This window comes from Polaromonas potterensis, assembly GCF_033446725.1.
Lineage (GTDB): Bacteria > Pseudomonadota > Gammaproteobacteria > Burkholderiales > Burkholderiaceae_C > Polaromonas.
The window spans coordinates 283,109-512,845 of sequence record NZ_JAWQLX010000002.1; the positions used below are offsets into that span (position 1 = coordinate 283,109).

Consider the following 229,737-nt stretch of genomic DNA (forward strand, 5'->3'; position numbering starts at 1 on the left):
ACACCGCTACCGGCCGTGGAGTTGGAGGTTCCGAAGTCAATGCCGCAGGCGTCTGGAAGTACTCGCATGGATCAGGCCGGCTTTTGAAAGTTGTTGTCGGCCCAGGCCGTGGCGCTGGTCCGGCTCAGCTTGAAGGCCGGCGACACACGCCACTGCGCCAGTTGTTCTCCGGCCTCGTCCTGCGCGCTCAGCGTCGCATAAGGGTTGTCTTCATCCGGCACGATGTCCAGGCAGACGGTGACGCGGGCGCCGCGCGAGCTCACCTCCACGCTTTGGTGCAAGGTCGCATGTAATTGCTGCTCGTGGCGGCGCACAAACTCCGACGCGGTCTTGACCAGCGTGCTGAAAGCCGTGTTATCCAGCGGTTTGGGATTTTTCTTGTCGCGCCCCATGGTCCAGGGTCCGATCAGCGCAGGCTCGGGTTCGCCGTCCTTGATCATGGCCACGGCCCAGCCGTCGTCGTCTTCGTTCTTGAGGACTTTGGCCGTCCAGCCATCGCCGCACCACAGGCGGGACTGCTGGATGGGGGCGTCCGAGTCGGGGAGGAAGTCGGGGGAGGAAGAGGCAATATCGGTCACGAAGGCGTCACTTGGGTCAAGGGGAAATCGGGAGAAGGCAGGCGGGCTGTTATAGCCGCCCAGAAGACAAAGGCCGGCCAGGGCGCCGCCCTGTCCGGGGTCGCTGATTCTAACGGCGCCACGCCCCCTCACGTAAACGTGAATGACGCCGGAGCAGCACACCTATAGGCTGGGGCCTCACATTCGAGCCCGTCCACCCTCACGGAGACATTGCCATGACCCAGCGCCGCGATTTTATTGTCCGCACCACCGCAGCAGTCGCCAGCCTGGCGCTGCCGGCCTGGGTCGGCGCCCAGAGTTTTCCTTCGCGCCCAATCAAATACATCTGTCCCTGGCCGGCTGGCGGCTCCACCGACGCGGTCATACGCTCCCTGGCCGACAGCGCTGGCAAAACCCTGGGCCAGACCATCATTGTCGAAAACAAACCCGGCGCGGGTGGCATGCTGGGCGCCATCGACATGCTGGGCGCCAAACCCGACGGCTACACCCTGACGCAGCTGCCACACGGCGTGTTTCGCATCCCGCACATGCAGAAAGTCGCCTACGACCCCTTGAAAGATTTCACCTGGATCGCCTGCCTGACCGGCTACACCTTTGGCTTGGTGGTCCCAGCCGACTCGCCCATCAAAAATATCCAGGACCTGGTGGCCTACGCCAAGGCCAACCCCGAAAAATTCACCTATGGCTCCACCGGCACCGGCACCAGCCCGCACCTCGCGGTGGAAGAGTTTGCCCAACGCGCCGGCATCAAGTTCACGCATGTGCCTTTCAAGGGCAATGCGGACAACATGCAGGCCGTGCTGGGCGGCCACGTGATGGGCGCCAGCGACGCCACCGGTTGGGCCCCGCATGTGGACAGCGGCAAGCTGCGCCTGCTGGCCACCTATGGCAGCAAACGCACCAAACGCTGGGCCGCGGTGCCCACGCTCAATGAGCTGGGTTACCAGACCGTGTCGGACTCGCCTTTTGGTGTCTGTGGCCCCAAAGGCATGGACCCGGCCGTTGTGCGTGTGTTGCACGATGCCTTCAAGAAGACACTGGACGATCCAGCCGTGCTGGCCACCTTCGACAAGTACGACCAGTCGGTGATTTACATGAACACCGAGCAGTACACCAAGTTTGCGCGTGACAGCTTTGCCTCTGAAAAAGCCACGATAGAGCGCCTGGGCATGGCCAGCAAAGGCTGATTTCGGCCGCCAAGCGGTGGCCGCTTAATTCGCAGGCAATCTGGTGCAAGCCACGGCTGGCAAGGCTTTGCGAACTTTCCCCTGCGCTTATCCACAGACTGACACACAAGATGCGTGGGTAACCTTAGAGCCTGTTTGCGATCTGGATGGGGCCGCGCAGGTGACTTTTTGGGATGGGCTGCAAGGCGCGGTGCGCCGCCAATAGCTGGCTATTGGCAAGCACCGCAACGCCGCAGAGCGCCCGAAAAGGCACCTGCCCTTCGGGTTGGGGCGAAATCGGGCGATTTGCCCACCAAATCCCTTGCATGGGCATCAGCCCATGCTGCGTGATCTTGGCGACCAACTCATCCCGATTGCGACCCAACGCGACCCCATCCAGATCGCAAACAGGCTCTAAGCAGCCCATGCGTGATGGCGCTGCAAGCTGCGCCTGAACTGGTGATTAAGGACCAGAAGGGAAGTGCGATTTAGCATCTACACTTCTTGACTTAATGTTTCATATTGTTGCAAAACTTGCAAAAAATATGGAACTTTTTTTAACTCACCGACCTGGTACTCGCCCATGAACAAATTGTTCGCATCCCTTCTTGCTTCGGCATTGATGGCTTTCGCCGCCACCTCGGCCATCGCCGCTGACGATTACAACAAACCACCTGCTGGCGACAAACAATACGCCCAGTGCGTGGTGACCTCCAACAAGAAGTGGGAAGGCGGCAACGAGAAGAGCAATGTCAAAGGCCAAACCAACGCCCAGGCCTTTTGCACCTGCCTGTGGAACGAAACACCGGATGACTTCAAGGGCGGACTGGCCACCTTCTCGGACACCCCCAAAGGCAAGACCATCAGCAAGATCTGCGAAAAGCACTCCGGCTGGGGTGAGTAAGACTTAGGGCGCGCTACAGCGCCTTTAGCGGGCCAGCCACGGCGATTTGCGCCAACAGGTTTTCCTGTTGGCGCTTTTTTTGCCCCTGCTGCCGGCGGCAATATGGTGGCCCGGCCTGCAGATGCAAGCAATCCTTGACCACCATCCCGGTAGACGCTGACCACCGAATGTCAGCTTTGGAGAAAAGCGAACTTCCTCTCAGGCTCCGAAGCGGCCTTCTGATCCAAATCGACTAATTACTACTCTCAGCGGAAGCCGTCGGTCCCGTTCGCTCATTGGAATGACGCTAACGACCATCCGCTGTCGCTCACCAATGACTGCTTCCTGGAAATCCAAAATGTGGATAGGCAGATTGACCATTGCAGTCATTCACAGCTAGCCCTGCCCTGCTGCAGCACTGTCTGCGGCGTCGCGCCTTGTTCTCGCTTCTAGTGCAAATGGGAATCAGGTGGCGAGCAAACCCTCGCTGGTGGCCCGATGGACGGCCTGCGCGCGGGTCGTGCAACTCAACGCTTTCATGGCGCCCGCGACATGCATCTCGACGGTGCGCGGACTCAAACCGAGTTCGCGTGCAATCTGTTTGTCGGTTTGCCCGTGCGCCACACAGGCCAGGATTTCTGATTGACGCGGGCTCAACTTGGCCGTGCTGGCACCAGCCTTCACAGTCACTCCGAGGAAGGCCCGCATCTCGGCAAAAAAGCTCAGGGCCGCAGGCGCGCCGCCCAACAAAACATGGCTATCGCTTTCCAGCGGTACAAAGCGGGCACCGGCAATCCAGCCCGCCAGTTTGCGGCCTTGCTCAAACCCCACCATCTGGTCTCCGCGAGCGTGCAGAACCAGTACCGGGCACTTCAGCCTTGCACATTCAGCCTTCACGTCCATCTCGTAGTTCCTGCGCAGATACTGCTCAGCCATTTCCGGCGTCATGGACAGCCGCATGCGTTCGTCGATTCCGCGACGCATCTCCGACGTTGCATTGCCCAATAACTGAGACACAAACACTTGGCGAAAAACCGATTTTTCGTTGTTCCAGCCGACCCGCGCACTGCTGAGCAGCAGGTTGGCTTCTTCCAGCAGCGCCGGCTCGGGATGCTTGGCGCTGAAATAGGCTCGCCCAAATCCATTGAGCAAAATAAGACGGCTCACACGTTCAGGGTGCCGCGCTGCATAGGCGATGGCAACAGGTGCACCGCAGGACAATCCATACAAAGGCAGCGGGGCCTGAGAGTGTGCGTCAACCACGGCCGCCAGATCGACGACCAAGTCCTCAAACTGTAGCGGTGGAATGCGCCGGTCTGACAACCCGCAGCCGCGAGAGTCGTAGCGCACATAGGTGTGGTCGCGGCTGAACTCTTCGATGGCAGCCCAGGAATCAGGTTCGCGAGCGTCGCATTCCAGATGAGTCAGCCAAGTCCCAACGCGAATCAGGGGAGGCCCTTCGCCTGTGGTGGCCGTCGCGAGCCGCACGCCGTCAGACGTCGTACAAAAACGGATATCCTGTTTGGGTGCCATGGTGTCGGCCTCCAGAGGGTGACGGCCCCATTGTAGGGACGCGCCCTGTGCCCGACAAGCATCAGTCATCCCATCGTCTTGACACGCACCGTTACGACCTCGGCGCTTGCGCACTCGACACCTTCCTGGAAAACCTGGCACGCGACGACCGTTTTGCGCTCACCCTTGTCCGTGACACGGGCGCGCAGTTCCATCTCACCGTCAATGGCCACAGGCTTGAGGTAGCTGATCGACAGTTTGCCGGTGACGAAGGCGAACGGTGGCGGCCCTTTTTCGATGTCATGGCCGACGTCCCGGCAGTATTCAGCCATCGCCGTCCAGATGGCATGGCAGTCAACGATGGAAGCGATGGTGCCGCCGTAGACGTAGCCGGGGTGGCCAATGTGAAAGGGTTCTGGTCGCCATCGGCAGACCATATCCCCGCCTATCCGGTAGCTCTTGATTTGAAGGCCGTGCTCATTGAGCGCACCGCACCCGAAGCAGTGGACCTTCAGCACATCCTGCAGCGCTCTGTCCATCATGAACCCTTCGAACATGCGGGTGCAGCCTGGGCCACCCGTACCCGCGAGGCCTCAAACGCATGGATCAGTGCCCGGCTGTTGCGGTCAGCGCAAAAATGCTCGCCGGCTTCGAGGACCGTGTCTCGAATGTCTTTATCGAACGTGATCCAGACACAGCCCTCCAGGCATTCCATGACCGTGCCTTGCGGCTGCAAGACGGTGACGGTGCTGCCCTTGACCAGTTCATGGACATCGCGGCTTGCACCTGAGACGACCATGGGGCGGTGAACCGCCACGAGACGCGCAGCACGCAACCATGCGGCGAAAGGGTTGGCAGGAAGGGCATGCAGGGGGTTGAGGGCGGGGTTCATGACTTTCTCCGGTGGGATGGTCGATGGAGAAAGTATGGTTTTTTTGGGTCCCAAGCGCCAGTGTGCGCATTACGGTGTTCAGCAGGCGCGACTACGGTAGCGGCTACCGTAGTACCCGCAAATTGGCCCCCGTTTCCCGGACACACGCATTGACCCCTATAGGAAAAATGATGGAACAGCTGCACCTGGTCGGCTGCGGGTGTAGCCATTGCAAATCAACAAGCTCCGGTCCTGACATTCAAGGTTGAAATGTGATGTGAACCCAATGACTGCTTTGGTGATATTCAATTTGAGAAACTACCAACTTGAATGGATTGACTACGATCAGCGCGCCCGTTTTCCCCTATGACTCCTGACAGTCTCTTGCGCTCCTTGCGAGCGTAGGCGCGAAGCTCCGCTATTGCCCGTCGTCTGTCTCTGCAACGGGCACGCCGCAGTAACCAGCCAACAGCGACAGGCGGGCATTTGTGACGGAGAAGTAAATGTTCGGGTAGACCTGGTCCATGAACACCAGCAGCCTGCTCAGCCATGGCCGGCAAAATGGCCAAAGGCAGCGCAATACCACCCTGCCCTGTGTGGGCCGCATGGGTGCGTTATCCTGTGCCCTGTTTTTTACGAGGCTAACCATGTTTTCCAAATCACGCTTGTTCCCCTTTTTCTTCGCCGGCCTCCTGGCCAGCAGCTTGTTGATCGCCGGCTGCAAGGACGGATCGGATGCCGGCAATGCGGCCAAAGGCAGCACGCCGGTGTCCCTCGCCGCCATCAATGCCGAAGCCACGGGCTTTGCCGTGGGCGCGCCCATGAGCGCACGCACGGTGTATGTGTTTTTTGATGCCCAGTGCCCGCATTGCACGGTGTTGTGGGACGCGGCGAAACCGCTGAAAACCCAGGCGAAATTTGTCTGGATTCCGGTCGGCATCCTCGGCGCCTCCAGCACCGCCCAGGGCGCCACCTTGCTGGCCGCCAAAGACCCGGTCGCCGCGATGGATGAACACGAAGCCTCGATGAAAGCCAAACGCGGCGGCATCAGCGCCGGCAGCGACATCGATGCGCAAAAAACCGCTGTGGCGAAAAACACCGCGCTGCTGACACGTTTTGGCTTTGCGTCGATTCCGACCATTGTCGGCACCCACGCCCAGACCGGCGCGCTGGTCACACAGGAAGGCTCCATGCCCACGGCCGCGCTGGCGGGCCTGCTCGGCCTGCAAGTGCCGGCGCCCTGAATACCAACGCCGGCTCACAGGGCCGGCGCTTGACATTTATAAGGAAAAATGACCTGTAGCCCAATCAGCATGGACGCAGGAAGCTCCTGTTTTGATAGCGAATAGCCGCTGCCCAAGGACTCAGAACAGAACCCGGCTGCGAATGGTGCCGCGCACCTCGGCCAGTTTGGCCAGCGCCATGTCGGAGTGCGCCGCGTCGATATCTATCACCACATACCCAATGGCTTCGTTGGTTTGCAAAAACTGCGACGCGATGTTGATGTTGTTGTCGGAAAACACCTTGTTGATCTCCGACAACACACCCGGCACGTTGCGGTGAATATGCAGCAGCCGGTGTTTGCCAGGGTGGGCTGGCAGCGCCACTTCGGGGAAATTGACGGACGAGGTCGAGGTGCCGTTGTCGCTGTACTTGACCAGTTTTTCCGCCACCTCGATGCCGATGTTTTCCTGCGCTTCCATGGTCGAGCCGCCCACATGCGGCGTCAGGATCACGTTGTCCAGGCCACGCAGCGGCGACTCGAACACATCCTTGTTGCTGCGCGGCTCCACCGGGAACACATCGATCGCTGCACCCAATAATTTTTTGGCGCGCAAGGCCTCGGCCAGCGGCTCGATCTCGACCACGGTGCCGCGCGAGGCATTGATCAACACGCTGCCCGGCTTCATCGCGGCCATCTCGGCCTGGCCAATCATCCATTGGGTGGCCTGGGTTTCCGGCACATGCAGGCTGACCACGTCGCACTGCCCGAGCAAATCGTGCAGCTTGGCCACCTGCCGCGCATTGCCCAGCGGCAGCTTGGTGACCACATCAAAAAACACCACTTTCATGCCCAGCGCTTCGGCCAGCACCGACAGCTGTGTGCCTATGGAGCCGTAACCGACGATGCCCAAAGTCTTGCCGCGAATCTCGAAAGCGTTGTCGGCCGACTTGAGCCAGCCGCCGCGGTGCGCGACCGCACTTTTCTCGGGCACGCCGCGCAGCAGCAAAATTGCCTCGGCCAGCACCAGCTCGGCCACCGAGCGGGTGTTGGAAAACGGCGCGTTGAAGACCGCGATGCCGCGCTCACGCGCCGCGTTCAGGTCCACCTGGTTGGTGCCTATGCAAAAACAGCCGACCGCCGCCAGCTTGGACGCGTGGGCAAACACCTCGGCGCTGAGCTGGGTGCGTGAGCGGATGCCGACAAAATGGGCGTCGGCGATTTTGAGCTTGAGCTCCTCGTCGGACAGAGCGCCGCTCAGGCTTTCAATCTGCGTGTAACCCGCCGCCCTAAGCACCTCCACGGCAGAAGGATGAATGCCCTCCAGCAGGAGGAACTTGATTTTTTTCTTGTCGATCGAGGTTTTGCTCATGGGTCTGGGGCCGGGCTGAAGGTGGTCGGGCATCAAGTATGAAGGAAAGCGCTGCGGGCAGCAGCGCCCACCGCCTTTGTCCGCCATGCAGAAGGGTTGAGGCCGCGCTGGGCTTCAATCGACCGGCGCGGGAGCAACCCGTGCGCCCCGGCTGGTGAACTGCGCCAGCGCCACACCGAGCAAGGTCAGCCCGGCGCCGGCCAGCTTGATGCCGGTGTAGTGTTCACCCGCAAACAGCCAGGCCACCAGGCCAGCGACCGGCGGCATCAAATACATCAGCGGCGCCGTGCGGGCCACGCCGCGCACTGCGTTGATCCAGCCCCAGACCAGCCAGCCCAGAAAAGCCGACACCGTCACCGACCAAATCAGGCCGGCCCAGACCAGCCATGAAATCTCGCCCCAGGGCGCGGACAGCCCGGCCGGCAAGGCGAACAACAACACTGGCACGCTGCCGAACAAGGTGGCGTAAGTCATGGTCACGATGCCGCCATGGCGCTCGATCAGCGGTTTGGCCGCCACCGTGTAATAGGAGAAAAAGCTGGCCGCGACCAGCAAAAACAAGTCTCCCCCGGTGGCCAGCCAGTGGCCGCCCAGCAGTTTGTCGGACAGGAAAATCAGCACACCGGCAAAGGCCACGGTCACGCCGGCGATTTGCGCCCGGTGCAAGGGCTCCAGGCCCATGAGGCGCAGGATCAGCAAGGTGAAGATGGGACCGCAGGCCAAAATCAGCGAGCTGGAAAACGCGGTCGACCAGTGGATGCCGTAACTCACCATGCCCACATGCAAAAAGTGACCCGCCACGCCCAGCCGTGCCAGTTCCCAGAAGTCCCGGCGCGAGATCCTGGGAAAATGCCGGCCGTAACGCCAGACCAGCAGCGCCAGCGCACACAACGGCATGATCAGGTAACGGGCGAACAAAAAACCGCCGGGGCCGACCGCGTTAAAAACAAACTTCTGCAAAGAGAAATTAATGCCCCAGATCACCACCAGCACCAGGGCGGCGGCTAAAGCGAGGGAGGCGTGGCGGCTGGGGGAGGGAGGCGTTGACGCAAGGCTCATGCAGCTGGATTTTTTGAAAGTTGACAGTAAAAACTGTCCGTAGACCCTGTTTGCGATCTAAAGGGGGCGCGTTGCGACGCAATCGGGATGAGTTGCTCGCCAACATCTCGCCGCATGGGCTGATGCCCATGCAAGGGATTTGGTGGGCAAATCACCCGATTTCGTCCCAACCCATGGGGCAAGTGGATTCTCGGGCGGTCTGCGGCGTTACAAAATCAGCCAAGGCTCCAGCCTTGGCTTGGATTTTGCGCCTTGCAGCCCATCCCGATAATCCACTTGCGCGCCCCCCTTTAGATCGCAAACAGGCTCTTCGCCCAATCAGATCGGGCGCAGCCAGCTATCATTTTCGAAGCATACCAGCTTCACACCAAGTCTGCAGGCCGCCACTGCTCACCCAGCCCCCGGCCAGCCCACCTTCGCCGGCGTGATACAAACAGCGCCTGCCTTGAAAGGAACATCTTGAAATTCAAAATGGCTGAAAAGTCACTCTTTGCCATCTTGCTGCGCTCGCCGTGGTGGATCAGTCTGGTTATAGGTCTGGGCATTGGCTTGGCCGCCGCGGCCTTGCTGCCGCCCAAGTATTTTTTCTTCGGCGCCATGGGCGGCCTGCCCTTTCTGGTGATCACCGTGATTGCGGGCTACCGGCAGTTCAAGGCGCCCAGCACCGCGCATGTAGCCGGCACGCTGGCGCAGTTGAACGCCATGTCCTGGCGCGATTTTTCCAGTGCCATGGAGCAGGCTTATGTGCGCCAGGGTTACGAGGTGGCACGTCTGGACAGCCCCGCGGCTGACTTTGTGCTGAGCAAGTCGGGCGGCACCACCCTGCTCAGTTGCAAACGCTGGAAGGCGGCACGCCTGGGCGTGGAGGTCTTGGAAAGCCTGGAAACCGCCCGCGCCGCGCGTGATGCGGATGGTTGCCTGTTTGTGACCCTGGGCGAAGTTTCGGACAAGGCGCGCGAGTTTGCCGTCGACCATCGCATAGGCGTGATGCAAGGCACGGATCTGGCGCAGTTTCTTAGGCCCGTGCTGGCCGCGAAATAAGCCGCGCGGCTCAGACGCTCTGCTTTTGATAGCTGCTTGCACCCGTTCTTCAAGGGCTAGAGGCCAATTTGGCCACAAGAACTAGGGTGACGCCTTACCGGCCACGGGATAAGCACTCACCATCCACAGAAACACCAGCGCACCGGCCAGCAAGCTGGCGGCGGCAATCTCCAGCGACAGCGTGAAACCTTCGCCCAGGCTGCGGCTGTGTTTGAGCAGCAGCGCCACCAACGGCGGGCCGGCAATTTGCCCGATGCCATAAGCCGCCGTCAGCAAACCCATGGCGCTGGCCGCGGCCTGCGGTCGCAAACGCCGCACTTCCTGCATGGCAAAAAAGGTGATCGCCGTGAAAGGCATGCCTAGCAGCAAACTGCCAATCGCAAAGCCGGCCAGGGTGGGACTGAACACACTGGCGGCGATGCCTAACGCCTGCACCAGGTAACAAACCGCCAGCAGATACCTGAAGTCATGCCGGGCCGGCACACGGGTGGCCAACAGCGCCCCGCTGAACACCCCCAGGCCGAAGATGGGCCAGAAAAAATCTATCCAGACCGACCCCGGCATGGCTTCACGTGCAATCACCGGCAAAAAGGTGGCGGTGATGATGTAGCCAAAACCCGCGAGTCCGTAGGTCAGGGTCAGGAACAACATCTGCCGGGGACCGGCCGGCGCGCTTGGGCTTGTTGCCGCAGGGGCCGTGGCAGCGCCAGCCCCGCTGGCCTGCAGCGGGCGCTCATTAAACGTACGCCAGACCATGGCCGTCATCACGGCCGCGAGCCCGCCAAAAATCAGCCAGCCCGCGGCCGCCGTCCAGTGCAAGGCCACCATGCCGCTGGCAAACAGGCCGCTCAAGGCGATGCCGGCGCCGGGCCCGGCGTAAATCACACCGCCCAGCGTGGGCGCGCCCAGCCTGGCGAGTTGCGACAGACACCAGCCCGAGGTGTAGACAAACACCACGGCGCTGGCCACACCGGCCGCAAAACGCAAGAGCGGCCAGGCCAGGGGCAGATACACGGCCATGCCCAGGGTCAACACCGTGGTGGCGATCAGGCCGGCGCGCACCCAGGTCGAACTGGCGACCTCCGGCAAAAAGCTGAAACGTTTCCAGATCCAGGGCTGAAAGGTGCACAACAAGGCGCCGACCATGTAGCCCAAATAATTGGCACTGGCCAGCCAGCTGGCTGCGGGTAAATCAATCACGCCGTCGCTGAGCATCATGGGCAGCAGCGGCGTGAAGGCAAAGCGGCCTATGCCCATGGCGATCGCCAGCGACAACATGCCGGCAATGGCTACCGTCCAGCGGCTGAGGTCCGTGCTGGCCCGGCTCAAGGCGTGGACCCCGTCGCGCCCGCTGCGGGTGTCTGGACCAGCGCGATACGGCGGCGCAGACGCGCGGCTTCTTCGGCATCACCGCCCTTGTCGGCCAGCTGCGCCTGCACGCCCAGCCAGGCCAGCAAGGGCCGGCGCCAGCCCTGGGCCGAGGCCGTGTCCACCGCTGCTTGCAACAGCGCCGGACTGGCGCGGCCGGACTGAAACAAGACGGCGGCGGCCACCAGTTGAGACAGCGGATCGCTGATGCTTTTCACACCCGCCACATCACCAGCCGCAGCCGCGCGTTGCGGCGCGGGCAACAAGGCAATGTCTTGCGGTGGCAAACGGCCGGCCAGGTAATCGGCGTACGCACGTTCGGCGGCTGGCGCGTCTTGCCGCAGGCGCTCAAAACCGGCGCAGGGCTCGAACACCAGGCTGGCGACCCGGCTGGCGCAACGCAGCAGTTCCACCCTCGCCGTCAGGTCAATACGGCCGGTGCTGGACACCTCGCTGAGCGCGCGCCCGGCCTCCAGGGCCTCGACCCGCGTGTTGCCTTCCATGTAGGCGGCAACGGCCCGCTCCATGGATGATTTGGTCTCCATCTGCCAGTCGGCCGGTTTGGGGCCACTGCTGCAAGCCAGCAGTGACAAAAGTGCAGCCGCGCCGACCACGGCGCTTGAAAAAGAACTCATGGCAGCTTGATCTCCGTGTCGCGTGCAAACGGCCACTTGCGGTTGATTTCATTGACCAGGCCATCAACCTTGCGCAGGCTGGACTCAACCTCGGCGCGCAGTGCGCCCAGGTCGTCGGTGGCGGCGCGGGCATTGGCGCCCACGGCCTGGGCTTCAACCAGCACGGCATCGACTTTTTTCAGACTGACCCTGGCCTCAGCCAGCAAGCCATTGAGCTGCACCACGGTGGCCCGGGTTTCCGGCATCACACCCTTGGCGCCAAACACCTGGGTGTCGGTTTTGGCGGCCAGACCGTCGAGTTTGGCCAGCAAGGCATTGCTGCGGTCCAGCGTGAGCATCAGTTTTTTGGCTTCGGCGTCGTTGCCCAGCATCACGCTCAAGGCGCCGCCCGGGCCGTTGAGCCGCTCGGTCAGCTTCTGCACATTGCCCAGGCTGGCGCCCAGCGCACCTTCGCTGCTGGTCAGGGTATTCAGGTTTTCCAGCAGATCTTTGGCCGCGGCCATCAGCTTGGGCACCTCGGCGCCGGTGTCGCCGCGCAAAACCTCGCGCACCGCGTCGTTGGGCAGCGGCGGATCGGTCAGGATGCCGCTGTAGGCGCGGATATTGGTGCTGCCCACCAGGCCGCGCACCAGGGTGAACACGCTGGAGGTACGCAGCCAATGGGCGTCTTTGGTCGGCACGTCCACCACGATGCGGGCCTTGCCATCGGGGGCCAGCTCGATGCGGCGCACACGGCCAATCGGGAAGCCCGAAAAGGTCAGGTCCATGCCAACCACCACGCCTTCCGAATCATCGGACACCAGCACCAGGGTCTGGGTTCTTTCAAACGCGCCGCGGGCGTACATCACATACAGGGCCGAACCCACCACCAGCGCGACCATGAAGATCAGCAGCAAGACAGCCTTGAACTCCAGGTTGGCCACGGGCGGCATGGCCAGCGAGGTGTCGGGCGTCAGCGGGGACGATGGTTTTGCGGCTTCGCTCATGGGGTGACAGGACACATGTTGGGGTGCTTCTTGGTTTTAATAATAGTTGCCCACCAGGGACACCACTTCGATCAGCAGGATCACGGCAAACATACGCACCAGCATGCGCAACTCGGCACTGGTGCGCACACTGGACTCATGCGGGTCATACAGTGCGGAGGCCATGGGAATCAACGACACCGCCAGGCTGAAAAACAGGGTTTTCATCACAAAAATCAGCGACACCTCGGGGCTGAACACCTGGCCGAACAGCCGCGTATAAATGGGCAGGCCGGACAGCTCGAAACCATACACCGCCAGGTAAGCCATCACCAGCGCCACCACGCAACTCAGCGCGGCCAGGGTCACGGTGGAACAAACACCTGCCGTCACACGCGGCAGCACTTCGCGCCGCACCGGGTCCAGGCCGCGTTGCTGCAGCGCTTCCAGTTCCCCGCTTCTGCGCATCAACGATAACTCCACGCCGCTGGCAATGGCACAGCGCAGCGCCACAAACAGCGCGGCGGTCAGCGGGATCAATTCGAGCACCAACACACGTATCACCACCTGCAAGGCGTAGTGGGACAAGCCGTAACTCAGCGCGGTGGCAATCACGATACGTGTGATGACCAGGGTGATCAGCGCACACATCAGCGTGAAACCCATCAGGTTGGGCGCGGTGTTGTGGTAAATGTGCCTGGCCATCACCCGCCGGCTTTGGCGGCTATAACTGGAAGGCGACAAGATCAGCACCAGGATCTGCGCGCCCAGGTAAACCAGGCGCCACCAGCCCAGCAGCCAGCTTTGTGCCTGGCGGTTCAGTTCCGTGAGAAGGTTCAGCCGGCGATCCAGAAGCGTCATGAGGCCATGATAGCCGTGTGCCTGCGCGGGCTCAGCCCAGCGGGCCGTCTTCCAGCGGCGGCGAGCCGTTCGGGATGCCGCCAGTCAGCCTGAGTTTGGCGGCGCAGCGGCTGATGTCTTCGCGCTCGCCCTGCCACAAGGCACAGACATATGCACGGTAATCCGGGTGCCAGCCCTCGGCGGCGTCGAGAGCCGTGATGGCGCCATCCACGTCGCTCAAGCCCTGCACATGCGCCGCGACTTCGATGGCCAGGGTGCAGGTGGTGTTGATCACCTTGTCGAAATCATCGTCATTGGGCTGCAGGGCCGTGACGCCAAACAGCGCAAACACCTGGGCCAAAGCCGCTTCGGACTCGGCGTCCAGCGTCTCCAGCCCGGTCTGCGGGTCCAGCGTTTTTTCGGCGGGGAAAGCGGCCTGTTCGGCGGCCGCCAGCAACTGTTCGCGAAATAAGGCACTCATGCGGAATCTCCAAAATGGCGGGCGGAGCAAAAAAGGAAAGGCCGTTCTCAGCGTTTAGGGACAGGGTTTGACCTCGATGTACAGGTCTTCCAGCGCGCCGGTGTAACCCTCAAAAGCCAGCAGCCGGGCCGCGACTTCGGCATGCTCCCAATGCTGGATGGCTTTTTTTTCACCCAGGCTGATGTCTGCGCCCGGTGTCTCATCCTGGCGGGTTTTGGCATTGACCCAGGCCCGATGTGCAGGCAGCACCTGCTCGGGTCCGCCCAGGTGTTGGGCCAACGCATGGCTGTAACGCTGCTCGATGGCGCAGCGCTGCTCTTCGGGAAACTTCTTTTTGTCCATCAATTGGACGCTGTAATTCATGGTTGCCCTCGCTTCCAGGCCCGCCAGTTTACAAGGTGGCCTGTTGATTTGAAGTGGAAAAGATGACCCGGATGTTAATCCATCATCGGCCTGCGCCGGGCGAAAGACTCAAGCCTTGACGGCCACCAGCCCGACCGCGGCGATCCGGTCGGCCCGGCGGTAGACCGGGCGCGCCAATTCTTCCCCAAACACGTCGGGGTCGATTTCGGCATAGGTGTAGGTGCAGCCGGCCTGGCCCAGAAAGGGCTCCATGGCCTGGATGAACGGATCGGCGCCGTCGACCATGGCCACACCGGTGTACAAAATCAGCCGGCCGCCGGGCAACAGGCGCTGCAGCGCCTGCGCGCCTATACGCAGGCTGAGCGCCAGCCCCAGGTCGCCGCCGCCATGGCGGTAGGCACGCGCCGCGTCGTCCACCAGGTAAGGCGGGTTGGACAAAACCACGTCAAAGTCACCGGCGGTGGCCGACAGCGCATCACCCAGGGCCAGTTCGACCTCCAGACCGGCAAAGGCGGCGTTGATGCCGGCATAACGCAGGGCCAGCGGGTTGATGTCGTTCAGGGTGACATGGGCGCCCACGCGCAGCCGCGCCGCCATGATGCCGCCGGCGCCGCTGCCGCAACCCACGTCGGCCACCCGCAACGGGGTGTCCGGGCGATTTGCCGGCAGGTTGTCGCGCACCAGGTTGAAAAAGCGGTAGGTGTCGGGGCCGAAAAAAACCGCGTCAGGCGCCAGCGTCGGAAACGCCGAATGGATGAACAACTCCCCGTCCACACTCGCCACCCGGACCCGGCTGCGGTACCAGCGCTCGCCTTCGCGCTGCAACACACCGCTTTGTAGCAAGGGCTCCAGCAAGGCCGACGGCAAACTCTGCGCGGCAAAAGCCAGGGACCAGCCAAAAATGTCACGCAGGGAGGCCCCGGTTTGATCGTGCCGGTTCGCCAGCACCCGGGCATGGGTCAGCGGCGTGACCGTGCTGAATTCGTAAGCCCGGCCGCGCAGGTAATGCAGCAAGGCCGCCAGGGCTTGGTCTGTGGCCTCGGTGTGCGCAGGCATAAACGTCAATGGGAAAACATGCGTTGTTCGGCATAACAGTCGAAACAGCGCAGACCACACAGCAGCCGCATCAAGGCGCCCTCGGCGATAAACCGTGCGCAGCTGGGGTCGGCCGCCACCAGCGGTGCGATCACCTCCCGATTCCAGGCCTGGGCGTGGTGCACGTCCAGCACGGCGTGCAGGTCGAAATAGGCACGCAGCCGGCCATCCAGCCCCAAGCGGCGCATGCCGTCGGACACCCGCTTGACACGTGAGGGCGCTGTCAGCTCGATCACCCCCAGTGCGCCTATCGACTGATAGGTGTAACGACGCGAAGTCGCCAGGCCCAGCATGGTGTTGGCCAGCGCCAGCGCTGGCCATTCGGTGTTGTCAATCGTGGGCTGCAAGTCCAGCGCGGCCACCACGTGGGCCAGCAAGGCGCCGTGCATGGCGCCGGCTTTGCCATGGCCCATTTCATCCCAATAATTTCGGGCCAGCTCCAGCTTGACGCGGGTCGGCAGCTTGACTTGGGTGTAAGCCAGCAGGTCGTCAAACCCGGCCTCGCCGGCGGCCTCCTGGCGCAAAAACCAGCACATGTCGTCCAGGGTGGCGATGTCAGCGAGCCAGTCGAACAAGGGGTGCTGCTGGCCCGGACCGTTTATCGCCAGGCCTTCGAACCAGGCGACAAAAGCATCGCTGGCCAGCTCCGCCAGCGGCAACAGCGGTGCAACTTCGGCGCGCAAGGCCTCCAGGAACTCGCCTTCGCGCTGGCGCCACCCCAGTTCATCGTCGATCTGCCGGCGCCAGTCGGCCGACGGCGTGGCGGGGGTCACCCGCCTGGCGTTGAAATGCGCCAATCCGCGGTGTAAGGCCAGCGGGTTGTCGGGCACCAGGAAAGGTGCGAGGCCGTCCAGAACATCTTTGGCAGGGTTTTTCACCGCAACACCTCCGCTTGGCCGTTCGCCGCCCTCTTACAAGCACAGGCGGCTTAAAAAACCAAGACTAAGGTGTTACCGTGATGCCGTCTGTAGGACAGGGATGATGAAAATCGGTTCGGCGCTGGGAAAAGCCGGTTTTCGCGTTTTCTTAAGAAAAACAGGCCTCTATCCCATGCAGGACGGATGCAGCCAGCTATCCAATTGATAGCAACTCAGACGGCAGCGCTGCAGTCCGCCATTTCCTGGCCCAGCCGGACCGCGGCGCCGGGCGCCCAGGCCGGGTTGAAACGGCATGGGCCTTGGGGGAACAACATGACCACGGTGGAGCCGAGCAAAAAGCGCCCCATTTCGTCGCCCTGCTGGAGTTCGATGGGCTGCTTGTCGTAAAACCATTCCCGCACCTGCTTGGTCCGCGGCGGGTTGACGACGCCATGCCAGACGGTGGCCATGCTGCCGACAATGGTGGCGCCCACCAGTACCAGCACAAAAGGGCCACGCGCCGATTCAAACACGCAGACCACCCGCTCGTTGCGCGCAAACAGCCCGGGCACACCGCGCGCCGTGGCCGGGTTGACCGAAAACAGCTCGCCCGGCACATAAATCATGCGCACCAGGCGCCCGTCCGCCGGCATGTGGATGCGGTGGTAGTCCTTGGGGCTGAGGTAAATCGTGGCAAAGCTGCCACCCTCAAAACGTGCGGCCAGTTCACGGTCGCCACCGACCAGGGCGGTGGTCGAATAATGGTGGCCCTTGGCCTGGAAAATCTGGTCACCTTCGATCGCGCCGAACTGGCTGATCGCGCCATCGACCGGGCAAATCAGGTCGGCGGCGGCCAGCGGCCGAGCGCCGGGTTTCAGCGCGCGTGTGAAAAATTCGTTGAAGCTGGGGTAAGTCGTGATGTCGGGGTTGGCGGCTTCGGCCATGTTCACGCCGTATTTGCCGACAAACCAGCGGATGATGCGCGTGGTGATGGCGCCGCCCCGCATGGACGCGATGTGGCTGCCAAATTCTGTCAGCGCCTGCTTGGGCAGGAGGTATTGCAAAAGGACATCAAATCGTTCGGACACGCGGGCTCACTCTGGTCAGGAAAAGCGCTCATTCTATCGAGGCAGGCCAGGCCTTCGAGGCAAACTAAAACCGCAGGTGACACAAGGACGTTCAGGCCCTTACTTCGGCAGCAGGCGCAACAAGCGCCCACGCGGGCTGTCGGTCAACACATACAGCAGGCCGTCCGGGCCTTGCCGCACGTCGCGGATACGTTCGCCACCGCCTTCCAGCAGCCTGTGTTCGCGCACGACCTTGCCCTTGAAAGGCTGTTCCAGCTCCAGCCGGTCCAGGTAGGCAAACTTCAACGAGCCGATGAACAGATTGCCCTGCCAGGCCTTGCCGTATTTGTCGCTGGTCAAAAATGCCATGCCTGAAGGCGCGATCGACGGCACCCAATAATGCAGCGGCTGCTCCAGGCCGGGCTGAGCCGTCAGGCCGTCGCCGATCTTGCCACCGCCATAGTTTTCGCCATAAGTGATCACCGGCCAGCCATAGTTGCGGCCTGGCTGCGGCACATTGATTTCATCGCCGCCCTGCGGCCCGTGTTCATGGGTCCAGTAAGTGCCGTCGGGCGTCAAGGTGGCACCTTGCATATTGCGGTGACCGTAACTCCAGATTTCAGGCAAGGCACCGGCGCGGCCGACAAAGGGGTTGTCCCTGGGTACGCTGCCATCCTTGTGGATACGCACCACCTTGCCCAGGTGGTTGTCGAGCTTTTGCGCGTCCGACATGCGCGAAAAACGGTCGCCCAGGGTCAAAAACAAGCTGCCGTCGGGTTTTCCGTCTTTCAGCGCTTCAACAATACGGCAGCCAAAATGGGCGCTGCTGACGACCTTGGGCTTTTGGCTGAAGATCACCTGCACGGCCTCCAGCCGGCTGTTGTCCGTCGACAGCGTGGCGCGGGCCAAGGCCGTGCTGTTGCCAGGGCCCGACGCGGCAGGTTCTGAAAAGCAGAAGTAAATCCGGCGGTTGCCGGCAAAACCGGCATCCGTGATCACATCCAGCAAGCCGCCCTGCCCGCCTGCGGCGATGGTCGGCAAGCCGGGCAGCGCCGGACCCAGCCGGCCGTCAGCCTCCACCACACGCATGCGGCCCGGGCGCTCGGTCACCAGAAAACGCCCTTCCGGCAAAAACGCCAGCGCCCAGGGGTGTTGCAAATCGCTGGCGACCAGTTCCGGCCGCACCGTCTGGGCCTGCGTGGGCAAGCTCGCAAACGCTATTAAAACAATAGCTACCTGCGCCCGGAAAATAAGGGCTAGAGGCATATTTCACTCCTAAAAAGTACAAAAATCGGCCGGCCCGGTCCAACCCCAACAGGGATCGCCCAGTGTCCGCCAAAGCGGCCTGGCTCAAGTCCCATTTTGACGTGCCATGTATAAAATCGTTACAAATCAATGACTTGAAACCAGTATCTAGAAAAAACTTCAGCTTGACGTAGGACAGCACCTTCAAGTACCCTAGCGGCCATGCGTTTAACCCTGCTCGTCACATGCCTTCTGCTTGCCCTCACCGCGCACGCAAGCCCGGATCAACCGGCGGGCGACATGGACAAATTCCTGGCCGACAAAGGCCTGCTCAACAAGATAGACCAAGTGCGTCAGTCGGTCGGTAACAAAACCTCCGAGCTGGTCGTCAATGCCATGGGTTTCCTGGGCGTGCCCTACAAACGCGGCGGCAACACCGCCGAAACCGGTTTTGACTGCAGCGGTTTTGTACGCGCCATTTACGAACAAAGCGTCGGCCTGATGCTGCCGCGCCGTGCCGAGCAGCAAGCCGCAGCCACCCAGAACATCGACAAAAACGACTTGCAACCCGGCGATCTGGTGTTTTTCAACACCTTGAAACGCGCTTTCAGCCATGTGGGCATTTACGTGGGGGACGGCAAGTTCATCCACTCCCCCAAACCGGGTGCCGAAGTGCGGGTCGAAAGCCTGGGTGTGGCCTACTGGGCACGCCGCTTTGACGGCGCCCGCCGCGTGCCGGGCACCTCGACCGCCGACAACAACGGCGAATAAGCCAGTTGCCGCGCCGGCTTAATCGGCCGTGACGCCGGCGTCCTTGATCACTTTGGCCCATTTGGCGGTTTCCGCCGCAATAAACGCATCAAACTCTTCCGGCGTGCCACCAACGCCGAAGGTGCCCATCGCCTCGAGCCGGGCCCGGGTTTCATCGCTGCGGATGATGCGCCCGACTTCTTCCGACATGCGTTTGACAATGTTTTTAGGCGTCGCGCTTGGCGCCAGCATGCCGGCCCAGGTGCTGCCCGTAAAACCAGCAAAACCCTGCTCGATGAACGTGGGAACTTCGGGCGCTGCGGGTAACCGGCGGTCGCTCGCCACACCAATCAGTCGCACCTTGCCTTGCCTGCCCTGCTGGATCAAGCCCTGGGGGGCGTCGAAGAAAAGCTGGATTTGCCCGCCTATCAGGTCCGACAGCGCAGGCGCAGCCCCGCGGTAGGGAATGTGGAGCATGAAGGTCTTCGTCAGCGACTTCCACAACTCGCTGGTCAGGTGCGCGGCCGAGCCGTTGCCCGAAGAGCCGAAACTGAGCTTGCCCGGGTTGGCACGCGCGTAGGCGATCAGCTCGTTCGCAGTCTTGAAAGGTGCATGGTTGCTGACGGCCGCGAGCAACGGTGTCACGCCCATCAGCGAAACGCCGGTCAAATCCTTGCGCGGGTCATAAGGCAGCTTGGGGTACAACGTGGTGTTGGCCGCATAGGCGGCGATGACCACCGCAAAGGTGCTGCCGTCGGCCGGCGCCTTGGCCAGCATGTCCACACCAATCAGGCTGTTGGCGCCGGGTTTGTTGTCGATGATGACAGGCTGCTGCAGCCGGTTTTGCAAACCCACCTGCACCAGACGCGCCATCTGGTCGGTAAAGCCGCCCGGCGTGTAAGGCACGATGATGCGAATCGGCTTGTTCGGCCAGGCCGACTGCGCCAGCAGGGGCGCGCACACCGCACTGGCGCCAGCCGCAACGGCCAGGTTAAAACGGCGGCGTGACAAGGAAGAGAGGGACTTGGCATCAGACATGGCTTCTCCAGACAGGGAAGTTCATTCTGGGCCCGACCCGCGTCCGCAGGCCCCCGGGTTTGCACCGTAGCCGACGGTCTTGTGCGCCCCGCTATGACGGTGCAAGCCACGCAGGCGCCTTATGGCCAGATTGCGTATTTGCCAGGCCCGGTGATGGCCAGCAGCAACAGCCCGCCCATGATGCTGAGGTTTTTAAGAAAGTTGATCTTGTTCCCCTCACGCTCCGCGCCCGACTGCGTCCAGAAGTGATGGCCCATCAGCGCCGTTGCGAAAGTGAAGAGTACATACAACAAGGCCAACGGACGGGTGTACACGCCCAGGATCAGAGCGATAGCACCAAAAAATTCCACGGCAATCGCCACCACCGTCGATAGCTGAGGCAACGGCGCACCGGTGGACGCCATGTACCCCACGGTGGCGGAGAAGTTTGTCAGCTTCTTCCAGCCAGTCACCAGGAAAAGCGCCATCAACAGCAGGCGTGCCAACAGGATCAAGACGTCGCTTTGCTGGCGTAGCAGGTCGTTCAACATGTCGCGTCCCCTGGGTTGGTCGTCCTTGCGGACAAAAGCACGAACTGAGACTTCAATGCCGTGGGGTGCTTTAAAACGGCACGCCTTCAAGCCGCCCCATCGCGCCGCTGGCAAAGTCCCGCTTGGCTTGTGCGAGACGCTCCGGCGTATCCATGACGAAGGGGCCAGCAAACAAAATCGCGCCGTCCACTAGCGCGCCGCCCAGCAAAGCCACGTCAGCGCCCTGGTCCGGCGTAGCCGTCAGGGTGAGCGACGAACCGGAGGACAACAGCGCCAGCACACCCGGGCCCAGTGGCGCACCGCCAACTTTGCCTTCCAGGCGACCGTCCAACACGTACAGGCCGAGTTCAAACGCCGCATCCACCGGCAAGCTGACGCTGGCGCCAGGGTCCAGGCGGATGTGGGCAAAGACGGTGGGACTGGCGGTTTGCATCGGGCCCGTGACATTGCCCAGGCTGTCCGCGATGACCCGAACCCGCACGCCGGCAGACCGGATCTCGGGAATATCTGCGGCGCGAAACGAGGCGTAGGCCGGGTCGGCCAGCTTTTGTGCCGGCGGCAGGCTGGTCCAGAGTTGCACGCCGTGACGCCCGCCGCTGGGTTGTTCTGCATGCAACATGCCGCGCCCGGCGCGTATCCATTGCGCATCGCCTGGCCCCAGTATGTCCTTGAAACCCAGGCTGTCGCGGTGCGCCACCCCGCCCTCCAGCAGGTAGCTGATGACTTCGATGCCGGCATGGGGATGCGGCGAGTCGCCTATGCCGCGCCGGCTCTGATGCCGGTAGTGGTCAATGAAGACAAAAGGTCCGAGCGAGGTGCGTCCGTCCAGGGGCAAGGCGCGCCACAACAACATGTCACCGTCATCGATGATCCGCTCCGCGGGAAAAATGCGTTCAATGATGCGTTGCATGGTGGGCACCCTCGGTTCGTGACAGGACATTCAACGGAACCGCTCCCAGTATCTGCCTGATGGGCAGGATATTCAACTCGACAGCCACAGTGCTGGTGGCGACCCAGACATAACCGCCCGACTACTTGCGCACCGGTGGCAAATCGGTGCAGTTGCCCTCAAGGACATCGTGGACTTGCCGCCAGTTGACCACAATGAACCCATGAAGCTCCTGGCGTGCATTACTGTGGATTTGCGGTACTAGAAAAAGACTGCATAAATTGTGGGCTGGGAGCTGCTCAATTCTGGGACATGGTCATCTTCTGCGTCATAGTATTCACAATACATGACAAGAAAAACCGAGCTGTAGACTAGTGTGATGAAACTAGATCCGGTATCTTTGAAGCTTTTCATAGCAGTCGTCGAGGAGCAAGGGATCGGCAAGGCAGCCGAACGCGAGCACATCGCAGCCGCAGCCATCAGCAAGCGCATCAGCGAACTCGAAATCACGCTTGGCACGCCGCTCCTTACGCGCAGCCACAAGGGCGTGGAGCCGACCGCGGCGGGGATCGCCTTGTTGCGATTGGCGCGTCAGGCGTTGCACGCGCTCGACGAGGTCCACACCCAGATGCTCGACTACGCGAGCGGCACGCGCGGCCAGGTTCGGCTGTTTGCCAACATCTCTGCCATCACCCAGTTCCTGCCTGGAGATCTTGCGAGGTTCGCCGAGGAGTATCCCGAGATCCAGCTTCACCTCGAGGAGCGAAATAGTGCAGTCACGATCAAGGCAGTGGCGGAAAATGCGGCCGATGTCGGCATATACACACGCCAGCCTCACGGAGATGACATCGAAACGCTGCCCTATGAGGAGGATGAGCTGGCCGTCGTGCTCCGGCGTGACCATCCACTCGCTGTGCACAAAAGCCTCCAGCTGGCGGACCTGCTCGATTGGGATTTTGTCGGACTTCGCACCGGCAGCGCCATTAATAGCCAGCTCACGGAGGCAGCCGTTCGAACCGGCCGGACGATCCGTTTGCGCGTGCAGGTCACGGGCTACGACGCCCTGTGCCTGATGGTGTCTGCCGGCCTCGGCATCGCCATTGCGCCGCGCCATCTCGTGCGGCTTTTCGTCAAGCGCCTGAATATCTGCGAAGTGAAACTAGCGGAGCCATGGGCCCGTCGCGAACTGGGCATCTGCGTGCGCGCCCACGCAGAGCTTCCCACCGCGTCCAGCCTGTTGGTGAAGCATCTGCAGCAGTGCGCGAAAAAGCGTAAACCCTAGTCTTCGCGCTACGCGATGACCCCTTGGCGATATATTGCTTTTCCGGGGAATACCGCCTGCTCATCATTCGGTTCATTGGTTCCACGTAGCGAGCCAACTCCAGGAGAATTTGATGAGCAAGAAGATTTACAACGTGGTATTGCTTCCCGGCGATGGTATCGGCCCGGAAGTCACCAATGCGGCCGTTTCTGTTCTGAACGCCGTCTCGGAAACATATGGCATAGCGCTTGACTACAAGACCTACGAAGCGGGCGCAGAGCTGTACCGGAAGACCGGCATTTCGATGGTGGATGCCGACATGGAAGCGCTGGCCGAGGCTGACGCCATCCTCCTGGGCGCAATGGGCCTTCCCTCGGTGCGAAAACCTGACGGAACCGAAATCGCACCGCAAATCGACATCCGGGAACGCTTCGGGCTTTTTGCCAGCCTGCGTCCCTGCAAGCTTTTTCCCGGGGTGCCGACACGGGTCAAGGCCGAAAAGGTTGACATGCTGGTCATTCGCGAGATCACCGAGGGCCTTTTCGCCGGCCGTCACGACGTCCTGGAGCCTAGCGATGAGGCTGTGGGCGATCGGCTGTTGATCACCCGCGCCACCAGCGAAAAGCTGTTCAAGGTTGCCTTCGAACAAGCGCGGGCCCGCCGCCGCAAGCATGGCACGCCCGGCCATGTGACGCTGCTGGACAAATCGAACGTCCTGCGCAGCAACGCCTTCATGCGCAAGGTCTTCGACGAGGTGGCAGCACGCTACCCCGACATAGGAAGCGACCGCCTGTACATCGATGCCGGTTCGATGATGTTCGTGACCAACCCGGAGCGATACGACGTCGTGGTGACAGAGAACGTCTTCGGCGACATCGTCTCCGAGATCGCGGCAGGCGTCGTGGGTGGACTGGGCGTGGCGCCCTCCGGCGACATCAACGAGAACATGGGCGTGTTCCAGCCCAGCCATGGCACGGCACCGGACATCGCAGGCAAGGGCATTGCCAACCCGGTTGCGACCATCCTGTCGGCCGCCATGCTCCTGGACTGGCTTGCCGAGCGTAACGACGACGATCGCTGCGCAAAGGCCGCCGCATCGGTGCGCGAGGCTACGGCCAGCGTGCTGGCGAGCGGGCCCCGGACCGCCGACCTAGGCGGCAACGCCCGCACCGATGCCGTCACGGGCGCCATCATTGCAGCCCTGCCGGCGAAGAACTAGGAGCAGACCATGGCAAAAATAGCAATTGTGGGTTGTGGCGCCATGGGCTCGGTGTACGCCGGCCTCATGGCAAGTGCAGGACACGAGGTTCACGCGGTCACGTTGTGGGCCGATCACGCAGAGGCCATACAAAAACATGGCCTACGCGTAGAGGGCGCCAGCGGCGACCGTACGGTACAGGTTCACGCGAGCACGACCACCGACGGGATCGGCCCCTGCGACCTGGTGATCATTGCAACCAAGGCGTTCGACGTGGAAACAGCCGCGAAGGACTCAATCCCCTTACTCGGCCTGACAACGCCAGTCCAGACGATCCAGAATGGACTCGGCTCACCCGAGAAAGCAGCTGCAGTGCTTGGAGCGGACCGGATTGCCATCGGTGTCGTTGGCGGGTTCGGGGCGTCGATCCGGGCGCCTGGCCATGCACACCACAACGGCATGGAAATGATTCGCTTCGGCGCGCTGGCAGGATTGTCCCGCGAGGCGCTGGAAACGGCGGCGGAAATCTGGCGGTCGTCGGGCTTCAAGGTGGCGCTCTTCGACGATGTGCGCCAGATGGTCTGGGAAAAACTGATCATGAACGTTGCGTTCTCCGGCACAACCTGTGCGACGGGAATGACGATCGGCGAGGTCATGGCCAATCCCGATGCTTGGAAAGTCGCTCAAGGCTGCTCACTCGAGGCAATCGCAGTCGCCAAAGCTGCGGGAATCAAGCTGGATGTCGGTGATCCGATCGAGCACGTACGCAAGCTCGGCAGCAAGATTCCCAATGCCAAGCCTTCCATGCTGCTTGATCACCTGGCTCATCGCAGGTCTGAGGTGGATGCCATCAACGGCTCCGTTCCAGTAGAAGCCGCGAAGTACAGTATCCCGACGCCCATGAACGACGCCCTCGTCGCGATCATCCGCGCACGCGAAGCAGCGTTCACCAGATAGCTGACACGACGAGTTTTTTGGTCGGACGTGTGGCTGCACGCCGGCCTTGTCCAACAAATCAATCCAAGGAGACATCAACATGTTCAAGCTTCATCGCCTGGTCGCCAGCACCATCGCCTGCGTCCTTCCTTTCTGCGCTTTGGCGCAGGACTATCCGACCAAGCCAATCAAGCTCATCGTCGGCTTTGCGCCAGGAGGATTCACGGACGTTGCAGCGCGAATGATCGCGACCGATTTGCAGAAGCGAATTGGCCAGCCGGTCATCGTGGACAACAAAGCCGGTGCGACCGGGACCATTGGCGCGGATGCCGTGGCCAAGGCGGCCCCGGACGGGTACACGCTGTTGCTGGCGCACCAGAATTCAAACGCAGTGGCGCCCGCACTCTTCCCGAAACTTCCGTACGACGTGGTCAAGGACTTCACGCCGATCACCTTGGTGGCAAATACGCCGCTGTTGATGATCGTGAACCCGGCGGTGCTGGCCAAGGATGTCGCCAGCTTTATTGCGCTGGCCAAGAAGGACAAGGGTGCGCTCCGATTCGCCTCGTCAGGCAGTGGCAGTTCCCAGCACCTCGGCGCCGCGCAATTCATGATGGCGACCCAGACGGAGATGACTCACATTCCGTACAAGGGCAGCGCGCAGGCGCTGAACGATCTGCTGTCTGGCCAGGTTGAACTCAATTTCGACTCGCCTCCGCCAACCCTTCAGTTCATCAAGGCTGGCAAGCTGCGCGCACTTGGGATCACCAGCGCAAAGCGCTCCCCGTTGCTCCCCGAAGTGCCTACGATGGCCGAAGCGGGCTTACCTGGCTTTGAATTCACGCAGTGGTTTGGCGTGGTAGGCCCGGCCGGATTGCCCGGTCCCATCGTGAAGAAGTTGAATGAGGCCATCAACGCTGGGCTAGCTTCGCCGGAGATGAGGGAGAAGCTCTCCGCGCTTGGCGCCACGCCCTTGGGGGGAACGCCGGAAGAATTCGGTAGAACCATCAGAACAGATACCCAGCGGTTCGCCAAAGTCGTGAGCGACGCAAAGATCAAGCTGGATTGAATCTGTCTGTCCGCGCCGCCCGAAAACTGAGCTACATTGGTAGGTAGCGTTGCAGTAAAAACTGAGCCAGATGTTCGACCTACCCTGCTGTTGTTTAAGCAGCGGGGTTCAAACATTGATCACCATGGAGATGATTTGCTGGATCCGGCGAGTGCTTAACCGGGACACAATGTCGGAGCTCATGACGGGGGCACGAGAGCGCACTCGTCGATGTACTGGCGCTCAACTTTCTTCTCAAGCCCAAACCTTCGACGTGCTTGTTACCGAGAACATGCTAGGCGACATCATCTCCGATTTCATCGCTGCCCAGGCGATGACAGTTCAATGGCAGCGCGAGAAGTCCGGCAAGCATCGCCTTATCGACGGCAGTCGCGCCATCGAGGGGACGGTAGAAAAGGTTTCTGCCAGTGGCTCCCGAGTCTTTAGCTAATGCCTCCCTTCAGACTTTTTTGAATAGAGATCATCCATGCACGTTGTAACCGTTGTCTTTCAGGTGAGATCAGCTCATCTCCAAGACTTCCTCCGCGAGATCAACCAGAACGCGAAGAGCTCGCTTGAGTTGGAATCGGGATGCCAGTACTTCGACGTCTGCATTTCGCCAAAAGATGCTGGCAAAGTGTTCTTGTACGAGCTTTACGATGATCGTCAAGCATTCGATCGTCACTTGGAAAGCGAACACTTCCAAGCCTTCAACCGCCTTACTGCAGATTGGATCGAAACTAAAGAGGTGCAGGAATTTATTCGAAAGTGAAATCTAGCAAATTTTCCTGAATTTCGCTCAGGATCTTGCCATTGTGAAGTTGATGTAACGGACGTTGCCAGCCGCCGCCGCTGCGATTTCGCGTTTGCTCGAAGTCGCTGGCATTGCCCCGTTCGTCACCCATGGCATCCCCCTGCAGGTAATCGTCGATACCGCAGGAGGTGCACTAAGAGTCTACGAGCCGTGCAACTATTTCTTGGCCACACGAAGTTGGAAAGCACAATGCGCTACCTGGGCATCGAGGTTGACGATGCTTTGGAAATGGCCGAGCAAACGGAAATTTGATCGGCGTTAGTTGCTTGGAAAAACACACTTGTTTGTTGAATATCCAGGAAGCGGACACTGGCCAATATCGGCTTCCGCTGCGTAACAGACGGTCTGGGGGAACAGCTCAAACGGCAGCAACGGGCCCAAAGCAGCCGACTGCGATCCGTCTGCTTTCACAAGCCGGGTGCAGCGTAAACCAGCACCTTCAGCGCCCTCTCCTCCGCCACATCCGCAAACACCGCCGGATTCGCCACGCGTTCCACAAATGTCAGCTCAGGCGCCAGCTCCCGCATCTGGTCCTGCAGAAAGTCCATCCCCAATTCGAGCGCATTCAGGCACAGCAGCGCATGGCTACCCGGCATCAACAAATCGGGCGAACCAGTCGTCGGAGGCTTCGGCCTGCCCGGCGGCAACTAGCACTACTCCGAAGAAGAATTCGTGCTGATCGACCGCATCCCGAGGCGCTTGCGACTGGCCGCAGAGATGATTCAGGCACTCTCGTAGCCTTAGACAATCGCTATCAATTAAGTAGCTGCTTGTGCTTTCGCATATTGGGCCAGAGGCCAATTTCATCCTTCAAGCGGGCGATTTCCGCACTGGCAGAAAATCGGCAATAACCAAGAGACTGTTGGCTGGCGGATAGACGCTGAGTTAACTTTTAAAAGACGGCTTCCGGCCACAAGCAGCCGGTTGTGGCAGGTCTGTGACTGGCGGCATCAGACGGGCAGCGGCTGTAGCGTGAATGAAAGTGCCTGCCCGATACCGGCCACTCAGCCTGCAGGCTGTCGGTCGGCAATTCGGCGGTTATTTCAATAATCTCAGCACCCGCCACCGACCACAACCGGTCACTCGCACTTCAAGCCAAAATGCTGTATGTCGCCGTCAGCCCGAGTTTGACCAGACTGGCTAATCTTGAGTGAACCAGCCATAAAACTTTTAAGTATTGGGTTCAGATACCTTTTTACGATGCTGGAGGCGGTCAGTGATTTCTGGCGCATGTGGTCAATTCAGCGTTGGCGGTGAAAAATCTGGCGTTGGCTGAAACAAATGCCTCACTATTTCATGGATATGGTCTCGATTTCGGGTGGCTGCCAGCCACCACCAAGCGCCTTGAAAGCAGCCACCGCCGCACGCGCGGATTCGGTTTGCGCCTGCGCTTGCCCATCGGCGGCGCTCAGCAGGTTGTCGTCGGCTTGCAGTACCTCGATCAGGCTGACAACACCTTTCTGGTAGGCCGCAAACGATGCGCCTCTAGCCCGGCCGAGTGAGTCCACGCCCTGGGTCAGTAGGCTGGCCTGTTCCTCGCGTTTCACCAGGGCCGAAAACGCATTTTCTACGTCTTCCGTCGCGTGCAGCACAGCCAACCGGTAAGCAGCCAGCGCTTCGGCTTCCTGGCCCTTGGCCAGGTCGATCTGGGCGTTGATGCGGCCGAAGTCAAACAGGCGCCAGCGCAGGCCCAGCACGCCAGCAGCCTGGCTTGCGCCGCTGGTGAACAGCTTGCCGCTGGACACCGATGTCGCGCTGCCGATCAGCCCACTAAAGGACAGCTTGGGGTAATACTCGGCGATCGCTACGCCGATACGCGCGTTGGACGCAGCCAGCCGGCGTTCGGCCACGATCAGATCGGGCCTGCGCCGCAGCAGATCGCCCGGCGAGCCGGTGGACGCAATCTGCGGGGTGGCCGGAATAGCGCCCGCATGGGCCAGCTCCACCCGATACGTACCGGGCGGCTTACCCAGCATCACATCCAACGCGTTCATGGCTGTATCCAAGCCCGCTTCCAGCACCGGCACTGCCGCCCGTACCTGCGCCAACGCGCCCTCGACCTGGCGCACTTGCAACTCGGCGACCAGCCCTTTGCTGTAAAGCAACTGGATGGTGGACCGCAAGTCCTGCTGCGTCTGTACCTGCTTGTGGGCCACATCGAGGCGGGTTTGCAGTCCGCGGATGTTGATGTAAACATCAGCCGTCTGCGCCGCCACCGCCAGGCGTGTCGCCGCCGCGCCGGCCTCCGATGCCTGGTACTCGGCCACTGCCGCCTCCCGTTCGCGGCGCAGGCCACCGAATACGTCCAGCTCCCAAGCGACGCCGAGATTGGCTTCATAGGCGTTGCCGTAACGGTCAAACCCGGGTCTTGAATTCAAGACCTGCCCCAGCGGTGTTTCAACCGACTGGTAAGCCCGGGCACCCTGGGCACTGATGTTGCCGGAAGGCAGTAGCGCGGCATTTGCGGCCCCGAGGCCCGCACGCACCTGGGCGACACGGGCGGACGCCTGCGCGAGGTCCAGGTTCTGCTCCAGCGCCAACGTGACGAAGCGGGTCAGCTGCGCGTCGCCAAAGCCATCCCACCACACAAGAAGGTCTGCTGCTGTACTGGCATGCCGCTGCGCCACCGCCGTTTCACCCAGATAGCGATTTGGCATGGACGTGTCGGGGCGAACATAGTCCGGCCCGACGGCGCAACCGGCTGAAAGACTGGCGATAGCCAGCATGAGGAGAGTGCGCTTTAACATGGGCATGTTCCGCTAAGTGAATGGATGTATTGTGACTATATTACAATATAGTCACTGGTTGTGAAAATTTACGACAAAGGTTAAGCTGTTGGATATGAAGAAAGCAACTACTTCGGCAAGCACGGGGCGCGGCCCGGCCGATCACGAGGTGCGGGACCAGATCGTCACCGCCGCCACCGACCACTTCCGCCTGTATGGCTACGAAAAGACGACGGTCTCCGATCTCGCCAAGGCCATTGGGTTTTCCAAGGCCTACATCTACAAGTTCTTCGAATCCAAGCAGGCCATTGGCGAACTGATTTGTGCCAACTGCCTGCAGCAGATCGAAGCCGATGTCCAGGCCGCCGTCGATGGAACTGACCGCGCGCCCGAGAAGCTGCGGCGCATGTTCAAGGCGGCGGTCGAGTCCAGCCTTTGCCTGTTCTTTGAAAATCGCAAGCTCTACGACATTGCCGCCTCGGCTGCCAGTGAAAACTGGGAGGCGGTGCGCGCGTTTGAGGAGCGCATCCAGGCCATGCTGCAAGACATCCTGCGCCAAGGGCGCGAGAGCGAAGAATTCGAGCGAAAAACGCCGCTGGATGAGACCGCAATGGCCATCCAATTGGTCCTGCGCCCCTATTTGAATCCGCTGCTGTTGCAGTACAGCTTTGACTACGCCAAAGACGCGCCAGCCCAACTCTCCAGCCTGGTGCTGCGCAGTCTGTCGCCATAAGTGGGCTAAATTGATTGTGACTATTGACATAAATAGTCACAAGACACAAAATGAAATCCTGTTTGGTTTTTTTCGGGATTTCTATGCTCCGCCGCCTTGTCTTCACCGCTCTCGTCTCTGCGTTGCCGTTTGCATTGATCGCATGCAACGAGAAGACGCCACCTGACCCGCGCACCGCCATCCCGCTGGTACGCATGGCGACCGTGCAGGGCGCGGTCTCCACGTCACGCACCTTCACCGGAACCGTTGCCGCCCGGGTGCAAAGCGATATGGGCTTTCGGGTCTCCGGCAAAGTGTTGGAACGGCTGGTAGATGCGGGGCAAACCGTGAAGCGCGGGCAGCCGCTGATGCGCATCGACCCGGTCGATCTGAAGCTCGCAGCCCATGCGCAGCAGGAAGCGGTCGCAGCCGCCCGAGCGCGGGCGCAGCAAACAGCGGAAGATGAAGCCCGCTACCGCGACCTGCGCGGCACGGGTGCGATATCGGCTTCGGCTTACGACCAGATCAAGGCCGCGGCAGATACCGCCAAAGCCCAACTGAATGCGGCCGAAGCCCAGGCCGAAGTTGCGCGCAACGCCAGCCGCTACACCGAGCTGGTGGCAGATGCCGATGGCGTCGTCATGGAAACACTGGTCGAACCCGGCCAGGTCGTCAACGCTGGACAAGTAACAGTGCGCCTGGCGCATGCCGGACGCCGCGAAGCCATCGTTCAGCTGCCAGAAACCTTGCGTCCTGCGGCGGGCTCCATGGGGCAGGCCACGCTCTTTGGCAAAGAAGGCGTGACCGTTCAGACCAAACTCCGGCAGCTGTCGGATACCGCAGACCGGCAGACCCGCACCTTTGAAGCCAGGTATGTGCTGGACGGAGAGCTGTCCAACGCCCCCTTGGGCAGCACGGTCACCATCCAGATTCCCGAGGCACAGTCTGCCGCGCAAGACGGCTTGCGGGTACCGATGGGTGCGCTGTTCGATGCAGGCAAAGGGCCAGGGGTTTGGGTCATCCAAGGCGAACCGGCAAAGGTGTCCTGGCGGCCGGTCAAGGTCCAGCGCCTGGACGACGACAGTGCGCGCGTTGCCGGTGCACTCAAGCAGGGCGACCGTATCGTCGCACTCGGCACCCACCTCTTGCGCGAAGGTGAACAGGTGCGAGTCGCAGGCCAAGCCACCGTTACCCCAGGAGCGCAGCCATGAGTGAAGGCCGTTTCAACCTGTCGGCGCTCGCCGTGCGCGAGCGCTCCATCACCCTGTTCCTGATCTTCCTGATCTCGCTGGCAGGGCTTATTGCCTTCTTCCAGTTGGGCCGGGCGGAAGACCCGGCCTTCACGGTCAAGGTGATGAATATCATCACCGTCTGGCCCGGGGCCACCGCGCAGGAAATGCAGGACCAAGTCGCCGAGAAACTCGAAAAACGGCTGCAGGAACTGCGCTGGTATGACCGCAGCGAGACCTACACAAGACCTGGCTTGGCTTTCACCACCTTGACCTTGCGTGACAGTACCCCCCCTTCGGAAGTGCAGGAGCAGTTCTACCAGGCCCGCAAAAAAGTCGGCGACGAGGCGGGCACCCTGCCCAACGGCGTGATCGGACCGATGGTCAACGATGAATACTCGGATACCACCTTTGCGCTGTACGCCCTCAAGGCCAAGGCCAAGGGCGAGCCGCAGCGCGTGCTGGTGCGCGACGCTGAGACGATGCGCCAGCGGCTGCTGCACGTGCCGGGTGTCAAGAAGGTCAACATCGTTGGTGAGCAGTCCGAGCGCATTTACATTGAGTTCTCGCATGATCGCCTGGCAACGCTGGGGGTCAGCCCACAGGAAGTCTTCGCCGCGCTGCATAGCCAGAACGCGCTGACGCCGGCGGGCTCCGTGGAGACCAAAGGGCCACAGGTGTTCATTCGCCTCGATGGTGCCTTCGATGAATTGCAGAAGATGCGCGATACGCCAGTGGTGGCACAGGGTCGCACACTGAAGCTGTCGGACATTGCGACGGTCAAGCGCGGTTATGAAGACCCCGCTACTTTCATGATCCGCAACGGCGGCGAGCCCGCGCTGCTACTGGGCGTGGTCATGCGCGACGGCTGGAACGGGCTCGATCTGGGTAAAGCGCTGGACAGCGAAGTCGGTGCGATCAACGCCGCGCAGCCGCTGGGTATGCGCCTCACCAAAGTCACCGACCAGGCTGTCAACATCAGCTCTGCGGTTGATGAGTTCATGATCAAGTTTTTCGTCGCGCTGTTGGTGGTCATGCTGGTGTGTTTCGTGAGCATGGGCTGGCGCGTGGGCTTGGTGGTTGCCGCCGCCGTGCCGCTGACACTGGCCGTGGTTTTCGTGGTGATGCTCGCAAGCGGCAAGAACTTCGACCGCATCACCCTGGGGTCCCTGATCCTGGCGCTGGGCTTGCTGGTGGATGATGCCATCATCGCCATCGAAATGATGGTGGTGAAGATGGAAGAAGGCTACAGCCGCGTTGCCGCGTCCGCCTATGCCTGGAGCCATACTGCTGCGCCCATGCTGTCGGGTACGCTGGTCACGGCCGTCGGCTTTATGCCTAATGGTTTTGCACGCTCCACCGCAGGCGAATACACCAGCAATATGTTCTGGATCGTCGGCATTGCGTTGATCGCGTCCTGGGTGGTCGCCGTGGTGTTTACCCCCTACCTGGGCGTCAAGCTGCTGCCGGATCTCAAAAAGATCGAAGGCGGCCACGACGCGATTTACAACACGCCGCGCTACAACCGCTTCCGTCAACTGCTGGCGCGCATCATCACGCGCAAGTGGCTGGTCGCCGGTTCAGTGGTCGGCCTCTTCGTCTTGGCCGTACTCGGTATGGCGGTGGTCAAAAAGCAATTCTTCCCGATATCCGACCGCCCTGAGGTGCTGGTTGAGGTGCAGATGCCCTATGGCACGTCGATTGCGCAGACCAGCGCCGCCACGGCGAAGGTGGAAGCCTGGCTGGCCAAACAAGAGGAAGCCAAGATCGTTACCGCCTACATTGGCCAAGGTGCGCCACGCTTCTATTTCTCAATGGGGCCGGAAATGCCCGACCCGTCGTTTGCCAAGATTGTGGTGCGCACCGACAACCAGGAAGCACGCGAGGCGTTGAAATTCCGGCTGCGCCAGGCGATTGCCGATGGCGTTGCCTCGGAGGCGCGCGTGCGTGTGACCCAACTCGTATTCGGCCCGTATTCGCCTTACCCGGTGGCTTACCGTGTCACCGGCCCGGACCCGGACCAGTTGCGCACCATCGCGGCAGACGTGCAGCAGGTCTTGGATACCAGCCCGATGATGCGCTCGGTCAACTCGGACTGGGGTACGCGCGTACCCACGCTGCACTTCACCTTGCAGCAGGACAGACTACAAGCTGTGGGGCTAACGTCGAGCGCCGTGGCACAACAATTGCAGTTCCTGCTCAGCGGCGTGCCTGTCACCACTGTGCGTGAGGACATTCGCACAGTGCAGGTCGTCGCCCGTACAGCGGGTGAGACCCGGTTAGACCCCGCCAAGATAGGCGACTTCACGCTGGCGGGTGTTAACGGGCAGCGCATCCCGCTGTCACAGGTGGGCAAGGTCGATGTGCGCACAGAAGATCCGATCATGCGCCGCCGCGACCGAACACCGACCATCACCGTGCGGGGCGACATTGCCGAAGGCTTGCAGCCGCCGGACGTGTCAACAGCCATCACCGCACAACTGAAGCCCATCATGGAAAAACTGCCGAGCGGCTACCGCATCGAGGAGGCTGGGTCCATCGAAGAATCAGGCAAGGCAATGGCGGCCATGTTGCCCCTGTTCCCCATCATGCTGGCCGCCACCCTGCTCATCATCATCTTGCAGGTGCGCTCGATTTCCGCGATGGTCATGGTGTTCCTGACCAGCCCTCTGGGGTTGATCGGTGTGGTGCCCACGCTTATTTTGTTCCAGCAGCCATTCGGCATCAATGCGCTGGTCGGCTTGATTGCCCTGTCGGGCATTGTGATGCGCAACACGCTGATTTTGATCGGGCAGATACACCACAACAAACAGGAGGGACTGGAGCCGTTCCAGGCGGTTGTCGAAGCCACTGTGCAACGCGCCAGACCCGTCATCTTGACTGCCTTGGCAGCGATCTTCGCCTTCATCCCGCTAACCCATTCGGTGTTCTGGGGGACGCTCGCTTACACACTGATTGGTGGCACCTTCGCGGGGACGATTTTGACCCTGGTATTTTTGCCCGCCATGTATGCCATCTGGTTCAAGATCAGGCCCGGCAACGGCAGCCCATCTGTGAACGCGAAGCCTGCATAAATAGACGCAGAAAAACCATCACTCACGCAAAAGGAAATGAAATGTCGGATTCAAAAGTTGTCGTCGTAACCGGTGTGTCATCGGGCATCGGACGTGCCACCGCAGAGAAGTTTGCCAAGCAGGGTTGCCGGGTATTCGGCACCGTACGTAATACTGCAAAAGCCCAGTCCATACCTGGCGTTGTGCTGGTCGAGATGGATGTCCGCGACGATGCTTCCGTTCAGCGTGCCATCCAGACCCTCATCGGTCAGGCCAAGCGCATCGATGTGCTTGTCAACAGTGCGGGCGGAACCTTGGTCGGCTCGGTGGAAGAAACCTCGATTGCCGAAGCGCAGTCGCTGTTCGATACCAACGTGTTTGGCACCTTGCGCACCACGCAAGCGGTACTGCCGCACATGCGTGCACAGCGGTCAGGACGCATTGTCAACATCAGCTCGGTGCTGGGCTTTCTTCCAGCACCGTACATGGGGCTTTATTCCGCATCCAAGCATGCGATTGAGGGGATGTCCGAGACTTTGGACCATGAGGTGCGCAATTTTGGCATCCGCGTAGTGCTGGTCGAGCCTTCTTACACCAAGACCAGTCTGGATATCAATTCACCACAAGCGGCCTCCAAAATTCCAGCCTATGACGCTGAGCGCGACATCGTATCCCGCGCGATCGTAAAAAATGTCAATGACGCGCCAGCACCCGATGGCGTTGCAAACACGATTGTCGATGCCGCTTTGGGTCCATGGAAAATGCGTCACACCCCCAAAGGCCAGGCCTCTCTTCTGAGAAAATTGCGCCGCTTCATGCCTGCTGGACCGGTGGATGCGGGCGTCAGGAAGGGGTTGAACATGGGCTAAATATTTTAGTTGCGTCCGGTTGTAATTGCTTTAGGGAAATCTGTACTTCCGCTTTGGGGGTTGCCGACCGCCACTAACGGCTTCTGACCGGCCGTGAATTGGGCAACCAGAAAGCTGTCATTGGCGAATACCCGCAAACGCTGCACCGCAGCCAGTCACAGTGGGGTCGCTCAAAGTCGGCAAAGGGCCGAGGCTGTGTGGAAACACCCAAGAGGCGCAAGAATTCAGACTCATGCGGTTAGTGCGTACCTTGGCAGAGAATCTTTCGCCAACCTCCCAGTGAGGGTCCAGCCGCTGCTGAACACGCTCCAACACATCCTCATGTTGCCAGCGCCGAATGCGGCGGTACTGGCTGGTCGTGCACTGCTGCTTCATAGGGCAGTTCGGGCAGGCGCTCGGCCAGTAGAGGTTTACGTTCTGTTCCTTCTCGAGCGTTGTGAAGCGGTAGATTGCGCGCTCGCCGGCCGGGCACTGGTAGGCGTTGTCTGAGGCGATGTAGATGAAGTCCGACTTGTCAAAGCGCCCTTCGGCTTTCGCGTTGGATGTCATGGGCTTGGGCACGAAGGTCGTGATGCCGGCATCCTCGCAGGCCTTGAGTTGCGGGCCACTGAAGTAGCCGCGATCGGCAAAGGTCTGGAGGTTTGGCTGTCCCATCTCCTGAACTGCCAGGCCGGCCATCTTGCTCAGCTGCGCCCGATCGTTGCCGATATTGGTCACTTCGTGCGCGACGATCAGGTGGTGCTGTGCATCGACGACCGTCTGGACGTTGTAGCCCACCAGGCCTGAACCCTTGGCCTGGGTCGTCATCGAGCGTGCGTCGGGATCGGTGAGCGAGAGCTGCCCGTCGGGCAGCTCTTTGAGTTGCTCCCTCATGCTGTCAAGCCGTCGCATCTGTTCGCGCAGCTTGGCGATCTTTTGTTGTAGCCGCTCTGTCTTGGCCTCGACCTCCGCAGGCTGCGTCCGGTCAGCCGTCTCCAGGGCGTCGAGATAGCGCTGGATGCTTTGCTCGACCTGCTCCTGGCGTCTGTCAACCTTGCCCAGGGTGAAGTTGCGGTCGCGGCTGTTGACCGCCTTGAACTTGCTGCCGTCGATGGCGATGATGGCCTGCGAGAAGAGCTTCAATTGCCGGCACAGGGCGATGAAGCGCTTGCAGACGTTGCGGATGCCGGTGCCATTGTGGCGGCGGAAGTCGGCGATGGTTTTGAAGTCGGGGGCCAGGCGCCCGGTCAGCCACATCAGTTCGACATTGCGCTGCGCTTCACGCTCCAGCCGGCGGCTGGACTGGATGCGATTGAGGTAGCCATAGATATAGAGCTTGAGCAGGACGCCGGGGTGATATGCAGGCCTTCCGGTGAGCTCCGGCGCTGTCCGTTTGAACCCCAGCGCATGCAGGTCCAACTCTTCGACGAACACATCGACGACCCTGACCGGGTTGTCTTCGTCGATGTAGTCATCAAGGCACTCGGGCAGCAAAGTGACCTGGTGACAGTCCTCGCCTTCAATGAATCGCTTCATGGGCCACCTCGCTCGAAAAAGGTGGCTCGATTTTATTGGCAGTGGAGCGAATGGTGAAGTGTTTTCACACAGCCTCGGCCCAAAGCAGCCGACTGCGGTCCGTCTGGTTTCACAAGCCGGGTGCAGCGTAAACCAGCACCTTCAGCGCCCTCTCCTCCGCCACATCCGCAAACACCGCCGGATTCGCCACCCGTTCCACAAACGCCAACTCAGGCGCCAGCTCCCGCATCTGGTCCTGCAGAAAGTCCATCCCCAATTCGAGCGCATTCAGGCACAGCAGCGCATGGCTACCCGGCATCAACAAATCGGGCGAACCAGTCGTCGGAGGCTTCGGCCTGCCCGGCGGCAATTAGCACTCCTCCGAAGAAGAATTCGTGCTGATCGACCGTATCCCGAGGCGCTTGCGACTGGCCGCAGAGATGATTCAGGCACTCTCGTAGCCTTAGACAATCGCTATCAATTAAGTAGCTGCTTGTGCTTGCGCATATTGGACCAGAGGCCAATTTCATCCTTCAAGCGGGCGATTTCCGCACTGGCAGAAAATCGGCAATAACCAAGAGACTGTTGGCTGGCGGATAGATGCTGAGTTAACTTTTAAAAGACGGCTTTCGGCCAAATCCGGCCGGTCGATGTGCCTGCCTGATAGCGGCCGCTCGGCGCCACCCAAAGCAGACGTTGCCCTGCACGGCTCACGTAGCTTTCTTCCAGTCTGTCCACTTTCGCGCGTGATCTCGCGATACATAAACACTGAGGCAGCAAACCCATGTGCGACCACATTGAGAGAACTCCTGAATGATGCACCGTGTTTCCTGGACAGCTAAACCACAGCAGCGCTGAACGACTCGGGCCGCCGCGCAAGCAGATGAGACAGCCGTTGAAGACCCGCCTGTAAGCGTCCACGGTCCTTGATGCTGCCCAAAGAGATCCGAATGGCATTCACGGATCCGCTGCCAGTGGCGAATGCCTCCGCCGGCGTGACTGCTATGCCCTCGCTATCGGCTGCACGCGCAAGCTGTGAGGAGCTCCAATACCCCGGCAACTCAAGCCATACATGCAGGCCGTCTCCAGCGCCGCTGTACCGCCCCGCCAGAATATCCCTAGCCATCCGGTGGCGCAGACGCGCCTCCTTGCGTACGCCTTGCATCAATCCGTCAGCCGAACCGTCGAGGATCCACTGCGTGGCCAGTGCGGCCGTCAGAGGCGCGACCATCAGCGCAAATGATCTTAGCGCGACCAGGAAACGTTCGCGTTCCTGCGGGTCAGGTATGAGCACGAAGGCGACACGCAAGCCGGGCGTCAGGCATTTGGACAGGGTTGAGATGTAGTAGACCTGCTCCGGGGCAAACGTGGCAATAGGTGGTGGCGGGGCATCGGCAAGAAGCCAGTAGGGATCGTCCTCGACGATGCGTACATTGCAGCGCTTGGCGACGCTGGCGAGCTCCTTGCGCCGGCGCTCCGGAATGGTGATGGCGGTCGGGTTCTGTAATGTTGGATTGAGGTAGACCAGCCCAGGCTTGTGCTGGTGGCAGGCTTGCTCAAGCATCTCGGGCAGCATCCCGTGCTTGTCCGCTTCCACCGCGATGATGCGCCGGCCCAATTGGGTCGCTGCCGCGCGCAAGCCGGGATAACTTGTTGGCTCTGCCAGGATGACATCGCCAGGCTCCGTGAGCGCCAGGATGAATGCGGCGATCGCCGCTTGCGCCCCCGGACAGACAACCACCTCCCCTGAATCCAGCTGTCCAAACATCGGTGCTAGCCATTTGACTCCAGCCTGACGGTCAGAGTCGCTTCCCCCGCCCAGGTGGTAAGTCATCAGCAATTGCGCATCCGCCCGCATCAATACCTGAGACAAACCTTGTTTCAACATGTCGTCGAAGTCCACGCCATCGGGCGGTGGTGGGGTGTTCATGCTCAGGTCGAGGATCGAGGTCAATTCGACTTTCGACGCCGCGACATAAGTGCCTCGAGCGCCGCGTCCCTCCAACAAGTGGCGGCGTCTGGCTTCATCGTATGCGCGCGTGACCGTCGTCAGGTCGACGTCCAGCTGCGCTGCCAACCGGCGCTGCGGAGGCAGACGGTCCCCCGGTTTCAGCGATCCGTCTGCCAGCGCCGCCTGTAACGCATCCGCAATCTGCAAAAAACGTGGCCCACCGTGCACAGCCAATTGCGGCAGCCAGATGGGTAAATTGTCATCTTGCATGGTTTTAGACTGGGACATTTTGTCTCAATGTATGGAAATTGCTTTTGAGTAATATGCCTCAGAACGTGCAGCACCAACATCCTTGTATGGCAGTCGCTGACGTTTTCGCCTCCCGCATCTGGGAGGTAGTGCTCCTCACGATAGACAGCGTCAAGTCATTGGCCGGAAATTTTCAAAATGATCGATTGGATCCCTGTAGTCTTCGTTACGTTCAAGGTTCTCGCGTTCGGCACGTGCATGTTCTTAGCCATCAAGTGGCATTACGACCAAGGGAAGAAGGGAACGGACAAGCGCGCGTTGCTACGCGCGGGCGGCAAGTGGGCTGCCGTCTTCATGCTATTACTCCTGGGCCTGGGGCTCTTCACCTTCGCCCTTGCCAGGATGCTCGGTTTGGACTTGAGCCTCCCATGATGGCAAAGACGGGTCGGCCGATATCCTGTCATGCGACGAACCTTGCATTCGTCGGATGACCATAACTGGCAACTTTATCGAAGATGGCAATCTGCCTCGCGTCGCTGTTGCAGGCTACCTTTGGCTCCAGGCATTCGGGAAACCACTTGCTTCAGATGACGAGGTTGAAGCCATGGATCTCGAACAGAAACCTTGACGTGGGTAGATGTCCGCTTTTGGCCGACTGCCGAATTTCGTGGCTGACCGCTTCGCCAGCGGCTGACCGGCGGCAATGGGCCCAAAGCAGCCGACTGCGGTCCGTCTGATTTATAAGCCGGGGGCGGCGTAAACCAGCACCTTCAACGCTCTCTCCTCCGCCACATCCGCAAACACCGCCGGATTCGCCACGCGTTCCACAAACGTCAGCTCGGGCGCCAATTCCCGCATCTGGTCCTGCAGAAACGCCACGCCCAGTTCGGGCGCATTCAGGCACAGCAGCACATGGCCACCCGGCATCAGCAAATCGTGCAATCGGTGCATCAGGCGGGCGTAATCCTTGGTGGCCACAAAACTGCCTCTCTGAAAGCTAGGCGGATCAACGATCACCAGCTCATACGGGCCGCTGCGCTTGATCTTGCCCCAGGTGCTGAAGATGTCATGCGCCAGAAAACTGGCGCCACTCGACAGGCCATTGAGCTGGTGATTTTGCTGACCGATGGCGATGGCGCCCCGGCTCATGTCCACATTGACCACCTGTTTGGCTCCGGCCCGCAGCGCCACCACCGAGAAGGCACAGGTGTAGGCAAAGAGATTTAGAATCGTCGCCCCGCGGCCGCCCACCGGATGCGCCGTCACATAGTCACGCACCCAGCGCCGGCCCTCGGCCATGTCGAGGAACAGGCCGTGGTTCTGCCCCTTGAGTACGTGTACGCGAAACTTCGCGCCCTGCTCCGTCACCACATGCGGCTCGGGCACGTTGCCATCCATCAGGCGCGTCTCGGTGCGGCCTTCGTGCCGGCACTGAAACACCCAATTGAGCGGCTCGCCGGGCGCCAGCTGCTGCCAGCGCGCGGCCAATGCCGTGCCCACGGCGGCCAGCTCGTCGTCGCTGGCGGGCTGAAAGCTCGTCAGCACAAAGACGGGCGGGAAAGCGTCCAGCGCCCACTGCTCGCAGCCCGGGTACAGGCCGCCCCGGCCATGGAAGATACGTTGGGCGTCGGTAGGCAGGTCCATCGTGGCGATGGCGTTCATCAAGGCTTGCATGGGGTGCGGAATCCGGTGTACGGAAAAAATATCAAAGAAAAAGCCGCGCAGCCCTTTCGGAATCTGCGCGACCAGCTACTGATTCAGTAGCAATTGTGCGTCAAACCAGCATCACTTCCTGGTTGACGGCAAATCGGTACAGTTGCCGTGCGCCACTTCCGCCGCCATGCAAATGCTTTCGCCCAGGGTCGGGTGCGGGTGAATGGTTTTGCCGATATCCACCGCATCGGCGCCCACGTCGATGGTCAGCGCGATCTCGCCAATCATGTCGCCGGCATTCAAGGGCAGCACCCGATCACCAAGAACACCGTTGCCTACAGGTAAGGGCTCAGTGCAGCGCCCGCACCGCCCAGCGCAACTTGGCGGACGACGAACGCGGGTTGCTGCGTTGTTCGTCGTACGAAGCGCGAATGGGGTCGGCGGCCACGCTGCTGAAGGTGCCGTTGCGCTCGCCGGTTTGAAAGCACTTTTTCACGCGCCGGTCTTCCCCGGAGTGAAAGCTCAGAATAGCGACTCGCCCGCCGGGCTTGAGGCAGGCAGGCAGGTTCAGCAACATCGTGTCCAGCACGCCAAACTCGTCATTCACCTCAATGCGCAGCGCCTGAAAAGTACGCTGCAGCACTTTTTTGGTTTCGGCCAAGCGCTCTTCCTCAGGCATGCTGCGCTTGAACGCCAGCGCCATGGTGGCCCGCACCAGGTCGGCGAGCTGCACGGTGGTTTCCAAATACTGGCCTTGCAGGGCTGCTGCCAATGGCAGGGCAAAGGGCTCATCGGAGTTGTCGGTCAGCAGGTCGCGCAGCCGGTGGCGGGTCACGCACAGCAGCAGCTCGCTGGCAGACTGGCCGCTGGTGGGGTCCAGGCGCAAATCCAGCGGACCATCGGCCCTGAAACTAAAGCCGCGTGCCGGGTTGTCAATTTGCATGGACGACACGCCCAGGTCTGCCAGCACAAAGTCGAAGCCGCCGCCCGCTTGTGGCAGCAAAGTCGCCAGTTCGCTGAAGTTGGCGCGGTGGACGCTGAGCGCTTCGTCGCCAAAACCCAAGGCACGCAGCCGTGCAACGGTGCGGGGCAGCTCAATGGGATCGACATCCATGCCAAACATGCGCCCGCCGGGCTGCACCAGCGGCAGCATGGCCAACGTGTGGCCACCAAAGCCCAGGGTGAGATCCAGGCCGGTTTCGCCGGGCAAGGGCTTCAAGATGGCCAGGATTTCGTCAACACAAATGGAGCGGTGCATGCCCGCAGGCGTTTGCCCGCGCTGCATGACCTTGTCGACCTCGGCCGCGTGGCGCGTGGGGTCCAGCTCTTTGTACTTTTCTTCAAACTGGCGGGGATGGGTGCCAGCGTAACGCACGCGGCGCTTGTGGGGAGGGGAGGCGTCGGTCATCGGCCATTATGCGGCCGCGCGCTTGCACCCGTAGCCGAAGGCGATCAAGGCATTCTGCAAGCGCGGTCAAACCGCAAGGTATTCAGTCCCAACAAAAAAACCGCGCAGCCCTTGCGGAATCTGCGCGGCCAGCTACTGAATCAGTAGCGATTCGTCCTTACTTGCGTGTCGGCGGCAAATCCGTGCAGCTGCCATGCGCCACTTCCGCCGCCATGCCAATGGATTCTCCAAGGGTTGGGTGCGGGTGGATGGTTTTACCGATGTCGACAGCGTCGGCACCCATTTCAATCGCCAGCGCAATCTCGCCAATCATGTCACCGGCATGGGTGCCGACAATGCCGCCGCCCAAAATCTTGCCGTGGCCGTGCGCCTCGGGGGAATCGTCAAACAACAGCTTGGTGAAGCCTTCGTCGCGGCCGTTGGCGATGGCACGGCCCGAAGCCGTCCAGGGGAACAAGCCCTTCTTGACCTTGATGCCTTGCGCCTTGGCCTGGTCTTCCGTCAGGCCGACCCATGCCACTTCGGGGTCGGTGTAGGCGACGCTGGGGATCACGCGGGCGTTGAACGCCGCGCTGGCCAGTTCCTTGTTGCCCTGCAGTTCACCGGCGATGACTTCGGCTGCCACATGCGCCTCGTGCACCGCTTTGTGCGCCAGCATGGGCTGGCCGACGATGTCGCCGATGGCGAAGATGTGCGGCACGTTGGTGCGCATCTGGATGTCCACCGGGATGAAGCCGCGGTCGGTCACGGCGACGCCGGCTTTTTCCGCTGCAAGTTTCTTGCCGTTGGGCGTGCGGCCCACGGCCTGCAACACCAGGTCGTAGACCTGCGGCGCGGGGGCAGTGCCGCCCTCTTCTGCCGAGGCAAACGTCACCTCTATGCCTTCAGGTGTGGCGCGGGCGCCCACCGTCTTGGTCTTGAGCATGATGTTGTCAAAACGCGGCGCGTTCATCTTCTGCCAGACCTTGACCAGGTCGCGGTCGGCGCCCTGCATCAGGCCGTCGAGCATTTCCACCACATCCAGGCGTGCGCCCAGGGTGCTGTAGACCGTGCCCATCTCCAGGCCGATGATGCCGCCGCCCAGGATCAGCATGCGTTTGGGCACTTCCTTGAGCTCCAGCGCGCCGGTGCTGTCCACCACGCGCGGATCGTTGGGCATGAAGGGCAGGCGCACGGCCTGGCTGCCTGCGGCAATGATGCAGTTCTTGAAAGCGATGGTTTGTGTCTTGCCGGTTTTTTCCTGGCCTTCGGCGCCAGCAGTTTCTTCCACTTGCAGGTGGTTGGCGCCGACAAAACTGCCGACACCACGCACGGTGGTGACCTTGCGCATCTTGGCCATGGCGGCCAGGCCGCCGGTGAGTTTGCCGACGACTTTTTCCTTGTGTGTGCGCAGCTTGTTGATGTCGACGGTGGGGTCGGCAAAACTAACGCCCAGCGCTTCAAAATGTTTGACCTCGTCCATCACCGCCGCCACATGCAGCAAGGCCTTGGATGGGATGCAACCCACGTTCAGGCAAACCCCGCCCAGGGTGGCGTAACGCTCGACCAGCACGACTTTGAGGCCCAGGTCGGCGGCGCGGAAGGCGGCGGAATATCCACCAGGGCCGGCGCCCAGCACCAGCAGGTCGCAGTCCAAATCGGCCGTGCCGGTGAAGCTGGCGGCGGCTGGCGCCGCTACGGAATTGATAGCTGCTAGCGCAGGTGCAACGGGGTCTATCGCCTGTTTTGACTCTGAAACTGGCGCTGCAGCCGGCGCAACCGCACCAGCGGCATCCAGTACCAGCACCACCGAGCCCTGCTTGACCTTGTCGCCGAGCTTGACCTTGAGCTCTTTCACGACGCCGGCGTGGCTGGATGGAATTTCCATCGAGGCCTTGTCGCTCTCCACCGTCATCAGGCTCTGGTCAACCTGGATGTTGTCGCCGGCCTTGACCAGCAACTCGATCACGGTCACTTCGTCGAAATCGCCAATGTCGGGAATTTGAATGTCTATCGATGCCATGTTTTAGGTCTCCGCTTACTTTTTCAGCTTGATCGTGAACAGCTCCACCGGTCCGGCGGAGTTTTTGTCGAATTCGCAGCCCGCGTTCACCCCGGCCAGGGCCACTTCGCGTGCTGTTTTGGCTTTGCCCCAACTGGCGTGCATCGCACCCAGCGCAAAACTGCGGCCCGAACCTATGCCCCAGAATTCCTTGAACTCAAAGATTTCGCGGTAGCTGTAGAGGCCATAGATGCCGCTGGCGTTGGCAATTAACACGCTGAACTGGCTGGACTCATAGGGGTCGTTGTCGTCTTCCTTGGTCTGCAGGAAAAACGCGTCCTTGAGCACCGGGTGCAGCTTGTGGAAGGTGTCAAACACCTCGTCCTTGCTGCCGAACTTGAGCTGGGCTTTGGGCAAGGTCTCCATGGCTTTGCGCAGCACCGGAAAATGCGCCACGGTCCCGGCCATGCCGATGTAGCTGCTGCCCGTCGGCGTGTTGACCTTGAAGATTTTGCTGTTGACCTCGTAACGGCTGCTCAGGCGTGTGTCGCCGAAAGTGATGAGCGCGTCCGTGGCAATCACGGCCTGCCCGGCTTTCTTGACAACAACCAGGGTGGTCACAAGGACCTCCGATTGGCCGCCCCGGGGAGGCAAGCCCCCTCAGGCAGGGCCACCGAAGGTGAACCTTGGTTCATAACAACACGCGGCGGAAGTCACCCAGGATCTGGCCCAGGTAGGCGTTGAAACGCGCAGCCGAGGCGCCGTCGATGACGCGGTGGTCATAAGACAGCGACAGCGGCAAGCTCAGGCGCGGCACAAACTTTTCCTTGTCCGCGCTCCACACCGGTCTCATCGCGCTCTTGGACAGGCCCAGGATGGCCACTTCGGGCGCGTTGATGATGGGGGTGAAATGGGTGCCACCTATGCCGCCCAGCGAAGAGATCGAGAAGCAGCCGCCCGTCATTTCGGCTGGCGACAGCTTGCCATCACGCGCCTTCTTGGCCAGCTCACCCATCTCCAGGCTGATCTGCAAAATGCCTTTTTTGTCCGCATCACGCAGCACCGGCACCATAAGCCCATTGGGCGTGTCGGCCGCAAAACCGATGTGGAAATACTGCTTATAGACCAGCGCATCGCCGTCCAGGCTGGCGTTGAACTCGGGGAATTTTTTCAGTGCCGCCACCACGGCCTTGATCACAAAAGCCAGCATGGTGACCTTGACACCCGACTTCTCGTTTTCCTTGTTGGTCGACACGCGGAAGGCTTCGAGATCGGTGATATCCACCTCGTCGTTATTGGTGACGTGCGGAATCATCACCCAGTTGCGGTGCAGGTTGGCGCCGCTGATCTTCTTGATACGCGACAAGTCCTTGCGTTCGATCGCGCCGAACTTGGCGAAGTCGACCTTGGGCCAGGGCAACAAGTCCAGACCGACACCGGAGCCGGCTGCAGCGGCAGGCGCCTTGGCGGCTTGTGCCTGGGTGCGCACAGCGCCGGCCATGACGGACTTGGTGAAACCCTGCACGTCGTCCTGCGTGATACGGCCTTTCGGGCCGCTGCCTTTGACTTCGGCCAGTGGCACACCCAGCTCGCGCGCAAACTTGCGCACCGAGGGCGAGGCATGTGGCAACTGGCCGGTGGGCGTTGCGGGTTCGTGCGCAGGCAAGGCGGCGGCCGGTGCCGCACTCGCCACCGGGGCGCTGGCCACGCTGGCAGCGGGTGCGACGCTGGCGGCAAGCGCCGGCGCAGCAACGGCCACAGCGGCGGGTGCCGCCGAGCTTTCCAGCACCACCAGCAGATCGCCGATATTGAGCTTGTCGTCGAGCTTGACCTTGATCTCCTTGACCACGCCGGCGTGGCTGGACGGAATTTCCATCGAGGCCTTGTCCGACTCGACCGTGACCAGTGACTGCTCGGCGCGTATGGTGTCGCCCACCTTGACCAGCACTTCGATAACCACGACGTCCTTGAAGTCGCCAATGTCGGGAACATGGACGTCCACGCGTCCGGCCGCAACGGCGACTGGCGCCGCTACTGATTTGCTAGCTGCTGGCGCAGTTACAGCGGGGGCTACAGCCTGTTTTTCTTCAGAAGCGGGGGCAGGAGCCGTTGCGGCGGCGTCAGCCTCCAGCACCAGCACCACCGAGCCCTGCTTGACCTTGTCGCCCAGCTTGACCTTGAACTCTTTCACAACGCCGGCCTGGCTGGAGGGAATTTCCATCGAGGCCTTGTCGCTTTCCACCGTCATCAGGCTCTGGTCGGCCTGGATGTGGTCGCCGGGTTTGACCAGCAGCTCGATGACCGTCACTTCGTCGAAGTCGCCGATGTCGGGAATGGTGATGTCTACCAATGCCATGTGTATGTCTCCGTTCTTTCTACGCGTCGTGTTCAGGCGTAGAGCGGGTTGATCTTGTCGGCCTGGATGCCGTATTTGCTGATCGCTTCGGCCACCTTGGCGACCGGCACGCTGCCTTCTTCGCTCAGCGCTTTCAGCGCCGCCACCACGATGTAGTGACGGTTGATCTCAAAGTGCTCGCGCAGCTTGCTGCGGAAGTCGCTGCGGCCAAAACCGTCGGTGCCCAGGACCTTGTAGGTACGGCCTTTGGGCACAAAGGGACGGATCTGCTCGGCGTAGGCTTTCATGTAGTCGGTCGAGGCAACCACCGGGCCGGTGTGTTTTTCGAGCTGCTGGCTCACGAAAGACACACGTGGTGCTTCCAGCGGATGCAACAGGTTCCAGCGTTCGCAGTCCTGACCTTCGCGGGTCAGCTCGTTAAAGCTTGGGCAGCTCCAGACGTTGGCAGCCACGCCCCACTCTTTTTCCAGCAACTCTTGCGCAGCGATGGACTCGCGCAGGATGGTGCCGGAACCCAGCAGTTGCACCGTCGGCGCCGTCGCGGCCAGGGCCGGCGCTTGTTTGCACAAGTACATGCCCTTGATGATCTGCTCTTCGGTGCCGGGCGTGAGGCCTGGCATCGCATAGTTTTCATTCAGCAGCGTGATGTAGAAATACACGTTGTCCTGTTTTTCCACCATGCGTTTGAGGCCGTGGTGCAGGATCACGCCGACTTCGTGTGCAAAGGTCGGGTCGTAGGAAATGCAGTTCGGGATTGTGCCGGCCAGGATGTGGCTGTGGCCGTCTTCGTGCTGCAGGCCTTCGCCGTTCAGCGTGGTGCGGCCCGAGGTGCCGCCCAGGAGGAAGCCACGTGCCTGCATGTCGCCGGCCGCCCAGGCCAGGTCACCGATACGCTGGAAACCGAACATCGAGTAATACACGTAGAAGGGCACCATGATGCGGTTGCTGGTGCTGTAGCTGGTGGCCGCGGCGATCCAGCTGCTCATGCCGCCGGCTTCGTTGATGCCTTCCTGCAGGATCTGGCCGGCCTTGTCTTCCTTGTAATACATGACCTGGTCCTTGTCGACCGGGGTGTATTGCTGACCTGCGGGGTTGTAAATGCCGATCTGGCGGAACAGGCCTTCCATGCCGAAGGTGCGGGCTTCATCCACCAGGATGGGCACCACACGCGGGCCCAGGGCCTGGTCGCGCAGCAGTTGCGTCAGGAAACGCACATAAGCTTGCGTGGTCGAGATTTCGCGGCCTTCGGCCGTGGGTTCCATGACCGACTTGAAGGTGTCCAGCGAGGGCACGGTGAACTGCTCGTCGGCCTTGACGCGGCGGTGCGGCAGGTAACCACCCAGGGCCTTGCGGCGCTCGTGCAGGTACTTCATCTCCGGTGTGTCGTCGGCCGGTTTGTAGAAAGGGATGTCCGCGATCTGGCTGTCGGGAATCGGGATGTTGAAGCGGTCGCGGAAGGCCTTGATGTCTTCGTCGCTGAGCTTTTTGGTCTGATGGACGTTGTTCTTGCCTTCGCCGATCTTGCCCATGCCAAAACCCTTGACGGTCTTGATCAGCAGCACGGTGGGCTGGTCTTTGTGCTCGTTGGCCGCATGGAAGGCCGCGTAGACCTTCTGCGAATCGTGGCCGCCGCGACGCAGGTCCCAGACTTCGTCGTCAGTCATGTGCGCGACCATCTCCAGCGTGCGCGGATCGCGGCCGAAGAAATGTTTGCGCACGTAAGCACCGTCGTTGGCCTTGAAAGACTGGTAGTCGCCGTCGTTGCACTCCATCATGATCTTGCGCAAGGCGCCGTCCTTGTCGCGCTCCAGCAGGTCATCCCAGCCTTTGCCCCAGATCAGCTTGATGACGTTCCAGCCCGAACCGCGGAATTCGCCTTCGAGTTCCTGGATGATCTTGCCGTTGCCGCGCACCGGGCCATCGAGGCGCTGCAGGTTGCAGTTCACCACGAAGATCAGGTTGTCGAGCTTTTCGCGCGCCGCCAGGCTGATCGCGCCCAGCGATTCGACCTCGTCCATCTCGCCGTCGCCGCAGAAGACCCAGACCTTGCGGTTTTCGGTGTTGGCAATGCCGCGTGCGTGCAGGTACTTGAGGAAACGCGCCTGGTAAATCGCCATCAGCGGGCCCAGGCCCATGGACACCGTGGGGAACTGCCAGAAATTGGGCATCAGCTTGGGATGCGGGTAGCTGGACAGACCCTTGCCATCGACTTCCTGGCGGAAGTTGAGCAGTTGCTCTTCGCTCAAGCGGCCTTCGAGATAAGCACGGGCATACACGCCGGGCGACACGTGGCCCTGGATGTAGAGGCAGTCGCCGCCGTGCTCTTTGCCCGGCTCAGCACTTTCAGCGTGCCAGAAATGGTTGAAGCCGGCACCAAACATGGAAGCCAGCGAGGCAAAGGAGCCGATGTGACCGCCCAGGTCGCCACCGTCGGCCGGGTGCAGGCGATTGGCCTTGACCACCATGGCCATGGCGTTCCAGCGCATGTAGGCGCGCAAACGCCGTTCGATATCCAGGTTGCCGGGCGAACGTTTTTCCTGCGAGGACTCGATGGTGTTCACGTAGCCGGTGTTGGCGGAGAACGGCATGTCGATGCTGCTCTGGCGCGCATGCTCAAGCAATTGCTCCAGCAAGTCATGGGCACGCGCCGGGCCCTCACTTTCAATGACGGCGGTCAGGGCATCCAGCCACTCGCGCGTTTCCTGTAGGTCCTGATTCTGGGCGTCGTTGGCAGCACTGCCCAAAGTATCGACACGTGCCTGTTCCGGATTTGCAGCCATGGTTTGTCTCCTGCTGGTAGCTAGGGTCACTAGCCTGTGTTGAGTGGCTTCTTCATCACGTTGTAACGCAATTTAGATTCAAGTCTCTAGTTTCTCATAATTTTTCTGAAATTTCAAATAGCGCATATTGATTTCACATTAAGAAATTTCAAAAACATACCCAAATTTCGTAGCTGCGGCAAAACCGTCTTGGCCAGAAAAAAGAGTGACGCATCACACGCCTCGTCGGGGCTATCGCAAGTCCCTTAAACTTGAGCACCCACCATGACCCCAACCCCGCCCCCCACTTCCGCCAGCCCATCCGCCACCGCACCGCTGGCCCGCTGGCGCCACTGGTGGCGCAAACAATCGCCGACACGCCAGGACCGCTTCGTCACCCTCGGGCCTTTGCTGGCCGTGATGCTGTTTCTGGCGGCCGTGATTGCAGCCTTTGCTTACCTGCGGATTGAAGAAATCGACCGCGAGCAACAAGCGGTCAAGCGGGATGTGGAATACGCCCAGCAAAGGCTGCGCCTGCGCCTGCTGGAACGCCAGGAGCAGTTGATGCGCCTGGGCCGCGATGTGTCGAACCGCGACGTGGACACCGAAGAATTTATTGCGCAAGCCGAATCGCTGGTCAACCAGTACCCCGAACTGCTGGCCGTGACCTGGGTCGATGCGCGCCGCAAGGTCAAGGCGGCTTATGTATCCCCCAGCGCCAACGTCACGCAGGTACGGGCCTCGGGCGAGCAGTTGAAATACGGCGAGACCGAAGGCACGTTCGGTCTGGCGCGCGATTTGCGCCAGCCGGTCTATTCACGCCCCCTGACGCCCAAGGAAGACGCCAGCTACAACGGCCCCAGCTTGCAACTGCAGGTGCCGCTGGACGACCAGGGCAAGTTCGGCGGCGTCATCATGGGTGAATACGCGATCGACGGCCTGCTGCGTTTTGGTGTGCCGACCGAAGTCACCGCCAAATACGCAGTCGCGCTGCTGGACGACAAGGGCAAGCTGCTGGCCGGCAGCCTGCCGCCGCCGCGCAACAAGGCAGCCAAACTGCTGCCCTGGTCCGACGAAGCGCCGGAGTATGAAATCCCGGTCTCCCCGGTCGGCAACGGCTTGCTGCTCAAGGCCCAGGGTTACCGGGCCTCGCTGGGGGTGGTTGGCAGCGGGTTTTTCTGGCTGGTCAGCGCACTCAGCGCCCTCACGGTCTGGATGCTGCTGGGCACCTGGCGCCACACGCGGCGCCGCGTGCAGGCGCAACAAGCCCTGATCTCGGAAACCAACTTCCGCCGGGCCATGGAAAACTCCATGTTGACCGGCATGCGCGCGCTGGACCTGCAGGGCCGCATCACCTATGTGAACCCGGCTTTTTGCCAAATGACGGGCTGGACCGAAGGCGAGCTGGTCGGCCGCACGCCGCCCTTCCCTTATTGGCCAGATCAGGACCGCGAAGCGCTGGCGGCGCGGCTGGACGATGAGTTGCAGGGCCGGTCGCCGCCGGGCGGGCTGGAAGTGCGGGTCAAGCGCAAAAACGGCAGTATTTTTGACGCCCGCATGTATGTCTCGCCGCTGATCGATCCGCGTGGCCAGCAAACCGGCTGGATGACCTCGGTGACCGACATCACCGAGCCCAAACGGATTCGCGAAGAACTCTCCAACTCCTACGAACGTTTCACCACCGTGCTGGAAGGGCTGGATGCCGCCGTCTCGGTCGCGCCACTGGGCAGCGAAGAGTTGCTGTTTGCCAACCGCCTCTACCGCTCCTGGTTCGGTGGCGAAGTTTCCGGCCACATGAACCTGATCGCCCAGGCCGGTATGCCGCCTGTCGCCAGCACCGACGACACGATGGATGCGGTCGATGCCCTGGCCGGGTTCCCGACCGACACCTTGACCGCGGCGCAAACCGCGAATGCCGAGATTTTTGTGACCGACCTGTCCAAGTGGCTGGAAGTGCGCTCGCGTTACCTGACCTGGGTTGACGGGCGTCTGGCGCAAATGGTGATTGCCACCGACATCACGCCGCGCCGCCACGCCGAAGAACAAGCCGCTCTGCAGGCCGAGCGCGCCCAGTCGGCCAGCCGCCTGATCACCATGGGCGAGATGGCATCCAGCGTGGCGCATGAGCTGAACCAGCCGCTGACGGCCATCAACAACTATTGCAACGGCATGGTCTCGCGTATCAAGGGCCAGCAGATCAGCAACGAAGACCTGCTGATCGCCCTCGAAAAAACCGCCAAGCAGGCGCACCGCGCCGGGCAGATCATCCAGCGCATACGCTCCTTCGTCAAACGCAGCGAACCGAACCGCACGTCGGCCGACGTGGCGACCCTGGTCAGCAACGCGATGGAGCTGGCCGACATCGAATTACGTCGCCACAACGTGCGGCTCAGCCACTACATTGCTGCGCGCTTGCCGCAGGTGATGGTCGACCCCATCCTGATCGAGCAGGTGTTGATCAACCTGATGAAGAACGGGGCCGAGTCGATTGCCCAGGCACGCCGGCCCACCGCCCGGCGCCGGGTGGAACTGCGTGTGGTGCCGAAGCAGATTGAAGCGCAAAGCGTGGTTGAGTTCTCGGTGATGGACTCGGGCCAAGGCCTGTCGCCCGAAGTGATGAGCCGGCTCTACGAAGCTTTCTATTCCACCAAGGCCGAAGGCATGGGCATAGGCCTGAAACTGTGCCGCAGTATTGTCGAGTCGCACCAGGGCCGGATGCAGGCCGAGAACCTCTACAATGGCGACGAAGTGGTGGGTTGCCGGTTTACTTTCTGGATCCCGGTGACCCCCCTGCTTTCTCCAGCCCCGGCTACGGCAGAGACGCCGTCACCACCGGCCGGCGTTCACTGACAAGGTCCTTGTATCGTCTACTCAAAAGGTTTGGCATGAGCTTGATTCCCAAAAAAGGTACCGTGTATGTCGTCGATGATGACGAAGGCGTGCGTGACTCGCTTCAGTGGTTACTCGAGGGCAAGGACTACCGGGTGCGTTGTTACGACTCCGCCGAAACCTTTCTGAGCCGCTACGATGCCCGCGAAGTCGCCTGCCTGATTGTTGACATCCGCATGGGCGGCATGACCGGCCTGGAGTTGCAGGATCGCTTGATCGAACGCAAATCGCCCTTGCCCATCGTGTTTATCACCGGCCACGGCGACGTGCCCATGGCTGTGAACACCATGAAAAAAGGCGCGATGGACTTTATCCAGAAACCTTTCCAGGAAGAAGCCCTGGTCAGCCTCGTCGAACGCATGCTGGACCAGGCCAAGGAAGCCTTCAGCGAACACCAGCAATCAGCCAGCCGCGACGCGCTGCTGGCCAAGCTGACCTCGCGCGAAGCCCAGGTGCTGGAACGCATCGTGGCCGGCCGTCTGAACAAACAAATCGCCGACGACCTGGGCATCAGCATCAAGACGGTGGAGGCGCACCGCGCCAACATCATGGAAAAGCTCAACGCCAATACCGTGGCCGACCTGCTGAAAATTGCCCTGGGCTCGAACGCACCCAAGACCTGAGCCTCACTCTCAGTCGCTATCTTTTCGATAGCTGCTTGCGCCCGTGGTTCCTGGACCAGCGGGCGTTTTTATTTAAAGGAAATAAACCATGACTGCACAACTGATTGACGGCAACGCCCTGTCGAAACAATTACGCGCCGACGTCGCGAAACGCGCGGTCGCCCTGCATGAGCGCGGCATTGTTCCCGGCCTGGCCGTGGTGCTGGTCGGCGACAACCCGGCCAGCCAGGTGTATGTCCGCAACAAGGTCAAGGCCTGCCTGGACAGCGGCCTGCATTCGGTGCTGGAGCAATACCCGGCCACGCTCAGCGAAGCCGAGCTGCTGGCCCGCGTGGATGCGTTGAACCACGACCCGGCCATCCACGGCATCCTCGTGCAACTCCCCCTGCCGGCCCACATTGACGCGCAAAAAGTCATCGAAGCCATTTCACCCGAAAAAGACGTGGACGGTTTTCACGTGGCCAGCGCCGGCGCCCTGATGGTCGGCCAGCCGGGTTTCTGGCCTTGCACGCCTTACGGCTGCATGAAGATGCTGGAAAGTATTGGCTACGAACTCAAAGGCAAACACGCCGTGGTGATTGGCCGCAGCAACATCGTCGGCAAACCGATGGCCTTGATGCTGCTGCAGAAAAACGCCACGGTCACGATCTGCCACAGCGGCACCAAAGACCTCAAGGCCATGACCCTGCAGGCCGATGTGATTGTGGCCGCCGTGGGCAAACGCAATGTGGTAACCGCCGACATGGTGAAACCCGGCGCGGTGGTGATCGACGTCGGCATGAACCGCAACGACGAGCACAAACTCTGCGGCGATGTGGATTTTGCGGGTGTCAAGGAAGTGGCCGGCTACATCACACCCGTGCCCGGCGGCGTAGGCCCCATGACCATCACCATGTTGCTGGTGAACACCATGGAAGCCGCGGAGCGCAGCAAATAGAAAGAAATAGCCGGCGTCCGCCGGCTTAACCTCAGGCGGCCTTGTCGCCTGAGGTGCTAGCGCTCAAGCGCCACAAGGTCCAGCCTGCGGCCAGCCACTGGCCCAGGTACATGACACTGCCCAGGCCGTGCCAGAGCTGAAGGTTACCGCCGTCAGCGCGCGCACTGACGATACGCGGCGCCACACCAAACTCCACCAGCACCGCCAGCAGCAAGCCGGCCACTATATATTTCATAGCGGCTTGCGCTGATGGGATAAGGGCTGGGGCCTTGTTTTTATTAAAAACCAGGAGCAGCAAGAAGGTACAGCCTATGCTGAGCCAGGTTTGCGCCGTGAAAAGTTTGGCGGCCATGGCGCCGGCCTCGGCCGGGCTGCCCAAAAACTTGAACAGCATGGGCACGACCACAAAACCCAAACCCGTCAAACTGCCCCACCAGAGGGCGGCCAGCAGGATGCACAGGCGTTGCTTGGTGGGCATGATCAGACCCGCGCAGCGAAGGGCCGCCCCGAGCAAGCGACGGCCCCCTCGGGGGGCAGGAAGCTACACGCAGTGAGCGACCGTGGGGGCATCAGATATACATCACCGCGATGATTTCGTAACGCCGGATGCCACCTGGCGCCAGCACTTCGGCGGTGTCGCCTTCGTCCTTGCCGATCAGGGCGCGCGCAATCGGAGAACCGATGTTGACCCGACCGAATTTGATGTCGGCCTCGTCTTCGCCGACGATCTGGTAAGTCACCTTGTCGCCGGTGTCTTCGTCTTCCAGCTCGATGGTGGAGCCGAACACGACCTTGCCGCCGGCATCAAGCTCGGACGGGTCGATGATCTGCGCGGCCGAGAGCTTGCCTTCAATTTCCTGGATACGGCCTTCGATAAAACCCTGACGGTCCTTGGCGGCATCGTACTCGGCGTTTTCGCTCAGGTCGCCCTGGGCGCGCGCTTCGGAAATCGAGTTGATGACCCAGGGGCGGTCCACGGTTTTGAGCTGGTGCAGTTCAGCCTTGAGCTTTTCTGCGCCTTTTTTTGTAATGGGAATGGTTGCCATGGTTTGAGTCCTCCAAAAAGCGAAACCGCCACCAGTCACCTGGCGGCGGCGTCATTGTCCTGCTTTTAGTTTAATGCAAATACGCCCGCCTGGGCTCGGTAATTGCCCCGAGCTCAGGCCAGTTGGGCGTGTAATTCCTGAATCGAATACACGGTCAGGTTGTCCAGGTATTTCATGCCTTCAACCGCGGCTTCCGCGCCCGCGATCGTGGTGAAGGTCGTGACCCGGGCCAGCAGCGCCGAGGTGCGGATTTGCCGCGAATCGGCAATCGCATTGCGGCGCTCTTCCACGGTGTTGATGACCAGCACAATCTCGTTGTTCTTGATCATGTCCACCACGTGGGGCCGGCCTTCGGTGACCTTGTTGACCACGCCGCAAGGAATGCCGGCCGCCGTGATGGCCGCCGCCGTGCCTTTGGTTGCGACCAGGTCGAACTTCAGCGCCGCTAACGCACGCGCCACTTCCACCGCGCGTGGCTTGTCGTTGTTTTTCACCGTCAGGAAAACCCGGCCGGCGGTCGGCAACTTGGTACCAGCACCGAGTTGCGACTTCACAAAGGCCTCGCCAAAGGTCTTGCCCACACCCATCACCTCACCGGTGGATTTCATCTCGGGGCCGAGAATGGTGTCCACGCCGGGGAACTTGACGAAGGGGAAAACCGCTTCTTTCACGCTGAAATAAGGTGGCGTGACTTCTTTGGTGATGCCTTGCGAGGCCAGCGACTGGCCAGCCATACAGCGCGCCGCCACCTTGGCCAGCTGGATGCCGGTGGCCTTGCTGACAAACGGCACGGTGCGCGAGGCACGCGGGTTCACTTCCAGCACATAGATCACGTCCTTGCCATCCACATGCTGGATGGCGAACTGCACATTCATCAAACCCACCACGTTCAGGGCCTGGGCCATGGCAGCGGTCTGGCGCTTGATCTCGAGCACGGTTTCTGCGCTCAGCGAATACGGCGGCAAGGAACAGGCCGAGTCGCCGCTATGCACGCCGGCCTGCTCGATATGTTCCATCACACCGCCAATGAAGGTGGCGCCCACGCCGTCACGGATGCAATCGACGTCACATTCAATCGCGTCGTTGAGGAAACGGTCCAGCAACACCGGCGAGTCATGACTGACCTTGACGGCTTCGCGCATGTAACGCTCGAGATCGCGCTGCTCGTGCACGATTTCCATGGCGCGACCACCCAGCACATAGCTGGGGCGCACAACCAGGGGGTAACCCAGGGCCGCGGCCTTTTCCAGCGCTTCCGGCTCGGTACGGGCCGTGGCATTGGGCGGCTGGCGCAGCTTGAGTTCGTGCAGCAGCTTCTGGAAACGCTCACGGTCTTCGGCGGCGTCGATCATGTCGGGCGAGGTGCCAATGATGGGCACGCCGTTGGCTTCCAGATCCAGCGCCAGCTTCAAAGGAGTCTGGCCGCCGTACTGGACGATCACGCCGAACGGCTTTTCCTTGTCGACGATTTCCAGCACGTCTTCCAGCGTCAGCGGCTCGAAGTACAGGCGGTCGCTGGTGTCGTAGTCGGTGGACACGGTTTCGGGGTTGCAGTTAACCATGATGGTCTCGTAGCCGTCTTCGCGCATGGCGAGTGCGGCATGGACGCAGCAGTAGTCAAACTCGATACCCTGCCCGATGCGGTTGGGACCGCCGCCCAGCACCATGATTTTTTTCTTGTCCGTGGGTGCGGCTTCACACTCGCTGCCTTCGGCCTCGTAGGTCGAATACATATAGGCGGTGTTGGTCGCAAACTCGGCGGCGCAGGTGTCCACACGTTTGTAAATCGGACGCACACCGAGTGCGATGCGCTTGTCGCGAATTGCGGTATCTGTGGTTTTCAGCTGCTTGGCCAGGCGGCGATCCGAGAAACCTTTTTGCTTCAGCGCACGCAGCGTCACGGCGTCGATCTTGTCGAGGGACGTGGTTTCCAGTTCCAGCTCAATCTTGACGATCTGCTCGATCTGCACCAGGAACCAGGGGTCTATCTTGGTCAGCGCAAACACTTCGTCCACGCTCATGCCCATGGCAAAGGCGTCACCCACGTACCAGATGCGGTCCGGACCGGGCGCGCCCAGTTCTTTCTCAAGCACTTCGCGGTCTTGCGTCTTCTCGTTCATGCCGTCGACGCCGACTTCCAGGCCGCGCAGGGCTTTCTGGAAAGACTCCTGGAAGGTGCGGCCCATGGCCATGACTTCACCGACGGACTTCATCTGTGTGGTCAGGCGCGAATCGGCGGCCGGGAATTTTTCAAAGGCAAAACGCGGAATTTTGGTGACCACGTAGTCGATGCTGGGCTCGAAACTAGCGGGGGTGGCACCGCCCGTGATTTCATTGCGCAACTCATCCAGTGTGTAACCGACAGCCAGCTTGGCCGCGACCTTGGCAATCGGAAAACCCGTGGCTTTGGAAGCCAGTGCCGAGGAACGCGAGACACGCGGGTTCATCTCGATCACCACCATGCGGCCATCAACCGGGTTGATGGAGAACTGCACGTTGGAGCCGCCGGTGTCCACACCGATTTCGCGCAACACAGCCAGACTTGCATTACGCAGAATCTGGTATTCCTTGTCGGTCAAGGTCTGGGCCGGTGCCACGGTGATGGAGTCGCCGGTGTGTACACCCATGGGGTCCAGGTTTTCAATCGAACAAACGATGATGCAGTTGTCGGCCTTGTCGCGGACCACTTCCATCTCGTACTCTTTCCAGCCAAGCAGCGACTCTTCGATCAGCAGCTCGTTGGTGGGCGAGGCTTCCAGGCCGCGCTTGCAGATGGTTTCAAACTCTTCCGGGTTGTAGGCAATACCGCCGCCGGTGCCGCCCAGCGTGAAGCTGGGGCGGATCACCGTGGGGAAACCCATGAGCTTTTGCACCACCCAGGCTTCTTCCATGCTGTGGGCAATGCCGGAGCGGGCCGAACCCAGACCAATCTTGGTCATCGCGTCCTTGAACTTCAGACGGTCTTCGGCCTTGTCGATGGCTTCGGGTGTGGCACCGATCAGCTCGACCTTGTATTTGTCGAGCACGCCGTTGTGCCAGAGGTCCAGCGCGCAATTGAGCGCGGTCTGGCCACCCATGGTTGGCAGGATGGCGTCGGGCCGTTCCTTGGCGATGATCTTCTCGACCGTCTGCCAGGTGATGGGCTCGATGTAGGTGACGTCGGCCGTGGCCGGGTCGGTCATGATGGTCGCCGGATTGCTGTTGATCAGGATGACCTTGTAGCCCTCTTCGCGCAAGGCCTTGCAGGCCTGCACGCCGGAGTAGTCAAACTCACAGGCCTGGCCAATGATGATGGGGCCGGCGCCAATGATGAGGACCGATTTGATGTCTGTACGTTTTGGCATTATTTTTCCCCTCCATGCTGTTCCATGAGGGCCGTGAAACGGTCAAACAAATACGAAATATCGTGCGGGCCGGGTGAAGCTTCCGGGTGACCCTGAAAACAAAACGCCGGCTTGTCGGTACGGGCCAGGCCCTGCAAGGTGCCGTCAAACAAGCTGACATGCGTGGCACGCAGGTTGGCCGGCAGGTTTTTGTCATCCACTGCAAAACCGTGGTTCTGGCTGGTGATGCTGACGCGACCGGTGTCCAGGTCTTTCACCGGGTGGTTGGCACCGTGGTGGCTGGACTGCATCTTGAAGGTGGTCGCACCGCTGGCCAGGGCCATGATCTGGTGGCCCAGGCAAATACCGAAAACCGGGATGCCGGTTTCAATCAGCTCGCGCGTGGCGGTTATGGCGTAGTCGCAAGGCTCAGGATCACCGGGGCCGTTGGACAGGAAGATGCCATCGGGTTTGAGCTTGAGCACATCGGCCGCAGGCGTTTGCGCCGGCACCACCGTGATGCGTGCACCGCGCTCGGCCAACATGCGCAAGATGTTTTTCTTGACGCCGAAGTCATACGCAACCACATGGAATTTCGGCGTGATCTGCACACCGTAACCTGAGCCGAGCTTCCACTCGGTCTGGGTCCACTCGTAGGTCTGCTTGACCGACACGACTTTGGCCAGGTCCAGCCCGGCCATATTGGGCGCGCCCTTGGCCGCAGCGATGGCCTTGTCAATCGCGGCCTGGCTGACGGCCTCGCCCTGGGCCAGTGCCAGGATGCAGCCGTTTTGTGCACCTTTGGTACGCAGAAGACGGGTCAGTTGGCGGGTATCGATACCGGCGATGGCGACCGTGTTTTCCTTGACCAGGTACTCCGTCAAGGTCATGGACATGCGGAAGTTGGACGCCAGCAAAGGCAAGTCCTTGATGATCAGGCCGGCCGCATGGACTTTTTCGGCTTCGACGTCTTCGGCATTGACGCCGTAGTTGCCGATGTGGGGGTAAGTGAGGGTGACGATCTGCTGGCAGTAACTGGGGTCAGTCAGAATTTCCTGGTAGCCGGTCATCGCGGTGTTAAACACCACTTCACCGACGGTGGAGCCTGCTGCTCCAATGGAATTGCCAATAAAGACCGTGCCGTCTGCGAGCGCCAAAATGGCGTGAGGGGTATTACCCTGTAGAGACAAAAGCACTGGGTTCTCCGGGATGGTTACGGGTACGCCCAAGCGTGCTCAAGAGGTGACTCTTGGTTGCTGCTTTTATTAGGGAGTTGGCTTGAATGCGCTAGGCGTACTGGGGGTTTGCGGGAAAGCCCTTGATTATAACTGAGCGGCGGCCTGCTTGCCCTCGTACTGGCGGCTTTACCTGCTGCACAGCCCCGCAGAATGGGGGCATTGCCCTTTAAATGCGGCTCAAGGAACTGGCGTAGAGACAAATCGCAGCCGCAGCCGCCACGTTCAATGACTCCTCGCCGCCAGGCTGGTCTATGCGCACTTTCAGGCTGGCCCTGGCCATCAAATCGTCGCCCACGCCCTGCCCCTCGTGGCCCATGGCCCAGGCACAAGGCATGGGCAGGGTTTGCTGGTGCAAGAAACTACCCATGTGGGAACTCGTCACGATGATGGGCACCGTCAAGGCTTGCAGCGCCTCGGGACTCAAGCCTTCCAGCAGCTTCAAACCAAAATGCGCACCCATGCCGGCGCGCAAGACCTTGGGTGACCAGAGCGCGGCCGTGCCTTTGAGCGCAATCACCTGACTGAACCCAAAGGCGGCGGCGCTGCGCAACATGGAACCAACATTGCCGGCATCCTGGACCCGATCCAGAATCAGGCTTGCCGCGCCTGGCAGCAGTTGGCCGGACGCTGGCAGGTCCATCACAAAACCCATGGGCGCCGGGGACTCCAGCCCGCTGATCTCGGGCAGCAGTACATCGGCAATCACTATGTTTTTAATAGCTGCTTGCGCCCATTCAGCGGGGGCCAGAGGCCAAAATGACTCGGAAAATACGGCGATCTGGGGTTTCAGGCCGCGGGCCAGCGCGGCGCGGCACAAATGGTCGCCCTCCAACCAGACCCGCCCCTGCTTGCGGTAAGCCGTGCTGTCTTGCGACAACCTGCGCAAATCCTTGACCAGGGCGTTGTCGCGCGAACTCACAAAAACCGGTGCGCCCGGAGCCGCGCTCAACGCAACACCTCGGCCACCGGGCTGAAAGACTTGCGGTGCTGTGGACAGGCACCGTGTTCACGCAGCGCTGACAGGTGTTCGGCCGTGCCATACCCCTTGTGGCCGGCAAAACCGTATTGCGGGTATTCCAGGTGGTATTTCTGACACCAGTTATCGCGGTAGACCTTGGCGAGGATGGAAGCGGCTGAAATCGCCGGCACCAGGGCATCCCCTTTGACAATGGCTTCGGCCAGCATGCTCAGTGTCGGCAGGCGGTTGCCGTCGACCAGCACCTTGTTGGGCTTGAGGCGCAAACCCTCCACCGCACGTTTCATGGCCAGCATCGTGGCTTGCAAAATATTCAATTGATCAATCTCTTCCACGCTGGCTTGTGCGATGGAGAAACACAAGGCTTTGGCACGAATTTCGTGGTACAACTTTTCGCGCCGCAAGGGTGTGAGTTTTTTGGAGTCGGCCAGCCCAAGAATCGGTTTCAAATCGTCCAGGATGACGGCAGCCGCCACCACCGGCCCGGCCAGCGGCCCACGCCCGGCCTCGTCCACACCGGCCATCAGGCCGGGCGTATCCCAGGACAAGGTGACCTGTTCAGCCTTCAAGAATGTTCTGGATCGCATCGGTGGCTATTTTGGCGGTATCGCGCTGCAGTTCTTCATGCAGCTTTGTAAATCGTTGTTCAACAGCCCGTATTTTTTCAGGTGCCGAGATTTTCGCATCCATCCACTGCAACACGCCCTCAGCCAGCGCTTGCGGTGTGGCGGTTTCCTGCAGCAACTCCGGCACCACGAAGTCCTGGCACAGGATGTTGGGCAGGCCGACCCAGGGCTGCAATTGTTTGCGCCGCATGATTTGCCAGGACAACCAGTTCATGTTGTAGGCGATCACCATGGGGCGCTTGAACAGCGCCGCCTCCAGCGTGGCGGTGCCGCTGGCGATCAAGGTGACATCACAGGCCGCCAGCACCGTGTGGGATTGCCCGGACACGATCTGAACATCGGACAGCACGCCAGCCGCACGCGCCGCCTGCTCGATCCGGGCACGTAAGGCGGGCACGGCAGGCACGACGATTTTGATAGCTACTTGCGCCCGCTTAATCAGGGCTGCAGCCTGAAAAAACCTGTCAGCCAGATACTGGATTTCAGAAGCACGGCTGCCCGGCAAAATCGCCAGCACTTGGTCTTCCGGCTGCAAACCCAGTTGTTGCCGGGCGGCGGCCTGATCGGGCAGCATCGGGATGACGCTGGCCAGCGGGTGACCGACATAAGTCGCGGCAATGCCGTGCTCTGCCAGCAAGGCCGGCTCGAACGGGAAAATGCACAAAACGTGATCACAGCTGCGCCGGATTTTCTCCAACCGGTCCGCGCGCCAGGCCCAGACCGAGGGGCAGACAAAATGTACCGTCTTGATACCCGCGGCCTTGAGCGCGGCTTCCAAGTCGAGGTTGAAATCGGGCGCATCCACGCCGATGAAAACATCCGGCCGTTGCTGCAGCAGTTTTTGCTTGAGTTTCTCGCGGATGCCAACAATTTCTCGGTAGTGCCGCAACACTTCCACATAACCGCGCACCGCCAGCTTGTCGCTGGGCCACCAGTTCTCGAAGCCGCGCTGCGCCATCTGTGATCCGCCAATGCCGCGGGCCCGCAGGCCAGGCCAGCGTTCGCGAAAACCGTCGAGCAACAAGCCCGCGAGCAAATCACCGGAGGTTTCGCCGGCCACCATGGCCAAGGCGGGAGAGGTTGAGCCGCCAGCCACTCTACGGACCGGCAGAGAGCTGGGTGCGCTGGGCATAAAAGCCTAACGCACGATGCCGCGTTGCGGCGAGGTGTCGGCGAGAAAAGACAACATCATCTGCACATCCGGTGCAGCGTCGGGATGTTTTTCCGTCAACTCTGCAATACGCACTTTCGACTGCTCCAGGGTCAGATCTTCGCGGTACAGGGCTTTGTGCATGCCCTTGACGGCCGCGATGCGGTCTGCGGAGAAACCGCGGCGGCGCAGCCCTTCAAAGTTCATGGAACGCGCTTCGGCCGGTTGGCCCTGGCACATCACAAACGGTGGCAAGTCGGCAAACAACAAGGCGCACATCGAGGTCATGCTGTGCGCGCCCAGGCGGACAAACTGATGCACCACGGTAAAGCCGCCCAGGATCACCCAGTCGCCGACCTGCACATGGCCGGCCAGCTGCGAGTTGTTCGCAAAAATGACGTGGTTGCCGACATCACAGTCATGCGCCAGGTGCACATAAGCCATGATCCAGTTGTCGTTGCCAACCCGCGTCACACCGGTGTCGCCGGGCGAACCGATGTTGAAGGTGCAGAATTCACGGACGGTGTTGCGGTCACCAATGATCAGCTCGCAGGGCTCACCCGCGTACTTCTTGTCCTGGGGAATCGCGCCCAGCGAGTTGAACTGGAAAATCCGGTTGTCGCGGCCTATCGTGCTGTGCCCTTCGATCACGCAATGCGCACCTATCGTGGTGCCCGCACCTACTTTGACGTGCGGGCCGATCACCGTGTAAGGCCCGACACTGACGCTGCTATCGAGTTGGGCCTTGGGATCAACCAGGGCTGTGGAATGGATACCGCTCACGGGAATATCTTTGCTTGCGGGCACAGATCAGGCAATAGTGCGCATGGTGCACATCAACTCGGCCTCGCAGGCGAGCTTGCCGTCCACATGGGCCGTGCCCTTGAACTTGAAGACGCCGGCTTTCAGTCGGTCCAGTGTCACTTCCATGATCAACTGGTCGCCCGGCTCCACCGGCCGCTTGAAGCGTGCGCCGTCGATGCCGGCAAAGTAATACACGGTCTTGTCGTCAGGTGTCACACCTTGCATGTCGAAAGCCAACAAGGCCGCAGCCTGTGCCATGGCTTCCAGCATCAACACACCCGGCATCACCGGACGGTGCGGAAAATGACCGGTGAAAAAAGGCTCGTTGATCGTGACGTTTTTCAGCGCCTTGATACGTTTGCCCTTGTCCAGTTCCAGCACGCGGTCCACCAGCAAAAAGGGGTAGCGGTGCGGCAGCTGTTTGAGAATTTGGTGAATATCCATCATGATTTTTCTTGGGTCTTTCCAGAGGCTTTGACAGTCGTGTGCTCCAGCGCCTTGAGGCGTTCACGTAAACTGTGAAGCTGCTTGAGCGTGGCTGCATTTTTTTCCCACTGCGCATTGTCGTCGATGGGAAACAGCCCTGTGTATTGCCCAGGCTTGTGGATGGAACGCATCACCACCGACGCCGCCGAAATATGCACATGGTCGGCCAAGCTCAAATGCCCCAGCACCACCGCGCCACCGCCCACCGTGCAGTGCGCGCCAATGCTGGCACTGCCCGCCACGCCCACACAACCGGCCAGTGCCGTGTGTTTGCCAATCCGCACGTTGTGGCCAATCTGGATCAGGTTGTCCAGCTTGACGCCGTCTTCGATGACCGTGTCTTGTAAGGCGCCCCGGTCGATACAGGTGTTGGCGCCTATCTCCACGTCGTTGCCGATGTGCACGCCACCCAGTTGTTCTATTTTTTCCCAGCGACCGGCATGCTGGGCGAAACCAAAACCGTCGGCACCTATCACGGCGCCGGGATGCACAATGCAGCGCTCGCCGATCACGCAACCTTCGGCTACGGTCACGCGGGCAGCCAGGCGCGTTTCAGCACCAATATGGACACCAGCACCAAGAACAGCATGCTCACCGACACGGACACCCGGGCCCAACACCGCATGGGCACCTATGCAGGCAAACGCGCCAACCGCCACATCAGGCGCCAGCCGGGCCAGAGGGTCGATAACAGCGCTGGGATGGATGCCGCTCTGACCGGGCGGTGAATGGTGTTTTTTCCACAGCTGCGTGAGCCGGGCAAAATAGAAATATGGGTCGTCGACAATGATGCAGGCGCCGCGCTGCAGGGCGACTTCAGCCGCTGCGGGCGCTACCACCACGCAAGCAGCAGCCGACTGGCTGAGTTTGCCCTGGTACTTCAGGTGGCTCAGGAAGGACAGATCGGCAGCGCCTGCGGACTCGATGGGGGCTAGCCGCTCGATCAGAAGCTCAGGGTCACCCACCAGCCTGGCGTCAAACTCGCCCGCCAGCGATGCAACCATGTCCCCGAGTCTGAGTGTCACACCGGACCTGTCCTGTGCCGCTTATTTGCTCGCGTTGAGCGCTTTGATGACCTTGTCGGTGATGTCGTGCTTGGGATTGGCGTAAACCGCTTCCTGCAACACCAGGTCGTATTTTTCAGCCTCGGCGACCGTCTTGACAACCTTGTTCGCACGCTCGATCACCTGCTGCAACTCTTCATTTTTGCGCGCATTCAGGTCTTCCTGGAATTCACGGCGCTTGCGCTGGAAATCCCTGTCCTGCTCGACCAGTTGTTTCTGGCGCGTGGCGCGCTGGCTTTCCGACAAGGTGGGCGCTTCGCGCTCAAACCTGTCCGCCTGTGTCTTCAACGTTGCTCCCAGGTCGCCAAGCTCTTTTTCGCGCTTGCCGAATTCCTGCTCCAGCTTGGCCTGCGCCGCCTTGGCGCTGCTGGCTTCGCGGAAGATGCGGTCAATGTTGACGATGCCGATCTTGAACTCCTGCGCACTCGCAGCACAAGCAGCCAAGGCCATCGCGGCAGCCAAAAATAACTTGTATGAAATAGGTTTCATTAGAACGATGTACCAATTTGGAATTGCAATCTCTGGATTCTATCGTCTGCCTTCCGGCCCAGCGGATTGGCAATCGCAAAACGCAGAGGGCCAAGCGGCGAAATCCAGCTGATGCCGATACCGACCGATTTGCGCAGTTCGCCCAGGCTGTATTTCTGATCTTCCCCAAACACATTACCGGCATCGACAAAACCAAAAAGTCGCAAGGTTCTGTCATTCCCAGCACCCGGGAACGGCGCCAAAATTTCGGCATTCAAGGTGATTTTTTTCGGTCCACCAAGGGCATTGCCCTGGGCATCACGAGGGCCCAGCGTACCGGGCTCAAAACCGCGCACTGAACCCAGACCGCCGGAATAGGAGTTTTTAAACACCGGGAAAGGCTGGCCATTCAGGCCCTTGCCCCAGCCTAATTCGCCATTCAAGGCGATGGTGAACTGCTTGTTCAGCGGAATGTATTGCTGAACCTGGTAGTTGCTACGCAGGAAACGGGCATCCCCGGCAATACCCCAATCGCCGTAAACGCGCTGGTAGCGGCCCTTGCTCGGAACCAAGGCGCTGTCGCGCTCGTCACGCGACCAGCCTACCGTCAGCGGGACGGAAGTACTTTTGGCACCGAACTTGCTGATGTAATTCTGGTAGACCGTTGGCAGCACGGCGCCGGAAATATCAATTTGCTCCACGCCGGCACCGAAATAAACCCGGTCAACCTCGCTGAAGGGTACGCCAAAACGTACGCTGCCGCCTGTTGTCTTGAGGGCATAGTCACCGCCCTGGCTGGAGTAAGGACGCGCCGTGCGCGAATAAATATCGAAGGTCCGCGAGATGCCGTCGGCTGTGAAATAGGGGTCCACGGTGCTGAGCACGAACTGTCGGTTGTATTTACCGGTGTTGACTTCCAGGCCCAGGTAGTTGCCGGTGCCAAATGCATTTTCTTGCTTGAAACCAAAGATGAAAGACAACTTTTCAGCGCTGGAGAAACCGGCACCGAGCTGCAGGTTGCCAGTGGGTTTTTCAACCACCGTCAGGTTCAGATCCACCTGGTCCGGCGTTCCTGGCACTTCCTGCGTGTCAATATTGACTTCTGTGAAATAACCCAGGCGGTCAACGCGGTCGCGCGACAGGCGGATCTTGTCGCCGTCATACCAGGACGCCTCAAACTGCCGGAACTCGCGGCGCACCACTTCGTCACGCGTGCGGTTGTTGCCATTGACGTTGATGCGTCGGACGTAGGCGCGGCGCGAAGGATCACCCTGCAGCACAAAAGCCACGCGGTTGTTGGCCCGGTCAATCTCTGGCCTGGCTTCGACCTTGGCAAACGCAAAACCGAAGCTGCCGTAGTAGTCGGTAAAGGCCTTGACGGTTTGCGCCACCTGGTCGGCGTTGTAGGGGTCGCCCGGCTTGATGGTGATCAGCGATTTGAACTCGTTCTCACGATCCAGGAAATTGCCTTCCAGCTTGATGCCGGACACGGTGAACCGTTCACCTTCGGTGATGTTGATGGTGACCGAAATATCCTGCTTGTTCGGAGATATGGCGACCTGGGTGGAGTCGACCTTGAATTCGAGGTAACCCCGGGTCAGGTAATAAGACCTTAGGGTTTCGATATCGGCATTGAGCTTGGCCCGTGAATAACGGTCCGACTTGGTGTACCAGCTCAACCAGCCGCCGGTGTTCAGGTCGAACAGATTACGCAGCGTGGACTCGCTGAACGCCTTGTTGCCCACAACATTGATTTCCTTGATTTTGGCGACATCGCCTTCAACCATGCTGAAGGTCACATTGACCCGGTTGCGCTCGATCGGGGTCACGGTGGTCACCACCTCGGCGCCATACAGGCTGCGGTTGATGTACTGTCGTTTGAGCTCCTGCTCGGCCCGGTCCGCCAGCGCTTTGTCAAAAGGCCGGCCATCGGCGAGCCCGATATCACGCAAGGCCTTCTTCAGCACATCCTTGTCAAACTCCTTGGCACCGACAAAGTCCACGTCGGCCACCGTGGGCCGCTCTTCGACAATCACCACAAGCACGTCGCCATTGACCTCCAGCCGCACGTCCTTGAACAGGCCCAGCCCGAACAAGGCCCGGATGGCGCTGGCGCCTTTGTCATCGGTATAGGTTTCACCTGTGCGAAAGGGCAAGGAAGCAAAAATGGTTCCCGGTTCGACACGTTGCAGGCCTTCGACGCGAATGTCGCGCACGGTGAACGGATCCACGGCCCAGGCAGCATGCGCGATTAGAAAACTTGCCACAATCGCGGATACGCTGCGGACCTTGAATCGGTTGATTTTTTGTTGCATGAATAAGTGTGGAATTAACCCAAAAGCCGGGAGACATCGTTAAACAGGGCAACAGACATCATGCCCAGCAGAATTGCAACGCCTCCGCGCTGCAACCGGTCCATCCAAGCGTCAGACACGCTTTTGCCGGTTATCGCCTCCCAAAGATAATACATCAGGTGCCCACCATCCAAAACCGGCAGCGGCAGTAAATTCAGCACACCCAGACTCACGCTGATCAATGCCAGAAACAGCAGATAGGCGCTCCAGCCCAGGCTGGCCGATTTGCCGGCATAGTCGGCAATGGTCAAAGGGCCGCTGAGGTTTTTCAGCGAGGCTTCGCCGATGAGCATTTTCCCCATCATCTTCAGCGTCAGCACGGACACATCCCAGGTGCGGACCACGCCGTTCCACAAACCGTCCAGCAGTCCGTAACGCACCGTGAGCATCGCAGGTGGCGCACCCACATACGCACCGATCCGGCCCACCGACTGGCCACCATCCTGCTTGATCTCGGGCGTGACTGGCAACTGCTGGGCCTGCCCTCCACGCAGAATTTGCCATATCTGAACACCGACCGACGCGCGTATGGTTTCACGCAATTGTTGGCCATCCACGATGGACTGGCTGCCAATCCGAACCACCACGTCACCGTTGCGCAAGCCGGCTTTTTCCGCCGCTCCGCCGGGCATCACCTCGCCAATCACCGCTTGCGTCCACGGACCCAGAATACCGATTTTGCGAAACAGCTGCGCATCGGCGTCAGCTGCAGGAAGCTGGCTCAGCGGCAGCAACACGCTGCGCTCAGGCGCGGAATCCGCAGCGCTGTCCTTGACCTGCAGACGCACATCGCGGCCACTCAAGGCAGCCTGGGTCAGGCGCCAGCGCAAGTCTTCGAAAGAGCGCACGTCCTGCATGGTTTCATCGTCAAACGCGGCTTGTTGTACCCGCTCTCCGCCGCGCAGGCCGGCGCGTTCTGCGATGGAACCCACCACCGGGCTGGCCAGCACCGCCTGGGGTTCCTGCAGGCCGCTCCAGTTGACGATGGCATACAAGACGATGGCCAGCAGCAGGTTGGCGGCCGGGCCGGCGGCCACGATGGCCGCACGCGCGCGCAAAGGCCGGTTGTTAAAGGCCAGATGGCGTTCGGCCGGGTCCACCGGCCCTTCCCGCTCATCCAGCATCTTGACGTAACCACCCAACGGCAGCAGGCCGATGGAAAATTCGGTCGGGCTGTTTTTCAAACGCCAGGTGTAGATGGGCTTGCCAAAACCCACCGAGAACTTCAACACCTTGACACCGCAGGCCACGGCCACGCGGTAGTGGCCGTATTCGTGGACGGCAATCAAAAAGCCAAGCGCAACGACAAAGGCGAGCAAGGTCAGCATGGCAAGACTCCTGTCAAGTTTTCAGGTTCCCGGCAATGTGTATGGCCGCGGCGCGCGCTTGCGCATCCAGTGCCAGCAAGTCCCCGATACCGTGAATGGCAGGGACAGCCACAACATCCAGCGTGGCGCGGTTGACCTGGTGAATCTGGTCAAACCGTATCCGTTTTTCAAGGAAGGCGGCCACCGCCACCTCGTTGGCTGCATTCAGCACCGCAGGGGTGCCGGCCGGGGCATTCAGCACTTCCCAGGCCAGTGGCAGACCGGGGAAACGTTCATTATCTGGCACGGCAAAAGTCATGGTGGCCAGCGCTTTGAAGTCAAGCGCCTGGGCACCTGAGCTGATGCGGCCAGGCCAGGCCAGGCCATAAGCGATGGGCACACGCATGTCGGGCGTGCCGAGCTGGGCCACCACCGAGGTATCGCGGTACTGCACCATGGAATGGATGATGCTTTGTGGGTGGATCACCACCTCGATTTGCGCCGGGCTCAAGCCAAACAGGTAACGCGCCTCGATCACTTCCAGCGCCTTGTTCATCATGGTCGCGGAATCCACCGAAATCTTCCGCCCCATCACCCAATTGGGATGGGCGCAGGCTTCGTCGGGCGTGACATCACGCAGGCTTGCCGGTGCGCGGGTGCGAAACGGCCCGCCCGAGGCGGTCAGGATGATTTTGTCGATACGTTCGGCCCAGGCCGCCGGGTCTTCCGGCAAGGACTGGAAAATGGCGGAGTGTTCGCTGTCAATGGGCAGCAGTTGGGCACCGCCTTCACGCACGGCCTGCATGAAGACTTCGCCGCCCACCACCAAGGCTTCCTTGTTGGCCAGCAGCAAACGTTTGCCGGCCCGGGCCGCCGCCATACAGGGCCCCAGCCCGGCAGCACCCACAATGGCGGCCATCACGGTGTCCACCCGCTCGTCAGACGCTATCATTTCAAGAGCGTCTTGCGCAATCAACACCTGGGTTTTAAGCCCATTACCCTTAAGGCTTTGGGCCAAGACGTGCGCATGCGGCGTACTCGCCATGACGGCGTAATGCGGCTTGAAGCGCAGGCATTGCGCCAGCATCAGGTCGGTACGCGTCGCTGCGCTGAGCGCAAAAACTTCAAAGCGATCCGGATGAGCGCCGATCACATCCAGGGTATTGACGCCGACCGATCCGGTCGAACCGAGCACCGTGATACGTTGTTTTTTCATAAAAGATTGAGCGGCGCCGGGCCGCCCCAAGGCGCGAAGGCCCCCTCGGGGGGCAGCGTAGTACGAGAAGCGACAAGCGTGGGGGCCATATCAGACGGTCAGCAGCATCATGGCCAGCGGCAGGACGGGCACCAGGGCATCGACCCGGTCCAGCACACCACCGTGGCCCGGCAACAAGCCGCTGGAATCCTTGGCGCCAGCGCTGCGTTTGACCAGAGATTCGACCAGATCGCCCACCACACTCAAGGCGGCCAGGAACACCACGGCCAGCAAAGTCACGACCAGGCCATGCTGCGCGGCCAACCGTGCATACAGGCTTTGCCCGGACGCATCCAGCGCGAGCCAGGCGAGACACAACACCAGCACGCCCACCATGCCACCCCAGACACCTTCCCAGCTTTTACCCGGGCTGATCGCCGGCGCCAGCTTGCCTTTGCTGAAACGCCCGCCAAATGCCTTGCCGGCAAAATAGGCGGCAATGTCGGCGACCCACACCAGCAGCAGCACCGACAGCAAGAAATTGATACCCATGACACGTGCTTGCGCCACAGCCAGCCAGGCCAGCCAGAGCGCCAGAACCCCAACCACCAGGCGAACGGTTCGCGGAATACGTGGCCAGCCTGTCACACCGCCGCGCAACAACCAGGCGCCCGCCAGCACCCAGGCCGCACCGGCCAAGCGCCAGAGTAAAGGCAGCGGTTGCTCCAACAATCCCAAATCCCAGGCCATCACGCACAGCAACACGCAGGCAAAACCGGCCCCCAGTGAAGCCATGGGGCCATACCCGTTCAGGCGCGCCCACTCCCAGGCCCCTGCGGCAATCAGCACCAAAGCGACCGCACAAAACGGCACGGCCGTGGGATAAAAAAGTGCCGGCAGCAAGATGGCCAGCAGCACGATGGCGGTGATCACGCGTTGCTTGAGCATCAGGCAGCTTTCTTGGAGGGTTTTTTGCGGTCCGGGCCGATTTGGGCTGAGGTTTGGCCGAAGCGCCGTTCACGGCTGCGGTAGACGGCAATCGCCTCATCCAGCGCAGCGTCGTCAAAATCGGGCCAGAGCTTGTCGGAGAAATGCAGTTCGGAGTAAGCCGCCTGCCAGAGCAAAAAGTTGCTGATGCGCAGCTCGCCCCCGGTGCGGATCAACAGGTCCGGGTCTGGCACATGAGCCAGCGCCAGCGCGCGATCCAGCGCCATTTCCGTGATTTCTTCGCCGCGTTCGGAGAGCTTGCGGGCCGCCTGGGCAATATCCCAGCGTCCGCCGTAGTTGAAACAGACGTTGAAGACCAGGCGCTGGTTGTCTTCGGTGGCGCGTTCGGCTTGCGCCAATCCGGCTTTGACCTTCTCCGACAGGCGCTGCCGGTCACCGACAAAATGCAGCTGCACACCGTTGGCCTTGAGCGAAGGCACTTCGCGGCCCAAGGACAGCGCCAGCAACTCCATCAGACCGGAAACTTCGTCGGCGGGCCGGTTCCAGTTTTCGGATGAAAAGGCAAACACCGTGAGCACACCGATGCCGCGAGCCAGACAAGCTTGCACACAACGGCTCAGCGCGCCTACACCCTGCTGATGGCCAGCGACACGCGGCAGAAAACGCCGCGTGGCCCAACGGCCATTGCCATCCATCACGATGGCGACATGGTGCGGAACCTGGCTCATGGCTTCACTCACGAAGATGACCTCAGGGGCCAAGAGGCCACGAGCGTTGAGCGCGCATGGGGGGAAACTTTTCCGCCGGGCCACCCCAATGAAAAAATGGTCCCCTCGGGGGGCAGGGAGCTACACGCAGTGAGCGACCGTGGGGGCAAAAGTGCGCCGCGCCGGGCCGCCCCAAGCAAGCGCACGCCCCTCGGGGGGCAGCGTAATACGCGAAGCGACAAGCGTGGGGGCAAGCTAAACCGCCATGATGTCTGCTTCTTTGCCCGTGACCAGTTTGTCAACATCGGCAATGAAACGGTCGGTGAACTTCTGGACTTCGTCATGGGCACGGCGCTCGTCGTCTTCCGACGCCAGCTTGTCCTTGACCAGTTTTTTCACGCCTTCGTTGGCGTCGCGACGCAGATTGCGAATCGACACCTTGGCGTGTTCACCTTCGCTGCGGACCACTTTGGTCAACTCTTTGCGGCGCTCTTCGGTCATGGCCGGCATGGGCACACGAATCAGGTCGCCCTGCGAGGCCGGGTTGAGTCCGAGATCGGAGTCACGAATGGCTTTTTCGATCTTGGCGCCCATGCCTTTTTCCCAGGGTGCCACACTGATGGTGCGCGCGTCCAGCAGCGACACATTGGCCACCTGGCTGATAGGCACCATTGAGCCGTAATAGTCCACATGTACCGTGTCCAGCAAGCCGGGGTTGGCGCGCCCGGTGCGAATTTTGGTCAGTGCATGCTTGAAGGACTCCACCGATTGCTGCATCTTCTGCTCGGCGTTGTTCTTGATGTCAATAATGCTCATGATTCAATCTCCGGATGGATTTTTATTCTTGCAAAAAGTCGGGGAAAACCTGGTCGGGTCCGAATCAGCTTCAGACGTGGACCAGTGTTCCTTCGTTTTCGCCCTGCACCACGCGCTTGAGCGCGCCGTGCTTGAAAATGCTGAAAATCTTGATTGGCAGCTTCTGGTCGCGGCACAGCGCAAAGGCCGTGGCGTCCATCACTTCAAGATTTTTGCCCATGGCCTCGTCAAAGGTGATGTTGGTGTAGCGAGTGGCCAAAGGATCTTTCTTTGGGTCCGCGCTGTACACACCATCCACCTTGGTGGCCTTGAGCACAATTTCTGCACCGATTTCAGCGCCGCGCAAGGCGGCCGCGGTATCGGTCGTGAAAAAGGGATTGCCGGTACCGGCTGCAAAAATGACAACCTTGCCCTCTTCGAGGTATTGCAAGGCCTTGGGCCGCACATAAGGTTCGACAATCCGCTCGATGCCGATGGCCGACATGACTCGCGGCGTGAGGCCGGCCTTGTCCATGGTGTCGCCCAACGCCAGGGCATTCATCACCGTGGCCAGCATACCCATGTAATCGGCCGTCGCCCGGTCCATGCCAACAGAACCGCCCGCCACGCCGCGGAAAATATTGCCACCGCCGATCACGACGGCCACTTCCACGCCCATGCGTGTGATTTCGGCAATTTCTTCCACCATGCGAACAATGGTCGCGCGGTTGATGCCAAAGGCATCGTCCCCCATCAAGGCTTCACCTGAAAGTTTCAACAAGATTCGCTTGTAGGCTGGCATGAGGGGAGTTCCTGTCGTTTTTATGGGCGTAAGTTTAGCGGCCTTCCGGTTTGGCGGGGGCAATCAGGCGGCTTTGGCAGCAGCCACCTGGGCAGCAACTTCAGCGGCGAAATCGTCGACCTTTTTCTCGATGCCTTCACCGACGACGTACAACGTGAAAGCTTTCACGGTCGTGCCTTTTTCCTTGAGCATCTGCTCAACGGTCTGCTTGTCGTTTTTGACGAAAGGCTGGTTGAACAAAGACACCTCTTTGAGGTATTTCTGCACGCCGCCTTCGATACGTTTTGCAACAATTTCAGCCGATTGCACGGGCTTGCCGGCGGCGGTCGCGACAGCCGCGTCTTCGGCGGCCTTGGCGGCTGCGACCGAGCGCTCTTTGGCGACCAGTTCGGCAGGCACCTGGTCGCTGGACAGCGACACTGGCTTCATGGCGGCCACATGCATGGCGACGTCTTTGGCGGGCGTTTCTTCACCTTCGAACTCGACCACCACGCCGATACGCGTGCCGTGCAGGTAAGAGGCCAGCTTGCTGCCTTCAAAACGCTTGAAGCGGCGCACGCTCATGTTTTCGCCGATCTTGCCGATCAGGCCTTTGCGCACGTCTTCGATCGTCGGGCCAAAGCCGTCGAGGGAAAAAGGCATGGCGCCGACGGCTTCCACATCGGCCGGGTTGTTCTTGACGATGCCTTCAGCAACAGCCTGGGTGAACGCCAGAAAGCTGTCGTTTTTGGTCACAAAGTCGGTTTCGCAATTGATTTCGACCAGCGCACCCACAGCGCCTTCGCTGTGATAGGCGATCACGCCTTCGGCAGTGATACGGGAAGCGGCCTTGCCGGCCTTGTTACCGAGTTTGACGCGCAGGATTTCTTCGGCTTTTTCAAAATTGCCTTCGGCTTCCGTCAAGGCTTTTTTGCATTCCATCATCGGGGCGTCGGTTTTTGCGCGCAACTCTGCGACCATGCTTGCTGTGATTGCCATCTTCAGTTCTCCGTGTGTCGTGTTGACTTCAATTAAATACGTTTCGCCTTGGGTAAGGCTGTGAAAAAGGGGCTACGCGAGCCCCTTTTTCGCGTCAGGCGCAGGGCCGGAACAATCAGGCAGCTGCGTTGTCCACTTCGACGAATTCGTCAGAGCTCTCGGCCGAAACCATCTTGACAACTTCGTTACCCGCGCTGGCGCGGCCTTCGATGATCGCGTCGGCGATACCGCGGGCGTACAGCGCCACAGCCTTGGACGAGTCATCGTTACCGGGGATGACGTAGTCAATGCCGATAGGGGAATGGTTGGAGTCAACCACACCGATCAGTGGAATGCCCAGCTTCTTGGCTTCCAGCACGGCGATCTTGTGGAAACCCACGTCGATCACGAAAATCGCATCCGGCAAAGCGTTCATGTCCTGAATGCCGCCGATGTCTTTTTCCAGCTTTTCCATTTCACGCTTGAACGTGAGTTGCTCTTTCTTGCTCAGGGTGTCGAGGCCGACTTCCTGCTGGGCCTTCATTTCCTTGAGGCGCTTGATCGAGGTCTTGACCGTCTTGAAGTTGGTCAACATGCCACCCAACCAACGCTGGTCGACAAAAGGCACGCCAGCGCGCTTGGCTTCAGCGGAAACCAGCTCACGGGCCTGGCGCTTGGTGCCCACCATCAGGATGGTGCCGCGGTTGGCGGACAGCTGCTTGGCGAATTTCATCGCTTCCTCGAACATCGGCAGCGATTTTTCGAGGTTGATGATGTGAATACGGTTGCGGTGGCCGAAGATGTACGGGGCCATCTTGGGGTTCCAGAAGCGGGTTTGATGACCGAAATGGACGCCGGCTTCCAGCATTTCACGCATGCTTGTTGACATAGATTTACTCCAAAGGTTGTGTCTAAAATCAGCGCTTATCGCCGGGAACACCCCGGGCAACACCTTGAATGGCTGATTTGCGATTTATTGCACGAAGGCCGAACTGCCTCTCGCACAACCCGCTGAGTATAACATCCCCGCCACGGCTGCTGCCGCCACCGGAGCACTATTTAGCTACAGCCGGTGACAGCCACCCGTCCAGACCGCTTCGCCAAGCCCTTAAAAATGATAGCTGTCCGCGCCCATTCGGCGAGGGCCAGCGACCGATTTGACTAAAAACCCCATGAATCCCCCACCCACCAGCCCTCCGAACCCCTTGCTCCAGGACACCGCCACATGAGGGTCGCCGTCATAGGCGCCGGCATCATCGGCATCACCACCGCCTGGGAACTCGCCCTGGACGGCCACGACGTCACCGTGTTCGAGCGCCGCAGCGCGGCAGCGGAAGAAAGCAGCTTCGCCAATGCCGGCGTGGTGGCCCCGGGTTACGTCACCCCCTGGGCGGCGCCCGGCATGCCGGGCAAGGTGTTGGGCCACCTGTTCAGCCGCCATGCCCCGGTCAAACTCGGCCTGCCCCTGTCCATCCGCGAACTGAGCTGGATCTGGAAATGGTGGCGCGCCTGCAAGCTGGAAACCTACCTGGCCAACCGCGCCCGCCTGCAGCGCCTGGCTTTTTACAGCCGCGAACGCCTGCACGCCTTGACCGCCGAGCGGCAACTGGTTTACGACGGCAGTCCCGGCTACATGGTGCTGCTGCGCGCCGAGGCCGACGCCAAGATGGTCGAGCCCGGCCTGCAGGTCTTGCGCGAGGCCGGTGTGGGTTTCCGCCAGATCGGCTCCGACGAGGCGCGCAAGATCGAGCCCGCCCTGAACCCCGACACGCCGTTGCTGGGGGCGATTCACCTGCCCGACGACGAAGTGGCCAATTGCCGTCAGTTCGCCCTGCTGCTCAAGGCAGAGGCCCAGCGTCTGGGCGTGAAATTTGAGTTCAATACGACCGTAGCCCATATAGAACGGTCGCAAGCAGCTAGCCTTTTAATAGCGGGTGAAACAGCGCCGCGACGTTTCGATGCCCTGGTCCTGTGCGCCGGCCTGGCCTCGGCGCCCTTGCTCAGGCCGCTGGACCTGAAAATCCCGCTGGCTGCCGTCTACGGCTACTCCATCAGCGCCCCCCTCCGCGAACCGCTGAACGCGCCGCGCAGCGCGTTGATGGACGAACGTTACAAGGTCGCCATCTCGCGCCTGGGCAACCGGGTGCGGGTGGCGGGCAGCGCCGAAATCGGCGGTGCGCCGGACAAAAAACGCGCCGCATCCATCCAGACCCTGTACAAGGTGCTGCAGGACTGGTTCCCTGGCGCAGCCCACACGGCCCATAGCGGCGCCAGCGTGCAGGAGTGGAAAGGCGCCCGCCCCATGTTGCCGGACGGCCCGCCCATCATCGGCGCCAGTGGCATTCCTGGCCTGTGGCTCAACCTCGGCCATGGCTCCAGCGGCTGGGCGCTGAGCTGCGGCAGCGCGCGCGCCGTGGCCGACCTGGTCGCGGGCAAAACCCCGGACATCGACATGGACGGCCTGGGCGTGGCCCGACTCCTGGGCTGAGGCCGCACAATCGGCCCATGCAGAAAGTCTCCAGCGCCCTCACCTTGCCGCTGTACGGCGTGGCGGCGACGCGCCGGCTGGAACAAGACGGCGCAGCGTCCCTGGCGCCGCACACCCTGATGCAGCGTGCCGGCCTGGCGGCCGCGCGCCTGAGCCTGGCGCTGGCGCCACATGCGCAGCATTTCTGGGTCGCCTGCGGCCCCGGCAACAACGGCGGCGATGGCCTGGAAGCGGCCATCCACCTGCACCAGTGGGGCAAAACCGTGGTTGTGACCTGGCTGGGCGCCAGAAACGGGCGCCAGGTGCCGGCCGATGCGCTGGCCGCGCTGGTTCGGGCACGCACCGCGGGTGTGCCCTTCGCAACGACGGAACCGCAAGACTACGACTTCGCGATCGACGCCCTGCTCGGCCAGGGCGCCGCGCCGCGCCCTACCGCCAGCCCAGCCAGGACCGATCAACTCGGCCAGTGGCTGGCTTTGCTGCAGGCCAGCCAACAGCCCGTGCTGGCGCTGGATATCCCGAGCGGACTGGACGCCGACACCGGCGCCTCCTTCGCTCCTGAATCCATAGCTGATTGCGCCCGCCCCATTAGGGCTGGAGCCCGATTTACCTTAAGCTTTTTGACCTTGAAACCGGGTTTGTTCACGGCCGCCGGCCGGGACCGGGCCGGCCAGGTCTGGTGGGATGACCTGGATGTGGCTGCACCAGCAGACCTGGCGCCCGACGCCTGGCTGCTAGGCCAGGACCGCGCCAGCCCCTCCGGCCGCGCAGAAGCCGCCCACGCCAGCCACAAAGGCAGCTTTGGCGATGTCGCCATCCTGGGCGGTGAATCAAGCGCCGGCACCCACATGGTCGGCGCCGCCTTGCTGGCCGGTCGTGCCGCCCTGCACGCCGGTGCGGGCCGGGTGTTTGTCGCCCTGCTCGGCACGCCCGGCATGACGGTGGACCCCGAGCAGCCGGAATTGATGTTTCGCAGCCCGACCGAGCTGGACCTCCAAACCCAGGTCCTCGTTTGCGGCTGCGGCGGCGGCGAAGCCATCAGCGGCGCCCTGCCCCAGGTCCTGTCCAGCGCTCAGGCGCTGGTGCTGGATGCCGACGCGCTCAATACCATCGCCCGCGACACGCAGTTGCAAACCCAGCTGCTGGCCCGCCATGGCCGTGGTTATCGCACCGTCTTGACCCCGCACCCATTGGAGGCCGCGCGCCTGCTGGGCAGCAGCACGGCCGCGGTACAGGCCAAGCGCCTGCAAGCCGCCCAGCAACTGGCAGCGCAATTTCAGTGTGTGGTGGTGCTCAAGGGGTCGGGGACGGTGATCGCCGCGCCCGGCAATATCCCCTGCATCAACCCGACCGGCAATGCCCGCCTGGCCACGGCCGGCACCGGCGACGTGTTGGCCGGCATGCTGGGCGCTGCGTTGGCCGGCGGCGCATCCGCGCTTGATGCAGCCTGCAGCGCCGTGTTCAAACACGGCCAGTTGGCGGATCACTGGACGGCCCGGCATGCCGGGCAACCGCTGACCGCTTCCGGCCTAGCCCAGAACCATCAGGCCGATCTGCAATAAAAGCAGCAAGGCCAGCGCCGACAAATCGACCCCGCCTATGGCCGGAAGAATGCGGCGCAGCGGTGTCAACATCGGTTCGGCCAGCCGGCCCAGCAAGCCATACAGTGGCGAGCCGGGTTGCACCCAGGACACAATCGCGTAGGCCAGCACCACGACAAACGCCGCCTGCAAGGCCACACGCACCAGCATCTTGAGGGCAAACAGCAGCACAGCGGGCAACAAGGCCGGCCCGAAGCCGGACATCGCCGCCAACCCGCCAGTCAGCGCCCCGAACAAGACCACCCAGAGCAGACCGTACACCAGCGCCAGCAGCAAGGCTGCCAGCACACTGGCCCAGTCCACGCGCGACTGCGCCAGAGACTTGGGCAATACGCGCCGCAGCGGCTTGACCAGCCAGTCGGTCACGGCCATCACAAAGTAGCCCGGCTGGGCACGCATGTTGACACGCAGGTAGTTCATCCAGGCCCGCAACAGCGCAGCCGCGATCAACACAAAGAACAGGGTTTCAAGAAGAAAAGACAGGATTTGGATCAGCATCGGTTTTCAATCTGCACGGGAACGGGTCTGACCATCTCATCCACGCCTGGGTTTTTTACTCGGCTTGCGCCCCGCGCTGGCTGCTGATTTTTTAACCGCGGCCTTCAACGCCTGAATCGGCGACTTGGGCGCCCGGCTGTCCGACGAGCTGCTGCCACGCGACTCGCTCCGTTTGCCGGCACGCTTGTCGCTGCGTTTGTCACCTGTCGTACGCGGTAAAGCCCGCTCCTGCTCCGGCAGTTCGGCTGCGCGCCCGCCGGTTTTGTCTTTCATGGCCCGGCTGACCAGCTCTTCGCCCTCGCGCACCAGACGAAAGTCAATTTTCCGGCCGTCCAGATCAACCCGACTGACCTGCACACGCACCCGGGTGCCGATCGCATAACGGGTGCCGGTGCGCTCGCCGCGCAACTCCTGGCGCGCCTCGTCAAAGCGGAAATATTCGCCGCCCAGCTCGGTGATATGCACCAAGCCTTCGACATACATGGCATCCAGCGTGACAAAAATACCAAAGCCGGCCGCCGACGTGACCACGCCGCCGAACTCTTCGCCCAGATGCTCGCGCATGTATTTGCATTTGAGCCAGGCTTCGACATCACGGCTGGCTTCGTCGGCGCGGCGTTCGTTGGCGCTGCAATGCAGGCCGGCCGCCAACCAGGCGAGTTGGTCCACGCTGGTTTTCTTCGGTTTTTCCTCCGGGTCTTTCACACGTGACGCCAGCCGCTTGGACAGCTTGGCCACGGCTTCGCCGGGTGTGGGCAAGGTCGGCAACACGTACTTGGTCTTGTTCAGGATGGCCTTGATGACGCGGTGCACCAGCAAATCCGGGTAACGCCGGATCGGGCTGGTGAAGTGCGTGTAGGCCTCGTAGGCCAGACCGAAGTGGCCGTTGTTCATCGGCGTGTAAATCGCCTGTTGCATGGAGCGCAGCAACATGGAGTGGATTTGCTGCGCATCCGGCCGATCTTTGGTGGCCACGGCAATCTGCTGGAACTCGCCCGGCGTCGGGTCGTCAGAGATGGTCATGCCCAGGCCCATCGCCTTCAGGTAGTTGCGCAACATGTCTTTTTTCTCGGCGGTCGGGCCTTCGTGCACCCGGAACAAACCGACATGTTTGCTCTGCGCGATATAGTCCGCCGAACAGACGTTGGCCGCCAGCATGGCTTCCTCGATCAGGCGGTGCGCCACGTTGCGGGTACGTGGCACGATTTTTTCGATGCGGCCCGCATCGTCGCAGACGATTTGGGTTTCGGTGGTTTCAAAGTCCACCGCGCCGCGCACGCTGCGCTCCTTGAGCAAGGCCTGATAGACATCGTGCAGGTCGAGCAGATGCGGCACCAGCGCCTTGCGCTGGGCGGCTTCCGGCCCACGCGTGTTGGCCAGGATGGCGGCCACTTCGGTGTAGGTGAAACGCGCGTGACTGAACATCACGGCCGGGTAAAACTGGTAGGCGTGGACTTCGCCCTTGGCGTTGACAAGCATGTCGCAGACCATGCACAGGCGCTCCACACTGGGGTTCAGCGAACACAGGCCGTTGGAGAGTTTTTCGGGCAGCATGGGGATCACGCGGCGTGGAAAATAAACGCTGGTGGCGCGGTCGTAAGCATCGACGTCAATCGCGCTGCCGGTTTCCACGTAGTGGCTCACGTCGGCAATCGCCACCAGCAGCCGCCAGCCCTTGCCGCGGCCGACCTTGGCCGGCTCGCAATACACGGCATCGTCAAAGTCCCGGGCATCCTCACCGTCGATGGTGACCAGCGGAATGTCGCTCAGGTCCACGCGGTTCTTTTTGTCGGCGGGACGGACCGTGTCTGGCAAGGTCCGGGCCAGCGCCAGCGCGGCCTCGCTGAACTCATGCGGCACGCCGTATTTGCGCACCGCGATTTCAATCTCCATGCCCGGATCGTCGATCTCGCCCAGCACTTCCTTGACCCGTCCGACCGGCTGGCCAAACAGTGCCGGCGGCTCGGTCAGCTCGACCACCACAATTTGCCCGACTTTGGCTGTGCCGGTCGCGCCCTTGGGAATCAACACATCCTGGCCGTAACGCTTGTCTTCCGGCGCGACCAGCCAGACACCGCTTTCCTGCAGCAGGCGACCGATGATGGGGTTGGGCGAACGTTCGATGATCTCCGTGACCCGGCCTTCGGGGCGATTTTTGCGGTCATGCCGCACGATGCGCGCCTTGACGCGATCCTTGTGCAACACGGCGCGCATTTCATTCGGCGGCAGGTAGATGTCGGCTTCGCCGTCATCACGCAGAACAAACCCGTGACCATCGCGGTGGCCTGACACGGTGCCTTCAAATTCGGCCAGTAGCCCGGCGCCCTGGCCGGTGGTTTGTGTAGTTGTTTTGATAAGTAATCTCTTTTCTTCTTGAGATGGTTATATTGTAAAAATCGCGGCGCCGCTTTGAAAGCGGCCCGTGATGCGTCATGTTTGTTATGTTTCAGGCGTCAAAATAAATCGGCGCAGCATCGGATCACAGTAAACCCGATCTTCGCGCAATCTTGTGACGAGTGATCACGCAGAAAGATCGAAATTTTTTAAGGTCCGGTCCAGAAAAGCGATTTGGTGATGGTACACTTTGCTGCATGTGCCCGGGTGGCGGAATTGGTAGACGCGCACGGTTCAGGTCCGTGTATCGCAAGATGTGGAGATTCGAGTTCTCTCCCGGGCACCAGATACACCAAGTCAGCGAAAGCTGGCAAACACACAAAAAGGCCACTGCCAAAACAGTGGCCTTTTTTGTTTCTCTCTCAGGTTTTTTCAGGCGCTTGCCAGGCGCCTTTCCAAACAGTGTCTTCAGACCGGCACAGCCACCAGATCATGGCCTTGTGTTCCGACAACACGGGCCTTGGTGAATTCACCCACCTTTAATGTTTTGCTGATTTTTTCAGGCGGCAACAATTTCACGATGCCGTCAATCTCTGGCGCATCGGCATAGCTGCGGCCTATGCCGCCTTTTTTACCCATGCCAGGCGCCGAATCCACCAGCACCTGCATAGTCGCACCCACACGCTCCTGCAGCTTGCTGCTGGACACCGCTTCGGCCACCGCCATAAAACGCGCCCTGCGCTCTTCACGCAGCGCCAGCGGCAACATGCCGGGGATGTCGTTGGCCTTGGCACCATCGACCGGGCTGTAGGCAAAACAACCCGCACGATCTATCTTTGCCTCGCGCATGAAATCGAGCAGATGCGCAAACTCTTCTTCGGTCTCGCCAGGGAAACCCGCGATAAACGTACTGCGAATCACAATCTCCGGACACATCTCGCGCCAGCGCGCAATACGCTCAAGATTTTTCTCCCCGCTGGCCGGACGTTTCATACGTTTGAGCACATCGGGGTGGCTGTGCTGCAGCGGCACGTCCAGGTAAGGCAATACCTTGCCGCTGGCCATCAGCGGAATCACCTCATCCACACTGGGGTAGGGATAAACGTAATGCAGGCGCACCCAAGCACCATAAGGCTCGGCAATTTCACCCAGCGTTTGCACCAATTCCAGCATCCGCGTCTTGACCGGCTTGCCGTCCCAGAAACCAGTGCGGTATTTGACATCCACGCCATAAGCCGAGGTGTCCTGACTGATCACCAACAGCTCTTTGACGCCACCCTCAAACAAGGCGCGCGCCTCGCTGAGCACATCACCAATCGGGCGCGACACCAGATCACCCCGCATCGACGGGATGATGCAGAAGGTGCAGCGGTGGTTACAGCCTTCGCTGATTTTCAGATAGGCATAGTGCCGGGGCGTGAGCTTGATGCCGGCAATGCCAAAAGAATTTGGGACCAGGTCTACAAACGGATCATGCGGCTTGGGCAGGTTCAGGTGCACCGCATCCATGACTTCTTGTGTGGCGTGCGGGCCGGTTACGGCCAGCACACTGGGGTGCATTTGCCGCACCAGGTTGCCGCCGCCCTCGCCGGCTTTGGCGCCCAGGCAACCGGTCACGATGACCCGGCCGTTTTCGGCCAGCGCTTCGCCTATGGTGTCCAGGCTTTCCTTGACGGCATCGTCAATAAAGCCGCAGGTGTTGACGATCACCAGATCGGCACCTTCAAAGGTTTTTGAGGTCTGGTAACCCTCGGCATTCAATTGCGTGAGGATCAGCTCCGAATCGGTCAGCGCTTTGGGGCAACCCAGGCTGACAAAACCGACGCGCGGAACCTTGTTCGGAGTGGAAGAAGGGATGGAGGAAGGGGCTTGGCTCATGCCCTCTATTGTCTCAGAGCCGGCCGCTTATGCGCAGACGGCGCTCGAAAGCACTTTGTTACGCTGTCAGCGCTTCAAACCCAGGGCCGCCAGCATCTGCTCGCTTTGTTTTTGCATTTGCTCCTGCATTTGCGTGAACACGGTTTTCGACTGCTCCACATAAGTGCCCATCATGCCCTGCATCATCGGTGACTGGGCATTGATGAACTGGGCCCACATCTCCGGCGTCAACCCCTGGGATTGCTCGGCCATCTTGACCTGCAGATCCGTGAAGGACTGGACGTTTTTCTCCAGGTAGGCCCCCATAAAACCCTGCATGGCGTGGCCGTAGAAACGAATGATGTTGCCCAGCACCGCCTCAGTGAACATGGGCGCACCACCGGTTTCCTCTTCCAGAATGATTTGCAGCAGAATGCTGCGTGTCAGGTCTTCATTGGTTTTGGCATCACGCACGACAAAGTCGGCCGTGTCCATCACCAGTTGCTTGACGTCAGCCAGGGTGATGTAGGTCGAGGTATCGGTGTCGTAGAGACGGCGATTCGGGTATTTTTTGATGATGCGCGTCTTGACGGCTTTGCCGCTCCGACTGCCTGCAGTGGCATTGCCCGAAGGATGCGTCGAGTCAGAAGACTGACTAGCTGACGAACTGGTGGGCTTGCTTTTTGGCACTGCACGAACTCCTCTGATTTCTGCCTGTGCTGGTTGCACAGGTCTGGTATGCATTCTAGGAAGTATGCATACCTACAATCACCTTGGTTTACCCTGTGTCACCTGTATACACAACAGAATGACAGAGGAAAACTTCAGGAAATTGGTAGGCGCGATTGGACTCGAACCAACGACCCCCACCATGTCAAGGTGGTGCTCTAACCAGCTGAGCTACGCGCCTAAGGACTGTTCGATCTAGCAATTGTAGCAGGGCAAAACGCCTTCTTTGACTCCGGGCGAATATTTTTAAAAAGACTTCAACGTCTTCGCGCTGAACGCACGCCAGTCACCTCGGCCACGACGGACAAAACCTGGTTGAGTCGGCCCGAATCCGCAACCTCCACCGTGAAGGTCATCCACGCCGTGCCGCCGCGATTGTCCTTCACCGATTGGGTTTGCACACCAATTACATTCATTTTTTCCTTGGCAAACACCTCGGAAATATCGCGCAGCAAACCCTGCCGATCGGCAGCTTCAACAGCCACATCCACGGGGTAGACCGAACCATCACCACTCTTGGGCTGGCTCCACTGCACCTCAATCACACGGTCCGGGCTGCCGCTCGCCATATTCCTGAAGTTGCTGCAGTCACCGCGGTGAATACTCACGCCTTTGCCCTTGGTCACAAAACCAACAATGACATCGGGCGGCGCCGGTTTGCAGCACTTGGCCATTTGCGTCAGCAGCGAGGCAATGCCCACCACCAGCACGCCACCTTTGCGTTTGCGCTCGCCGGCCTTGTCCTGCTGCCTGGCTTTTTTGGCAAGCACGTAATCGTCTTGTGTAGGCGCCGGTTCGGGCGGCTTGAGCATGTTTTCAATGGTGCGCAAAGACAACTCGTCCTTGCCTACAACCTCAAACAAATCTTCCGCGCTTTTGAAACCGAGCAGTGACGCCAGGTCTTCCAGCTTCATTGCGGTTTTGCCCTCGCGCTGCAGCAACTTTTCCACCGCTTCACGGCCACGCGCCACGGTTTGCGCCATGGCTTGTGCATTGAACCAGGCACGCACTTTCGACTTCGCACGATGGCTGGCCAGGTAGCCCAACTCCGGATTGAGCCAGTCGCGCGACGGGCCGCCCTCCTTCGTCGTGACCACCTCCACGGTCTGGCCGTTTTGCAGCGGCGTGTTCAGCGGCACCATGGCGCCGTCAATGCGTGCGCCGCGGCAACGATGGCCCAGGCTGGTATGAACGCTATAGGCAAAGTCCAGCGCCGTCGCGCCCTGCGGCAACTCCACAATGGCGGCATCCGGCGTCAACACATAAATACGGTCCTCAAACAAGCCCTGGTTCGCGTCACGCGCCTTGGCCGCCAAGGGCCCCGACAGATCCCGCTCCCAGGCCAGCAGTTGCCGCAGCACGGCGATTTTTGCGTCGTACTCGCCACTGGCCGAGACACCGCTGTAACCCTTGGCGCCGGCCTCCTTGTAGGCCCAGTGGGCGGCCACGCCGTGTTCGGCATGATCGTGCATGGCCTGGGTCCGGATCTGGATTTCCACCGCGCGCTGCTGCGCATCACGCACCACGGTGTGCAGGGACTGGTAACCATTGGATTTGGGCTTGGCAATGTAGTCGTCAAACTCCCCCTCCACCGGCGTGAAATGTGAATGCACAAAGCCAAGCGCGGCATAACAGCCCTTCACATCGGCGGCGATCACACGCATGGCGCGGATGTCGAATACCTGCTCAAAGTCGAGCGACTTGCCGCGCATTTTTTTGACAATGCTGTAGATATGTTTGGGCCGACCTTGCACCAACGCAGCAATGCCGTTGCTGTTCAAGTCGCGTTCCAGCTGCGCGCGCAAGGCTTCCATGAAGCCTTCGCGTTCGGCGCGTTTTTCATCGAGCAGGCGGGCAATGTGTTTGTAGGTGTCGGGCTCCAGGAAGCGAAAAGCCAGGTCTTCCATTTCCCATTTAATTTGCCAGATGCCCAGGCGGTTGGCCAGCGGCGCAAACACATGCAGCGACTCGCGCGCCACCGCCAACGGTGCCGGTTGCCGGATGGCGGCAAAGTGGCGCAAAGTCTGTAGCCGAGAAGCCAGCCGCAACATGACCACCCGCAAATCGCGCGAGAAGGCCAGCAGCATCTTGCGCACGTTTTCGGTTTGTGCTGCCGGGTCTTCCGTCAGTTGCGCCTTGGCATTGGCGGCTCTGGCCTGCTTTTGCACATTGACCAGCTTGGTGGTTTCAATCGCTAGCGCTGCAAAGTTGGCGCCAAACGCCTTGGCGATCACCTCTTGCGGCTTGTTCAGGTGCGCGCAGGCATGCACCAGATAAGTGGCGGCCTGCATGGCTTCGGAGCCACCAATGGTCTTGAGGATGGCCGCGACGGCGTCTGCATGGGCCAGGATGTTTTCGCCGGTGTCCAGTACTTCACTGGCGATCAGCGGCTCGGAAAAAGCCCGGGCGCGCGCCAGCGCATGCGGCTGGTCCGGCAGGCTGTCCGCAGTGGCCGTGACGATGGATGCATTGACAGTGGGCGCTGTGGACGGTGTACCCAGTCCGGCCCCGGTATTTTTCATGGCAACTCAGTCAGATTTCAAAAAACAATTCAGACAAACAGAAAGTCACTCACCGTGCTGACCTGATCCATCGCCACCAGCGTGGGCGCATGCCCTACCCCATCGAACTCCACCAGCCTGGCCCTGGGCCCGCGCTGCGCCATGACCAGCGCCGTCTCGCGGCTGAGCAGGTCCGACTGCGCGCCGCGCATGATCAGCGTGGACGCCTTGATGTTGTCATACAGCTGCCACAACATGGCTTCGCCCTGCTGGGCTGCTGCTTCGGTCGTGGCGCGCACGGGTACCGCAATCGCCGGGTCGTAGTGCAGCCGCAGCGGCCCATCCGAGCCGTCAGCCTCCGACACCGGTGTGACCATGTGGCGCGACAGCTCCAGCCATTGCTCGGGCGTGTGAGGGCCAAAGCTGGTCGATACCGCCCACATCGCGTCGGCGGCCTGCTGCAAGGAGCTGAAGTGCCCGGCCTTGCCAAGGTAAGCCGCGATACGTTCAATCGCCTGCCAAGCAATGGCTGGTCCGACGTCGTTGAGCACCAGTTTGTGGATTGGCGCCGGCAAGATCGCGCGCGCGCCCGTCGCGGCATCGGAGACGTTCAAACCCGGCTGGCCGGCGATCACCATGCCTATCAGCCCACCCATGCTGGTGCCAACCCAGTCCAGGGTGCTGATGGGCGACTGCCGGTGCAACTGTGCCAACAACACCAGCATGTCGGCCGCATACAGCGGCACCTGGTAAGCCATGGAGTCCTTGAGCCAGTCGCTTTGGCCGCGGCCCACCACGTCGGGGCAGATCACCCGCGCATCATCCTGCAGGTAACGCGCCAGCGTGTCGAAATCGCGGCCCTGGCGCGACAGGCCATGTACACACATCACCACGCGCGGGTTGGCTGGATCGCCCCACTGCCAATAAGCCATGCGATGGCCACCCGAGGCGTCGGGACAAGGTACGTAGTTCAGCGTAGGTTCGTTCATTGCAGGTGAATCCGGGTTCAAGGCTTGATAATTGCCAAAGCCGCTTTTCAGCGTTTCTTTTGCATCGTAAATCATCCGGAGAAAACTTCATGCTCAAAGGTAAAACTGCTCTTGTGACCGGCTCCACCAGCGGGATCGGCCTGGGGATCGCCAAGTCGCTGGCGGCACAAGGCGCCAACATCGTGCTCAATGGTTTTGGCGACGCCGAAGGCCCCAAAGCCGAAATCGCCGCACTCGGTGTGAAGGTGGCCTACCACGGCGCGGACATGAGCAAACCCGCCGAGATCGAAGACATGATGAAGTTTGCCGCGAGCCAGTTCGGGCGCGTGGATATTCTTGTCAACAACGCCGGCATCCAGCATGTGGCCAGAATAGAAAACTTCCCGGTTGATCGCTGGGATGCCATCATCGCCATCAACCTGAGCAGCGCCTTTCACGCCACACGCCTGGCCCTGCCGGCCATGCAAGCGGCCGATGGCGGAAAGGGCTGGGGCCGCATCATCAACATCGCCTCGGTCCACGGCCTGATCGGGTCGGCGGAAAAAGCCGCTTATGTCGCGGCCAAACACGGCATTGTCGGCCTGACCAAAGTTACGGCGCTTGAAAATGCCACCTCTGGTGTGACCTGCAATGCCATCTGCCCGGGCTGGGTGCTGACACCGCTGGTGCAAAAACAGGTTGATGCCAAAGCCGCAGCCGGTGGCCTCTCCGACGAACAAGCCACGCAGCAATTGCTGGGCGAAAAAGAACCGTCTATGCAGTTCACCACACCGGAAGAACTGGGCGCACTGGCTGTATTTTTCTGCTCGCCCGCCGGCAACAACGTCCGTGGCGTGGCCTGGAACATGGATGGCGGCTGGGCAGCGCAATAAATCCGGACGGGCCGCGTCAACAAGCGCGGCCTTTCCAAAACTTTAATGAAATTGGCCTCTAGCCCTTATACAGTGGGCTCAAGAAGCTATTCATTTCATAGCGAATGCAGCCCTACCGCAATGCAAGCAGCGTTAGTTGCCATGCCCCCAGCCGCTGGAAAATACTGTTTGAATGTTGTTCAGCCAAAGAAAAAGCCCCAAGTCGTCAAGACTTGAGGCTTTGATTCTGGTGGGCGGTGCAAGTTTCGAACTTGCGACCCCTGCAGTGTGAATGCAGTGCTCTACCCCTGAGCTAACCGCCCTATTTGTTCAGCCTCAAATTATAAGCTGTTTTTGAGGGCTTAGGCCGCTGCGCGCCAGACAGTTTTTCCTTTGCTGGCTTTATCGATGTCGGTCAGCAGGTTTTCGTGGGCGGCAACTTCCTGCTCATTGGCCAGCAGCAAGGGCAAATCGAAGCCACGGAGGTCCATCGCCACGACCTCGCCGCCGCCGGGCGTGCTGCTGTCCATGTCCATCACCAGCGAGTTTTGCCCACGCGTCAGGTTGATGTACACATCGGCCAGCAGCTCGGCATCCAGCAAGGCGCCGTGCAGGGTTCGGCCCGAGTTATCGACCTCCAGACGGTCGCACAAGGCATCCAGCGAATTGCGTTTACCGGGGAACAATTCCTTGGCCATCATCAAGCTGTCGGTGACCTTGGCCACGCAGTGCTTGATAGGCGGTCGGCCTATCAGCTCCAACTCCTTGTTCAGGAAGCTGATGTCAAACGGCGCGTTGTGGATGATGACTTCGGCGTCCTGCAAATAGGCCAGCAACTCGTCGGCAATGGCGCCGAATTTGGGCTTGTCCTGCAGAAACTCATTGCTGATGCCGTGCACCTTGAGCGCGTCCTCATGGCTCTCGCGCTCGGGGTTCAGGTAGAAATGTTTGTTGTTGCCGGTGAGCTTGCGGCCCAGCAACTCGACGCAGCCGATTTCAATGATGCGGTCGCCGTTGGCGGCGGAAAGACCGGTGGTTTCGGTGTCTAGAACAATTTGGCGCATGGGAAGGATTGTAGGGATCGCCGGGTGACAGTCATCCCGGACCGATTGATCCGCAATGGCAAATCTTCAGTGATTCTCTTTGGCGTGGTTGATCGAGTATTTGGGAATCTCGACCGTGACATCGGTCTGCGCCAGGAAGGCCTGGCAACTCAGACGAGAGTTGGGCTCCAGGCCCCAGGCGCGGTCCAGCAGGTCTTCTTCGGTTTCATCCAGCTCATTGAGCGACTGCATGCCTTGGCGCACGATGACGTGGCAGGTGGTGCAGGCACAACTCATGTCGCACGCGTGTTCGATGTTGATGTTGTTGTCCAGCAGTGCCTCGCAGATCGAGGTGCCGGCTGGCGCCGAGACCTCGGCGCCATTCGGACAATATTCGGGGTGAGGCAATATTTTGATGATGGGCATGGGGTGCTTCCGTGCGGTCTCAGACCGTCGCGATGTTTTTGCCGGCCAGGGCTTGGCGGATGCCGCGGTTCATGCGCTGGGCGGCAAAGTTTTCGGTGCCGTTGGCCAGGGCTTTGATGGCCGCCTCGATCTGCGCGGCATCGCCGTTTTGGCGGGTGCTGGCCAGCTCGGCCATCAAGCGGTCGATCTCGGATTTTTCTTCGGGTGTCAGCAAATCCGCATCGGCGGCCAGCGCGCTGCGCGTGGCCAGAATCATGCGGTCGGCATCGACCTGCGCCTCGGCCAGCGCACGCGCCTGCATGTCTTGCTGAGCGGTGGAGAAGCTGTCTTGCAACATGCGGGCGATGTCTTCGTCGGACAAGCCGTAAGACGGTTTCACATCTATGCTGGCTTCCACACCACTGCCCTGCTCTTTCGCGCTGACGCTGAGCAGGCCGTCGGCATCGACGGTGAAGGTGACACGGATACGCGCCGCGCCGGCTGCCATGGGCGGAATGCCGCGCAGCTCAAAACGCGCCAGGCTGCGGCAATCGGCCACCAGGTCGCGTTCACCCTGCACCACATGCAGCGCCAGCGCGGTCTGGCCGTCCTGGTAGGTGGTGAAGTCCTGCGCCATCGCGGTCGGAATGGTCTGGTTGCGCGGCACGATGCGCTCAACCAGGCCACCCATGGTTTCAATACCCAGCGACAGCGGAATCACGTCGAGCAAGAGCAAATCGGTGCCACTGTGGTTGCCGGCCAGCTGGTTGGCCGAAATGGCCGCGCCCAGTGCGACCACTTCGTCCGGGTTCAGGTTGGTCAGGGGTTCGCGGCCGAACAGGCCGGCCACGGCGCGGCGCACCTGCGGCATGCGGGTCGAGCCGCCCACCAGCACAACACCCTTGACGTCATCCTTGGTGAATTCGGCGTCGCGCAAAGCCTTGCGCACAACGGCCAGGGTGCGTTGCGTCAAGCCGGCGGCGGCTGTTTCGAAGTCTTCGGATTTCAATTCAAAATTGATCGCAGCCCTTGTCAGACGGGCGGAGAATGCTACGGAATTGGAAGCAGACAGCGCTTCCTTGCTGGCCCGCGCGGTTTGCAGCAAGATGGCCTTGTCGGACGCGGTCAAGGTGTCGGCCGCCAGGCCGGCCTTGGCCAGTACCCAGTCGACTAGCGCGCGGTCATAGTCATCACCACCAAGTGCCGAGTCGCCGCCAGTCGCCACGACCTCAAACACACCTTGCGTCAGGCGCAGGATGGAAATGTCAAACGTGCCGCCACCCAGGTCGTAAATCGCGTAAACCCCTTCGCTGGCATTGTCCAGGCCGTAGGCAATGGCCGCTGCCGTGGGTTCGTTGATCAGGCGCAGCACCTTGAGGCCGGCCAGTTGCGCCGCATCCTTGGTCGCCTGGCGTTGCGCGTCGTCAAAGTACGCCGGCACGGTGATCACCGCGCCGTAAATATCGTCGTTGAAGGTGTCTTCAGCGCGGTAACGCAGCGTGGCCAAAATTTCGGCGCTGATCTCAACCGGACTTTTTTCACCGGCCACGGTTTGCAAGGTCACCATGCCGGGCTGGTCGACCAGTTGGTAAGGCAACTGCGCCCGGCTGCCAATGTCATCGATCCCGCGCCCCATCAGGCGCTTGACCGACGCAATGGTGTTTTGCGGATCCAACACCTGCGCGGCCAGCGCCTCAAAGCCAATCTGGCGGCTGGTGGCGCCGCTGGCATCCAGCAGGTAACGCACCACGCTGGGCAGCAACACACGGCCCTCTGCATCGGGCAGGCATTCGGCCACGCCGTTGCGCACACTGGCCACCAGAGAATGGGTGGTCCCCAGGTCAATGCCAACGGCAATACGTCGCTGATGCGGATCGGGCGTCTGGCCGGGTTCGGATATTTGCAGTAATGCCATGAATACTCTGGGAGCGAAAGATGGGGAAAAAGCCTAGAGGGCTGTAAAAGTCTATTGTCCTAGCGAGTCGATGCGCGCATCGACTTCACTGCCAAAGCGCTCAATAAACATAAGGCTTCTGACCTGCTGGGCCGCTGCGGTAAAGTCCTTCTGTTGGTCCAGGATCCGCTCTATTTTTGATAGCTGCTCACGCTTTCTGGATGAGGCCTGGGAGGCTATTTCTTCCAAATTTTCTAGCCCCTCGGCATCTTCCAGCGCTTCGCGCCATTGCATTTGCTGGACCAGGAAATCAGGCGGCATGGCGGTGTTGGTCTCGGCCCGAATCGGTGCCCCATGCAACTCGCACAGGTACATCGCTCGCTTCAAGGGATTCTTCAAGCGCTGGTAAGCCTCGTTGATACGCACCGACCACTGCATGGCCAGGCGCTGGGCCGCCGCGCCCTGGGCCGCAAACTTGTCGGGATGGGCTTCACGCTGCAGCTCTTTCCAGCGCGCATCGAGGGCGGCCGGGTCCTGTGCAAATTGCACAGGCACGTCAAAGAGTTCGAAATCGTTGGATTGAAGGTTCATGTCAAGAAAATGCCGCCAGCACCGGGGGTGAAGGCGGCATAGGCCGATGAGGGTCCGGCGCCGTCAAACCCGAAAGCTTTCTCCACAACCGCAACGATCACGCTCGTTGGGGTTGATGAACTTGAAACCTTCGTTGAGGCCCTCGCGCACGAAGTCGAGCTGGGTGCCATCGATGTAGGCCATGCTTTTCGGATCGACCAGCACCTTCACGCCGTTGTCTTCAAAAACAACGTCTTCAGGCGCGATTTCGTCGGCATATTCCAGCTTGTAGGCCAGGCCGGAGCAACCGGTGGTTCGCACGCCCAAACGCACACCCACGCCTTTGCCGCGCTTGCTCATGTAGCGGGTGACGTGTCGTGCTGCGGCGTCAGTGAGGGTAACGGACATGGAAGGCTTGCCGGTCAATAAAAATTAATGGGTGTGCTTTTGCTTGTAATCGTTCACGGCCGCCTTGATGGCGTCTTCGGCCAGGATGGAGCAGTGAATTTTCACGGGCGGCAGGGCCAGTTCTTCGGCAATCGCGCTGTTCTTGATGCTCGCCGCTTCGTCCAGGGTTTTGCCCTTGACCCACTCGGTCACCAGCGAGCTGGACGCAATCGCCGAGCCGCAGCCATAGGTCTTGAAACGTGCATCTTCAATCACGCCGGTCAAAGGATTGACCTTGATCTGCAGCTTCATCACGTCGCCGCAGGCCGGTGCACCGACCATGCCGGTGCCTACCGTGTCGTCGCCTTTTTCAAACGAGCCGACATTGCGGGGGTTTTCATAGTGGTCCACCACTTTTTCGCTATATGCCATTTTGTTTACCTCTTTAAGCTATCTTGCGTTGCTGGCCTGCCTTAATGGGCGGCCCACTGGATGCTGGAAATATCCACACCATCCTTGAACATTTCCCAAAGCGGCGACAGTTCACGCAGCTTGGCCACGTTTTCCTTGATCGTCGCCACGGCGTAGTCGATTTCTTCTTCGGTACTCCAGCGGCCAATCGTCATACGCAGGCTGCTATGGGCCAACTCGTCGCTGCGACCCAGGGCGCGCAGCACATAGCTGGGCTCCAGGCTGGCCGAGGTACAAGCCGATCCGCTGGAAACGGCCAGGCCCTTGATCCCCATGATCAGGGACTCGCCCTCGACATAGTTGAAGCTCATGTTGAGGTTGTGCGGCACGCGTTTATCGGCATGGCCATTGAGGAAAACCTCTTCCACGTCCTTCAATCCGGCCAGCATGCGATCGTGCAGGGCTTGAATACGCTTGTTTTCCTCGTGCATTTCAGCCTTGGCGATGCGGTAAGCCTCGCCCATGCCCACGATCTGATGTGTCGGCAAGGTGCCCGAACGCATGCCACGCTCGTGGCCGCCGCCGTGCATCTGCGCTTCCAGGCGCACGCGGGGTTTGCGCCGCACGTACAAGGCACCGATGCCTTTGGGGCCATAAGTCTTGTGCGAGGTCAGGCTCATCAGGTCGACCGGCAAGGTCGCCAGATCAACATCCACACGCCCGGTGGCTTGCGCCGCATCGACGTGGAAAATGATGCCCTTCTCGCGGCACAAGGCGCCAATCGCCGGGATATCCTGGACCACGCCGATTTCGTTGTTGACGTACATGACGCTGACCAGAATCGTGTCGGGGCGGATGGCCGCTTTCAACACCTCGAGGTCGAGCAGGCCGTCGGCCTGCACGTCCAGATAAGTCACCTCAAAACCCTGGCGCTCGAGTTCACGGCAGGTATCGAGCACGGCTTTGTGCTCGGTCTTGACCGTGATCAGGTGTTTGCCCTTGGACTTGTAGAAATGCGCCGCGCCTTTGATCGCCAGGTTGTTGGACTCGGTCGCACCGCTGGTCCAGACGATTTCGCGGGGGTCGGCGCCTATCAGCGCCGCCACTTGCTCGCGGGCTTTTTCGACCGCGGCTTCGGCTTCCCAGCCCCAGGCATGGCTGCGCGAAGCGGGGTTGCCGAAATGCTCGCGCAACCAGGGAATCATGGCGTCCACCACCCGTGGGTCACACGGGTTCGTGGCACTGTAGTCCATATAAATAGGGAAGTGTGGGGTTTCCATTTGGCTAGCTTTTCAGTTCACAGCGCTGGCTTGCAGCATAAAAACGAGCCGGCAAGGATGCCGGCAACATCCGATCAGGATTTCGAGAATGCATTGCCCAGGGCAAACACCGAGTTAGGCGCATTGATACGGATGGGTTTGGCCACCGGCGCGGTAAAGATGGCTTTCTTCACCATCGGTGTGTTTTCCACCACGACGCCCTTGGCCAGCTGATCGTCCACCAGTTTTTGCAGGGTCACAGAATCCAGAAACTCGACCATGCGGCTGTTCAGCGAGGCCCACAACTCGTGTGTCATGCAACGGCCGGCGTCGCCGAGACAGTTTTCCTTGCCACCACACTGGGTGGAGTCAATTGGCTCGTCCACCGAGACAATGATATCGGCCACGGTGATGTCAGCGGCTTTGCGGCCCAGCGTATAACCGCCGCCAGGGCCACGGGTCGACTCGACCAGCTCATGGCGACGCAGTTTGCCGAACAACTGTTCCAGATAGGACAGGGAAATTTGCTGGCGCTGGCTGATAGCCGCCAGAGTGACGGGACCATTGTTCTGACGCAAAGCCAGGTCGATCATTGCTGTGACCGCAAAGCGGCCTTTGGTAGTGAGGCGCATTTTCAAGCTCCTTATGAAGTTGGCTTGACTATCGTTTGGCTCACCCTGTAGAGCTTATGGCTTACAAGGAACTTTTTCTCCACCCACCCCGGCCAATCGGCCTACTCGGCGACGGGGTCTTTTTTGTCACACGGTTGTTCTTGACTGTTTTCGTCAAGTATAACACAGGTGACTCTCCGAGTCGGTCGGCGCCCTGGCCTGAGACACATGGCCTCAGGCCAGCCTTGGCTCCCAGCTGGCTCCCGAAGCCGGGTTCGACCCGTTTCGCGGCGATCCGTTCCCCGACCCGCCCGCTCAGGGGCCTTAAAGCGGCACATTGTCTATGCCCGGGGCACCAAAAGCCTGGGCTTTGAGCACATGCAACTGGTCGCGGACTTTGGCAGCTTTTTCAAATTCCAGGTTTTTCGCGTGTTCGATCATCAGTTTTTCCAGGCGTTTGATCTCTTTGGCGATGTCTTTTTCGCTCATGTCCTCGACCAGGGCTTTCTGGATTTCGAGTTTTTCGGCCTCTTTGCCTGATTTTTCGCTGTAAACGCCGTCGATCAGGTCTTTGATGCGTTTGACGATGCTGCGCGGTGTGATGCCGTGTTCGAGGTTGAAGGCGATCTGCTTGTTGCGGCGGCGTTCGGTTTCGTCCATCGCCTTTTTCATCGAGTCGGTGATGCGGTCAGCGTACAAAATCGCCCGGCCATTAAGATTTCGGGCCGACCGGCCTATGGTCTGGATCAGGCTGCGCTCGGAGCGCAAAAAGCCCTCCTTGTCGGCATCCAGAATCGCAACCAGGCTGACCTCGGGAATGTCCAGGCCTTCACGCAGCAAGTTGATGCCAACCAGCACGTCAAACGTACCCAGCCGCAGATCGCGCAGGATTTCCACCCGCTCCACCGTGTCCACGTCGCTATGTAAATAACGCACCTTGACCCCGTTGTCCGTCAGGTAGTCGGTCAGTTGCTCGGCCATACGTTTGGTCAGGGTGGTGATCAACACACGTTCGTTTTTGTCGACGCGGATGCGGATTTCCTGCAACACATCGTCCACCTGGTGCGTCGCCGGCCGGACTTCGACTTCCGGATCGACCAGGCCGGTGGGGCGTACCACCTGCTCGACCACCTTGCCGGCATGTTCTTTCTCGTAGGCGGCCGGCGTGGCCGACACAAACACCGCCTGGCGCATCTTGGTTTCAAACTCCTCGAACTTCAACGGCCGGTTGTCCAGCGCGCTGGGCAGGCGAAAGCCGTATTCAACCAGGGTGGTCTTGCGCGCGCGGTCACCGTTGTACATGGCGTTGAGCTGGCCAATCATGACGTGGCTTTCGTCCAGGAACATCAGCGCGTCCTTGGGCAGGTAGTCACACAAGGTCGAGGGTGCCGAGCCGGGCGGCGCGCCGCTGAGGTGGCGCGTGTAGTTCTCGATGCCTTTGCAATGGCCGATTTCGCTGAGCATTTCCAGGTCAAACCGGGTGCGCTGCTCAATCCGCTGGGCTTCGACCAGCTTGCCTTCGCTGATGAACTGCTTGACACGTTCGGACAACTCGATCTTGATGGTTTCCACGGCGGCCATGACCTTGTCGCGCGGCGTGACGTAGTGGCTTTTCGGGTAAACCACAAAACGCGGCACTTTCTGGCGTATCCGGCCGGTCAGCGGGTCAAACAGTTGTAAGGACTCGATTTCATCGTCAAACAACTCGATGCGGATCGCCAGTTCCGAGTGTTCGGCCGGAAACACGTCGATCACGTCGCCGCGCACACGAAAGGTGCCGCGCGAAAAATCCTGGTCGTTGCGCGCGTATTGCATACGGATCAGGCGCGAGATCACGTCGCGCTGGTTCATCTTGTCGCCGGAACGCGCGATAAATCGCATCTGCGTGTAATCTTCCGGCGCCCCTATGCCGTAAATCGCGCTAACGGTAGCGACGATGATGGTGTCGCGCCGCTCCAGCACACTTTTGGTGGCCGACAAACGCATTTGTTCGATGTGTTCGTTGATCGCCGAGTCTTTTTCAATGAACAGGTCGCGCTGCGGCACATAGGCCTCGGGCTGGTAATAGTCGTAATAACTGACGAAATATTCCACCGCGTTTTTCGGGAAAAACTCGCGAAACTCGCTGTACAACTGTGCGGCCAGGGTTTTGTTGGGCGCAAAAACAATCGCCGGCCGGCCCATGCGGGCAATCACATTGGCCATGGTGAAGGTTTTGCCCGAGCCGGTCACACCCAGCAGGGTCTGAAAGACCTCACCGTCGTTGATGCCGTCCACCAGTTGTTCAATCGCCACCGGCTGGTCGCCCGCCGGCGGGTAAGGCATGAATAGCTCGAAGGGCGAGTCGGGAAAGGTGGCAAACGTGCCCACAGGGGGGGAATTGGGTGAATCAAACGTATCAGTAATGACGTCCACAGCTTCTGGCATAAAAACCTCTGTCCAGCCCCGCTAAAATTACGGGCAACCGAGCAGCATACGACTTTTTTACTTTTTAAGGATCTCCATGTCTTTGTTCACTGCAGTCGAAATGGCCCCCCGCGACCCTATCCTGGGCCTGAACGAACAATTCAATGCCGACACCAACCCGGCCAAGGTCAATCTGGGCGTGGGCGTCTATTACGACGACAAGGGCAAACTGCCCCTGCTGAAATGTGTGCAGACCGCCGAAAAAGCCATGATGGAAAGCCCCAAACCGCGCGGCTACCTGCCCATGGACGGCGTGGCCGCTTATGACTCGGCCGTCAAGGCCCTGGTGTTTGGCGCCGACAGCGAGCCGGTCAAAAGCGGACGTATCGCCACCGCCCAGGGCATAGGCGGCACCGGCGGCCTGAAAATTGGCGCCGACTTCCTGAAAAAGCTCAGCCCCAACGCCAAAGTCCTGATCAGCGACCCCAGCTGGGAAAACCACCGCGCCCTGTTCGCCCAGGCCGGCTTTTTGGTGGAAAGTTACCCCTATTACGACGCGGCCAAACGCGGCATCAATTTCGAGGGCATGCTGGCCGCCCTGAATGCCGCCGCCGAAGGAACCATCGTGGTGTTGCACGCCTGCTGCCACAACCCGACCGGCTACGACATCACCAGCGCCCAATGGGAGCAGGTGATCGCCGCCGTCAAGGCCCGCAAACTCACGGCTTTCCTCGACATGGCCTACCAGGGTTTTGGCCACGGCATCCAGGAAGACGGCGCCGTGATCGGCAAGTTTGTGGCCGCTGGCCTGAACTTTTTTGTCTCGACCTCGTTTTCCAAAAGCTTCAGCCTCTATGGCGAACGTGTCGGTGCCTTGTCGGTCCTGTGCGAAAGCAAGGACGAAGCGGACCGCGTCTTGTCGCAAATGAAGGTGGTGATTCGCACCAACTACAGCAACCCGCAGATCCACGGTGCCACCGTGGTTGCCAACGTGCTGAACGACCCGGCCCTGCGCGCCCAGTGGGAAGAAGAACTGGCCGAAATGCGTGTGCGTATCAAGGCCATGCGCCAGAAGCTGGTCGACGGCCTGAAAGCCGCCGGCGTGAAGGAAGACATGAGCTTCATCACCACCCAGATCGGCATGTTCAGCTACTCCGGCCTGACCAAAGACCAGATGGTGCGCCTGCGCAATGAATTCGGCGTCTACGGCACCGACACCGGCCGCATGTGTGTGGCCGCGCTGAACAGCCAGAACATAGACCACGTCTGCGCGTCTATCGCCAAGGTGCTGTAAAGCCCTTATGGACGTATTGCAGCAGCGTTTTGTGCAGGACGCCCTGCATAACGACTGCAACCGCGTCCTGCTGGAGCGCCTGGCCGAGCTGGATCTGCCGAACGCCTGGCTGGTCGGCGGCTGCCTGTTCCAGACCGTATGGAACCGGCTGTCCGGCCGGCCGCCGCAAGCGGGCATCCGCGACTACGACATCTTCTATTTTGACCCGGACGATTTGTCCGAAGCTGGCGAGCTGGCCATCAACCAGCGCGCGTTGACCTGTTTTGCCGGCCTGGGCGCGCAGCTGGAGCTCAAAAACCAGGCGCGGGTGCACACCTGGTACCCGACTTATTTCGGCCGGCCCTGCCCGCCGCTGCAAAGCGCCTGCGAAGGCATAGACCGCTTTCTGGTTGGCAGCACCAGCGTGGGTATGCGCCAGCAAGGCGGCCAAGCCACCGTGTACGCCCCTTATGGCCTGGACGACCTGTACCAGGGCATTCTGCGTGCCAACCCCGCCGTCGATCACGGCCCTTTGTACGAGAAGAAAGTGCGGGACTACCAGGCGCGCTGGAACTGGCTACGCATGCCGGATCTGGCCAATACCGCGCCTTCAGCCTCCGATTTTGCATGAAAAGTGCCTATAGCCCTTATAGGTCGGGCGCAAGCAGCTACTGAATCTATAGCGAAAGCTAGTCCGCCAGCGCGGCAACAGGGTCGTAGAAAAAGCGTTCTTCCACGATTTTTTCGCCCTGCCAGCGCTGATGCGCCAGTTCATCGATACGCATGGTTTTGCCGGAGAGCCGCGTGAATTCGAAGACCCAGTGGATCACCACCAGGTCGCCATCAACCAGACAGGACTCGACCGGCAAGGTGCGCATGGCGCTGCAGGCAGCCATCACGGCGCGTTCGTAGGCCAGCAGCGTTTCCCGGCCGCGGCGCGGCGGCTGGCTGTTTTCCTGCATGCTGGCGTCAGGCGCGTAAAACTGCTCGATGGCTTCAAGATAGTGGCCCTGCTCCACCAGCGCGATGAAGTCCTGAACAGTTTGACGGCTTGGCATGTGCTTGTCTCCTGGGGTGCGCGACGCGTGAGGATCAGGTTCAGCCCCAGACCACGGATCGCATGGAAATCGAGCCGCCCTGGAAATTGGTGTTGAAAAAACGCGGTGGCTCTTTCGCATCCACCGCACCCGCCGCATACAGCAGCGGCAGGAAATGTTCGTGGGTCGGGTGCGCCATTTTGGCCAGCGACCCCAGTTTCTGGAAGTTTTGCAGGCTGTCCAGGTTGCCCTGCTGCAGATAGCCGCCCATGGTCTGGTCAAACTCCAGCGCCCAGTCGTAAGCCTGGTTGCCGGTGGCGCCGCGCTGCATCTGGCGCAGGTTGTGCACGATGTTGCCGCTGCCCAGAATCAACACGCCGCGCTCGCGCAAGGCCTTGAGCTGTTTGGCCAGGGCGTAGTGTTCGTCAGGCGCGCGGCCGTAGTCCATGCTGAGCTGGATCACCGGGATGTCCGCGCCGGAAAACATGGGCTTGAGCACCGACCAGGTGCCGTGGTCCAGCCCCCACTCGCCCACATCCAGACCCAAAGGCGCGGAAGCACGCTGGCGCACCAGGTGGCCGATGGCCCGTGCGGCCACGGGATGACCCGGCGCCGGGTACTGCTGGTCAAATAACTCCTGCGGGAAGCCGCCAAAGTCATGGATGGTTTTGGGCTTGTCCATGGCGGTCAACCACCAGCCCTCGGTCAGCCAATGCGCGGAAATACACAAAATCAGCTGCGGCACCGGGTATTTGTTGCCGAACTCGGCGCCCAGCGCCTGCCAGCTGCGCCGGTATTCGTTGTCGCCAATCGCATTCATGGGGCTGCCGTGGCCCACAAACATCACCGGCATGCGCTCGGTCTTTTTCAGGGAAGTCAGCAGGTCTTGCGCGGATGCGCCGGCGATCTCGGTCATAAACAGTCCATTCGGTACAAGCAGGCTGCCGACGGCAGCTTTTGTGAAATATCGGCGTTGCATGGTAAGTCTTTATCAGTATTTTCTCAAAAAGCAACAAAAAGAGGGGGCGCCGTGCCAGCCGGTGAAATCGTGACAAACCGCACGGATGGCCAGGACTGCGCCGTATTGGTGTTTGCCCTCCAAAAAACAATAAGCACACCTGCTATTATTTGTTGCACCGCAACATATCCCGTTGCATAAAAGGTTTTTGCCATGCTTTACCAAGTCTATGAAACCCAGCGTTCGCTGATGGAGCCGTTTGTCGACTTTGCCCAGGCCGCGGCAAAAATCTACAGCAGCCCGTCCTCGCCTTTTGGTCAGAACCCATTCGCCCAGCGCATGGCGGCTGGTTATAACCTGATTTACCGCCTCGGCAAAGACTACGAAAAACCCGCTTTTGGCATCACCACGATAGAAGCGGACGGCGCCAACATCGCCATCCACGAACGGGTGGAACTCGACAAACCTTTTTGCGAGCTGCGCCGCTTCAAGCGTTTCACCGATGACCCGGCCACCTTGACCCAACTCAAGGGCCAGCCCGCCGTGCTGATTGTCGCGCCCTTGTCCGGCCACTACGCCACCTTGCTGCGCGACACGGTGAAAACCATGCTGAAAGACCACAAGGTCTACATCACCGACTGGAAAAACGCCCGCACCGTGCCGCTGTCCGAAGGTGCGTTCCACCTCGACGACTACGTCAACTACGTGCAGGAGTTTATTGCCCACCTGCAGGGTATTTACGGCAACTGTCACGTCATCAGTGTCTGCCAGCCCACCGTGCCGGTGCTGGCGGCCATCTCGCTGATGGCCAGCCGCGGCGAAACCACGCCGCTGTCCATGACCATGATGGGCGGGCCGATTGACGCGCGCAAGTCGCCCACGGCCGTCAACAACCTGGCGACCAACAAAAGCTTCGAATGGTTTGAGAACAACGTGATTTACCGCGTGCCGGGCAACTTCCCCGGCGCCGGGCGCCGCGTTTACCCCGGCTTTTTGCAACACACCGGTTTTGTCGCGATGAACCCGGACCGCCACGCCACCAGCCACTTCGACTACTTCGAGAACCTGCTCAAAGGCGACGACGCCAGCACCGAAGCCCATGTCAAGTTTTACGACGAATACAACGCCGTGCTGGACATGGACGCGGACTACTACCTGGACACCATCAAAACCGTGTTCCAGGAGTTCAAGCTGGTGCACGGCACCTGGGATGTGCGCTCTGTCGACGGCCAGCTGGAACGCGTGCGCCCGGAAGACATCACGACCACGGCCCATTTCACGGTCGAAGGTGAACTCGACGACATCTCCGGCTCCGGCCAGACCGAAGCCGCTCACGACCTTTGCTACAACATCCCCAAGGCCAAACAAAAACACCTGGAAGTCCCGGGTGCAGGCCACTACGGCATCTTCAGCGGCCGCCGCTGGCGCGACGTGGTGTACCCGCAGGTCAAGGCCTTTATTCTTGAGAATAACCAGGCTGCAGCCCCTGCCAGCCGTGCGCAGACAGCTCCCAAAAAGAGAGCATCCAAAGCGGCCGACAAAACCTGATGCTGCGCCCTGCTTATATGATGGCCCCGTGAACCTGCTCGCCGAAAGAATCAACGCCGTCCTGCCGCAAACCCAGTGCACCCGCTGCGGCTACCCAGACTGCGCGGCCTATGCCGAGGCAATTGCCGCCGGTCAGGCCGAGATCAACCAGTGCCCACCCGGTGGCGCTGAAGGCATCACCCGTCTGGCGGCTATCACCGGTCGACCGGTCACCGCCCTGAATTCCGAAAACGGCATCGAAGGCCCACGCCAGCTCGCCGTCATCGACGAAGCCTGGTGTATAGGCTGCACCTTGTGCCTGGACGCCTGCCCGACCGACGCGATTGTCGGCAGCAACAAACTCATGCACACCGTGATCGAGCCCTATTGCACCGGCTGTGAACTCTGCATTCCAGTCTGCCCGGTCGATTGCATCAGCCTGGAAAATGTCACCGGCGAGCACACCGGCTGGGCCGCCTGGTCAGAGCCTGATGCCGCGCTGGCCCGCAAACGCTACGAAATTCATAGCTTACGACGCTCGACCAGCAAGGACGAGAACGCTAAAAGGCTTGAAGACAAGGCGCAAGCCAAACTCGCCGACCTGCCGGCCCACACCCAGCACATCGATCCAGTCGTGATCGACAAAAAGCGCGCCGTGATCGAAGCCGCCCTGGCCCGCGCGCGCGCCAAGCGCGATCCCGGTACAAGCGGCGGTTAGACGGCTAAGCAGCCAGCCTGCGCTCAACCCAGCGCATCGTTGAGCGAATCCCGAAATTCGGCCAGGCTGGCGGCGCTGTCGATCTCGCGCGGCAAGGCATCACGGATAGAAAACACCCCCAGGATCTGACCGGCCGAAGAAACAATCGGCAAATGCCGGAAGCCACGCTCCAGCAGGATCAGGACGGCGTCAGACACCGTCATCTCGGGCGGGACACATTGCGGGTGATGCGTCATCACCTCGGACACCGGCGTCTTCGCGGCATCCAGAGCCTTGGCCAGCACGCGGGTCATCAGGTCGCGCTCCGTGAGGATGCCCTGCATGACGCCTGCCGTATCGATGATCAGCACGCTGCCGCAGTTGGCCCGGGTCATGACACAGGCCGCCTCCCAAACGTTGGCCTGCGGCGGCAGGCTGACGACATGCCGATGCGGGATGGATTGAAACACGGTACGTTCGGCCATGGTTGGTTGCCCTCCTGTCGAGAGAAAACTCAGCGCAGGGACTGGTTGACCTTGTCCAGGGCCTGCGCACCCGGGCACAGCGAGGCGGCGTCCAACCTGTTCAGCGGCGTCTCGCTGGTGTTCAGCGCCACATGCAGATCGGTCGCCAGCGGGTCCAGGTAGAGCAGCCCGGTGACCACCTCGCCGCGAGCCTGGTGCGCATTCATGTAGCTCAGGGCCGCATAACGGTCGGTCGGATCGTAGTCCTCCCGCAGCTTGCGAAACCGCAGGCTGGAGCCGTCGTGCTGCACCACCTCGACCACCTCGCCCGGTGCGTAGCTGGCGGTGATCTCGTCACGCGCGCTGATGAAATCGATGCGGCTGACCGCCTCGTTGTGTTCGCGTACATAGTCGTAGCTCTTGGTGCTGCCGGCATGGTTGTTGAAGGCCACACAAGGGCTGACGACATCAATAAATGCCGCACCACCGTGCGCGATGGCCCCCTTGATCAAGGGCACCAGTTGCGCCTTGTCGCCGGAAAAGCCGCGCGCCACATAGCTGGCGCCCAGTTGCAGCGCCAGCGCCACCAGGTCCAGCGGGTTATCGCTGTTGACCACCCCTTTCTTGCTTTTTGAACCCTGGTCCGCCGTGGCCGAGAACTGCCCCTTGGTCAGACCGTAGACGCCGTTGTTTTCGACGATGTACACCATGTTGACGCCGCGCCGCATCGCATGGGCAAACTGGCCCAGGCCAATCGACGCCGAATCACCATCCCCCGACACGCCGAGGTACAACAGCTCGCGGTTGGCCAGGTTAGCGCCGGTCAGCACCGAAGGCATGCGGCCGTGCACGGTGTTGAAGCCATGGGATGCGCCTAGAAAATAATCCGGCGTCTTGGAGCTGCAGCCTATGCCCGAAAGTTTGGCGACACGGTGCGGCTCGATATCCAGCTCCCAGCAGGCCTGAATGATGGCGGCCGAGATCGAGTCGTGGCCGCAGCCCGCGCACAGCGTGGAGATTTTCCCTTCGTAGTCGCGCCGGGTGTAGCCGACCTTGTTGGCGGTCAGCGAGGGGTGATGCAGCCGCGGTTTCGCCAGGTAAGTCATGATGCGCTCGCTTTCGACATTTTCTGCGGGCTCACCCCATCGGGTTGCAGATGTTGTGAGATAGCCCGGGTGATAAAACGCGCGGTGATGGGCGTACCGTCGTAATGCAGTACCCGTACCAGCCGCGCCGGATCAACATCCAGCTCGTTGACCAACAGGCAGTGCATTTGTGCATCGCGGTTTTGCTCGACCACAAACACTTCATCGTGTTCGGCCAGAAACTGCACAACGCTGGCCGGAAACGGAAAGGCCCGCAACCGCATGGCGTCCAGGTGGATGCCGGCTTCGGTCAGCACCTCCAGCGCCTCATGCATGGCCGGGCTGGTGGAGCCGAAATAAATAACGCCCAGCCGGGTCTTGCGCGCGGCGGGGCGCAGCACCGGCTGCGGCACCAAGGTGGCAGCGGTCTCGAATTTTTTCAGCAGCCGCTGCACGTTGTAGATGTAGTCCGGACCGCGTTCGGAATACTGCGCATAAGCATTACGCGTGGTGCCGCGCGTGAAATAACTGCCCTTGGTCGGATGTGTGCCGGGCAAGGTGCGCCAGGGAATGCCGTCACCATCGACGTCCTTGTAACGGCCGAAGTCCTTGCCGGCTTCCAGCTCCTCGGCCGTCATGACCTTGCCGCGGTCATAGCTGCGGCTGTCGTCCCAGTTGAAGGGCTCACACAGGCGCTGGTTCATGCCGATGTCAAGATCGCTCATCACAAACACAGGGGTTTGCAGCCGGTCCGCCAGATCCAGCGCGGCGGCCGCATGTTCAAAACATTCGTGTGGGTCTTCGGGCAGCAGCAACACGTGTTTGGTATCGCCATGCGAGGCATACGCGCAGGAGATCAGGTCGGCTTGCTGGGTACGCGTCGGCATCCCGGTGGAAGGCCCGCCGCGCTGCACATTGATGATGGTGACCGGTATCTCGGCAAAATAGGCCAGTCCCAAGAACTCCGTCATCAGCGACACACCGGGGCCCGAGGTGGTGGTGAAGGCGCGCGCGCCATTCCAGCCAGCGCCGACCACCATGCCTATGGAGGCGATTTCGTCTTCGGCCTGCACGATGGCGTAGTTGTGCTGGCCGGTCGCGGGATCGACCCGGTATTTGGCGCAATAGGACTGAAAGGCTTCCGCCACCGACGAGGACGGTGTGATCGGGTACCAGGCCGCCACGGTGGCGCCGCCATACACACAGCCCAGCGCCGCCGCGCTGTTGCCATCGACAAAAATCTTGTGGCCGACCTTGTCGCTACGCTGCACACGAATGCCCAGCGGCGCCTGCAGGTGTTCGCTGGCGAAGTCGCGCCCCAGGTGCAAGGCCTGCACGTTGGAAGCCAGCAACTTCTCTTTGCCCTTGTACTGCTCGGCAAACAGCTTTTCCAGCACCTCGGCCTCGATCTGAAGCAGCACCGACAGCGCACCCACGTAAATGATGTTTTTGAACAGCTGGCGCTGGCGCGGGTCTGAATACACCGCATTGGAAATCTCCGTCAGCGGCATGCCGATGACATGAATGTCCTTGCGAAACTTCTCTGGCGGCAAGGGCCGCGTACTGTCGTAAAACAGGTAACCACCGGGCTCCAGTTCGGCCAGGTCGGCATCCCAGGTTTGCGGGTTCATGGCCACCATCATGTCGATGCCGCCGCGCCGCCCCTGGTAACCCTTGTCGCAAACACGCGCCTCGTACCAGGTCGGCAGGCCCTGGATGTTGCTGGGAAAAATATTGCGCGGGCTGACCGGCACCCCCATGCGCAAAATAGCCTTGGCAAACAACTCATTGGCCGAGGCCGAGCCCGAGCCATTGACGTTGGCAAACTTGATGACAAAGTCGTTGACGGCTTCTATGCGTTTCATGCGGTAAACCCTCCTGCGCGAGCTACCGGCTTGCTCGCATCCCGGCAAGCCGGCCCGGCCTGCGTGGTCAGCAGCAAAAACTTCTGCATGTCCCAGGCGCCGGTCGGGCAGCGCTCGGCGCACAGACCGCAATGCAGGCAAACATCTTCGTCCTTGACCATGACACGCCCGGTCTTGAGTTCGCCCGACACATACAGGTCTTGCGCCAGGTTCAGCGCCGGTGCCTTCAGGTGGGTGCGCAAGTCGGCCTCGTCGCCGTTGTCGGTAAAACTGATGCAGTCCATCGGGCAGATGTCGACGCAGGCGTCGCACTCGATACAGGCTGGCGCGGTGAACACCGTCTGCACATCACAGTTCAGGCAGCGCCCGGCTTCCTTGAAGGCCGTGGCGGCGTCAAAACCCAGTTCCACCTCCACACGGATATTCGCCAGCGCCACCTCGGCCTTGGCCCAGGGCACCTTGAAACGCGCGTCGTTCGAGGTGTCGTTGTCATAACTCCACTCATGGATGCCCATCTTGGTGGACATCAAGTTGGTCATGGGGTCTGGCCGCTGGCGGATGTCTTCGCCATTCAGGAAACGGTCTATCGACACCGCCGCCTCATGCCCGTGTGCCACCGCCGTGATGATATTTTTTGGCCCCAGCGCTGCGTCCCCGCCGAAAAACACCTTGTTCACTGTGGACTGGAAGGTCTCTTTGCCCAGCACCGGTAAGCCGTGTTGATCGAAGCTGATGCCGCTATCACGCTCTATCCAGGGAAAGGCATTTTCCTGGCCCACGGCAATCAGCACGGCATCGCACTCGACCAGCACATCCGGCTCGCCGGTAGAAACCAAGCTGCGTTTGCCTTCTGCGTCATAAACCGCCTTGACCACTTCGAAGCTCATGCCGGTCAGTTGACCGTTGCTGTGCTCAAACGATTTGGGCACATGGAAGTTGATGATGGGAATACCCTCGTGCTGGGCGTCTTCCTTTTCCCAGGGCGAGGCCTTCATTTCGTCGAAGCCACTGCGCACGATCACTTTCACATCGCTACCGCCCAGGCGCCGGGCCGAGCGGCAGCAGTCCATCGCGGTATTGCCGCCACCGAGCACAATCACCCGTTTGCCGATGCTCGTGATGTGGCCAAAGGACACGGAGGCCAGCCAGTCGATGCCGATGTGGATGTTGTAAGTGATGTCCCGGCGGCCGGGCAGCACCAGGTCACGCCCGCGTGGTGCGCCGCAACCTACAAACACCGCGTCGTATCCCCCATCGGTTTGGTCTTCCAGCAGACCCTTCATCGATTCGATGCGCTGGCCGCTTTTAAAAGTCACGCCCAGGTCCAGGATGTAACCGGTTTCTTCGTCAATCACCGATTCCGGCAGGCGAAAGCGCGGGATTTGTGTGCGGATAAAACCGCCGGCCTTGGCCTCGCCATCAAACACCGTGACCTCGTAACCCAGGGGCGCCAGGTCACGCGCCACCGTCAACGAGGCCGGTCCGGCGCCTATACAGGCAATGCGTTTTCCATTCATGGGCGACAGCTTGGGCATGCGTTTGCTGACGTCGTCCTTCATGTCGGCGGCCACACGTTTGAGCCGGCAAATCGCCACCGGCTCGGGCTGTTCATCACTGCCCTCCTCGACCCGACTGCGCCGGCACGCTGGCTCGCACGGCCGGTCGCAGGTGCGGCCCAGAATGCCGGGGAAAACATTGGAGACCCAGTTGACCATGTAGGCATCGCTGTAGCGACCCTGACCAATCAGCCGTATGTATTCGGGAACCGGCGTGTGGGCCGGACAGGCCCACTGGCAATCGACGACCTTGTGGAAATACGAGAGCTTGGCTACGTTGGTTGGCTGCAAGTGCGTCTCCTTGCCTCCTGCGGCGACACAACAAGGGCCAGGAGGCCTGACCAGTTTACGCCTCGCCGGCCGAAAACCGCTCTCGGGTGAATCCCTCAGTTCTTGGCCCAGACGAGGCCGCGTGCCACACCGCCAGCAGGAATACCCAACCGGCGCTGGGACGTCCAAACGCCCACCGCCTACCTCCAAAATGGCCCTGCTGCAATGTGTATGCTACCGATGGAAACCCACGCGCGATTTGATAAGCTTGCTTAGTAATTCAACCCCCTTGATCCCACCATGCATGCTTCCCAGGAACCTGCCACCGCCACCGGGCCGGTGCGCCGCTTTATCACCCCCGGCCATGTGCCACAAGCCCAGAGTCTGGGCGAGTTGCGCGAAAAAATAGACAGCCTCGATGAACAAATCGTGGCGCTGCTGGCCCAGCGCGCGCTGTGCGTGCGTGACGCCACACGTTTCAAACTGGACGCGTTCCAGGTTTCCGCGCCCGAACGCCAGGCCGCCGTGTTTGCACGGGTGCGGGCACTGGCCGCGCCGCACGAGTCCGGCTTTCCGGGACTGCCCGACATCGTCGAATCCGCCTATCGCACCCTCGTCGCCGGTTTTATTGCCGGCGAAGGACGTTTCTTTCACGACACCGAATTGATCCAGCCATGATGAACTTCAAAAAACACCCCGCCTTTTCCCTGCTCAAAGGCTGCGCCGCGCTGGCGCTGGCCTGTGCAAGCGCGACTGTCCTGGCCCAGTCGGCCGGCTGGCCGAACAAAACCATCAAGCTCATCGTGCCTTACGGCGCCGGCTCGTCCCCCGACGTCATTGCACGCATCGTGAGCGAAAAGCTCGGCCCCCGCCTGGGCCAGCCCGTGATCATTGAAAACCGCGCCGGTGGCGGCGGCAACAACGGCACCGGTGTGGTGGCCAAGTCAGCCGGTGACGGATACACCTTTCTGATCAGCACCAACGGCCCGCTGGTCTACAACACCGTGCTCTACAGCAAGCTGTCCTACGACCCATTCACCGAGCTGCGGCCGGTGGTGCTGGCCGGCGGCCAGGCGAATGTCTGCGCCGTGCGCGCCGACTCGGGCATCCACACTTTGCAGGACCTGGTCGCGGCGATGAAAAAAAATCCCGGCAAGTTCAACTTCTCCTCCACCGGCGTCGGTAGCCTGTCGCAACTGGGCGTCGAGTTGCTCAAGGTCAAGACCGACACCTACGCCGTGCATATTCCCTACGCTTCGTCGCCGCTGGCCATTCTGGCCATTTTGCAGGGTGACGTGCAGTTCGCCTGCGTGCCGGCCGTGGCCGTGATCCCGCAGGTCAAGGCCGGCAAGCTGCGCACCCTGGCCGTCTCCACCGCCAAACGCAGCCAGCTCACGCCCGACATCCCGACCATGAAGGAAGCCGGTCTGCCCGAGATCGAAAACCTGGCCTGGATGGCCGTGATGGCGCCGGCCACCACGCCAACCGAGATCGTGCAGCGCATGAACCAGGAAATCAACGCCGTACTGGCCATGCCCGAGGTGCGCGAAAAATTACATGCCCAGTACATGGAGCCGATTGGTGGCACGGTGGAGTCGCTGCAAAAATTCATGCAGCAGGAATTACGCGTGATGACCCCCATCATCAAACGCACTGGCGTCACCATCGACTGATGCTCAGCCTGCAAACCAGCCGGCGCCCCGCCACCCAGGGCGAGGCCGAACAGGCGCTGGCGCAACTCGACAAACAGGCGGGCGCCTATTTCGGCTGTGACGCCGGTATCGCCGGTCTGCACCCGCTGCAAGCCACGCTGCTGGACCGGCCCGCGTTGTCCCTGCGTTTGTATGGTGACGGCTTGGCCATCCAGGCGCACTCGGCGCTGGGACAAACGCTGCTGGACCGTCCCGAACTGTCTGACTGGGCCAAGACCGCCAGCCGCGGCCAGGGCCAGCACCCGATACACAGCCTGCGCGCCTTCATGGCCGCTTTTGCGCCGGCACCCGAGGTCATCCTGCTGGGCGCCCTGCCTTTTAACGCCCACCGCCTGGCCGCGGCTGAGCCGCAGTCAGATGATGAATCCCTGGGCCTGCTGTTTTTTGCAGAGGCTTATTGGCAACGTGACGCGGACGGCAGCTGGCAACGTATTGAGCTGACGTTGCCGAATCTTGCTGCCGCAACTCCGCCGGTCGTGACGCCGGCGCTCCGCCCCATCAGCAAAACCGAGCCACAAGACGATTACCCGCCCGGCGCTTATGCCGACATGGTGGCCCGCGCGCTGGTGCACCTGCGGGAGCAGCCGCTGGTGTCGCTGACCCTGAGCCAAAGTTACCGGCGCCGCGTGTCCCCCAGCCTGTCACCGGCGCAGGCTTTTGCCCGGCTGCGCCAGGCCAATCCGGCGCCGGCCGCATTTTTCCTCAATGACGGCGACGGTCAATGCCTGTTCGGCGCATCCCCCGACCTGCAACTGGTGCTGCGCCAGCGTGTTGTCGAGGCCTTGCCAGTCTGCGGCACCGTGGCACGCGGTCCAGGCCCTGTGGGCGAGGCCGAATCGTTTCGTGAACTGGTCAACGAAGACGTGGATGCGGCCTCGCTGGCGGTGTGTACTGACGCGCTGCGCAACGACCTGGCACCGCTGTGCGAGCCCGGCTCACTGCGCCTGCTGGACCGGCGCCGGCCCATGTCGCTGTCTACCGTGGTGCATACGGTGGACCGTTTCAGTGGCCGTCTGCGTGAAGGCGCGGACGCCTGGGATGCGATTGTGGCGACCGCCGCACCGGTGATGGTCACGGGCACGCCGCGCCGCCATGCGCTGGCCGCGATTGCGCAACTGGAAGCGAGTCCGCGCGGCTGGTATGGCGGACTCATGGTGCGTGTGAGCGCCGATGGCGACGCGCTGGCCGGCACCATCCTGCGCGCGGCCGCCATCCGTGACGGCCTGGCCGAAGTCCGTACCGGCGGCGACCTGATGGCCGACTCCACACCGGCGCGCGAAGAACAGGAATCGCGGCTCAAAGCCATCTCCTTGTGGCGCGCCCTGGGCATAGAGGCGGCAGCGCAGGCTGCATCCAGCGCAGTCGCCGCCCTCAAGCTGCCGGCCCGCGTCGCCCTGCACGATGCGGGCGATCCCTTTCCCGCCGCGGTGCGGGAAACCCTTCAAGGCCTGGGCCTGGTGATTGATGCGGCGGCGGAGGTCGACGTGCTCATGGGCGCGGATGCTGCGGCATGCCGGCGTTTGCTGACGGCCAAGCCGCGGCGACCCTTGCTGGCCATCGGTGATGCCGCCCTGCGTGTACTGGAACAAGCCGGCTTCGCCGTGACGGCCATCGCGCCAGAACATGGCCGCATCATGCGTGCCACGATGACATCCGAGGCGCTGGCGTCTGGCGAACACAGTTTCATCACGGCGCGTTATGCCAGCCTGGCGCTGGCGGATCACGCGGCCTTGTTGCCGGGCTGGAGCGTGTGGGCCCATGATGAACAACAACGGCCCGTGCTGCTGGCGCATACACAAGACCGTGTGGTCTGCCTGTTGTTCAGACCGGACTCACTGATGTCTAGTGCGGCAGCGCTGCAAAGCTTGCGTGCTGCCCTGGCCTGGGCGGCCAACGGCATCTGATACGGACTCGCAATCAAAGCGATAACCGCGTTGCTTCGCCTTGCCGTGCCAAAGCACTGTCTGCGGCTTCGCGCCTTGTTCTCCCTTTGATTGCAAATCCGTATGAGGCCGCCGCCCGGCCCGAGGGGGCCATGGCTCAGTGCGGCGCGCCCTGCAGGCGGTCAAAAGCAGCCACCACCTCGGCGGGCGCTTGCACCAGTTCGATCAGCACCCCTTCCCCGGCGATGGGAAATTCCTCATTCGCCTTGGGGTGCAAAAAGCAGATATCGAAACCTGCAGCGCCTTGGCGTATGCCGCCTGGGGCAAAACGCACGCCCTGAGCCGTCAGCCATTCCACCGCTTTGGGCAAATCGTCGATCCACAAACCGACGTGGTTCAGCGGTGTGGTGTGCACCGCCGGCTTCTTGTCCGGGTCCAGCGGCTGCATCAGGTCAACTTCAACCTTGAACGGACCACTGCCGATGGCGCAGATGTCTTCGTCGACGTTCTCGCGCTCACTGCGGAAGGTACCTGTCACTTCCAGGCCCAGCATCCCGACCCAGAGTTTTTGCAGACGTTTTTTATCCGCGCCGCCTATGGCGATTTGCTGGATACCCAGCACTTTGAATGGCCGATTTTTATTCACAAGGGATCGCTTTCTTTGCATAAACAACGACCCCTATTGTGCTTTTTTTCTTGCGACCAAAGGGCGGCGCAGCCCGCAGATTTTTCAATTTTTGCGCCGCGTCGATCTACCCGCCCTGCTTCGCGTTGCAGCGCTTCAGGTCTTGAGAAACGAGGCAACACCGGCCTTGAAGGCGGCGCTGCCGTACACCGCATCAATCAAGTCCTGGTCGGCCAGGTCCTGATCCACCACGATGCGCCGCATGCTCTCCTTCACGGCGTGCTGCGTAACCCGGGACAAACCCGCCAACTTCAATGCCAAGCCGTGGGCCGAGGCCTCCAGCTCTTCCGGTGCGCAGGCGCTGTAGACAAAGCCGCAGGCCGTTGCCTCCTGTACGTCCAGGTATTCGGCCAGCATCAACATACGCTTGACCCGGGGCGCGCCGAAGGCCGCCATCAACCGGGCAATGTTTCGGGACGACAGCGTGTTCGACAGGGTCTTGGCAATCGGGGCCCCAAAACGGGCACCGTGGCTGCACACCCTGAAGTCACACGCGGTGGCAATCGCCAGGCCACCGCCCACGGCCCAGCCGTCGATCGCGGCAATGGTGGGCACACGCATCCGCTCGATCGCATCAATCACCGTCTCCACAAAGGCTTCGTACTGCACACCTTCGCGGCCCTGACTGAACTGTGCGAAATGCTGGATGTCTGTGCCCGAGATGAACGAGCGCCCGCCCGCGCCCCGGAAAACCACGGCCTGGACCTCGGCATTGGCATTGCATTCGTCCAGCAACTGCAGCAGCCGTTCATACATCGCCTGTGTCATGGCGTTGTGACGCTCGGGCCGCTGGATCAGGATCTGGGCAACACCTTCGGTGACCGACAGGCGGACGAGTTCGCTCATACCTTCAGCGCCTCCAGCTCGGCCAGGATTTCGGCGTTGTGTTCACCCAGCAATGGCGGGTGACGCCGCACCTGCTGGGGTGTGCCCAACATCTTGACCGGGAAGCCGATGTTTTTCACCTTGCCTTCGATCGGGTGGTCAATCTCCATGCACATGCGTCGGTGCGTGCCATGTTCGCCTTCGAAAGCTTCGGGGTAGGTCAGGATGGGGCCCGCGGGAATGCCGGCTGCCAGCATGGTGTCCACCCAGTCGCTGCTGTCCCTTTTTGCAAACTCCAGCTCGATCTCCTCGATCAGTGCTTCGCGGTTTTTCAGGCGCAGCGACACCGTTTCGTAGCTGGGGTGTTTGAGCAGGTCTGGCCGTTCCAGCAGGGTACACAGCTTGGCCCAGAGCTTCTGGTTGGTCGCACCCATGACAAAATAGCCGTCGCGCGCCTTCACGGCCTGGTAAGGCGCGCTCATCTTGTTGCTGGTACCCAGCGGTGCGGGCGGCACGCCCGTGCCCCAGTACTCGGACATGTCCCACACGGAAAACGCCATGGCCGAGTCAAACAGGGAAGCGTCAATGTGCTGGCCCTGGCCGGTTTTCTGCGCGCCGATGTAGGCCGCCAGCAAACCATAAGTGGCGAACAACGCGCAGCCAATATCAGCCACCGGCACGCCGGCCTTGACGGGTTTTTCACCCTTGTAACCGGTCACGCTCATCACGCCGGACATGGCCTGCGCCATCAGGTCAAAGCCGGGGCGGCTGGCCCAGGGGCCGCTTTGCCCAAAGCCCGAGATGCTGGCATAGACGATTTTGGGGTTGATCTTCTTGATGGTTTCGTAGTCGATGGCCAGACGCTGAACCACGCCGGGGCGGTAGTTCTCGACAATCACATCCGCGGTCTTGGCCAGCTCGTAAAAAACCTGCTTGCCTTCTTCCGTCTTCAGGTCCAAGGTCAGCGACCGCTTGTTGCGGTTCATGTTCAGAAAGCCCATGCTGTCCGGGCCCTTCATCTTGAAACCCATGGCGCCGCGCGTCTGGTCCCCTTCCGGCGGCTCCACCTTGATCACGTCGGCCCCCAGATCGGCCAGCAACATGCAGGCAAAAGGCCCGGCCATCACCTGGCTGACGTCCAGCACACGGATTCCTTGCAGCGGCAAGGGCATAGCTGTGGCGCCCATATCAGCTCTCCTCGGTGATCTTGGCGGCACGCACCACTTCACCCCATTTTTTGTATTCCGCCGCCATGAAGGCCGCAAACTTGTTGACCGAGCCGCCGCCGTCTTCCACGCCGTAGCCGTCAAAACGCGCGACCACGTCGGGCATGACTAACACCTTGTTGATGTCGGCATTGATCTGGCGCGCCACGTCCTTGGACATGTCCTTGGGGCCTACCACGCCATACCAGCTGGAGGCATCAAAGCCCTTGAAGCCTTGCTCGTCCATGGTCGGCATGTCCGGAAAACCCTTGGCCCGCTTGACGCGGGTTTGCACAATACCCGTCATCTTCTTGGCCTTGACCATCGCGGTCGCGGCCGTCATGGTGTCGAAGCTGAAATCGATCTGCCCGCCTATCAGGTCGGTCTGCATGGGGCCCGATCCTTTGTAAGGGACATGGATGGTTTGCACCCCGGCGGCCATGTTGAACATCTCGGCCGCCAAATGTTGTACCGAACCGGTGCCCGACGAGCCGAAGCTGATTTTCCCCGGATTCTTTTTGCACAACTCCACCACCTCTTTGATGGAGGCGTATTGGTTCTTGGCGCTGGTCACCAGGATATGCGGCGTCGCACCAATCAGGGCAATCGGCGAAAAATCCTTGAGCGGATCGTAGGAAATGCTTTTGAAAATATGCGGCGCAATGCCATGGGTGTTCACATGGGCCATCAGCAAGGTGATGCCGTCGGTGAACTTGGTCTTTGCAAAATAGTCCGCCGCCAGCACGCCGGTGGCGCCAGGCTTGTTCTCGACGATGACGGGGCGGCCCCACACTTCGGAGAGTTTCTGGCCCACGATGCGCGCAAACACATCGGTTCCGCCGCCGGGAGCCCAGCCGACCAAAATCTTGACAGGCCCTTTAGGCAGATCAGCGCCCACGGCCCAGGGTGCGGCCATCACAGCGGCACTGCCAGCAATAAAGTCACGACGTTTCATTGTTTTCCTGCGAGAGAGTTGTGCCACGACTGTCGCGCACGGTCCGAGCAGGCGCAAGCATGTGAAACACATGCCTGGTTTCTTAATTCGCGAAACCTGGTCGTTCAGACGGGGGCGTTTGTGCCCAGCAGTTGGGCCACCACATTGCGCAGGGTTTGCTCCTGCGCCTGGCCTTCGACAAAGGACAACACATACGAACGCTGGTGCCAGTCCCCCTCGATGTCGGCCCAGCCCAGCGCCGCTTCGGGGTGAAAACCGCGCAGGATCTCAAGGGGCATCAGGCCTATGCCCAGGCCATTCCGCACCAGGGCCAGCATGGTGTCGAAGCCACTGACGGTGAAGTTGTTGCGAAACACCCGGCCACGGCTTTTGTGTGCCCTTTGCACCGCCGACAAAATGGCAGACCCTTTGCCCAAACTCACAATCGGGGTGTTCAGGATTTCGTCGATGCCCACGGGCTCGGTCGGGAACTGAAAATGGTGGCGGCTGTAAACCAGCACCAGGCTATCGTGCTGGTAGTCAAATTTCTCCAGATCCAGAAAACCGCTGGTTTTTTCGTAAATGCCCACATCAATCACTTTGTCGCGCAGCAATTGCTGGATGACCTGGCTGTTTTCTTCCAGGATTTTCAAAGTGATCTGGGGATATTTTTCCTGAATGCGGGAGATGTCCTTGGCCAGCGACTGGATGATCACCGACTTGGGCGCACCAATGATGATGCGCCCGTCACGGCCATGGCTCAGGGCTTGGGCATCGCCTTCCAGTCGGCCGATGAGGTTGTCGATCTGCTTGATATGCGCCAGCAGCTTGTCGCCGGATTCCGTGACCTTGACGCCGTGAGGCTGACGCTTGAACAGCTTCGTGCCCAGCTGTTGCTCCAGATCCGTCACCCGTTTGGAGGCCGCCGCAACAGCCAGGTTGAGCTTGTCGGCGGCCCGGGAAATACTGCCCTCTTCCGCAATGGCCAGCACCAGCTGGACCGTGGTTGTATCAATTTTCATGCTCACTCACAACGCGCACCCAGGCACAGCCCAGGTAAAAAAGCCCGCCTGCGGCTTGCGCAGGCGGGCTGGTTAGGCATGTGCGCCTATCAAGCGCAAATGACCATTCGGGCCGTTCGGGCCATCACACAAACTCCACAATCGGCTGGTCCACGCTGAGCGACTCGCCCTTGGCCGCCAGCACCTTGCCCACCACACCATCGGCCACGGCAAACAACACGTTCTCCATCTTCATGGCTTCAATCACCGCCACACGTTCACCGGCCTGCACTTTCTGGCCTACCTGTACGGCAACATCCACCAGCAGGCCGGGCATGGGTGACAACACATAACGGCTCATGTCGGGCGGTGCCTTGAAAGGCATCAAGCGGTGCAACTCGGCCGCACGTGGCGACAACACCATGGCGTCGAGCCGCGTGCCGTTGTGGGCAATACGGATGGCCAGCGGGTTGCGGCCCACGCCGCGTTCCACCTGCGCGGCAAACGGGTTGCCATTCACGGTGCCGCGAATGCGGGCGCCGCCCAGGTGCCAGTTGCTACATATTTCATAGCTGCTCACGCCCATGTCTATCCGGCTGGAGCCCGATTCGGCTTGATAATCCCGCACCAGCACCGCTTGCGGCGTGTTTTGCCCATCCGCCCCCAGGCCGATGACCACAAACTCTTCACCCACCGTCACGCCGTGGCCGGGCAACTGGCCGCTGATGCCGGCCGCACGGCCCAACATGCGGCGGTTGACATAAGCCACCAGCGCCACCAGGAAAGCCGGATCGGCATGCGGCACGTCTTCGGCATGAAAGCCTTTACCGTAGTTCTCGGCAATAAAGCCGGTGTTGAAGTCGCCCGCAACAAACTTCGGGTGCGCCAGCAAAGCGGCCTGGAAGGGGATGTTGCTGCTGATGCCGCGAATCACAAAAGCGTTCAGCGCCTCGCGCATCTTGGCAATCGCGTCCAACCTGTCCTTGCCATGCACGATGAGTTTGGCAATCATCGAGTCGTAATACATCGGGATCTCGCCGCCGTCCTGCACGCCGGTGTCCACCCGCACACCCATCAATTGCGCCGTGTCCGCCGCAAACATGGTTTGTTTGGGCGGCTGAAAACGCACGAGCCGGCCGGTGGATGGTAAAAAATTGCGGAACGGGTCTTCGGCATTGATGCGGCACTCGATGGCCCAGCCATTGCGCTGCACATCTTTTTGCGCCAGCGGCAGCTTTTCACCGGCCGCCACACGAATCATCAGCTCCACCAGGTCCAGGCCGGTGATGCATTCCGTCACCGGGTGTTCGACCTGCAGGCGGGTGTTCATCTCCAGGAAATAAAAACTCTGGTCCTTGCCGACCACAAACTCCACCGTGCCGGCGCTCTGGTACTTCACGGCCTTTGCCAGCGCCACGGCCTGCTCGCCCATGGCCTGGCGCGTGGCGTCGCTGATAAAAGGTGACGGCGCCTCTTCAATCACCTTCTGGTGGCGGCGCTGGATGGAACATTCGCGTTCGTTCAGGTAAATCACATTGCCGTGGCTGTCGCCCAGGAGCTGGATTTCGATGTGGCGCGGCTCCTCGACAAACTTCTCGATAAAGACCCGGTCGTCGCCAAAGCTGTTGCGCGCCTCGTTGCGGCAACTGGTGAAGCCTTCAAGCGCTTCCTTGTCGTTAAAGGCGACACGCAGGCCCTTGCCGCCGCCACCGGCGCTGGCCTTGATCATCACCGGGTAGCCGATGCTCTGCGCAATTTCAACGGCGCGTTCAGCCGTTTCAATCGCGTCGTTGACGCCGGGGATGCAGTTGACACCCGCCGCCCCGGCCAGCTTCTTCGATTCAATCTTGTCGCCCATGGCGGCAATCGAATAATGCTTGGGGCCGATGAAGATGATGCCCTCTTCTTCGACCCGTTTGGCAAAGCCGGCGTTCTCGCTCAGGAAGCCATAACCGGGGTGCACCGCCTGCGCGCCGGTCTGTTTGCAAGCGGCAATGATTTTGTCGGCCTGCAGATAACTGTCACGGCTGGGTGCCGGGCCGATGTTGATGGCCTCATCGGCGAGTTCGACATGGCGCGCGTCCTTGTCCGCGTCGGAATAAACCGCAACCGTCTTGATGCCCATCTTGCGGGCGGTGAGGATGACACGGCAAGCGATTTCGCCGCGGTTGGCGATGAGGATTTTGGTAAACATGATCAATTCCAGGTTAGAAGAGCGTCGTCGCGATTCAGGTGCTAAAGAGCCCCATTTGTGCTGTTGACGCTTTTTGCTATCAGGTTGGCTTGACTTGCCAAAGCAAGCAATTCAGTCGAACTGCCAGGCACGACAGTAAACAAACAGTCATCTCCACCGGTTTGAAATACGAGCAGGAAAAACCCCCGCTCACCAAGCCAGTCGCCGATAGCCATAAGCACGTCATCCGTTGAATCTCCATCAAAAAGTGAAGAACCTTTCTCCCATGGCAAGCCAATACGAGGCGCAAGTTCCGCTATTTGCCAAGCTATTTCGTCCGATGCTTTCCAATCAATGAAGCAGAACACACGTTCCACAATTGGGCTGTCCCGGTGGAGCGCGTCCATCAGAGCGCTGATTTCATCCGAATCTTCACCATTGCCAAATTGATTAATGACCAAATCGACCAATTGCTGATGTTTAATTTCGGGGATATTGACAGCTTTCAACAGCGCAACTGTTAACGCCTCAAGTCGGCGCCGGCGGTCCAGGATCTGCTCTCGCTCCTGCTCCGACATCTCTTCAATCTCATCCGTCTCACCTTTCGAAATCGATTCAATATCTGCCGGATCAGGCAGCATCTTGTCGTAGTCTTTTCCGAACATGTTGTGATACGCAGAAGGCGAGACTTCCGGCTTCTTTTTTTTCTTTTGAACCAAGACCACATACAGCGCCTAGAGAGGAATATTCCCGTGCTTGCGCCACGGATTCTCGATCTTCTTGTCTCGCAGCATCACCAGCGAGCGGCAAATGCGCTTGCGTGTTTCATGCGGCAGGATCACGTCGTCGATAAAACCACGGGCGCCGGCCACAAAGGGGTTGGCAAAGCGGGCCTTGTACTCGGCCTCTTTCGCGGCCAGTTTGGCCGGGTCGCCCTTGTCTTCGCGGAAGATGATTTCCACCGCGCCCTTGGCACCCATGACTGCAATTTCGGCATTCGGCCAGGCAAAGTTGACGTCGCCGCGCAGGTGCTTGGAGCTCATCACGTCATACGCGCCGCCATAGGCCTTGCGCGTGATCACCGTGATCTTGGGCACGGTGCACTCGGCGTAAGCGTAGAGCAGCTTGGCACCGTGCTTGATGATGCCGCCGTATTCCTGCGAGGTGCCGGGCATGAAACCGGGCACGTCCACGAAGGTGATCACCGGAATGTTGAAGGCATCGCAAAAGCGCACAAAACGCGCCGCCTTGATGCTGCTTTTGATATCCAGGCAACCGGCCAGCACCAGCGGCTGGTTGGCGACGATGCCGACGCTCTGGCCTTCCATGCGGGCAAAACCGATGATGATGTTTTTCGCGTACTCGGGCTGGATCTCGAAAAAGTCGCCGTCATCCACCGTTTTGACGATCAGCTCTTTCATGTCGTAAGGCTTGTTCGGGTTCTCGGGCACCAGCGTGTCCAGGCTCAAGTCCATACGTGTCGCCGGGTCGGCGCTGGGGCGCACCGGGGCCTTTTCGCGGTTGTTCAGCGGCAGGTAGTTGTAGAGCCGGCGCAGCATCAGCAGCGCTTCGACGTCGTTTTCAAACGCCAGGTCGGCCACGCCGCTCTTGGTCGTGTGGGTGGTGGCGCCGCCCAGTTCTTCGGCGCTCACCTCTTCGTGCGTGACGGTCTTGACCACTTCGGGGCCGGTCACAAACATGTAGGAGCTGTCCTTGACCATGAAAATGAAGTCGGTCATGGCCGGCGAATACACCGCACCGCCGGCGCTCGGGCCCATGATCATGCTGATCTGCGGAATCACGCCGCTGGCCATCACATTGCGCTGGAACACGTCGGCATAGCCGCCCAAAGACGCAACACCTTCCTGGATACGCGCGCCACCCGAGTCATTCAAACCAATCACAGGTGCGCCTACCTTCATGGCCTGGTCCATCACCTTGCAGATTTTTTCGGCATGGGCTTCCGACAGCGCGCCGCCAAACACGGTGAAATCCTGGCTGAAGACAAACACCAGCCGGCCGTTGATCATGCCGTAGCCGGTGACCACGCCGTCGCCGGGGATCTTGTTGTCCTGCATGCCGAAGTCGGTGCAGCGGTGCTCGACAAACATGTCCCATTCCTCGAACGTGCCTTCGTCGAGCAGCAGTTCCAGCCGCTCGCGCGCCGTCAGCTTGCCCTTGCCATGTTGGGCGTCAATACGTTTTTGGCCACCGCCCAGGCGTGCTGCTGCGCGCTTTTTTTCGAGTTGTTCGAGGATGTCTTGCATGGTTTACCTTCTGTGTACTTTGGAGATGCTACTTATTTAATAGCTGCTTGCGCCCGTCCTGATTGGGCTGAGAGCAGATTTCGAGCTGCAGTGGAGGCAGGGAGTTGGCCACTTTCCACCTGCGCCATCAGGGCCGGCAACAGGGCACTCACCGCCGGGTCGTGCCGGAAGGCCTGTTTCAGCCCCGCATCTATACGTTCCCACATCCAGGACAGCGACTGGTGCCGGCGGCGCGCATCCAGCTGGCCGTTGCTGGTTTGAATAGTTTTGAACTGCGTCACCGCCGCCCAGAAAACATCCACCCCTTTGTTGTGCAAGGCGCTGAGCTGCACCACCCGCGGATGCCAGAGTTTGTCGTAATGGGCCGCCTGCTCGCTGCCCATGGCATTGTTCGCCAGGCCAAACAAACGCATGGCCGAGGTGATCTGTGCCTCGGCGCGCATGGCGGCATCGGCATCAATGTCGGCCTTGTTGATGATCACCAGATCGGCCAGTTCCATCACGCCCTTTTTAATCGCTTGCAAATCGTCACCGGCATTGGGCAGCTGCATCAGCACAAACATGTCGGTCATGTTGGCCACGGCGGTCTCGGACTGGCCCACACCCACGGTTTCGACAATCACGATGTCGTAACCGGCCGCTTCGCAAACCAGCATGGCCTCGCGGGTTTTTTCGGCGACGCCGCCCAGAGTGCCCGACGAGGGGCTGGGTCGGATGTAGGCACGTTCGTGCACCGACAAATGTTCCATGCGGGTTTTATCGCCAAGGATGGAACCGCCGGAGACGGTGGAAGACGGGTCAATCGTCAGAACCGCCACACGGTGGCCTTGTGCTATCAGATACAAGCCCAACACTTCAATAAAGGTGGACTTGCCGACACCGGGCACACCGCTGATGCCCAGGCGAAAGGCTTTGCCGGTATGCGGCAGCAAGGCCGTCAGCAGTTCGTCGCCCTGCGCGCGGTGGTCCGCGCGGGTGGATTCGAGCAAGGTGATGGCTTTGGCGATGGCGCGGCGTTGCGCGGCGGCATCACCGCGCAACAAGGCATTCATCCTGGCGTCTGGGCTCACTTCAACGCAGCCCTGATCTGCTCCAGCACATCCTTGGCACTGGCTGGAATCGGCGTGCCCGGGCCGTAAATGCCTTTGACGCCAGCGTCGTACAACATCTCGTAATCTTGCCGGGGAATCACGCCGCCCACAAACACAATGATGTCGTCGGCGCCCTGCTTTTTCAACTCGGCGATGATGGCGGGCACCAGCGTCTTGTGGCCGGCCGCCAGCGTGGAAACGCCCACCGCATGCACGTCGTTTTCAATCGCCTGACGCGCGCATTCTTCGGGTGTCTGAAACAGCGGCCCCATGTCCACGTCAAAGCCGAGGTCGGCAAACGCGGTGGCAACCACCTTGGCGCCGCGGTCGTGGCCATCCTGGCCCAGCTTGGAGATCATCACGCGCGGACGCCGGCCTTCAGCTTCCGCAAAGGCGTTGATCTCGGTCTTGAGGTTTTCCCAGCCTTCGGCCGAGTCATAAGCGGCTGCATACACACCGGTCACCTTTTGTGTATCGGCGCGGTGGCGCCCGTAAACTTTCTCTAAGGCATCGCTGACCTCACCCACCGTGGCCCGCAGACGCACGGCCTTGATGCAGAGGTCCAGCAAGTTTCCATTGCCATTCTCGGCTGCGGCGGTCAAGGCGTCCAGTGCGGCCAGCACGGCTGCGTTGTCGCGTTTGGCCTTGATGGCGTTAAGGCGGGTGATCTGCCCGTCACGCACGGCCACGTTGTCGATGTCGCGGGTTTCAATCGCGTCTTCGGTCTTGAGTTTGTATTTGTTGACGCCGACGATCACGTCTTTGCCACTGTCGATACGCGCCTGTTTTTCGGCCGCGGCCGCTTCAATCTTGAGCTTGGCCCAGCCGCTGTCCACGGCTTTCGTCATGCCGCCCATGGCATCGACCTCTGCGATGATGGCCCAGGCCGCGTCGGCCATGTCCTGCGTGAGTTTTTCCATCATGTAGCTGCCGGCCCAGGGGTCGATTACATGCGGGATATGGGTTTCTTCCTGGATGATGAGCTGGGTGTTGCGGGCAATCCGCGACGAAAACTCGGTTGGCAAGGCAATCGCCTCGTCAAAGCTGTTGGTATGCAGGCTTTGTGTGCCGCCAAACACCGCGGCCATGGCCTCGATGGTGGTGCGTACCACGTTGTTGTAAGGGTCCTGCTCGGTCAGGCTCCAGCCCGAAGTCTGGCAGTGCGTGCGCAGCATCAGGCTCTTGGGGCTTTTGGCGTTGAACTCCTTCATGATGCGGCACCAGAGCAGGCGTGCGGCGCGCATCTTGGCCACTTCCAGGTAGAAGTTCATGCCAATCGCCCAGAAGAAACTCAGGCGGCCGGCAAAGCCGTCGACGTCCAGGCCCTTGGCAATGGCGGTCTTCACATATTCCTTGCCATCGGCCAGGGTGAAGGCCAACTCCAGCGCCTGGTTGGCGCCGGCTTCCTGCATGTGGTAACCCGAAATGCTGATCGAGTTGAACTTGGGCATGTGCTGCGCCGTGTACTCGATGATGTCGCCAATGATGCGAATGCTGGGTTCAGGCGGGTAGATATAGGTGTTGCGCACCATGAACTCTTTGAGGATGTCGTTCTGGATGGTGCCGCTCAACTTGTCCTGGCTCACGCCCTGCTCTTCCGCGGCCACCACATAACCGGCCAAGACTGGCAACACCGCGCCATTCATGGTCATGGAGACCGACACCTTGTCCAGCGGGATCTGGTCAAACAGGATTTTCATGTCCTCAACCGAATCAATCGCCACGCCGGCCTTGCCGACGTCGCCGGTCACACGCGGGTGGTCGCTGTCGTAGCCACGGTGTGTGGCCAGATCAAACGCCACCGACACACCCTGACCGCCGGCCGCCAGGGCCTTGCGGTAAAACGCGTTGGACTCTTCGGCCGTCGAAAAGCCAGCGTACTGGCGAATCGTCCAAGGGCGCACCGCATACATGGTGGCTTGCGGGCCGCGTATGAAAGGTTCAAAACCCGGCAACGTGTTGGTATAAGGCAGGTCTTTGACGTCTTCCGCGGTGTACAGCGGCTTGACCGTGATGCCGTCGGGCGTTTGCCAGTTCAGGGCATGGACGTCTCCGCCAGGCGCCGATTTGGCGGCGGACTTGGCCCAGGCATCCAGGCTGGCGGGGGTGAATTCAGGAGCGGGAGGATTTTTGGAGGTACTCATGCGGGTGCATTCAAGGAGTTGGGCGGGCTGTTTTGCGATCGCCGCCAGTTTACATCATTCATAATTATTGATGCAAAATTCAATTTCAGCTAAGATGGCATCCTACAGCCCCAGGGCTGCAAGCCGTTCTCCCCCTCCTTCTCCTTTTAAGCCCGAAAGACCATGGCCGCTGTTTCACTGACGCCCCGAGCTCTCTATGAAGAGGTCGCCGAGCTCTTGCGCCAGCGCATCTTCAGCCGCGAACTGGCGCCCGGCAGCTGGATTGACGAACTCAAGCTGGCCGAGGAATACGGCATCAGCCGTACGCCCTTGCGTGAAGCGCTCAAGGTACTGGCCACCGAAGGGCTGGTGACCATGAAAGTACGGCGCGGCGCCTATGTCACCGAGGTTTCCGAGCGCGACCTGACCGATGTGTACCACCTGCTGGCCCTGCTGGAAAGTGATGCGGCCGGCGTGGTGGCGGCTCATGCGAGCGACGAACAATTGCAGGAGTTGCAGGACCTGCATGCCCAACTGGAAGCGGCCACTGGCGACCGCGAGCAGTTTTTCGCCATCAATGAACGTTTTCACATGCGCCTGCTGGAAATCGCCAACAACCGCTGGCGCGACCAGATGGTGGCCGACCTGCGCAAGGTCATGAAGCTCAACCGGCACAACTCGCTGCTCAAAAGCGGCCGCATTGAAGAGTCACTGGCCGAACACCGCGCCATCATGCAGGCGCTGAGCGCTCGCGATGCTGAGGCCACGGTGCAGCGTATGCGCGAGCATTTCAGCCATGGGCTGGAAGCTGCTGCCTAGTTGCTCGGTACTGGAGCCTGCCGCAAGGTGGGTCAAAAACGCCTCACGGCTCAACCACGTTGAACAAGGCTAAAACCCCACTTTCCGGGGGCAAGGTCACCGGTCGCCTGGCCGCAGCTGCCGTACCGGGTGTGACGCCATGTCGAGGGCCAGATCAAACGCACAGACCGTGCGCAGTTCAGCGTGGTGTGCAACGACATGAGCCCCCTGCGGCAACTGGCGCTAACAGCCCAAGGCGTGAGCCTCGCGCCCGATTCGGTCGGTTTGAGCCACGGCGCCGAGTCCCGGGTGCGGCTGCCGGTCAAAAAACCCAACGCCCTGCGGACCCACGACAGCATCGTCACGCTGACCCGGCGTACCTTGTCACCGGCAGCACGGGCATGTTCCGCGCTGGTCCACGACATGATGGCGTCCGGCCGCGTGGTCTGACAAATTCGCTACGCTTTTAATAGCAACTTGCGCCCGTCCCTTCTTGGCTGTAGCTCGTTTTTTCTTAAGAAACGGGCTTGATTCCATTTTGACGACCTACGCGGCCACGCGATCGCAAGGAGATACAACGCGCCCTATGATCTAGGGTTTGCCCTGCCCCTTCAACACGCCATCCCCGATGGCAGCTAGCAGCACAGGACATCCCGTGCCGCCGCGACCCTTTCTGAACGGTTGAATTCATGACTCCCGCTATCGCCACCATCAACGACGTGCAGACGCTGCCCCAACTGCTGGCTTTTCGCGCCAGGCTCAGCCCGCAGGGTGAGGCTTACCGCAGCTTCGACAACAGCAGCGGGCAATGGCTCAGCCTGAACTGGGCCGACACCCTGGCGCGTGTCACCCGCTGGAGCCGCGCCCTCGCCGCCAGCGGCCTGCCGAACGCCGCACGTGTGGCCATCCTGCTGCCCAACGGGCTGGAGGCCATGAGCATGGACCAGGCGGCGCTGGCCACCGGTTGTGTGCCCGTGCCTTTACACGCCATCGATAACCCCGGCAGCATTGCCTACATCGTGGCCGACTGCGAAGCTTCGTTGCTGATCCTGGATCACGCCGCGCTGTGGGAAAAGATTTGCGCCGTGGGCCAACCCTTTCCGGACCTGAAAACCGTCGTTGTGGTGAATGGCGACCTTTCCCCACCGGCTACCGATACCGGTGATGCGGTCACCGTGCTGAGTCTGGCCGACTGGCTGGCGCTGGGCCGTGACAACACCCCGCTGCCGGCGCCACCTGAACCGCACGACCTGGCCGCCATCGTCTACACCTCGGGCACCACCGGCAAACCCAAAGGGGTGATGCTGACCCACCGCAACGTGGTCGCCAATGTGCAAGCGGTGATGGCGCGCGTGCTGCCCACCACGGAAGACGTCTTCCTGTCCTTTTTGCCGCTGTCGCACACTTTTGAACGCACGGCCGGTTATTACCTGGCCATCGCCGCCGGCAGTTGTGTGGCGTATGCGCGCTCGGTCGCCCAGCTCGGTGAAGACCTGAAAAGTGTGCGACCCACGGTGCTGATCTCGGTGCCGCGTATTTACGAACGGGTGTACGCCAAGTTGCAGGAAAAGCTCTCGCCTTCGCCCCTGAAGATGCGGCTATTCGCGGCAGCGCAAACCGTCGGCTGGCGGCGCTTTTGCGCGGCGCAAGGCCTGCCGATGCCCGACAGGGCAACGGAAAGCGCGGCCGCGCCCTGGACCGTTCTGCCCTGGGCGCTGCTGGAATACCTGGTGGCGAAACCGCTGCTGGCGCAATTGGGCGGCCGGGTGCGTGTGGCGGTCAGTGGCGGCGCGCCACTGTCACCGGCCATTGCCCAGTGTTTTCTCGGCCTGGGCCTGCCGCTGCTGCAGGGTTATGGCTTGACCGAAACCTCGCCGGTGGTGGCCGCCAACGGCCTGGACGACAACGATCCCGCCACTGTGGGCCGGGCCTTGTCCGGCATCGAGGTGCGCATAGGCGACAAGCGGGAATTGCAGGTGCGCGGCCCGTCCGTCATGAAAGGCTACTGGAAGCGGCCGGAAGACAGCGCACGTATTCTCTCGGCCGACGGCTGGCTGGCCACCGGCGACCAAGCCGAGATCACCCACGGGCGCCTACGCATCCTGGGGCGTATCAAGGAAATCATCGTCACCTCCACCGGTGAAAAAGTGCCGCCCGGCGACCTGGAGCTGGCGATCACCGCCGACCCGTTGTTCGAGCAGGCTTTCGTGGTTGGTGAAAACCGTCCCTTTATAGCCTGTGTGGCGGTGTTGCAGCGTGATGAATGGAAGCGGCTGGCGCAGGCACTAACACTGGACCCGCAGGACCCGGCCAGCCTGCACCAGCCGGCGGCCGAAAGGGCCGCGCTGGCGCGTATCGAGAAGCAAATGGGAAGCTTCGCGCGTTATGCGGTGCCACGCGCCGTTTGCCTGACCTTGACACCCTGGACCCTAGAAAACAGCTTCATGACACCCACGCTCAAGCTCAAACGCAACAACCTCATGGCGCATTTCGAGCCACAGATTGATGCGATGTACCAGAAACCATCCTCTCGTTGAGCCGCTGAGCCAAGCCTGACGCCTCAGAGGTGCGGCGGCTCCGCCTCCCAGTGCCTGAGTATTTTTCCGTGTTTGTCCACACTCTCGAGCTGGACACGGAATCCCCACAGGCGCGCCACATGTTTCATGACTTCCTGCACGTCATCGGTGAGCGGCCTGTCGTTGTGGCGGGTATGGCGCAAGGTCAGAGAACGGTCACCGCGCACATCCACATTCCAGACCTGGATGTTGGGCTCGCGGTAACTCAGGTCAAACTGCCGCGACAAGGCCTCGCGCACATGGCGGTAACCCGCTTCATCGTGGATGGCAGCCACTTCGAGTTCCAGCTCGGTCGCATCGTCCAGCACCGAGAAAAGGCGAAACTCGCGCATCAGGTGGGGTGAGAGGTATTGCCCGATAAAACTCTCGTCCCGGTAGTCGCGCATGACAGCATGCAGGGTCTTGAGCCACTCCGAGCCGGCGATGTCGGGAAACCATAACCGGTCTTCTTCGGTAGGTGTCATGCAGATACGCTTGAGGTCGCTGAACATGGCGAAACCCAGGGCGTAGGGATTGATGCCGCTGTAGGCCGGGTGTGTGACCGGCGGCTGATAAATGACGTTGGTGTGGGAGCGCAGACATTCGATCATGAAGCCGTCGGTCAACAAACCCTCGTCGTACAGGGTGTTGAGCAAGGTGTAATGCCAGAAGGTGGCCCAGCCCTCGTTCATGACCTGGGTCTGCCGCTGCGGATAAAAATACTGCGCGACCTTGCGCACAATACGCACCACTTCGCGCTGCCAGGGCTCCAGCAGGGGCGCATTTTTTTCGATGAAGTACAGAATATTTTCCTGCGGTTCAGGCGGAAAGCGGCGGCCGACTTTTTCAGCCTCTTTTTCGGCGGACTTGGGCACGGTGCGCCACAGGTCGTTGAGTTGCTGTTGCAGATAGGCTTCACGGTCCTTGCGGCGCGCTTCCTCCTCGGCCAGCGACAGTTTTTGCGAGCGCCGGTAACGGTCCACGCCATGGTTCATCAAGGCGTGGCAGGAGTCCAGCAATTGCTCGACTGCATCCCAGCCGTGGTGCTCCTCGCACTCCGCGATATAGGCTCGCGCATACACCAGGTAATCGATGATGGAGCTGGCATCGGTCCACATGCGGAACAGGTAATTGCCCTTGAAAAAGGAGTTGTGGCCGTAACAGGCATGCGCCATCACCAGCGCCTGCATGGGCATGGTGTTTTCTTCCATCAGGTAGGCAATGCAAGGATCGGAGTTGATCACGATTTCGTAAGCCAGACCCATCTGCCCGCGCCTGTAACTTTTTTCGGTGGCGATGAATTGTTTGCCGAAAGACCAGTGCCGGTAGTTCACCGGCATGCCTACCGCCGCATAAGCGTCAATCATCTGCTCGGCCGTGATGACTTCCAGTTGGACCGGGTAGGTGTCCAGGCCAAAAGCCCGGGCCGTGCGCGCGATTTCAGCATGGTAGGTTTCAATCAGCTCGAAGGACCAGTCCGACGGGCTGGGCAGGCGCGCGCGCCTGCCGGCCACACCGGGCAAGCCGGGTGCAGGGACAGGCGCGTGCTTGCGGGATTCCCGGGTCATGTTGTGCTGGTGCCTTTCTTGAACAAGTCTCGAAACACCGGGTAAATCTCCGAGGCTTCGCTGATTTTGCGCATGGCAAAGTTGCTATTGGTGGCCAGGACCTCGGTGTACTCCTGCCAGAGGTTCTGGTCTTCATCCCCCACCTGCACATAAGCGAAGTAGCGGGAAAGCGGCAGCAGCTTGCCCGTCAGCAATTCCCGGCACTTGGACGAGTCCTGGTGCCAGTTGTCGCCGTCGGAGGCCTGGGCACCGTAAATATTCCACTCGCCCGGCGGGTAACGCGCCTGGATGATCTGGTGCATCAGCGTCAAGGCGCTGGACACCACGGTGCCACCGGTCTCGGCCGAGTGGAAAAATTCATCTTCGGAGACTTCGGCCGCCTGCGTATGGTGGCGGATAAAAATCACGTCGGTCCGTTCGTAATGCCGCTGCAAAAACAAATACAGCAGGATAAAAAAGCGCTTGGCGATGTCCTTGCGCGCCTCGTCCATGGAACCCGACACATCCATCAGGCAAAACATCGCCGCCTTGGCGGTCGGTAAAGGCACCCGAACCCGGTTGCGGTAGCGCAGGTCGAAGGGATCAAAAAACGGAATCCGCCTGAGCCGGCGACGCAGGGCGTCGATCTGCTCTTGCAGCGCCGCCACTTCACCGGACAGGCCGGGGCCGAAACGCAAAATCACGGCCAGTTGCGCCTCCAGTTCGCGTAGCTTGCGTCTGGCTTCTCCACTCAGGGCAATACGCCGGCTCAGCGCCACCCGCATGGAGCGCACCACATGCAGGTTGGTCGGTGTGCCATCCGTGACAAAACCGGCACGCCGGGAGGTCCATTCGGGCGCATTCGGCAAGAGCTGGGTACGCACCAGGTGCGGCAAGGCCAGATCGTCAAAAAAATATTGCATGAACTCTTCGCGCGTGATGCGAAACACAAAATCATCTTCGCCGGTCCCGTCCTGACTCGCACCCTGACCCGCCCCGCCCGCGCCACCGCCTTGCGGGCGGGTTATGCGATCGCCGCGTATGTATTCCTGGTTACCGGGATGGACGGTTTCGCGGGTGCCGCCGTCGCCGTGGCCAAACACCGGCTCGGACACATCGCGCCGCGGCAAGGTGATGTCCTCGCCCTGCTCGATGTCATGGATGCTGCGGCCGGCCACGGCGCGGCGAACGGCCTCCCGGATCTGCCCGCGGAAGCGGCGCAAAAAACGCTCCCGGTTGCCGATGGACTTGTTCTTGCCCGAGAGACGCCGATCAATGACTTGCTGCAGCATGGTGATCCCCGGTCGGCTACAAATGACACGTTGGCGCTACATGCCTTGAAGTTCAGGAACTCTTGCGAACCCGCAAGTACCAGTCGCACAACAAGCGCACCTGCCGCGTGGTGTAACCCTTGGAGACCATGCGGTTGACGAAGTCCTCGTGTTTCTGCTGCTCGTCCGCGCTGGCCTTGGCATTGAAGGAGATCACCGGCAGCAGGTCTTCGGTGTTGGAGAACATCTTCTTCTCGATCACGGTGCGCAGTTTTTCGTAACTGGTCCAGGTCGGATTTTTACCCGCGTTGTTGGCCCGCGCACGCAACACGAAGTTGACGATCTCGTTGCGGAAGTCTTTCGGGTTGCTGATGCCGGCAGGTTTTTCAATTTTCTCCAGTTCGGCATTCAGAGACGAACGGTCGAAAATTTCGCCAGTATCGGTGTCCCGGTATTCCTGGTCCTGAATCCAGAAGTCGGCATAAGTGACATAACGGTCGAAAATATTCTGGCCATATTCCGAATACGACTCCAGATAGGCGGTCTGGATTTCCTTGCCGATGAACTCGGCATAACGCGCGGCCAGTGTTTCCTTGATAAAGGCCAGGTATTTCTGCTCGGTTTCCGGCGGGAACTGCTCGCGTTCAATCTGTTTTTCCAGAACATACATCAGGTGCACCGGGTTGGCGGCGATTTCGGTCGAATCGAAATTGAACACCTTGGACAAAATCTTGAAGGCAAACCGTGTCGAGATGCCACTCATGCCTTCGTCCACGCCCGCGTAGTCACGGTACTCCTGGTAACTCTTGGCTTTCGGATCGGTGTCCTTGAGGTTCTCGCCGTCGTACACCTGCAGCTTGCTGAACATGCTGGAGTTCTCCGGCTCTTTCAGCCGCGTGAGTACCGCAAACTGCGCCATCATCTTCAGGGTGCCGGGCGCACAGACCGCGTTCAGCAGCGAGGAGTTGCGAACCAGCTTTTCATAAATCTTGACCTCTTCCGACACCCGCAGGCAATACGGCACCTTGACGATGTAAATACGGTCCAGGAAAGCTTCGTTGTTGCGGTTGTTTTTGAAAGCTTTCCACTCGCTTTCGTTGGAGTGCGCCATCACGATGCCATCGAAAGGAATCGCACCAAAACCTTCGGTGCCCTTGTAGTTGCCTTCCTGCGTGGCAGTCAGCAGCGGATGCAAGACCTTGATGGGCGCCTTGAACATCTCGACAAACTCCAGCAAACCCTGGTTCGCCAGGCACAAGCCGCCGGAGTAGCTGTAGGCATCCGGATCATCCTGGGCGTAAGTCTCCAGCTTGCGGATATCGATCTTGCCCACCAGCGAAGAAATGTCCTGGTTGTTTTCGTCGCCGGGTTCGGTTTTGGAGATGGCGCATTGCTTCAGGATAGAAGGGAAACGCTTGATCACGCGGAACTGGCGCACGTCACCGCCGTATTCGTCCAACCGCTTGACCGCCCACGGTGACATGACCCGCTGCAGGTAACGCGGCGCAATCCCGTACTGGGATTCGAGCACGGGTACGTCTTCGGCATTGTTAAACAGGCTGAGCGGCGACTCGTTGACGGGTGATCCCTTGAGCGCGTAAAAAGGCACTTTTTCCATCAGCTGTTTGAGCCGCTCAGCGATGGAGGACTTGCCGCCGCCCACAGGCCCGAGCAGGTAGAGGATTTGTTTTTTCTCTTCCAGGCCTTGCGCCGCATGGCGGAAGTAGGACACCACCTGCTCAATCGGATCTTCGAGTCCGTAAAAATCACGGAAGGCCGGGTAAATCTTGATAATCTTGTTGCCAAAGAGCCGCGACAGTCGTTGATCATGCCGGGTGTCGACCATTTCAGGCTCACCCACGGCCGCGAGGATTCGCTCGGCCGCCGTCGCGTAGACAAGGCGATCTTTTTTGCAGGCTTCGAGGTACTCCTCGATGGACAGCTCTTCTTCCCGCGTTTGTTCATAACGCGCCAGAAAATTGCGAACGACATTCATAGGGCCTCCTATGTACGCTGCAACTGAAGCATCACCGACCCATGGACCAAACCTGCTTCAGCTTACCGCGCGACGACTCGACTGTTAGCTCTGATTGTTGTGCCTGATAGATAGCAGGGTCAGGGGAAAAGTTCCAGCATCTCAGACTACAGCGTACAACGTTATGACTTGCTCTGCTGTGAAAAAAATCCGGTTCACACTTTTTTATAGCGCCAAAAACAACAAGGCGTATGGCCACTTGAAACCTGCAAGCGCCAAGCCCGAAGTGGCATAAAAAGCACGCCCTCCAGGAAACACCTGCGCACGCCGAAATCGTGATACGCTCCACTTTTCATAGCTACTTACGCCCGTCCTATTTGGGCTGGCGGCCTTTTTTCCATAAATTTTTGCGCAAAAGCGAATCCCACCGCTTGCACCGGCAATCACATCACCAGCCGGTGTGCCTCGTGCCCCCACACGCCATCCTACGACTGCCGCTGACAAATATGCGGAGGTCTGGCAACTCGGACTTGAAGCGACACACCAGTTCATAAAGTCATAACGCCGCGGCGGCTGTTCGCGACGACCTTCAGATACAAACTTTTGAGCCAGGTTTTACGGGCGTGCATGCGGAAACCCTTGCACCCGTGCGACACACCGGAACGAGGAATTGAAAGAGCCACCCCAACTTGTCCATAAAATGGAACGTTGATTTATGAAACCCCGACCCCAACCCCGGCCATTCACCGAGTAATGCATGACAGACAACACCCAGACCCAGCCCAAAGATGAAGTCAGCGCCCTGGCCCGGGGCCTTGCTGTCTTGCGCGTGGTCTCGCAGGCTGACAGGCCTTTGAGCAACCGCGAGTTAGCCGAAGCCACAGGCATCCCGAAAGCCACGATCTCGCGGCTGGCGGCCACGCTGGTCGGCGCAGGTTTTTTGCGGCAGCTGGCCGACAGCGAACGCTTCAGCCTGAGCGCCGCGCTGCTGGAACTCAGCAATGCCTACCTGCGCAACTTCGACCTGCGCAGCCACGCGCGGCAACATCTGACAGAGCTGGCCGAGCAGGCCGGCGCCGCGGTGCACCTGGGTGTACGCGACGGCCTGGACATCGTGCTGATTGACCACATCCGCCCGCGTTCCGCCGTCATCCTGTCCAACCTGGACGTGGGCTCGCGCATGGCGATTGCCACCTCGGCCTCGGGCCGGGCCTACCTGGCCTCGGTCGATGAACCGGAACGGCAGGCTTTGCTGGAAGGCATACGCGCGGCCAGCGGCAGCAACTGGCGTACCGTGAAGACGCGTTTGGACGCAGCACTGCTGGAGCACGCGCGGCTGGGTTACTGCACGTCTTTTGGTGAGTGGCACAACGACATCAACGCGCTGGGCCTGGCGCTGCGCGGCCCGCGCGGCGAGTTGTATGCCGTGAGTTGTGGCGGCCCCGCTTACCTGCTACCCAAGAAACTGCTGCTTGAAAAGATCGCGCCCAAACTACTGAAGACGGCCAAACTGATTTCCGAAGAAGCCGGCACCAGCCACTGAGCCAGTCAAACCGCCAGCCGCCGCTCAGGTGGCGGGCACCAACACACGCCGCACCACCACCTGGCCCAGCAGCACAAAACCGGCGCTCAGCAGCAGCAAGGCCCCGGTCAGCCCCAGGCTGTGCATCAGGGCGCCGAAAAACAGCGGCCCGATGCCCTGCCCCGCAAACAAGCCGCAGGCAAACAGCGCCACCGCCGATCCCCGTGCGGAAGGTGCCAGTTCGGTCACCTGAGTCTGCAGCGAGTTGTGGATCATGTAAAAACTGAAGCCCGCAACCAGCATGGTCAGCGCATCCACCCACCAGAAGGAGGACAGCGTGAGCCCGGCGTAACAAGCAGCCGCCACCACCGAACCGATCAAACACATGCGGCTCACACCCAGCCACCCAATCAAGCGGCGGACCAGGATGGCATACAGCAGGCCCCCGATACCGAAAGCGCCCAGGATGAGCCCCGCCCGACCCGATACCGAGGCGGTAGCCACCGTCGTGTGATCCAGCAGCAAAGCGCCGACGTAAGGGAAAAAGCTGAAAAACAGCGTTCCTTCGGCCAGAGCACAGGCGTACAGCCAGATCGCCCGCGGGTTCTGGAACACCCGGCCATACAGTGCGCCAAAGGACAAGGCGGCGCCCTTCGGGTCGGCCGCCAAACTGGCCTCGGGCTTGGCCTGCCACAAAAAAACGGCCCCCACTGCGCCCAACACCGCCGCAATAACCAGCGCACTGTGCCAGCCAAAGGCCTCGTTGGCCAGGCCGGAAACCACAGAACCCAGCATCTGGCCCGCGATGATCGCAAACAACATGCGGCCTATCATCACCTGGCGCTCCGCCATGCCGTATTTTTCAGCCAGCGAGGCAAGCACCAGCGGGATCAGACCGCCGGCAAAAATGCCCGCCACGATACGTGTGGCCACCAGCCAGGCGAAGGACGGCGCCAGCAGGCCCAGCACCAGCGCCAGCGTCAGCCCCGTGCAGCAGACTTGCATGCAGCGCAGTTTGCTGAAGCGGTCGCCCAGCGGCCCTAGGAACAACTGGGCGACGGCGTAAGGCAAGGCGTACGCCGTGTTCAGCATCGCGGCCATCTCGGGCGGCACCGCATAGTGGGCAGCCAGGGGCAACACAATGGGATCTATCACCCGCAGCGCAAAACCACTGGCGAAAACACAGACAGAAAAAACCAGGAACAGCGGCATGATCAACCAACAATCCGGCCACCCGCGGGGTGACACGTGAACGCCGGCCGAGAGGCATAACAACCTTCGACGCGGCAGGAAAAAAGAACGAGCCGCACCAGCGGCTCCAGCGTCAAGGCAGGTCCGGCTCAATCCATGCGGATGCCAAGCCGGCGGATCACGGCGCCCCACTTTTCCGAATCCTCGCGCATCATGCGGGCATGCTCAGCCGGGGTACTGGCCACCAAGGTAGAGCCACCACGGAGCAGCAACTCCGTCACCTCCGGTGAACGCACGGCTTTCATGAGTTCAACGTTGAGCGCATCCGCAATCTTCTTCGGTGTTCCGGCGGGTGCGAAAAACTGCTCCAGACCAGGCAGATCCAGGCCAGGCACGCCGGCTTCGGTGATGGTGGGTACATCCGGAATCGACGGCAGGCGCTCCTTGTCAGGCACACCCAGGATTTTCACCAACCCGGCCTTGGCATTGGTGATGGCCGTGGCCGGCCCGTCGAACACCAGCTGGATCTGGCCGCCCAGCAGGTCGCGCACGGCCTCGGTGCTGCCTTTGTAGGGCACATGGACAATGTCGATGCCCGCATTCGCTTTGAGCAGTTCACCGTTGATGTGGCCCGACGAGCCTATGCCGTAAGAGCCGTAATTCACCTTGCCGGGGTTGGCCTTGGCATAGGCCACCATCTCCTTCAGGGTGTTATAGGGTGCATTGGCCGTCGCGACCAGAATGGTGCGTGTGCGCGATGCGACGCCCAAAGGTGTCATGTCCTTGAAAACGTCGAAAGGCGGCTTGGCATACAGGTGCGGCAACTGACTGGTGGTCACCGTGATCGTGTACAGCAGTGTGTAGCCATCGGGCGGCGAACGCATCAGTTCCCGCACGGCAATCGCCGTCGAGGCGCCCGGTTTGTTTTCGACAATCACCGGCACACCCATCTGCTGGGACAGGCGGTTGGCAATGGCCCTGGCCTGGATGTCCGACGAGCCACCGGGCGACAGCGGCGTGATGATGCGAATCACCTTGCCTTTTTGCGGAAAACTGGCGTCCGGCGCCGCCAGCGCGGGCGAGAGCAAAATCGGCACGGCGCACAGAGCGCTCAACAACCGGCTGATGACCTTCATGGTGTGTCTCCTTTGACTTGTATCGGTATACCCAGGGGATTGGGCACCGCCGCTGCGGCGCCCCGGATCAAATGCCAGGGACTGGGCAAGGCCCCGGTCCTCGCTTCGATAAGTGCCGGCCGGCGTGCCGCGAGCGCGCTGGCCAGTGCGCCGGACAACTCGGCGGGATTGGACACGCGCGCGCCATCGACGCCAAAGGCTTTCGCGAGTTGCATGAAATCCGGGTTGGTCAACTCCGTGGCATAACTGCGCCCGAACTGGCGCTCCTGCAACAGACGGACATTGCCAAAAGCCTCATTGTTAAAGACCACCAGCACCACCGGCAACTGGTAGCGGCGCGCGGTCGCCAACTCCTGCAAGGTCCAGCCAAAACCGCCGTCGCCCGCAATCGCCACCACGGCGCGATCGGGATGCGCCGCGGCGACACCCAGCGCCGTGGCGTAGGCATAACCCAGGGTACCCTGGTAACCCGCGCTGATGAAGGTGCCCGGCTCGTACACCGGATAAGCCAGGTGGGCCGGGTAACCGACCTGTGTGAGGTCGCTGACCAGAAAGCCGTTGTCCGGGATGGTCTTGCGCAAGGCGCGCAGCCATTCACATTGCGGCGCAATGTCGGCCAGCTGTGTGGCGGTCCAGTCCCGCAGGGTCTGCACGTCCTGCGATTGATCGGTCGCCGGGCGGTGGCCCTCAAGCGCGGCAACCAGCGCCTCCAGCGCCGTGCGTGCGTCCGCGTGGATCGCCACGGTGGGCTCGCGTGGTGCGCCCAGGTCCTGCGCTTCGGCGTTCACCAGGATCAGGCGCGCATCGGCACGCAGGCGCAGCGGCATACCCTGCGGATCAATGAAGCGACTGCCCACCGCCAGCACCACGTCGGCATGCGGCAGTAAGGCACGCGAGGACAACCAGTTCAGCGCCAGCGGATGACGCGATGACAAGGCCCCGGTGCCGTTTTCCGTGACCAGCACCGGCGCCTGCAGACGCTCGGCCAAGCGGGCCAGCGCGGCCGATGCGCCGGCCGCAACAATGCCGCCACCGGCCACGATGACCGGCCTGCGTGCGCCGCGCAGCAAGGCCACGGCGCGTTCGATCAAGGCTTCGTCGCAGGTCCATGGCTCCGGTGCCTGGGTGGTATCGGCCAGCGCCACGGTTTCGGCACGCTGTAACACGTCTTGCGGGATTTCGATACCGACCGGCCGCGGCCGACCGCTGTAAAGCTGCTGCACGGCTTTGCGCACCACACCCGGCACCGCCGCCGGTGTTTGCGCCAGACCATGCCACTTCACCAGGCTTTTGAGAATGCCTGTCTGGTCCGGCAACTCGTGCAGCATGCCCAGACCACGTCCTATCTTGTCGGATGGAATCTGCGCGGTGAGAAACAACATCCGCGAGCTGCAGGCATAACCGGTCGCGAGACCCGACAACGCATTAAGCATGCCGGGGCCGGGCACCACCATGCTCACACCCACACGCCCGCTGGAGCGCGCATAACCATCCGCCATGTAGGAGGTGGCCTGCTCGTGCCGCGGCACGATGAAACGCAATTCCTTTTGCATGCCGGCCAGCGCGTCCACGGCCCAGTCAAGCTGCACACCCGGCACGCCGAAAATGTCGCGCACGCCTTCGCGGACCAGTTGCTGGGCCAGGGCCTCGCCACCGGTCATCTGTGATGACGGGTTGGTTGGCGTGGTGGGTTCTGTCATGGTGTGTTCTCTTCCAGCAATGCGGCGCCTATCGCCTGATGAATGAGGGTCGCATCGTCCACCTGTTTCATCAGCAGCAGGGTCAGGCGCGCCAGCACGGAAGGTGTCTGCGCCTCACCCGCGTCGGTCAGTGCGTAACACAGCCGGGTGTAGACATCGTCGAATTCCTGATCAGACATGGCAGACCTCCTCTTGCAGGCTGAGGGCCTGCTCAATGGCAGAAACAAGGGCCTGGGGGTCGGCGTCCAGCCAGCGAGCCATCACGTGGCCATCCGGACGCACCAGGTAGAGACTGCCCACCTGCGCGCCATACATGGACAACAATTGACCTTGCGCGTCCAGCGCGCCGCCGTTCGGTGGGGTTCCGCGCCGGGCGATCACCCGCACCTGGAAGGGCACGCGCGTCGCCAGATCACCACACGCCGCCGCCAGCGCGGCGGACAACTCCCCCGCTTCGCTGAAATACAACGCGCTGAAATGCGGCCCCAGCAAATCACTCAGGAAACCGGGCTGGCCGTTTATCTCCAGCGGGCACTCGCGCAAAATGTCGCCCGGCACCGGCCCGGCGCGGAAAGCCGCCGAGTCTTGTGGGCTGGCGTTCAGTGATGAGTCGAGCAGTGGAATCGCCGCATGCTGGCGCGGGTTCATCAGGCTGGTGATCCAGGGATGGCGCTCCGACAGCGACAACACGGCATCCCGCATGAGGCGGAACGGGGCCGACGGCGGCGCCATGAATTCCGCGCCTTTGGAGGCGAAACGATGGTTTTCCCGGGCCGCGTGCACACGCTCGCTGCTGTAACTTTCCAGCAAGCGGGGCGAGGCCAGGCCCTTGGCCACAAAGGCCAGCTTCCAGGCCAGGTTGTGGGCGTCGTCGATGGCGGAATTCATGCCGCGCACGCCAAAAATAGGCACCAGGTGCGCCGCATCGCCGGCAAACAGCACACGCTCATGCAGGTAGCTGTCCAACGTCAATGCGCTGGCGCGGTACAAACTCATCCAGACCGGCGCCCATTTGCGGTCAATGCCCATCATCTTGAGGTGCTGGTCCACCTGCGCAAACACCCGCTCGGGCTTCATCTCCTCGACCTCATCGTCGTCGTCATTGAGTTGGTAATCAAAACGCAGCATGTTGCCCGGCTTCTTGTACATCAGCAGCGTGCCGCCCGGCTTGGACGGCGGGTCGAACCAGCAGCGCCGACCGACCGGCAGGCCTTCGGTGTCGATGCGGATGTCGATGATCACGTAACGCCCCTCATGGCGCTTGCCCTGCATGCGCAGGCCCAGCAGGTCGCGCACGGTGCTGCGCCCGCCGTCGCAGGCCACCACCCAGTCGGCCTCCAGCGCGTAGCTGCCATCGGGCGTTTCCACCTCGAGGCGAGCGCCCTCGGCGTCTTGCTGCAAGGCTTTCAGTTGCGTTTTCCAGCGGATGTCGATCAGGCCGCCGAGTTGCTGCGCCCGGCCCACCATGCAATGTTCAATGTAATTTTGCAGGTGGCTGATCGCAGGCGGGTATTTCTGGTTCGCGTCATGCGGCATGTTGAACTGGAACACCTCCTTGTCGCGGTAATAGGTCCAGCCCGTGGTCCAGCCGTGGCCGGTGCGCATGACCTCGTCGATGACACCGAGCTGCTCCAGGATTTCCAGCGTGCGGCGTGTGAAGGCGCCGGCGCGGCTGCCGCTGCACACCGTGTCGTCGGCCTCCAGCACCACCACCGGAATGTTGTAGTTGGCCAGCCCGAGCGCCAGCGCCAGGCCGGTGGGTCCGCCGCCCGCAATCACCACACGATGCCGGACCGGATCGCAGCCCTGCCGCAGCGGCGACGGGATGCGCGCTTCGTGATGCTGATATTTGAAATATTCGTCGAAAGTAATTTCCATAAGTCCTCTGCGCCACCGGCCTTTGTGGCCGGTGACAGGCAGATATTATTTTGGAACATCATTTCATTTTATTCATACAAACCCTAATAGACCCCAGCTTTCCAAAAAATTACGCTCAGCAGCGCGAATGATTTTTTGTGTTTTTGAACGATTGGGATGTGCCTATGCCTTACTTCATGCAAGTCGGCGAGATACCGCGCAAGCGCTTCTCGCAATTCCGCCGGCCTGACGGCAAACTCTACGCAGCCGAGGTCATGGGCGAGGAGGGATTTTCGTCAAACATGTCCCTGCTTTACCACCGCTCGCCGCCCTCGGCGGTGCGCAAAGTCGCGGCTCTGCCGCACCCCGCGTCCGACCTGGTGGACAACCATCCCCTGTTGCCGCGCCTGCTGGCCACCAGCGGCCTGCAAGACACCGGCGACATGATCGGCAACCGGCATTTGCTGTGTGGCAACAGCGACGTGCTGGTGTCGTTCGCGGTGTCCCACCAGCCCTCACCGCTGTACCGCAATGCAGGCGGTGATGAGTTGCTGTATATCCACGACGGCGCCGCGCGGCTGGAGACGGTGTTCGGCGTGCTGGATGTGCGGCAAGGCGACTACGTGGTGATCCCCAAGGGTGTCACCCACCGCTGGCTGCCGCAAGGCGATACCGCACTGCGCGCGCTGGTGTTCGAGACCGCGGGCCATGTCCGCCCCCCCAGGCGTTACCTCACGGCCAACGGCCAGTACAACCAGGAATCGCCCTACTCCGAGCTGGACCTGCGCCGTCCCGAAGGCCCTTTACTGGCCGAAGGCGACGACGTGGACGTGATCGTGAAAAACCGCAACGGCCTGACCTGCTACACCTACCAGACCCATCCTTTTGATGTCGTGGGCTGGTTCGGCTGCAACTATCCCTACGCGCTGAACATCTCGGACTTTTCTCCCATCACCGGCAGCTTTCATCGCCCACCGCCGGTGCACCAGGTGTTCGAAGCGCCCAACTGCGTGTTCTGCAATTTTGTGCCGCGCATGCTCGACTACGACCCGCGCGCCATGCCGATTCCCTCCTTCCACGCCAACGTCGATTCGGACGAGTTGATCTTTTATGCGGAAGGCAATTTTTTCAGCCGCAAGGGCAGTGGCATCGAGCGCGGCGCCCTGTCCTTACACCCTGCCGGCCACATCCACGGCCCGCAACCGGCCGCCTACGAATCCGGCCCTTCGCGCGTGGGACAACACACCGAGGAATGCGCCGTGATGCTGGACACCTTCAAGCCGCTGCTGTTAGGCCGTGCCGCATTGGCCGCGGAAAAAGCCGATTATTACCAGTCATGGAATGCACGTTGAATCATGGATAAAACGCAAATCAATCGCCGGGAACTGCTGGCCGTCCCCATGCAAAGCGCCGGGGCCATGGATGTCCAGTCCGGCGTGGCGCGCCGCGCCGGGGTCTTGTGGTGCACGCGGCACCGGGCGGCGGGTGTCGGTGGGCCACGCGCAAGCACCGCCGTGGTGGTGATCCACCCCTCGTCCAACTTCATGGGCCATTACGCGCTGGAGACGCTGGCCGAATGCGGCGTGGATGCCATCGGCATGACCACGCGTTACATCGGCAACGAAGCCATGCTGCTGCTGGAGCACTGCGTGGTCGACATCGGCTCGGTGGTTCGCCACCTGCGCAACAAGGGTTACCAACGCGTGGTGCTGGTTGGCAACTCGGGCGGTGGCGGCCTGGTGGCGCTTTACCAGAACCAGGCCGAACACCCGACCATCCAAGCCGCGCCCGCAGGCGGCCCGCCGGACCTGACCCGCGCCGACCTGCCGCCCGCCGACGGGCTGATCATGCTGATGGCACACCCCGGGCGCAACATCGTGCTCACCGAAAAACTCGATCCAGCCATCCTCGACGAGAACGATCCGTTTCAGCGCGACCCGGCGCTGGACATGTTCAACCCGGACAACGGGCCGCCCTACGCGCCCGACTTCCTGGCGCGTTACCGCGCGGCCCAGGTGGCGCGCAACGAACGCATCACGCAATGGGCACTCGCGCAACTGGCCGCGCTGAAAGAGCGCACCGACGGCCGCGTCGACGACCTGCCCTTTGTCGTGCACGGCACCATGGCCGACCCGCGCAACCTGGACCTGTCGCTGGACCCCTCGGACCGCGCGGCCACCACACAATGGGGCGACCCCTATGTAGCTAACCTGGTGCCGGCCTCCATCGGTCACTACACCAGCTTGCGTTCCTGGCTGTCGCAGTGGAGCACCTCTTTGTCCAACGGCAACGGCCCCGAACGGCTGCAAACCGTGAAGGCGCCGGTACACGTGATCTACGGCACAGCCGACCCTGGCTGTTACCCGGGGCACGCCAGGATGTTGTACGAGGCCGTGCCGCACGACAACAAACTGCTGACCCCGATACACGGCGCCAAACACTATTTGTTCGACCAGCCCGAACACAAACGCACATGTTGCCGCCTCATCGCCGACTGGTCGTTATCCCTCGTCTGAGGCCCGAGCGAGCTGCCGACACATTTCAAAAAATCCAGAAAGAACAGTCATGTACGCCAACGTTCAGCTTTTTATCAACGGCGCCTGGTGCGACGGTGCCAGCGGCAAGAGTGAAGCCATCCTCGATCCCGCCACCGGCCAGACGCTGGCCCGGCTGGCCCATGCCGACCGCAGCGACCTGGACCGTGCACTGGCCGCCGCCGATGCGGGTTTTCGCACCTGGCGCCAGGTCTCGGCTTTTGACCGCTACAAAATACTGCGCAAGGCCGCCGATCTGATGCGCAGCCGGGCCGACGACATCGGCCACCTCATGACCCTCGAACAAGGCAAACCGCTGGTCGAGGCCAAGGCCGAAGCCGCGTCGGCCGGCGACCTGATCGACTGGTTTGCCGAAGAAGGCCGGCGCACCTACGGCCGCCTTATTCCGGCACGTGCCGAAGGCGTTAGTCAGATGGTGGTGAAAGAACCGGTTGGCCCCGTGGCCGCTTTCACGCCCTGGAACTTTCCCATCAACCAGGCGGTGCGCAAGGTGTCCGCGGCCCTGGCCGCGGGCTGTTCGGTCATTCTCAAGGGCCCGGAAGAAACACCGGCCAGTTGCGCCGCGCTGGTCCAGGCTTATGTGGATGCCGGCGTGCCCGCCGGCGTGATCAACCTGGTGTTCGGCGTGCCCGCCGATATTTCCAGCTACCTGATTGCGCACCCGGTGATCCGCAAAGTCACCTTCACCGGCTCCACCCCCGTGGGCAAACAGCTCGCAGCATTGGCCGGCCAGCACATGAAACGTGCCACCATGGAGCTGGGCGGCCACGCCCCGGCCATCGTGTTCGAAGACGCCGATGTGGACGCGGCCATTGCCTTGCTGAGCGGCGCCAAATTCCGCAACGCAGGCCAGATCTGCGCCTCCCCGACCCGCTTCCTGGTTCACGCGTCGCTATACGAGCGTTTCGTTGAAGGTTTTGTGCGCGCGGCCCAAGGTGTCAAGGTCGGCAGCGGCCTGGACCCGGCGACCCGCATGGGCCCGCTGGCCAATGCCAGGCGTGTACAGGCCATGGAGCGCCTGGTAGATGATGCTGTGTCCAAGGGCGCGCGCCTGCTCACCGGTGGCAAACGCATAGGCAACGAGGGCAACTTCTTCGAGCCGACGGTGCTCACCCACGTCAGCGTGGAGGCCCAAATCATGAATGAAGAGCCATTTGGCCCGATCGCGCCCATCCTGCCCTTCACACATTTCGACGAAGTCATCCAGGAGGCCAACCGACTGCCTTATGGCCTCGCGGCTTATGCCTACACCCGCTCACTCAAGACCGCCAGCGCCGTCAGCGCCGCGCTTGAAAGCGGCATGGTGACAATTAACCACCATGGTTTTGCCCTGCCCGAAGTGCCGTTCGGCGGTGTGAAGGATTCAGGTTATGGCTCGGAAGGCGGCTCGGAAGCCATCGAGGCCTACCTCAACACCAAGTTCGTGACCCAGGTCGGTATCGGCCCCTGAGCGCGGCGATGTCCGCCCCAGCTTGAGCTTGCGAAAGAGGGCTGCATCCTTCATGCGTGCGACGGCCCGGGGACCCTCTTCATGCAGCCGCAGAAGTGGGCCACCCGGCACGCGCCGCTCTGCGCAGGCCGGACTGAACCACCCGGCGATGGAAGGGGGCGATAAGCAGGATGTAAATCCGCCCCAAACGATTGTGGCAACGCACCACGGTGGACACAATCAGATATGGGGCGCTTTCGGCCGCGACTGTCTGTGTCTGGCGCAACACCGACAGCCGGAAGTCGAGGTGTTTGTCGTCCTCACCCAAAACAATCTCGTGGAGGCTGGTCTCATAAATCTTGAAGATGTAAATGCGCTTGTCGCCAGCGGACCCATCCGATGTCTGCAACTGCGCGGAGGTCTTCAGGCCAAATCTGGCAACCAGCACGTCACGCAACCGCATCAGTCTAGCCACCCACGGCGCTTGCTGGGAGAAGAGGAAGCGCGCCAGCAACTCCGGGTCGCTGCTGGCGTCCTTAGGCAAGCGAATGGCATAAGCATCCGCCAGATCCATTGTGGGGTACACACGCGAGATGCGCGACGCCAGAGGCAAGGCCACGGGCTTGACGGACCAATTGTTGTCATGCATGGCAGGTGGGGCCCAGGTAAAGCTCAATTATTTGGCGAAGTCGCTACATTTTTAATAGCTTCTCACGCAATACCGATGCGGCCTACAGCCCTATTTTTCATAAAAATCAGGGCGGAGCGCTTTTACGCCGCCTCTTGCACCGTTTCATGCGCCAAGGCCATCACATCGCGCGGGTGCAGGCTTTTGAGTTTGTGGTCGCTCCAGACCTGGCGCCAGCGGCGGCTGCCCGGCAGCCCATGGCGCAGACCCAGCATGTGGCGGGCAATGGAACTCCAGGGTGTGCCATGGGCCGCGGCTTCACGCGCCATGTAGTCCACCATGGCTTCCTCGACAGATTCGCGGCTCAGCTCCGAGGGCTGGGCGCCAAAAAATTCCGCGTCCCACGAAGCCAGCCACCAGGGGTTGTGATAGGCCTCGCGGCCCACCATCACGCCGTCCAGTTGCTGCCACTGTGTACGCACCAGTTCACCGGTATTGAGGCCGCCGTTGATGGCGATGTGCAGGTCCGGAAACTCGGCCTTGAGGCGATGCACCAGCTCATAACGCAGCGGCGGAAGCTCGCGGTTTTCTTTCGGACTCAGGCCTTTGAGCCACGCGTTGCGGGCATGCACGATGAAACCCCGGCAACCGGCTTCGCTCACCGTGCCGACAAAGTCGCGCACAAACTCATAACTCTCGGTTTTGTCGATGCCGATGCGGTGTTTGACCGTCACCGGCACATCGACCACATCGAGCATGGCCTTGACGCCGTCGGCCACCAGTTGCGGCTCGGCCATCAGGCAGGCACCAAACGCGCCGCGTTGCACACGTTCGCTGGGGCAGCCGCAATTGAGGTTGATCTCGTCGTAACCCCACTCTTCGCCGAGTTTGGCGCAGTGGGCCAGGTCGGCCGGCTCGCTGCCGCCCAGTTGCAGCGCGACTGGGTGTTCTTCGGCATTAAAACGCAGGTGGCGCGCCACATCACCATGGATCAGCGCGCCCGTGGTCACCATCTCGGTGTACAACAAGGCGTGGCGCGACAAAAGGCGGTGGAAATAACGGCAATGCCGGTCGGTCCAGTCCATCATCGGGGCGACAGACAGGATTTTCCCGGTGTCTTTCAAAAATTCAGCGTTCTCACTCATGGACCCCTAGTTTCTCATATGGCCAGCGCGGAGAAGCGCCAGCACAAAATGCCCCCAAGGGTAGCCACCGAAGCGGCCCGGCAGCAGGCCGGATAATATGCCCACAGGCCTCTAAGAGCCTGTTTACCTCTAACCTCAGACCAGCCCATGCGGATGACAAACCCCACCAGCGCCCCCTTCGCCACCCCAGACTCGTCACACCCGGGCTGGCGGCCTGACCGACTGCGTGTGGGCCTGGTCCTGCCCTGGCTCCTGATCCTGGCGGCCTGTACTTCGGTGCCGCTGCCGCCCTGGCCGGGGTCCTCCGGCGCCGCCAAAGCGCCGCCAGCCGCGACAGCCCCGGTGGTGCAAGCCGAGCCCGCCAGACCGGCGGTGGTGGTTGGCGCCGGAACCGCGCCCGCCGCCGCGCCGGAGCCGCCTTACAGTGCCGCTGTCGCCGCCCGTTTCCCCGCGCCCACCGTGGTCTACAACACCCCCGGCCTGCAAGCCGGGCGCAACAGCTTCACCTCGAATGCGGAAGTCGAGAGCTGGCTGCGCGACCTGGTGGCCTCGGCCGCACCTTCGTCCAAACTGAAAGCCGCCGTGCTGCCGCTGGGCCAGTCACAAGGCGGCGAAACACTGGAAGCCCTGGTGCTGACCCATGGCACCGACACCAGCGCCGCCGCCCTGGTCGCCTCGGGGCGCCCCACCGTCTTGCTGATCGGCCAACAACATGGCGACGAACCGGCCGGCAGCGAAGCGCTGCTGGTGGTCGCCCGCGAACTGGCGCAAGGCCTGTTGCAGCCGCTGCTCGAGCGTGTCAACGTCATCATCGTGCCGCGCGCCAACCCGGACGGCTCGGCCGAGCACAAACGCGTGACCAGCGGCGGACTGGACATGAACCGCGACCACCTGTTGCTGAATACGCCTGAAGCCCGCGCGCTGGCCAAACTCACCCGCGACTACCACCCGACCGTGGTGGTGGATGCCCACGAATACACCGTGGTCGGCCGCTTTCTGCAAAAGTTCGGCGGCGTGCAAAAGTACGACGCGTTGCTGCAATACGCCACCACCGCCAACCTGCCGGAATTCCTGACGAAAGCCGCCGAGGAATGGTACCGCCGCCCCTTGCTGACGGCACTTAAAACCCAGGGCCTGAGCACCGAGTGGTACTACACCACATCCACCGACCTGGCGGACAAAAAAGTTTCCATGGGTGGCACCCAGCCCGACACCGGCCGCAACGTCAACGGCTTGAAAAATGCGGTCAGCCTGTTGATCGAAACGCGGGGCGTGGGCATAGGCCGGCTGCACATCCAGCGCCGCGTGCACACCCACGTGACCGCCATCAGCAGCGTGCTGGCCAGTACCGCCCAGCGCGCCAGTGAGCTGGGGCAACTGCAACCTTATATCGAGAAAGAACTCAGCGCGTCGGCCTGCAAGGACGAAGCGATTGTGGAAGCCGGCCCGACCACCATTCCCTATGAGTTGCTGATGCTGGACCCGCTCACCGGTGCCGACAAGGTGCAACGTGTGGAATGGAACTCGGCGCTGACCTTGCGCAAGATCAAGGCGCGTGTGCGTCCCTGCGGCTACTGGCTCTCGGCTGCGTCGAAAACCGCCGTGGAGCGCTTGCGCCTGCATGGCGTCCAGGTCTTGCGTGTGCTGGAGCCCAGCGCCATGCTGGGCGAGATGTACCGCGAAACTGCGCGTTCAGCGGGTGTGCGCCAGGACGTGCGCGGCACCATCGCCGATGCCGGGCAAATTATCAAAACCGAGGTCGCCCTGATGCGCGGCGTGATTGACGCCCCGGCCGGCAGTTATTACGTGCCCTTGAACCAGCCGCTGGCCAACCTGGTCATCGCAGCCCTGGAGCCAGACACCCAAAGCAGCTTTTTTGCCAACCAGTTGCTTGATAGCCTGCCGAGCACCGCCCGCATCCTCACGGAGCCCGCCCTCAAGGCCGAAGAACTGCCCTGAGGCACTCCGCGGCCAGGGCGGGTTCACAGCCCTCCTGCCGTCCTACACCAAGCGGCCATGGCCGCCGACAGGCCTGTCCCGGCCGCAGGGTCCCAATGAGCCATTGGCACACAGCTTGTCAGGAGGACGGCATGAAGATCTTTGAACTATCCCGCAAGATGTTGACCCTGACCGGCGTGTTTTATCCCACCGGTTATGCCTTCATCCTGTTTCCGCAACTGGACCACGCCGAAGAGGCCGTCCGCGAACTGGAGGCCGCCGGTTTCGATGAGCAAAAAATCATGCTGCTGACGCCGGACATTATTTTGCGAGAACTCGGCAAGGTGGTGGGCAGCTCAGACCTCAAACTGCCCCCGGTTGGCACTGAAAGCGCCACCGTCCACAAATATGTCGATCTGGCCCAGGAAGGCCATCACGCCGTGATGGTCCACGCCCCCTCGGACAAAGACACCGAACGCGTGAGCTCGGCGATCCGGCATCTGCCTTTTTCCTATGGTCAGAAATACCATCTGTTGGCCATGGAAGACCTGGAGCATGGCGCTGCGCCTCTGGCCGGGTAAGGAGACGCTGCGGCGTCTGACGCTTTAGCTATCAAATAAATAGCTACTCACGCATATCCAGAAAGGGCTAGAGCCCTATTTTTCTTTAATAATCGCCGCCGCCGCCACCGTACCCTTGCGCCAGACTTTCAAACTTGGTGATGCGGTTCTGGAACGCCAGCTTGACGGTGCCGGTCGGCCCGTTACGCTGCTTGCTGATGATGACCTCGGCCACGCCGGGCTCCTTGCAGGCGTCCTTGGTGTAGTACTCGTCGCGGTAGATGAACATGATGATGTCGGCATCCTGCTCGATCGCGCCGGACTCGCGCAAGTCACTCATCATGGGGCGTTTGTCGGTCCGGGCCTCGACGCCGCGGCTGAGCTGCGACAGTGCGATGACGGGGCACTGCAACTCCTTGGCCAGCATCTTCAAGCCGCGTGAGATTTCGCCGACGGCGGTGGCGCGGTTTTCTTCGGCCATACCGCTGGACACACTCATCAGCTGCAAATAATCGACCACGATCAGGCCTAACTTGCCGCACTGGCGCGCCAGCCGCCTGGCGTTGGCGCGCAGCTCGCTGACGGTCAGGCCGGCGGTTTCATCGATGTGCAGCGAGATGGTGCGCAGCTTTTCGATGGCTTCCGTCAGACGTGGCCACTCGTCGTCGGAAAGTTTGCCGGTACGCAGGCTAGACTGATCGATGCGGCCTATGGAGCCGACGATACGCACGGCCAGCTGGGAGGCGCCCATCTCCATGGAAAACACAGCGACGGGCAGGCCTTCGTTGAGCGCCACATGTTCGGCGATGTTGATGGCCAGCGCGGTTTTACCCATGGATGGGCGGGCCGCCAGAATCACCAGGTCACCCGCCTGCAGGCCGGAGGTCATTTTGTCCAGGTCGTAAAAACCGGTGGGCACGCCGGTGACGTCGTTCGGGTTTTCCGACATCTCGGTGACGCGGTCCAGCAGATCCACCACCAGGGTGTCCATGCTCTGGAAACCCTGCTTCATGCGCGAGCCCTGCTCGCCGATCTTGAAAATCTTCTGCTCGGCCTCGTCCAGGATAGACGCCACATCCCTGCCCTGCGGGTTGAAGGCGTTGGTGGCAATTTCGTCGCTGGCGGCCACCAGCTTGCGCAGGATGGAGCGCTCGCGCACGATCTCGGCGTAACGCCGGATGTTGCTGGCGCTGGGCACGTATTGGGCCAGCGAATTCAGGTAGCTCAGGCCGCCGGCGTCGTCGGCCTTGCCCAGGTTTTGCAGGTGTTCGTACACCGTGATCACGTCGGCCGGTTTGGTGGCATTGATCAGCGCACCCACAGCCGCGTAGATCAGCTTGTGTTCGAAACGGTAAAAGTCCTCGTCCACCAACAGGTCACCCACCCGGTCCCAGGCACCGTTGTCCAGCAACAAGCCACCCAACACACTGGACTCGCTCTCGATCGAATGCGGCGGAATCCGCAGCTGCTCGATTTGTTTGTCCGAGGTGTAACGGGGGGAGGAAGAGGTGGAGAGTACGGCGGACATGGGTTTCCTTGACAGCTCTACATACTAGCGCCGGGACGGGCCGGCGTCACTGCGTAACGCTGTGGATAAGTCGTTGATAACAAGGGGACAACCCTGTACAAGATGTGTATGAACACACCATTGGAAAAGCCGCTCTGGGAGCGGCTTTTTCTGGAAGCGGAAAACGCGGATTAAGCGGTTTCGCCGTACACGGTCACCGTGATGTCCACAGTCACGTCGGTGTGCAATGCCACGCTGACAGCGTGGTCACCAACGGTCTTCAGAGGACCGTTAGGCAGGCGGATCTGAGCCTTGGACACAGGGAAGCCCTGTTTGGTCAGCTCAGCCGAGATGTCATGGTTGGTGACGGATCCGAACAAACGGCCATCCACACCGGCTTTTTGCGTCAACTTGACGGTGGTACCGCCGAGTTTTTCGCCTTGGGCTTGCATTTCGGCCAGCTTGGCGGCAGCAGCTTTTTCCAGTTCGACGCGCTTGGCTTCGAATTCGGCCTTGTTCGCTGCCGTGGCGCGACGAGCGCGGCCGGAGGGGATCAGGAAGTTGCGTGCGTAACCGTCTTTAACTTTGACGACTTCACCCAGATTGCCCAGGTTGACGACTTTGTCGAGCAGAATGATTTGCATGGTCGTGTTCCTTACAGGCTACGGTGCTGGTCGCTGTAAGGCAGCATCGCGAGGAAGCGAGCGCGCTTGACGGCGGTGTTAACTTGGCGCTGGAAAATCGCGCGGGTGCCGGTCAGGCGTGCGGGGATGATTTTTCCGTTTTCGGCTACGAAATCACGCAGGGTGTCGATGTCTTTGTAGTCGATTTCTTCAACGCCAGCGGCTGTGAAACGGCAAAAACGCTTGCGTTTGAACAGCAGGGATTGGGTATTGCGCTTGGGGCGCTTGTCTTTATTGAAACGTTTTGGTCCGGGCATGATGGACTCCTTAAATGGGGTTCAGTACTTGATCGAAAGCTTGGATATGAAAAACAACGCTTTTGCTGGCGCGCGCATTGACCAGAAAACCGGTGAACCTGAAGGGTTTGCCCAGAGAAAGTCGGCTTGATTGTTCAGCCAACACTCCAAAAGCAACCGCCTTGACCGTCAATTTGACCTGGCGCTTGGTACCTGCCTCCACCATTTCCGACTCGTGTTCGAGGACAAAATTGGCGACGGGGATGCCAGCGGGCGTGTAACGAAGAGGACTTAGCTCTGCGATACCGGCGGTCAATTCAACGTGGTTCACTGCAGGATCAATCACGCAGCAGCGAGTCGTTCAACAGCATGGTGACGTCTTACGACGCCGCATACTCCTGCTGCTGGGCCTTGCGGGCTTCTTCACGCTCGACATTGCGCATCATCAAGGATGGGCCGGTTTCGGCTTTCTTCTTGAGAACGGTCAGGTGGCGCAACACGGCGTCATTGAACTTGAATGCATGTTCAATTTCGTCCATCACGGCCTGGCTGGCTTCGATGTTGATGCACAGGTAGTGTGCTTTGGCGAGTTTCTGGATCAGGTACACCAACTGGCGACGGCCCCAATCTTCAACACGATGCACTTTTCCACCGCCGGCGGTAATCATGCCCTTGTAACGCTCCAGCATGGCTGGCACTTGCTCGCTTTGATCCGGGTGGATCAGCAAGACGATCTCGTAATGACGCATAAACTCTCCTTGTGGTTAGATAAAAGCTGCCCCAGCGTCGTTAAGGGTGCAGCAAGGCGAAGCCCATGATTATATACCGCTGGAGAATTGCTCCCCACGTTCGTTCGCTTCGCGTAGCTCTCTGCCCCCCGAGGGGGCTGCTGCGCCTGCGGCCCGGCAAAGCCGGTTCCGCGGCCCTTGCTGGGTTGAAAAGTCCCCCGTGGGGTTCTCCTTCTATCGTGTTTTCAGGTCGGGATAACGGACCCTGTCCACCAGTTCTCTGGCCTTCTGGCTGGGCGGCCGGGTCACCAGGCTGACCAGCACAATGACCACAAAACCGACCGGCACGCCGAACAGGCCGGCGGAAATCGGGTCTATGCCCCACCAGAGCTGGATCGGTGACTGGATGTTGAAGATGGCGCGCAGCCAGGGCTGATTGGCCACCACGTAATAAGAAGTCACGCCCAACCCCGCGATCATGCCCAGCGAAGCAGCCACGCCGGTGGCGCGTTTCCAGAAAATGCCCAGGCTGAGCGCCGGAAAGAAGGAAGCCGCCGCAAAAGAAAAAGCCGCCGACACCAGAAACAGGATGTCTGCGGGTTTCTGCGCGGCCACGTACGCGGCGAACAGGGCCACGATCAGCAGCAGGATTTTGGACACCGTCACCCGGCTCACGGTCGAGGCGTTAGGATCTATCATTTTGTAATACAGGTCATGGCCCAGCGCATTGGAAATGGTCAGCAGCAAGCCATCCGCCGTCGACAGCGCTGCGGCCAGACCGCCCGCCGCGACCAGCGCTGAAATGACATAAGGCAGGCCCGCCAGTTCCGGGCTGAGCAGCACAATGATGTCGCCGCCTATGGTCATTTCATTGAGCTGCAGGATGTTGTCCTTGTTGATATCTACCACCGACAGCAACGCCTTATCTACCTTGCTCCAGGCGTTGACCCAGGCGGGCAACTGGTCAAACGGGGTGCCGACCAGTACTGTGAAGATTTCATACTTCACCAGCACGGCCAGCGCCGGCGCGGTGAAATACAACAAGAGGATAAAAAACAGCGACCAGGTCACCGACTGCCGCGCCTCCCGCACGCTGGGCACGGTGTAATAACGCATCAGGATATGGGGCAAGGCCGCGGTGCCCACCATGAGGCAAAAAATCAGCGCCAGAAAATTGCGACGCGAGGTGTCGTACTGCTCTTTTTCCTTCGGCGTCCCATCCGGGTTGCCGGAAAACTGGGCCGCGTGGGCCGGCATGCCATTGAGCGGCAAGGTTTTGACATCTGCCGCGGCCTTGGCGGTCGTCCAGGCCTGCACTGCTGCGGCTTCGGTTCGGGGCAAAGCCGCCAATGACTTGGCCGCAGAGGAAATTTCCGCAACGGAAGCATCCGCACTTTTGAGCTGCTCCATCTTTTTGCCGGCGGCGGCCCGGTCAGCGGCCAGCGCCGTCGCCGGATGCGCCAGCTTGTCGGCCAGGGCATTGGACTGCTGCTTGAACAAGGCCCGCACCGCCAACTCCCCAGGATCGCTCAGCAGTTCTTTTTCCTTGGCGCTGACTTTTTCCAACTGAAAACCGTAGACCAGTTGCGGCACGGGCACGCCGGTCTGTTTGACCGACAGCCAGACCACCGGAATCATGTAAGCCACGACCAGAATGATGTATTGCGCCACCTGGGTCCAGGTCACGGCCCGCATGCCGCCCAAAAAGGAGCACACCAAAATGCCGCCCAGGCCCAGGAAAATCCCCAACTCAAACGCAATCCCCGTGAGGTAGGCCGTGATCAGCCCGACCCCATAAATCTGCGCGACCAGATAGGTGAAAGAACACAGGATGGCGGCCGACAGCCCGATAAAACGGGGCAAATGACCGCCATAACGCTCGCCCAGAAAGTCCGGAATGGTGAACTGGCCGAACTTGCGCAGGTAAGGCGCCAGCACCAGGGCGACCAGGCAATACCCCCCGGTCCAGCCCATGACAAAAGCCAGGCCGCTGTAGCCGGTGAGGTACAAAGTGCCGGCCATGCCGATGAAGGAGGCGGCGGACATCCAGTCTGCGCCTGTGGCCATGCCGTTGTAGACCGCCGGCACACGGCGACCGGCCACGTAATACTCGGAGGCCTCGGTGGTCCGGCTCATCACACCAATACCGGCATAGAGGCCGATGGTGGCCAGCAAGAAGGCCGTGCCTATCCACAGCCGCGGCAAACCCATGCGCTCCAGCACCGCCAGAACCAGCACAAACAGCACCAGGCCAAGGGTGTACCAGCGGTAGACCCGGTCCAATTGGGCCTTGAACTGTTGACGGGAAAGAACCGCGCCCTCGCGCGAGCCGAAAAAGCCTGCCATCTCAGTCCTCTTCGTCCGAGACGCCGTAAGCGATGTCCAGGCGGTTCATGTACCAGGCGTAAAAACCGATGATCAGGCCGTACACCAGCAAAGCGCCCTGCGCCCCCATCCAGAAGCTGAAGGGCCAGCCAAAAAAAGTAAAACTCAGCGCACGCGCGAAATAACTCACGCCAAAAGTCACGCCAAACCAGAGCAGCAAAAGCAGCGCGGTCAGCATGCGGGTTTGGCGCCAGTAATGGCGATGCCGTTCAGTGAGCGGCATCGTGCGTGGGGATCAAAGTAGCCGGAGCCTGCCGCTCGGCCGGCAAACCCAAACCGGTCTCACGTGCCAGCTGATCAGCCAGTTGGGGCTCAAACCGGCGCAAATGGGTGATGAGCTGAAGCGCGGCATCCGGCTGGCCCAAAGCCAGACGGACCTGTACCAGCCGGTACCAACCGTACGGGCTCAGGGGTTGCAGGGCCGTGTTTTTTTCCAATGCCGCAACAGCCGCGTGAAACTGCCGCTGATGAATCAAGACCAGGGCCAGGCCGTACCAGGCCCTGTCCATGCGCGGGTCGCAAGCCACGGCGCTGCGAAACGCCAAGCCGGCCTCATCGTGGCGGCCAGCTTGTTGCAAGACAAACGCGAGGTTGAACCAGTGCGCCGCCGCCTGCGGCCAGGCGTCGACGAGTTCTTGCAGGCTGATAATCGCCGCCGAAAAATCATTCTGCCGGGCCAACCCATGCGCCCGGCTGGCCAGCGCATAAGCATCGCGCGGCCGCAGCTTCAGCATGTAATCAAAACGCTGCAAGGCGGCCTGCGAGCGTCCGCAAGCCAGCAGCCCCATGGCCTGGATTTTTGAAAAGTGGTAGTTCAGGGCCGGCCTTAACGACATAAGGCCAGGCCGATTTGCAGGCAGATGCTGATCTTGCCCATGGCGGCCGCGGCCCAGACCATCAGCAAGAGAAAAAAAGCCACCAGCGGCACATGCCGGTCCAACACCAAGCGCGGCGACAGCCGACGAGCGACCCACACCCAGGGCCGGCCCAACAATTGAAGCAAACGGTAAAAAGCATTACGCTCGCGCGCCGCGCCGGCCAAAACACCAATCACCCCCTGGCCCAGCAGGGCCAGCAAGGCGATTTCAGCGAGTAATTTGACGGTGGTGACGAGGGCAAGCATGGCCTGTTGATTGTCGCCAACGGCCTTGCGAATTACTTACCGGCTGCGCTGTTGGCACCCGGGGTTTTCCCTCAGTTCGCCAGCTGTTTCCAGGTGGCGATGACCGTGTCAGGGTTCAGAGACAGCGAGCCGATGCCTTCGTCCTTGAGCCACTGCGCAAAGTCCGGGTGGTCGCTGGGGCCCTGGCCGCAGATACCCACGTATTTGCCCTGGCGCTTGCAGGCCTGGATGGCGCGGCTCAGCATGGCCTTGACGGCCGGGTCACGTTCATCGAAGTCCTCGGCCAGGATGGCCAGGCCGGAGTCGCGGTCCAGGCCCAGCGTGAGCTGGGTCAGGTCGTTGGAGCCGATGGAGAAACCGTCGAAGAACTCGAGGAACTCGTCGGCCAGGATGGCGTTGCTAGGCACTTCACACATCATGATCACGCGCAAGCCCTGCTCGCCGCGTTTCAGGCCGTGTTGCGCCAGCAGGTCGGTGACTTTTTTGGCCTGACCCAGGGTACGCACAAAAGGCACCATGACCTCGACGTTGACCAGGCCCATCTCATTACGCACACGTTTGAGCGCTTCGCACTCCATCGCAAAGGCCTCGCCAAAGTCGGGGCTGAGGTAACGCGAAGCACCACGAAAACCCAGCATCGGGTTTTCTTCTTCGGGCTCGTAACGCGAACCACCGATCAGCTTGCGGTACTCGTTGGACTTGAAGTCCGACAAACGCACAATCACGGGCTTGGGCCAGAAAGCTGCGGCGATCGTCGCCACACCTTCGGCCACCTTGTCGACGTAAAACGCACGCGGCGAGGCATGGCCACGGGCCACACTTTCAACGGCTTTTTTCAGGTCGGCATCCACATTCGGGTAGTCCAGGATGGCCTTGGGGTGTACACCGATGTTGTTGTTGATCACAAACTCCAGCCGCGCCAGGCCCACGCCGTGGTTGGGGATCTGGCAGAAATCAAAGGCCAGTTGCGGGTTGCCGACGTTCATGGTGATTTTTATGTCGATGGGCGGCATCTCGCCGCGCTGTACCTCGGTCACCTCGGTTTCCAGTAAACCGTCATAGATGTTGCCGGTGTCGCCTTCGGCGCAGCTGACCGTCACCAGCATGCCGTCTTTCAGCGATTCGGTGGCGTCGCCGCAACCGACCACGGCCGGAATCCCCAGCTCGCGCGCAATGATGGCGGCGTGGCAGGTGCGGCCACCGCGGTTGGTGACGATGGCGCTGGCGCGTTTCATCACCGGCTCCCAGTTCGGGTCTGTCATGTCGGTGACCAGGATGTCGCCCGGCTGGACCTGGTCCATGTCCTTGATGTCGTGCACGATACGCACGGCACCGGTGCCAATCTTCTGGCCAATCGCACGGCCTTCGGCCAGCACCGTGCCCGTGCCCTTGAGCTTGTAACGCATCTCGGCCTTGCCTTTGGACTGGCTTTTCACCGTCTCGGGTCGGGCCTGCAGGATGTACAACTGGCCGTCGGTGCCGTCTTTGCCCCACTCGATGTCCATGGGACGACCGTAATGGTCTTCGATGATGAGGGCGTAACGCGCCAGTTGTTCGACGTCGGCATCACTCAGCGAATAGCGGTTGCGCAGCTCGGTCGGCACGTCGGTGGTTTTGACCAGCTTGCCGCCGGCTTTTTTCTCGTCGGCCGTGGTGAATTCCATCTGCAGCAGCTTGCTGCCCAGATTGCGGCGGATCACGGCGCGGTGGCCGGCCTTGAGCATGGGTTTGTGCACGTAAAACTCGTCGGGATTCACGGCGCCCTGCACCACCGTCTCGCCCAGGCCGTAGCTGGAGGTGATGAAGACCACGTCTTCAAAACCGCTTTCGGTGTCGATGGTGAACATCACACCGGCCGCGCCCAGGTCGCTGCGCACCATGCGTTGCACACCGGCCGACAAGGCCACGTCGGCATGGGCAAAACCCTGGTGCACGCGGTAGCTGATGGCGCGGTCGTTATAAAGCGAGGCAAACACCTCTTTCATCTTGTGCAACACGTCTTCGATGCCAACCACGTTCAAAAACGTTTCCTGCTGGCCGGCGAACGAGGCGTCGGGCAAGTCTTCGGCTGTGGCAGAGGAACGCACGGCGAAGCTGGCCTGGGCATTGCCGGCACTCAGCGTGGCAAAACTGCTACGGACGGCTTGTTCAAAGTCGGCCGGGAAAGGCTGGGCTTCGACCAGCGCGCGGATTTTGGCGCCGGCCTCGGCCAGCGCACGCACGTCGTCGGTGTTGAGTACGTCCAGCACGCCGTTGATTTTTTTGTCCAGCCCGTCGTGGGCCAGGAACACGCGAAAAGCATGGGCCGTGGTGGCAAAACCGGTCGGCACACGCACACCCTGCGGGCCGGTGGGCAGTTGCGAGATCATCTCGCCGAGGCTGGCGTTTTTACCGCCTACGGCCTCGACATCCGTCATCCTCAGGTTTTCAAACGGTACGACTAAAGCGGTCGCCTCAAAAAGGTGGGACATAGAAATACTCCGGGAGGTTTAAAAACCGGGACGTGGCGCATGCGCGGCGAGCAACCTTGTTGTCGTTCTAAGGGGTTGAGGCGGGGCATGGCTGGGAATATCGGGATAATTGCGGTGATTGTAGGTGCCTCCAGCCGGATGTGCCCGCGCCCGGCTTTCACCACCCTGACCACTGCCCATGTCCAATCGCACTGTGTTTTTTATCTCCGACGGCACCGGCATCACCGCTGAAACCTTTGGTAACGCCATCCTGGCGCAGTTTGAGTTCAAACCGCGCCATGTGCGCCTGCCTTTTATCGACAGCGTGGACAAGGCACACCAGGCCATACGCCAGATTAACCACACGGCCGAGCTGGAGGGCAACAAGCCGATTGTGTTCACCACGCTGGTGAACATGCAGATCCTGGAAGTGATCAAGGCGAACTGCCAGGGCATGTTGCTGGATATGTTCGGCATGTTTGTCGCGCCGCTGGAAGCCGAGTTAGGCATCAAATCCAACCACCGGGTTGGGCGTTTTTCGGATGCCTCCAAAAGCAAGGAGTACGACGACCGCATCGAGGCCATCAACTTCTCGTTAGCCCATGACGATGGCCAGAGTAACCGCGACCTGGCCGGTTCGGACGTGATTCTGGTGGGTGTGAGTCGCAGCGGCAAAACCCCGACCTCGCTTTACCTGGCCATGCAATACGGCCTGAAAGCGTCGAATTACCCGCTGATTCCTGAAGATTTTGAGCGCCGCCAGTTGCCGCCGGCCCTGATCCCGCACCGCCACAAAATCTTCGGCCTGACGATTGCGCCCGAACGCCTGGCGCAAATCCGCAACGAACGCCGGCCCAACTCCAAATACGCGAGTCTGGTCAATTGCCGCGACGAAATCCACGAAGCCGAAGCCATGATGCGGCGCGAAGGGATTCGCTGGTTGTCGACCACCACCAAGTCGATCGAGGAAATCGCCACCACCATCCTGCAGGAAATCCGACCGGAACGGCTGGAGTACTGAGACAGCGGCGCCTCGCTCTCTTTTTGATAGCTGGTCGCGCCCGCTCCTGCTGGGCTGGAGGCCTATTTTATCAACAACTTCAGAGCCATTCGCCTTGGGAATCATCAATCAAATCGGGCGCCAGCCCAATCAGCACGAGCGCAAGAAGCTACCAATTCGATAGCAACTAGCCCAGCACCGCCACACCCTTGACCTGGGCATACACAGCGCTGCCCGACTGCAACTGCAAAACCTGCGCCGATTTTTGCGTGATGCGGGCCAACAAGGTGCTGCCGCCCACGTCCAGGCTCACCATGAGCTGGCCCGGGCTGTCGGGCGACAGGCCGGTGACCGTGGCCGCCATGCTGTTCAACACACTGCTGCCCTCCTGCCGCTGTAGGCTCAGGCTGACATCGCGCGCCTGGATACGTACCCGCACGTGTTGTCCGGGCAGCAAGGACTGGCTCGGCAAGCTGAGGGTGCCGCCTGAAAACGCGAGATGGCTCAAATGCCAGGCCGGCTCCAGGTGGGTGACCGTGGCCTCGATCACGGCAGCCGCCGCGTCGCCGTGCGCCAGCGGCAGGTCCAGCCGGGTCATCAGCTCGCGCGTGGGGCCCACCGCCGTTACGCGGCCTGCGGCCATCAACACCAGGTGGTCGGCCAGCCGCGCCACTTCGTCGGGCGCGTGGCTCACATACAAAATGGGAATATCCAGCTCGTCGTGCAAGCGCTCCAGATAAGGCAAGACGTCAGCCTTGCGCTGGATGTCCAGCGCGGCCAGCGGCTCATCCATCAGCAGCAATTGCGGGCTGGTGGCCAGCGCACGCGCGATGGCCACGCGCTGGCGCTCGCCGCCCGACAAGGTGCCGGTTTGGCGCTGCATCAGCTTGGCAATCCCCAGCAACTCGATGGCCTGGTCCAGCGACACGCGGCGCTGCGCCTCGGGCACACGGCGCAAGCCGTAGTCCAGGTTGCGCCGCACGTCCAGGTGCGCAAACAGGCTGGCCTCCTGGAACACATAAGCCAGCGGACGCCGGTGCACCGGCATGAATATCTTGCGGGTATCGTCCTGCCAGACCTCGCCGTTGACCTGCAGCCGGCCCACACGGGCGCGCTCCAGGCCGGCGATACAACGCAACAAGGTGGTTTTGCCCGAACCCGAGGTGCCAAAAAATGCCGTCACGCCGCGCCCTGGCAAGTTCAAAGTTACGTCCAGCGAAAAATCGGCATAGACCTGCTGAAACGATAAATTGATGCCGCTCATGCGCCCTGCCCCCGGCGTCGGCCTGTGGGCTGCAAGGTGTACAGCGCCAGCAAGACCAAAAATGAAAACACCAGCAGCCCGGCCGCCAGCCAATGGGCTTGCGCGTATTCCAGCGCTTCCACATGGTCGTAAATCTGCACCGACATCACCCGCGTCTTGCCGGGAATGTTGCCGCCCATCATCAGCACAATGCCGAACTCGCCCACGGTGTGGGCAAAACCCATGACCGCGGCGGTCAGGTAAGCCGGTTTGGCAAGCGGCAACACCACGCTGAAAAACGTGTCCAGCGGCGAGGCGCGCAAGGTGGCGGCCACTTCCAGCGGCCGGTCGCCCATGGCTTCAAAGGCGTGTTGCAGTGGCTGCACCACAAAAGGCAGGGAGTAAAAAACCGAACCCACCACCAGCCCGGCAAAACTGAAAGGCAGCAAGTCCCAGCCCAGCGACTGCATGAACTGGCCCACCGGCCCGTGCGGCCCGGTCAGCACCAGCAGATAAAAACCCAGCACCACGGGCGGCAACACCAGCGGCAAGGCCACCAGCGCACCCACCGGCCCCTTGAGCCAGGAACGTGTACGCGCCAACCACCAGGCCAGCGGCGTGCCGACCAGCAACAACACCGCCGTGGTGGTGCCGGCCAGTCTGGCGGTCAGGGCGATCGCCTGGAAACCGGCTTCGTCAAGCATGTGTTCCAGGCCTCAGGGCTGGTAACCAAAGGAGCGGATCACGGCCTTGGCTTTTTCGGTTTTCAAAAAGGCCATCAGCGCGATGGCGGCGGGGTTGTCTTTGGCCTTGCTCAACAGCACGGCATCCTGCCGGATAGCGCTGTGCAGCTTGTCAGGGACGATCCAGGCCGAGCCGCTTTTGATTTTGCCGCCCTCGTAGACTTGCGACAGCGCGATAAAACCCAGCTCGGCATTGCCGGTGGAGACAAAACTGTAGGTCTGGCCAATACTTTCACCCTGCACCAGCTTGGGCAGCAGTTTGTCCATCAAGCCGAGTTGGGTCAGGGCCTCGACCGCGGCCGCGCCATAAGGCGCGAGTTTGGGCGCGGCAATCGCAATTTTTTTGAAGTCGCCTTTTTTCAGCACCTCGCCCTGGCCATCGACCAGGCCGGGCTGGGCCGACCACAAGACCAGCTTGCCGGTGGCATAGGTGAAATGGCTGCCGCTGACGGCCGCGCCTTCTTTTTCCAGCTTGGCGGGTGTGCTGTCGTCGGCCGACAGGAAAACATCAAAGGGCGCGCCGTTGGTGATCTGTGCATAAAACTTGCCAGTGGCCCCAAAGGACAAGACCGTCTGGTGGCCGCTTTCTTTTTCAAACTCCGCCGCGATCAGTTTCATGGGCGCGGTGAAATTGGCCGCCACCGCCACCTGGACTTCAGCGGCCAGCGCTGACACTGAGGCCAGCGCCAGACACAGGGCCGGCAAGCATCGAAATACAGGATGAGACATCAAGAGGACTCCAGTGGTTAAAGTTGGGATGACGCAAAAACGTCTGTCATTTCGCTATTCTATTTTAGAATAGCGCTACCCCACCCTCACGCCAACACCAGCCTTGATGCCACCGATGAAACCAGCCACGCCGTCTTTCGCCAGTGCTTTCTCCCACGAACCGGCGGACAAACGCATTGAAATCCTGCGCCTGGTCGGCGAAAGCGGCTCCATCTCGCAAGCGGCCCGGCAAGCCAAGGTCAGCTACAAGGCGGCCTGGCAAGCGATAGACACCTTGACCAACCTGGCCGGTGTGGCGCTGGTGGAACGAGCGGTGGGCGGCTCGGGCGGCGGCGGTGCCACCCTCACCCCGGCGGGCCAGAAATTGCTGGCCGTCGCGGGCCTGCTGAGCGAAACACGTGGGCAAATCCTCGCCAAGTTCGGCGCGAACGAGTTGCTGCTGCCGCGTGCCTTGCCCGTGCTTTCCAACATGAGTGTGCGCACCAGCATGCGCAACCAGTTGCCCTGCCAGGTCGACAAACTTGAGCGCAAGGGCCAGATCGTGCGTGTGCATCTGCGGCTGGCCGGAGACGCGCTGCTGGTGTCACGCATCACCAAAGCCAGCACCGAGTTGTTAGGGCTTCAAAAAGGCCAGACCGTGCTGGCCCTGTGCAAGGCCACGGCGGTGGTCGTCACCCCTGAAACGGCCGCAGGCCTGGGCGGCCAGGCTCTGCGTATCAGCCGGGGCGCCAGCGGCGACGAGGTGTCGCTGCAACTGGACGGCGGGCTGCAACTGGTGGGTTTTGCCGCCGTTGGCAGCGGCCTCAAAACCAAAACCCGCGTTAACGCGCTGATAGATGAAGCGGCTGTGGTGATAGCGCTGGCGGCTTGAGGCTTCGACAGTCGCTATCACTTTGATAGCTTCTTACGCCCGTCCCTTCTGGGCTGGAGGCCTATTTTCCTCTCAAACAGGCTCAAACACGTACTGAAGGCGATGATCCGAGCCGCCGTGGTTCGGCACAGCCTGCGCATACACGCCCCAGACTTTCTCAATACACGCAGCACTCAAGACCTCGGGGGTGATGCCGCTGGCCACCACCTGCCCGCCCTGCAACACCACGCAGCGGTCGCTGTAACGCAGCGCCAGGTTCAGGTCGTGCAACACCGCCACCACACCCACACCTTGCTGGCAGGCCCAGTCACGCGCAAGTTGCAGCATGCGGTGCTGGTGCTGCAGGTCCAGAGCGGCAGTAGGTTCATCGAGTAGAAGCCAACGGGAAAGCTGGCCCCCACGTTCGCTCACTGCGTGTAACTCTCTGCCCCCCGAGGGGGTGTGTTTTTTCTTGGGGCGGCCCGGCGGAAAAATGAGGCCCCCACGTTCGCTCACTGCGTGTAACTCTCTGCCCCCCGAGGGGGTGTGTTTTTCCTTGGGGCGGCCCGGCGGAAAAACCGGGCCCCCACCTTCGGCCACCGGCTCCCAAACCTGCGCCAGCGCGCGCGCCAGATGTGCCCTCGCCTTTTCGCCGCCCGAAAGTGTGTTGATCGCACGCTCCGCCAGATGATCGACCTGGGTGGCCTGCATGGCCTGCAACACAATCGCGGCTTCGTGCCGGCTCGGCTGGCGGCGGTGCGGGTAACGGCCCAACTCCACCACCTCGCGCACCGAGAACTCAAAAGCAACTTGGGTTTCCTGCGCCACACAGGCGCGCACACGTGCCAATTCCCCAGGCGCATGCGCCGCCAGTTTTTTCCCGGCCAGGCAGACCTCGCCGCTGCTGGGCTGGCGCTGACCGCTCAGCACCGCCATCAGGGTGGATTTGCCGGCACCGTTGGGGCCGAGGATGGCCGTGACCTGGCCCGCTGAAAATTGCGCTGATGCAGCCTGCAACAAGGTCTTGCCCGGCAACGCTACCACCACCTCCATGGCTTCGAGCCGGCCGGTCAGCGCTGAAAAATCGGTCAAGGTACGCGCGTTCATAGCCGACCCTTGAAGTGGCGCAGCAAGAGCAGGAAAAACGGCACACCCACAAACGCAGTCAATACCCCCAGCGGCAACTCGGCCGGCTGGACGGCGGTGCGCGCCACACTGTCGGCCGCCAGCACCAGTGCCGCGCCCAGCAGGGCCGAACCCGGCAACACAATGCGGTGGTCGGGCCCTGCGAGCAGGCGCACACAATGCGGCGCCATCAGGCCGATAAAACCGATGATGCCGGTGGTCGCCGTCACGGCCCCGACCGCCAGCGCCGTGACCAGCACGGCAAAACGTTTGACCCGTTCCACCGGCACACCCAGCAAAGCCGCCTGCGCCTCGCCCAGCGCAATCGCATTCAGGGGTTTCGCCAGGGTCAGGCCGGCGCAGACTGCCGCGCCCACCACGGAAAAGACCAGGGCCACGGCGCTCCAGCGCGCCCCGCCCAGGCTGCCCAGCAGCCAGAACTGGATGTTGCGCAACTGCTCGTCGCTGGCCAGAAAAGTCAGATAACCCAGGCCCGCGCCGGCCAGCGCATTGACGGCAATACCTGCCAGCAACATCAGGCCGACACGTGTGGCGCCGTCCTGCTGCGACAAGGCATAGACCAGCAATGTCACGCCCAGGCTGCCAACAAACGCGCTCAAGACCAGCGTCCAACTGCCCAGGGTACGCGGCATGTCCGGAAACCACAGACTGCCCAGCACAATCGTCACCCCCGCCGCCAGCGCCGCACCGCTGCTGACGCCAATCAGGCCGGGATCGGCCAGCGGGTTGCGAAACAGGCCTTGCATCAGCGCGCCGGACAAGCCCAGCGCCGCACCGGCGGCGACGCCCAGCAATAGCCGCGGCAGGCGGATGTTCATGAAAACCAGGTGTTCGGCTGAAGGCTGGGGGCTGCCCGCCAGCAGGTCCATCAGCACAGTCCACAGCTGAAAAGGACTGATGGCGTAAGCACCACGGGCGCTACCAGCTATAAAACTAATAGCAAGCAAGACCACACCCAGACTCAGCACGGCCCGCGCCGACCAGCGCCGGCGTTCGCCCAGCGGCAAAACGGCCCTCATGCGCGCGCCTGACGCAGCACAGGCTGCAGGGCCGGTTGGACCAGCAACAAGCGGTTGCCGTCGCAGTCGCTCAGGCCCCACTCCGTGCCCCAGGCCTGCTCCACCAAAGTCTGCGGCGCCCGGCCCGGCGCCGATACCAGCGCCAGTTGCCATGGCTGCAAACAGTCCACCACCAGGCGACAAGTTTGCGCCCGGGCTTTCATGTCGGCGCGGCGCTGCCAGAGCTGCAAGGTTAACGTTTCACGCACCAGCACGGCCATCACACCAGGCACGTACTGCCTGGGCGTAAAACCCCAGCTGCCCTGGTAAAAAGCCAGCGTGCGCGCCAGGTCGGCGCCAGGCAACACGGCCGGTGCCGGCCCACACAACACTTCCGTCATGGCCAGTTTCATGCCGTGACTTTCAGGGCCGCCTGGTGCAATTCACCCACGGCCAGCGGCAGGCGCGGGCCAAAACCGATCAGATAGAGAGCGTCCAAAGCAACCAGCGCACGGCGTTGGTAGGCCGGGGTCAGTTCCAGGCCGGGGCGTGACCAGAATTTTTCCAGCCCGCCACTGGCCTCTATGCCCTGGGTGGTGGTGACAATCAGGTCGGGCGCGGCGGCCACCAGGGCTTCGGCGGTCATGGGCCGGTAGCCGCTGAAAGGCTGGGCCTGGCCAGCGCCGGCCAGCGCGTTGTCCAGGCCCGCGTAGCGGAGCATGGCATGTGCGGCGGTTTTGTCGCCGGCCACCTGCGGGCTGGCCGAATGCGAGAGGATAAAAATCGCCCGGGGCCGGCGGCCGCTTTTGCGCGCGACACTCGCCAACACCTCGGCCCACTGCGCGTCCAGTCTGGCTTGCAGCGCCGCCGCCTGCGCACTGCGCCCTGTCGCCCGCCCCACCACCGCGACCTTGCGCTGCACCTCGGCCCAGCTGTGGTCGGCCTCCACCAGTTCCACCTGGACCCCGGCGCTGCGCACCTGGTCCATCACCACCGCGGGGCCGGCTTCGCTGGTGCCAATCAAGGCATCGGGCCTGAGCGACAACAGGCCTTCGGCGGACAGCGCGCGCATGTAACCCACCTTGGGCGTGCGCAAGGCCGCCGCCGGGAACAGGCTGGTGGTGTCAGTCCCGACCAGTTGTTGCTCGGCGCCCAGCGCGTAGACGACTTCGGTCAGGGAGCCGTTCACCGACACGATGCGCGGCGACTTCGGGGCTGTCCGGGCCCACACAGCAGGCGCAGACAAGGCGCAAGCGGTGGAAGCCGCCGGGAGTGAAAAAAGACGCAAGGCGTCGCGCCGGCGCAGCAGGTAGGAGATGGTCACGGGAGCCTTTGGAAGGTGAAGTTTTCATGCGGTGTGTGGGGCATGCAGCCGCGGCAAACGCGCCGCGATGTCGCGCCAGGCCTGTTGTTCGGGCGCGCCGGGTTTGCGGCTGCCAAAAAACATGGCCATCAGGTCGCCGGCTTCATCAAACACTTCCACCGAGGTCACCACACCGTCGGCCGTCGGTTTTTGCACAATCCAGGCCGTGGCGATCATGTCTTCACGCAGGTGCAAATTGAAACCCGCATCCAGCACATTGAGCCACTGCGCGGTTGGCGTGACCAGCGGTTCTATGCGTTTGACCGGGCCGCTGTGGATCTGGATACAGCCGCTGCTGCTGACAAACACCATGATGGATGTGGCATCCATGGCGGCTTCGTCTAGCAGTTGGCGTACCACGCCCCGCTCGGCGCGTTCGGTAAAGTGCCCTTGCACCAGACGGAAAGCCTGCTGGCGCTCTGCACCAAACTTGTGGATCAAGCCAAAAAACTGGTGGGTGTCCGTCATCTCGCGCCAGCCTTGCAGCAAGCCTGCGGCGTCAATATCGGCGTCGGGCGGGATGGCCGGCTTCAGCGGGGCCGGTGTGAAGGTGTAGCTTTTGTCCGCATCGCTGAACTGGTTAACGATGTCATTGAACGCTTCACGGTCGGTTTCCGGCCGCACATAAATCTTGTGCACGGCCACGCCATGCGCATCAAAAAACTGAAGGCTTTGCGAAGGCGGATTTTTCGCGTCGTTGGCCGGTTCGGTCACGGCAAACCCTGCGTGCCAGCGGCTGAAAAACAGGCGCAGGTCAATGGCTTCGCCCAGGGCCAGGCCCATGTGGCCGGTGGCCGTGATGTTTTCATACACACCCGTTTTTTCGTGCACGGTGGACTGGTTGCGCGTCAAGGCCATCAGCGGGCCACAGAGTTGCAAAGCCTGCAACAGCTCGACCCAGAGGCCTTGCAAAGGCATGGCCTGGAGGGCATGGTCATGCGCGCCGGCATGGGCCGCGATAGCCTCGCCTTCACTCACGCCCAGGCTTTCGGCGGCGTCCTTGGCGCGTTTGCCGGCACTGCGGGCAGCGCTGAAACGTTCACGCAGGCGGGCCGCATTCCCGGCCAGCGCGCCAGGCAGGGCCTCCAGCACAGGCCGCGTCGAGGATTGGAGTACAGCGCTCATTGCAACACCTCCGGCGCGGCATGCATGGCTGGGTTGCCAAGCACACCGTGTGCCTGGTCGCGCTGGACATCGGGGTCGTTGATGCCGTGGTCGGGTAAATGGGTCGTGGAATGGGTCATGGACAGGCCTTTCATGAAGACAGGTGAAACAAGGCAGGATCAGAAATCAGCCACCAGCGACACATTGAAGTGCCGGCCCGGCTGGGTGTAAGCGTCTATGGCGGCCGCGTTGACGGCCTGGCCGCGCACGTCGGACCAGTTCCAGTACTTTTTGTCGGTCAGATTGACGATGCTGGCGTTGAGGCGCAGTTTTTTGTTGATGCGCCACTGGCCACTGAGGTCCAGCGTGGTGGCTGCCGGCACGACAAACTGGGTCGCCGGGGCTTTCACATACACATCGCTGGCCTTTTTGCCCGAATGCCGGCTGGCGTCCAGGCGCACATCCCAGACCGCCGTGGCGTATTTCACGCCAACATGAAGTTTGGCCGGGTCAATGGAGTTGAGCGGCCGGCCCGTGGCCCTGTCCTTGCCGCGGGTCTCGCCATAACTGAAGGGGGTGCTGAGCCGGCCGTCGGCCAGCTTGCCCCAGTCCATCGCGCCCTTGATTTCAAAACCGCTGATGGTGGCGTTGCCGACGTTGATCGACTGGAACACCGTCGGGTTGCCAAAGACACCGGCGCCGCCCACGGTGGCGTTGTCTTCAATCAGGTTGTTAAAGCGGCCGGTGAAAGCTGCCACATCCAGCGTCAAGGCATTCAGGCGGCCACGCACGCCGACTTCAAAGTTCTTGCTTTTTTCGGGTTTCAGGTCGGGGTTGGAAATGGTCTTGTAAAACTGGTTGACGTTTTCAAAAAAACCATTGAGCTGGCCCGCATTGGGCGCGCGAAAACCACTGGCGTAGTTGCCGAACACGCTCCACTCCGGCGTGGCCCGAAACAACACACCGAGCTTGGGGGACACCGCCGAGCCCGACAGCGAAGCCGCCCGCGCGGTGAACCCGGCCTGGCTGGCGTCCAGCTTGAAACGGTCGACCCGCACACCCGGCGTGATGCTCCAGTGGTCGCTGATGAATTCATCCTGCACGTAAATCGCGCTGCTGGACTCGGTGGTGTCCGGAAAACGCTTGAGCGGGAAGGTTTCCGGCGGCGTGGGCCCGATACCGGTTTGCAGGTTAATGATGTCGGCCCGCACGTAATCAAAGCCGTAGGTGATTTTTTGCGCCCAGTCGGGCGTCAGGCGGATGGTCTTGTCGGCCTGGATGCCAGCCTGCAGGGTCCGCTCGTCATACGTCATGTCGCGCACCCGGTCCGCGGCGGTGTTGCGGTCTTCGTAGGTGTATTGGCGCGACGCGGCTTCCTGGTAACTCAAGACCGTCTGCAGGTTGTCGGCCAGCAGGCTGTCCACCTTGTAACGTGCATCCCAGGTCAGGCGGGTGCGCTCGGCGGTGGTCAGCGCATTGCCTTTGAGCACCGAGGCCGCCACCAGCGGCGGTTTGGCGCGTGTGGTCAGCAAGTCGTAGTCGGATTTTTTCTCCACACGCTCCAGCGTCAGCACATGTTTCTGGGCGCTGCTGGGTTTCAGCACCACCTTGGCCAGCAAGGCGTTGCCGCGATCGGACTGCGGGTTGGGCCGGGTGCGGTCCACGTTGGCGGCGGCGTTGGTGCCCATGTTGTCCAGCGCCTTGCCGCGGTTTTGCGAGGCCGACACCAGCCACTCCAGCGACTCGTTGGCGCGCCCGGCGAGCGTGGCGCCCAAGGTCACACCCTCGTTGTCGCCGCTGTAACCGATGGAGGCCCGCCCGCCCAGGTTTTTGCCCTCGGTCAAAAAGTCGGCCGGCTCGTGGGTGATGAAGTTGACCAGCCCGGCCAGGCCGTCCGAGCCGTACAAGACGGACGCGGGGCCACGCACAATTTCAATGCGTTTGAGCAGATCGACGGAAAAAGAATCTCGCCCAAAGGCATAACTGCTGAACACATAACTGCGCGGCGCGCGTATGCCGTCCACCAGCAGCAACACCCGGTTGCCGTCCAGGCCGCGGATGTTGAAACCCGCATTGCCGTCGCGCCCGTCGCCGCTGCCGCCTATCAGGCCGAAACGTGCCGGAGCGCGTTTGACCGAGACATTGGGCAGGTTTTTGGCCGCATCGCGGATGTCGCGAATCTGCCCTTGCTCGATATCGGTCGCGTTGATCACGTCCATGGACATGGGCAACTCGTCCATGGCTTGTTCGTGGCGGGAGCCGCTGACCACCACTTCCTGCAAGGCCTTGGCGGCCACCAGTTGCACCACCGGTTGCGCCTGAACCGTCAGCACAGCGCCGCAGGCCAGGGCCGTGAGCAAGGGGAGCTTGCGCAGGGCAAACGGAAGTGGGGAAAAAGATGCGGGACGGACCGACAGAGCTGCCGGGAAGATGAATGCTGCCACGTTGACGCCTTAAAACAGTTGAAAACAACCGCTGGCTGCAAACACCGGGCAAAAATTCCGGCTTAGTGGCTAGCTGAAAAACAAGTGGCTCGACTATATACGAATAATTCTCATTTAGAATGAATGATGATAGTCATAGTGCATGGATTTGATTGATTCAATTAATTTGATTAATCACGCATCAGCCCTTAAGCTATCTCCTGTCCTTAACTTTTTATCAACTCCAATAGAGGAAACCTGCATGTCCCTGATCAATACCCAAGTCCAACCGTTCAAAACCCAAGCTTTCCACAACGGCAAGTTCATCGAGGTTTCTGACGAAACGCTCAAGGGCAAATGGTCGGTCCTGATTTTCATGCCAGCGGCATTCACCTTCAATTGCCCGACCGAAGTCGAAGATGCTGCCGACAACTACGCCGAATTCCAAAAGGCAGAGGCAGAGGTCTACATCGTGACCACCGACACCCACTTCTCCCACAAGGTGTGGCACGAAACCTCGCCCGCCGTCGGCAAGGCCAAGTTCCCGCTGGTGGGTGACCCTACCCATACCTTGACCAACGCCTTTGGCGTGCACATCCCGGAAGAAGGCCTGGCCCTGCGCGGCACCTTTGTGATCAACCCGGATGGCATCATCAAGACCGCCGAAGTGCACTCCAACGAGATTGCCCGCGACGTCAAGGAAACCCTGCGCAAGCTCAAGGCAGCTCAGTACACCGCGGCGCATCCTGGCCAGGTCTGCCCCGCCAAGTGGAACGACGGCGCCAAGACCATCGCTCCGTCGATTGATCTGGTCGGCAAGATCTAAGCAGCGTTAGCTCCTAAGCCCGGGCGCTGCTGCAGCCCCGGGCTTTTTTGTTCCCTAATTTGACGAAAGTGAGTCCACCATGCTCGATGCAAACACCAAAGCCCAATTAAAAAGCTACCTCGAACGCGCCACGCAGCCGATTGAAATCGTTGCCTCGCTCGACGACAGCCCGGCCTCGGGTGAGCTGCAGTCGCTGCTCAAGGACGTCACCGATTGCTCGCCCCTGGTCAGCGTCACGGAAAGCCGTGATGACAATCAGCGCAAGCCCTCTTTCTCCATCAATCGCCCCGGTGAAAACCACGGCCCGCGTTTTGCCGGCCTGCCCATGGGCCACGAATTCACCTCGCTGATCCTGGCCTTGCTCCAGGTCGGCGGTTACCCCCCCAAGGTCGACGACGCCGTGCTGGAACAAATTCGCGCGCTGGACGGCGACTTCGACTTCGAGATCTACGTCTCGCTGACCTGCCACAACTGCCCCGATGTGGTCCAGGCGCTGAACCTGATGGCGGTGCAGAACCCGCGCATCAAGGCCACCATGATTGAGGGATCGCTGTTCCAGGACGAGGTCAAGGAACGCCAGATCATGGCCGTGCCCACCATCTTCCTGAATGGCACCGAGTTCGGCCAGGGCCGCATGAGCCTGGAAGAAATTCTGGCCAAAATCGATACCAGCGGTGTCGAACGCGAAGCCAAAAAAATCGCCGCCAAAGACCCGTTCGACGTGTTGATCGTCGGTGGCGGGCCCGCAGGTGCGGCTGCCGCCGTATACGCCGCACGCAAAGGCATTCGCACCGGCATCGCCTGCGAGCGTTTTGGCGGTCAGGTGATGGATACCATGGGCATTGAGAACTTCATTTCGGTCAAAAAAACCGAAGGGCCAAAGTTTGCGCTGGCGCTTGAAGAACATGTGCGCGACTACGAGGTCGACATCATGAATTTGCAGCGCGCCAAGGCGCTGATCCTCGGCCCGGACCTGATCGAAATCCAGCTGAAAAGCGGCGCGTCGCTGAAAAGCAAGACCGTCATCCTCTCCACCGGTGCACGCTGGCGCAACATCAACGTGCCCGGCGAGCAGGCGTTTAAAAACAAGGGTGTGGCCTATTGCCCGCACTGTGACGGTCCGCTGTTCAAGGGCAAACGGGTGGCCGTGATTGGCGGCGGCAACTCCGGCGTCGAAGCCGCGATCGACCTGGCCGGCATCGTCGGCCATGTGACGCTGATCGAGTTCGACACCGCGCTGCGCGCCGATGCGGTGCTGCAGCGCAAGCTCAAGAGCCTGAAAAATGTCGACGTGTTCACCAACGCGCAGACCACAGAGATCACCGGCGACCAAAAGGTCAACGGCCTGGTCTACAAGGACCGCGCAACGGGCGAATTGAAGAAGGTGGAACTGGAAGGTGTGTTTATCCAGATCGGTCTGGTGCCTAACACCGACTGGCTCAAAGGTGTGGTCGAGTTGTCCAAACACGGCGAGATCATCGTCGACGCGCGTGGCCAGACCTCGGTACCCGGCGTTTTCGCCGCGGGCGATGCCACCACCGTGCCCTTCAAGCAAATCATCATCGCGGCCGGTGATGGCGCCAAAGCCGCTTTGGGTGCTTTTGACCACCTGATCCGCAGCAGCGCACCCGCGAACTGACAGGCCAGCCCCGCCGGCCCGCCGGCCCGCCGGCCCGCCGGCCCGCCACCCGCCACCCGCCACCCGCGAGCCGCGAGCCGGCGGCTGCGTGATGCAGCGCAATGCGAACAGTTATCACAATCACACGCAAGCAGACCGCGCCAGTGGGGGAATGCTTGAATTGAGGCGCACGCAGGGGGACAATCGCCCGATCACAACATAACGATAAAGGGAATCCCATGAAAGGCGACGCACAAGTCATTGCCCACTTGCAGGCTCAGCTCAAAAACGAGTTGACCGCCATTAACCAGTACTTCCTGCACTACCGCATGTACAAGCACTGGGGCCTGGACAAGCTGGCCAAGAAGGAATACGAGGAGTCCATCGGCGAGATGAAACACGCCGACAAACTGATGGACCGCATCTTCATGCTGGACGGCCTGCCCAATCTGCAGGACCTGGGCAAGCTGATGATCGGCGAAGATGTGCCGGAAGCCCTGAAGTGCGACCTGGCCGCCGAAACCGGCGCGCAAGCCACCATCAAGGACGGCATTGCCCATTGCGAGTCCGTGCGTGACTATGTCTCACGCGATTTGCTGCAAGGCATTCTGGACGACACCGAAGAACACATCGACTTTCTGGAAACCCAGATTGACCTGATCGGCAGGGTCGGCCTGCAGAATTACCTGCAAAGCCAGATGGGCGAGCTGAGCTGAGTCGCCTCAACCGCTTCCCGCACCCGGCCCGCCAACATGGCGGGCCGTTTCGTTTCCATCTGTGTCTGGACAGTTCAGAAGTCGGTGCTGACCGAGAACAGGGCCGTTCTGGGCATGCTTCTCGATAGGAAACCGCCGCGTATCGCCAGCCAGTGCGACGCGTCGGCCACGTTCTCGACGCTCAGACGAAATACAGTCGGTTTATCGCCTACACGGGTTGCGTATCTAAGCCCCAGGTCATAACTATCGAAGCCGGGAATGCTCTGTGCGTTGTCCGCACTGGCGAACTGGCTGGCGACTTTGGTATACCTGCCCGTCAGGGTGAGGCCCGGCAGGGCCGCGAGGTCCCACTCGCCATTCAGCACCAGACTGTAGTTGGGGATGCCTATGGCTTTTTTGCCATCATTCGTGCCGTTTTGCGTTCTGGCCTGCACCACATCAAACAGGGCCAGCCCCGCGTTCAAGCGGACGCCTTTGCTCACTTCACCGTAAACCGAGAGCTCCAGACCGCGGTTACGCTGCTCGCCGTCGAGAACAAAGACGTTGGCGCTGTTGACGAAGGACACCGGCTGGGCGATCTGGAACAGCGCCGCACTGGCGCCAAATGAGCCTGCGTCATACTTCACCCCGGCTTCGTATTGCTCACCTTTGTAAGGCGCAAAAACCTGGCCCCGGTTGGTGGTGGTGAGCGGGGCGACAGGCCCTTGCGACAGGCCTTCGGCATAGTTTCCGTAAACCGACAAGGCTGGGGTCAACTTGTAGCTGATGCCCGCAGATGGCGCGGTGGCCGATTGTTCGAATCGTTTCGTTTCCACGCCAGCGATGTACTGGCCAATGTCCAGCTTCTGGTAGCGCAGTCCTGCAATCAGGTGCAAACGATCATCCAGCAAATGCATGGAATCCACCACGCTCACGCTGTCCGACGTGGTGTCCTGAAAGCGCAGGAAAGGGCCCGCGACCGGCGGGGTTGGCTGCGCCACCAAAACAGGGTGGTACAAATTATTGGTGAAGGCGCCGCCAATCGGACGGCTCACGCTTTGACCCTGCCCGGTAAAACGCGAATAACCCACCACCACCCGGTGCTTGACTGCACCGGTGTTGAAACGCACGCGCCAACCGGCTTCACTGGCGCGTAGATCCGAGCCCGTGGCAAACAGGCTGGGCTGGGCCGTGAAGTTGCCATTGGCGGCGACGAGGCGGGTTGTGCCGGCGTTCAGGTTGGACTCCCTGAAATTCACACCTCCCATCACCCCAAAAATCGTGGAGTCGGGCGTGAGGTCGTACTCAAGCCGCGTCACAACGGAGGTACTTTCCGTGTCGCTGCTGTCCCAGGCTTGGCTGATGGACTGACTGGTCGGCGGTGGGGCAGGAATCCGGAAACCCGAATTGAACGCGAGGAACTGCGGGAAACCGTCAAATTGGCGGCGGTTGTGCGCGACGTCCACACTGGCACGCAGCTTGTCTCCCGCGTAGTCCAGCGCCATCGATGTGTGATCGGTACCCACCTTTTCTGACGTCACGCCGGTGGAGCCACCGCGGTTTGCCTTGTTGAAGCGCAAACCCCACTGCTTGTCCTCGCCGAACCGGCGCCCCACATCCAGATGTCCGCCCACCTGGCCCTGCGATGACCCCGACAGGGTAAACCGGGTCAACGGTACATCGGTTCCCCGCTTGGGAACCAGGTTGATGGTGCCGCCATTGGTTGTGCTGTTCGGGCCGATGCCGTTCAGAAGCGCGCTGGGGCCCTTGAGCACTTCCACCCGCTCGAATTGCTCCACCGCAATACGCCTGGTATCGACAACAGCAAAGGTTTCATTGAAGGAAATGTCTGCGCTAAGTAAAAACAGGCCGCGCAGGAAAAACACGTCTACCGCGTTGCTTTCCGAGTTGGTCGAACGCACCGCCGGATCGACCGCCAGCACGTCCACCAGTCGCCTGGCCTGCACATCGCGCGCGGCCTGTTCGGTGTAAGCGCTGATGGCGAAGGGCGCGTCCAGCAATTCCGTGTTGCCCAAAGCCCCCAGCCGCGCGCCTTTGGCGACCTGCCCCCCGGGAAATGGCTTGTACAGCATGTTGGGGTCGCGCGAACCTTCGACCGTGACCATGGCCAAACTCTTGACCTCGTCCGCCATCAGCGACGCGTTGCCTGCGGCTCGCAAGCCATAAGTCCCTGGCCCCTGCGCCACGGCGATGAGACCGCTGCCGGCCAGCAGCGCTGCAAAGCCCTCGGCCACGCTGTAATTGCCCGCCAGCGCCGGCGCCTTTTTGCCGCTGACCAGCACAGGGTTGAACGACAGCGTGACACCGGCCTGGCGCGAGAAGGCATTGAGCGCGTCTTCCAGGGGGGCGCTGGGCAGCTTGTAGGTTTTGCGGGCTGAGGTGGCTGCACTGGCGCTGGACGCTTGGACCGATGGGTCGGGCAGGGCCGGGGCAGCAGCGGCAGCCGACACGAGCGCGCCGTGGACGACAAACGCATGAATCAGCAGCGCAAGGGGGCGGCGAGTGGGCAGGCGACGCTGCAGGAGCTTGGTGGACATGGCAGTTGGTTTCACAAAGGTTCGGTTATAGGGTTGCTTTCCCATGCTTGCCGAACGAACTCTGCAAAACCCGTAAATCTGCCGCAAACGCCCTAAAGAAGCGCGATCATCGGCTGCCCGTTCCCCGTGGCGCCGATCTGCACCGGCAGCGTTGCCGCCAGTGCGTCCAGCGCGCGGGCGATGGCGTGCGGGCCGTCGAGCTGGAAGACACCCGACACACGCAGGGCTGCTGCATTGGGCTCGCAGTACACGGCTTCGCCGTGGTGGCGCGACAAGGCTGCCGCAAAGGCGTCAAGTCGCATTTGTTTGGCCACCAGGACACCGTCCAGCCAGGCGGTGGGATCGGATTCGGGCTGCAGCACGCGTGTGATGGGCGCGGCGCCCTGCCCGTCCATGCGGTAGGTTTCACCGGCCTGCGCCAGCACCGGTGCCTTGCCTTTTAGGTGAATGGCAACGCTTCCGTGGCGCACATGGAGTTGGGTAGCGGCCGACAGGTCTTGCCGCACGGCAAAGGCGGTGCCCATGGCCTGCATGCGTGCCTGCGCCGTCTGCACCCAGAACGGGCGCTTGCCAGCCAGGGCATCGGTGTCGGCACCGGTGGCGATGAAAATTTCGCCTTCACGCAGCACCAACAGGCGCTGCAGGGGCGTAAAGACCACATCCACCGCCGTGTGTGTATTGAGTTGTAGCCGGGTACCGTCTGCCAGCACCAGCTGGCGCCGCTCACCGGATGGGCTGGCATAACTTGTTTCGTGTCGCCATGAGGCCATGCGCGCCGCCAGCACCGCTGAAACCGCACCCAGCGCGCCCACACCCAGCAATGTGAGGGCACGCCGACGCGACGCGGGCTGGCCGGTGGCCTGTGCGGCTGCGTCCAGCGTCTGGCGGGCGGTGCGTGCGCCGTCAGCGGGGACGGCGCAAAAGGCCTGTTCCACCGCCTGGACCTGACGCCAGGCCTGTTCGTGGAGAGGGCTGGCGCAGCGCCAGACGGCGCAGGCCTGGCGTTCGGCCTCACCCGCGGCGCCGGACTGCAGGCGAACGGCCCACAACACGGCCTGGTCTATGGCGCCTGCCGCGCCGCTCGGCAGCCCGGCACGCCGGCCGGAGGAGATGGCGCTCAGTTCCATGGCAATTCTGCCCGCATGGCGACGCAGTGCCGCAGGGCGGCGGCCATGTGCTTCTCGACCGTGCTCAGGCTCACGCCCATCTGCCGGGCGATTTCAAGATAGCCCAGCCCGTCGAGCCGCGACAACAGCAAGACGGTGCGCGCCTTGGGATGCAGGCCATCGAGCATGGCGCCAATGCGGGCCAGGCAATCCATCAGCATGGCCTGGGTTTCGGCGCTGGGGTGGCTGCTTTCAGGCTGGCAGGCCAGGGCTTCGAGGTAGGCGCGCTCCAGAGCCTTGCGCCGTGCCTGATCGACCGCCAGGCCATGCGCAATGGTGGTGAGCCAGGCACGCGGCTCGCGCACTTGGGTCAGTTCATGCGGCTGGCCGAGCACGCGCACAAAAGTATCGTGGCTGAGGTCTGCCGCGTTATGCGGGCAGCCCAGCTTGCGGCGCAGCCAGCCCAATAACCAGTGGTGGTGCTCAAGGTAGAGCGCGCTGACAGCTTGCGTTTGTGTGGCAACGGACATGCAAATAACCTGGCAAAGCAATCGTGAAGGAAACCGATGGCTCACGCAGGTCGTCTGGCGCTGGCTAAATGAGAATTATTACCAATTACAAGCCGGGTTGCAAGCGATGGCGCGGCAGTTTGCGCTTGATTCAGGAATAAAAACGCTTCTGAATAAATAGCAAACTGTTGATTGAATGCAAGGCCAATGGCATTTTTAATGCCCGAGGTTTAGATAAACCCCCTGCATACCCAAGACCACAGCCAGGACAGCTGCAGCCTGCGCGGGTACCGCGTCCCAAGCAGGGAGCAATGCAAAGCCAGGTGAGCGACGTCAGCAAAAGCAGCCCCAACAAACGCGAATAGTTCTCATTTGTGGATTAAGATAGGTAACCCCGCCAGCCTGCACCCCCGTGGTGAAGCCAGCCAGCAACCTGCTTGTGCCTGTGTTTCACCATGCTTTATTCGCCTCCCGTTTCACGATCAAATCGACCTCTAGCTCCCGTCCCATGGACGCGAGCAGCTACTCATTTTGTAGCGCTTTGCACCCTGAGCCCGCTGACCCTGTGTCTCGCGCAAGGCGCAGCAGCGCCAACCCTGCCGGCCATCACGGTCAAGGAAGGCACGGCCCAGGAGACCGCCACCGGCCCGGTCATCGGCTTTGTGGCCAAACGCGGCGCCACCGCCACCAAGACCGACACACCGCTGATTGAAACGCCGCAGTCGATCTCGGTCATCACCCGCGACCGTCTCGAGGCGCAGGGCGGCCTGACCATCAACCAGGCCGTGGGCTACAGCGCCGGCGTGACCTCCAACTCTTTCGACAACCGCCGCGACAGCATCAGCGTGCGGGGCGGCACCACGGCGCAATACCTGGACGGTTTGCAACGTGTCGTCGGCTTTGACAACATCACACGGGCGGACCCGTTCACGCTGGAGCGGGTCGAGCTGCTGCGCGGCCCATCGTCGGTGCTCTACGGCCAGGGCGGCGTCGGCGGCGTGGTTAATCTCGTGTCCAAGCGGCCGCAGGCCGAACCCATCCGCGAGCTGCAGTTGCAATCGGGCAGCTTCGGGCATCAGCAAATCGGGCTGGACTTCACAGGCCCCTTGAATGCCGATGCCACCTGGCTGTATCGGCTGGTGGCCGTCGGCCGCGACAGCGGTTCGCAGGTCAACCACGTGCCCGACGACCGTGTTGTGTTTGCGCCATCGCTGACCTGGGCGCCCAGCGCCGCGACCTCGCTGGCCCTGCAAGCCACACACCAGAAAGACAAAAGCGGCTCCCTCATCGGTTTTTTTCCGTGGCAGGGCACACTGCTGCCCTCGCCGTTCGGGCAGATCCCCACCAGCACTTTCACCGGCGAGCCCGGCTTCGACGCCTTCATCGCCGAGCAAAACGCGCTGGGTTATCTGTTCAGCCACCGCGTCAACGACCACTGGACCGTGCGCCAGAATTTTCGCCATTCACAAAGCGAGGTCGACTACCGCAGCGCCTACACCAGTTTTACCGCGGACCCGGCCACCGGTCGGCCGGCCCGGCCGGTGTTCAATGCCGACAAGCGCACCGTCAACCGCGACCTGATCCAGCAATTCAACCAGTTGCGCAGCACGCAGCTCGACACGCAGGCAGAAGGCCACTTCGGCAGCGGCGCCGTGCGCCACACCTTGCTTCTGGGCATGGACGCGCAGCAGGTGTTAACGCAACAAAGCACAGGGCGGGGAACAGCCGCGCCGCTAGACCTCTACAACCCGGTGTACGGCCACTACACGCCGCCGCGGGCATTGACCGCCCAGCCGGACACCGAGCTGCACCAGGCCGGCATCTACCTGCAGGACCAGATCAAGTTCGGCGAACGCTGGGTCGCCCTGCTGGGCCTGCGCCATGACCGCGCCAAATCGCAGGTGCAAAACCGCCCGGCTTCCGGCTCCGAGGACAGCGCCACCACCAAACGCGCGGGCCTGGTCTACCTGGCAGGCGGCGGCTGGGCGCCCTACCTGAGTTATTCCGAGTCCTTCCTTCCCCTGGCCGGCGCCAACGTCTACGCCCAGGCCTACACGCCGCAACGCGGCAAGCAGTGGGAAGCCGGCGTGAAATGGGAGCCTGCCAACCGCAACATCTCCACCACCGCCGCGATTTACGACCTGCGCGAAAGCAACCGCAAGACCAGCGACCCGGCCAACCCGCTGAACAGCCTGCAGATCGGCGAGGTGCATGTCAAAGGCCTGGAACTCGAAGCCGTCGGCAGCCTGGGCCGCCGCTGGGACTGGACCGCCGCCTACACCTACACCGATGCACGGATCTCGCGCAGCAACGGCGCCGACGAGGGCAAACGCCTGGCCGGCGTGCCTGCGCACAGTGTGTCGGCCTGGCTCTCGCACCGTTTTGCCATCGCCGGCCAACCCGGTTTCTCGGCCGGCGCAGGTGTGCGTTACGTGGGTTCGTCCTTGGATGGACTGGACCAGTTGAAGGTCCCCGCCGTCACCTTGCTGGACGCCGTTTTTGGCTACACCCGCGGCCCCTGGCACTACATGCTCAACATCAAAAACCTGACGGACAAAGTGCAGCTCGCCAGTTGCATCGCACGCGGCGACTGCTTCTACGGCCAGCGCCGCACCGCTGTCGCCAGCGTGCGTTACACGTTTTGAAATCGCCCCTTTCCTCCCTGTTGATCAAGAAAGAACTTATGAAACTTCACGCCCGTCTTATTGCCGTCAGCCTGTTCACATGGTTGGGCCTGCACGGCGCTGCCTGGTCACACCATGTCTGGCTGGAGCAGGACGCCAATGGCGCCACGCTTTATTTCGGCGAGTTCGGCGAGAACCTGCGCGAAACTACGCCTGGACTCCTCGACAAGTTCGTTGCGCCCACGGCGCAGCGCATCAGCGCTTCTGCCGTCCAGGCGCTGAACGTGACCAAAACTGCCAAAGGTTTTGTACTGTCGGGCGGCGCGGCCAAAGGGGAGTCCCTGGTGGCTGAAGACCTGCGTTATCCGATCTCCGAACGCAAGGACGGCGACCAGCTGGTACGCAGCATTTACGTGCCCGCGGCCCGCCTGGTCAACACCTTCGACAAACAAAAACCTCAACTCGCGCTCGACCTCGTGCCCACCGGCATCAAGGGCAAGGACGGCGTGGAGTTGCAGGTGTTCTACAAGGGCCAGCCCCTGCCCAGAGCCAAGGTCGAGGTCGTCACCCCCCTGGGCTGGGGCAAGGAATTACGCGGCGACGACCAGGGCCGCATCCTGCTCAGCCTGCCATGGAAAGGCAGTTATGTGCTGGAAGTCAAACATGCCGACAACAGCGGCGGCGAACGCGGTGCCGAAAAGTATGACCGCGCCAGTTATGTGACCTCGCTCACGCTTACCCAGGTGCAAGGCCTGCCCGCCCTGCCCTCCGCCCCCGCAGCCGCGCCGAACAAGCTGAACTGAGAAATGAAACGCCTCCTGAGCACACATCTGGGCACACGACGCATGCAGCCGCGCTGCTCGGCCAAGGCCGGCTACCGGCTGGCCGTGGCGTCGCGCGTACTGGCGGCCATCGCCGGCGGTTACGCACTGTCGGCCCTGGCCTCCGCAGCGCTGGCCCTCTACCTGCCAGGCACACGCGCGGAAGCGGCCCTCACCGCCAACATGGCCGCTTTTGTCATTTACACCGGCGCGGTGATGGGGGTGTTCGCGGCACGCACCGCCGCGCGGGCCTGGCAGGGCCTGCTGCTCGCGGCCCTGCTGCCGGGCGCCCTGCTGGCGCGGCATTTTTGGGGCGGAGGCGCGGCATGAGAGAAGGTTTTCGCCAGTCCATGGCCTGGCTGCACACCTGGAGCGGCCTGCTGGTCGGCTGGGTCTTGTTCCTGGTGTTCGCGGCCGGCACCGCTTCGTATTTCAGGGACGAGATCACCGTCTGGATGACGCCCGAGCTGCACTTGACCGGCTTGTCTGTGCCAGCACAACCCGAGGTGGCGCAACGCGCTGTTACCACCCTGCAGGCGCTGGCACCGGCCAGCCCGCGCTGGTTCATCAAGCTGCCCACCGAGCGCGAGCCCGGCGTGCGTGTCACCTGGCTGCGCCCGCCGCCGTCCCCGGGCGACAAACCCGCTACCGGTTCCCGGCGTTTTGAAAACGCCAGCCTGGACCCGGGCACCGGGCAAGTGCTGGCAGCCGCGCGCGACACCCACGGCGGCGAGTTTTTCTACCGCCTGCATTTCGACCTGCACTACATGCCGGCCGTCTGGGCGCGCTGGTTGGTTGGTTTTTGCACCATGTTCATGCTGGTGGCCATCGTCAGCGGCATCGTCACGCACAAACGTATCTTTGCCGACTTCTTCACCTTTCGGCCGAAAAAAGGGCAGCGCAGCTGGCTGGACGCGCACAACGCGGTCGCCGTGCTGGCCCTGCCCTATCACCTGATGATCACCTACACCGGGCTGATCACGCTGATGTTCATGTACATGCCCTGGGGGCCGCAGGTCGCCTACAAGGGCGATCAAACCGCTTTTTTTGCCGAAGTCCAGCCAGCCGTCGGGCCGCGTGACCCCAAGCCTGCCGGCAAACCGGCGACGCTGACGCCCATCGCGCCCCTGGTCGTCCAGGCCAGCGGACACTGGGGCGGCGCAGCCGTCGGGCGCATCACGGTGAACAACCCCAACGACGCCCATGCCACCATCAGCCTGCAGCGCCAGGAGGGGCGCAACATGTCCTCATCGCAGTCAGTCATGATTTTCAACGGGGTGAACGGCGCACTGCTGTCCACCAGCGGGGACAGCGAAGGCCCAGCCATGCAAACACGCGGCGTCCTCTACGGCCTGCACCTGGGGCGTTTTGCCGACCCGCTGCTGCGCGCCCTGTTTTTCTTATGCGGGCTGGCCGGCTGCGTGATGGTGGCTACCGGCCTGCTGCTGTGGTCGGTCAAGGAACGGCAGAAATATGCCAAGGCCCTGGCCCAAGGCGGCCGCGTGGGCTGGGGCCTGCGCCTGGTTGATGGCCTGAACATCGGCACGGTGGCCGGTGTGCCCATGGCCATGGCCGTGTACTTCTGGGCCAATCGTCTCTTGCCCCTCAACATGGCCGAACGGCCACAGGCCGAGATCAACAGCTTCTTCATCGCCTGGGGCATGGCCACGCTGGCCGGACTGGCTTGGCCCAAGCGCCGCATGTGGCAGGTGCAACTCGCCTTGGGTGGCGCGCTGTTTGCCGGCGTGCCGCTGCTCAATGTACTGACCACCGCCACCCACCTGGGTGTGGCCATCCCGGCCGGGCTCTGGGCCGTGGCCGGGTTTGACCTCACCTGCGTTGGCCTGGGTGCGGCGCTGCTGCTTTGCGCCTGGTGGCTGGGCCGGCGCAGCCCGGCGCGCCGGACCCAAGGCGCGGCCAGCGCTCGCCTGGCCCAGGAGCCGGCGCTGTGAACGCCTGGCCTCTGGTTCTGAGCGCCTGGTGCATGGCGTTTTCAGGCTTTGCCGCACTGGGCCTGGCCATGGACCGCCACCATGACGACAGCTATGGCCGCGGCACATCGCCCGGCGCGCGTCGGCCCTGGCTACGCGGCGCCGGTACGCTGGGCCTGCTGCTGTCGCTGGCGGCCTGCCTGGCGCTGAAAGGGCCTGCGCAAGGCTGGGTGCTTTGGTTCGGCATGCTCACGGCCGGGGCGCTGGGTGTGGTGGGCCTGCTCAGTTATGCGCCGCGACTGGCCACGCCGCTGGCGGCAACAGCAAGTGCCCTGGCCGCACTGGCGGCCGTGCTGGCCCCTGTCGCGACCTGAATCGACGCGTTCCAAGCCCCGTCTTTACCTGATGTTGACACGGTAGGGATACGGTGTTTCATCTACAATGTAAATAATAATGATTCTCATAAAGAGTGGCATGCAGAGCCGACCGGCCATGCCCGAACCCGCCCTATGACCCCTGCCGCGATTCCGACTTCTCCAGCCCCGTCCACAGACACTTTGTTGCTCGCCGATCTGGCGCCGAACCGGGTGACTACCATCCTCGGCCTGACGGCAGCCCAGGGCGAAGACGAAGCCTCGGGTTTGCTGCAGCGACTGGCCGAACTCGGCTTCATGGCCGGCGAAACCGTCAGCGTGTTGCGGCGCGGCCCGGGCGGCCGGGAGCCGATTGCGGTCCAGGTCGGCGACACGGTGTTTGCCCTGCGCCGTCATGAAGCCCGTTGTATCCAGGTGAAGGTGCCCGCATGAGCGCCGCCGCCCACTCCGCCACCAGCGCCGCCTTGCCGCGTATTGCCCTGGTCGGCAACCCCAACTGCGGCAAGACCGCGCTGTTCAACCTGCTCACCGGTGCGCGCCAGAAAGTGGCCAATTACGCCGGCGTGACGGTCGAACGCAAAGAAGGCCATACCCGCCTGCCCGACGGCCGCGAGTTGACCGTGATGGACTTGCCCGGCGCCTACAGCCTGAACCCGGCCACCGCCGACGAAACCATCACGCATGACGTGGTGATGGGTCTGCGCAGCGGCGAACGTCGGCCCGACGGCATCATCGCCGTGGTCGACGCCACCAACCTGCGCATGAACCTGCGCCTGGTGTTGCAGTTGCGCGCCTTGGGCCAGCCCATGGTGCTGGCGCTGAACATGATGGACGTGGCGCGTGCACGCGGCCTGCAAATCAACATAGACAGGCTGTCGACCGAACTCGGCATGCCGGTGGTGGAAACCGTCGCGGTGCAAAGCACCTGGCGCGGCAAGGAACACAGCAATGGGCGCGACGCCTTGCTGCAGGCGGCCCAACAGGCCTTTTATGCCCAGCCGCAGGCAGATCACGAAGGTTTTAGGCCTCCAGCCCAGACCCCACCTGCGCAAGCAGCTATTAAAAACATAGCGACTGAGCCGCAGGATGCGGCCGCGCTGCAAGTCCAGGTGCGCGCCATCCTGGCGGCGGCGGTGCCCAACGCCGGCCAGGTCAAACGTTTCAACCACCGCATCGACGCCATCGTGATGCATCCGGTCTACGGCCTGTTGTTGCTGGCCACCGTGTTGTTCCTGATTTTCCAGGCGGTGTTTGCCTGGGCCAATCTGCCCATGGACCTGATCAAGGACGGCGTGGCCGCGGTCGGCACGCTGATCCAGGACAACATGGTGCCCGGCCTGCTGCAAAGCCTGCTGGTCGACGGCATCGTCGCCGGCGTCGGCGGCGTGCTGGTGTTTTTGCCGCAGATCGTGATCCTGTTTTTCTTCATCCTGATGCTGGAAGACTCCGGCTACCTGCCGCGCGCTGCCTTTTTGCTGGACAACGTGATGGGCAAGGTTGGGCTGTCGGGCCGCGCCTTCATTCCGCTGCTGTCGAGTTTTGCCTGCGCGATTCCCGGCATCATGGCCACACGCACCATTCCGCACTGGCGCGACCGGCTGGCCACCATCATGATTGCGCCGTTGATGACCTGCTCGGCCCGGCTGCCGCTGTATGCGTTGCTGATAGGTGCGTTTATTCCCGAGCGCGACATCGGCTTCTTCAACCTGCAAGGCCTGACCCTGTTTGCCTTGTATTTGCTCGGCATCGTGTCGGCCATGGCCGTGGCCTGGGTCTTCAAACGCACCTGGGCCAAAACCAGCTACCAGCCTTTGATGCTGGAGCTACCGCCCTACCGCGTGCCGAACCTGCGCAACCTGGTGCAAGGCCTGTGGCAACGGGTGCAGATTTTCATGCAGCGTGTGGGCACGATTATTTTTGCGCTGATGGTGGTTTTGTGGTTTTTGTCCACCTTCCCCGGCCCGCCCGACGGCGCGACCGGGCCGGCGATCCAGTACAGCTTTGCCGGCATGATCGGCAAGGCACTCGAAGTGATTTTTGCGCCCATCGGTTTCAACTGGCAAATCTCCATCGCCCTGGTGCCCGGCATGGCCGCGCGTGAAGTCGCCGTCGGCGCACTCGGCACCGTCTATTCGCTGTCGGCCACCGGCGACGATGCCGCCGTGGCACTGGCGCCGCTGATCGCGCAGAGCTGGTCCATCGCCACCGCCTACTCGCTGCTGGCCTGGTATGTGTTTGCGCCGCAATGTATCTCGACCCTGGCCGTGGTCAAACGCGAAACCAACTCCTGGCGCTACCCGCTGCTGATGGCCGCCTACCTGTTTGCGCTGGCCTATGCCGCCTCGTTTGTCACCTACCGCGTCGTGCTGGCGCTCACCACATGATGACCATCCCCCTGCAATCCCTGGTGGTCTACGTCGTGGTCGCCTTGTGCGCGGTCTACAGCGTATGGATGTTCCTGCCGGCCAGCCTGAAGCGGCGTATCGCCACGGTCTTGATGGCCAGGTCCAGCCGCCTGCATTCCTCACGCGCGTTGCAGGCGCTGGCGCAAAAACAAGGCGGCTGCGGGTCGGGTTGTGACAGCTGCGGCCCTGCCAAGCCGGTGCGGGAACACAAGATCCAGCTGTTCCGGCGCCGTTGAGCATCGCGGGTAGTCAAAGCCCCCGACGCCGACCGGCTTGAAGCACCTTCACGGGTTCAGCGGCGTCGCAAAGACATGCAAGACGCATGACGGCAAGGCAGCGTGCAAACGCCGGCGCTCGTCTCTTGCGCACCCAAACATGGGCTCGGCCTCAAGTGCGGATGGGTTTTGCTTTTTTGCAACACCCATCAAAGAACTTAGTGCGAATCATTATCATTCGACATACAATCTGCAACGAAACATAACACGCCAGCCAACTCTCGTCCCTGCGGACCGCTGAGTACAGCCAAGCCATTTTTAAAACCCGGTTCCCTGCCGTCACAAGGCTTTACCCTGCTTGGAGGCCATCTTGGCACACCCTTCCGTTCGCGCGTCACGCTCTGCTCGAAACAAACCATCCCGCTCTTCCGACCCCGCTGGCAACACCCGCAATACATCTGTGGCCTCGGAAAAAGCCATGCTGCCCCTGGGCGCACTGATGCTTGCAGCCTCCGTGAGCGGCTGGGCGCAAAGCAATACAACACCGGGTTCGGAGCAAACATTGAAAACGGTGACCGTCACCGAAAAAGTGGAAAGCAAGGATACCCTGCAGACCAAAAAAACCAGTATCGGCAAGGGGACGCAGGATATCCGCGACATCCCGCAATCGATCAGCGTCATGACCGAAAAACTCATCGAGGACCGCAAGCTCGACACCCTGAAAGATGCGCTTCACCACACGGCAGGCATCACGTTTGCGGCGACCGAAAACGGGACCGACCAGGACATCCGCCTGCGCGGTTTTCCGGTTGCCACCGTGGGGGATTTGCTGATCGACGGCATGCGTGATCCATCGCAATACGATAGAGACACCTTCAACTACGACCGCATTGAGATCTTGCGCGGCTCGGCATCCATGTTGTTCGGCCGGGGTTCTACAGGCGGTGTCATCAACCAGGTGACCAAACAGCCCATGCTGCTGGACCAGAACGACATCACCACCAGCATTGGCTCGCGCGGCTACGTGCGCACCACGGCCGATTTCAATATCAGAACCGGTGAAGACGCAGCCTTGCGCATGAACGTGATGGCCAACAAGGCCGACAACGGTGGTGCAAAAATCGACAAATACGGCATTGCCCCCACCTACCGCTGGGGCATCGGGACCCGCGATGAGTTCAGCGTGGGCCTGTTCCACCTGAAAGTGGACAATGTCCCGCAGTCCAGCATGCGTTACCTTGGCGGCAATGTTCCCAACGTCAAGCCGGGCAACTTTTATGGCACCCAAAGCGACTACCTGCTGGGCGAGGCCACCTATGGAACCGCCCAACACATCCATCGTTTTGATGAGGGCGGCGAACTTCGCAGCCAGGTCCGTAGCGGCGTCTTTGATCGCGCGCAATGGGGCACCAATGCCGCTTTCGCGGCCACACCCCTGAACCCTGTGACGGTCACGGCCGCAAATCTCAACCCATCCACCGTGCTGCAGCGGCAAGGCCTGACGCCACGCAAGGACCGGTTCAATGGCACCTATTTCCAGAGCGACTATTCCAATGAGGTCAACTGGTTGGGGATGAAGCACCAGATACTGACCGGGGTCGATGCCTCAAGCGAACGCGCCAACCGCTATTTGGCCAACAACGGCATTGGCGCCAACTTCAACAAGGGCAATACCACGATAGGCGCACCCGATGATGGGCGTACTTTGGCCGTGTCGCCGAATTATCGTGATTCCAGCAATTATTCGGCCTCCTCCATGGGCGCGTATCTACAGGATTTGGTGCAGGTTGCCCCAGACTGGAAACTGTTGGGTGGCGTGCGTTATGACCGATTCAAGGGCGACTTCAACAACCTCGTTTACGCTGCCACGACAGGCAACACGCTGACCAGAACTGACAACGCCCAGATGTCCATCGGGGCATTCAGCTACCGTGGCGGTGTGTTGTACCAGCCAACGCCCACCAGCTCCTTCCACTTGTCTTATGGCACGTCGTTCAATACCAATGCGGACACCTACCAGTACACGACGCCGCAAACCGCGAACACGCCACCCGAAAAAAGCCGCAACATCGAACTCGGCGCCAAGCTGGATTGGCTGGACGGCAAGCTGTCTACCCGCGCAGCCTTGTTCCGCACCGAAAAGTACAACGAGCGCACCACCGATGCAGACTTTGCCGGAACGGCATTTCTGTTGTCCGGTAAACGGCACACGGCCGGCATTGAACTTGATGTTGTGGGCAAACTGACGCCGCAATGGGAAATTTATCTCTCGTATGCCTACACACCGATCGCGAAAATTGACGCTGCCGGTACGGCGGCCCAGGCAACGATTGGCCAGCGCGTCGGCCTCACGCCCAAACACAGCGGCAGCGCTTGGGTCAGCTACCAGGCCACACCGAAGCTGCGCGTGGCGGGCGGCATCAACGGCAGCAGCGAAAACTTCGCCCTCGCCGGCACCAGCGGCGCAGCACAGCTGACCGCCCGGGCCGCCGGTTACATGCTGGCTGATGCCATGGTGGAATACAAGTTCACCCAGGACACCTATACGCAGTTCAATGTCAGCAACATCGCCAACAAGATTTACGGCGACCAGCTGTATCCCGGGTTTGTGATCACCGGTGCCCCCCGCACGTTCAAATTGACCGTCGGCACGCGCTTCTGACCTTATCATTCCTGCATGCTTCTGCACGTTCCTGACATCCTGAGTCCTGACGAGATCCGTCAGGCGCGTGACGTGCTCGCCCGTGCCCCCTGGGGCAGCGGGCGCATCACGGCAGGCGAGCAATCTGCGCAGGCTAAAAACAATGAGCAGTTGCCCGAAACCAGCCAGGAAACGCGCGAGCTGCAGGCTTTGGTCTTGGCCGGGCTGGAGCGTCATCCGGTTTTTTTCTCGGCCACACTGCCCAAACACATTTCCCCGCCTCTGTTCAATCGCTACGGAGGCACAGCCAACCACTTCGGCAACCATGTCGACAGCGCCGTTCGCTACCTGCGCAATGGTGCGGGACGCGTGCGCACCGACATCTCCTGCACACTGTTTCTCTCGGAGCCCGACGAATACGATGGCGGCGAACTGGTGATTGAAAACACCGGCGGCCAGCCACAACGGATCAAGTTGCCGGCCGGCCATATGGTGATTTACCCCGGCACCAGCGTGCACCGCGTGGAGCCCGTCACGCGCGGCCATCGCCTGGCGAGTTTTTTCTGGATCCAGAGCATGGTGCGCAGCAACGAACAGCGGCAACTGCTGTTTGACATGGATACACACCTGATCCGCCTGCGCAGCACGATCGGCGAAACCGATGCTTCCGTGATCGGCCTGACGGGCACTTACCACAATTTATTGCGTACCTGGCTGGACGTCTGACGCCCGTCCGACTTCCAATCCGAAACCGCACATCTCCACGCATGAGAAAAAGGAAATCCATGAAACAAGCGTCACTCTTCTCCCTGGCCCTGCTCTGCCTGGCCGCTGCCGGCACGGCCCAGGCGCATGGCGACTTCCGCTGTGATGTGCCCAAAGCCGAATGGAAACCACAGATGGAACTGCAGCGCAAGCTGACGGCAGACGGCTGGAAAGTACGCCAGGTCAAAACCGACAACGGTTGTTACGAAGTTTATGGCTTCGATGAAAAAGGCCAGCGTATCGAAATTTATTTCAACCCCAAAACGTTTGAAAAAGTGGGCGAAATCAAGCAGCCCTCTTAAGCCCGACGTACGCCAGGATGTCCGGCTTGGCCGCACCCATCAAGGTCTGGGACAGGCTGATTCGCTTGTTGCACTGGGCACTCGCGGCCGCCGTAGTGATGGCCTGGACCAGCACACTCGGCCTGGGCTTTGTCAAGACACATGAACCGGCTGGATATATCGCCCTGGCCATCGTCGCCATCCGCGTGATCTGGGGCTTCTCCGGCAGCCGCTATGCGCGCTTTTCCCAGTTCGTCCGGGGCAAACGCGAGGTCTTGCACTATGCCGGCCGGCTACGCACCGGCAACGAACCCCGTTGTATCGGTCACAACCCCCTGGGGGGCTGGATGGTCCTGCTCCTGCTGGGCCTGGTCGCCAGTCTCGGCCTGACCGGCTGGCTTTACACCACCGACTACTTTTGGGGCATGGCCTGGCTGGATATGCTGCACCATGCCCTGGCATGGGCGCTCCTCGTCCTGGTGGCGCTGCATCTGGCCGGTGTGGTATTCACCAGTCTGCGCCACGGGGAAAACCTCATCGCGGCCATGTTCAGCGGGCGCAAGCCCGCACCCGGCCCAGGCGACACCGTCTGATGAGCCCGGTTCCTGTGCTCGGGAAAATTCCACCTGGCGTCGTCACGCTGGCAGACCATGAGGCGCATGCCCGCACCGTGCTGGACGACAAGGCCTGGGCCTATTTCAGTGGTGGTGCGGCAGACGAAATCACGCTGCGCGCCAACAACAGCGCCTGGAATGCACTGAGCCTGCAGCCACGCGTCCTGCGTGCGATGGCTGGCGGCCATACCCGCGTGACCTTGCTCGGCCGAACCCTGGCACATCCGGTCTTGCTGGCCCCTGTGGCCTTCCAGCGCATGGCGCATCCGGACGGTGAAATGGCAAGTGCCTACGCCGCCGCCGCACAGGGGGCCGGCCTGGTACTCAGCACCCAATCCAGCACCCCGCTTGAATCGGTGGCCCGTGCGGTATTGAGCGAAGCACAGCGTGGACCCTTGTGGTTTCAGCTTTACATGCAGCATGACCGGGGTTTCACGCGTGAACTGGTCAAACGCGCCGAACAGGCCGGCTACGAGGCGCTGGTGCTGACCGTGGATGCATCCTGCAGTGGCGCGCGGGATCGCGAGCGCCGCGCCGGCTTCTGCTTGCCGCCACATATCTCGGCGGTCAACCTGAAAGGCCTTGGCGCGCCCGCCCCCATCACCTTGCAGCCAGGCCAGAGCGCCCTGTTTGATGGCTTGCTGGCCACCGCGCCCACTTGGTCCGACGTCGAATGGCTGCAAGCCCAAACCCGCCTGCCGGTGCTGCTCAAGGGCATCCTGCATGAAGATGATGCCCGCCAGGCCGCCGCCCTGAAGCTGGCCGGCATCATCATTTCCAACCACGGGGGCCGCACGCTGGACACCACGCCCGCCACGGCCCAGGTTTTGCCGCGCATCGCTGACGCCACAAAAGGAGAGCTTCCCCTTCTGGTCGACGGCGGCATACGCCGCGGTACCGACATCCTCAAGGCCATGGCCCTGGGCGCCTCTGCCGTGATGATTGGACGGCCCTACATCTATGGCCTGGCAAATGCGGGCGCATTGGGCGTGGCTCACGTTCTGCGCCTGCTGCGTGATGAACTGGAGATTGCGATGGCTCTCAGCGGCTGCGCCACCCTGGAGCAGGCATCTCGCGCCCTGCTTTTCAGGCCGGATTAACCTCGCTGGCAGCAATGTATTGCAAATGCGATGGATTCGCATTTATAATCCAATCATCGAATGACCAACCAGCAAGCCAATCCATGATCGTCTGTGTCTGCCGCCGAATCTCCGACCGCGAAATTGCCCGCCATGCCCATGCCGGCATGGGTTTCGACGAGATCCAGTTCGAGCTGGGTGTGGCCACCCAGTGCGGCCGGTGTGAAGGTTGTGCCCGTGACGTGGTGGCGCAATGCAGCGCCAGCCGCCCCACAGCCAACATCAAGCTCGCCACCAACACTCTGGAAGGCAGCCCATGGCATCCTCTTTCCCCCTCTTTGCAGCGCTCGCCGGCAGCCTGATACTGGCCCTCATCCCACTCTGGTGGATTTTTCGCCGCTAGGGGCGGCCACCGCACACCCTGCGCTGCGCGCCCGCCTCCACTAGACTCCTGATGAACGCTCCCGCCTTTTCGCCCTCTTCAGCCCCAACACAGCCCGTGCGCCTCCCCCTGAACCGCAATCTTGTCATTGCCGTGAGCGTGATCGCGTTTCATGTGCTGGTGTTGTGGACCATGCAAAACGGCTTGTTGCGCCGCGCCGCGGAAATTGTGGTGCCGGTCGAACTCCTGAGCCGCATCATCGAAATCGAGCCGCCCAAGGTCGCGCCACCACCGCCGCCTCCCCCACCGCCGGCCAAACCGGCGCCCAAAACAGCCAAGTTGCCGCCGCCCCCCATGCCCGTGGCCATCCCGGATCCGGTGCCCACACCCAATGCGCCCACCGGTGTGGTCGAACCGCAGCCGCCGGCTCCGCCCGTTTTGACCCCGGTCGCACCGGCCCCCGCACCGCCGGCGCCACCGGCCGCGCCGCGCCTGGTCGAGGTCACCCAGGGCGAAACCGAATACATCCGGCCGCCGCGCGTGGTCTACCCATCGCTGAGCAAACGCAGTGGCGAAGCCGGTGTGGTCATCATCGCGGTGTATTACAACGCCACCGGCCGCGCCGTGCGAGGCAGCGTCTTCAAGTCCAGCGGCTTCGAGCGCCTGGACCGCGCCGCCTACGACGCGGTGATGGCCTCGCAGGTCACCCCTTTCCGCCGTGCAGGCACCGATGCCAACACCGAGTTTCTGCTCAAAGCCCCGATTAATTTTGTTCTGGAGTAAGTAAGTTATGAATTCACAATTTGGCTTGATGAGCGTCTGGACGCAAGGCGACTTTGTTACCAAGACCGTGGCCGTCCTGCTGCTGGCCATGTCCCTGGCCTCCTGGATCGTCATCCTGATCAAGACCCTGGACCTGATCAAGTACAAAAAAATCTCGCGCGCCGCGGAAGACTTCTGGCACAGCGAAGACTTTGCCGCCGGCCTGGCCAAGCTGGGCAACGACCCGACCAACCCTTACCGCCTGCTAGCCATCGAAGGCCGCGAAGCCACGGCCCACCACCGCAACACCAAGGTGCATCTGCATGACTCGCTGGACGTGAGCGACTGGGTCACACGCAGCCTGCGCAACACCATGGACGAGTTCACCTCGGGCCTGCAGTCCGGCCTGGCCATCCTGGCCTCGGTCGGCTCCACCGCCCCCTTCATCGGCCTGTTTGGCACGGTCTGGGGCATTTACCACGCGCTGCTGAGCATTGGCACGGCCGGCCAGGCCACCATCGACAAAGTCGCCGGTCCGATCGGCGAGTCGCTCATCATGACGGCGCTGGGCCTGGCGGTGGCGATCCCGGCGGTGCTGGGTTACAACGCGCTGGTGCGCGGCAACAAGGGTGTGCTGCAAAAGCTCAACCGCTTTGCGCATGACCTGCACGCCTACTTTGTCACCGGCGCCCGCGTCAACAGCAGCGGCCCGGCCAATGTTGTGCCGATGAAAAAAGCCTAACCCCTTTTCGAAACGAGAAGCACCATGGCTTTTGGAACCCAGGACGACACCGACGAGGTGATGAACGAGATCAACATGACGCCCCTGGTGGACGTGATGCTGGTGCTGCTGATCATCTTCATCATCACCGTGCCGGTGATGAAACACGCGGTCAACATTGACTTGCCGCGCGCCACCAACGAGGCGCAAGTCATCAAGCCCGAAACGATTCGGCTGACGGTGGATGCGCAAGGCGCGTATTACTTCAACGAGGCCAAGATCGAAGAGACCGACCTGGCGCCGCGCCTGCAGGCGGCCGCCGCGCAAAACCCGCAGCCCGAGTTGCATATACGCGGCGACAAGGCGGTGCGTTACGAAAAAGTGGCCCAGGCCATGGCCGCCGCCCAACATGCCGGCCTGCACAAGATCGGTTTCATCACCGAGCCCGACCGGCCCTGAGCCGTTCCGGCCCACCGGCTGGCGCGAACGCCTGGCTCCGCAAGGAGGCCAGGCGTTTTTCTTGGGGCATATCCCCCGCGCAGGCAGCTTGCAGGCCTGGGCCAGTGGCCTGCAGGTCATCCCAGACCGGAAAAACAAGCCATCGCCGAAAAATATCCGGCTTTTTTGTTGACTTTTAATTGCGAATCATTATCATTACGGTAACGACAGCCCAACAGGTAAACACCATGTCCCTCGCCCTTGACAGCACCACCTTGAGCCTGCCTTCTCGCTCACACCGCCTGCCGGATGTGGCGACCTCTGCAGCGACTGGCCGCAGCGAGTCAAGCAATACGCTGGACAGCACCGAGATCCTGCGCGGCCAGAAAGCCGTGGAGATCAAACACAACGGCCTGACCTACCGCCTGCAGGCCACCCGGCTGGGTAAGCTGATCCTGACCAAATAAGACCCGGGACACACACCCTCCTCCAAGTTTCATCGTGGGGCGATCCGAGCTTTGAACAAGCTCAAAGATCGTTTTTTGCCAGCCAGCCATCCGCTTTCGGGCGCATGTTGTAGCCAGGCTTTTTTTCTCCACCGCCAGATGCAAAAAGCCGACTCGCAAGTCGGCTTTTTTGTGCCTGAATCAGCCTCTAGCCCTTTAATATCGGGCGTAGATAGCTACCAATTTAGTAGCATTTGAGGCTTCTACCAGACGGCTTACAGCCCGATCGCAGCCATGCCGGCACGTGCGATCTGGGCATCTTCGCTGGACTTGACACCGCTGACACCGACCGCGCCCAGGCACTGGCCGTCTTTCATGATGGGCACGCCGCCTTCGAGCAAGCCCTTGAGGTCGGGCGCGCTCAGGAAAGAAACACGGCCGCCGTTGACCATGTCTTCGTAAATCTTGCTTTCACGCCGGCCTAGCGCAGCCGTGTTGGCCTTGGCCGGTGCGATGTGGGCCGAAATCGGCGCCGCGCCATCCAGGCGCTGCAGGTGCAACAAATGGCCACCGTCGTCCACGATGGCAATCGTCACAGCCCACTTGTTGGTGATAGCTTCTGCTGCGGCAGCGGCGGCAATGGCCTGCACATCGGCAAAGTCCAGCACTGATTTTGATTTCATGTTTCTTTCCAGAGTTGTTGAGCAAAGCGTCAAGCATACGCAACTTTTTCGCCCTGACAGCGCCGCATTGCCTGCCTGTAGGCATCAACAGCCCTGACCAAAAGGAAGCAGTCCGCAAGGGCATTACTTGAAAAACCAGGCATCACCCCTAAAATGTAAGCACCTGCATATGCAGGCTTCTATGGAGAAGACCCTCATGAATGAGAATGTTCAAACACTCGACTACGGCCAAGTTGCTTCCGTCGAGCAGCGCAACAAGGTATTGCGCAACACCTACTGGCTGCTGGCCCTGAGCCTGCTGCCCACGGTGCTGGGCGCCTGGGTTGGCGTGGCCACGGGCATCACCCGTTCTTTGTCCGGTGGCGTGGGCATGATCGTGTTCCTGGCCGGCGCCTTTGGCTTCATGTATGCCATCGAAAAAACCAAAAACTCGGCCGCTGGTGTGCCGGTGCTGCTGGGCTTCACCTTCTTCATGGGCCTGATGCTTTCGCGCATGATTGGCATGATCCTGGGCTTCAAGAACGGCTCCGAGTTGATCATGACGGCCATGGGCGGCACAGCCGGCGTGTTTTTTGTCATGGCCACCCTGGCCAGCGTCATCAAGCGTGATATTTCAGGCATGGGCAAATGGCTGTTTGTCGGCGCCATGGTTGTCATGGTGGGCGGCATCATCAATGTGTTTGTCGGCTCCACCGCCGGCATGATGGCCATCTCGGTTGCCGTCATCGGTATCTTCAGCGCCTACATGTTGTACGACCTGAAGCAAATCCTGGACGGCGGCGAAACCAACTACATCAGCGCCACGCTGGCCTTGTACCTGGACATCTTCAATGTGTTCCAGGCCCTGCTGGCCCTGCTCGGCATCATGGGTGGTGAACGCGACTAAGCGTCAGGGGCTTCGCCCCTTGCTTCAATCAAAAAGGGCCCGCGTGGGCAATGCCGCTCAGTTAAGCCTGAGCGGCATTTTTTTTGATGGGATAACTGAGCGGCATTGACCGCGAGCTGGCTTTTTTCAAATGGGGTTTTGAAATGGTGCGGACGCCACCAAGTCAGTCCTCAACCGTGTGGCGCAGCGATGCTGCCTCATCCCAACCCTGGGGATGACCCAACACCAGCCCTGAGATGTTCATGACGACAAAAGAAAAAATCTACGAAGGTGGTTGCCTGTGCGGACATATCCGCTTTTTAGCAACTGGCCCAGTGCTTCTGCCCCACACTTGTTCGTGCCGGCAATGCCAGCGGCATTCTGGCGCGCTCACACAAACCTGGGTCGAGTTCGCGCGCGATCAGCTGCAATGGACGGGCCCGGGGGGCGCGCCTTCCAGTTGGCGCTCATCCCAAGGGTCCAGCCGTGCGTTCTGCCCCGTCTGCGGGAGCACCCTGGGCGCGATTGACGACAAGCCCACGCTGGCGATTGCGGTGGGTACGTTTGATTCGCCCAATCGCAAGGAACTGGCGCCCTTGGCGCACTCTCATGTTTCAAAGCGCCCCACCTGGTGGGGCATCTGCGATCCACGAAAGGCCTGAATCAGGCCTTCGCCATCGGCACGGAAACTCGCTCAAACACCGCGATGGACTCCACGTGCGCCGTATGCGGAAACATGTTGACCACGCCAGCCGCCGTGCAGCGGTAGGCGCCGCTTTCCACCAACACACCTGCGTCACGCGCCAGGGTCGCCGGGTTGCAGCTCACGTAGACAATGCGCTTTGGCAAGGTCCAGTCGCCCAGCACCAGGTTTTGCTGCTGACCCGCGTCGTCGCAAGGTACACCGGTCACGATTTGCTGGTGCAAGGCGGCCAGGGATTTGAACAATTCAAACGCACCTTCACGCGGCGGATCGACCAGCCATTTGTCGGCGGCGCCGTCTTTCACCAACATGCCCGGCGTCATCTCGAACAGGTTGCGCGCTACAAATTTGGTAGCTGCCAGTGCTCGTTTTCTCTGGCCTGGGGCATTGTTGGACGCATAGTTTTCGCGCGAGCGGGCGACCAGCGCCTCGCTGCCTTCAATACCCAGCACCTCACGCGCCTGCGTCGCCAGCGGCAAGGTGAAGTTGCCCAGGCCGCAAAACCAGTCGATCACGCGCTCCTGCGGCTGAACGTCCAGCAGGCGTAGCGCGCGCGAGACTAACACCTGGTTGATGTGCGGGTTGACCTGCGTGAAATCGGTGGGCCGAAATGGCATGGTGATGCCATAGGCCGGCAACGCGTAAGCCAGTTGCTGCGATGGGTCAGTCACCTCGTCGAGCAACTGGACGGTCTCCAGCCCGCCGGACTGCAACCACCACTGCAGGCCGGGATGGGCCTGGGCAAAAGCCCGCAGCCGGGCCAGGTCGGCCTCGGACAAAGGCTCCATGTGGCGCAGCACCATGGCCATGATGTCGTCGCCGCAGGCCAGCTCGATCTGCGGCAGGGTTTCTTTCGCGTCCATGCCGGCGATCAGCGCGCGCAGCGGCAGCAGCAAGTCACTCACATGTTGGGGCAACACATGGCATTCGCGGATGTCGGCGACGTAACCGCTTTTACGCTCGTGAAAACCCACCAGCACCTCGCCTTTTTTGCGCACAAAACGCACCGACAGGCGGGCACGGTAACGGTAGCCCCAGGCCGGGCCTTCGATCGGCCTGAGCACGGTGTCGGCCTTGAGTTTGCCCAGGTGCCAGAGGTTGTCTTCCAGCACGCGTTGCTTGACGGCCACCTGCGCGCCCACGTGTAAATGCTGCATCTTGCAGCCGCCGCAAGCACCGGTGTGCTGGCCAAAATGCGGGCATTGCGGGCGCACCCGCTGCGAGGACTCGCGCAACACCGCCATCAACGTGGCTTTTTCAAAACTGGGTTTTTTGCGGTAAACACTGGCGCTGACCAACTCGAAAGGCAAGGCCCCTTCGATAAACACGACTTTGCCGTCGTCCCGGTGCGCAATGCCCTGGGCTTCAATATCAAGCGATTCAATGGTGAGCAGATCCGGCGGGTACTCGGCCGAGACGGGCGCCGGCTTGTGTTGCGGCGGGTTGTGTTTTCTTCTGGACATGCCTTATTGTCTCAGGCCGCGCAACGGCCAAAGATGCTACGAAATAAATAGCTGCCTGCGCCCAAGCTATAAGGGCTAGAGGCATTTTTTACTCATCAATCCATAAAAAAAAGGAGCCCTGCAGTGCAGGACTCCCTTTGGCGTGAGGCGCTGGCGCTTTATTTGGCCGGCAGGTATTTCGCCGGGTCCACCGGTTTGCCCTGGCGGCGGATTTCAAAGTGCAGTTTCACGCGGTCGGCGTCGGTGCTGCCCATTTCGGCGATTTTCTGGCCCTTGCGCACCGACTGGTCTTCCTTGACCAGCAGGGTCTGGTTGTGCGCGTAGGCGGTCAGAAAGGTGTTGTTGTGCTTGAGAATGATCAGGTTGCCGTAACCGCGCAAGCCGGCGCCGGCATACACCACGCGGCCATCGGCCGAAGCGACGATGGGGTCACCGGCCTTGCCGGCGATGTCCATGCCCTTGTTTTTGGCGTCGTCAAAATTGGCCAACACCGCGCCCGCGCCCGCGCCCTGCACCGGCCAGATCCAGGCGACGTCGTCTTCGCCGGCGCTGCTGGCAGGCGTGGCTGGTATTGCTGCCGGCGCAGCGGGCTTGGTCGCAGCTGCAGCACTGGCGGCGGGCGCCGGTGCCGGGGCCGCTGATCCACCGGGCACCGGGCTGGCGGTCACCGTCCCGGAGGTAATGGGCCTGGCCACCGCCTGGCTGTTGTCCACAGGCGGCACCACGCGCAAGACCTGGCCGACCTCGATCAGGTTGGGGTTCTCCAGATTGCTCCAGCGCCCGATGTCGCGCCAGTTCTGACCCGTGTCCAGGCCGATACGGATCAGCGTGTCCCCGGGTTTGACGGTGTAATAACCGGGCTTGCCGGCGTTTTCAGCACCGGGCAGCAGCTTGGCGCTGCCGTTGTCCTCGGCGCCCGGCATAGGGCGCGTCATGCCGGTGCCGCGGTCTTCGACCGGGGCGCGGGTCAGGCTGCGAGCACCGCAGGCCGACACCAGCACCACCGTGGCGGCCAGCAAGCAGGTCAAAAGCAGGCGACTGGCCGGCTTCTGGGGACGCTGGCCTTCGGCCGCCGCGTGGAAAGACACTGCCATGGCTGACCCTGTTGTTTGATTCATGGCTTGATTCACCTTTTGCAACTGCTGCGTGTTTGACGCCGTAAGACGCTGTGCGCGGACTGAGGTTCATGGCGATTCTGCATCGCGACCTGTCCATCCCTGCGCACTAGCTTGTTCCTGATTTTAAAGGCACAAAGTGCACGGCTTCCAGAACCGTTTGTGTGATGCCTTGCGCGGTTTTGTCCAGCACCACCAGCGCCTGCGCGCCGCCGGCCATATGCATGGGTGCCACCAGGCGCCCACCCACGGCCAATTGTTCGACCCAGGCCGGCGGAATCGCCTCGCCACCGGCCGCCGCAATGATGGCCGCATAAGGCGCACCCTTGGCATAACCAACCATGCCGTCGCCAAATAATAAATGCACATTGGCCAGGCGGAAGGCACGCAGGTTCTCACGTGCCTTGTCATGCAGGCCGCGCAAGCGTTCAATGCTGTAGACCTCGGTCGCCAACTGGCCCAGCACCGCGGCCTGGTAGCCGCAGCCGGTGCCAATTTCGAGCACCCGGCCCAGCTTGCCGTCGCTCGCGCCCAGGCTTTGCCGCAGCAATTCGAGCATGCGCGCCACCACATTGGGCTTGGAGATGGTCTGGCCCAGGCCAATTGGCAAGCTGGTGTCTTCGTAAGCCTGGTTCGCCAGCGCGGTATCGACAAAACGGTGGCGCTCAATCTGACCCATGGCGGCCAGCACCTGGGCGTCGGTAACGCCTTGCGCGGCCAGCTTCTGCACCATGCGTGCGCGCACCGCCCGGGAGTCCAGCCCGACGCCGCTGGGCAAAGTGGCTTGTGTCTGTTTTTTTAAGTCAAAAATGCCTGTAGCCCGCTCGGGATGAGCGCGACCAGCTATATTTTTGGTAGCGGATGGCGTGCCCGCATCGGGCGCCAGGCGAACCGGGAAACCGGGTCGCTTGGCAGCGGCAGCCTCAGGCTTGGCGGACGGATTAAACGGCGGCTTCAGCGTGGGTTTCATGCGGCGGCAGGCGGCACGGTCGTGCCGTGCGTCAGTTTGGCCGCGGTTTGCGCCCAGTAAGGCAGGCGTTCATGGTCGGTCAGGTCCACCTGCAGCGGCGTGATCGAGATAAAACGCTGCTGGGTCGCGTGAAAGTCCGTGCCCTCGCCCTCTTCCTTGGCCGGTCCGGCGCCGCCTATCCAGTACATGGTGTCCCCGCGCGGGCTGGTCTGCGTAATCACACGTTCGGCCGCATGGCGCCGGCCCAGGCGCGAGACCTTGAAACCCTGGATCTGGTCGTCAGGCAGGTTGGGAATGTTCACATTCAGCAGCCAGGGCGCCTGCGTCGGCGACGCGCCGGGGGCGATGGCTTCCAGTGAAGGCATCAGCTGCAGCACCAGGTCGCGCGCGCGCCGGCCCGCCACATCGATGTGGCCCCAGCCCTTTTGGGTTTGCGAAAACGCAATCGAGGGAATGCCGAACAGGTAACCTTCCATGGCCGCGCCCACGGTGCCGGAGTAAATGGTGTCGTCGCCCATGTTGGCGCCGTTGTTGATGCCGGAGACCACCAGGTCGGGCCGGTAGCCCAGCAAGCCGGTCAGCGCGATATGCACGCAGTCGGCCGGTGTGCCGTTGATATAACGAAACCCGTTGGCCGCCGTCTGCACATACATGGGCGAATGCAGGGTCAGTGCGTTCGACTTGGCGCTGTTGTTCTGCTCGGGCGCCACCACCTCGACGTCGGCAATATCTTTCAGCGCTTCGTACAGGGCGATGATGCCGGAAGCCTGGTAACCGTCATCGTTGCAGATCAGGATTTTCATGAAATCATTCTACGGTCTCACGGGTGACAAACGCCCCTGCTCATCCTTCTATTTAAGGGCATAACCTGCCTATGATGCAGATTCAACCCTGAACCACAACGGAGAAACCCATGCATGCCTGGCTTTGTGAAGACCCCACCGGCGTTGACGCCCTGAACTGGAAAGAGCTGCCAACGCCCGAACCCAAGGCCGGTGAAGTGCTGATAGAAATCAAGGCCGCCAGCCTGAATTTTCCGGACTTGCTGATTGTCCAGAACAAATACCAGATCAAGCCGCCCCTGCCCTTTGTGCCCGGCTCCGAATACGCCGGTGTGGTGCAAGCCGTCGGCGAAGGCGTGAAACACCTGAAGGTCGGGCAGGACGTGGCCTGCCTCTCGGGCACAGGCGGGTTTGCCACCCACACCATCGCGCCGGCGGCCTTGTGTATGCCGCTGCCGGCAGGTTTTCCATATGTGGATGCGGCCGCGTTCATCATGATTTACGCGACCTCCCACCACGCGCTGGTGGACCGGGCGCAACTCAAGGCCGGCGAAACCGTGCTGGTGCTGGGCGCGGCCGGCGGTGTCGGCACCTCGGCCATCCAGATTGCCAAGGCCATGGGCGCCAGGGTGATCGCCGCCGCCTCTACCGACGAAAAATGCGCGCTCTGCACATCGATAGGCGCCGACGCCACCATTAACTACAGCAAAGAAAATCTGCGCGAAGCCATCAAGGCCTTGACCGACGGCAAAGGCCCGGACGTGATTTACGACCCGGTGGGCGGCGAGTTTGCCGAGCCGGCTTTCCGCTCCATCGCCTGGCGCGGGCGTTACCTGGTGGTGGGTTTTGCGTCCGGACCGATTCCTTCGCTGCCACTGAACCTGACCCTGCTCAAGGGCGCGTCCATCGTTGGTGTGTTCTGGGGCGGTTTTGCCAAAAACGAGCCCAAGGCCAGCGCCGCTGCCATGGCCGAGCTGGCCCAGTGGTATGCCCAGGGCAAGATCAAACCGGTGATCGACCGCACCATGCCCATGGCCGAACTCAAGGCCGCGTATACCCACATGGGCTCGCGCGGTGTCAAGGGCAAACTGGTGATGGTGAACTGAGGACCAATTTGGGCGTTTATCGCCGGATCAAGACCCTGTGCCTGACTCATATAGTCACATGGAATGATTCTGAAGGTAGATTTAATGCTCAATCCCGCGAGGCCAGCCACCAGCATGCCCATCATGCTGGTGGTGGAAGACAACCCCGACCATCTCGAATTGACCTTGACCGCCGTGCAGGAAAACGGCTCCAACCATGACATCGTGGTCGCCCGTGACGGCCTGGAAGCCTTGAACTACCTGTTCTGCCAGGGCCCGTACAGCGACCGCAACCCCGCGCACCAGCCTGAACTGGTGCTGCTCGACCTTGGGTTGCCCAAGATCAATGGTTTGGAACTGATGCAACGCATGCGCGAAGATCCTCGAACTTTTTCTGTGCCCGTGGTCATGCTGACCTCCGGCAACGAACAGTCCGACGCGGTCCTGGCGCTGCAGGGCGGCCTCAACAGTTTCGCCTGCAAACCACTGGACTACCGCGACTTCAAAGACAAGCTGCGGCAGGTCAGGGAATACACGCGCAGCGCCAGACTGGCTCCGTTCAATACCATCCGGCACACCTGAGCGGCAACACAGGATACACAAGGCCTCCCGATTCGGAAGCTCGCAATTCAATGGGTCTTATGCGCTTGCGGCGATAGCGCAGACGCGCAAAAAAAAGCCACCGCGAAGGGTGGCTTGATATTCAACTGAAGTCCAAAATTTCTGCTGATTCCTTGCAAACGACTGGTCTGCAAGAGAGAAATTTGGAGCGGGAGAAGAGTCTCGAACTCTCGACCTCAACCTTGGCAAGGTTGCGCTCTACCAACTGAGCTACTCCCGCGTTTCAAGCCTTTGATTATACGATGCGAAATGAGGCTGTTTGGCCAAGCCCACAAAAAAAGTCTGAGACCTTGTGTTTTTGCGAGTGGCTGGACTCATCGTCTGCGGTCAGATGGTGCATGCCGCGACTCAGCTGAAGACCAACAGAAGCCGCACTTCATGCGCGGGCCGCCAGCGAGGCCTTGAGCAAGACGATCAGCGCTTCGGCCGCCGGTGAGGTGCGTGCATTCCAGCGGCGGATCAGCGAGATCGGATGTGCGCAGTCGGCCGCCAGCAGCCGGTGCGACAACAGCCCGAGATCCGCAGCAAAACCCATGATGTAGCCCGGCAATACCGCCACACCCAGCCCGGCTTTCAGCAAACCCAGCACCGACAACACCGTGCCAGCCTCGATGACCGAGGTGTAGCTGAGCCCCTTCTGCTGGTAGACCCGGTCTATGGTCCGGCGCACGCTGAAGGCGGGATGCAGCGAGATATGCGGATAAACCGCCACCTGCTCCCACGAGATTGTTGTCTGCCGCGCCAGCGGATGTTCGGCCCCGTAGACCGCGTACATGGCCTCGTCGTACAGAGGCTCGATCTGCAAGCCGGGATGGGTCTGCCCCATAGACACCAGACCAAAATCCGCCTTGCCGTTGATGACATAGTCGATGGTCGCGTCGGTCGACAACTCGTGGAGCCCGGTGTGGATGCCGGGATGACGCGCATGCAGTTGCTGCAGGGGGACGGTGAGCAAGCCGTGCATCATCATGGGGGACGCCGCCACGTCGATCTCGCCCATGTCGAGATTGGCCAGGCTGCGCAAGGTGCGCTCGGCGGCATCCATGGTGCCCAGAATTTCGCAGGCGTAGCCGTACAGATGATCGGCCCACAGGGTCGGCTCGACCTTGCGGGTGGAGCGCTCGAACAGGCGCTGCCCCACTTTGGCCTCCATTTCCTGACACAGCTTGCTGACCGCCGACTGCGTCATGTGCATGGTGCCAGCGCTCGCGCTGAAACTGCGCAGTTCATAGACAGCACGAAACACGCGAAATTCGCGGATGGTGAGGTTCATGCCACCATGATAGGGGCGATGCGCCTAGCGGCTACGTTTGCGGTCGATAAAGCGCTGCATGTATTCGCCGGGCTCGGGGGTCTCGTACATCGATCCAAACAGGGCGATGCTGTCTTTCAGCCCGCGTTCGATCCCCAAGGCTTCCCAGGTGCGCAGCAAGGCCTTCTGGGCGCGTACGCCGCGTGGCGCGCATTCGAGGATTTCGGCCACGGCATGGGCGATGGCAGCATCGAGTTCCTCGGGTGCCACCATGTCATTCATGAAGCCCCATTTCAGCGCTTTTTCCCCGTCGATGGCCGCGCCCGTCAACAGCAGCCACCGCGTATTGCCCTCGCCGATCAAGCGCGGCAGCAAGTTGGCGTGGATCACCGAGGGAATGCCGATACGCACCTCGGGCATGGCGAAATGCGCCAGCGTCGAGCCGATGCGGATGTCGCACGCCGCCGCCAGCTCCATGCCGCCGCCCATGCACCAGCCGGCCAGACGCGCAATGGTCGGCACCGGAAAGTCACGCACGGCCTCGCACAAGTCATGCAGGCGGGTGATGAAGGCCACGGCCGTGCCGGGGTCCAGCTTCGCCAGTTCCTTGATATCCGCGCCGCCTATAAAGGCCTTGTCGCCGCTGCCGCGTATGACCAGCACACGAACGCTGTTATGACGCGCCAGCGCCCGCAGCGTCTCGGTCAACTCGACGATGGTGTCGCTGTTCAGAATATTGAGGGACGTGCCGTTGGCGATCTGCAACGTGGCGACGCCGTCGTCTGTCACGGAAAGATGGGCATATTGGAGGGGTGCTTGCATAAGGTAGATGTCCAGAAAGATCAGGAAATTTCAGAAAATAGGGGCGCTGTCATCAGCTCGGCCGTGTGTTGTCCGACGCGGGGGGATGGGGCCACGCAGGCCGCCTGCGCGGAGGGCGCGCGATAACGCGCTGCAATGCGTCGCAAGGTGTGTCCATCCTGCGTGCTGCTCTCGTCGAAAAAGCCAACCGCCCGCAATTGCGGATCGTCCAGCAAGTCTTCGATCCGGTTAACCGGGCAGCAGGGAATGTCGGCGGCTTCAAGCAGTGCCAGCCAGTCGGCGCTGCTGCGTGTCGCCAGCACGCCGGCCAGATAGCCGTAGATGGCGTCGTAGTGGTCAGCGCGTGCCGCTGCCGTCTGGAAGCGGGTATCCGACGCGAACGTTGCCTGGGCGCCAATTGCCGCGAAGAAGGCAGCCCAGTGTTTGTCGTTGTACACCACCACAGCGATATGGCCGTCTAGCGTGCGATAGGGACGGCGGTAAGGCGTCAGCAGCCGGCTGTAACCCATGGCGCCGGTGGGTGGCTGAAACGAGGCGCCGCCCAGGTGGTCGGCCAGCACAAACGCCGCCATGGTCTCGAACATGGACACGCGAATGCCATCGCCCTGCCCGGTTTCCCGACGACGATAAAGCGCCGCCAGCGTGGCATGCGCGGCGGTCAGGCCGGTGACCCGGTCGGCAATCAGCGTGGGCACATAGGCGGGTGCACCGCCGGACTGCCGTGCGAACAGGTCAGCCAGCCCTGTCTGGGCCTGGATGATGTCGTCAAAGGCGGCACGCCCGGCATAAGGCCCCGATTCCGCGTAGCCGGTCAATTCCACATAAATGACCGAAGGATGCAGCGCGCGCACCGCGGCTTCGTCAAGCCCGAGCCGTTTCATGGCTTGCGGTCGGACATTGTGAATAAAGACATCGAACGATGGCAACATGCGGCACAAGGTGGCCCGGTCGGCCTCTGTCTTGAGGTCAAGCACCAGCGACTGCTTGCCTTCGTTGGCATGCAGAAACATCGCCCCCATTTGCGGGCTGGTCTTGGCGCCGGCATGCCGCATCACATCACCTTCGGGCGGCTCGACCTTCACGACTTCCGCGCCATAGTCCGCGAGGATTTGCGTACACACGGGGCCCATGATGACCGACGTCAGGTCCAGCACGCGGACACCGGCCAATGGCTTGCTGGCGGCGGTTCCGGTCTGGCTCATTGTTTCTCGATCCCGGCGGTGGTGGCGCGCGACACCCAGATATCGCGTTGCGCCTGAGCAAACGCGGCGTGCTCCCGGGTGCTGTTCGGGCTGGCCACCATGCCCAGGCGGGCCAGCTTTTCGATCACGCTGGGCTGCTTCAGCGCATGGTTGACTTCCTGGTTCCAGCGCTCCACGATTTTCACCGGCGTGCCGGTCGGTGCCGCCAAGCCGACCCAGACCACCAGGTCGAAACTCTTGTAGCCGGCTTCCGCCATGGTCGGGACGTCTGGCATTTCTGCCGACCGTTTTGCACCGGTAATCGCCAGCCCACTCAGTCGGCCGCTCTGCAGGAAAGCGGTGACCACCGAGGTATCGGCCAGGACGTAGTCGATCTGACCGCCCATGAGGTCGGTGATCGCCGGTGGCTGACCTTTGTAGGGAATGCCATCGGCCGGCGCACCGGCAATCGCGTTGAAGGCGGCACCGGCAATCTGCGCCGAGCCGCTGCCGTAGCCGTAACGCAGCGGCGTTTTCTTGGCATATTCAGCCAGCTCCTTCGCCGTCTTGAAGGGCGCATTCGGGCGGGCGACCAGGACCATGGGAATGGTGCTGATACGCGAGATGTGGACAAAGTCCTTGAGCGGGTCGTAGCCCGGATTTTTATACAGTGCCCCGATGCCGGAGTGGGTAGAACTGCTCGTCAGCAGCAAGGTATAGCCGTCTGCCGGCGCTTTGGCTGCAGCGCTCACGCCAATGATGCCGTTGGCGCCCAACTTGTTGTCGATCACGATGACGCCAAACTTGCTGCGCAATTCCTCGCTGAGAATACGTGCCACGGTATCGGATGCGCTGCCGGCGCTGAACGGCACGATGATCTTCACCGGCCGGCTGGGGTAGGTATCCGTCGTTTGTGCGAAGGCCGTCTGTGTCAGGAAAATAGCCGCTGCCAGCAGCCCTTGTATCGGTTTCATGCGTCTCTCCAGTTCATTGATAGCCCATGCTATCCGCCGACCTATGGCACCAACAAGCGAATAGTTTTCATGGATTTATCGTGAACAGGAATAAGTCGCGGGCTGTGCAGGCAATAAGGCATGGCACGGTTTAGCGCCCGTGAATCCATCGATTTCGGGCAATTCCGGAGGGAACACGGGTCGGCAGCCACCACGGCAATACAGCGTCTGGCATCTTGCCCCGCAGGATCAGGCCGAAGAAACTCACATGAGGATCCTGGACTCAGCTGGAGATAGCCCATTCCAAAGCATCCAGCTGACAAAGGTTCGCCAGCGATTCGACAAAAGAAAAAGCCCCAAGAATTTCTTCTTGAGGCTTTAATCTTTGAACCTACATCCTGCACCTCCGTGGGAGGTGAATACTAGGCTTTAAATAGTGGGGTGGCTGATGGGGCTCGAACCCACGACAACAGGAATCACAATCCTTACTTTTTAGCATTTGGCACCGTTGATTGATATTGATACAATCAATATAAATCAACAACTTGCAGCATTTATACTGGATACAAATACAGCCCATGTGTTGATTGAAATTCCCTTAAATTGAGGGTTTTTGGCTACATGGTGGCTACATGAAATCCCCCTGTAGCCAAACTCACCGGAGCAATCAACATGGCACGACCGAAGAAGAGCGAAGCCCCAGACCTTGCCGAGCGGGTTAACCTGACCGCTGGAGCAATCGAGCGTTTAGCCTGTCCTGCTGGAAAGCAACAGGCTTTCATGCGCGACAGTGAGGCGCCCGGCCTGCGTGTGCGTGTAACCGCTGCCGGTGCTAAATCGTTCGTGTACGAAGCCAAGCTGAACCGCCAAACCATCCGCCGCACCATCGGGGATGTGAAGCTGTGGAGCATTGAACAAGCCCGCACCGAAGCCCGCCGCCTTGCCGTAGTGATGGACAGTGGACAAGACCCCCGCGAGATTGAGCGCCAGCAACAGGCCGCACAAGCTGTCGACAAGGCTACCGCCGCTGCCAAGATGGAATCGGACAAGGTGGCCGCCCTGACCGTGAGCGAGGTGTGGGCCGATTACATAGAACAGCGCCGCCCGTTTTGGGGTGCCCTGCACTACCGTGACCATATCGACAAGGCAAAGGCCGGGGGCTTGCCGTCTGGCCGCCGTGGTGGTGGCAAGCAACTGACCAAGCCGGGACCACTGGCCGCATTGATGCCGCTGGCGCTGCGTGACCTTGACCAAGCAACGATAGAGGCATGGGCCGCCAATGAAGGCAAGACCCGCGCCTCGTCTGCCCGCCTTGCATGGCGACTGCTAACAGTGTTTCTGACATGGTGCGGCGAACAGCCCGCCTATGCTGGCCTGCTGCCTGCAAAGAACCCGGCAAAGACAAAGAAGGCACGCGAGGCACTGGGCAAGCCGGGCACGAAATCGGACGTGTTACAGCGCGAGCAATTGGCCGCATGGTTTGCCGCCGTGCAACAGATACCGAACCCCGTTATTGCCACCTGCCTGCAAATGATGCTGCTGACTGGTGCACGCCCTGGTGAAGTGCTTTCCCTGCGCTGGGAGGACGTGAACACCCAATGGAAGGGCCTCAGCATCAGGGACAAGGTGGAAGGCACCAGAGAGATACCGGCGACCCCGTACATGCTGCACTTGCTGGCCGCCCTGCCCCGCCGCAATGAATGGGTTTTCCCAAGCCCCACCAGTAAAACGGGGTGCCTAACTGAACCCAACAACCCGCATACACGCGCCTGCAAAGCCGCCGGGCTGGAGGGGCTTACCTTGCATGGCCTGCGCCGCAGTTTCGCCAGTCTCACCGAATGGCTGGAAGTGCCTGCCGGGGTGGTGGCGCAGATTCAAGGCCACAAGCCCAGCGCCACGGCTGAAAAGCATTACAAGGTGCGCCCGCTGGAGTTACTGCGCGTGCACCATGAGCGCATCGAAGCGTGGATTCTGGAACAGGCCGGCGTGAAGTTTGACGCCCAGGCCGAGCCGGGCAAGCTGCGCGCTGTCAACTGATAACCGCGAAGCCCTGGCGCGGATTACCCAGGGCAAAAAAGACGGGGCCGGATGGTGCAGAAACACTGCCCAGCCCCTGACCACAATTGAAAGTGAGTTCAATCATGGCTACTGAGACTGTAAATCAACCAATAGAGGATGTTCTTAAGCGTAACTCCGTCAGCGGCGGATGGCGCGCTATCCTAAACGCAACTGGTATTGATATTCGACAATCTCCTCAGGTCATGGACGGTAGCGGGGCCACTGTTGTTGAGCATGAAGGCCGCCAATGGACACTCACCCCCTGGCAGGGTGGCGGAGGTTTTGCCAGGGTATCGCGCGCCCTGACTGCCGAAGAGGAGCGTTTGGAGGAAGAAGACATTGCGCGCCGTACTTATGTTGACTTTTTTGGGCTTGACCGACTTCGCCTCTGCAGAAAAATATCTATTGAAATGATGCGAGTAGCGGGCTACCTACTTCCGGACAATCCACCTGCAAGAGCTAAGCGACGGGAGTTGCGGAAGCGGCTAGACAAACTAGCAGTTATCCAGTTCAACCTTATGCAGTACCGTGGGACCGATGCTAAAGAAGCTCGCAATTTACTTAACGAAATGGGCGTGATTGGCGTGAACTAACTGAATACTTTTTTGCCCCTGCCTAGCCTGCGATTAATTACCGCTGGCGAAAAGTCGGAACCTTCACCGACAGGCCGGGGCTCCTTTTTGAAGCGACACCTTGAAGGGGTGCTATGACAGATATAAAAAATCCGACAGATGTTCTATTTCATGCCGACCTTGCGGAGCGTGAATTTGGTAGCGCCCTGCTATCTGTTTCAAGGCTCACAACATGGGTGCAAGACAAGGATTTAGAGCTGGTGACCGTGCCGCCCCTTGCCGGGTATCGCTTCGTGCAAGCTGAGGCCCTGCTATGCGCTATAGAGCGTGGCGCAAACAGTTTGACGCCAGAACAGGCCGCCAAAATCGTGCAGGCTGACCCCATCCTATCCAAGCATAGGGCAGTGACCGACCCGGATGGCTATATCAACCCGATAACGAGCCGCTGGTTGCTTGGGGCTGATGCGCACTTAAGCTGGAGGCGACTGCTAGAAAACGCCATTGAAAAGCAAGAACTCACGTTACTGAACTTCGCATCCAAGCTGCCAATACAGGCCGCACCAACACAGAAAACCGATACAACGCCCGCAGGCACTGCGAAAGTTTGGACGCTAGAGCGCAAAGAACAAGCCCGCGCCGTTATGAACAAGTACAAGGCCGGGGGAATAAAAGATTTTGCAGCGAGAACAGCAAAAGAGTTTGGGGTTACAGCTACCAGACTAAATGCAGTTTTAAGCGAAAAGAAGACCAAAAAGCCCGTTAAAAGAGCTGGTTTCTGGGGTGAGTAACACTCACAACGGGGTTGCGACTTTGCGCCCTGTTCACCAATGAAAAGGGGTTGCGTGTAGGGGGTTTCATTTGCAAGCAACGGGGGTTGCAAAAACCTAATTGGGCTCGTTATCAACGAAACCCGAAAGGTTCACATGCAAACCGCAACGACCCAACAATTCCCTGACCTGCTGACAGAAAAGCGCCCTGCTGTGGAAACGGCAACCGCCGCGCATTGGCTCCTGAAACGCCCGCAGACTTTGCGCGGCTGGGCTTGCTTTGAAGATGGCCCTCTGCGTCCCATTCGCATCAATGGCCGCCTTGCCTGGCCCGTGGCTGAAATCCGCCGCCTGCTAGGTGTTGCGTAATGAGCGCCGCTATCAATCGCGCATTGCTGGCGCTGTGGACTTTGCCGCTTTCCCGCTGGATTGTGAGGGCCGCCAAATGAAAACGCCCGAGCCTTCCAAAGAAAACCCGAGCGCCCCAAGCAAGCGCAATTTTACCGGAACTGACAACCCGCGTCACCTGCGCGCCATCACCGCACTGCTGCGCCGTCCTATCAGCCGCCAAGAGCTTGACAGCGTGGCAGGCGCCAGCAACAGCCCCGAGCTGGTGGCCGAGCTGCGCCGCCGTGGCCTTGATGCGCCGTGCGAGCGAATCAACTTCATCGACCGTGACGGCCACAAATGCCGCCCTGGTGTGTACAGCTTCACGACCGGCGACCGCTGCATGATTTACGCCTGGCTTGCCAAGCGCCGCAAAGGTGGTGCCAATGCTTAACGGGTTCACCGTAGAGGACGCGCGCGACGCGCTGCCATACATACCGGCTGACGGGCCGCGTGATGACTGGCACCGCATGGGCCGAGCTGCCATTGCTGCCGGGCTGACCGTTGAGGACGTTGACGCCTGGAGTTCGACCGCTGCCAACTATGCCGGGACGCGTGACGTTCAATCCGCATTCCGCAACATCAAGGCAGACGGGGGAACCGGGCCGGGAACTCTGTTCCGCGCTGCCATTGATAACGGCTGGAGCAAGGACGGCAAACAGCCCCGCCCCTTGCCAGCCCCCAGGAAAGCCGCAGAGCCGCCGCGCAAGCCAGCCCCCGGCATGAGCCCTGCCGAGGTGTGGAGCGGCTGCGAACCTGCGACCGCTGCGCATGAATACATCCAAGCCAAGGCCGCCGGCGGGGTGCCTTTGGATGGCCTGCGCGTGGTGCCTGCTGGTGATGGCCTGCGCATTGCCAAGCAGAGCATGGCCGGGGCTTTGGTGGTGCCAGCCTATGGCCCCCAGGGACTGCAAAGCCTGCAACTGATACCGCCGCCCGGTGCTGGCAAAAAACTGAACCTGCCCGGTGCGCCTATGGCCGGGGCATCGTTCACCGTGGGCGAGCCGGTGCCCGGTGGCGTGGTGCATGTGTGCGAGGGTATCGGGCAAGCGTGGGCCTGCTGGGTGGCAAACGGGGCCGCTGCTGTGGTGTGCTTTGGCTGGGGCAACGTGGCCCGCGTGGCTGCTGACCTGCGCCAGCGTGACGCATCCACCCGGATTGTTCTGGTGCCTGACGCTGGCAAGGATGAGCAAGCCGCCGCCATTGCGCGTGAACTGGGGTGCGCCGTGGCCTACATGCCGCCCGAGGAGCCCAACAACTTCGACGCAAACGACCTGGCCCAGCGTGACGGGTTCGACGTGCTGGCCGAATTGCTGGAATCTGCCCGCGAGCCTGCAAAACCTGAGCCGCGTTACAAGCTGCTGAGTGCTGCCGACCTGCGCGACCTGCCGCCGCTGGCGTGGCGCGTGCGTGGCGTGCTGCCTGCCGTGGGGCTGGCTGCGCTGTATGGCCCGAGCGCATCCGGTAAATCGTTCCTGGCCTTTGACATGGCCGCCGCCATTGCAGAGGGCCGGGGCTGGTTTGGTTGCCGCGTGGAAGCCGCGCCCGTGGTGTATGCCGCCCTTGAGGGTGAAGGCGGTTTCAAGCTGCGCGCCCAAGCATGGGAGGTGAGCCGGGGCCGTGAACTGCCCGATAGCCTGAGCATGATGATGCAGGGTTTCACCTTGACCGCGCCCCAGGACGTGCAAGACCTGGCCGCCGTGGTGCCTGCCGGTGCTGTGGTGTTCATCGACACGCTGAACAGGGCCGCACCGACTGCTGACGAAAACAGTTCAAAGGACATGGGCGAGATATTGCAGGCTGCCAAGCAATTGCAGGCTGTGACCGGGGGGCTGGTGGTGATGGTGCATCACACGGGCAAGAATGCCGCCGCTGGCCTGCGTGGGCATAGCAGTCTGTTTGCTGCGATGGATGCCGCCGTTGAAGTCTCACGCGATGGCGACCGCCGGGAATGGAAGGTTGCCAAGTCCAAAGACGGGCAGGACGGGGACACGTATCCGTTCAAGCTGCAAGTTGAAACGCTGGCCGTTGATGAGTATGGCGACCCCGTTACATCGTGCGTGGTGCTGCGCGACACCCAGGCCCAGGACGTGCGCGCCGTGAAGCTGCCCCAGGGTGGTAATCAGCGGCTGGTGTGGGATGCCTTGCGCCCGATGTTCAAAACAGGCAGGACAGGCAAGCTGGGAGCCCCGCCCTTGAGCCCTTGCATTGAACTGGAGGCCGCGGTTATCGCTGGCGCTGCCCGTCTGACTTGCGCCACCGACCGCAGAGCAACCCGCACCAGAGAGGCAATAACAGGGCTGGTTTCCCGTGGTGTGGTGGGCTGTAACGAGGGGTGGCTATGGGCTGTGTGAGTAACCGAAATCCGCCGTTTTCTCCTTTTTCGGTGAATTCCGTAACCGAAATCCACCGCCCCCCCTTTAGAGGGGGGTTAGGTTCGGTGATTCCGGGGAGGTGCTGCCATGACTGATTTATTTGGACTGGAGCAACAACCCAAGCGCCACAACGACAAACCCGAAGCCGCCGCCCTGGTGGACCACTTCACAACCAATTACCCGAAAGCCTGACATGACTAAAAATATTGACACCTTAATCAGCTTCGTCGCCAGCCAGATGGACGGCGAGCAAGTTCCACCGGCATCAAGTGCCGCATTCAATCAAATCAGCGAGGCAGTAGGCGCTGTTCAGCGAGGCAGCGACAAAGAGTTGCAGGCGCTGGGCCTGCGCGTGATGGGGGCCATCATCGACCGTGTGCGCGCCAACATCGCCGCAGAAAAAGCACTGCACACCTTTATCACGGGAGGCGACCATGCTTAAGCGCTTGTGGCTCAGGTTCACGACCCCGCGCGCCGTTCTCGTCGCCCAAGAAAAACGCCGCCTGGAAGCTGTGGCGCGTGACTGTGGCGCATCGAAGGCGCAGGCGACCCACATCGCGGCAGCATTTTTTAACAGCTTGCGCGCAAAATGAAAAAAGCGCACAATGTCGTTGTGCAAGTTGAACGGGACGTTCGACAAGCATCTTCAAACAAACATGCGCCGGGTGCGTCTGCGAAGTTGGCACCGTGTTTCAAACACGGATTTACCGATTCGCGAGGAAACGCACCGTGACAGCGCACACCCACACCGAAACAGAAACCGAGCTTTTACAGCTTGGCTCTGCCGTGCCTGCCAAGCCTGCAACTATCCGCGAATTTGAAGGCGCGCTGCGCACGCTTGGCTATACCCGACGCGAGGCGAAAGCCATCGCTACCGGCGGCTACCGGGCACTGAGCAGCGAGCCCGACGACCTCACGCAACTGGCCGAAAAACTCACCGAGTTGGCCGACATTTTCAGAAAGTAATCATGCTTGACATCAAAGACGTTTTTAAACTGCTCGAAGAGCAAGGCACGCAATTCAAGAGCTGGAAAGACAATCAGGAGGCGGAGCAATCCGAGCTTCGCGAAACAGTCAAGGAACTGGCAATGAAGGCTGGTCGTCCAAACCTGGGCGTCAGTGGTGGCCATGCAGGCGAAGTCAAACACCTGCTTACCGCCGATGGCCGCAAGCTGCCTTTTCTGCGCTCTGAGCAAAAGTTTGCCGACCTGTACCAAGGCGAAAAAGGCCAGTTCAACCTGGGCGAGTTCTGCCGGGATAACGTAGTGGGTTCAACCAAAGCCGTGAGCAGCAGCGCCCTGGTGCCTATGGCCGTGGGTTCCCAAGTCATTGATGCGGTTCGCGCTCAGACGGTTGTCAATGCCGCGGGCGCTGGCACCATCGCTATTGATGGCCCGAGCACTCTCGCGCGCCTCACCACCAGCCCAGCGGTTTATCAGCATACCGAGGCCACTGTGGATATTACCGAGAGTGACGTGGTGGCCGTGCCTGTAACGCTCAATCCCAAGCTGCTGGCCGTGCTGGTGCCCTTGTCCGTTGAGTTGGTGCAGGACAGTCCAAACCTTGACACCGCGTTGTCGATGGCGCTGGCCGGCGCATTCGCTGCAAAGCTGGATGCACTGTGTATTGCCACGCTGCTGGCAGATACCGGCATCGCCAAAAGCGCAGCCGCTCAAGACCCAGCCATTTGGGCCAAGCTGCTGGAAGCCGTGGGCGCTGCATTGGGCTTGAATCAGCGTATCCCGAGCGCGCACATTAGCGCGCCTGCTGACTTCATCGCCCGAGCCGGGCAACTGGCAAGCACCAGCGGCACTTGGCTGGGCAAGCCGCCCGCCCTGGCTGCCATGAGTGAACTGCAGACCACGGGCATGAGCGCCGGAACTGCGCTGTTCGGCGACTTCGCTGCAGCCTTCGCCATTGCCATGCGTAGCGACCTGCGCGTCGAGGTGGTACGCCATGCCAAGCCGACAAGCGGCAGTCATTTGCTGGTGGCACACATGCGCGCCGATGGTGTTGTTCTGCAGCCTGGGCACCTGTTCAAGCAGCTCAAGACAGTCGTCTAACTATCGGTGAACTTTTGAGGGCCTGCCGGGAAACTGACAGGCCCTCTTTTGCGTCAAGGCTACCGGGGCCGTCAGTCTCTGCGACCCCTCAGACCCAGACCGACTGGTACTCTCTTTGCGCACACCCGCAAGCTGAGAATATTTTTCCTGGACTGATTGCCAGGCCGACACTGCGACCCCCCCCCCCCCCATAAATGTCTAGAACACGCCCAAGCGGGAAACCACCCAGTTCCTCACGCGCAGAAAATATCCCCCTTTTGGCGTGTTAATCAAATGACGCAGCCGCAAAATGCCCGCAAACCCGCATGGCTTCTGGGTTCTGACGTTTATTGATTTCCATTTGATTTGTTGATTCTTGTTAAAGGCCGCCCCTGCTTTAACAAGGCTGCCTGCAGCCCCTTATGCCAAGCTTCCACAACAATTGAAGGCCTCAGGTCTCAGACCTAGGGCGAAAGCTTCATCCGAGTTTGAAACGCCCAAGCGATGCGCCTGCGTGTGAAGGCTGCAAAGGTGCTGCTGCCGTACCGTCACGCCCGACGCTGACGCCCGCTGATACCGCATGACAAGCCCCCGCTGTGGGGCTTTTTTGTTGTCTGGTGCTGGTGGTTACGCGGTACAAAAAGGTGTACCGATGGCTACATGGTGGCTACATGAAGATAAAAACAAAAAACCCCGCTACCAAATAGATAGCGGGGTTTCTTTTTAAACGTTGGGGTGGCTGATGGGGCTCGAACCCACGACAACAGGAATCACAATCCTGGACTCTACCAACTGAGCTACAGCCACCGGAACCTCAAATTATAACGAGAACTTGGCGCCTTATCTGGCTGAGGTCGTTTTATGTGCCGGATTTTTGTTCGGCAGGCCTGGCGACCTTGATATCGGCCTTGAAACGCTCTTTCAAAATGTTGTAGTAGGCCAAGCCTTCTGCCGAGGTCCACCACTGAGCGTACTGCGACTGCTCCTGCTGGGCGATGGCCGCCGTCGGCGTATCACGCGGCAACACCTTGAGCACCTTGACCACGGCGTAACCCTGGACACCCAGATCCACACCAACCAGTGCAGGCAAGGCAGCGGTATCGGCACTCAATGCGGCTTTGAGCACGGCGACCGGGAGTTGTTGCGCCTGCTCGCGCGACACCACCACAGCCGCCGGCAAAGTCGCTGACGCCGGATTGGCCTTCCAGGCGGCGAGCTTTTCAGCGCCGTCCTTGCGCGCCAGTTCGGCACCGCGCTGCTGCTGCAGACGCTCACGCACGCGGGCCTTGACTTCTGCGAAGGGCAAGGTCCTGGCGGCTGTGTACTCCGTGATACGGCCAGAGACCATTTGGCTGGGGCCAACTTCCAGCGCTTCGGTGTTGCGCTTTTTCTCCACCGAGTCGGGCGAGAACAAGGCTTCCAGGAATTTCGGATTGGCCAAAACACCGGTGGTGCCTGGGACCGGGCTGCGGGCCAGCTTGCTGGCCGTTTTGACGTCCAGCTTCAGGCGCTCGGCAATCGGTCGCAGGCTGTCGGACTGTTCATACACAGAATTGCTGAAGGACTCGGCGGTCTCTGCAAACTTCTTTTGCGCCAGCTGTTGCTTCAGCTCGGCTTCCAGCGTGGGCTTGAGCTCTTCGTAACTCTTCTGCTTGGGCGTCTTGATGTCCGTCAGCTTGATGATGTGGTAACCAAACTCGGTTTCCACCACATCGCTGATGTCGCCCTTTTTCATGGAAAAAGCAGCATCGGCAAAAGGCTTGACCATGGCCTTGCGGGAGAAAAAATCAAGGTCACCACCCGCAGCGGCGGAGCCGGTGTCGCTTGAGTTTTTGCGGGCCAGCTCGGCAAACGAGTCCGGCGCCTTTTTGATGGCGGCTAGCAACTGCTCGGCTTTTTCCTTGGCCTTCTGACGGTCTGCGGCCGGAGCGCTGGCCGGCGCCTCGATCAGGATATGGCTGGCGCGGCGCTCTTCGTTGCCGGCCAGTTGCGAAGCGTTCTGCTCATAATAGGTTTTCAGGTCTTGTTCGTTGACCGTGACGCCTTTTTTCACAGCATCCATATCGAGCACGGCATATTCGATGCTGGCCTGCTCAGGCGCCTGGAACAAAGCCTGGTTGTCCTTGTAGAACTGCTCCAGTTCGGCTTCGCTCGGGTTGACCTTGGCCGCGTAATCGGCGGTATTGAAGCGGGCGATCTGCGCCTCACGCTTTTGAAAAAAAGCATTGAGTGACATGTCCGCCACGGCTTTAGGCGCAAAACCACTGCCAGCCACGGCTTGCAGGACTTGTCGCGTCGACAGGTCAGCGCGCAAGCCGGCTTCGTAAGCTTCCGGCGTCGTGCCGGTTTGTGCCAGGAAACCCGCACGGTCGAATTTACCGTCAGGCAATCTGAACGCGGCAATCGCCGGGTCTTCGGCATACAGCCTGTGCAACTTTTGATCCGGAACCACCAGATTGCTCTTCTCTGCCGCTGCGGCCAGCACCCGGTCGCGCACCAGACGCTCCAGCGTGCCGTAACGGGCTTCGGGAGAATCGAGCAGCTTGGCATCCAGCGTCGGCATCGACGCCTTGAGCCGAGTCACCTCGTTTTGATGCGCCACATCCCACTCATGCTGCTGGATGTCCTGGCCGTTGACCTTGGCAACCACGGCGGTGTTTTGCTGCGAGCGGTTGTAGCCGTCCAGGCCGAACAACACGAAGGACGGGACAATCAGCAAAAAAAGCAAGCCCATGGTGATCTTGGTGTGCTTGCGAATGAAATCAAACATCTCGAATTTCCTTGCGGCTGTCAATCGGCCATTGGGGTTAAGCCATCAATGAAAAAGGCGAACCATTTGTTCGCCTTTGTCTAGTCTTTGGTGGTGGGTGCTGACGGGCTCGAACCGCCGACCTACGCCGTGTAAGGGCGCTGCTCTACCAACTGAGCTAAGCACCCCACCTCAACTTTTACTTCATGTGCATCAGTTCAGTGCGTCCTTGAGCGCTTTGCCTGGACGGAACTTTGGCACTTTGGCTGCCTTGATTTTAATCGCATCGCCGGTGCGTGGGTTGCGGCCGGTACGGGCAGCACGTTTACCCACTGCAAAAGTGCCAAAACCCACCAGAGACACAGCGCCTCCTTTTTTCAGTGTTGTTTTGACAGCACCAATGGTGGCCTCCAGTGCACGCGTCGCGGCAGCTTTGGAGATGTCAGCATGTTTGGCAATGTGCTCGATCAGTTCAGTCTTGTTCACAAGGAGCCCCTCGTTGATAAAAAAAGTTAATCTGGTTGTCTCTTGAATCTCCCTGGACATCTGTGAAAAGATGGCAGCGGAGCGGCATGTGCAGATCTTCTGCTGATTCCAATTAGAGCCATGGACTCCTATCGTGTCAATACAACATCAGATTTTTACAACGTGCGGTGGCGGATTCTAGTCTTTTTTTTCAAGCTTTCTCCGCCCAATCGTATGCACACCCTGTATTTCAGGGGCCGCCAAGAGGCTTGCAGACGTCTCGTTTCAGCCCAGTACCATCGCGATGGCCTTGCCCACATCGGTGCCGGTGGCGGTACCACCCAGGTCTGGCGTGCGGGGTGCACCACTGCCGGGACTGAGCACTTTTTCAATCGCGGCAAGAACCGCATCATGCGCATCCTTGTGCCCTAAAAACTCCAGCATCATGGCGCCGCACCAAATTTGCCCTATCGGATTGGCAATGTTGCGGCCGGCAATATCCGGTGCCGAACCGTGCACCGGTTCAAACAGCGATGGGAAATTGCGCTCCGGGTTGAGGTTGGCACTGGGGGCAATACCGATGGTGCCGGTACAGGCCGGGCCCAGGTCACTCAGGATGTCGCCGAACAAATTGCTGGCCACCACCACATCAAAAAAGTCCGGGCGCTGGACAAAATGCGCGGTCAAGATGTCGATGTGAAATTTATCGAGCTTGAGATCGGGATAAGCCTTTGCCATCTCGACCACCCGCTCATCCCAATAAGGCATGGTGATGGCAATCCCGTTGGACTTGGTCGCGCTGGTCAGGTGTTTCTTGGGACGCGATTGCGCCAGCTCAAAGGCAAACTTCAACACACGGTCCACACCGACGCGAGAGAACACACTCTCCTGCATCACGATCTCGCGCTCTGTGCCGGCGTACATGCGACCGCCTATGCTGGAGTATTCACCTTCGGTGTTTTCACGCACGATGTACATGTCGATCTCGCCGGGCAGGCGCGGGCTGCCATCGCGCCGCACCACAGGCGCGATGATGCCTGGCATCAGGCGCGCGGGGCGCAGGTTGATGTACTGGTCGAACTCGCGGCGGAACAGCAGCAGCGAGCCCCACAGCGACACATGGTCGGCGATTTTTTCGGGCCAACCCACGGCGCCAAAATAAATCGCGTCGTGGCCGCCGATCTGCTCCTTCCAGTTGTCCGGCATCATCTTGCCGTGTTTCTCAAAATAGTCCCAGCTGGAAAAATCGAAATGATCGAATTGCAGGTCGATCCCGAACTTGGAAGCCGCAGCCTCCATCACCCGGATGCCTTCGGGCATGGTTTCCTTGCCAATGCCGTCGCCGGCGATGACGGCAATTCTCTTTTTGCCGGTGTTGGAGGTCATGGGTTTGCTCATGGGTGATCCTTTGATTGAGGGATGAAAAAATTCAGGGCTTCGGCCAATAGCAGCACCGGCGCCTCTTCGGCCATGTAGTGCCCGCAAGGCAGGCTGCGTCCCGACACGTCAACGGCGCGCTCGCGCCAGAAGTCAAGCACATCAAAACACTGTCCGACCGCACCGTGTCCACCCCACAACACACGCAGCGGCTGTATCAGTTGGCGTCCCGCCGTCACATCGGCACGGTCATGGTCCAGGTCGATGCTGGCCGAGGCCCGGTAGTCCTCGCAGATACTCATGGCCGTGCCTGGAATCTGCGCGCAACGTTCGTATTCAGCCAACGCCTCCGGCGCAAAGGCGGCCAGTCCGGCGTGGCGCTTGCCCATCACGCTGCGCAGATAACGCACAGGATCGGACTCAATCAGGGCTTCAGGCAAGGGCGGCGGCTGGATCAGGAAAAACCAATGCCAATACGCTCGCGCAAAGGCCTGGGAGGTGTTCTCGTACATGGCCAGCGTGGGCGCGATATCCAGCAGCATCAGCCGCTGGACCCTGGCCGGGTGGTCTTGCGCCAGGCGATGTGCCACACGTGCGCCGCGGTCATGCGCCAGCACCTGGAATTGTTCAAAACCGTGGTGCTGCATCACGGCCAGGGCATCCAGTGCCATGGCGCGTTTTGAATAAGGGCGGTGTTCAGCGTCACTGACCGGCCGGGCTGAATCGCCATACCCACGCAAGTCCATCAACACCACGGTGAAGTGACTGGCCAGGTCGTTGGCCACCTTGTGCCACATGACATGAGTCTGCGGATGGCCGTGGATCAGCAAGAGCGGTGCACCGTGGCCTGCGCGCAAGGTACGCAAGCTGCCTGCGGGGCCATCGATGTCGGATACAACAAAACCCTCGAACATCAAACGGCCTTGTTGCCTTTGGCTTCTTCAGCGGCCCGTGTGTGGTTCATGCCTGTCTCCTGTGATTTTCAGTGTTGGGTCGATTTTGCAGAAGACGGCCACCCTATTCAAGCAATAATCAGGCAATCAATTATTTCCTTACAGGCATGAATGGACCGCAGCGATCTGGAACTTGTATTGGCCGTGCGCAACCACGGCAGCCTGAGCGCCGCCGCGCTCAGCCTGGACGTGGCGCCCCCTGTGGTGACCAAACGGCTCGCCGCGCTGGAAGCACGCCTGGGCCAGCGCCTGTTCCAACGCACCACCCGGCGCGTGAGCCCGACAGCCGAAGGCGAGACCGTCTGTGAACGTGCGCAAGTCCTGCTGCGCGGTTTTAGCGCGCTGGAAGCGGAACTTCAGGAGCGCAAGGCAGAACCCACGGGCCTGATCCGGTTGGCCGCGACCTTTGGTTTTGGGCGGCTCTGGCTGGGGCCGGCGCTGGCCAGTTTCCAGGAACGTTATCCGCGCATCAACATCCAGCTGCAGCTGACCGAGCAATTGCCGGACCTGGCCGCCGACGGATTTGATGGCGCGATCTGGCTCTGGCAAGTCGAGGGCAGGCAGGCCGCGCAATGGGTGTCACGCCGGTTGGCGCGCAACCAGCGCGTGCTGGTGGCCTCGCCCCGCTACATCCGGCAGCATGACGCACCCATCAGCCTGGAAGACTTGCAAAACCACGCCTGCCTGATTGCGCGCGAAAACGGCAATGCCACGGGCCAACATTTTGATATCTGGCCGCTCTACAAAGACCGGGAGAAAACACCGGCACGGGTACGCGTGCAGGGCCCGCTGTCGAGCAACTCCGGCGAGTTGGTACGCGACTGGTGCCTGGCGGGTCACGGCATCATGCTGCGCAGCCTCTGGGATATCGCCCCGCAACTGGCCTCGGGCGAACTGGTGCGTGTGTTGCCGGGTTACGCCATGCCCGACGCCGACATCCACTGGCTGGCGCCCTACCGCGCGGATTCACCGCGGCGTATCCGCCTGCTGATCGATTTTTTGTTGACGCAGTTTCAGGGTGCGCCGTGGAAGGTTAACTTGCCACCGGCTTCGCGGGCCGCACCACGAGGCTCACGCCCAGCGCCGTAAGCGCCGTGCCCGCCACCGTGACCACGGTGATGGACTCGCCAAACAACAGCCAGGCCATCAAGGCCGTGGTCGGCGGCACCAGGTACAACAGGCTGGTCACAGCGGTGGCCGCGCCACGCTGTATCAACAGGTACAACAAGGAGCTGCCGCCCAGCGTCAGCCCCAAAACCGACCAGGCCAGTGCGCCCATGAAACCGGCGGTCCACTGCACGGGTTCGACCTCTAGCATGGCGAACGGCAGGGTCACCAGCAAGGCTGAGCCGAGTTGTATGGCATTGGCACTGCGGACATCGGCTGCCTGGACAAAACGCTTCTGGTACAAGGTGCCAATGGTGATGCTGAACAGCGCAAACACCGCAAAACCCAGGGTGTACAAGGTGACTTCATTGCCCGTGCCGAATTTGCGCGACACCACCAGCAACAAGCCCCCCAGGCCCAGCACCAGGCCCAGCCACTGCCTTGCGCTGACGCGGCTCTCGCCCTGGCCGGACTCCCCCATCCGGGAAACCCAGACCGCCGTCAGCACCGGCTGCAAACCCACAATCAGCGCCGACAAACCGGAACCCATGCCACCCTTGATGGCCGACCAGACCCCGCTCAGGTAACCCGCGTGAATCAGAATGCCGGTGACAGCCAGATGTAACCACTGGGCCCGGCTGCTGGGCCAGGCGACACGTGCGATGGCAATCCAGACCAGGAAACAAAGCAGCGACAAGGCATAACGAATGGCCAGAAAACTCAGCGGCGGTGCGTAAGGCAGGCCGTATTTGGCGACGATAAACCCCGTGCTCCAGATCAGCACAAAAACGGCGGGCATCGCCTTGATCAAGGCCGTGTTGGGCCCCGACGTGCTCATTTGGCGCGGGCGCGGATTTCTGGAATGGCTTTTTTCAGGTAATAAATCATGGACCAGACCGTCAGGACGGCAGACAGCCAGATCAGCCAGGTGCCCCAAGAATGGGTGTTGATGACGCCGAACAAGATGTCGTCAAACAGCAGGAAAGGAATGGCCACCATCTGCACCGTGGTCTTGACCTTGCCTAGCATGTGCACCGCCACACTTTTTGTCGCGCCTATCATGGCCATCCATTCGCGCAAGGCCGAGATCGCAATTTCGCGCCCGATGATGATGAGCGCCACAAACACATCGGCGCGCTGCAAATGCACCAGCACCAGCAGCGCGGCGCAGACCAGGAACTTGTCGGCCACCGGATCCAGAAAGGCGCCGAAGGAGGAGGTCTGGTTCAGCTTGCGCGCCAGAAAACCATCCAGCCAGTCGGTGGCAGCAAAAACCACAAACATCACGGTCGCAATCAGGTTCTGGCTGGCGGGTGATATGTCGAGGTAGAAGATGCCCACAATCAAGGGAATCGCAACAATGCGGGTCCAGGTCATCAAGGTGGGTATGGTCAGAAACATGAGCTGATTTTGGCATGAGCCAGTCGGCGCAGGTTGGCACGACCCAAAGCAGCCCCGAAATAGCCCGTCTTTGCCAGCGTGCGTTGCGCAAAAACGTCTTCTGCATCCTGCGAGATGCCACGGCCGCTTCAGTGCAGGGCGCGGTAGATTTCTTCAGCCAGATCCCGGGAAATGCCTTCAACCGTGGCGATGTCTTCGGCACTGGCCGAACCCACACCGCGTATGCCGCCAAAACGCTGCAACAAACTGGCGCGCCGTTTGGGGCCTATGCCCGCGATATCCTCCAGCCGACTGGCGCCGACCCGGACCTTGGCGCGTTTGGCGCGCATGCCGGTGATGGCAAAACGATGGGCTTCATCGCGGATCTGCGCAATCAGCATCAAGGCGGCCGAGTCGCGGCCCAGATAAACTTTGTCGCGGCCGTCGGCAAACACCAGTTCTTCCAAACCGACCTTGCGGCCTTCGCCTTTTTCCACACCAGCGATCAGGCCCAGGTCCAGGCCCAGTTCTTCAAATACCTCGCGCGCCATGGACACCTGGCCCTTGCCGCCGTCGATCAGCACCAGGTCGGGCAACCTGGCGGTGTTGTTGCGCGCCGCTTCCGCCAGCTTGCTGTAACGACGCATCAAGACCTGGCGCATGGCGGCGTAATCGTCACCCGGCGTGATGCCTTCGATGTTGTAGCGGCGATATTCGGCACTTTGCATCTTGTGGCCGTGGAACACCACACACGAAGCCTGGGTCGCCTCGCCGGCCGTGTGCGAAATATCAAAACACTCGATACGCAACGCCTCCAGGTTGTCCAACGGTAACTCCATCGCTTCGGCCAGTGCCCGCGTGCGGGCCTGCTGCGAACCCTGCTCGGCCAGCAGGCGGGCCAGCTGGAGGTCGGCATTTTTTTGCGCCATCTCCAGCCAGATGCGCCGTTGCTCGCGCGGCTGGAAAATCGCGTTGACCTTGCTGCCGGACTGCACGGTGAGCGCGCTAATAAGTGCCTTGTCCACCGGCTCGCTACAAACCAGCACAGGCGGCACCGGCACATCAATATAGTGCTGCGCAATAAAGGCTTCGAGCACCAGCGCTTCAAGGCGTTTGGCAGGACCGCCGACGGGAATCTCGCCACCCTCCCCGGCACTGGCTTCATCCAGACCGGCCAGATCGGCCGCGTGTTCAACATGCGTCGGAAAATACGGCCGGTCGCCCAGATGCCGGCCACCGCGCACCATCGCCAAATTGACGCAGGCCTTGCCGCCATGCAATTTGACCGCCAGGATATCCACGTCCTTGTCGCCACCGGTTTCCATGGACTGCTGGTGCAAGACCTTGGACAGGGCCGCGATCTGATTGCGAAACTCGGCCGCCTGCTCGAACTCCAGCTTTTCGGCGTGGTCGCGCATTTGTTTTTCCAGCTCGCTCAAAATCTCCTGCGCCTGCCCCTGCAGAAATCGCTCGGCATTGGCGACGTCCAACGTGTATTGCTCGGGCGACACATGGCCAACGCAAGGCGCCGAGCAGCGCTTGATCTGGTACAGCAAACAGGGCCGCGTGCGGTTGTTGAACACTGTGTCTTCGCAGGTGCGCAGCTTGAACACTTTTTGCAGCAGCAAAATGGTTTCTTTCACCGCCCAGGCACTGGGATACGGCCCGAAGTAGCGGTGTTTTTTTTCGACCGCACCACGGTAATAGGCCACACGCGGAAAATCGTGGGACGCCAGCTTGAGGTAGGGGTAACTTTTGTCGTCCCGGAACAAGATGTTGTACTTCGGGTGCAACGTCTTGATCAGGTTGTTTTCCAGCAGCAGCGCCTCGGCCTCGGAGCGTACCACCGTGGTTTCCATACGCACGATTTTGGTCACCATGTGACCGATGCGTGTACCACCATGGTTTTTCTGAAAATAGGTAGACACCCGCTTTTTCAGGTCGCGCGCCTTGCCGACGTACAACACCGTGCCTTCCGCGTCAAAGTAGCGGTAGACGCCCGGCATGGCCGGCAGCGCCGCGACCTCGCTGAGCAGTTGGGGATCAAATTCGTGAGTTTGGGTCATGGGGATCGTGAACAGGCGCCAAGACCGCTTTGAGCGGCCAATGCCATATTGTGGACAATCCGGGAATGAATCGCAGTCTGCAGTGGGACATTTTTTGCAAAGTCATAGACAACCATGGCGACATCGGCGTCTGCTGGCGCCTGAGCGCCGAGCTGGCTTCGCGCGGCCATCGCGTGCGGCTTTGGGTGGACGATGCGTCGGCTTTGTGCTGGATGGCACCCGAGGGTTGCGACGGCGTCACGGTGTTGCCCTGGCTGGAACCGCTGGGCATGAACATCCTGCGCCTCAACGCCGCGCCCTGCGAGGTGCTGGTGGAAGCCTTCGGCTGTGAGATTGCTCCTGAATTCATAGCTGCCTGCGCCGACCAGATCAGCGATACAGTCCAAAAACCTGTATGGATCAACCTCGAATACCTGTCCGCCGAGCCTTATGTGGAGCGTAACCACGCCCTGCCCTCGCCGGTACAGCGCGGCCCGGCGGCCGGCTGGACCAAGTGGTTTTTTTACCCCGGCTTCACACCCGCCACCGGCGGCCTGTTGCGCGAACCCACGCTGCTGGACCGCCAGGCCGGCTTTGACCGTGCGGCCTGGCTGGCGGAGCGCGGCATCGCCTGGCAAGGTGAAACACTGGTCTCGCTGTTTTGCTACGAACCACCCGCGCTCGCTGGCCTGCTGACGCAGTTGGCGCAACACGGCCTGAACGGCCAGCCGGTGCGGCTGCTGGTGGCGGACGGACGCGCCAGCCACGCGGTCAAAGCCATTCTTAATGATCAAAAGTGGCCTCAACCCAGGCAGGACGGGCGCGATCAGCTATCAATTTCATACCTTCCGCTGCTCAGTCAAATCGATTTTGACCACCTGCTCTGGGCTTGCGAGCTCAACTTTGTGCGCGGTGAAGACTCGGTGGTACGCGCCCTTTGGGCTGGCCAGGCCCTGGTCTGGCAGGTTTACCCGCAAGCCGACCAGGCTCACCAGGTCAAGCTGCAGGCCTTTCTGGACCGGCTGGACGCGCCAGCCTCGCTGCGGCGTGTTCACGCCGCCTGGAACGGCCTGGAAGACCAGGTGCCGGCGCTGGACCCAGACGCCTGGTCGACCTGGACCGACACGGCCAGGCAGCACCTGCTGGGCCAGGACGACTTGTGTACACAGCTGATCCATTTTGTCGCGCACCATCGTCAGCCAACACCATGAGGTTATTGCTGATCGAAGACGACACCATGATTGGCCGCGCGGTCCGCCAGGGTCTGGGCGACGCCGGCTTCACCGTGGACTGGGTCATGGACGGCCTGGCCGCCGAACGGGCCCTGGGCAACGGCGTCTACGACCTGGCCTTGCTGGACCTGGGTCTGCCCGGCCAGGACGGCATGGCCGTGCTCCGGGGCCTGCGCACACGCGGCAATGCGATTCCGGTGCTGATCGTCACGGCCCGCGACGCTGTGGCCGACCGCATCGCCGGGCTCAACGCGGGCGCCGACGACTACGTGCTCAAGCCTTTCGATCTGGACGAACTCATCGCCCGTGTGCGTGCCCTGCTGCGCCGCCATGCCGGCGGCGGCTCGCCCCTGCTGCAATGCGGCGATTTGATCCTTGACCCGGTGCACAAACAGGTCAGCCTCAAAGGAAATACCGTGGAACTGTCGGCCCGCGAATTTTCGCTGCTGGAAACCCTGATGCAGCGCCCCGGCGCCGTGCTCTCGCGCGAGCAGCTGGAAGACTCGATTTACGGCTGGACCGAAGAGATAGGCAGCAACGCGGTCGAAGTGCATCTGCACAAGCTGCGCCGCAAGCTGGGCGCCGACACCATACGCAATGTGCGCGGCGTCGGTTACAAGGTGGTGGCGCCATGAACACACATCCGGTTCAATCCATCCAGCGCCGGGTCCTGGTCTGGGCCATGGGCGCGCTGGCCCTGGGCGCCAGCCTGCTGATCGCCAGTTCCTACCTGACACTGATCCGTGAAATGGACGAGGTGTTCGAGGACAACCTCAAGCAGGTGGCGCTGGCGGTGGCCAACCACCACGGCACCTACGGCATGACGCGCATCCCGCGCATCGCCGACCAATTGCCCAAGGTCTATGAGGAATACGGCAAGTTCGAGTTTGTCACCGCGGCCTGGACGCGCAATGGCACCTTGCTGCACAGCTCCGCCCCCGTGATCCCGCTGCCCTTTCGCTCACGCAGCGGGCTGAGTCGGGTCAAAATTGGCACGGAGTCATGGCATCTTTACACCATCGTGCTGGAGGACGGCATTGTCCAGGCGGCGCAGCGCGACAGTGAACGCCAGGCGCTGGCGCGCGAAACCAGCTCCACACTGATCCTGCCGGCTCTGGGGATGTTGCTGCTGCTGGCCGCCTTGCTGACCTTCGCCTTGCGACGGGGCTTGGCGCCGCTGGCGCTGGCGGCCAACGAAATCACGGAACGCAGCGCCCGGGCCCTGCACCCGATCGCGCTTACCGCCCATCCGCCGGAATTACACCTGCTGATAGGGGCAATCAACGACCTGATGGCCCGGCTAGGCGCCGCGCTCTTGCTGCAGCAGCATTTGCTGGCCGATGCGGCCCATGAGTTACGCACGCCAGTCACGGCCTTACGGCTGCAGCTGCAATTGCTGGAGCGCGCGGGTGATGAGCCACAGCGCGAAGCCGCTTTGGCCGAATTGCGCACCGGCATAGACCGGGCCCAGCACCTGATCGAACAATTGTTGCAGCTGTCGCGGCTGGCGCCCGAAACGCCGGCCCTGCACCGCGAACCGGTCGACCTGGCCGGCCTGGCGCGCAGCAGCGTCAGCCGTTTCAGCGCCCGCGCCGATGCCAAAAACATAGACCTGGGCGCCGTGGCCGAAGGCATGCCGGCCGTCGCCGCTGATGCCCAGCAACTGACGATTTTGCTGGACAACCTGGTGGACAACGCCTTGCGCCACACACCGGTGGGCGGCCGCGTTGACGTCGGGGCGAGCCTGGAAAACGGTTTGTCCTGCCTGACGGTCACCGACACCGGGCCGGGCATCGCGGCCTCAGAGCGGCCCTGGGTGTTTGAGCGTTTTTACAGAGGCCAGAACAGCCGGCACGCCGACCATACCGACCACACCACGCCACACGGCAGCGGGCTGGGCCTGGCCATCGTGCATGCCGTCGCCGAGCGCCACGGCGCCGTCATCCAGTTGGAAGACGGGCCAGGCGGCATCGGCCTGCGGGTCACGGTGCGTTTTCCGGCCCCTTGACCGCCCGCGCCGGGGCGGGCCGACAGGGGGCAAACAAATCGAGCTTGGGCTTGTAGGCCTGGGTCTCGACGTCAAGCACACCCAGCAGCGAATGAAACAGGTTGTCGTGGCTGACCTCGGCACCGGCGCGCGATCGCAGGCAGTCCTGGTTGACCTTGAAGCTGTCGCGAAAAGCCGGTGACAACCACATCACCAGGGGCACGCGTTTTTGCACATCGGGCGCAATCGGGTAAGGCATGCCATGCAGGTACAGCCCGTTGTCGCCCAATGACTCGCCGTGGTCCGACACATAAAGCATGGCGGTGTCGTAGTTTTTCTGGGAGCGGTCCAGGAAGTCGATCACCCGGGACAGAAAGAAGTCGGTGTAGAGCAGCGAGTTGTCGTAGGCATTGACAATTTCAGCGGCCGTGCAGCCGCGCAGGTCTTCGTTTTCGCAGGCCGGGGTAAACCGCTTGAACACTGCTGGGTAACGCTTGTAATAAGCCGGTCCGTGGCTGCCGAGCTGGTGCATGACCACCAGCAAATTGCCCGCCGCATCACGCGCGATGCCCTCCATGCCGTGCAGCAACACCTCGTCCAGACACTGCCCTTCGGCACACAACGCCGGCACGCTGGCATGGTCCACCTGTTCGGTGGGCAGGCCGTCGCAGACACCCTTGCAGCCCGACTGGTTGTCACGCCAGAGCACCTTGAAGCCAGCACGCGCCAGCACATGCAGCAGCGATTCGTGCGAGCGAATTTTGTCCTCGTCATAGTTCGCGCGGCCAAAAGGCGAAAACATGCAGGGCAAGGAAACCTCGGTCGAGGTGCCGCAGGCCGTTGCGTGTGGAAAATTGATCACGTCGCGCTGTGCCAGTTGCGGATTGGTTGGCCGGGCATAACCATTCAGCGAGAAATTCTGCGCGCGAGCCGTCTCACCCACCACCAGCACAAACAGCACAGGTCGGCTGCGGCCGCCCCAGGCCGCCCCCATCTTGGCATCCGCCCCCACCGGCAGCCGGGCCTGGTTGGGGCGTTTGACACCACCCCAGGTATTGCCGATCAGGGAGGCCACCACATTGCCCGGGGTCAGCAGGTAGCGCACCTCGCGGTGGTTGCGCATCAGCGACGCAAAATCCGCAAACACCAGCAGCAGACTCAGCACCCCGACCACCAGGGCCGCGGCGACCCAGGCCAGGCGCAAACCAAACGCACGACGCAGGCTGCGCGGCTTCAAGCGAGGCCACCACAACAGCGCCGCCGGCAGGACACCGAGCAACAGCAGCTGCGGCAGCATGCCCCAGACCAGCAGTTCCCTGGCCTCCTGGACATTGGTGGCCAGCACGTTGCGCAGCATGGCCGGGTCCAGGTAGATGGCATACCGGTCCATGTACCAGGAGGCAAAAGCCGTACACAGCACCAACACGGTGAGCAGCGGCTTCACCGTCAGACGGGTGGACAGCAGCGCGACAAAAGCGAAATAAAAGGCCGCGAAGGCCCAGAACATGGCTGCGGCAAAACCCCAGGTCGACGCATCTTCCCAGCTGCGCCCGACCATGGCCGCACGCCAGAACGGTCCGTTACCGGCCAGCAGGAAAAAACAGACACACAGCAGCACCAGGGTCTCCAACTGCAGGGTCGGCCGCTGCGGCCAGCGCCGCGAAGAAGGGGCGGCCAAAGGCTTCAGCGTAGCGGCTGCGGAGCTAGTCATGGTGCGGGTATGGCGCCCGGAAACGGGCACGTGGAGTCAGCGAAGCCCAGAGCTTGCAGGGGCCAGACTTAACCCGGCCTTAAGGCACGGGAGCCAGGCACCGGCTTGCCCGACCCGAAGGCCGTCGGAAGCCGGCTTGGGGGCTGCTCAAAATAACGGTAAAATACAGGGCTTTGCATTTTCCAGTTTGGACAATGCCGCACCCCTGCCGCGGACCTGCATCACCACAGACCCACTGGCGGCCAACACTCTACTAGAAATTGTTATGAAAATCGCTCAAGAAATACGCGCTGGCAACGTCATCATGCACGGCAAAGACCCGATGGTGGTGCTCAAGACCGAATACAGCCGCGGTGGGCGCAATTCCGCCACGGTGCGCATGAAGCTGAAAAGCCTGATTGGCAGCTTTGGTACCGAACAGGTCTTCAAGGCCGACGACAAGATTGACCAGGTCATCCTCGACAAGAAGGACTGCACCTATTCCTACTTTGCCGACCCGATGTACATCTGCATGGACGCCGATTACAACCAGTACGAAGTCGAAGCCGAAAACATGGGCGACTCGCTGAACTACCTGCAAGACGGCATGGAGCTGGAAGTCGTGTTTTATGACGGCAAAGCCATCTCCGTCGAGCTGCCGACCAGCGTCGAGCGCGAAATCACCTGGACCGAGCCCGCCGTCAAAGGCGATACCTCCGGCAAGGTGCTCAAGCCCGCCAAGATCGCCACCGGCTTCGAAATCGGTGTGCCGATTTTTGTCGCGCAAGGCGACGTTGTTGAAATCGACACACGTACCGGCGAGTACCGCAAACGTGTTTAAACCGGTCTTGCCCGGCAAGACCCGACAAAAAGGCTCCCTGGTGGAGCCTTTTTTTATACCCGGCCCCATCGGGACGATCCTCCGACCGACGCTTTTTCACCTGCCAGACTGATTTTCATGGACCTCCTGCAGCGTATTACCCAAGTCATCCTTCCGGTTTTTCTGATCGTTGGTATCGGTTATTTTTATGCGCGCCGGCACCAGCCGGACATGAGCACCTTCAACCGCATCGCCCTGGACGTGCTGGCCCCGGTGCTGGTGTATTCGGCGCTCGCCTCACGCGACTTTCACCTGACCCACCACCTGCCACTGTTGTTCGGCGGCGCCTTGCTGATTGCCGGCACCGGCCTGCTGGCCTGGCCGCTGGCGCGGGCCTTTGGGGCGCAACCGCGCACCCTGGTTCCGGTGGTGATGTTCAACAACTGCGGCAACATGGGGCTGCCGCTGGCCCTGCTGGCCTTCGGCCCGGAAAACCTGGGCGCTGCGGTGGCACTTTTCTCCATCAGCAACCTGCTGCATTTTTCCGTCGGGGCGCGCATCACCAGCAGCCACGCCCACACCAAGGACTTGCTGCTCAGCCCGCTGATGCTGGCCACGGCCCTGGGTTTTGCCAGCGCGCTGACCGAACTCCGACCGCCCGACGTGTTGCTCTCTGGCCTGCGCCTGCTTGGCGATGCCATGCTGCCGATGATGTTGTTCGCGCTCGGCGTGCGACTCACGGCGCTGACCCGATCCGGCGTCGCCATCGGCATGCTGGGTGCGCTGGCGCGCCCGCTGCTAGGCTTGCTGGTGGCGCTGCCGCTGGTGTGGATGCTCGATCTCCAGGGCGTGGTCAAAGGCCAGTTGTTGCTGTTTGCAGCTTTGCCGCCGGCCGTCATGCAATACCTGCTGGCCGAGCGTTATTACCAGGAGCCCGAAAAAGTCGCGGCCATGATCCTGCTCGGCAATGTCCTGGCCGTGCTGTTTATCCCGCTGGCGCTCGCGGTCGCACTGTAACTTGCTTCACAATGCAACCATGGAAACCACCCAAGACCTGAAACAAACCCGCCTGGCCGATGCCTGGGCTGAACTGCAGGCCTATGCCAACGATGGCAGCCCCTTGCAGTCCAATGCCTACCGTCTGGCCTTTGCCGACCCTGAATTTTTACTGCGCCGCGAGACCCGGGGCATCCGCTTCCAGCTGGAAATGCTCAAGCCGGACG

General features: G+C 61.2%; 212 protein-coding genes, 6 tRNA genes and 5 pseudogenes (2 of these 223 only partly in view). 84 read left to right on the forward strand and 139 right to left on the reverse strand.

The genetic code is table 11. From position 1 onward, the window contains the following. Positions 1-68, reverse strand: the start of a protein-coding gene (locus tag R6254_RS04480; protein WP_318404745.1) for an Hsp70 family protein. Its footprint begins 1,201 nt before the window's first position; only the first 68 of its 1,269 coding nucleotides appear in the window; it begins with the start codon at positions 66-68; its stop codon lies beyond the left edge, outside the window. A gap of 3 nt (positions 69-71) precedes the next feature. Continuing rightward, positions 72-569, reverse strand: coding sequence for a hypothetical protein (locus tag R6254_RS04485; protein WP_318405208.1), 498 nt, complete (start codon positions 567-569; stop codon positions 72-74). A gap of 224 nt (positions 570-793) precedes the next feature. On the opposite strand from R6254_RS04485, the gene R6254_RS04490 reads away from it, so the two are divergent. Then, positions 794-1,765: a Bug family tripartite tricarboxylate transporter substrate binding protein gene (locus R6254_RS04490; RefSeq protein WP_318404747.1), complete on the forward strand. Its 972-nt coding sequence runs from the start codon at positions 794-796 to the stop codon at positions 1,763-1,765. Between the two features lie 562 nt (positions 1,766-2,327). Further along, the gene (locus R6254_RS04495) at positions 2,328-2,648 is read left to right on the forward strand and encodes a hypothetical protein (RefSeq protein ID WP_318404749.1); all 321 of its coding nucleotides are present in this window, start codon (positions 2,328-2,330) and stop codon (positions 2,646-2,648) included. A 444-nt stretch (positions 2,649-3,092) separates the two neighbouring features. On the opposite strand, the gene R6254_RS04500 is transcribed toward R6254_RS04495, so the two are convergent. From R6254_RS04500 to R6254_RS04510, 3 genes are all read right to left on the reverse strand, one after another. Further along, a complete protein-coding gene (locus tag R6254_RS04500) occupies positions 3,093-4,160 on the reverse strand; it encodes an alpha/beta fold hydrolase (protein ID WP_318404750.1) in 1,068 nt (355 codons plus the stop codon). Between the two features lie 65 nt (positions 4,161-4,225). Next, positions 4,226-4,696, reverse strand: a complete 471-nt coding sequence (locus R6254_RS04505) for a PaaI family thioesterase (protein WP_318404752.1) — start codon at positions 4,694-4,696, stop codon at positions 4,226-4,228. Further along, the gene (locus R6254_RS04510; protein WP_318404754.1) at positions 4,678-5,031 is read right to left on the reverse strand and encodes a DUF2917 domain-containing protein; all 354 of its coding nucleotides are present in this window, start codon (positions 5,029-5,031) and stop codon (positions 4,678-4,680) included. The genes R6254_RS04505 and R6254_RS04510 overlap by 19 nt, the downstream gene beginning before the upstream one ends. 626 nt (positions 5,032-5,657) lie before the next feature. Here R6254_RS04510 and R6254_RS04515 point away from each other — a divergent pair. Beyond that, a complete protein-coding gene (locus tag R6254_RS04515; RefSeq protein WP_318404756.1) occupies positions 5,658-6,254 on the forward strand; it encodes a DsbC family protein in 597 nt (198 codons plus the stop codon). A 120-nt stretch (positions 6,255-6,374) separates the two neighbouring features. Here R6254_RS04515 and serA read toward each other — a convergent pair whose 3' ends face one another. Both serA and R6254_RS04525 read right to left on the reverse strand, forming a co-directional pair. Then, complete coding sequence (serA, locus tag R6254_RS04520; protein WP_318405210.1) at positions 6,375-7,604, reverse strand: phosphoglycerate dehydrogenase; 1,230 nt, start codon at positions 7,602-7,604, stop codon at positions 6,375-6,377. A 114-nt stretch (positions 7,605-7,718) separates the two neighbouring features. After that, positions 7,719-8,663, reverse strand: coding sequence for a DMT family transporter (locus R6254_RS04525; RefSeq protein ID WP_318404757.1), 945 nt, complete (start codon positions 8,661-8,663; stop codon positions 7,719-7,721). A 459-nt stretch (positions 8,664-9,122) separates the two neighbouring features. Between R6254_RS04525 and R6254_RS04530 the strand changes: the two genes are divergently transcribed. Then, positions 9,123-9,704, forward strand: a complete 582-nt coding sequence (locus R6254_RS04530; protein WP_318404758.1) for a restriction endonuclease — start codon at positions 9,123-9,125, stop codon at positions 9,702-9,704. An 81-nt stretch (positions 9,705-9,785) separates the two neighbouring features. On the opposite strand, the gene R6254_RS04535 is transcribed toward R6254_RS04530, so the two are convergent. The 10 genes from R6254_RS04535 to R6254_RS04580 all read right to left on the reverse strand — a co-directional run bounded on the left by R6254_RS04535 (position 9,786) and on the right by R6254_RS04580 (position 18,641). After that, positions 9,786-10,982, reverse strand: coding sequence for a YbfB/YjiJ family MFS transporter (locus R6254_RS04535; protein ID WP_412103113.1), 1,197 nt, complete (start codon positions 10,980-10,982; stop codon positions 9,786-9,788). Between the two features lie 47 nt (positions 10,983-11,029). Continuing rightward, positions 11,030-11,707: a hypothetical protein gene (locus R6254_RS04540; RefSeq protein WP_318404762.1), complete on the reverse strand. Its 678-nt coding sequence runs from the start codon at positions 11,705-11,707 to the stop codon at positions 11,030-11,032. Further along, positions 11,704-12,693: an MlaD family protein gene (locus R6254_RS04545; protein WP_318404763.1), complete on the reverse strand. Its 990-nt coding sequence runs from the start codon at positions 12,691-12,693 to the stop codon at positions 11,704-11,706. The genes R6254_RS04540 and R6254_RS04545 overlap by 4 nt, the downstream gene beginning before the upstream one ends. A 36-nt stretch (positions 12,694-12,729) precedes the next feature. Further along, positions 12,730-13,533 carry an MlaE family ABC transporter permease gene (locus tag R6254_RS04550; RefSeq protein WP_318404765.1) on the reverse strand — a complete coding sequence of 268 codons (804 nt, stop codon included), beginning with the start codon at positions 13,531-13,533 and terminating at the stop codon, positions 12,730-12,732. A gap of 31 nt (positions 13,534-13,564) precedes the next feature. Then, positions 13,565-13,993 carry a hypothetical protein gene (locus tag R6254_RS04555; RefSeq protein ID WP_318404767.1) on the reverse strand — a complete coding sequence of 143 codons (429 nt, stop codon included), beginning with the start codon at positions 13,991-13,993 and terminating at the stop codon, positions 13,565-13,567. 54 nt (positions 13,994-14,047) lie between these two features. Further along, positions 14,048-14,356, reverse strand: a complete 309-nt coding sequence (locus R6254_RS04560) for a hypothetical protein (RefSeq protein WP_318404769.1) — start codon at positions 14,354-14,356, stop codon at positions 14,048-14,050. Between the two features lie 108 nt (positions 14,357-14,464). Further along, positions 14,465-15,412, reverse strand: a complete 948-nt coding sequence (locus tag R6254_RS04565; RefSeq protein ID WP_318404771.1) for a class I SAM-dependent methyltransferase — start codon at positions 15,410-15,412, stop codon at positions 14,465-14,467. 5 nt (positions 15,413-15,417) lie between these two features. Continuing rightward, positions 15,418-16,329, reverse strand: a complete 912-nt coding sequence (locus R6254_RS04570) for an iron-containing redox enzyme family protein (RefSeq protein WP_318404772.1) — start codon at positions 16,327-16,329, stop codon at positions 15,418-15,420. 212 nt (positions 16,330-16,541) lie between these two features. Further along, the gene (gene asd / locus R6254_RS04575) at positions 16,542-17,396 is read right to left on the reverse strand and encodes an archaetidylserine decarboxylase (RefSeq protein ID WP_318404773.1); all 855 of its coding nucleotides are present in this window, start codon (positions 17,394-17,396) and stop codon (positions 16,542-16,544) included. 99 nt (positions 17,397-17,495) lie between these two features. Next, positions 17,496-18,641 carry a PQQ-dependent sugar dehydrogenase gene (locus R6254_RS04580; protein WP_318404774.1) on the reverse strand — a complete coding sequence of 382 codons (1,146 nt, stop codon included), beginning with the start codon at positions 18,639-18,641 and terminating at the stop codon, positions 17,496-17,498. 201 nt (positions 18,642-18,842) lie between these two features. Here R6254_RS04580 and R6254_RS04585 point away from each other — a divergent pair, with 201 nt between their 5' ends. Further along, positions 18,843-19,391 (forward strand): C40 family peptidase, encoded by a 549-nt coding sequence (locus tag R6254_RS04585; protein WP_318404775.1) that lies wholly within the window; start codon positions 18,843-18,845, stop codon positions 19,389-19,391. An 18-nt stretch (positions 19,392-19,409) separates the two neighbouring features. Here R6254_RS04585 and R6254_RS04590 read toward each other — a convergent pair whose 3' ends face one another. From R6254_RS04590 to R6254_RS04600, 3 genes are all read right to left on the reverse strand, one after another. Beyond that, positions 19,410-20,408 (reverse strand): tripartite tricarboxylate transporter substrate binding protein, encoded by a 999-nt coding sequence (locus R6254_RS04590; protein WP_318404776.1) that lies wholly within the window; start codon positions 20,406-20,408, stop codon positions 19,410-19,412. A gap of 119 nt (positions 20,409-20,527) precedes the next feature. Continuing rightward, complete coding sequence (locus R6254_RS04595; protein WP_412103114.1) at positions 20,528-20,935, reverse strand: DoxX family protein; 408 nt, start codon at positions 20,933-20,935, stop codon at positions 20,528-20,530. Positions 20,936-21,008: 73 nt separating this feature from the next. After that, a complete protein-coding gene (locus R6254_RS04600) occupies positions 21,009-21,848 on the reverse strand; it encodes a pirin family protein (RefSeq protein WP_318404778.1) in 840 nt (279 codons plus the stop codon). 358 nt (positions 21,849-22,206) lie between these two features. Between R6254_RS04600 and R6254_RS04605 the strand changes: the two genes are divergently transcribed. The 6 genes from R6254_RS04605 (at position 22,207) to R6254_RS04630 (ending at position 27,042) form a co-directional block, all read left to right on the forward strand. After that, positions 22,207-23,109, forward strand: coding sequence for a LysR family transcriptional regulator (locus R6254_RS04605; protein WP_318404779.1), 903 nt, complete (start codon positions 22,207-22,209; stop codon positions 23,107-23,109). A gap of 112 nt (positions 23,110-23,221) precedes the next feature. Beyond that, positions 23,222-24,307 carry an isocitrate/isopropylmalate dehydrogenase family protein gene (locus tag R6254_RS04610; RefSeq protein WP_318404781.1) on the forward strand — a complete coding sequence of 362 codons (1,086 nt, stop codon included), beginning with the start codon at positions 23,222-23,224 and terminating at the stop codon, positions 24,305-24,307. 9 nt (positions 24,308-24,316) lie between these two features. Next, the gene (locus tag R6254_RS04615) at positions 24,317-25,243 is read left to right on the forward strand and encodes a ketopantoate reductase family protein (protein ID WP_318404783.1); all 927 of its coding nucleotides are present in this window, start codon (positions 24,317-24,319) and stop codon (positions 25,241-25,243) included. A 79-nt stretch (positions 25,244-25,322) separates the two neighbouring features. Then, positions 25,323-26,291, forward strand: coding sequence for a Bug family tripartite tricarboxylate transporter substrate binding protein (locus tag R6254_RS04620; RefSeq protein ID WP_318404785.1), 969 nt, complete (start codon positions 25,323-25,325; stop codon positions 26,289-26,291). 253 nt (positions 26,292-26,544) lie between these two features. Further along, a complete protein-coding gene (locus R6254_RS04625; RefSeq protein ID WP_318404786.1) occupies positions 26,545-26,721 on the forward strand; it encodes a hypothetical protein in 177 nt (58 codons plus the stop codon). 36 nt (positions 26,722-26,757) lie between these two features. Further along, positions 26,758-27,042 carry a putative quinol monooxygenase gene (locus R6254_RS04630; protein WP_318404787.1) on the forward strand — a complete coding sequence of 95 codons (285 nt, stop codon included), beginning with the start codon at positions 26,758-26,760 and terminating at the stop codon, positions 27,040-27,042. On the opposite strand, the gene R6254_RS04635 is transcribed toward R6254_RS04630, so the two are convergent. After that, positions 27,029-27,175 carry a hypothetical protein gene (locus R6254_RS04635; RefSeq protein ID WP_318404789.1) on the reverse strand — a complete coding sequence of 49 codons (147 nt, stop codon included), beginning with the start codon at positions 27,173-27,175 and terminating at the stop codon, positions 27,029-27,031. The two genes, R6254_RS04630 and R6254_RS04635, sit on opposite strands and share 14 nt — an antisense overlap. A 26-nt stretch (positions 27,176-27,201) precedes the next feature. On the opposite strand from R6254_RS04635, the pseudogene R6254_RS04640 reads away from it, so the two are divergent. Then, a pseudogene (locus tag R6254_RS04640) lies at positions 27,202-27,336 on the forward strand (integrase); the annotation flags it as partial. Between the two features lie 155 nt (positions 27,337-27,491). On the opposite strand, the pseudogene R6254_RS04645 reads toward R6254_RS04640, so the two are convergent. Both R6254_RS04645 and R6254_RS04650 read right to left on the reverse strand, forming a co-directional pair. After that, positions 27,492-27,692: pseudogene (locus tag R6254_RS04645) on the reverse strand (class I SAM-dependent methyltransferase); the annotation flags it as partial. A gap of 681 nt (positions 27,693-28,373) precedes the next feature. Beyond that, entirely contained in the window at positions 28,374-29,831 is a 1,458-nt protein-coding gene (locus R6254_RS04650) for an efflux transporter outer membrane subunit (RefSeq protein ID WP_318404791.1), read from the reverse strand. Between the two features lie 94 nt (positions 29,832-29,925). Here R6254_RS04650 and R6254_RS04655 point away from each other — a divergent pair, with 94 nt between their 5' ends. The 4 genes from R6254_RS04655 to R6254_RS04670 all read left to right on the forward strand — a co-directional run bounded on the left by R6254_RS04655 (position 29,926) and on the right by R6254_RS04670 (position 35,673). After that, entirely contained in the window at positions 29,926-30,543 is a 618-nt protein-coding gene (locus tag R6254_RS04655; RefSeq protein ID WP_318404793.1) for a TetR/AcrR family transcriptional regulator, read from the forward strand. Between the two features lie 83 nt (positions 30,544-30,626). Beyond that, a complete protein-coding gene (locus R6254_RS04660) occupies positions 30,627-31,733 on the forward strand; it encodes an efflux RND transporter periplasmic adaptor subunit (protein ID WP_318404795.1) in 1,107 nt (368 codons plus the stop codon). Continuing rightward, positions 31,730-34,825, forward strand: coding sequence for an efflux RND transporter permease subunit (locus R6254_RS04665; RefSeq protein WP_318404796.1), 3,096 nt, complete (start codon positions 31,730-31,732; stop codon positions 34,823-34,825). The genes R6254_RS04660 and R6254_RS04665 overlap by 4 nt, the downstream gene beginning before the upstream one ends. A 41-nt stretch (positions 34,826-34,866) precedes the next feature. Then, entirely contained in the window at positions 34,867-35,673 is an 807-nt protein-coding gene (locus R6254_RS04670; RefSeq protein ID WP_318404798.1) for an oxidoreductase, read from the forward strand. Between the two features lie 285 nt (positions 35,674-35,958). Here R6254_RS04670 and R6254_RS04675 read toward each other — a convergent pair. The 3 genes and pseudogenes from R6254_RS04675 to R6254_RS04685 form a co-directional block, all read right to left on the reverse strand. Further along, positions 35,959-37,188, reverse strand: a pseudogene (locus R6254_RS04675) (IS1182 family transposase); the annotation flags it as partial. A gap of 109 nt (positions 37,189-37,297) precedes the next feature. Further along, positions 37,298-37,498 (reverse strand): annotated as a pseudogene (locus R6254_RS04680) (class I SAM-dependent methyltransferase); the annotation flags it as partial. A gap of 507 nt (positions 37,499-38,005) precedes the next feature. After that, complete coding sequence (locus R6254_RS04685) at positions 38,006-39,388, reverse strand: aminotransferase-like domain-containing protein (protein ID WP_318404800.1); 1,383 nt, start codon at positions 39,386-39,388, stop codon at positions 38,006-38,008. Positions 39,389-39,565: 177 nt separating this feature from the next. Between R6254_RS04685 and R6254_RS04690 the strand changes: the two genes are divergently transcribed. After that, entirely contained in the window at positions 39,566-39,799 is a 234-nt protein-coding gene (locus R6254_RS04690; protein ID WP_318404801.1) for a hypothetical protein, read from the forward strand. Positions 39,800-40,105: 306 nt separating this feature from the next. On the opposite strand, the gene R6254_RS04695 is transcribed toward R6254_RS04690, so the two are convergent. The 7 genes and pseudogenes from R6254_RS04695 to aceE form a co-directional block, all read right to left on the reverse strand. Next, positions 40,106-41,041, reverse strand: a complete 936-nt coding sequence (locus R6254_RS04695) for a class I SAM-dependent methyltransferase (protein WP_318404803.1) — start codon at positions 41,039-41,041, stop codon at positions 40,106-40,108. 111 nt (positions 41,042-41,152) lie between these two features. After that, positions 41,153-41,356 (reverse strand): annotated as a pseudogene (locus R6254_RS04700) (dihydrolipoyl dehydrogenase); the annotation flags it as partial. Between the two features lie 13 nt (positions 41,357-41,369). Further along, positions 41,370-42,428 carry a 16S rRNA (cytosine(1402)-N(4))-methyltransferase RsmH gene (rsmH, locus tag R6254_RS04705; protein WP_318404805.1) on the reverse strand — a complete coding sequence of 353 codons (1,059 nt, stop codon included), beginning with the start codon at positions 42,426-42,428 and terminating at the stop codon, positions 41,370-41,372. 157 nt (positions 42,429-42,585) lie between these two features. Beyond that, entirely contained in the window at positions 42,586-44,430 is a 1,845-nt protein-coding gene (gene lpdA / locus R6254_RS04710) for a dihydrolipoyl dehydrogenase (protein WP_318404807.1), read from the reverse strand. A 15-nt stretch (positions 44,431-44,445) separates the two neighbouring features. Next, a complete protein-coding gene (locus R6254_RS04715; RefSeq protein ID WP_318404808.1) occupies positions 44,446-45,030 on the reverse strand; it encodes an Ntn hydrolase family protein in 585 nt (194 codons plus the stop codon). Positions 45,031-45,100: 70 nt separating this feature from the next. Beyond that, a complete protein-coding gene (gene aceF, locus R6254_RS04720) occupies positions 45,101-46,765 on the reverse strand; it encodes a dihydrolipoyllysine-residue acetyltransferase (RefSeq protein ID WP_318404810.1) in 1,665 nt (554 codons plus the stop codon). Positions 46,766-46,797: 32 nt separating this feature from the next. Further along, entirely contained in the window at positions 46,798-49,545 is a 2,748-nt protein-coding gene (gene aceE / locus R6254_RS04725) for a pyruvate dehydrogenase (acetyl-transferring), homodimeric type (RefSeq protein WP_318404812.1), read from the reverse strand. A 264-nt stretch (positions 49,546-49,809) separates the two neighbouring features. On the opposite strand from aceE, the gene R6254_RS04730 reads away from it, so the two are divergent. The 3 genes from R6254_RS04730 to folD all read left to right on the forward strand — a co-directional run bounded on the left by R6254_RS04730 (position 49,810) and on the right by folD (position 53,973). Further along, positions 49,810-52,374: a PAS domain S-box protein gene (locus R6254_RS04730; RefSeq protein WP_318404814.1), complete on the forward strand. Its 2,565-nt coding sequence runs from the start codon at positions 49,810-49,812 to the stop codon at positions 52,372-52,374. A gap of 35 nt (positions 52,375-52,409) precedes the next feature. After that, complete coding sequence (locus R6254_RS04735; RefSeq protein ID WP_318404816.1) at positions 52,410-53,036, forward strand: response regulator transcription factor; 627 nt, start codon at positions 52,410-52,412, stop codon at positions 53,034-53,036. An 88-nt stretch (positions 53,037-53,124) separates the two neighbouring features. After that, on the forward strand, positions 53,125-53,973 hold the full coding sequence (folD, locus tag R6254_RS04740; RefSeq protein ID WP_318404818.1) for a bifunctional methylenetetrahydrofolate dehydrogenase/methenyltetrahydrofolate cyclohydrolase FolD: 849 nt from the start codon (positions 53,125-53,127) through the stop codon (positions 53,971-53,973). Between the two features lie 31 nt (positions 53,974-54,004). Here folD and R6254_RS04745 read toward each other — a convergent pair whose 3' ends face one another. From R6254_RS04745 to rpsB, 20 genes are all read right to left on the reverse strand, one after another. Further along, positions 54,005-54,451 carry a DUF4149 domain-containing protein gene (locus tag R6254_RS04745; protein WP_318404819.1) on the reverse strand — a complete coding sequence of 149 codons (447 nt, stop codon included), beginning with the start codon at positions 54,449-54,451 and terminating at the stop codon, positions 54,005-54,007. Positions 54,452-54,542: 91 nt separating this feature from the next. Beyond that, entirely contained in the window at positions 54,543-55,019 is a 477-nt protein-coding gene (gene greA / locus R6254_RS04750) for a transcription elongation factor GreA (RefSeq protein WP_318404821.1), read from the reverse strand. A 113-nt stretch (positions 55,020-55,132) separates the two neighbouring features. Further along, positions 55,133-58,363, reverse strand: coding sequence for a carbamoyl-phosphate synthase large subunit (gene carB, locus R6254_RS04755; protein WP_318404823.1), 3,231 nt, complete (start codon positions 58,361-58,363; stop codon positions 55,133-55,135). Then, positions 58,363-59,538 carry a glutamine-hydrolyzing carbamoyl-phosphate synthase small subunit gene (gene carA / locus R6254_RS04760; protein WP_318404825.1) on the reverse strand — a complete coding sequence of 392 codons (1,176 nt, stop codon included), beginning with the start codon at positions 59,536-59,538 and terminating at the stop codon, positions 58,363-58,365. Before carA ends, carB begins: the two co-directional genes overlap by 1 nt. A gap of 208 nt (positions 59,539-59,746) precedes the next feature. Next, positions 59,747-60,529: a TrmH family RNA methyltransferase gene (locus R6254_RS04765; RefSeq protein ID WP_318404827.1), complete on the reverse strand. Its 783-nt coding sequence runs from the start codon at positions 60,527-60,529 to the stop codon at positions 59,747-59,749. Continuing rightward, complete coding sequence (gene rnhB / locus R6254_RS04770; protein ID WP_318404829.1) at positions 60,526-61,143, reverse strand: ribonuclease HII; 618 nt, start codon at positions 61,141-61,143, stop codon at positions 60,526-60,528. Before rnhB ends, R6254_RS04765 begins: the two co-directional genes overlap by 4 nt. After that, entirely contained in the window at positions 61,115-62,245 is a 1,131-nt protein-coding gene (gene lpxB / locus R6254_RS04775; protein ID WP_318404831.1) for a lipid-A-disaccharide synthase, read from the reverse strand. The genes rnhB and lpxB overlap by 29 nt, the downstream gene beginning before the upstream one ends. A 75-nt stretch (positions 62,246-62,320) precedes the next feature. After that, positions 62,321-63,115, reverse strand: a complete 795-nt coding sequence (gene lpxA / locus R6254_RS04780) for an acyl-ACP--UDP-N-acetylglucosamine O-acyltransferase (protein WP_318404833.1) — start codon at positions 63,113-63,115, stop codon at positions 62,321-62,323. A gap of 27 nt (positions 63,116-63,142) precedes the next feature. Then, entirely contained in the window at positions 63,143-63,583 is a 441-nt protein-coding gene (gene fabZ / locus R6254_RS04785) for a 3-hydroxyacyl-ACP dehydratase FabZ (protein WP_318404835.1), read from the reverse strand. Next, positions 63,580-64,647: a UDP-3-O-(3-hydroxymyristoyl)glucosamine N-acyltransferase gene (gene lpxD / locus R6254_RS04790; protein ID WP_318404837.1), complete on the reverse strand. Its 1,068-nt coding sequence runs from the start codon at positions 64,645-64,647 to the stop codon at positions 63,580-63,582. The genes fabZ and lpxD overlap by 4 nt, the downstream gene beginning before the upstream one ends. Positions 64,648-64,668: 21 nt before the next feature. Beyond that, positions 64,669-65,175, reverse strand: a complete 507-nt coding sequence (locus R6254_RS04795) for an OmpH/Skp family outer membrane protein (RefSeq protein WP_318404839.1) — start codon at positions 65,173-65,175, stop codon at positions 64,669-64,671. Continuing rightward, a complete protein-coding gene (gene bamA, locus R6254_RS04800) occupies positions 65,175-67,469 on the reverse strand; it encodes an outer membrane protein assembly factor BamA (protein WP_318404840.1) in 2,295 nt (764 codons plus the stop codon). Before bamA ends, R6254_RS04795 begins: the two co-directional genes overlap by 1 nt. A 14-nt stretch (positions 67,470-67,483) precedes the next feature. Continuing rightward, positions 67,484-68,836, reverse strand: a complete 1,353-nt coding sequence (rseP, locus tag R6254_RS04805) for an RIP metalloprotease RseP (protein ID WP_318404842.1) — start codon at positions 68,834-68,836, stop codon at positions 67,484-67,486. Positions 68,837-68,849: 13 nt separating this feature from the next. After that, on the reverse strand, positions 68,850-70,031 hold the full coding sequence (ispC, locus tag R6254_RS04810) for a 1-deoxy-D-xylulose-5-phosphate reductoisomerase (RefSeq protein WP_318404843.1): 1,182 nt from the start codon (positions 70,029-70,031) through the stop codon (positions 68,850-68,852). A gap of 90 nt (positions 70,032-70,121) precedes the next feature. Further along, entirely contained in the window at positions 70,122-70,958 is an 837-nt protein-coding gene (locus R6254_RS04815) for a phosphatidate cytidylyltransferase (protein ID WP_318404844.1), read from the reverse strand. Further along, complete coding sequence (gene uppS, locus R6254_RS04820; RefSeq protein WP_318404846.1) at positions 70,958-71,686, reverse strand: polyprenyl diphosphate synthase; 729 nt, start codon at positions 71,684-71,686, stop codon at positions 70,958-70,960. Before uppS ends, R6254_RS04815 begins: the two co-directional genes overlap by 1 nt. Positions 71,687-71,920: 234 nt before the next feature. Continuing rightward, entirely contained in the window at positions 71,921-72,481 is a 561-nt protein-coding gene (frr, locus tag R6254_RS04825; protein WP_318404847.1) for a ribosome recycling factor, read from the reverse strand. A gap of 70 nt (positions 72,482-72,551) precedes the next feature. Beyond that, entirely contained in the window at positions 72,552-73,262 is a 711-nt protein-coding gene (pyrH, locus tag R6254_RS04830) for a UMP kinase (RefSeq protein WP_318404848.1), read from the reverse strand. Between the two features lie 63 nt (positions 73,263-73,325). After that, a complete protein-coding gene (gene tsf / locus R6254_RS04835) occupies positions 73,326-74,240 on the reverse strand; it encodes a translation elongation factor Ts (RefSeq protein ID WP_318404850.1) in 915 nt (304 codons plus the stop codon). A gap of 115 nt (positions 74,241-74,355) precedes the next feature. Then, on the reverse strand, positions 74,356-75,108 hold the full coding sequence (gene rpsB / locus R6254_RS04840) for a 30S ribosomal protein S2 (protein ID WP_318404851.1): 753 nt from the start codon (positions 75,106-75,108) through the stop codon (positions 74,356-74,358). Between the two features lie 336 nt (positions 75,109-75,444). Here rpsB and R6254_RS04845 point away from each other — a divergent pair, with 336 nt between their 5' ends. Further along, positions 75,445-76,707: a D-amino acid dehydrogenase gene (locus tag R6254_RS04845; RefSeq protein WP_318404853.1), complete on the forward strand. Its 1,263-nt coding sequence runs from the start codon at positions 75,445-75,447 to the stop codon at positions 76,705-76,707. Between the two features lie 17 nt (positions 76,708-76,724). Continuing rightward, on the forward strand, positions 76,725-78,269 hold the full coding sequence (locus R6254_RS04850) for an NAD(P)H-hydrate dehydratase (RefSeq protein WP_318404855.1): 1,545 nt from the start codon (positions 76,725-76,727) through the stop codon (positions 78,267-78,269). On the opposite strand, the gene R6254_RS04855 is transcribed toward R6254_RS04850, so the two are convergent. Together R6254_RS04855 and rnr are read right to left on the reverse strand one after the other, a co-directional pair. After that, the gene (locus R6254_RS04855; protein WP_318404857.1) at positions 78,237-78,806 is read right to left on the reverse strand and encodes a YggT family protein; all 570 of its coding nucleotides are present in this window, start codon (positions 78,804-78,806) and stop codon (positions 78,237-78,239) included. The genes R6254_RS04850 and R6254_RS04855 overlap by 33 nt on opposite strands. 36 nt (positions 78,807-78,842) lie before the next feature. Continuing rightward, positions 78,843-81,161 carry a ribonuclease R gene (rnr, locus tag R6254_RS04860; RefSeq protein ID WP_318405212.1) on the reverse strand — a complete coding sequence of 773 codons (2,319 nt, stop codon included), beginning with the start codon at positions 81,159-81,161 and terminating at the stop codon, positions 78,843-78,845. Positions 81,162-81,401: 240 nt separating this feature from the next. Here rnr and R6254_RS04865 point away from each other — a divergent pair. Next, positions 81,402-81,486: transfer RNA gene (locus R6254_RS04865), tRNA-Leu, on the forward strand. Between the two features lie 122 nt (positions 81,487-81,608). Here the strand turns inward: R6254_RS04865 and rimO are convergent. From rimO to R6254_RS04890, 5 genes are all read right to left on the reverse strand, one after another. Continuing rightward, positions 81,609-83,018: a 30S ribosomal protein S12 methylthiotransferase RimO gene (gene rimO, locus R6254_RS04870; protein ID WP_318404859.1), complete on the reverse strand. Its 1,410-nt coding sequence runs from the start codon at positions 83,016-83,018 to the stop codon at positions 81,609-81,611. Positions 83,019-83,084: 66 nt separating this feature from the next. Beyond that, positions 83,085-83,576 (reverse strand): polyhydroxyalkanoate synthesis repressor PhaR, encoded by a 492-nt coding sequence (gene phaR / locus R6254_RS04875; RefSeq protein ID WP_318405213.1) that lies wholly within the window; start codon positions 83,574-83,576, stop codon positions 83,085-83,087. Positions 83,577-83,830: 254 nt separating this feature from the next. Next, positions 83,831-83,907: transfer RNA gene (locus tag R6254_RS04880), tRNA-Val, on the reverse strand. 76 nt (positions 83,908-83,983) lie between these two features. Continuing rightward, entirely contained in the window at positions 83,984-86,248 is a 2,265-nt protein-coding gene (locus R6254_RS04885) for a RelA/SpoT family protein (RefSeq protein ID WP_318404861.1), read from the reverse strand. 29 nt (positions 86,249-86,277) lie between these two features. Continuing rightward, a complete protein-coding gene (locus R6254_RS04890; RefSeq protein ID WP_318404862.1) occupies positions 86,278-87,216 on the reverse strand; it encodes an alpha/beta fold hydrolase in 939 nt (312 codons plus the stop codon). 89 nt (positions 87,217-87,305) lie between these two features. On the opposite strand from R6254_RS04890, the gene R6254_RS04895 reads away from it, so the two are divergent. Beyond that, positions 87,306-88,088 carry a 3-hydroxybutyrate dehydrogenase gene (locus R6254_RS04895; RefSeq protein WP_318404863.1) on the forward strand — a complete coding sequence of 261 codons (783 nt, stop codon included), beginning with the start codon at positions 87,306-87,308 and terminating at the stop codon, positions 88,086-88,088. Between the two features lie 227 nt (positions 88,089-88,315). Here the strand turns inward: R6254_RS04895 and R6254_RS04900 are convergent. The 10 genes from R6254_RS04900 to uvrB all read right to left on the reverse strand — a co-directional run bounded on the left by R6254_RS04900 (position 88,316) and on the right by uvrB (position 97,074). Further along, positions 88,316-88,390 (reverse strand) — tRNA-Val (locus R6254_RS04900). A gap of 39 nt (positions 88,391-88,429) precedes the next feature. Beyond that, entirely contained in the window at positions 88,430-89,131 is a 702-nt protein-coding gene (dnaQ, locus tag R6254_RS04905; RefSeq protein WP_318404865.1) for a DNA polymerase III subunit epsilon, read from the reverse strand. Between the two features lie 66 nt (positions 89,132-89,197). Further along, entirely contained in the window at positions 89,198-89,536 is a 339-nt protein-coding gene (fdx, locus tag R6254_RS04910; protein WP_318404867.1) for an ISC system 2Fe-2S type ferredoxin, read from the reverse strand. A gap of 19 nt (positions 89,537-89,555) precedes the next feature. Further along, entirely contained in the window at positions 89,556-91,430 is a 1,875-nt protein-coding gene (gene hscA, locus R6254_RS04915) for a Fe-S protein assembly chaperone HscA (protein WP_318404869.1), read from the reverse strand. Between the two features lie 51 nt (positions 91,431-91,481). After that, positions 91,482-92,000, reverse strand: coding sequence for a Fe-S protein assembly co-chaperone HscB (gene hscB / locus R6254_RS04920; protein ID WP_318404870.1), 519 nt, complete (start codon positions 91,998-92,000; stop codon positions 91,482-91,484). Between the two features lie 63 nt (positions 92,001-92,063). After that, entirely contained in the window at positions 92,064-92,387 is a 324-nt protein-coding gene (gene iscA, locus R6254_RS04925; protein WP_318404871.1) for an iron-sulfur cluster assembly protein IscA, read from the reverse strand. Between the two features lie 24 nt (positions 92,388-92,411). Beyond that, on the reverse strand, positions 92,412-92,798 hold the full coding sequence (gene iscU, locus R6254_RS04930) for a Fe-S cluster assembly scaffold IscU (RefSeq protein WP_318404872.1): 387 nt from the start codon (positions 92,796-92,798) through the stop codon (positions 92,412-92,414). 41 nt (positions 92,799-92,839) lie between these two features. Further along, on the reverse strand, positions 92,840-94,057 hold the full coding sequence (locus R6254_RS04935; protein ID WP_318404874.1) for an IscS subfamily cysteine desulfurase: 1,218 nt from the start codon (positions 94,055-94,057) through the stop codon (positions 92,840-92,842). Positions 94,058-94,131: 74 nt separating this feature from the next. Beyond that, positions 94,132-94,668, reverse strand: a complete 537-nt coding sequence (gene iscR / locus R6254_RS04940; RefSeq protein ID WP_318404875.1) for a Fe-S cluster assembly transcriptional regulator IscR — start codon at positions 94,666-94,668, stop codon at positions 94,132-94,134. Positions 94,669-94,971: 303 nt separating this feature from the next. Next, positions 94,972-97,074 carry an excinuclease ABC subunit UvrB gene (gene uvrB / locus R6254_RS04945; protein WP_318404877.1) on the reverse strand — a complete coding sequence of 701 codons (2,103 nt, stop codon included), beginning with the start codon at positions 97,072-97,074 and terminating at the stop codon, positions 94,972-94,974. A gap of 76 nt (positions 97,075-97,150) precedes the next feature. Between uvrB and R6254_RS04950 the strand changes: the two genes are divergently transcribed. Together R6254_RS04950 and R6254_RS04955 are read left to right on the forward strand one after the other, a co-directional pair. Next, positions 97,151-98,347 carry an amino acid aminotransferase gene (locus R6254_RS04950; RefSeq protein WP_318404879.1) on the forward strand — a complete coding sequence of 399 codons (1,197 nt, stop codon included), beginning with the start codon at positions 97,151-97,153 and terminating at the stop codon, positions 98,345-98,347. A 7-nt stretch (positions 98,348-98,354) separates the two neighbouring features. Beyond that, the gene (locus R6254_RS04955; protein ID WP_318404881.1) at positions 98,355-98,957 is read left to right on the forward strand and encodes a nucleotidyltransferase family protein; all 603 of its coding nucleotides are present in this window, start codon (positions 98,355-98,357) and stop codon (positions 98,955-98,957) included. A gap of 58 nt (positions 98,958-99,015) precedes the next feature. On the opposite strand, the gene R6254_RS04960 is transcribed toward R6254_RS04955, so the two are convergent. Continuing rightward, positions 99,016-99,384, reverse strand: coding sequence for a nuclear transport factor 2 family protein (locus R6254_RS04960; protein ID WP_318404883.1), 369 nt, complete (start codon positions 99,382-99,384; stop codon positions 99,016-99,018). A gap of 40 nt (positions 99,385-99,424) precedes the next feature. After that, positions 99,425-100,279: a 4,5-DOPA-extradiol-dioxygenase gene (gene ygiD / locus R6254_RS04965; protein WP_318404884.1), complete on the reverse strand. Its 855-nt coding sequence runs from the start codon at positions 100,277-100,279 to the stop codon at positions 99,425-99,427. Between the two features lie 255 nt (positions 100,280-100,534). On the opposite strand from ygiD, the gene R6254_RS04970 reads away from it, so the two are divergent. Together R6254_RS04970 and rsxB are read left to right on the forward strand one after the other, a co-directional pair. Continuing rightward, positions 100,535-101,869 (forward strand): polyhydroxyalkanoate depolymerase, encoded by a 1,335-nt coding sequence (locus tag R6254_RS04970; RefSeq protein WP_318404885.1) that lies wholly within the window; start codon positions 100,535-100,537, stop codon positions 101,867-101,869. A 28-nt stretch (positions 101,870-101,897) separates the two neighbouring features. Continuing rightward, complete coding sequence (rsxB, locus tag R6254_RS04975) at positions 101,898-102,566, forward strand: electron transport complex subunit RsxB (protein WP_318404887.1); 669 nt, start codon at positions 101,898-101,900, stop codon at positions 102,564-102,566. A gap of 23 nt (positions 102,567-102,589) precedes the next feature. On the opposite strand, the gene R6254_RS04980 is transcribed toward rsxB, so the two are convergent. The 4 genes from R6254_RS04980 to R6254_RS04995 are packed head-to-tail and all read right to left on the reverse strand — an operon-like array spanning position 102,590 to position 107,806. Then, the gene (locus R6254_RS04980; RefSeq protein ID WP_318404889.1) at positions 102,590-103,030 is read right to left on the reverse strand and encodes a CBS domain-containing protein; all 441 of its coding nucleotides are present in this window, start codon (positions 103,028-103,030) and stop codon (positions 102,590-102,592) included. Between the two features lie 29 nt (positions 103,031-103,059). Continuing rightward, positions 103,060-104,115, reverse strand: a complete 1,056-nt coding sequence (locus R6254_RS04985) for a 2-oxoacid:ferredoxin oxidoreductase subunit beta (protein WP_318404891.1) — start codon at positions 104,113-104,115, stop codon at positions 103,060-103,062. Beyond that, positions 104,112-105,959, reverse strand: a complete 1,848-nt coding sequence (locus R6254_RS04990) for a 2-oxoacid:acceptor oxidoreductase subunit alpha (protein WP_318404893.1) — start codon at positions 105,957-105,959, stop codon at positions 104,112-104,114. Before R6254_RS04990 ends, R6254_RS04985 begins: the two co-directional genes overlap by 4 nt. Then, positions 105,956-107,806, reverse strand: coding sequence for an FAD-dependent oxidoreductase (locus R6254_RS04995; RefSeq protein WP_318404895.1), 1,851 nt, complete (start codon positions 107,804-107,806; stop codon positions 105,956-105,958). The genes R6254_RS04990 and R6254_RS04995 overlap by 4 nt, the downstream gene beginning before the upstream one ends. A gap of 279 nt (positions 107,807-108,085) precedes the next feature. Between R6254_RS04995 and R6254_RS05000 the strand changes: the two genes are divergently transcribed. From R6254_RS05000 to R6254_RS05010, 3 genes are read left to right on the forward strand one after another with little or no spacing between them, the layout of a single operon-like run. Beyond that, positions 108,086-108,463 carry a chorismate mutase gene (locus tag R6254_RS05000; protein ID WP_318404897.1) on the forward strand — a complete coding sequence of 126 codons (378 nt, stop codon included), beginning with the start codon at positions 108,086-108,088 and terminating at the stop codon, positions 108,461-108,463. Continuing rightward, complete coding sequence (locus R6254_RS05005) at positions 108,460-109,458, forward strand: Bug family tripartite tricarboxylate transporter substrate binding protein (protein WP_318404898.1); 999 nt, start codon at positions 108,460-108,462, stop codon at positions 109,456-109,458. Before R6254_RS05000 ends, R6254_RS05005 begins: the two co-directional genes overlap by 4 nt. Continuing rightward, complete coding sequence (locus R6254_RS05010; RefSeq protein WP_318404899.1) at positions 109,458-111,401, forward strand: chorismate-binding protein; 1,944 nt, start codon at positions 109,458-109,460, stop codon at positions 111,399-111,401. Before R6254_RS05005 ends, R6254_RS05010 begins: the two co-directional genes overlap by 1 nt. A 136-nt stretch (positions 111,402-111,537) precedes the next feature. Here the strand turns inward: R6254_RS05010 and R6254_RS05015 are convergent, their stop codons facing one another. The 10 genes from R6254_RS05015 to scpA form a co-directional block, all read right to left on the reverse strand. Further along, positions 111,538-112,026 carry a VOC family protein gene (locus R6254_RS05015; protein WP_318404900.1) on the reverse strand — a complete coding sequence of 163 codons (489 nt, stop codon included), beginning with the start codon at positions 112,024-112,026 and terminating at the stop codon, positions 111,538-111,540. Between the two features lie 135 nt (positions 112,027-112,161). Then, complete coding sequence (locus R6254_RS05020; protein ID WP_318404901.1) at positions 112,162-112,911, reverse strand: enoyl-CoA hydratase; 750 nt, start codon at positions 112,909-112,911, stop codon at positions 112,162-112,164. After that, positions 112,908-114,077, reverse strand: coding sequence for a CaiB/BaiF CoA transferase family protein (locus R6254_RS05025; protein ID WP_318404903.1), 1,170 nt, complete (start codon positions 114,075-114,077; stop codon positions 112,908-112,910). The genes R6254_RS05020 and R6254_RS05025 overlap by 4 nt, the downstream gene beginning before the upstream one ends. A gap of 1 nt (position 114,078) precedes the next feature. Beyond that, positions 114,079-115,050, reverse strand: a complete 972-nt coding sequence (locus R6254_RS05030; RefSeq protein ID WP_318404905.1) for a Bug family tripartite tricarboxylate transporter substrate binding protein — start codon at positions 115,048-115,050, stop codon at positions 114,079-114,081. Positions 115,051-115,154: 104 nt separating this feature from the next. Then, a complete protein-coding gene (locus R6254_RS05035) occupies positions 115,155-116,051 on the reverse strand; it encodes a LysR family transcriptional regulator (protein ID WP_318404907.1) in 897 nt (298 codons plus the stop codon). Positions 116,052-116,175: 124 nt separating this feature from the next. Then, on the reverse strand, positions 116,176-118,224 hold the full coding sequence (locus tag R6254_RS05040) for an acetyl/propionyl/methylcrotonyl-CoA carboxylase subunit alpha (protein WP_318404909.1): 2,049 nt from the start codon (positions 118,222-118,224) through the stop codon (positions 116,176-116,178). Between the two features lie 41 nt (positions 118,225-118,265). Then, on the reverse strand, positions 118,266-118,928 hold the full coding sequence (locus tag R6254_RS05045; RefSeq protein ID WP_318404910.1) for a DUF6630 family protein: 663 nt from the start codon (positions 118,926-118,928) through the stop codon (positions 118,266-118,268). A 9-nt stretch (positions 118,929-118,937) separates the two neighbouring features. Then, entirely contained in the window at positions 118,938-120,470 is a 1,533-nt protein-coding gene (locus tag R6254_RS05050) for an acyl-CoA carboxylase subunit beta (RefSeq protein WP_318404911.1), read from the reverse strand. 32 nt (positions 120,471-120,502) lie between these two features. Then, positions 120,503-121,522, reverse strand: a complete 1,020-nt coding sequence (meaB, locus tag R6254_RS05055) for a methylmalonyl Co-A mutase-associated GTPase MeaB (protein WP_318404913.1) — start codon at positions 121,520-121,522, stop codon at positions 120,503-120,505. 14 nt (positions 121,523-121,536) lie between these two features. Beyond that, positions 121,537-123,705 (reverse strand): methylmalonyl-CoA mutase, encoded by a 2,169-nt coding sequence (gene scpA / locus R6254_RS05060; RefSeq protein ID WP_318404914.1) that lies wholly within the window; start codon positions 123,703-123,705, stop codon positions 121,537-121,539. A 162-nt stretch (positions 123,706-123,867) separates the two neighbouring features. Between scpA and R6254_RS05065 the strand changes: the two genes are divergently transcribed. The 3 genes from R6254_RS05065 to R6254_RS05075 all read left to right on the forward strand — a co-directional run bounded on the left by R6254_RS05065 (position 123,868) and on the right by R6254_RS05075 (position 127,019). Then, positions 123,868-124,503 carry a GntR family transcriptional regulator gene (locus tag R6254_RS05065; protein WP_318404916.1) on the forward strand — a complete coding sequence of 212 codons (636 nt, stop codon included), beginning with the start codon at positions 123,868-123,870 and terminating at the stop codon, positions 124,501-124,503. A 186-nt stretch (positions 124,504-124,689) separates the two neighbouring features. Beyond that, positions 124,690-124,932: a hypothetical protein gene (locus R6254_RS05070; protein ID WP_412103115.1), complete on the forward strand. Its 243-nt coding sequence runs from the start codon at positions 124,690-124,692 to the stop codon at positions 124,930-124,932. Between the two features lie 239 nt (positions 124,933-125,171). Continuing rightward, positions 125,172-127,019, forward strand: coding sequence for an AMP-dependent synthetase/ligase (locus R6254_RS05075; protein WP_318404918.1), 1,848 nt, complete (start codon positions 125,172-125,174; stop codon positions 127,017-127,019). Positions 127,020-127,042: 23 nt separating this feature from the next. On the opposite strand, the gene R6254_RS05080 is transcribed toward R6254_RS05075, so the two are convergent. Genes R6254_RS05080 through R6254_RS05090 form a run of 3 tightly spaced genes read right to left on the reverse strand, consistent with a single transcriptional unit; the run spans position 127,043 to position 131,851 of the window. Continuing rightward, on the reverse strand, positions 127,043-128,605 hold the full coding sequence (locus R6254_RS05080) for a SpoVR family protein (RefSeq protein ID WP_318404919.1): 1,563 nt from the start codon (positions 128,603-128,605) through the stop codon (positions 127,043-127,045). Beyond that, on the reverse strand, positions 128,602-129,876 hold the full coding sequence (locus R6254_RS05085) for a YeaH/YhbH family protein (protein WP_318404920.1): 1,275 nt from the start codon (positions 129,874-129,876) through the stop codon (positions 128,602-128,604). Before R6254_RS05085 ends, R6254_RS05080 begins: the two co-directional genes overlap by 4 nt. A gap of 52 nt (positions 129,877-129,928) precedes the next feature. Continuing rightward, the gene (locus R6254_RS05090) at positions 129,929-131,851 is read right to left on the reverse strand and encodes a PrkA family serine protein kinase (RefSeq protein ID WP_318404922.1); all 1,923 of its coding nucleotides are present in this window, start codon (positions 131,849-131,851) and stop codon (positions 129,929-129,931) included. A 736-nt stretch (positions 131,852-132,587) separates the two neighbouring features. On the opposite strand from R6254_RS05090, the gene R6254_RS05095 reads away from it, so the two are divergent. After that, positions 132,588-133,373 (forward strand): IclR family transcriptional regulator, encoded by a 786-nt coding sequence (locus R6254_RS05095; RefSeq protein ID WP_318404924.1) that lies wholly within the window; start codon positions 132,588-132,590, stop codon positions 133,371-133,373. A gap of 24 nt (positions 133,374-133,397) precedes the next feature. On the opposite strand, the gene R6254_RS05100 is transcribed toward R6254_RS05095, so the two are convergent. From R6254_RS05100 to R6254_RS05120, 5 genes are all read right to left on the reverse strand, one after another. Then, positions 133,398-134,564, reverse strand: coding sequence for an MFS transporter (locus R6254_RS05100; RefSeq protein ID WP_318404926.1), 1,167 nt, complete (start codon positions 134,562-134,564; stop codon positions 133,398-133,400). 128 nt (positions 134,565-134,692) lie between these two features. After that, the gene (locus tag R6254_RS05105) at positions 134,693-135,679 is read right to left on the reverse strand and encodes a Bug family tripartite tricarboxylate transporter substrate binding protein (protein WP_318404928.1); all 987 of its coding nucleotides are present in this window, start codon (positions 135,677-135,679) and stop codon (positions 134,693-134,695) included. Continuing rightward, positions 135,676-137,379 carry a thiamine pyrophosphate-dependent enzyme gene (locus R6254_RS05110; RefSeq protein WP_318404929.1) on the reverse strand — a complete coding sequence of 568 codons (1,704 nt, stop codon included), beginning with the start codon at positions 137,377-137,379 and terminating at the stop codon, positions 135,676-135,678. Before R6254_RS05110 ends, R6254_RS05105 begins: the two co-directional genes overlap by 4 nt. Beyond that, positions 137,376-137,558, reverse strand: a complete 183-nt coding sequence (locus R6254_RS05115; protein ID WP_318404930.1) for a DUF2783 domain-containing protein — start codon at positions 137,556-137,558, stop codon at positions 137,376-137,378. The genes R6254_RS05110 and R6254_RS05115 overlap by 4 nt, the downstream gene beginning before the upstream one ends. Next, on the reverse strand, positions 137,551-139,257 hold the full coding sequence (locus R6254_RS05120; protein ID WP_318404931.1) for an FAD-dependent monooxygenase: 1,707 nt from the start codon (positions 139,255-139,257) through the stop codon (positions 137,551-137,553). Before R6254_RS05120 ends, R6254_RS05115 begins: the two co-directional genes overlap by 8 nt. Positions 139,258-139,421: 164 nt before the next feature. On the opposite strand from R6254_RS05120, the gene R6254_RS05125 reads away from it, so the two are divergent. Genes R6254_RS05125 through R6254_RS05135 form a run of 3 tightly spaced genes read left to right on the forward strand, consistent with a single transcriptional unit; the run spans position 139,422 to position 143,241 of the window. Further along, positions 139,422-140,588: a homogentisate 1,2-dioxygenase gene (locus R6254_RS05125; protein WP_318404932.1), complete on the forward strand. Its 1,167-nt coding sequence runs from the start codon at positions 139,422-139,424 to the stop codon at positions 140,586-140,588. Between the two features lie 3 nt (positions 140,589-140,591). Further along, the gene (locus R6254_RS05130) at positions 140,592-141,752 is read left to right on the forward strand and encodes an alpha/beta hydrolase (RefSeq protein ID WP_318404933.1); all 1,161 of its coding nucleotides are present in this window, start codon (positions 140,592-140,594) and stop codon (positions 141,750-141,752) included. Positions 141,753-141,801: 49 nt separating this feature from the next. After that, on the forward strand, positions 141,802-143,241 hold the full coding sequence (locus R6254_RS05135) for an NAD-dependent succinate-semialdehyde dehydrogenase (RefSeq protein ID WP_318404935.1): 1,440 nt from the start codon (positions 141,802-141,804) through the stop codon (positions 143,239-143,241). 79 nt (positions 143,242-143,320) lie between these two features. Here R6254_RS05135 and R6254_RS05140 read toward each other — a convergent pair whose 3' ends face one another. Both R6254_RS05140 and dusA read right to left on the reverse strand, forming a co-directional pair. Further along, positions 143,321-143,869, reverse strand: coding sequence for a DUF2867 domain-containing protein (locus tag R6254_RS05140; RefSeq protein WP_318404937.1), 549 nt, complete (start codon positions 143,867-143,869; stop codon positions 143,321-143,323). 122 nt (positions 143,870-143,991) lie between these two features. Then, the gene (dusA, locus tag R6254_RS05145; protein ID WP_318404938.1) at positions 143,992-144,993 is read right to left on the reverse strand and encodes a tRNA dihydrouridine(20/20a) synthase DusA; all 1,002 of its coding nucleotides are present in this window, start codon (positions 144,991-144,993) and stop codon (positions 143,992-143,994) included. Positions 144,994-145,146: 153 nt separating this feature from the next. On the opposite strand from dusA, the gene R6254_RS05150 reads away from it, so the two are divergent. Further along, the gene (locus R6254_RS05150; protein WP_318404939.1) at positions 145,147-146,952 is read left to right on the forward strand and encodes a M14 family metallopeptidase; all 1,806 of its coding nucleotides are present in this window, start codon (positions 145,147-145,149) and stop codon (positions 146,950-146,952) included. Between the two features lie 131 nt (positions 146,953-147,083). Next, positions 147,084-147,512 (forward strand): RNA-binding protein, encoded by a 429-nt coding sequence (locus R6254_RS05155; protein WP_318404940.1) that lies wholly within the window; start codon positions 147,084-147,086, stop codon positions 147,510-147,512. 85 nt (positions 147,513-147,597) lie between these two features. On the opposite strand, the gene dnaB is transcribed toward R6254_RS05155, so the two are convergent. From dnaB to ppsA, 10 genes are all read right to left on the reverse strand, one after another. Further along, a complete protein-coding gene (dnaB, locus tag R6254_RS05160; RefSeq protein WP_318404942.1) occupies positions 147,598-149,019 on the reverse strand; it encodes a replicative DNA helicase in 1,422 nt (473 codons plus the stop codon). Between the two features lie 170 nt (positions 149,020-149,189). Beyond that, positions 149,190-149,642, reverse strand: a complete 453-nt coding sequence (gene rplI / locus R6254_RS05165; protein WP_318404944.1) for a 50S ribosomal protein L9 — start codon at positions 149,640-149,642, stop codon at positions 149,190-149,192. 11 nt (positions 149,643-149,653) lie between these two features. Next, complete coding sequence (gene rpsR / locus R6254_RS05170) at positions 149,654-149,938, reverse strand: 30S ribosomal protein S18 (protein ID WP_318404945.1); 285 nt, start codon at positions 149,936-149,938, stop codon at positions 149,654-149,656. A 10-nt stretch (positions 149,939-149,948) separates the two neighbouring features. Further along, a complete protein-coding gene (gene priB / locus R6254_RS05175) occupies positions 149,949-150,248 on the reverse strand; it encodes a primosomal replication protein N (RefSeq protein ID WP_318404946.1) in 300 nt (99 codons plus the stop codon). Between the two features lie 49 nt (positions 150,249-150,297). Next, positions 150,298-150,666, reverse strand: a complete 369-nt coding sequence (gene rpsF, locus R6254_RS05180; RefSeq protein WP_318404947.1) for a 30S ribosomal protein S6 — start codon at positions 150,664-150,666, stop codon at positions 150,298-150,300. A gap of 213 nt (positions 150,667-150,879) precedes the next feature. Continuing rightward, the gene (locus tag R6254_RS05185) at positions 150,880-152,991 is read right to left on the reverse strand and encodes a sodium:solute symporter family protein (protein WP_318404948.1); all 2,112 of its coding nucleotides are present in this window, start codon (positions 152,989-152,991) and stop codon (positions 150,880-150,882) included. A gap of 1 nt (position 152,992) precedes the next feature. Next, entirely contained in the window at positions 152,993-153,253 is a 261-nt protein-coding gene (locus tag R6254_RS05190; protein ID WP_318404950.1) for a DUF4212 domain-containing protein, read from the reverse strand. Further along, complete coding sequence (locus tag R6254_RS05195; RefSeq protein WP_318404952.1) at positions 153,240-153,866, reverse strand: tetratricopeptide repeat protein; 627 nt, start codon at positions 153,864-153,866, stop codon at positions 153,240-153,242. The genes R6254_RS05190 and R6254_RS05195 overlap by 14 nt, the downstream gene beginning before the upstream one ends. Beyond that, on the reverse strand, positions 153,857-154,153 hold the full coding sequence (locus R6254_RS05200; protein ID WP_318404953.1) for a hypothetical protein: 297 nt from the start codon (positions 154,151-154,153) through the stop codon (positions 153,857-153,859). The genes R6254_RS05195 and R6254_RS05200 overlap by 10 nt, the downstream gene beginning before the upstream one ends. A 71-nt stretch (positions 154,154-154,224) precedes the next feature. Continuing rightward, positions 154,225-156,624, reverse strand: coding sequence for a phosphoenolpyruvate synthase (ppsA, locus tag R6254_RS05205; RefSeq protein WP_318404955.1), 2,400 nt, complete (start codon positions 156,622-156,624; stop codon positions 154,225-154,227). A 178-nt stretch (positions 156,625-156,802) separates the two neighbouring features. On the opposite strand from ppsA, the gene ppsR reads away from it, so the two are divergent. Beyond that, positions 156,803-157,624: a posphoenolpyruvate synthetase regulatory kinase/phosphorylase PpsR gene (ppsR, locus tag R6254_RS05210; protein ID WP_318404957.1), complete on the forward strand. Its 822-nt coding sequence runs from the start codon at positions 156,803-156,805 to the stop codon at positions 157,622-157,624. Between the two features lie 166 nt (positions 157,625-157,790). Here ppsR and modC read toward each other — a convergent pair whose 3' ends face one another. From modC to modA, 3 genes are read right to left on the reverse strand one after another with little or no spacing between them, the layout of a single operon-like run. Beyond that, positions 157,791-158,867 carry a molybdenum ABC transporter ATP-binding protein gene (gene modC, locus R6254_RS05215; protein ID WP_318404959.1) on the reverse strand — a complete coding sequence of 359 codons (1,077 nt, stop codon included), beginning with the start codon at positions 158,865-158,867 and terminating at the stop codon, positions 157,791-157,793. After that, positions 158,864-159,550 (reverse strand): molybdate ABC transporter permease subunit, encoded by a 687-nt coding sequence (modB, locus tag R6254_RS05220; RefSeq protein WP_318404961.1) that lies wholly within the window; start codon positions 159,548-159,550, stop codon positions 158,864-158,866. The genes modC and modB overlap by 4 nt, the downstream gene beginning before the upstream one ends. Positions 159,551-159,562: 12 nt before the next feature. Further along, the gene (modA, locus tag R6254_RS05225) at positions 159,563-160,318 is read right to left on the reverse strand and encodes a molybdate ABC transporter substrate-binding protein (RefSeq protein ID WP_318404963.1); all 756 of its coding nucleotides are present in this window, start codon (positions 160,316-160,318) and stop codon (positions 159,563-159,565) included. Positions 160,319-160,433: 115 nt separating this feature from the next. Between modA and R6254_RS05230 the strand changes: the two genes are divergently transcribed. Continuing rightward, positions 160,434-161,189: a TOBE domain-containing protein gene (locus tag R6254_RS05230; RefSeq protein WP_318404965.1), complete on the forward strand. Its 756-nt coding sequence runs from the start codon at positions 160,434-160,436 to the stop codon at positions 161,187-161,189. A gap of 72 nt (positions 161,190-161,261) precedes the next feature. Here the strand turns inward: R6254_RS05230 and R6254_RS05235 are convergent, their stop codons facing one another. From R6254_RS05235 to R6254_RS05265, 7 genes are read right to left on the reverse strand one after another with little or no spacing between them, the layout of a single operon-like run. After that, positions 161,262-162,275: an ATP-binding cassette domain-containing protein gene (locus R6254_RS05235; RefSeq protein WP_318404966.1), complete on the reverse strand. Its 1,014-nt coding sequence runs from the start codon at positions 162,273-162,275 to the stop codon at positions 161,262-161,264. Next, positions 162,272-163,333 (reverse strand): FecCD family ABC transporter permease, encoded by a 1,062-nt coding sequence (locus tag R6254_RS05240; RefSeq protein ID WP_318404967.1) that lies wholly within the window; start codon positions 163,331-163,333, stop codon positions 162,272-162,274. The genes R6254_RS05235 and R6254_RS05240 overlap by 4 nt, the downstream gene beginning before the upstream one ends. After that, positions 163,330-163,725, reverse strand: a complete 396-nt coding sequence (locus tag R6254_RS05245) for a VOC family protein (RefSeq protein WP_318404969.1) — start codon at positions 163,723-163,725, stop codon at positions 163,330-163,332. Before R6254_RS05245 ends, R6254_RS05240 begins: the two co-directional genes overlap by 4 nt. Then, complete coding sequence (locus tag R6254_RS05250) at positions 163,722-164,636, reverse strand: heme/hemin ABC transporter substrate-binding protein (protein ID WP_412103106.1); 915 nt, start codon at positions 164,634-164,636, stop codon at positions 163,722-163,724. Before R6254_RS05250 ends, R6254_RS05245 begins: the two co-directional genes overlap by 4 nt. A 24-nt stretch (positions 164,637-164,660) precedes the next feature. Further along, a complete protein-coding gene (locus tag R6254_RS05255; RefSeq protein ID WP_318404970.1) occupies positions 164,661-165,800 on the reverse strand; it encodes a hemin-degrading factor in 1,140 nt (379 codons plus the stop codon). Continuing rightward, positions 165,797-165,919: a hypothetical protein gene (locus R6254_RS05260; protein WP_318404972.1), complete on the reverse strand. Its 123-nt coding sequence runs from the start codon at positions 165,917-165,919 to the stop codon at positions 165,797-165,799. Before R6254_RS05260 ends, R6254_RS05255 begins: the two co-directional genes overlap by 4 nt. Before the next feature lie 39 nt (positions 165,920-165,958). Continuing rightward, positions 165,959-168,223: a TonB-dependent hemoglobin/transferrin/lactoferrin family receptor gene (locus R6254_RS05265; protein ID WP_318404974.1), complete on the reverse strand. Its 2,265-nt coding sequence runs from the start codon at positions 168,221-168,223 to the stop codon at positions 165,959-165,961. 241 nt (positions 168,224-168,464) lie between these two features. Here R6254_RS05265 and ahpC point away from each other — a divergent pair, with 241 nt between their 5' ends. The 3 genes from ahpC to bfr all read left to right on the forward strand — a co-directional run bounded on the left by ahpC (position 168,465) and on the right by bfr (position 171,362). Beyond that, positions 168,465-169,028 (forward strand): alkyl hydroperoxide reductase subunit C, encoded by a 564-nt coding sequence (gene ahpC / locus R6254_RS05270; protein ID WP_318404976.1) that lies wholly within the window; start codon positions 168,465-168,467, stop codon positions 169,026-169,028. Positions 169,029-169,107: 79 nt separating this feature from the next. After that, entirely contained in the window at positions 169,108-170,667 is a 1,560-nt protein-coding gene (gene ahpF, locus R6254_RS05275) for an alkyl hydroperoxide reductase subunit F (RefSeq protein ID WP_318404978.1), read from the forward strand. Positions 170,668-170,885: 218 nt separating this feature from the next. After that, positions 170,886-171,362: a bacterioferritin gene (gene bfr / locus R6254_RS05280; RefSeq protein WP_318404979.1), complete on the forward strand. Its 477-nt coding sequence runs from the start codon at positions 170,886-170,888 to the stop codon at positions 171,360-171,362. A 74-nt stretch (positions 171,363-171,436) separates the two neighbouring features. Here bfr and R6254_RS05285 read toward each other — a convergent pair whose 3' ends face one another. The 3 genes from R6254_RS05285 to R6254_RS05295 all read right to left on the reverse strand — a co-directional run bounded on the left by R6254_RS05285 (position 171,437) and on the right by R6254_RS05295 (position 175,535). After that, the gene (locus R6254_RS05285) at positions 171,437-173,899 is read right to left on the reverse strand and encodes a TonB-dependent siderophore receptor (RefSeq protein WP_318404980.1); all 2,463 of its coding nucleotides are present in this window, start codon (positions 173,897-173,899) and stop codon (positions 171,437-171,439) included. Between the two features lie 92 nt (positions 173,900-173,991). Next, positions 173,992-175,026: a FecR family protein gene (locus R6254_RS05290; protein WP_318404982.1), complete on the reverse strand. Its 1,035-nt coding sequence runs from the start codon at positions 175,024-175,026 to the stop codon at positions 173,992-173,994. Next, entirely contained in the window at positions 175,017-175,535 is a 519-nt protein-coding gene (locus R6254_RS05295; RefSeq protein ID WP_318404984.1) for a sigma-70 family RNA polymerase sigma factor, read from the reverse strand. Before R6254_RS05295 ends, R6254_RS05290 begins: the two co-directional genes overlap by 10 nt. On the opposite strand from R6254_RS05295, the gene R6254_RS05300 reads away from it, so the two are divergent. From R6254_RS05300 to hemP, 19 genes are all read left to right on the forward strand, one after another. Then, entirely contained in the window at positions 175,534-175,695 is a 162-nt protein-coding gene (locus R6254_RS05300; RefSeq protein ID WP_318404986.1) for a hypothetical protein, read from the forward strand. The genes R6254_RS05295 and R6254_RS05300 overlap by 2 nt on opposite strands. Before the next feature lie 274 nt (positions 175,696-175,969). Further along, entirely contained in the window at positions 175,970-178,159 is a 2,190-nt protein-coding gene (locus tag R6254_RS05305; RefSeq protein ID WP_318404988.1) for a TonB-dependent siderophore receptor, read from the forward strand. A gap of 38 nt (positions 178,160-178,197) precedes the next feature. After that, positions 178,198-178,941 (forward strand): DUF4198 domain-containing protein, encoded by a 744-nt coding sequence (locus tag R6254_RS05310; RefSeq protein WP_318404991.1) that lies wholly within the window; start codon positions 178,198-178,200, stop codon positions 178,939-178,941. A 42-nt stretch (positions 178,942-178,983) separates the two neighbouring features. After that, positions 178,984-179,289 carry a DUF3649 domain-containing protein gene (locus R6254_RS05315; RefSeq protein ID WP_318405217.1) on the forward strand — a complete coding sequence of 102 codons (306 nt, stop codon included), beginning with the start codon at positions 178,984-178,986 and terminating at the stop codon, positions 179,287-179,289. Beyond that, positions 179,286-180,911, forward strand: a complete 1,626-nt coding sequence (locus tag R6254_RS05320) for a PepSY-associated TM helix domain-containing protein (protein ID WP_318404992.1) — start codon at positions 179,286-179,288, stop codon at positions 180,909-180,911. The genes R6254_RS05315 and R6254_RS05320 overlap by 4 nt, the downstream gene beginning before the upstream one ends. After that, the gene (locus R6254_RS05325) at positions 180,908-181,264 is read left to right on the forward strand and encodes a DUF3325 domain-containing protein (protein ID WP_318404994.1); all 357 of its coding nucleotides are present in this window, start codon (positions 180,908-180,910) and stop codon (positions 181,262-181,264) included. Before R6254_RS05320 ends, R6254_RS05325 begins: the two co-directional genes overlap by 4 nt. A 135-nt stretch (positions 181,265-181,399) precedes the next feature. Next, entirely contained in the window at positions 181,400-181,696 is a 297-nt protein-coding gene (locus tag R6254_RS05330) for a FeoA family protein (RefSeq protein ID WP_318404995.1), read from the forward strand. Beyond that, entirely contained in the window at positions 181,693-183,648 is a 1,956-nt protein-coding gene (feoB, locus tag R6254_RS05335; RefSeq protein WP_318404996.1) for a ferrous iron transport protein B, read from the forward strand. Before R6254_RS05330 ends, feoB begins: the two co-directional genes overlap by 4 nt. Next, positions 183,645-183,905 (forward strand): DUF6587 family protein, encoded by a 261-nt coding sequence (locus R6254_RS05340; RefSeq protein ID WP_318404997.1) that lies wholly within the window; start codon positions 183,645-183,647, stop codon positions 183,903-183,905. The genes feoB and R6254_RS05340 overlap by 4 nt, the downstream gene beginning before the upstream one ends. Before the next feature lie 349 nt (positions 183,906-184,254). Next, positions 184,255-186,546 (forward strand): TonB-dependent receptor, encoded by a 2,292-nt coding sequence (locus tag R6254_RS05345; protein ID WP_318404998.1) that lies wholly within the window; start codon positions 184,255-184,257, stop codon positions 186,544-186,546. A 15-nt stretch (positions 186,547-186,561) separates the two neighbouring features. After that, a complete protein-coding gene (locus tag R6254_RS05350; RefSeq protein ID WP_318404999.1) occupies positions 186,562-187,251 on the forward strand; it encodes a Fe2+-dependent dioxygenase in 690 nt (229 codons plus the stop codon). Positions 187,252-187,310: 59 nt separating this feature from the next. After that, positions 187,311-187,592: a PepSY domain-containing protein gene (locus R6254_RS05355; RefSeq protein WP_318405001.1), complete on the forward strand. Its 282-nt coding sequence runs from the start codon at positions 187,311-187,313 to the stop codon at positions 187,590-187,592. Positions 187,593-187,609: 17 nt separating this feature from the next. Next, complete coding sequence (locus R6254_RS05360; protein ID WP_318405003.1) at positions 187,610-188,164, forward strand: cytochrome b/b6 domain-containing protein; 555 nt, start codon at positions 187,610-187,612, stop codon at positions 188,162-188,164. Further along, positions 188,164-189,285 (forward strand): alpha-hydroxy acid oxidase, encoded by a 1,122-nt coding sequence (locus R6254_RS05365; protein ID WP_318405004.1) that lies wholly within the window; start codon positions 188,164-188,166, stop codon positions 189,283-189,285. Before R6254_RS05360 ends, R6254_RS05365 begins: the two co-directional genes overlap by 1 nt. 83 nt (positions 189,286-189,368) lie before the next feature. Then, the gene (locus tag R6254_RS05370; RefSeq protein WP_318405005.1) at positions 189,369-189,626 is read left to right on the forward strand and encodes a (2Fe-2S)-binding protein; all 258 of its coding nucleotides are present in this window, start codon (positions 189,369-189,371) and stop codon (positions 189,624-189,626) included. Between the two features lie 92 nt (positions 189,627-189,718). Continuing rightward, complete coding sequence (locus tag R6254_RS05375) at positions 189,719-190,429, forward strand: energy transducer TonB (protein ID WP_412103107.1); 711 nt, start codon at positions 189,719-189,721, stop codon at positions 190,427-190,429. 7 nt (positions 190,430-190,436) lie between these two features. Beyond that, positions 190,437-191,150: a MotA/TolQ/ExbB proton channel family protein gene (locus tag R6254_RS05380; RefSeq protein WP_318405008.1), complete on the forward strand. Its 714-nt coding sequence runs from the start codon at positions 190,437-190,439 to the stop codon at positions 191,148-191,150. A gap of 24 nt (positions 191,151-191,174) precedes the next feature. Next, positions 191,175-191,588: an ExbD/TolR family protein gene (locus R6254_RS05385; protein WP_318405010.1), complete on the forward strand. Its 414-nt coding sequence runs from the start codon at positions 191,175-191,177 to the stop codon at positions 191,586-191,588. Between the two features lie 227 nt (positions 191,589-191,815). Further along, positions 191,816-192,034 carry a hemin uptake protein HemP gene (hemP, locus tag R6254_RS05390; protein ID WP_318405011.1) on the forward strand — a complete coding sequence of 73 codons (219 nt, stop codon included), beginning with the start codon at positions 191,816-191,818 and terminating at the stop codon, positions 192,032-192,034. Between the two features lie 254 nt (positions 192,035-192,288). Here the strand turns inward: hemP and R6254_RS05395 are convergent, their stop codons facing one another. Beyond that, positions 192,289-192,696 carry a GlcG/HbpS family heme-binding protein gene (locus R6254_RS05395; RefSeq protein ID WP_318405013.1) on the reverse strand — a complete coding sequence of 136 codons (408 nt, stop codon included), beginning with the start codon at positions 192,694-192,696 and terminating at the stop codon, positions 192,289-192,291. Between the two features lie 196 nt (positions 192,697-192,892). On the opposite strand from R6254_RS05395, the gene R6254_RS05400 reads away from it, so the two are divergent. Then, positions 192,893-193,582, forward strand: coding sequence for a Bax inhibitor-1/YccA family protein (locus R6254_RS05400; RefSeq protein WP_318405015.1), 690 nt, complete (start codon positions 192,893-192,895; stop codon positions 193,580-193,582). Between the two features lie 242 nt (positions 193,583-193,824). Next, on the forward strand, positions 193,825-194,223 hold the full coding sequence (locus tag R6254_RS05405) for a GFA family protein (protein WP_318405017.1): 399 nt from the start codon (positions 193,825-193,827) through the stop codon (positions 194,221-194,223). A gap of 1 nt (position 194,224) precedes the next feature. Here the strand turns inward: R6254_RS05405 and rlmD are convergent, their stop codons facing one another. The 4 genes from rlmD to surE form a co-directional block, all read right to left on the reverse strand. Continuing rightward, positions 194,225-195,727, reverse strand: coding sequence for a 23S rRNA (uracil(1939)-C(5))-methyltransferase RlmD (gene rlmD / locus R6254_RS05410; RefSeq protein ID WP_318405019.1), 1,503 nt, complete (start codon positions 195,725-195,727; stop codon positions 194,225-194,227). Positions 195,728-195,885: 158 nt separating this feature from the next. Continuing rightward, positions 195,886-196,821: a peptidoglycan DD-metalloendopeptidase family protein gene (locus R6254_RS05415; protein WP_318405020.1), complete on the reverse strand. Its 936-nt coding sequence runs from the start codon at positions 196,819-196,821 to the stop codon at positions 195,886-195,888. A 130-nt stretch (positions 196,822-196,951) separates the two neighbouring features. Then, positions 196,952-197,812, reverse strand: a complete 861-nt coding sequence (locus R6254_RS05420) for a protein-L-isoaspartate(D-aspartate) O-methyltransferase (RefSeq protein WP_318405021.1) — start codon at positions 197,810-197,812, stop codon at positions 196,952-196,954. Continuing rightward, positions 197,809-198,615 carry a 5'/3'-nucleotidase SurE gene (gene surE, locus R6254_RS05425; protein ID WP_318405023.1) on the reverse strand — a complete coding sequence of 269 codons (807 nt, stop codon included), beginning with the start codon at positions 198,613-198,615 and terminating at the stop codon, positions 197,809-197,811. The genes R6254_RS05420 and surE overlap by 4 nt, the downstream gene beginning before the upstream one ends. Before the next feature lie 110 nt (positions 198,616-198,725). Between surE and R6254_RS05430 the strand changes: the two genes are divergently transcribed. Further along, positions 198,726-199,700 carry an NADPH:quinone oxidoreductase family protein gene (locus R6254_RS05430; RefSeq protein WP_318405024.1) on the forward strand — a complete coding sequence of 325 codons (975 nt, stop codon included), beginning with the start codon at positions 198,726-198,728 and terminating at the stop codon, positions 199,698-199,700. Between the two features lie 84 nt (positions 199,701-199,784). Further along, positions 199,785-200,261 carry a response regulator gene (locus R6254_RS05435; protein WP_318405025.1) on the forward strand — a complete coding sequence of 159 codons (477 nt, stop codon included), beginning with the start codon at positions 199,785-199,787 and terminating at the stop codon, positions 200,259-200,261. 183 nt (positions 200,262-200,444) lie between these two features. Here R6254_RS05435 and R6254_RS05440 read toward each other — a convergent pair. The 5 genes from R6254_RS05440 to R6254_RS05460 all read right to left on the reverse strand — a co-directional run bounded on the left by R6254_RS05440 (position 200,445) and on the right by R6254_RS05460 (position 204,529). Beyond that, positions 200,445-200,520, reverse strand: a tRNA-Gly gene (locus R6254_RS05440). 156 nt (positions 200,521-200,676) lie between these two features. Continuing rightward, positions 200,677-201,573 (reverse strand): LysR family transcriptional regulator, encoded by an 897-nt coding sequence (locus tag R6254_RS05445; RefSeq protein ID WP_318405026.1) that lies wholly within the window; start codon positions 201,571-201,573, stop codon positions 200,677-200,679. A 24-nt stretch (positions 201,574-201,597) separates the two neighbouring features. Further along, complete coding sequence (locus R6254_RS05450) at positions 201,598-202,374, reverse strand: enoyl-CoA hydratase (RefSeq protein WP_318405028.1); 777 nt, start codon at positions 202,372-202,374, stop codon at positions 201,598-201,600. A 20-nt stretch (positions 202,375-202,394) separates the two neighbouring features. Further along, complete coding sequence (locus R6254_RS05455) at positions 202,395-203,576, reverse strand: CaiB/BaiF CoA transferase family protein (protein WP_318405029.1); 1,182 nt, start codon at positions 203,574-203,576, stop codon at positions 202,395-202,397. Then, positions 203,573-204,529, reverse strand: coding sequence for a Bug family tripartite tricarboxylate transporter substrate binding protein (locus R6254_RS05460; RefSeq protein WP_318405030.1), 957 nt, complete (start codon positions 204,527-204,529; stop codon positions 203,573-203,575). Before R6254_RS05460 ends, R6254_RS05455 begins: the two co-directional genes overlap by 4 nt. A 651-nt stretch (positions 204,530-205,180) precedes the next feature. Between R6254_RS05460 and R6254_RS05465 the strand changes: the two genes are divergently transcribed. The 9 genes from R6254_RS05465 to R6254_RS05505 all read left to right on the forward strand — a co-directional run bounded on the left by R6254_RS05465 (position 205,181) and on the right by R6254_RS05505 (position 212,730). Beyond that, a complete protein-coding gene (locus R6254_RS05465; protein ID WP_318405031.1) occupies positions 205,181-206,545 on the forward strand; it encodes a tyrosine-type recombinase/integrase in 1,365 nt (454 codons plus the stop codon). A gap of 104 nt (positions 206,546-206,649) precedes the next feature. Next, positions 206,650-207,159 carry a hypothetical protein gene (locus tag R6254_RS05470; RefSeq protein WP_318405032.1) on the forward strand — a complete coding sequence of 170 codons (510 nt, stop codon included), beginning with the start codon at positions 206,650-206,652 and terminating at the stop codon, positions 207,157-207,159. 113 nt (positions 207,160-207,272) lie between these two features. Next, a complete protein-coding gene (locus R6254_RS05475; RefSeq protein ID WP_318405033.1) occupies positions 207,273-207,926 on the forward strand; it encodes a hypothetical protein in 654 nt (217 codons plus the stop codon). 135 nt (positions 207,927-208,061) lie between these two features. Next, a complete protein-coding gene (locus tag R6254_RS05480; protein ID WP_318405034.1) occupies positions 208,062-208,274 on the forward strand; it encodes a DNA-binding protein in 213 nt (70 codons plus the stop codon). Positions 208,275-208,350: 76 nt separating this feature from the next. Then, the gene (locus R6254_RS05485) at positions 208,351-208,686 is read left to right on the forward strand and encodes a hypothetical protein (RefSeq protein ID WP_318405035.1); all 336 of its coding nucleotides are present in this window, start codon (positions 208,351-208,353) and stop codon (positions 208,684-208,686) included. Then, positions 208,679-210,646, forward strand: a complete 1,968-nt coding sequence (locus R6254_RS05490) for an AAA family ATPase (RefSeq protein ID WP_318405036.1) — start codon at positions 208,679-208,681, stop codon at positions 210,644-210,646. The genes R6254_RS05485 and R6254_RS05490 overlap by 8 nt, the downstream gene beginning before the upstream one ends. A gap of 214 nt (positions 210,647-210,860) precedes the next feature. Then, on the forward strand, positions 210,861-211,109 hold the full coding sequence (locus R6254_RS05495) for a hypothetical protein (RefSeq protein ID WP_318405038.1): 249 nt from the start codon (positions 210,861-210,863) through the stop codon (positions 211,107-211,109). A 287-nt stretch (positions 211,110-211,396) separates the two neighbouring features. After that, the gene (locus R6254_RS05500; protein ID WP_318405039.1) at positions 211,397-211,633 is read left to right on the forward strand and encodes a hypothetical protein; all 237 of its coding nucleotides are present in this window, start codon (positions 211,397-211,399) and stop codon (positions 211,631-211,633) included. A gap of 2 nt (positions 211,634-211,635) precedes the next feature. Then, complete coding sequence (locus R6254_RS05505; protein ID WP_318405040.1) at positions 211,636-212,730, forward strand: phage major capsid protein; 1,095 nt, start codon at positions 211,636-211,638, stop codon at positions 212,728-212,730. Between the two features lie 710 nt (positions 212,731-213,440). On the opposite strand, the gene R6254_RS05510 is transcribed toward R6254_RS05505, so the two are convergent. The 6 genes from R6254_RS05510 to R6254_RS05535 all read right to left on the reverse strand — a co-directional run bounded on the left by R6254_RS05510 (position 213,441) and on the right by R6254_RS05535 (position 218,214). Beyond that, positions 213,441-213,516, reverse strand: a tRNA-His gene (locus tag R6254_RS05510). Positions 213,517-213,568: 52 nt separating this feature from the next. Continuing rightward, positions 213,569-215,479 (reverse strand): SurA N-terminal domain-containing protein, encoded by a 1,911-nt coding sequence (locus R6254_RS05515; protein WP_318405041.1) that lies wholly within the window; start codon positions 215,477-215,479, stop codon positions 213,569-213,571. A 91-nt stretch (positions 215,480-215,570) separates the two neighbouring features. Then, positions 215,571-215,646 (reverse strand) — tRNA-Val (locus R6254_RS05520). Positions 215,647-215,671: 25 nt separating this feature from the next. Beyond that, positions 215,672-216,004 (reverse strand): HU family DNA-binding protein, encoded by a 333-nt coding sequence (locus tag R6254_RS05525; protein ID WP_489685526.1) that lies wholly within the window; start codon positions 216,002-216,004, stop codon positions 215,672-215,674. A 204-nt stretch (positions 216,005-216,208) separates the two neighbouring features. Continuing rightward, entirely contained in the window at positions 216,209-217,309 is a 1,101-nt protein-coding gene (locus tag R6254_RS05530; RefSeq protein WP_318405220.1) for a tartrate dehydrogenase, read from the reverse strand. A gap of 8 nt (positions 217,310-217,317) precedes the next feature. Continuing rightward, positions 217,318-218,214: an alpha/beta fold hydrolase gene (locus tag R6254_RS05535; protein ID WP_318405042.1), complete on the reverse strand. Its 897-nt coding sequence runs from the start codon at positions 218,212-218,214 to the stop codon at positions 217,318-217,320. A 150-nt stretch (positions 218,215-218,364) separates the two neighbouring features. On the opposite strand from R6254_RS05535, the gene R6254_RS05540 reads away from it, so the two are divergent. After that, positions 218,365-219,342, forward strand: coding sequence for a LysR family transcriptional regulator (locus R6254_RS05540; protein ID WP_318405044.1), 978 nt, complete (start codon positions 218,365-218,367; stop codon positions 219,340-219,342). Here the strand turns inward: R6254_RS05540 and R6254_RS05545 are convergent. The 3 genes from R6254_RS05545 to uvrC form a co-directional block, all read right to left on the reverse strand. Further along, the gene (locus R6254_RS05545; protein WP_318405046.1) at positions 219,287-220,198 is read right to left on the reverse strand and encodes a DMT family transporter; all 912 of its coding nucleotides are present in this window, start codon (positions 220,196-220,198) and stop codon (positions 219,287-219,289) included. The genes R6254_RS05540 and R6254_RS05545 overlap by 56 nt on opposite strands. After that, entirely contained in the window at positions 220,195-220,761 is a 567-nt protein-coding gene (pgsA, locus tag R6254_RS05550; RefSeq protein WP_318405047.1) for a CDP-diacylglycerol--glycerol-3-phosphate 3-phosphatidyltransferase, read from the reverse strand. Before pgsA ends, R6254_RS05545 begins: the two co-directional genes overlap by 4 nt. A gap of 128 nt (positions 220,762-220,889) precedes the next feature. Further along, entirely contained in the window at positions 220,890-222,806 is a 1,917-nt protein-coding gene (gene uvrC, locus R6254_RS05555) for an excinuclease ABC subunit UvrC (protein ID WP_318405048.1), read from the reverse strand. 65 nt (positions 222,807-222,871) lie between these two features. On the opposite strand from uvrC, the gene earP reads away from it, so the two are divergent. The 3 genes from earP to R6254_RS05570 are packed head-to-tail and all read left to right on the forward strand — an operon-like array spanning position 222,872 to position 226,025. Continuing rightward, positions 222,872-223,996, forward strand: coding sequence for an elongation factor P maturation arginine rhamnosyltransferase EarP (earP, locus tag R6254_RS05560; protein WP_318405049.1), 1,125 nt, complete (start codon positions 222,872-222,874; stop codon positions 223,994-223,996). Next, positions 223,993-224,652, forward strand: coding sequence for a response regulator (locus R6254_RS05565; protein WP_318405050.1), 660 nt, complete (start codon positions 223,993-223,995; stop codon positions 224,650-224,652). The genes earP and R6254_RS05565 overlap by 4 nt, the downstream gene beginning before the upstream one ends. Continuing rightward, a complete protein-coding gene (locus R6254_RS05570) occupies positions 224,649-226,025 on the forward strand; it encodes a sensor histidine kinase (RefSeq protein ID WP_318405051.1) in 1,377 nt (458 codons plus the stop codon). Before R6254_RS05565 ends, R6254_RS05570 begins: the two co-directional genes overlap by 4 nt. On the opposite strand, the gene R6254_RS05575 is transcribed toward R6254_RS05570, so the two are convergent. Further along, a complete protein-coding gene (locus R6254_RS05575) occupies positions 226,000-227,715 on the reverse strand; it encodes a phosphoethanolamine transferase (RefSeq protein WP_318405052.1) in 1,716 nt (571 codons plus the stop codon). The two genes, R6254_RS05570 and R6254_RS05575, sit on opposite strands and share 26 nt — an antisense overlap. A 265-nt stretch (positions 227,716-227,980) precedes the next feature. Here R6254_RS05575 and efp point away from each other — a divergent pair, with 265 nt between their 5' ends. The 3 genes from efp to R6254_RS05590 form a co-directional block, all read left to right on the forward strand. Next, positions 227,981-228,535, forward strand: a complete 555-nt coding sequence (efp, locus tag R6254_RS05580; protein ID WP_318405053.1) for an elongation factor P — start codon at positions 227,981-227,983, stop codon at positions 228,533-228,535. A gap of 117 nt (positions 228,536-228,652) precedes the next feature. Further along, positions 228,653-229,531 (forward strand): AEC family transporter, encoded by an 879-nt coding sequence (locus R6254_RS05585; protein ID WP_318405054.1) that lies wholly within the window; start codon positions 228,653-228,655, stop codon positions 229,529-229,531. A gap of 19 nt (positions 229,532-229,550) precedes the next feature. Continuing rightward, positions 229,551-229,737, forward strand: partial view of an LOG family protein gene (locus R6254_RS05590; RefSeq protein ID WP_318405056.1) — the 5' end (the start) only. Its footprint extends 677 nt past the window's final position; only the first 187 of its 864 coding nucleotides appear in the window; its start codon is at positions 229,551-229,553; its stop codon lies off the right edge, out of view.

Coding starts and splice junctions, on each gene's coding strand:
- R6254_RS04490 (WP_318404747.1), top strand. CDS start 794: ATGACCCAGCGCCGCGATTTTATTGTCCGCACCACCGCAGCAGTCGCC.
- R6254_RS04495 (WP_318404749.1), top strand. CDS start 2,328: ATGAACAAATTGTTCGCATCCCTTCTTGCTTCGGCATTGATGGCTTTC.
- R6254_RS04500 (WP_318404750.1), bottom strand. CDS start 4,160: ATGGCACCCAAACAGGATATCCGTTTTTGTACGACGTCTGACGGCGTG.
- R6254_RS04505 (WP_318404752.1), bottom strand. CDS start 4,696: ATGTTCGAAGGGTTCATGATGGACAGAGCGCTGCAGGATGTGCTGAAG.
- R6254_RS04510 (WP_318404754.1), bottom strand. CDS start 5,031: ATGAACCCCGCCCTCAACCCCCTGCATGCCCTTCCTGCCAACCCTTTC.
- R6254_RS04515 (WP_318404756.1), top strand. CDS start 5,658: ATGTTTTCCAAATCACGCTTGTTCCCCTTTTTCTTCGCCGGCCTCCTG.
- serA (WP_318405210.1), bottom strand. CDS start 7,604: ATGAGCAAAACCTCGATCGACAAGAAAAAAATCAAGTTCCTCCTGCTG.
- R6254_RS04525 (WP_318404757.1), bottom strand. CDS start 8,663: ATGAGCCTTGCGTCAACGCCTCCCTCCCCCAGCCGCCACGCCTCCCTC.
- R6254_RS04535 (WP_412103113.1), bottom strand. CDS start 10,982: ATGTTGTCGCTGGCGATCGCCATGGGCATAGGCCGCTTTGCCTTCACG.
- R6254_RS04540 (WP_318404762.1), bottom strand. CDS start 11,707: ATGAGTTCTTTTTCAAGCGCCGTGGTCGGCGCGGCTGCACTTTTGTCA.
- R6254_RS04545 (WP_318404763.1), bottom strand. CDS start 12,693: ATGAGCGAAGCCGCAAAACCATCGTCCCCGCTGACGCCCGACACCTCG.
- R6254_RS04550 (WP_318404765.1), bottom strand. CDS start 13,533: ATGACGCTTCTGGATCGCCGGCTGAACCTTCTCACGGAACTGAACCGC.
- R6254_RS04555 (WP_318404767.1), bottom strand. CDS start 13,993: ATGAGTGCCTTATTTCGCGAACAGTTGCTGGCGGCCGCCGAACAGGCC.
- R6254_RS04560 (WP_318404769.1), bottom strand. CDS start 14,356: ATGAATTACAGCGTCCAATTGATGGACAAAAAGAAGTTTCCCGAAGAG.
- R6254_RS04565 (WP_318404771.1), bottom strand. CDS start 15,412: ATGCCTGCGCACACCGAGGCCACAGACCAAGCCCTGGCGGCCTTGCTG.
- R6254_RS04580 (WP_318404774.1), bottom strand. CDS start 18,641: ATGCCTCTAGCCCTTATTTTCCGGGCGCAGGTAGCTATTGTTTTAATA.
- R6254_RS04585 (WP_318404775.1), top strand. CDS start 18,843: ATGCGTTTAACCCTGCTCGTCACATGCCTTCTGCTTGCCCTCACCGCG.
- R6254_RS04590 (WP_318404776.1), bottom strand. CDS start 20,408: ATGTCTGATGCCAAGTCCCTCTCTTCCTTGTCACGCCGCCGTTTTAAC.
- R6254_RS04600 (WP_318404778.1), bottom strand. CDS start 21,848: ATGCAACGCATCATTGAACGCATTTTTCCCGCGGAGCGGATCATCGAT.
- R6254_RS04605 (WP_318404779.1), top strand. CDS start 22,207: ATGAAACTAGATCCGGTATCTTTGAAGCTTTTCATAGCAGTCGTCGAG.
- R6254_RS04610 (WP_318404781.1), top strand. CDS start 23,222: ATGAGCAAGAAGATTTACAACGTGGTATTGCTTCCCGGCGATGGTATC.
- R6254_RS04615 (WP_318404783.1), top strand. CDS start 24,317: ATGGCAAAAATAGCAATTGTGGGTTGTGGCGCCATGGGCTCGGTGTAC.
- R6254_RS04620 (WP_318404785.1), top strand. CDS start 25,323: ATGTTCAAGCTTCATCGCCTGGTCGCCAGCACCATCGCCTGCGTCCTT.
- R6254_RS04630 (WP_318404787.1), top strand. CDS start 26,758: ATGCACGTTGTAACCGTTGTCTTTCAGGTGAGATCAGCTCATCTCCAA.
- R6254_RS04635 (WP_318404789.1), bottom strand. CDS start 27,175: ATGGGTGACGAACGGGGCAATGCCAGCGACTTCGAGCAAACGCGAAAT.
- R6254_RS04650 (WP_318404791.1), bottom strand. CDS start 29,831: ATGTTAAAGCGCACTCTCCTCATGCTGGCTATCGCCAGTCTTTCAGCC.
- R6254_RS04655 (WP_318404793.1), top strand. CDS start 29,926: ATGAAGAAAGCAACTACTTCGGCAAGCACGGGGCGCGGCCCGGCCGAT.
- R6254_RS04660 (WP_318404795.1), top strand. CDS start 30,627: ATGCTCCGCCGCCTTGTCTTCACCGCTCTCGTCTCTGCGTTGCCGTTT.
- R6254_RS04665 (WP_318404796.1), top strand. CDS start 31,730: ATGAGTGAAGGCCGTTTCAACCTGTCGGCGCTCGCCGTGCGCGAGCGC.
- R6254_RS04670 (WP_318404798.1), top strand. CDS start 34,867: ATGTCGGATTCAAAAGTTGTCGTCGTAACCGGTGTGTCATCGGGCATC.
- R6254_RS04685 (WP_318404800.1), bottom strand. CDS start 39,388: ATGCAAGATGACAATTTACCCATCTGGCTGCCGCAATTGGCTGTGCAC.
- R6254_RS04690 (WP_318404801.1), top strand. CDS start 39,566: ATGATCGATTGGATCCCTGTAGTCTTCGTTACGTTCAAGGTTCTCGCG.
- R6254_RS04695 (WP_318404803.1), bottom strand. CDS start 41,041: ATGCAAGCCTTGATGAACGCCATCGCCACGATGGACCTGCCTACCGAC.
- rsmH (WP_318404805.1), bottom strand. CDS start 42,428: ATGACCGACGCCTCCCCTCCCCACAAGCGCCGCGTGCGTTACGCTGGC.
- lpdA (WP_318404807.1), bottom strand. CDS start 44,430: ATGGCATCGATAGACATTCAAATTCCCGACATTGGCGATTTCGACGAA.
- aceF (WP_318404810.1), bottom strand. CDS start 46,765: ATGGCATTGGTAGACATCACCATTCCCGACATCGGCGACTTCGACGAA.
- aceE (WP_318404812.1), bottom strand. CDS start 49,545: ATGGCTGCAAATCCGGAACAGGCACGTGTCGATACTTTGGGCAGTGCT.
- R6254_RS04730 (WP_318404814.1), top strand. CDS start 49,810: ATGACCCCAACCCCGCCCCCCACTTCCGCCAGCCCATCCGCCACCGCA.
- R6254_RS04735 (WP_318404816.1), top strand. CDS start 52,410: ATGAGCTTGATTCCCAAAAAAGGTACCGTGTATGTCGTCGATGATGAC.
- folD (WP_318404818.1), top strand. CDS start 53,125: ATGACTGCACAACTGATTGACGGCAACGCCCTGTCGAAACAATTACGC.
- R6254_RS04745 (WP_318404819.1), bottom strand. CDS start 54,451: ATGCCCACCAAGCAACGCCTGTGCATCCTGCTGGCCGCCCTCTGGTGG.
- greA (WP_318404821.1), bottom strand. CDS start 55,019: ATGGCAACCATTCCCATTACAAAAAAAGGCGCAGAAAAGCTCAAGGCT.
- carB (WP_318404823.1), bottom strand. CDS start 58,363: ATGCCAAAACGTACAGACATCAAATCGGTCCTCATCATTGGCGCCGGC.
- rnhB (WP_318404829.1), bottom strand. CDS start 61,143: ATGCGATCCAGAACATTCTTGAAGGCTGAACAGGTCACCTTGTCCTGG.
- lpxB (WP_318404831.1), bottom strand. CDS start 62,245: ATGGTGGCCGGCGAAACCTCCGGTGATTTGCTCGCGGGCTTGTTGCTC.
- fabZ (WP_318404835.1), bottom strand. CDS start 63,583: ATGATGGATATTCACCAAATTCTCAAACAGCTGCCGCACCGCTACCCC.
- R6254_RS04795 (WP_318404839.1), bottom strand. CDS start 65,175: ATGAAACCTATTTCATACAAGTTATTTTTGGCTGCCGCGATGGCCTTG.
- bamA (WP_318404840.1), bottom strand. CDS start 67,469: ATGCAACAAAAAATCAACCGATTCAAGGTCCGCAGCGTATCCGCGATT.
- rseP (WP_318404842.1), bottom strand. CDS start 68,836: ATGCTGACCTTGCTCGCCTTTGTCGTTGCGCTTGGCTTTTTGATTGCC.
- ispC (WP_318404843.1), bottom strand. CDS start 70,031: ATGAAAAAACAACGTATCACGGTGCTCGGTTCGACCGGATCGGTCGGC.
- R6254_RS04815 (WP_318404844.1), bottom strand. CDS start 70,958: ATGCTCAAGCAACGCGTGATCACCGCCATCGTGCTGCTGGCCATCTTG.
- uppS (WP_318404846.1), bottom strand. CDS start 71,686: ATGAGCCAGGTTCCGCACCATGTCGCCATCGTGATGGATGGCAATGGC.
- frr (WP_318404847.1), bottom strand. CDS start 72,481: ATGAGCATTATTGACATCAAGAACAACGCCGAGCAGAAGATGCAGCAA.
- pyrH (WP_318404848.1), bottom strand. CDS start 73,262: ATGCCAGCCTACAAGCGAATCTTGTTGAAACTTTCAGGTGAAGCCTTG.
- tsf (WP_318404850.1), bottom strand. CDS start 74,240: ATGGCAATCACAGCAAGCATGGTCGCAGAGTTGCGCGCAAAAACCGAC.
- rpsB (WP_318404851.1), bottom strand. CDS start 75,108: ATGTCAACAAGCATGCGTGAAATGCTGGAAGCCGGCGTCCATTTCGGT.
- R6254_RS04845 (WP_318404853.1), top strand. CDS start 75,445: ATGAGGGTCGCCGTCATAGGCGCCGGCATCATCGGCATCACCACCGCC.
- R6254_RS04850 (WP_318404855.1), top strand. CDS start 76,725: ATGCAGAAAGTCTCCAGCGCCCTCACCTTGCCGCTGTACGGCGTGGCG.
- R6254_RS04855 (WP_318404857.1), bottom strand. CDS start 78,806: ATGCTGATCCAAATCCTGTCTTTTCTTCTTGAAACCCTGTTCTTTGTG.
- rimO (WP_318404859.1), bottom strand. CDS start 83,018: ATGAGCCAAGCCCCTTCCTCCATCCCTTCTTCCACTCCGAACAAGGTT.
- R6254_RS04885 (WP_318404861.1), bottom strand. CDS start 86,248: ATGAAAAATACCGGGGCCGGACTGGGTACACCGTCCACAGCGCCCACT.
- R6254_RS04890 (WP_318404862.1), bottom strand. CDS start 87,216: ATGAACGAACCTACGCTGAACTACGTACCTTGTCCCGACGCCTCGGGT.
- R6254_RS04895 (WP_318404863.1), top strand. CDS start 87,306: ATGCTCAAAGGTAAAACTGCTCTTGTGACCGGCTCCACCAGCGGGATC.
- dnaQ (WP_318404865.1), bottom strand. CDS start 89,131: ATGCGCCAAATTGTTCTAGACACCGAAACCACCGGTCTTTCCGCCGCC.
- fdx (WP_318404867.1), bottom strand. CDS start 89,536: ATGCCCATCATCAAAATATTGCCTCACCCCGAATATTGTCCGAATGGC.
- hscA (WP_318404869.1), bottom strand. CDS start 91,430: ATGGCATTACTGCAAATATCCGAACCCGGCCAGACGCCCGATCCGCAT.
- hscB (WP_318404870.1), bottom strand. CDS start 92,000: ATGAACCTTCAATCCAACGATTTCGAACTCTTTGACGTGCCTGTGCAA.
- iscA (WP_318404871.1), bottom strand. CDS start 92,387: ATGTCCGTTACCCTCACTGACGCCGCAGCACGACACGTCACCCGCTAC.
- iscU (WP_318404872.1), bottom strand. CDS start 92,798: ATGGCATATAGCGAAAAAGTGGTGGACCACTATGAAAACCCCCGCAAT.
- R6254_RS04935 (WP_318404874.1), bottom strand. CDS start 94,057: ATGGAAACCCCACACTTCCCTATTTATATGGACTACAGTGCCACGAAC.
- iscR (WP_318404875.1), bottom strand. CDS start 94,668: ATGCGCCTCACTACCAAAGGCCGCTTTGCGGTCACAGCAATGATCGAC.
- uvrB (WP_318404877.1), bottom strand. CDS start 97,074: ATGCCAGAAGCTGTGGACGTCATTACTGATACGTTTGATTCACCCAAT.
- R6254_RS04950 (WP_318404879.1), top strand. CDS start 97,151: ATGTCTTTGTTCACTGCAGTCGAAATGGCCCCCCGCGACCCTATCCTG.
- R6254_RS04955 (WP_318404881.1), top strand. CDS start 98,355: ATGGACGTATTGCAGCAGCGTTTTGTGCAGGACGCCCTGCATAACGAC.
- R6254_RS04960 (WP_318404883.1), bottom strand. CDS start 99,384: ATGCCAAGCCGTCAAACTGTTCAGGACTTCATCGCGCTGGTGGAGCAG.
- ygiD (WP_318404884.1), bottom strand. CDS start 100,279: ATGACCGAGATCGCCGGCGCATCCGCGCAAGACCTGCTGACTTCCCTG.
- R6254_RS04970 (WP_318404885.1), top strand. CDS start 100,535: ATGCTTTACCAAGTCTATGAAACCCAGCGTTCGCTGATGGAGCCGTTT.
- R6254_RS04980 (WP_318404889.1), bottom strand. CDS start 103,030: ATGGCCGAACGTACCGTGTTTCAATCCATCCCGCATCGGCATGTCGTC.
- R6254_RS04985 (WP_318404891.1), bottom strand. CDS start 104,115: ATGACTTACCTGGCGAAACCGCGGCTGCATCACCCCTCGCTGACCGCC.
- R6254_RS04990 (WP_318404893.1), bottom strand. CDS start 105,959: ATGAAACGCATAGAAGCCGTCAACGACTTTGTCATCAAGTTTGCCAAC.
- R6254_RS05000 (WP_318404897.1), top strand. CDS start 108,086: ATGCATGCTTCCCAGGAACCTGCCACCGCCACCGGGCCGGTGCGCCGC.
- R6254_RS05005 (WP_318404898.1), top strand. CDS start 108,460: ATGATGAACTTCAAAAAACACCCCGCCTTTTCCCTGCTCAAAGGCTGC.
- R6254_RS05010 (WP_318404899.1), top strand. CDS start 109,458: ATGCTCAGCCTGCAAACCAGCCGGCGCCCCGCCACCCAGGGCGAGGCC.
- R6254_RS05020 (WP_318404901.1), bottom strand. CDS start 112,911: ATGAGCGAACTCGTCCGCCTGTCGGTCACCGAAGGTGTTGCCCAGATC.
- R6254_RS05025 (WP_318404903.1), bottom strand. CDS start 114,077: ATGGGCGCCACAGCTATGCCCTTGCCGCTGCAAGGAATCCGTGTGCTG.
- R6254_RS05030 (WP_318404905.1), bottom strand. CDS start 115,050: ATGAAACGTCGTGACTTTATTGCTGGCAGTGCCGCTGTGATGGCCGCA.
- R6254_RS05035 (WP_318404907.1), bottom strand. CDS start 116,051: ATGAAAATTGATACAACCACGGTCCAGCTGGTGCTGGCCATTGCGGAA.
- R6254_RS05040 (WP_318404909.1), bottom strand. CDS start 118,224: ATGTTTACCAAAATCCTCATCGCCAACCGCGGCGAAATCGCTTGCCGT.
- R6254_RS05050 (WP_318404911.1), bottom strand. CDS start 120,470: ATGCAAGACATCCTCGAACAACTCGAAAAAAAGCGCGCAGCAGCACGC.
- meaB (WP_318404913.1), bottom strand. CDS start 121,522: ATGAATGCCTTGTTGCGCGGTGATGCCGCCGCGCAACGCCGCGCCATC.
- scpA (WP_318404914.1), bottom strand. CDS start 123,705: ATGAGTACCTCCAAAAATCCTCCCGCTCCTGAATTCACCCCCGCCAGC.
- R6254_RS05065 (WP_318404916.1), top strand. CDS start 123,868: ATGGCCGCTGTTTCACTGACGCCCCGAGCTCTCTATGAAGAGGTCGCC.
- R6254_RS05075 (WP_318404918.1), top strand. CDS start 125,172: ATGACTCCCGCTATCGCCACCATCAACGACGTGCAGACGCTGCCCCAA.
- R6254_RS05080 (WP_318404919.1), bottom strand. CDS start 128,605: ATGACCCGGGAATCCCGCAAGCACGCGCCTGTCCCTGCACCCGGCTTG.
- R6254_RS05085 (WP_318404920.1), bottom strand. CDS start 129,876: ATGCTGCAGCAAGTCATTGATCGGCGTCTCTCGGGCAAGAACAAGTCC.
- R6254_RS05090 (WP_318404922.1), bottom strand. CDS start 131,851: ATGAATGTCGTTCGCAATTTTCTGGCGCGTTATGAACAAACGCGGGAA.
- R6254_RS05095 (WP_318404924.1), top strand. CDS start 132,588: ATGACAGACAACACCCAGACCCAGCCCAAAGATGAAGTCAGCGCCCTG.
- R6254_RS05100 (WP_318404926.1), bottom strand. CDS start 134,564: ATGCCGCTGTTCCTGGTTTTTTCTGTCTGTGTTTTCGCCAGTGGTTTT.
- R6254_RS05105 (WP_318404928.1), bottom strand. CDS start 135,679: ATGAAGGTCATCAGCCGGTTGTTGAGCGCTCTGTGCGCCGTGCCGATT.
- R6254_RS05110 (WP_318404929.1), bottom strand. CDS start 137,379: ATGACAGAACCCACCACGCCAACCAACCCGTCATCACAGATGACCGGT.
- R6254_RS05115 (WP_318404930.1), bottom strand. CDS start 137,558: ATGTCTGATCAGGAATTCGACGATGTCTACACCCGGCTGTGTTACGCA.
- R6254_RS05120 (WP_318404931.1), bottom strand. CDS start 139,257: ATGGAAATTACTTTCGACGAATATTTCAAATATCAGCATCACGAAGCG.
- R6254_RS05125 (WP_318404932.1), top strand. CDS start 139,422: ATGCCTTACTTCATGCAAGTCGGCGAGATACCGCGCAAGCGCTTCTCG.
- R6254_RS05130 (WP_318404933.1), top strand. CDS start 140,592: ATGGATAAAACGCAAATCAATCGCCGGGAACTGCTGGCCGTCCCCATG.
- R6254_RS05135 (WP_318404935.1), top strand. CDS start 141,802: ATGTACGCCAACGTTCAGCTTTTTATCAACGGCGCCTGGTGCGACGGT.
- R6254_RS05140 (WP_318404937.1), bottom strand. CDS start 143,869: ATGCATGACAACAATTGGTCCGTCAAGCCCGTGGCCTTGCCTCTGGCG.
- dusA (WP_318404938.1), bottom strand. CDS start 144,993: ATGAGTGAGAACGCTGAATTTTTGAAAGACACCGGGAAAATCCTGTCT.
- R6254_RS05150 (WP_318404939.1), top strand. CDS start 145,147: ATGACAAACCCCACCAGCGCCCCCTTCGCCACCCCAGACTCGTCACAC.
- R6254_RS05155 (WP_318404940.1), top strand. CDS start 147,084: ATGAAGATCTTTGAACTATCCCGCAAGATGTTGACCCTGACCGGCGTG.
- dnaB (WP_318404942.1), bottom strand. CDS start 149,019: ATGTCCGCCGTACTCTCCACCTCTTCCTCCCCCCGTTACACCTCGGAC.
- rplI (WP_318404944.1), bottom strand. CDS start 149,642: ATGCAAATCATTCTGCTCGACAAAGTCGTCAACCTGGGCAATCTGGGT.
- rpsR (WP_318404945.1), bottom strand. CDS start 149,938: ATGCCCGGACCAAAACGTTTCAATAAAGACAAGCGCCCCAAGCGCAAT.
- rpsF (WP_318404947.1), bottom strand. CDS start 150,666: ATGCGTCATTACGAGATCGTCTTGCTGATCCACCCGGATCAAAGCGAG.
- R6254_RS05185 (WP_318404948.1), bottom strand. CDS start 152,991: ATGGCAGGCTTTTTCGGCTCGCGCGAGGGCGCGGTTCTTTCCCGTCAA.
- R6254_RS05190 (WP_318404950.1), bottom strand. CDS start 153,253: ATGCCGCTCACTGAACGGCATCGCCATTACTGGCGCCAAACCCGCATG.
- R6254_RS05195 (WP_318404952.1), bottom strand. CDS start 153,866: ATGTCGTTAAGGCCGGCCCTGAACTACCACTTTTCAAAAATCCAGGCC.
- R6254_RS05200 (WP_318404953.1), bottom strand. CDS start 154,153: ATGCTTGCCCTCGTCACCACCGTCAAATTACTCGCTGAAATCGCCTTG.
- ppsA (WP_318404955.1), bottom strand. CDS start 156,624: ATGTCCCACCTTTTTGAGGCGACCGCTTTAGTCGTACCGTTTGAAAAC.
- ppsR (WP_318404957.1), top strand. CDS start 156,803: ATGTCCAATCGCACTGTGTTTTTTATCTCCGACGGCACCGGCATCACC.
- modC (WP_318404959.1), bottom strand. CDS start 158,867: ATGAGCGGCATCAATTTATCGTTTCAGCAGGTCTATGCCGATTTTTCG.
- modB (WP_318404961.1), bottom strand. CDS start 159,550: ATGCTTGACGAAGCCGGTTTCCAGGCGATCGCCCTGACCGCCAGACTG.
- modA (WP_318404963.1), bottom strand. CDS start 160,318: ATGTCTCATCCTGTATTTCGATGCTTGCCGGCCCTGTGTCTGGCGCTG.
- R6254_RS05230 (WP_318404965.1), top strand. CDS start 160,434: ATGAAACCAGCCACGCCGTCTTTCGCCAGTGCTTTCTCCCACGAACCG.
- R6254_RS05235 (WP_318404966.1), bottom strand. CDS start 162,275: ATGAACGCGCGTACCTTGACCGATTTTTCAGCGCTGACCGGCCGGCTC.
- R6254_RS05240 (WP_318404967.1), bottom strand. CDS start 163,333: ATGAGGGCCGTTTTGCCGCTGGGCGAACGCCGGCGCTGGTCGGCGCGG.
- R6254_RS05245 (WP_318404969.1), bottom strand. CDS start 163,725: ATGAAACTGGCCATGACGGAAGTGTTGTGTGGGCCGGCACCGGCCGTG.
- R6254_RS05255 (WP_318404970.1), bottom strand. CDS start 165,800: ATGAGCGCTGTACTCCAATCCTCGACGCGGCCTGTGCTGGAGGCCCTG.
- R6254_RS05260 (WP_318404972.1), bottom strand. CDS start 165,919: ATGACCCATTCCACGACCCATTTACCCGACCACGGCATCAACGACCCC.
- ahpC (WP_318404976.1), top strand. CDS start 168,465: ATGTCCCTGATCAATACCCAAGTCCAACCGTTCAAAACCCAAGCTTTC.
- ahpF (WP_318404978.1), top strand. CDS start 169,108: ATGCTCGATGCAAACACCAAAGCCCAATTAAAAAGCTACCTCGAACGC.
- bfr (WP_318404979.1), top strand. CDS start 170,886: ATGAAAGGCGACGCACAAGTCATTGCCCACTTGCAGGCTCAGCTCAAA.
- R6254_RS05285 (WP_318404980.1), bottom strand. CDS start 173,899: ATGTCCACCAAGCTCCTGCAGCGTCGCCTGCCCACTCGCCGCCCCCTT.
- R6254_RS05290 (WP_318404982.1), bottom strand. CDS start 175,026: ATGGAACTGAGCGCCATCTCCTCCGGCCGGCGTGCCGGGCTGCCGAGC.
- R6254_RS05300 (WP_318404986.1), top strand. CDS start 175,534: ATGCAAATAACCTGGCAAAGCAATCGTGAAGGAAACCGATGGCTCACG.
- R6254_RS05295 (WP_318404984.1), bottom strand. CDS start 175,535: ATGTCCGTTGCCACACAAACGCAAGCTGTCAGCGCGCTCTACCTTGAG.
- R6254_RS05305 (WP_318404988.1), top strand. CDS start 175,970: ATGCTTTATTCGCCTCCCGTTTCACGATCAAATCGACCTCTAGCTCCC.
- R6254_RS05310 (WP_318404991.1), top strand. CDS start 178,198: ATGAAACTTCACGCCCGTCTTATTGCCGTCAGCCTGTTCACATGGTTG.
- R6254_RS05315 (WP_318405217.1), top strand. CDS start 178,984: ATGCAGCCGCGCTGCTCGGCCAAGGCCGGCTACCGGCTGGCCGTGGCG.
- R6254_RS05320 (WP_318404992.1), top strand. CDS start 179,286: ATGAGAGAAGGTTTTCGCCAGTCCATGGCCTGGCTGCACACCTGGAGC.
- R6254_RS05330 (WP_318404995.1), top strand. CDS start 181,400: ATGACCCCTGCCGCGATTCCGACTTCTCCAGCCCCGTCCACAGACACT.
- feoB (WP_318404996.1), top strand. CDS start 181,693: ATGAGCGCCGCCGCCCACTCCGCCACCAGCGCCGCCTTGCCGCGTATT.
- R6254_RS05340 (WP_318404997.1), top strand. CDS start 183,645: ATGATGACCATCCCCCTGCAATCCCTGGTGGTCTACGTCGTGGTCGCC.
- R6254_RS05350 (WP_318404999.1), top strand. CDS start 186,562: ATGCTTCTGCACGTTCCTGACATCCTGAGTCCTGACGAGATCCGTCAG.
- R6254_RS05355 (WP_318405001.1), top strand. CDS start 187,311: ATGAAACAAGCGTCACTCTTCTCCCTGGCCCTGCTCTGCCTGGCCGCT.
- R6254_RS05360 (WP_318405003.1), top strand. CDS start 187,610: ATGTCCGGCTTGGCCGCACCCATCAAGGTCTGGGACAGGCTGATTCGC.
- R6254_RS05365 (WP_318405004.1), top strand. CDS start 188,164: ATGAGCCCGGTTCCTGTGCTCGGGAAAATTCCACCTGGCGTCGTCACG.
- R6254_RS05370 (WP_318405005.1), top strand. CDS start 189,369: ATGATCGTCTGTGTCTGCCGCCGAATCTCCGACCGCGAAATTGCCCGC.
- R6254_RS05375 (WP_412103107.1), top strand. CDS start 189,719: ATGAACGCTCCCGCCTTTTCGCCCTCTTCAGCCCCAACACAGCCCGTG.
- R6254_RS05380 (WP_318405008.1), top strand. CDS start 190,437: ATGAATTCACAATTTGGCTTGATGAGCGTCTGGACGCAAGGCGACTTT.
- R6254_RS05385 (WP_318405010.1), top strand. CDS start 191,175: ATGGCTTTTGGAACCCAGGACGACACCGACGAGGTGATGAACGAGATC.
- hemP (WP_318405011.1), top strand. CDS start 191,816: ATGTCCCTCGCCCTTGACAGCACCACCTTGAGCCTGCCTTCTCGCTCA.
- R6254_RS05395 (WP_318405013.1), bottom strand. CDS start 192,696: ATGAAATCAAAATCAGTGCTGGACTTTGCCGATGTGCAGGCCATTGCC.
- R6254_RS05400 (WP_318405015.1), top strand. CDS start 192,893: ATGAATGAGAATGTTCAAACACTCGACTACGGCCAAGTTGCTTCCGTC.
- R6254_RS05405 (WP_318405017.1), top strand. CDS start 193,825: ATGACGACAAAAGAAAAAATCTACGAAGGTGGTTGCCTGTGCGGACAT.
- rlmD (WP_318405019.1), bottom strand. CDS start 195,727: ATGTCCAGAAGAAAACACAACCCGCCGCAACACAAGCCGGCGCCCGTC.
- R6254_RS05415 (WP_318405020.1), bottom strand. CDS start 196,821: ATGGCAGTGTCTTTCCACGCGGCGGCCGAAGGCCAGCGTCCCCAGAAG.
- R6254_RS05420 (WP_318405021.1), bottom strand. CDS start 197,812: ATGAAACCCACGCTGAAGCCGCCGTTTAATCCGTCCGCCAAGCCTGAG.
- surE (WP_318405023.1), bottom strand. CDS start 198,615: ATGAAAATCCTGATCTGCAACGATGACGGTTACCAGGCTTCCGGCATC.
- R6254_RS05430 (WP_318405024.1), top strand. CDS start 198,726: ATGCATGCCTGGCTTTGTGAAGACCCCACCGGCGTTGACGCCCTGAAC.
- R6254_RS05435 (WP_318405025.1), top strand. CDS start 199,785: ATGCTCAATCCCGCGAGGCCAGCCACCAGCATGCCCATCATGCTGGTG.
- R6254_RS05445 (WP_318405026.1), bottom strand. CDS start 201,573: ATGAACCTCACCATCCGCGAATTTCGCGTGTTTCGTGCTGTCTATGAA.
- R6254_RS05450 (WP_318405028.1), bottom strand. CDS start 202,374: ATGCAAGCACCCCTCCAATATGCCCATCTTTCCGTGACAGACGACGGC.
- R6254_RS05455 (WP_318405029.1), bottom strand. CDS start 203,576: ATGAGCCAGACCGGAACCGCCGCCAGCAAGCCATTGGCCGGTGTCCGC.
- R6254_RS05460 (WP_318405030.1), bottom strand. CDS start 204,529: ATGAAACCGATACAAGGGCTGCTGGCAGCGGCTATTTTCCTGACACAG.
- R6254_RS05465 (WP_318405031.1), top strand. CDS start 205,181: ATGGCACGACCGAAGAAGAGCGAAGCCCCAGACCTTGCCGAGCGGGTT.
- R6254_RS05470 (WP_318405032.1), top strand. CDS start 206,650: ATGGCTACTGAGACTGTAAATCAACCAATAGAGGATGTTCTTAAGCGT.
- R6254_RS05475 (WP_318405033.1), top strand. CDS start 207,273: ATGACAGATATAAAAAATCCGACAGATGTTCTATTTCATGCCGACCTT.
- R6254_RS05480 (WP_318405034.1), top strand. CDS start 208,062: ATGCAAACCGCAACGACCCAACAATTCCCTGACCTGCTGACAGAAAAG.
- R6254_RS05485 (WP_318405035.1), top strand. CDS start 208,351: ATGAAAACGCCCGAGCCTTCCAAAGAAAACCCGAGCGCCCCAAGCAAG.
- R6254_RS05490 (WP_318405036.1), top strand. CDS start 208,679: ATGCTTAACGGGTTCACCGTAGAGGACGCGCGCGACGCGCTGCCATAC.
- R6254_RS05495 (WP_318405038.1), top strand. CDS start 210,861: ATGACTAAAAATATTGACACCTTAATCAGCTTCGTCGCCAGCCAGATG.
- R6254_RS05505 (WP_318405040.1), top strand. CDS start 211,636: ATGCTTGACATCAAAGACGTTTTTAAACTGCTCGAAGAGCAAGGCACG.
- R6254_RS05515 (WP_318405041.1), bottom strand. CDS start 215,479: ATGTTTGATTTCATTCGCAAGCACACCAAGATCACCATGGGCTTGCTT.
- R6254_RS05525 (WP_489685526.1), bottom strand. CDS start 216,004: ATGTCCAGGGAGATTCAAGAGACAACCAGATTAACTTTTTTTATCAAC.
- R6254_RS05530 (WP_318405220.1), bottom strand. CDS start 217,309: ATGACCTCCAACACCGGCAAAAAGAGAATTGCCGTCATCGCCGGCGAC.
- R6254_RS05535 (WP_318405042.1), bottom strand. CDS start 218,214: ATGTTCGAGGGTTTTGTTGTATCCGACATCGATGGCCCCGCAGGCAGC.
- R6254_RS05540 (WP_318405044.1), top strand. CDS start 218,365: ATGGACCGCAGCGATCTGGAACTTGTATTGGCCGTGCGCAACCACGGC.
- R6254_RS05545 (WP_318405046.1), bottom strand. CDS start 220,198: ATGAGCACGTCGGGGCCCAACACGGCCTTGATCAAGGCGATGCCCGCC.
- pgsA (WP_318405047.1), bottom strand. CDS start 220,761: ATGTTTCTGACCATACCCACCTTGATGACCTGGACCCGCATTGTTGCG.
- uvrC (WP_318405048.1), bottom strand. CDS start 222,806: ATGACCCAAACTCACGAATTTGATCCCCAACTGCTCAGCGAGGTCGCG.
- earP (WP_318405049.1), top strand. CDS start 222,872: ATGAATCGCAGTCTGCAGTGGGACATTTTTTGCAAAGTCATAGACAAC.
- R6254_RS05565 (WP_318405050.1), top strand. CDS start 223,993: ATGAGGTTATTGCTGATCGAAGACGACACCATGATTGGCCGCGCGGTC.
- R6254_RS05570 (WP_318405051.1), top strand. CDS start 224,649: ATGAACACACATCCGGTTCAATCCATCCAGCGCCGGGTCCTGGTCTGG.
- R6254_RS05575 (WP_318405052.1), bottom strand. CDS start 227,715: ATGACTAGCTCCGCAGCCGCTACGCTGAAGCCTTTGGCCGCCCCTTCT.
- efp (WP_318405053.1), top strand. CDS start 227,981: ATGAAAATCGCTCAAGAAATACGCGCTGGCAACGTCATCATGCACGGC.
- R6254_RS05585 (WP_318405054.1), top strand. CDS start 228,653: ATGGACCTCCTGCAGCGTATTACCCAAGTCATCCTTCCGGTTTTTCTG.